This window comes from Rhodococcus sovatensis, assembly GCF_037327425.1.
In the GTDB taxonomy this organism is placed as follows: Bacteria; Actinomycetota; Actinomycetes; order Mycobacteriales; family Mycobacteriaceae; genus Rhodococcoides; species Rhodococcoides sovatense.
In genome coordinates this window covers 4,892,178-5,120,642 of sequence record NZ_CP147846.1, presented here as the reverse complement: position 1 = coordinate 5,120,642, position 228,465 = coordinate 4,892,178, and the positions used below count along the sequence as shown (strand labels likewise).

The following is a 228,465-nucleotide window of genomic DNA, read 5'->3' as shown; positions in this document are numbered from 1 at the left end:
TCGATGAAACCCTGGCGGACGCGAGGCCCGTCCTCTCCTGCCGCTTCGATTTCTCGACGACGCAGCAGACCGACCGCTCCCTCTGCCCCCATGACCGCGATCCTCGCCGTCGGCCATGCGAAGTTGAGATCGGCTCCGAGATTCTTCGAGCCCATCACGGCATAGCCACCGCCGTACGCCTTTCGGATCACGACGGTCACCTTCGGTACGGTCGATTCGATCACGGCGGCAAGCAATTTCGCGCCGCGGTAGATCACCCCTGCGCGCTCCTGTTCCAGCCCTGGCAGATAACCGGGGATATCGACGAGAAACACGACCGGGATGGCGTACGCGTCGCAGATGTAGATGAACCTCGCTGCCTTCTCCGAACTCGCGATGTCCAGTGCGCCGGAAAGATATGTCGGTTGGTTCGCCACGACGCCGACCGTTCGTCCGTCGACACGCGTGAACGCGGTGATGACGTTGGGGGCGTACAACGCACCGATCTCGTGGAATTCTCCGTCATCGAACACTCTCATCATGACGTCGTGCATGTCGTACGCAGTGTTGTCCGAATCGGGCAGGAACGAGTCGAGACTCAGATCCGATTCGGTCACAGTGGGTTCGAGCCCGGGATTGACCAGTGGCGCGCTCTCGTAGCAATTACTGGGCAGGTAGCCGAGAAGAGTCTTGACCCAGGCGAATGCTTCCGGTTCCGAATCGGCAACGTGATGAACCGTCCCATAGCTGGCTTGCTTCTTGGCGCCACCGAGGTCCTCGGCCGAAATCTCCTCTCCGGTAACCGCTTTCAACACGTCCGGTCCGGTGACGAACATGTAGGCCTGATCCTGCACCGCGACGACGAAGTCGGTACAGGCAGGTGAATATGCTGCTCCCCCTGCGCATTTGCCCAGCATGATCGAAATTTGCGGCGCCAGCCCGGACAGCAGCCGTTGCCGTCTGCCGATCTCCGAGTAGAACGCCAACGATGTCACCGCATCCTGGACTCGTGCGCCTCCCGAGTCGTTGATCCCGATGATCGGGCAGGCCGTCTTCGCGGCGAGTTCCATCATTGCAACGACTTTGCGGCCGAACATCTCCCCGAGCGATCCGCCGAACACCGTGTTGTCGTGCGAGTACACCACCACGGGCCGGCCCTCGACGGTGCCGCGGCCGGTGACGACGCCATCACCGTACGGGTTGGCGCTACTCCCGGGCGCACGCATCAGCGCTCCGTATTCGACGAAGCTACCTGGGTCCAGGAGTGCGTCGATCCGATCTCGCGGACTCGGCAGCCCAGCTGCTGTTCGCTTGGCGATCGCCCGCTCGCTGCCTGGATTGCGCGCTTCCTCGAGCTTCGCGGTCAGGCCGACGAGCTTTTCCGTTGTCGTACTCAGAACGAACTCCGTTGTTCAGGTTGACTTGTCGGTGGGCGCTTCACACCAGTGGCACGGTTGAGTGCATTGGGGTGCACTTAACCGTGCCACTGGGGGCGGAGCCCCCACTCACGCAGACTGCGAGGCCAGACGCTGCGTTTTGGCGGCCTCACGAGCGAGGGAGCGGTCACGCATTTCCTCGAACTTGGTGGCCTGCTTCTCCAGATCCTCCAAGAAGGCGGCAAGTTCCTCGCGCTTGTTCTCGCCGCGACCGGTGAAGTCCTCACGCTCGAAGACTCGCCACTTGCGCAGAACGGGCCACACAACCTCTTCGAGGTGTTGGCGCAGGTCGTAGATGCCGTGCTTGGCCATCAACACGCCGTTGCGGCGGAAGTTCGGCATGCCTGCGCCGGGCATCTGGAAGTTCATGACGATGTCGGACACCGCGTTCAATGTCTGATCGGGAGCGATGTCCATCGCTGCGCTGCAGATATTGCGGTAGAAGATCATGTGCAGGTTCTCGTCCGCCGCGATGCGCTGGAGCATGCGGTCGGCGATCGGGTCGTCGCACACCTTGCCGGTGTTGCGGTGCGACACGCGCGTCGCGAGTTCCTGGAACGTCACGTACGACACCGAGTGCAGCAGTCCGGTATGTGATCCGGCGGGCGACGCGAAACCATTGGTCATGTGGATCATGCGAGCTTGTTCGAGCGCAACGGGATCGACGCCGCGGGTCACGACGAGGTAGTCACGCATGACGATGCCGTGGCGGTTTTCTTCGGCGGTCCACCGACCGACCCACGTCCCCCAGGCACCATCTTGTGAGAAGTTCTCGGCGATCTCACGGTGGTACGAGGGGAGGTTGTCCTCGGTGAGCAGGTTGGTGATCATCGCAGCTTTGGCGACCTCGGAGAGCTTGCTCTGCTCGGGGTCGTAGTCGACGCCTCCCAGCTCGGCGAAGTTGCGGCCCTCGTCCCACGGCACGTAGTCGTGCGGGTGCCATTCCTTCGCCATCGACATATGCCGGTTGACATTGTCTTCCGCCACCGGAACGAGCTCCTGCAGCAGTTCCAACTGCGAAAGTTCCCTGACCATGGACATGCCTCCTCGAGTCGAATACCTACGAGAGCGTAGGTCCGCTCGACCGGCCCGAAAGACAATCCGGGAACATTCTGTTAGAAGTAGCAACCCCAGCGCGCCCGATCTTGGGGAGGCTCACATGCACTACACCTTCGGCGCCCCGAGCAGCGGCACGACAGCCTCGCTCGTGTATGCCAGGAAGGTCAACGACTCCTGGAAATACAATTCGACGGTCGTGGCGTCGTGCGACAGGTATCCGATCGACAGGTCCTGGCCGAGGTGAAGTTCGTAGTCCCCACCGCGGGTAGTGAGCAGGAACGCACCGTCGATTGCGGGAGCCCAGATGATCTCACCGTCGAGCAGACGACGCAGGTGCTCACGGATCGGGTAACCGTGATCGGACGTTTCGTTGATGGCAGTGAAGGCCTCCGCGCTGAGCAGCAACGAGTACGGGCCGTTGACGCCTGCCAGCCGCAACGACGTGATGGCTTGGCTGATGATCTCGGGGTAGTCCCGCGGATCCGACGGAAGCTTCAACTCCGGGTTCGACGCACTCTCGCGCAGCCCAGTGATCCCCGCTGCCGCATAGCCTTCGAACACCGCACGGTCCTCCGCGAACGCAATCTGTGTGGCCGCGTCCTTGACCGGCTGCCAGTCCGAATCGCTCGCACCGCGTTCGACGTCGTCGATCGCAGACCTGCTGACGGTGAACGGGACTCGGAGTTCCACCACCGGTTGCGATTGCCTCGCATGCGCGATGACGCCGTCGGCGATCGGGGCGATCGAACTCTGGTGCCCGGTTCCGACCGCCGCGAGAGTGAGACCGGACGGCCCCTTCACATCCACGACTCGGCGCCCTGCGACGTTGCGCTTGAACGTGCGCGTTGCCTCCTCTTCTATCTCGGCCCAGGCCGCAGCCGAAATCGGGGCAAGCTCGCGATGCAGATTACTCATTGGACCGACACTCCCTTGGTGGTGGACTCGTTGTCGAAGGTGCTCTTCATACTTCCGATGCCGAGCGAGCCGTCGGATGCTCCCACATCGACGGAGGTGACGATCTCCGTTGCGGGCTTCGCCGGCGGATCCTCGAGGAAATCCAGTGTGGGAACGAAGAACAGCGTGCCAGTGACGGCAGTGGAGAAGTCGAGGATCCTGTCGTAGTTTCCCTCGGGTTTGCCGAGAAACATGTTGCGCAGCATCTCTTCGGTGACGGCCGGAGTTGCCGAATATCCGATGAAGTAGGTACCGAACTCTTTGGTCCCGACGGCTCCGAACGGCATGTTGTTACGCAGAATCTGGAGCTGTACACCGTTGTCGTCTTCGATGACGTTGAGCGCGGTGTGCGAATTGGGTGGTTTGACGTCGTCGTCCATCTCGATATCGGTCAGCTTGGTTCGACCGATGACGTTCTCCTGGTCCTCCGTACTCAGAGAATTCCAAGAACCCATGTCGTGCACGTACTTCTGCACGATGACGTAGCTGCTACCGATGAAGCCGGGATCCGAGTCACCCACCGTCACCGCGACTTCGGCGTCCTCACCCGTCGGGTTCTCGGTGCCGTCCACGAAACCCATCAGATCGCGCATCTCGAAGAACTTGAAGCCGTGCACCTCGTCGACGACGGTCACCGCACCGTCGAGCTTGTTCATGATCTGAGTCGCCATCTCGAACACCAGATCCTGTTGCTGAGCTCGCAAGTGGAACAGCAGATCCCCAGGTGTCGAGGGTGCGCTGTGGGCAGCGCCCTCCAGCGGCGCGAACGGGTGCAACTCGGCGGGGCGCGGACCCTCGTACAGCCGATCCCACGCGTCGGATCCTATTCCGACGACACACGTCAACTTTCCGTCGGGAACTCGGAATCCGACGGACCGCTGAAGACCGGCGATATCGGCGAGAACTTCGCGAACCGCGTCCTCACCACCGACATCGACGGTCACGACGAGAAAGATCGCCGCCGTCGTCAACGGCGAAAGCACAGGTTGCGGGGTCACGGGAACGATTTTCGCACAGCTGGTTCCGATAGTCATGGCCCGATGCACGACCGTCGACTACCCGCTCTTCTGCTCCGCTCCCAATACCACCGGATGGCCGCGACCCGTCGAGCCCAACTCCGATCCCAAACCCTGAGGATCCGGAGCACTCGCGAGGCTCACATCGAGGCTTCCGGTCCATTCCCTCGCCACCTGTGCGTCGAGGGCTTCCAACCGCGCGACGAGCGGCGGATGCTGGTCCGGCGGGCAGGCATCGACCAGCGTCACCAGCAGCGACCGGAGCCGACGCTGAACCTGCGTGGATCCCCTGCTGAAGTGTCGGATCTCGTCGGTGGAGACCGCGACGTAGTCGGCCCACGTGCGCCGAGTTCCGCGAATACGAGTCGGGGCCAGGTCGTCGGACTCATGGTGAACCCGGGGAGCGAGCGTCATCAACAAATCCTCGAGGTGGTCCATGGCCTGCACCGCGCGGCCGGGATCGTTGATCGCGGGAGAGAGTGCCTTCAACGCGATGTCGACGATCGCCTGCAGAGCGGCCGCCGGACTCACCGTTGGGCTGTGCGTGTCGCCGAATACCAGGGCACCGACCAGTCGGTGTGGCCGCACGCGCAACTGCGGCCCCTGGACCTCGAACAGAACCGAATCCTGGGCAACGAACTCACCTATGGTCGGCATGAGCTGCACCGTCACGCCCCACTTGGTTGCCATACGCTCGATGCCGGCCACATCGACGGCCAACAGAATCCGGCCGTCCGAGGACAGTTGCTCGAGGCGAACCGTCGTCGTCGCTCCGAGTGGGCCGGTGGATTCCGACGGGGGCACGGTCTCCGACGGGGGCACGGTATCGGGCGTTCTCTCGGCTTCCGGCGATGTCACGGCTTCCGGCGATGTCACGACTTCCGGCGATCTTTCGGTCTCCGGCGACACGGCCGGATACATCCGGAAAATCGAGGTCCGCCCCTGCGCGGCGATCCAGCGAAGTAGCCGCGAGGAATTGAGAATCATCCCGACGCGTGCCACCAAACCGATGAACAGGAACGCGCTGACGAAGGCCAACAGAATTGCAATGGACGTCGACAACACCGGTGACGCCCGCTGACCCGACAGGGCAAGATCCGAGGCGATCACGACGGCAAAGACGAACGTGGACAGAAACATCCCGATCGACCACCGCATGATCGCTTCCTCCTGCAGCATCGGCACCACCCGCACCGAAATCTGCGACGCCCCGAACTGCATGGCAAGCGTGATTGCAGTGAACACCAAACCGGTGAGGGTGATCATGCCGCCTGCTATGACCGCCAGAAGCGTCGCGGTGGCACCGATGTCGAGGTCCGAATCGATCTCCAGCGCGCCCGTGGGCTCGGCGACCTCGGCGTCGATCGCGACGAAGGTGTAGGCCAGCACCATCGACAACGACACCAGCACAACCGGCAGACGCCACACCGGAGTACGACGCAGACGTCGGCGGGTTCTACGCCACTGAATCGAGGACACCAAACGGTTCGGCAACTTCGCCGACGCCGGCGCAGCCTTGGGTATCTCGGGCATCTCCGGCACTTCGACGGGTACTCCGAATCTGCCCGACAGTGCCTCCTGGACAACGATCTTCGCGCGCACCACTGGTTCACGTAGTCGCTTCTCGCGAATCCATGCCTTCGCCTGTTTCGACGGCTTGTCCGCGTACCGCCACCGTGCCCACGGCGAGTTCGGTCGTCCGATCCGCCACGCTCCCACGATCAGCAACGGAACGAAGAACAGCCCGACGAGACCGGTCCAGAGCTTGCCCTTGAGCAAGGTGATCGCCGCCAGCATCAATTGGAATGCCAGACCGCCGAGGACAAGCGCGAGCGTCCCGAGCGATCGGTCCTCCTGGTATGCGTCGAAATCGCCCGCGAACCCGATGGGATGGACACCGAGCAGATACAGCCCGGTGATCGCCACGGCGACGAACACCGCATCGATCGAGGATCGGCCCTCTTCGGCCCAGTACACATCGCGCAGATGCAGGATCAGGGCGAACTCGTCGAGCATCAGCGCGCTGCCGATACCGAACACACTCGCCAAGACGCAGTTGGCAATGGGGGTCTCGTAGTTGGCTATCGCGACGAGGGCGAATCCGGAGATCAGCACCATCACCAGACCGAACATGACGTGGTGGATGTGCATACCGCCGGGCGTCACGTTGCCCGGCCACCAGGACACCTCGGCTCGAATCATCCGCACGCTGAACCTGATGAACAGGAACGCGAGCAGGAACGAAACGAGCAGAAAGAACAACGGCAGACGACCGTTGTCGACGACCGTCTCGGTGAACCACCTACCCATCGCAGGCCTCCTGCCCAGGCTCCGCTCCTCGAATCCGGAGCGAGGTCAGCCTAGCGCCGGGCAGTACCGAGGGTGGTGGAACAGCCGCGAGTCAGACAGCGCCGGTCTAGAACACCCAGCCGCGCAGGGCAAGGAACCGCAGTGCTCCGGTAGCAGCACTGACCGCGACGACCGCGACGATCTGGACAAGGGAGGACGCGCCGGGGAAAAGAAGGTGAACCGCCGCGAGCGCTGCCGTACCGAGCGCGAGTCCGACGAGTGCCAGACCGCCGGCTTCCCATTGAGTCTGGAACCAGCCGACGCGCTGCGCTGCATGAAAGGTATGACGCCTGTGCAGTTCGTTTGCCAGGACAGTGCTGGCGGCGATGCCGATGAGGTTGGCTGTGAACGAGCCGAGCGTCGCAAGAGCTACGAACAGACCCGCGTACAGGGCATTGCTGGAAGCACCGACGATAACGAAGCGCGCGAACTGCGCAGTGACAGACTCACCGAGGATCCGGGCCTTGATTCGCGGGCCACAGACACGGGGACCACACGTATAGGCCCGCGAGGGCGTATCCACCGAACTGCTCACGATGTCTCCAGTTGCCTGTCCGGGAAGACGAAAATCTCCCGTGACGCTCATACAACCGCACCATCGAGGATTTCAGTCCCCGATTATGACCGATATCTCTACGAAGTGCTGTTCTTCTCGGCCTTCTCTGCCTTCTGGCGAGAGCGGCGAGTGAGATCGAAGTTGAACAGATCGGGCTTGACCGACGCCAGGAACAGCATTCCGCACCCGAACACAACCAAGACGATCGTCAGAACGACCACGACGATTCCGATGAACGCGCCGATACTTTCCATAAGTGCAAACCTCCCGTGTCGCCTCTTACCGTACTGGGCTGCCGAAGTGTCGGTCGAATCCACCCCGAATCGGACATGGCGGAGTCGAGTCGGTTGTAGCGTCGAGGCGATGACGACACGGTTCGATGGCAAGGTCGCGTTCATCACGGGAGCTGCTCGGGGACAGGGGCGCGCCGAGGCAATCAGGCTCGCATCCGAGGGCGCCGACATCATCGCGATGGATATCTGCCGAGAGTTCGAGTCGACCCACTACGACGGTGCGAGCTCGGCGGACCTCGCCGAGACCGTGGCGGCCGTCGAAGCTCTCGATCGACGCATCGTGGCGACGGAAACCGACACTCGGGACTTCGCCGCAGTCGAGACGGCCCTCCGCGACGGCGTCGCAGAACTGGGACGCCTCGATGTCGTCGTCGCCAATGCCGGCATCTGCTCCGCCGCCATGTCATGGAAGATCACCCCGGAGCAGTGGCAGGAAACCATCGACGTCAATCTCACGGGCACGTTCTTCACCGTCAAGGCAGCGGTTCCGATTCTGCTCGAGCAGGGAACCGGCGGTTCGATCGTCATGACCAGTTCGGTGGCCGGGCTGCGTGGTCTGCCGTTTCTGGCGCACTACGCGGCGAGTAAGCATGGCATCGTCGGACTATGCCGGTCGATGGCCAACGAACTCGGCCAGTACGGAATCCGGGTCAACTCCATCCACCCACACGGTGTCGAGACGGGGATGCAACCGACCGACATGATGGCGCTCCTCGGTGAACAGGGCCAGACCCTCGGACCGATTTTCATGGGCTCGCTACCGGACCCGGTGAGCCAACCCGAGGACATAGCGGCAGCGGTGGCGTGGCTGTCATCCGACGAAGCGCGTCACGTCACGGGAATTCAGCTACCCGTCGACCTCGGGACGCTCACCCGCTGAACGGGCGATCTCTGCAGCCCGCCGGATTGCTCGCCGAATGCGAAAGTACGTGCCGCAGCGACACACGTTCTCGATTCGGTCGATGTCGAGGTCGGACGGCTCTGTCGTACGCTCGAGCAGTGCGACGGCAGCCATGATCTGGCCCGGCTGGCAATAGCCGCACTGCACGACGTCCTCTTCGAGCCACGCCTGCTGCACGGGGTGGAGGACATCACCGTCGGCGAGTCCTTCGATGGTCGTGACCTCGCGACCTCCCACTTCGGACACGGGGGTGATACACGGCTGAATCTCCGCACCGTCGAGGTGACTGGTGCAGGCTCGGCACACACCGATTCCGCAGCCGTACTTGGGCCCTCGTACACCGAGTTTGTCGCGCAGCACCCACAGCAACGCCAGATCGTCCGGAGCATCGACGGCGACCTCGCGACCGTTCACCGTGAATTCGTGCATGCGCGAGCGCCTTTCATCTTGGGAACGGTTCGAAGTTCGTGTCGAAATGGATCGGGAACGACCGGACGGTCTCGCCAGTGGCACGCTCGTAGGCGTTCGCGACCGCTCCGACAGCGGCAGGCACACCGAGTTCCCCTGCCCCTCCCGGCTGATCCGCGCCGTCGATGACGATCATCCGGAAGTCCGTCGGCGAATCCACCTGTCGGGCAAAGTGAAACTGCGAGAAGCTTCCTTCGAGTGGAAGTCCCGCGTCGATGTGCAGGCCTGCTGACAGCGTCGTCGAAATGGCGTCGGTGAGACCACCGAGCATCTGTGCCTCCAGTCCCGAAGGATCGATGACCTTCCCGACATCGACGGCGACGACTGCGCGTCGCACCCGCGGCCGGCCGGGATCGGTGGCGTCGAGGTCGACGACGTACGCGACGCAGGACCGGTACTCGGCATGAAAACCGACACCTTGTGCCCAACCGTCGGGCAATTGCCTTCCCCAATCACTCTCGGCAGCAACGGCATCGAGAACTGCACGGTGGCGAGGGTCGGCGAGGCGGGATCGCCGGAACTCGACGGGGTCGATCCCGAGGGCGGCTGCTGTTCGATCGACGACGATCTCCGCTGCCCCACGACTGGTCGCGGAGAACACCGAACGCCAGCTGCCGGTATTCATCGGGAGGTTCACCTCGCGCAGGGTTTCGATCACGTCACCGAACGCATACGGCGTGGCCACCGTCCGCGAGAACACCGACCGCCCTGATGCTCCCGATCCCGATGCCGTCAGAATCTCGCCGAATCCGTGCGAGAAGTCCGTTGCCACCGCGGCGATCCGATGCTCGAAAGACGACACATCGGTACGGTCGGTCCGCACCGTGAATCGGTGATGCGAGGCGGGTCGCGCGCGGCCGTGACGCATGTCGTCGACCCGCGTCCACATCAGCCGCACCTTTCGTCCCATCGCCTGGGAGATTCGCGCGGCTTCGAGTGGCGCGTCGAAGAACAGGCGTCGGCCGAAAGATCCACCACCGCTGACGACGTGGACGATGACGGCGTCGACCGGCATTCCCAGCACCCGGGCGATGACTTGCTTGGCGATGATCGGAGTCTGCATCGATCCCCAGATTTCGGCCGAATCCGACCGTACATCTGCCACAGCCGAATTGGTCTCCATGGCAGCATGTGAGACGAAGGCGAAGTCGAACTCCGCGGTCAGCTCGCCAGTCGTCACGAAGGGCTCGACAGCGGAACGCAACCGGGCACGAATGGTCTCGTCGTTCTCCGCATCGACCGAGCCCGCCGTCCACGTGACGCGGGCTGCTGCTGCAGCATCGATTGCCTGCCCGAAGGTTTCGGCCATCACCGCGACACCGGTCGGGATGACGGCCACGTCGATCACACCGGGCAGCGCCGCGAGCGCGCCCTTGTCCACGTCGGCCACCTCGCCACCGATCGACGGCGCTCGCCTGACCACTACCGGCATGGCACCCGGAACGTCGAGATCGAGTGCGTACTCGAACGAACCCGTCACCATCGCCCGAGCGTCGACACGGCGGGTGGATGTGCCGATCAGACGGAACTCTTCCGACGGTTTCGGTTCGGAGGGAATGACTTTCAGCAATGGGTCGGCGGCGGCGACAGCGACATCACCGATCCCCATCGTTCGCCCGTCCGCGGCAATCAGGATCCCGCCCGTGAGAGAAATCTCCTGCGGGAGCACGGAAAAGCGCAGCGCCGCAGCAGCGATCAATCGCGCGCGGGCACCTGCCGCGGCATGGCGAATGGGCCAGTACATCGCGCGTATCGAGTTGGAACTGCCGGTCATCTGATTGAACAGCAACTCGGGCCTTGCATCGGCCAGCGAGGTCTCGACGGCGTCGAGAGCAATGTCGAGTTCCTCGGCGACGAGCATGGCGAGCGACGTCGTCAACCCTTGCCCTACCTCCGCCCGAGGAAGCACGAGTCCGACGGTGCCATCGGTACGAACCTCGAGTACGACCAACAGGTGTTCCGTCGGCCTGCCGGCGAGAATCAGAACGTCGCCGAGGTCCGTCCCTGCGACTGCAGGCGCGGCCACAGCCTTCGGCGACACGGCGACGGTCAGGGTGGGCGCCAGTAGCAGGGTCGTCAGGAACGCTCGCCTGCTCACCTGCATGTACGACACCGCTCTTCTCTCCCCGGACCTCGTCGGGCGTTCACTCCCAGTGCAGACCGTACCCCGACCCTGAGATCAGCACCCTCGAAAGATGGGGGACTGCCCCGATGGTGTCCGGCCGCGCACCGCGACACGATCGATCGAGACCGGAAATCGGTCGTCCACTCTCAGCACCGAAGAAAGCAGGAAGCCATGCCGTACAGAATGATTCGCACACTGACCATCGCGGGAATGATCGGCGTCGCCGGATTGACCGCGACTGCCACAGCAGCCGCGGATACCGTGATCGAGCCGGGGACCGAAGCCGGCGCGTATTGCACGGTGATCTCCCCCGCCGGGGACGCGACCCAGCTGCACAGCGCCGCGGAGTGCCTCCAGGCCAGAGTCTCTGCCCGCATGGAGGAGCGCCGAGAGGAGCAGCGGGCCGAGCGAGAACAGGCGCAGGCGGACCGCGCCGACGCTCGCAGGGCAGATCGGTGAGTCGGGAATAGGTTCTTCAGGGTCGTCGTTACACCCGGCAGTAGTTGACTGATCAACTAACCGGAGACATCAACTGAGCCAGGAGACGACGATGCCCGCTGTAACTGTCGACAACATTCTTGCCCTCCCCCGCATACCCCTTCCCGACGCGACCGCCGTGGCCCGGCCGGTCACGTCCGTCACCACGGCCCCCGGAGGTTTCGAAGGTGAGGGATTTCCGGTTCGCCGGGCGTTCGCGGGTATCGACCTCTCTTCGCTCGACCCGTTCATCCACATGGATCAGATGGGCGAGGTGAATTACGCACCCGGTGAGCCGAAGGGAACTCCGTGGCACCCGCATCGCGGATTCGAAACGGTCACCTACATGATCGACGGGATCATGGAACACAAGGATTCCGGCGGCGGTGGCGGCAGCATCGGTGGCGGCGACACCCAGTGGATGACTGCGGGCGCTGGGATCCTGCACATCGAGGCGCCGCCCGAGCACCTCGTGCAATCCGGTGGCCTGTTCCACGGCGTGCAGCTCTGGGTCAATCTGCCCCGGGACAACAAGATGGCGGCGCCCCGCTACCAGGACATCACCGGGAACAAGGTCGCGTTGCTCTCCAGCGACGACGGCGGGGCTCTCGTTCGGGTCATCGCCGGTGAGGTCGCGGGCCATCAGGGGCCGGGATCGACGTACACGCCCATCGCACTGACCCACATCACGTTGGCGCCTGGTGCTGCATTGGCGCTGCCGTGGAACCGGGACTTCAATGCGCTGGTGTACGTCCTCGCCGGGTCCGGGTCCGTCGGCCCGGATCGTCGACCACTAGGTATGGGCCAGACTGCGGTATTGGGCCGCGGCGACACCATCGACCTTGCGGCATCCGATCGTCCGGACTCGAGGAGTGAATCCCTCGAGGTATTCGTGCTCGGCGGCAAGCCGATTCGTGAGCCCGTCGCGATGGCCGGACCGTTCGTCATGAACACCCGGTCCGAGGTCATCCAGGCGTTCGAGGACTTCCAGGCCGGGCGTCTCGGGTCCATACCCGCCGAATATGCGCGCGATTGAGCACCGCCGGAAGGGTGACTACTCGGGTGCTGGGGCCAGCCGTCTGATCGCCCGCATCGGGATGTCCAACCACGTCGGCCGGTTGCGGGCCTCGTAGACAGCCTCGTACACAGCTTTGTCCAGCTCGTATGCGCCGAGGAGGGCGGTTTCGGATCGCGGATCCGAACCCGTCACCGAGGCGTAACCGTCGCAGAACGCCGACGAGTTCCGTTCCACCCACTCGGTGGCGAGAGCGGCTACCTCGTCGGTGACGCCGGATTCGCCGAGAAGAAGGTTGTGCGCGGCGTAATCGAAGGATCGGAGCATTCCGGCGACGTCCCGCAGCGCACTGTCCGGCCGGCGCCGTTCCTCGAGCGACTTGGCCGGCTCACCCTCGAAGTCGATGAGCAACCACGTCGACGGAGTTCGGAGCACCTGACCGAGGTGGAGATCGCCGTGAATCCGCTGAACCGTGGTGGTGCCTGCGGCCTCGGCTCGGGCGATCAGTTCGCGCGCAGCGGGGAGGTGCGCGGCGAGTCCGGGAACCGCCTCGGCCGCCGCTTCCACTCGTTCCAGTATCTCGTCCACCGAGGACTTCGCCGGCCGCTCCGATGTACCGAGCTGCTGCGCGAGGTCGGCGTGGACATGCGCCACCGCCTCGCCGAGCAAATATGCCTCCGGCGCGAAATCGGCGTCGGGTTGCGCGAGACCGCTCGCAAGCAGGTCCCGCACCGAGGTGAGGGCCGTCGTCCACCCCTCGGCAGAATCCGCGACGAAATCATGCGCCATACCCAGCATCGACAACTCGCCGTCGGACTGCATCTCGATCCAGGCGTGCAGCGGAGCCACGTTGCGGCACCCGGTGTCCGCGAGGGCCCTGTGCAATTCGATGTCGGGATTGACGCCGGGAGCCACGCGGCGAAAGAACTTGAGCAGCAGTACTTCACCGAGCACGACCGAAGTGTTGGATTGTTCTGCGCCCAGCACTCGCCCGAGCATCCCGGAATTCACCGAGTCTGCGGCGACGCTCCGGAAGTCGATGGGACCGATCGACTCGGCGGCAGCGAGCGCATCGCCGTACATCGCAATGATCGCTGGATCTCTCAGTCCGTCGTAGACCGCGATGTCGGACGAGGGCATCGGAAGCTGCCAGGCCGCCACCTCGTCGGATGCCGTGCGCCGGAACCCGAGCGGAACCTGATAGCGCTGGACCTGCCCGCCGTCGTCGACATGTGCGCCGAGTCCTATGTCGACGAGAACGTGTTCGGCACTCACCCCTGGACGGGATCCGAGTGGCACCCGTTCGACCACGTCCAACGACACCATCACCGACCCCTTGGCCGCAAACCATCTCTGCTGCGGCATCCACGCCAGCAGCGCCGTCTCGAGATCCACTGTGGTGACGCGCATCGAATCGGTCATAAAGAGTTCTCTTCTCCGCATTCGCTTGGTGTACCTACCCTATCGAGCATCGGCCCCTCTCGAGCACCGGGACTTACCCAGTTCGAGGTTTCCTCACACGCGACTCGACGCGCGAAAGTTATGCGACCGGTCACGGGAGAACTCCGACGCCTCGTAGAGTGGACGCATGTCCGCTCCACTATCCATCCCGCACATCGATATCCATCGTGCCGGCGATCGCCTGAAAACCCGTGTGGCATGGTTGGACTCGAAACATTCGTTCTCGTTCGGCCAGCACTACGACCCGGACAACACCCACCACGGACTCCTTCTCGTCAACAACGACGACATCGTCTCTCCCGGTCAGGGTTTCGACACGCACCCGCACCGGGACATGGAAATCGTCACGTGGGTGACGACGGGGTCTCTCGTCCATCAGGATTCGATCGGCCACTCCGGAGTCATCTATCCGGGACTTGCGCAGCGGATGAGCGCAGGCAAAGGAATCATGCACTCGGAGAAGAACGACTCGTGGCGGCTCACCGGCGACACTCACCAGGAACCGGTCAGATTCGTACAGATGTGGGTCGTTCCGGACACGCCCGGTCTCGAACCGGGTTACGAGCAACACGAGGTCGCCGACGAATTGCTGCGCGGTGGACTGGTTCCGATCGCATCGGGCATGAAGAAGCACGACGGCGAGTCCGCTATTCGAATCAACCAGAAGGCAGCGGCCCTTCATGTGGCTCGGTTGCATCCCGAGCGCCCGATCTCACTGCCGGAAGCACTCTTCCTTCATGTTTTCGTCGCCCAGGGAACCGTACAGGTCGAAGGCGTCGGGGAATTGTACGAGGGGGATGCCGTGCGAATGAGTTCGTCTGGTGGACAGCGTGTTCAGTCGTTCGAACACGCCGAGATCCTGGTGTGGGAAATGCATGCACGTCTAGGGCAGTGACGTCCCGTTATTGTCACGAAGTGGTGGAGAAACCCTGATCGGCGGCTGTGCGGCGCTACACTTTCCCGCACTCGTCGCACACTGGAGGGGGATCGAAGGCCATGTCAGAACAGCCACCACCGGGGAACTATCCACCGCCCGGCAACAATCCACCGCCCGGCGGCTACCCGCCGCCTGGTAGCTACCCACCTCCCGGCGGCAACTACCCGCCTGGTGGATACCAGCAGCCCGGCCAATACCCACCCGCTGCGCCCAAGAACACGCTGGGCATCATTGCGCTCGTCCTGGCCATCCTGGGAATTCTGACGTCGTGGACGATCGTCGGCGGCGTCGTACTGGGACTGCTCGCAGTCGTCCTCGGGTTCATGGGCCGATCCAAGTTCAAGAAGGGCACCGCCACGAACGGCTCGGTGTCGTTGATCTCGATCATCCTGGGCGTGATCGCGATCCTGCTGTCGATCGCCCTCGTCGTCTTCGGCGTCGGATTGTTCAACAGTATCGGCGGCAAGGATTACCTCGATTGCATCAACGATGCCGGCAACAGCCAGTCCGCGAGGGACGACTGCAACAGCGAGTTCCAGCGGAACGTGGAGGATCGCTACGGGGTGACCATCGAGCCCACACCGTAACGCTCACAGGTCCGTAGTGCCCGCGTCGTCAACGGATGTCTCGCCGGTGCAACGCCCACCATCCGGCGAGGCATCCTGACGCAGCAAGGACGCAGAGCCACAGGATCGGCGTCGCGGCGACGGTTCCGCCCGGCAGGCGGGGCAGGTGGGTGAACGGTGACAGGTCGAGCCAGAACTGCGGCAGTCCGACCACCGCACCGACCTGGCCCAGCAACACACAGCCGATCAACAACGCCCACGCGGAGTTCGAGAACTGCGGCGCGAACCCGAACAACAGCGCACTTGCCGCCGTCAGAACCCACACCGCCGGTAGCTGACCGAGCGCGGTGCCGAGCACTGTCGGCACAGCCGAACCGACGTCGCCGATGGCAAGGCCGTACGGGATCCCAGCAGCCAGACCCACAAGGGTCAACATGACGACCGGACCTCCCAACGCGAAGACGAGATGGCTGGTCAGCCACCTGCCCCGTCCGACGCTTCCCGCCAGGATCATCTCGGCGATCGAGGATTCCTCGTCGGTGTGAGCACGCAGAATCGCCGAGATGGAGTACGCGGCGACAGCGATGCCCAGAAGGCTGATCGCTGCTGCGAGGAACGATTCGACGAGCGAAGACCCGCCGAATGCGCCCAGCGCGTCGCTGATCGCTGCGCTGCTCCCCAGTTGCCCGCCGACGCTGTCCGCGGCGCTGCCCAGGACGAGACCGATGAGCCCCAGCCCGAGCATCCAGGCAAAAAGGAGCCCGCGCTGTTGCCGCCACGCCAGACCGAACACGCCGCTCAACGCCGCCGACGCACGCGCCGAACCTGCCCGCTCGGCCACCAGACCCGAGCCGAGATCGCGGCGGCCGGCGAGCACGAACGCCGACGCGATTGTCGCTGCCGCGCTTGCTGCAGGCAGTGCGAGAACCCACCATCGCTCGTCGGCGAACGGCCTCAGCTGCGCCGACCATCCGATAGGCGACAGCCACGACAGTGTCCCTGAACCCGCGTCTCCGACGGCTCGGAGTACGAACGCCGCGGCCAAAACCGTCAGCGCGTATCCGCGGGCGACGCGCGCCCCAGAACCGATCTGTACGGCGACAGCTCCGATACCTGCGAATACCACGCCGACCGCGACGATCCCCAGCCCGAACGCGATACTCCCCGCCGGAGCAAACCCGGTGATAAGCAGCGACACGGATGCGACGAGCGCGGCGGCGCACACTCCCCCGGCGGCAACGACGATGGCTGCCGCGAGGGCGGCGTGCCTCCCGACGACGGTCGACCCCATCAGCTCGGTCCGCCCGGCATCTTCTTCGGCACGCGTGTGTCGGACGACCGTCAGGAGTGCGGCGAGAGGGGCGAGCGTCAGCAGAACTCCAGCTCGCCAGGTGACGAGCGCACCGAGATCGTCGCCGAAGATCGGTCCGACCATGGCGAGCTGGGCAGGAGCATTCGCCGTTGCCTGGTAGAACATTTCACGATCTGCAGCCGTCGGATACAGGCCCCGAAAGCTGACCGCGTAGAGCAGCGGAATCAGTCCGATCGACAGGATCCACATCGGCAGAACGATCCGGTCCCGCCGGAGGTACAGCCTGATCAGGCCGACAAGTCCGGTCATGACTGCACCGCGTAATACTTCAGGAACAGATCCTCGAGTGTGGGCGGCGAGCTCGTCAGACTGGTGACTCCCAGCTCTGCCAGTCCTCGCATGAGCTGGGGAAGATCGCCACTGTCTACCCGGCAGCTGAGCGTGTACCCGTCCGCGGTGGCGGTTCCGGGCAACGAAGTCAGGTCATGCGGAAGGCGCTCCACGACGGCTGTGACCATCGTGTGTGCGAGGTGCCGCATCTGCGTCAGTGATCCGGAATCGACTGTTCGACCGTCGCGAATGATCGTCACTCGCTGGCAGAGCTTCTCGACCTCGGACAGAATGTGCGAGGACAGCAGCACCGTCGCCCCTCGCGCCGATGCGTCGGTGACACATTCGGCGAACAGACGCTCCATCAGCGGGTCGAGCCCGGAAGTCGGTTCGTCGAGCAGAAGCAGTTCGGCGTTCGAGGAGAACGCCGAGATCAACGCAACCTTCTGCCGGTTCCCCTTGGAGTAGGTGCGTGTCTTCTTCCTCGGATCGAGACCGAACTTCTCGATCAATTCGTCTCGGCGGGCTTCGTCGACGCCTCCCCGCATACGTCCGAGCAGGTCGATGACCTCGCCGCCGGTCAGCGACGGCCACAACGTCACGTCGCCGGGGACGTAGGCCAGACGCCGATGCAGCGCGACGGCGTCGCCCCGCGGGTCGCCGTCGAGCAGTCGGACGTGACCGGCAGTCGCTCGCACGAGACCGAGCAGAATTCGAATGGTGGTCGACTTACCCGACCCATTGGGACCGAGAAAACCGTGTACTTCACCGCTCTCCACGGTCAGGTCGAGGCCATCCAGCGCGTTGACCCGGCCGAAGGTCTTGACGAGAGAACTCACGCTTATGGCAGTCATCGGTTCTGCTGGTATCGAAGGTAGGTGTCGAGTGTGTCGGTTTCGGCGAAGAGACCCTCCGTGTAGAGCTCGAGGGCCGGCAAGGTGATCTCCTCTGTCATGTCTTGCAGCGCGATCTTGAAGTCCGTTCCCTGGGGCTGCATCTGGAGGTAGACGAGCATTCCGCCGACGTTCTGACGCACCAGGAAGCGCGCACGTGCTCGCGGGTCCCGGCTGGCTTTCAGTCGTCCACTGATGACGCCCTCGTCGAGGTACGCCACCGCATCGTCAACCATGTGCTCGTACATGTCGGTCGCGAGCTGTCCGCCCGACGCGAAACTGCGCACGATATAGGCGACGACGGGCGCGTAGTGATCGATCTGGGCGAGCTGGGCGATGATCCCTGCGGGCGGTGCCGACAGCGCAGTCGACTTGCTGTCACGAACAAGGTCTTGGACGTATCCGTCACATGCTGCCCGCAGGCCGTCCTTCGACCCGAAATGATGATTGACCAGTCCCGGAGATACTCCAGCAGCAGTGGCGACCGCGCGGACACCCGTGGTGAATCCGTCACGACCGAACACCTCGATTGCGGCGTCGCGAATGCGAGCCCGGGTGTTCAGGTCATCTGCCTTCGTTGAACGCATGGACAACATATTAGACAGTCGTTCAATCCGAGGCAAGAGTGTAAAGATGGAATGCATGACTACGTTGGATTCAAGTTCGGATTCGGGACAGGTGAACTCGGGCATCGACCTCAGGTACACGGACGAGAGCACGCGCGCCCAGGACGACCTGTTCGTCCATGTCAACGGCAAGTGGCTCGACGACTACGCCATTCCGGCAGACCGCGCGGTCGACGGCGCATTCCGCACCCTGTACGACAGGGCCGAAGAAGACGTCCGCACGATCATCCAGGAATCAGCCGAGTCGAACCCGCCCGTCGGGACCGACGCACAGAAGATCGGCGACCTCTATTCGAGCTTCCTCGACGCCGATGCAGTCGAGGAGGCGGGCCTTTCGCCCATCGCCGACGAGTTGGCATCCGTCGCCGACGCCGGTGATCTCGTCACGCTCGCCGAGGTCCTCGGCTCACTGCAGCGCACCGGCGTCGGCGGGGCGATCGGCCACTACGTCGACACCGACGCCAAGAACTCCTCGCGGTATCTGGTTCACGTCACGCAGTCCGGCATCGGCCTACCCGACGAGTCGTACTACCGCGAGGACAACTACGCGAACATCCGCGAGGCGTACATCGCCCACATCGCGAAGATGTTCTCCATCGCCGGGTTGCCCTACGACGCCCAGCGTGTCTTCGACCTCGAGACCGAACTCGCCGCAGGCCACTGGGATGTCGTCGCACGTCGTGACGCCGAGAAGAGCTACAACCTCGTCGACTTCGACACCCTCGTGGGGAACGAACCTGGATTCAACTGGACCGCATGGATGTCCGGCCTCGGCGGCAGCAGCGAGCAGTTCGCGGAGATCGTCGTCGGTCAGCCGTCGTTCCTGTCCACATTCACCCGACTGTGGGTGTCTGCTGACATCGAGGATTGGAAGGCATGGCTCGCGTGGCGCGTCGTGCACAGTCGCGCGCCGTATCTGACCGCAGCCCTCGTCGAGGAGAACTTCGCGTTCTACGGGACCACGTTGAGCGGCACCGAAGAAAACCGCGAACGGTGGAAGCGCGGTGTGTCCCTCGTACAGGACTTGCTGGGAGAGGCCGTCGGGAAGCTCTACGTCGAACGCCACTTCCCTGCCGACGCCAAGGCCCGCATGCAGGTTCTCGTCGCGAATCTCCAGGAGGCATACCGTCGTAACATCACCGACCTCGAGTGGATGAGCCCGGAGACTCGACAGAAGGCGCTCGACAAGCTCGACAAGTTCACCCCGAAGATCGGCTACCCGGATCGCTGGCGCGACTACTCGGCCGTGCAGATCGACGCGAGCGACCTACTCGGGAACTACCGGCGCGGCTACATTGCCGAATACCAGCGCGACCTGGACAAGCTGGGCGGTCCGGTCGATCGCGACGAGTGGTTCATGACGCCTCAGACCGTCAACGCGTACTACAACCCGGGAATGAACGAAATCGTCTTTCCTGCAGCGATCCTGCAGCCGCCGTTCTTCGACCCCGAAGCCGACGATGCCGCGAACTACGGCGGAATCGGCGCAGTCATCGGACACGAGATCGGACACGGATTCGACGACCAGGGCGCCAAGTACGACGGCGACGGCAACATGATCGACTGGTGGACCGACTCGGACCGCTCCGAGTTCGGTAAGCGCACCACCGCGCTGATCGACCAGTACAACGAGTTCGAACCTAAAGCCCTGCCCGGTCACAAGGTCAACGGGCAGTTCACGATCGGTGAGAACATCGGCGACCTCGGCGGTCTGTCCATCGCCGTCGCCGCATACAAGATCGCGCTTGACGGCAAGGACGCTCCCATTCTCGACGGCCTCACCGGTCTGCAGCGGGTCTTCTTCGGCTGGTCGCAGGTATGGCGCACCAAGGCACGCGACGAAGAGGCGATCCGTCGACTCGCAGTCGATCCACACTCGCCGGCGGAATTCCGCTGCAACGGTGTGGTGCGCAATCTGGACAGTTTTCACGAAGCGTTCGATGTGAAGTCGGGAGATGCGCTGTACTTGGATCCAGCGGAACGCGTCAGGATTTGGTAGGCGCTCCGAGTCGGCTCTAGGCGCTCCGCTAGTGGCGCGGTTGAGTGCACTCCAATGCACTTAACCATGCCACTAGCGGCGGAGCCGCTGACACATCCGGCGGCGGAGCCGCTGGTGACCGTTCGGAGGGGTGGGGACATGAAGAAGCGGATCAGATGGATCGCCGCACACGGCGTCGTACGGTACGGGGCAAAGAAAGCCGCACAGGCAGGTGACCCGCAAGCGATGCTGGTAGCGGACCCGGCAACGCGCGCCGACCCGCGGCAGGTGTTCGAGAGGATCCGCGCGTCGGGCCCACTGGTGAAGACCAGGATCTCGAACATCACCGTCAACCATCGCGTCGTCCATGAACTACTACGGTCCGACGACTTCAAGGTCACCGAGTTGGGTGCCGACCTCCCGACGCCGCTGCGGTGGATCGAGAACAAGACGCGGTCGAAGGCGTTGCATCCGCTCAAGCCGCCGTCGCTGTTGTCCGTCGAGCCGCCCGAGCACACCCGCTACCGCAAGCTGGTGTCCTCGGTGTTCACCCCGCGCGCGGTGGCGAAGATGCGCGAGATGGTCCAGGAGAAAGCGGACAGCCTGCTCGAAGAGCTCGTGGCGGGCGGCCGCGAAGTGGACATCGTCGACAAGTACTGCGCGCAACTCCCCGTTGCCGTCATCGGCACCATCCTCGGCGTACCGGACAGCGACCGCCAGAGAGTGCTCGAATTCGGAGAGATGGCGGCACCGAGCCTCGACCTCGGGCTTTCCTGGGAGCAGTTCAACCGCGTCGAGGACGGCTTGGAGCAGTTCGACGCGTGGCTCGCAGATCACCTCGCCGAACTCCGCCGCAATCCCGGCGAGGACCTGATGAGCGAGTTGATCAAGGCGACCGAGGACGGCGTCGGCCTCGACGACCAGGAACTGCGCGCGACGGCGGGGCTCGTCCTCGCGGCGGGGTTCGAAACGACGGTGAACCTGCTCGGAAGTGGAATCCGACTGCTGCTCGACCACCCCGACCAGCTCGACCTACTGCAGCAGGACCCGTTGCACTGGCCGACTGCCGTCGAGGAGATGCTCCGACTGGAATCCCCGGTTCAGCTGACGGCACGGCGCGCCAAGCGCGACGTCACGATCGAAGGCGTCCCCGTACCGGAAGGGGGCCTGGTCGTCCTCGTCCTCGCCGGAGCCAACCGCGATCCCGAGGTGTTCGACGACCCTTACCGATTCGACGTCACCCGGACGAACGCGAACAAACACCTCTCGTTCTCCGGTGGACGCCACTTCTGTCTCGGCGCGGCACTTGCGAAAGCAGAGACGGAGGTCGGACTGAAAACGCTGTTCGACCGATTCCCTCACCTGCGGTCTGCAGGCGAGGGAATCCGCCGCGACACCCGAGTCCTGCACGGCTGGGCGTCGCTGCCAGTGGATCTCGGGCAGCCCGCCGCTACAGGCGCTGCCCGGTAGCGGCCGAGAAGAAGAACACCTCGTCGAACTTGGGGACGAGCCGAACCGTCTCGGCCAATCCGATCTCGAGCTTGCGGTCGACACGCACCGCGAGGCGGCCGGACTGGGTGCTCCAGTCCGTTCCACGCGGAGGTACGCCGTACAGGAACGACTCCGCGCCGAGTTCCTCGATGAGTTCGACTGCAACAGACACGGACCCGACGCCGTCGCCCACGAGACTCCAGCTCTCCGGCCGGATACCGAGTACAACCCTGGCCTCGGCGTTCGCTGGGACCGGAATACGCACATTGCCGACCACCGCGGCCCCGTCGACCACCGGAGCGTCGATGAGATTCATGCCCGGAGAACCGATGAACCCGGCGACGAACGTGTTGACGGGATTGTCGTACAGCTCGCGCGGAGACGCGATCTGCTGGAGCTTGCCCGCCTCCAACACCGCAACCCGATCACCCATGGTCATCGCTTCCACCTGATCGTGGGTGACGTAGACCGTCGTCGTACCCAGTCGCTTCTGCAGACCTGCGATCTGCGCTCGCGTCGACACGCGCAACTTGGCGTCGAGATTCGACAACGGCTCGTCCATACAGAACACTTTGGGCTGCCGGACGATTGCACGTCCCATCGCGACCCGCTGTCGCTGACCACCGGACAACTTGCCCGGCTTCCGGTTGAGCAGCGGCTCGAGCTCGAGCATCTTCGCTGCCTCGAGAACACGGGCAGCGGTGTCCGCCTTGCTCATTCCAGCGTTCCGCAGCGCGAATCCCATGTTGTCGCCGACGGTCATGTTCGGGTACAGCGCGTAGTTCTGGAACACCATCGCGACGTCGCGTTCGCGCGGAGCGAGGCTTGTGACATCGACGCCACCGATGTCGATTCTTCCGCTCTCGACCGATTCGAGCCCGGCCAGCATCCGCAGGCTAGTCGACTTGCCGCAACCCGAGGGGCCGACGAGAACGATGAACTCACCGTCGGCGATGTCGAGTTCCAGCGAGTCGACCGCCAACGAGTCGGCGCCCGGGTACCGATGCGAGACTCCGGCGTAGTGGACGGCAGCCATTACGAAGGAAGGTTCGGGGTGATCTGGCGGTCGATGATCTGCTGCAGCTGTTCCTGAACACCGGCGAACGCCGTTGCGACGTCGGCGTTCTGCAGCGCGATCTGCTCCAGACCGGTACCGATGATCTTGTCGCCACCGGGCACGAACACGCGGGCATAGTCCTGCGACCGGGTCTTGGCGAGCTGGTCGACTGCCGTTCTGGCGTTCGGGTTCGCGTCGAGGAAGGCGATCTCGCTCGGATCCTCCTGCGCCGACTTGCGAACCGGCATGTAACCGGTGTTCTGCGAGAAGTAGGCAGTATTGGCACCGTTGGTGACGAAGTCGATGAACTTGAGCGCGTTGACCTTACGCTCCTCCGAGATCTTCGACGGGATGGCGAGGCCGGCTCCACCCGTCGGGCATCCGGGTTGTCCGTCAGCCGAAGGTAGGAATGCCGTGCCGAATTCGAACGACGCATTCTGAGTGATGGTGGACAGATCGCCCGTGGACGCGATCGTCGAGGCGATGATGCCCGCACCGAAATCGTTGGCGATGTCGCTGGAAACCGCCGCGTACTTCTTCGTATGGATCATGTCCTTGAGGAATTGCCCTGCAGCGATGGTCTTCTCGTCGTCGAACTTCAGATCGAAGCCGTCGGAGTAGGCTCCACCGAACGTCCAGATCGGCCCTTCGAACGTCCAGCCGAGGTAGTCCACGGCGTTGCCCCAGCCGTGGGCGAGCTTTCCGCCACCGACGACGGCCTGGATGCGCGGGCCCCACTCGTCGAATTCCTGCCACGTCGCGGGGCCTCGGTCGGGGAGTCCTGCCTGCGCCCATACGGCCTTGTTGTAGTAGAACAGCGGCGTCGAGCGCGCATACGGCAACGCCCAGTGGTTGCCGTTCCAGTTGTAGTCGGCGAGAAGCGAATCGACGTAGTCGCTGGAATCGACACCGGCTGCCTCGAAGTGCCCGTCGAGCGGTTCGATCGCACCGGTCAGCGCGTAGTTGAACCACCACACGTCGGAGAGGACCACGACGTCTGGCACGTCGTTGCCGGACAGCGCCGCATTGAACTTCTGCGAGACTTCCTCGTAGTTCTTGCCACCGTCGATCAGATTGACGGTCAGATCCGGGTTTTCGGCCTGGAAGCGCGCGATCAGCTCCTGTTCGAACGCCTGCGACTTACCGGGGTGGTTGGACCAGAAATTGATGGTGCTCGCGTCACCCGACGCTGCCTCACCCGAGGAACTCGACCCGGGACTGCTGCACGCGGCGAGTGCCGCGCCGGCGGCAAGCGTGCCGGTCAGCGCGAGGAATTTACGACGATCGATGTGTGCCATGAGTGTCTCTTCTTTTCTTGTCGGTACCGGTGAATCAGCCTTTGACCGCACCGGAGGTGAGGCCCTTGATCATGTGTCGTTGGAGTGCGAGGAAGATGGCAAGGATCGGCAGGATGGTCAAGATGGTGACCGCCATGACGGCACCCCAGTTGGTGTAGCCCTCGGTGTTCTGCAGGAGCGTCAGTCCGACGGGAAGCGGGGCGACCGAGGAATCGTCGGACATCAAGAACGGCCAGAGGTATTCGTTCCACTCGGTGACGATGGTGATGATCGCGAACGCCACCATCGTCGGGCCGGACAGCGGGAGGACCACCCGGAACAGCAACCGGAACGTCCCGGCTCCGTCCATTCGAGCGGCCTCGATGATTTCCGCGGGCAACGACAGAAAGTGGTTTCGCATCAGGAATGTGCCGAATGCGACGCCCGCCAGCGGAAGAATGATGCCCTGGAACGAGTTTCGCCATCCCAGGTCGGCGATCAGCGAGTAGTTCGAGATGACCGTGATCTGGTTGGGCACCATGAGTGCGGCGATGATGGCGAGGAAGACGACGTTCTTACCTGGGAAGCGCAGGAACACCAGGCCGTACGCACTGGCTACGCCGAGGACGAACTTGATCGACGCAGTGACGGTGGTGATGATCACCGAGTTCCGCAGATAGGTGAAGAACGGGACCTCGGTCGTCGCCTCGTCGTAGTTGTTCAGAGTGAGCGAGTTGGGCCACCAGGTCACCGGTTGAACGTAGATCTCACCGCGCTCCTTGAAGGAGGTGATCAGAATCCAGAACAGCGGGAGTCCGATCATGACGAGGACGAGAACCATTGCGATGTAGCCGAATACCGTCGACAGGCTGCGCTCACGCTGCGGGTCTTCGATCTTGACCGGCGCGGCAGCGGTCACGGACGGTTTTGCTGTCAGAGTCATCTCTGATCGTCTCGATCCATGATGCGTACCTGTACGAGGGTGACGATCAACAGAATGACGAACATGATCGTCGCGACCGTCGCACCGTAGCCGGCACGGAAATTTCGGAATGTCTCCTCGTACACCTGGAACACCATCGTGGTGGTGCCGTTGCCGAGCGGGCCGCCCCTGGTCATGACATTGATGATGTCGAAGACCTGCAGCGAGTTGAGCAGGACAGTGATCGAGAGAAAGAACGTCGTCGGACGAAGCTGCGGCAGAAGCACTTTCCGGAACGTCGTCCACTTGCTCGCGCGGTCGATCTCGGCTGCTTCCATCAGCTCCTTGCGCACACCTTGCAACGCGGCGAGGTAAATCACGAAGGTGTAGCCGAGGTTCTTCCAGAGGTAGGTCACCGTCACCATGAACAGCGCCCAACTCGGGTCCTGATAGAAGTCAGGCGAACTGAGTCCGACTCGATGCAGCAAGTCCTGCACCAGACCGAAATTGGGGTCGAACACGAACTGGAATGCGATTCCGATCGCTGCGCCCGAGATGACGAACGGCGCAAACACCGCAGAACGGACGAAGTTGCGGCCCCGTAGTTTTCGGTCCAGCAGCATGGCCAGAATCAGTCCGAATACGAGGCTGCCGACCACTGCGGCAATGGTGAAAACGACGGTATTGCCGACGATCGTCCAGGTGTCGTCGCGCGTGAACCACTCGCGATAGTTCGCGAACCCGACGAACGTCGACGTGGGCGAGGATAGGTTCCAGTCGTAGAAGCTGAACTGGAAATTCTCGACCAGCGGCCGGTAGGTGAACACGGCCAGCAGAGCGAGGTTGGGGCCTAGCAGGATCAGGAAAAGCGCGTAATCACTCCACGGCCTGCCGAAGAAGCTCCTCCGGCCTGCTGTGGGCAGCACTCGTTCCGTTGTTGTACTCACTGCGGAGACTGTGCGCACCCGCCGCGAACGAAAGGTGAACTATCAACTAATCAGGCATGGCCGTGGCGCAAAAAGCTCCAGTGCCCGAGGTCGCTCCGCTCCAGTGGCATGGTTGAGTGCACCCCAATGCACTTAACCGTGCCACTGGCGGCGGAGCCGCCCCGAAAGCCAGTGGAAACTACCGGTTCCAGTCGCCCAAACCGTCGGACCCGCTGAGCGTTCCGCCCGCAGTGTTGTTGACGACGACGGGGTCGCCCTTCTGGGAGTTCTCGAAGAACCACTTGCCGTCCTCGGTGCTGACATTGAGGCAGCCGTGGCTGACGTTGTCGTAGCCCTGCGAATCGACGGACCACGGTGCAGCGTGGATGAAGATGCCGCTGTAGGAGATTCGCGTCGCGTACTCGACGTACGTGCGGTAGCCCTCGGGCGAGTCGACGGGGACGCCGTACGTCGAAGAATCCATGTACATCTCACGGACGCGCTCGCCCACGATGTAGGTACCGTTCGGTGTCTCGTGCCCCGGCTTTCCGAACGATGTCGGCATGGTGCGAACAACTTCGCCGTTGCGCGTGACGGTGATGGTCTTGGTCGCGTCGTCGGCGGTGGTGATGACGGAATCTCCAGTGGAGAAGTCCGCGCGAGCGCCGCCGGCCTCGACGGTCACCTGGGTGTGCGCCGGGTAGAACTCGTTCGGGAGCCACCGAACCTGGGTGTCGTTGATCCAGTAGAAGTGCCCGTCCACGGCAGGGGAAGTTGTGACGCGAATCGCAGCTTCGGCAGCGCCGCGGTCACCGATTGCTTCGTTGAACCGGATCGCAATGGGCTGAGCGACGCCGACTACCTCACCGCCGCTCGGGCTGATCGAGGGATCGGAGAAGTTGGCCGGGGCCAAGCGCTGCTGCTGCGGCTCGGGGGCCGGCAACGGCTGTCCGGGATTGGAGGATCCGGAGCCTGGAATGTCAGGCCCACCAGGCCACAGCGGAGCTGCGTGCGCCGGAGACACGAGCGAGGCAGCCCCGAATGCAGCGATGGCCGCCGCGAGGGACAACCGAGTGACGAGTCTCCGAGGTGACCGCGGTGCCGAACTCTCACGTGACGCCATGTTCAAACGCAGTGTCATAACTGTTTTCCGATCCGTCCTACTCTTTCCGACCGCAGCCGAAACCAACCGTCATTAACACACACTTATCGCGCCTTTGGCGAATCGCGGAGAACTTCGAATAGTTCACAAGAGCTCCTACTGGAGCACTCCCGCTTTCTTCGCTGCCGAACGTACCTGGAAAGCGCTGACCACGAGCAGCACACCGAATACCAGCGCAAAGACGCCGATGAGCCAGACGATGCTCAGGATGCCGCTGATAGGGAAGAACACCAGAACCAGGCCGAAGACAAGTTCCAGAATGCCCGCGAACAACAGCATGCCCCAGTGCGATGCACCATCCAGTTTCCGCAAGCGAATGGAACCGGCGATCTCCAGGAGCCCGCCCATGATCGCCCAGATTCCGATCACGAACACCGCCGCGAGCGCAGTGATCTCGGGCCACACGAACGCTACGATTCCGGCCCCGAGGGAGACCAATCCTCCCAGGAGCCACCACACCCACCCGGATTCGACCTTGCGCGCGGAAATTGCCCGGTAGATCGCCGACAGCCCGTCGACGATCGCGTAGGCACCGAACACGACGACCAGTGCCCAGACGGTGACTGCAGGCCAGGCCAGCGCGACGATACCGAATATCACCGCGAAGATGCCGCGGATGAGCACTGCCCACCACAGGTCCTTACCGATCCGCAGCAGGGTTTCTTCGTTGGTCGAGAACGGGTTGGACGGTTGTGTGGACATGAGTACCTGCCTTCTACGAGGGCTGACTGGGGACGCTGGATCCGTCGGAGATACACATCTGACCGGTGCTGAAGTTGACGGCGACGCCTGCTCCCGCGTCGCACGTGACGCCCTCGGCGGTCGTACCGACGAAGGTCTGCCCTCTCGCCAGTGACAGCGCGAACGCGATCGCACCTGGGTCCGTCGACACGATCGCGACCGAATCTTGCCCGACCGACACAGCGCCGACATGCCCAGCCGACGTCTCCGCCGCAGCAACGCCACCCGAGTGGCCGAATCCGAAGGCGGCGCCACCTACCTCCGCTCTGGCAAATGCCACTGCGTCGTAGGCCCGCGCGAGGGCGGTCGAGACACCGTCGGTACGCACTCCGCACGCAGTGCCGTCGTCGTCCACCGCAGCCGTCGTCCCGGCGGGACCTGCGCAAGAGAGGTCGGCTGCGCCGGCTGCTCCGGGGGACGCAAGAGTGAGCGCCATAGCGGCACCGCTCACTCCAACGGCCAGAACGGCCGTCCTACCGAGACTCCGCGAGTCGAAGATCGCCACGAAAGCACCTTTCGCTGTCGATGACGCCGCCTCGTGTGGAGACATCACCATGTTTGGATTGTGCCACTGCGGGGGATCGCGTAAAGGGTCTTATGGACTCAATGGCACTCCGTCGAGTCACCGGCGGCACAATTGCACCGAATCGGACGTCCGAGCGAACGGAAAGCCCTGGCCATGGCTGTGTGGACTCCGATGCGCGTGCGGACTCGACTCGGATCCGCGGAGGGTGGATGTGAAGTGATCGATGTGCAACCGGAGATACGACGAGTAGTTGTCGTTGTGCCTGTTCACAACGAAGAGCTGTTGTTGGACGCGTGTCTGTCGGCGCTCGGGCAGGCGTGTGAGCGGGTCGGAGTCGAAACCCCGGTGGTCGAAACCCAGGCAATAGTCGTACTGGATTCCTGCACCGATTCCTCGCTCGACATCGCCCGAACTTGGTCCGACAAGATCGACGTCTCCGTGGTGTCGGTCGACCGACGCAACGTCGGAGCGGCGCGCGCCGCCGGGTTCCTGGCAGCCTTCCGCGACGCGCGCGTGTCCTCGTATTCCGACGTCTGGTTCGCCACGACCGACGCCGACAGCGAAGTAGGTGGCAACTGGCTGTCTTCGCAGCTCGCGCACGCCCGCCGAGGCGCTCGCGTCGTGGCGGGAACCGTGACGCCCGACTCCGACGGAGTCTCGCCCGCGTTGGCTTTGGCCTACGCCTCCGGCTACCGGCACCAGCCGGGTCATCGACATGTACACGGCGCGAACCTCGGATTCCGCGCGGACGCGTACTGGAGCGTCGGCGGGTTCGGAGCCCTGGCCACCGCCGAAGATGTCGATCTGGTCAGCAGGCTGGAGCACGCCGGCATCGACGTTCTCTATGCATCCGACGGGCCGGTTCGAACGTCGTCGCGGCGCGTAGGCCGGGCTCCCGACGGTTTCGCGGGACATCTGCGGGATCTCGAGTTGGCGATCGCGCAGTGAGCGCTGCACTCACCGACCGGCTGAAGCAATGGGTCGCCGACGAGGCCGGCGATCTTCCACTGCCGGGTGGCGGATTCACCGACACACGATGGCTGTCACTGGCAGCGCTCGGCCGCGAGGACACCGTTCTCGGACGTCTCGCCGAGGCCCATGCGGACGCGTTGGCGATCGTGGCCGAGCTGAACGGTCCGACACCGAAGCGTGGACAGATCTGGGGCGTGTGGGCCGCAGAACCACCGTCGCCCGTGCTCGAAGCGGCACAGGGAACGAACGGGTGGAAGCTGACCGGCGTCAAACCGTGGTGCTCCGGGGCCAATGTCTGCACGAATGCACTGGTGACGGCCCGTGTCGGTGATCGGTCGCGACTGTTTGCGGTCGACCTCACGCAGGATTGGTGTCGGCCCATCGCCAACACATGGCATGCGGTCGGCATGTCGAGGAGCGATTCGGGAACGGTTCGATTCGACGGTGCCCGCGCGGTCCCGGTGGGCGAGGTCGGCGCCTACGTCGAGCGTCCGGGCTTCTGGCACGGCGCGATCGGTGTCGCGGCAGTGTGGTTCGGTAGCGCCTGCGCAGTGGCGGATACGTTGCATACAGCCGTGCGATCCGGCTCCGACGCTCATGCACGGGCTCATCTCGGCTCGGTTGCCGCGGCACTGGGGGCAGCATCGAGTTCGTTGACGACGGCGGCAGCCGAAATCGATTTGGATCCAACCGATTCCGAAGGTCGTGGGCGCACCCGGGCGCGTATCGTGCGCGCGATCGTCGAGTCTGCATCGACGACGACGATCGATAGAGTCGGCCGCGCTCTGGGTGCAGCACCCCTGTGCGCCAACGGTGAACACGCACGGCGCGTGGCCGATCTGACGGTGTTTCTCCGCCAGAGCCACGCCGAGCGCGATCTCGCGGCGCTCGGTGAGGACATCGCGAAGGAGGAAAACCCATGGTAGAGAACGGCACAGCGGAAATCGACAGGACCTTCGACACGGTCGACCTCGGCACTCCCGAGGCCGAGTGGAGCGCCTGGAACCCGACGTTCACGCAGCTCGACCTCACTCGGTGCCGCGAGCTGATCGTCGTCGCCCCACATCCCGACGACGAGGTCCTCGGTGTCGGGGGCCTGATGTCGACGGCGGCAGCTGCGGGGATACGGGTATCGGTCGTCGCAGTCACCGACGGCGGCGCGTCACACCCGGGTTCACCGACCATGACGCCCGACCAGTTGATCGAAGCCCGGGCGAGGGAAGCGCAACGCGCGCTGCGGGAACTCGGGCTGGACGTCGATCCGATTCGCCTCGGGTTTCCGGATGGGGAACTCCCCGAGCACGAGGAAGAGTTGACTCGGGCGTTGACCGAGCTTCTGGCCGGTGGCCAGGGCACGTGGTGTCTGACCCCGTGGCGTGGGGATCGCCATCCCGACCACGAGGCAACGGCACGCGCGTGCATCACCGCAGCCAAGCGCGTCGGAATCGCGGTGCTGGAGTATCCGGTGTGGATGTGGCACTGGGCGCACCCCGACGATGCCGAGGTGCCGTGGGGCAGAGCGCTCGGCGTCGACCTCGCCGAACACATCGCCGAGTCCAAACGACGTGCGGTCCAGCACTTCACGACGCAGATCGAGCCGCTGTCGGAGCACCCAGCCGACCGTGCGATCCTGCCGCCGCACATCCTGGAACGGCTTGTTCGTAACCGCGAGGTGGTTTTCGCATGAATGCGGTACCGGCCGCGACCGTCGAGGCGGCATGACTCTGGACCAGAACTACTTCGACGCTGTCTACACCGAGAGCGCCGACCCGTTTCGGTTGGGCGACAACTGGTACGAGGACCGCAAGTATGCCCTTACCGTGGCTGCCCTACCCCGTGCGAGGTACCGCCGCGCCCTCGAACCAGGATGCTCGATCGGAATTCTGACCGAGAAGCTCGCCGCACGCTGCGATGCGCTCGTGTCCACCGACATCGTCGCCTCGGCTCTCGCGTCTGCCCAGGCCCGAGTCGACTCCGCGCAGGTGCGCTTCGTCGAGTGGTCACTGACGCAGTCCTGGGACGCGGTCGCCGAGGGTGGAACGTTCGATTTGATCGTGCTCAGCGAGGTCGGCTACTACCTGGACGGAAACGATCTACGCGCCGCGCTCGACAGCGCGATCGCCCATCTCGAACCAGGCGGAACGCTGTTGGCGGTGCATTGGCGGCACCCCGTCGCAGACTATCCACAGTCGGGTGACCAGGTCCACGGGATCATCGCCGCAGCCGACGGATTGGTTCGAATGGGCGGATATGTGGACGAGGATGTGATACTCGAAGTGTTCGCGGCCTCGACCGACAGACCTGACTCGGTCGCAAGAATCGAGGGCCTGGTATGACTGGGGGGACAATGACCGACGAGACATCGACTGGCAAGACATCGACGAATACCTACGACGGCGGCGCCCTCGAATCCCTCCTCGGTCCCGATAGCCTGAACACCGATTTCGCGCCCATCGTCGATTTGCTGACCCGGGAGGTCATCGGCTACGAGGCCATCGTCAGCGGGCCGGCAGACTCCGCGTTCGCGAACCCCGCTGCACTGTCCTCGGCGGCACGCGCCATGGACATGACCGTCGACCTCGATCTTGTTCGATGGTCGGGGGCGGTGGCCGGCGCAGCCCGAATCGAGTCGTTGCAGAATTTGCCGCTGTTCATCGCAATCGATCCGGACACGCTTCCTCATCTTCCGGACCGGGGAGACGTCGCTTCGGGAACAGCCGTGCTTCAACTCGACGAGACATCGTTGATTCGTCGGCCCTCACAGTTGCTGCGGGCCGTGGCAGATGTGCGACGGCTCGGCTGGGCGATTGCCGTCGACCATGTCGGCGTGCGCCCGGAGTCGCTGGCCCTGCTTCCGCTGCTGGAACCCGATGTGGTCAAGCTCGACCGAACCCTCATCACGCGGAGGCCGAGCAGGTTCACCGCGCGGGTGGTCAACGCCGTGGCCGCATACACCGAACGCACCGGGGCCATTGTCATGGCCGAAGGAATCGACACCGAGGACGGCATCGGCACAGCGATCGCATTGGGCGCCCGCGTCGGACAGGGGAAGTTCTTCACCGACCAGAACCCGGTTCCGGTCGAACCGTCGAAACGCTTGTCGTCGTTGAATTTTCGTACATCACCGGGTCGCGGATCGCTGCCGAGATCGTCCCCGTATCAGCTGGCCGCAGCGGGGAGGGTGTCGAAGCCGTCCACCAAGGGGTTGCTGGTCGAAGTCAGCAAGGGACTCGAATCGATCGCCAGCCAAAGCCTTCAGACCGCGGTGATCCTGGGCTCGTTCGAGAAGCGGGAGCATTTCACCGAGCTCACCGCCCGACGCTGGGAAGTCATGGCGTCGAGGGCGGCACTCGTGGGCGCCTTGGCCGTCGGCATCGATGCCGAGCCCGCGCCCAAGGTTCGTGGAGCCGACCTGGCCGAGGACGATCCAGTACGAGAGGAATGGGTGGTCGTCGTACTCTCACCACACTTCTCGGCCGTACTCGCCGCGAAGGACATGGGCGACACCGGACGAGATATGGACAGACGCTTCTCCTACGTGCTCAGCCACGACCCAGCACTGACAGTGGACTGCGCGCGAAGCCTGCTGCTCAGGTTGCCCGTCGAACGAACCGGTCTCTAGCGGTCTGCGCCCGCGGTGACGCCGTCCGCTGCATCGACGCCTTTTCCTTCACCGACGACTTTCCCCGCGCCGATTCCTTTTCCTGCTTCCGCGCTGTTCTCGGCGTCCGCGACGACCTGGTGTGCGAGATCGGCGAGCCGGGTGTTCGTGTCCTGAGACAGCTTGGACAGCAGCGCGAATGCTGCCTGCGCGCCCAGACCGTACCGTTCCATCAGCATGCCTTTTGCTTGGCCGATGACGTCGCGGGTGGTCAGCGCCGCGCGTATCTGCTGCTCCTCCCGAGCACTCGAGAACGCGATCGCGGCATGCGCGGCGAACAGTGCGCCGATGGATTCGGCGTCCTCACCGAATGCACGCACCTGCGTCGAGTGCAGGTTGAGCGCACCGAAGTTGTAGCCCTCCACGTACAGCTGGAAGCAGATCATGCTCTTGACGCCCAGCCGGGACGCCTCTGCCGCGAAGCGCGGCCAGCGATCCTCGCTGTCCATGTCGTCGATGCGAATGGTCCTCTGCTCGATGGCCGACTCCAGGCACGGGCCCTCGCGCAGAGTCTCCTGCACTGCGTCGCACTCCGCCGCCAGCTCGCCCGCCAGGGCCGCGCTGTGCACGAACTGGCCGCGCAACACGGTGGTGATACTTGCCGATTCCGCCGCCGGAACGTTCACGACAGCGGACTCGGTGATGGCGAGGAGCGTCCGATCGGGGTCGCTGTGCTCACGTCGGAGCGCCCTGGCCACCGCAGCCATCCGCTGCCCGAGGTCGGGGGCAGGCGCAGGAGTCGGGACAAGGGGCGGGTCGGGGTCGACGACCGCCGCCGACTGCATGTCTTCATCGAGAATCTGCTCGCTGATGGGAACCACCTCCGCCGAAGCTCCTCCCGGCCGGTGGCCGGGAGGCATACAATACCCTCGTTCAGAGCGCACTTGGTGCAATGAGCTGGTGAGCGAACCGCATCTTGTCCAGCACGGTCGGTGGCAACACGAACGGGTACAGGTCCTGGTGCCCCATCGATCGGTTGATCTGGTTGAGCGCCCAGGACAGCGGCAGCCACCAGTCGATGATCTGATCGAAGCCGACATCACCCGGCAGCGGGCTGTCCAAAGTCGAGCCTGCAGGCGCCATACCGAACGCTGCGGCGGTGTCGAGCGTATCCCTGATGTGTAGGTAGTGCGCGAACGTCTCGGCCCAGTCCTCGGCCGGGTGCATCGTCGCGTACGAGGAGACGTAGTCGTCCTCCCAGTTGTCGGGAGCTCCTTCGTTGTAGTGCCGGTCGAGCGCGGCTTGGTAGTCGTCGTCGGGGTTGCCGAACAACTCTTCGAAGCGTGACCGGTTCTCACCGGTCCCGACGAGCACCATTTGGTAGTAGTGGCCGATTTCATGCCGGAAATGGCCGACGAGCGTCCGGTACGGCTCGGACATCGAGACTCGCAGCTGCTCGCGGTGGACGTCGTCGCCCTCCGCAAGATCCAACGTGATGAGACCGTCCGCGTGGCCGGTCATCACCTGAGTGTTCGCACTCGACAGTAGATCGAATGCCAGTCCCGTCGCGGGATCCTCGTCGCGCCCGACAATCGGCAGCCCCAGCTCGGTCAGTTCGAGAACCACCCGTCGCTTGTTGGTTTCGGCGTCGGCATAGGCCGCCATTGCATCGAGGTCGTCGTCGGCGGGTCGGGTGCGGGTCAGCCTGCACGAGACGCAGAGCTCCTCGCCCTCTTGGGTATCGACGAGCCAATTGCACTTCGCCGTGCTCAGGTTGCCGCACACCTTCCACGCAGCTCCGTCGACCTCGACCTCGGCAGCACCGTCGGCGGCCTTGTCCGGGAGCACGAGCAGCGTGCGCGAGGGGAGGTGGAAGCCGAGAGCACTGTGGCAGTTGAGACACAGCGAGTTCTCGAAGGACAATTTCTGACCGCATTTGCGGCAGACCAAGGCACGCATGATCCCGACTTCCTGAATTCCGATGCTTAGTGAGCAGAACGATCAATGGTTGCCTGCGAATATGTCGACAACGCCATATATTCCCTACGGCAGGGGTAACAGAAACATCACGATTGCATAACGCAGATCAGCGGCGATGGAAGCAATTGCTGCGGTACCGCGTTGGCTTGCAGTGCGCGGCTCCCGGACTACTGCGAGAGTAGTTCACGCAACAGGGCCGCCGGAGGGGATTTTCACAGATGAACACGTCCACGATCCCTGGAGCACGCTGACGATGGCAGATATGACACCCGCTACTTCGCCGGTCCGGCGGTTCGCCCAGCGACTCACCGAAGCCAGGGGAGCCAAGAACAGCGAGACACTCGCAGCAGGATTCCTCCTCGCCGCCACCGTTGCAGCACTCCTGTGGGCCAACTCGCCGTTCGGCGAGACCTATCAGACCTTCTGGCACACCGAACTGTCGATCTCCATCGGTAACCACGGAATCTCACTCGACCTTGCGCACTGGGTCAACGACGGACTCATGGCCCTGTTCTTCTTCGTCGTAGGCCTGGAGGTCAAGCGCGAGTTCGCGATGGGCGAACTCACCGATCGTTCCCGAGCCAGCATTCCCATCGTCGCAGCCCTCGCCGGGCTCGCGATTCCTGCACTTCTGTTCCTGGCGCTCAACCCGTCCGGCGAGGCGGCAGGCGCGTGGGGCGTCGTCATCTCGACCGATACCGCATTCGTTCTCGGCGCTCTGGCCGTCGTCGGGCCGAAGAAGGCAGCGCGACTGCGCATCTTCCTGCTGACGCTCGCAGTTGCCGACGATGTCGGGGCGCTGGCGATCATCGCCTTCTTCTACACCGACACACTCGAAATAATGCCTCTTGCATTGGCATTCGTCGGACTGGCAGCCATCGCACTGCTACGGCGGCTCGAAGTCTGGCGCGGTATCGGATACTTCGTCGTCGCGATAGCGACGTGGGTGGCCTTCTTCGAATCCGGTGTCCACCCGACGCTCGCGGGTGTCATGATCGCATTGATCCTCCCGGTGTACCCACCGAGACGAAGCGAAGTCGAACGGGCCTCGGACCTCGCTCGTGCCTTCCGACAGTCGCCCAATCCCGAGTACGCGCGAGCCGCCAGACTCGGACTCGACCGAGCAGTGTCGGTCAACGAACGCTTGATGCGGCTCTACCAGCCGTACACGGCGTTCATCATCGTGCCGATCTTCGCGCTGGCGAACGCGGGCGTCGTACTGAGCGGTGAGACGCTCCGCGCGTCGGCCACCTCACCACTGACGTGGGGAATCATCGTCGGCCTCGTACTGGGAAAGCTCATCGGAATCACCGGTGCTGCAGCACTGTTCGCCAAGATGAAACCGTCCGCGCTCGCACCTGGGTTGTCCCTCTCGCACATCGCCGGCGGTGCCGCGCTGTCCGGGATCGGCTTCACGATCTCACTGTTCATCGTCGACCTCGCCCTCGACGACGAACTGCTCGCCGACGAGGCACGTGTCGGCGTCCTCGCGGCATCGGTGATCGCGGCAACACTCGGATGGCTGCTGTTCCGGATCGACGCACGCATTCATCCGCCGCGGCAGGAGAGCTCGCACCGCATTCTGCGTCCGGTCGACCCGAAACGCGATCACATCCGCGGGCCGGTGGACGCGCCCCTGACGATCGTCGAGTACGGCGACTTCGAATGCCCGTTCTGCAGCAAGGCAACCGGCAGCATCCGAGAGGTTCGCCTGCACTTCGGTGACGACGTTCGCTACGTGTTCCGGCACCTTCCACTCGACGACTACCATCCGTATGCGCGATACGCAGCGCACGCAAGCGAAGCAGCGGCCGCTCAGGGCAAGTTCTGGGAGATGGCCGATGTGCTGTTCGCGCACAGCGACGCACTCGAACCCGACGACATCGACGGCTACGCGCAAGAACTCGGACTCGACATGGAACGGTTCGAAGACGATCTCCGCACCGGCGACTACGTGGTCCGGGTCGAAGACGACGAACTCGATGCCGCGTCCAGTGACGTCGACGGAACACCGACGTTCTACCTCGGCCTAGGTGACCGAAACCTGATCCGTCACACCGGACCGTACGACGCCGCATCGCTCATCCGCGAGTTGGAGGCGTATCGGGCGTGAGGCGGCGACTGTCCTGCCGCGGCTCCGCCGCAGTAACTCTGGGCGGCTCCGCCGCAGTAACTCTGGGCGGCTCCGCCGCAGTGGCACGATTGGGTAGGTCAGAGTGCACTTAACCGTGCCACTGCGCCGGAGGCGCTACTCGACGCGATTCCCCTGCTCATCCCAGTGCTCGGCGACCTTCTTCGACGGCTGAACGCGAGGCGGCTCACCGGGCATCTTGGGATAGTCGGGTGGGAAATTGAGTTCCCCACCCGGCAGGGTTTCCCACAGTGTCAGCAGAGGTTCGAGCGAATAGGCCGTGGCGTCCATGTCCTCCCACGGGTCGCCGTCCGCGAGATGGCCGGGCACGGTCACCAGATTGAAGTCGCGGGGATCGGTGACGGATGCGAGCTGCGACCACGTCATCGGCGTACTCACCGGGGCGCCCGGTCTGGCGCGCAAGCTCCAGGCGCTCGCGATGGTGCGGTCCCGGTTGTTCTGGTTGTAGTCCAGAAAGATGCGTTCTCCGCGTTCTTCTTTCCACCACGCGGTCGTGACTCCGTCGTCTCGGCGCTCCAGTTCTCTGCCGAGCCCGATGGCCGCGTGCCGTACCTGCTCGAACGTGTAGTCGGGCTCGATCCGTACGTAGATGTGGATCCCCCGGTTTCCACTCGTCTTCGGATACCCACGAAGACCCAGCTCCTCCAACAGCTCACGGGTCAGCTCCGCCACCCGCTGGGCGTCGGCGAACGTCGTTCCCGGCTGGGGGTCGAGGTCGAGTCGGAGCTCGTCGGGGTGGTCCACGTCAGGCCGGCGCACAGGCCACGGATGGAACGTCAGGGTGCCCATCTGAGCTGCCCACACCGCGGCAGCGGATTCACTCGGACACAGTTCTTCTGCGGTCCGTTTGCTCGGGAACGCGATCTTGACCGTCTCGATCCAATCGGGTGCTCCCTTGGGCAGGCGCTTCTGATAGAAGCCGTCGCCGTCCTTGTCCTGCGGCCCCACCGCAAGTCGCATTCCCTCCCGGTAGCCGTCCGGCCACCGTTCCATGGCGGTCGGACGTTCGCCGATCACCCGCATCAGCGGTTCGCCGATGGCTGCGTAGAACTCGCATACCTGCAATTTGGTGATCTGCGGTGTGCGATCGGTGGCTTCGTAGATGATGCGGTCCGGACTCGATACCCGAACCTCGCGCCCGCCTGCATCCACGAACGCAGGCGGCGTCTTCGCGGCCATCTAGATCCCTCCTGCAATGACATCGGCGACGTCGTAGCTCACAGGGACTTCGAGTTGCTCGTACGTGCACGACTTCGGATCACGGTCCGGACGCCAGCGCAGGAATCGTGCTGCATGGCGGAGCCGTTCACCTTCCATCTGGTCATAGGCCACTTCGATGACGCGTTCGACGCGTAGCGGGACCCAGCTGCGATCCTTGTTCGACGTCCACCGATTGGCCTCCGCCGACTTCGGCTCTTCACCGGTACGAAGCGGTTGTAGCTCCTCGAGGATTTCCACTCGTCGCTTGTCGGTGAATGCCGAGGCCCCTCCGATCATCCTGAGTTCGTCACCGTCGTACAGACCGAGAAGAAGTGACCCTATTCCATTGCCGGACTTGTGCACTCGGTATCCGATCAAGGCACAGTCCGCCGTCCGCGCGTGCTTGATCTTGATCATCTCGCGCTTGTTCGGCAGGTACACGCCGTCGAGCTTCTTTGCTACGACACCGTCGAGTCCGGCCCCCTCGAACCGTTCGAACCAATCTTGCGCGGTTGCTGCATCGTCGGTGGTGCTGGTCACCTGGCAGCGGTCACCGCCACTCATCACCTCCAACAACTGTGTCCGACGCCTGCTGAACGGCTCACCCATCAGATCCGTCGTCCCGTAGGCGAGCAGGTCGAAGCCGACGAACATCGACGGTGTCTTCTCGGCCAACATCTGCACACGAGAATCGGCAGGATGAATTCGCTCCGACAGCGCATCCCAGTCGAGCCGAGTGCGACCCTCGATCTCGCGCGGAACGACGATCTCACCGTCGACGACGACCCGCTCTGGCAGCTCCTCCCGTACGGATTCGACCAGCTCCGGAAAGTAGCGGGCCAAGTCCTTGCCGCCGCGGGAGCCGAGAATCACCTCGTCTCCGTCGCGAAAGACGATTGCTCGAAAACCGTCCCACTTGGGTTCGTACGACCACTGCGGCGGTCCGTCGGACGGTTGAGCAGGCACAATTTTGGCCGCTTTGGCGAGCATCGGCGCGAGCGGCCACGAAATCGGTAGGTCCACGGGGTAATACTGCCTGACCGACCACGGGTTGGACGTAATTTCTTTCACCCCCCGAAATCGGCGCAGAAGGGATATTTTTACTGGGCTTCCAATTTTGTGCAGACTCCCAAGGATCAAAGGACCGATCGTGACCCCCCTCTACCGAACGCTCCGCGGCGCAGCGCTCACCGTGATGGCCTGCAGCACCCTTCTTCTCGCGGGCTGCGGTTCCGACGTCACTCCGCGGGCGATTCCTGCTTCCGATGACGTCGCGACCTCGTCGTCGAGCACCGGCCAGACCACTACGAGCGCCGCCCCATCCAGCCGCGGAGGTGGTGACTTCGGTGGCGATGTCGACATCGACGTGGAGATCGGCGAATGCGTCGAACTCGGCGGCACGATGACAGCAGCAACGATCGACAACGCGACGTGCGGTAGTCCCGACTCCAACTACAAGGTGGTCGGCAAAGCACCGACCAACGCCGAGTGTGTGTCGGACGTCGACCAGTACTACTACGAGACCTTCGACGACGTCGAGCAAGGCGCATTGTGTCTCGACGTCGACTGGGTAGTCGGTGGCTGCATGGACTTTCCGGTCGCCGATGATCCCGAACGTGTCGAATGCAGCTCACCGGGCTTCGACACCGTCCGAGTCGTCGAGATACTGGACGGCACGACTGAAGTGAACGACTGCGCGTCCGATGCGACCAGCGGGTTCTCCTACGACGAACGGAACTTCATCGTCTGCGTGGAGGATATCTAGCTCACGTCATGGTCGCCGGTTCGGTTCCGCTGAAGTCTGCTCGTGGTCGATGGATAGTCACCGGTTGCGTGCTCGGATCTTCACTGGCCATGCTCGATGCCACCGTCGTGAACGTGGCACTCCCCGACATCGGCAGGGATCTCGGGTCCGGCGTGACCGGTCTGCAGTGGACGGTGAGTGCATACACGCTGACGCTCGCGTCGTTCATCTTGCTCGGCGGTTCTCTCGGGGACCGTCTCGGTCGTCGAAGAATCTTCGTCTGGGGAACCGTCTGGTTCGCACTGGCCTCGATTCTGTGTGGGCTGGCGCCGAGCGTCGAGGTGCTCGTCGCTGCTCGGTCCGTCCAGGGCATCGGTGCCGCCCTGCTGACGCCGGGAAGCCTTGCCTTGATCTCGGCGTCCATCCGTGAAGAGGACCGAGGCGCAGCGATCGGATTGTGGTCGGGTTTGGGCGGTGTCGCATCGGCCGTCGGACCGTTGCTCGGAGGCTGGCTCGTCGATGCCGTCGGGTGGCGCTCGGTGTTCTGGCTCAACATCCCGCTGGCCATCGTCGTGGTGTGGGTGGCAAGCAAGCACATACCCGAGAGCCGCGACCCTCATGCCGAGGGCAAGCTCGACGTCGTCGGCGCCGGTGTCGTTGCCGTCGCACTCGGGCTCTTGACCTACGGATTCATCGGCGCATCGCCGACGACGGTGGCGCTGGGTGTCGTGGCCGTCGGGGTGTTCGTCGTCGTCGAAATCAGGTCGCCGAATCCACTCGTGCCGCCGTCACTGTTCGGGTCCCGAGTCTTTCTCGCCGCGAATCTGGTGACCTTTGCGGTCTACGCCGCACTCGGTGGAGTGTTCTTCCTGCTGATTCTGCAGCTCCAGTTGGCGCTGGACTATTCACCGTTGGCCGCGGGGGTCGCGACGCTGCCGATCACCGCGTTGATGCTCGTGTTGTCGGCTCGGGTAGGCCGACTCGCGCAACGCATCGGGCCGAGACTGCCCATGACCGTCGGCCCGCTCGCCGCCGCCGCGGGACTGCTGCTGATGCTTCGAATCTCGCCAGGTGCCGGCTACCTCGCCCACGTGTTCCCCGCTGTGGTCGTCTTCGGGTTCGGTCTCTCGATCCTTGTCGCGCCGCTGACCGGAGCGGTGCTGGCTGCGGTGTCCACCGACCGCGCGGGCACAGCATCGGGCGTCAACAACGCCGTTGCTCGTACGAGCCAGCTCCTCGCCGTCGCCGCGTTGCCCGGACTGGCGGGCATTTCCGGTGCTGACTACGACGTTCTCGAGGTCTTCTCCGACGGATTCCACCTCGCGATGATCATGTGCGCAGGTCTGTTGATTCTCGGCGCACTCATCGCCGGCCTCATGATTCGGGCCGCGCCGAGATCGGATCCCGACGCGGTCGACTGCCTCCCGCACTGCGACCCGTCGTCCCCGGCGGTCAGTCCTCACGAGCAGGTTTAGGCTTGTCACCTAGCCCCAATATCGAAATACAGGTCAGGAGTGCCATGTCGACCGAGAACGATTCACCGGACATCAAGCCACGGAGCCGCGATGTCACCGACGGGTTGGAAAAGACCGCGGCCCGAGGCATGTTGCGTGCCGTCGGAATGGGCGACGAAGACTGGCCGAAGTCGCAGATCGGCGTCGCATCCTCGTGGAACGAGATCACCCCGTGCAACCTGTCTCTCGAACGCCTCGCCAAGGCCGTGAAAGTCGGGGTCCATGCGGCCGGCGGATTCCCGCTCGAGTTCGGGACCATTTCGGTGTCCGACGGCATTTCGATGGGCCACGAAGGAATGCACTTCTCGTTGGTCTCACGTGAGGTCATCGCCGACAGCGTCGAGACGGTCATCAGTGCCGAACGCCTCGATGGATCAGTGCTCCTCGCGGGCTGCGACAAGTCCCTCCCTGGAATGCTCATGGCCGCGGCTCGGCTGAACTTGGCGAGTGTATTTCTCTACGCCGGTTCGACCCTGCCCGGTTTTGCAACCCTGTCCGACGGCAGCGAACACCAGGTCACCATCATCGATGCGTTCGAGGCGGTCGGCGCGTGTTCACGCGGCTTGATGTCACGCGAAGACGTCGACACCATCGAACGTGCAATCTGCCCCGGCGAAGGCGCCTGCGGTGGAATGTACACCGCGAACACGATGGCCAGCGCCGCCGAGGCACTCGGTATGTCGTTGCCCGGCAGCGCATCTCCACCGGCACCCGATCGACGACGCGACCAGTTCGCGCACGCGAGTGGCGAAGCAGTGGTGGAAATGCTGCGTCGCGGCATCACCGCTCGCGACATCATGACGAAAGAAGCATTCGAGAACGCCATCGCGGTCGTCATGGCTTTCGGCGGCTCGACCAACGCGGTGTTGCACCTGCTCGCCATCGCACACGAAGCAGAGGTGGAACTGACGCTCGACGACTTCACCCGCATCGGCTCCAAGGTTCCCCACCTCGCTGACGTCAAACCGTTCGGCAAGCACGTCATGACCGACGTCGACGCCATCGGCGGGGTACCGGTCGTCATGAAAGCGCTTCTCGACGCCGGGCTCCTGCACGGCGATTGCCTGACCGTCACCGGAAAGACCGTCGCCGAGAACCTCGCTCACATCGCCCCGCCAGATCCGGACGGCAAGGTTCTCCGCGCGATGAGCGAACCGATCCACCCGACGGGAGGGATCACGATCCTCAAGGGCTCACTTGCACCAGGCGGTGCCGTCGTGAAGTCCGCAGGTTTCGATTCCGACGTATTCGTCGGCACTGCACGCGTTTTCGAACGTGAACGTGCAGCGATGGACGCGCTGGAAGACGGAACCATCGCCGCAGGCGATGTGGTCGTCATCCGCTACGAAGGCCCCAAAGGTGGACCGGGCATGCGTGAGATGCTGGCCATCACCGGTGCGATCAAGGGCGCGGGCCTGGGCAAGGACGTTCTGCTCCTGACCGACGGCCGCTTCTCCGGAGGCACCACCGGCCTGTGCGTCGGGCACGTGGCACCCGAAGCCGTCGACGCCGGCCCCGTCGCCTTCGTGCGCGACGGCGACCAGATCCGCCTCGACGTCGGGAAGGGGACTCTCGACCTGCTCGTCGACGACGCGGAACTCGAAGCACGCAAGCAGGGTTGGGCGCCCCTTCCGCCCCGCTACACCCGCGGAGTGTTGGCGAAGTACGCCAAGCTCGTCGGATCGGCGTCGGAGGGTGCGGTGCTGATCTAGGGGTGCTGGTGGTGGCCGCCCCGCGATCGCTTGAATGGTACATCCATACGATCAGATAGCTGCGAAGGTCCAGTCAAGCGATCCGAGCGCCCGCTCACCATCGCTTGGATGGTCCATTCATACGATCAGATAGCATGGAAGGTCCATTCAAGCGGCGGCTCGGCGGAACTACAACGGCATCGCCCAGACCGAGCTCGACCGCTCCTCGAGCTCGGTGCGCCTACGGTGGACCGAGTCGCCGTACTGGTAGAAGTTCAACTTGCTCGACCGGCTGACGGGTTTGGGTGCACGCCGCATGACGGGTAGCTCGGCGAGGTCGAGCGCAGCGTCGAGCTCCTCCTCCGCCGATTCTCTACGCTTTCGGGCGATGTCGGCGAGAGCAAGCTGATGGATGTTCAGGTGGCCCGAGTCTTCGAGCGCTGCCTCCTCTGCTGCGGCAGCTTGAACCTCGAACACCTTTGCCGCGAGCTGGTAGATGCTAGGTCGTGCGATTTCGTCCTCGGCCAAAAACATTGCAGCAGGCACAGTTTCGATAGTCGAAGGCTTCTCGACGGCCGGCTTGTCGTGCACGACGAGCGCGTGCTTCGGAGCCGACGGCTGATCGAGGAGTTGCTCGAGCTCGGCCACTTCCCGAGCCGCCCTCTTGTCGAACCCGACGGTCGCTGTGCCAGCCGACTCGAAATCACCCATCTCGAAGGCGGTCGGAACGACGGAGAGTACCGGCGTCGGAAGTGCTCGTCTGGTCGGAGCGGGAAGCAGAACTCCGACGATCACCGCACCGAGCGCGAAGACGACGGTGGCGATCAGCGAGGTATGCGTGACAGCACCGACGAACGAGCTGACCGCATTGGCCTGCAAGTTGTCCGCGTAGCCGGAGAGAAATGGGTTCTCCCGCATGATGTCCGCGACGATGACGGCTCCCGCAACCGAATCACCAGATGCCTCGATTGCCTGCGCGGCCTGCGCTGTCGGCTGACCGTCCGGTCCCTTACCGGGGAAACCCGCCAGGAAGTCGACGATGCCGCCGCGGTAGGTCGTCGCGAGGACGGAGCCCAATAGTGCGATTCCGAGCGAGCCACCCAGTTCGAGGGCGGTGTCGTTGAGTCCGCCTGCGACGCCCAGCTTGTTGTCCGGAAATTCACCCATGATGGCATCGGTGCACGGTGACACGCTGAGCCCGATTCCGATGCCGAGAAGCGACAGCACCGGCACGAAGTCCATATACGTTGCGGTTGTGTCGATTCCGAGCATGGACACCACCGAGAGTGTCCCGACCACCATGCCCGCGGTGACGGTGTATCTCATGCCGACCTTGGGCGTCAGCCACTGGGTGATGCCCGAGCCCACGAACACGGCCACCCCGAGGGGCAAGAGGTGCACTCCCGTCGACATCGGGCCGAAGTTCAGGACGAACTGAAGGTATTGCGCCACATAGTAGATGGCACCGAAGGTAACGAGGAAGAACAGCAACACGGCCAGCACTGCACCGCTGAGGACCCGTGAACGGAATGCCCGAACGTCGAGAAGCGGGTTGGGGTGCCGCAGTTCCCAGGCGATGAACGCGCCGATGCTCAGCACTCCGACGACAGCGAAGTACGTTGGACCGACACTCCATCCGAAGTGCATTCCCTCGATGATCGCGTACACCACAGTCGACACTGCAAGCACCGACAGCAGGCCGCCGAGCCAGTCGACCCTGCCGGGGTCCACCGCCCGAGACGGCGGCACCAACGCGATCGCGGCGGCGATAGCGAACATCGTGATCGGAACGTTGATGAGAAAACTCGAACCCCACCAATAGCTTTCGAGTAGCCATCCGGCAAGCAGCGGACCCATCGCGATCGCCAAGCCCGAGGTAGCCGCCCAGATGGTGACGGCAGTTGCGCGCTCGCGCTTGGGGAACGTCGCGACGAGAAGCGACAACGTGGCAGGCATGACGATCGCAGCGGCGACGCCCATCACGATTCGAGCAAGAATCACCCCGACCGTGGCGTCGGTCAACGCACCCGCAACCGAGCCTGCCGTGAAGATCAGCAGGCCCAACAGCAGTGCGCCGCGACGAGAGTACTTGTCCCCGATCACCCCGAACAGCAACATCAGTGCCGCGTACGGCACGGTGTAGCCGTCGATGACCCATTGCAGGTCACTGCTGGACAGATTCAGATCCAGCGTCATTGCGGGTGCCGCGACCAACAACGATGTGTTCGCCATGACGACGACCAGCAAACTCAGGCACAGCACCCCCAGCGCTGCCCAACGTTTCGCGTACGGTCTTTCCATCTCCTGGACAGGAGTCATCGCAAGCAGTGTCATGTGTGTTCCCCCCCCCTATGCACCACACGCGACACACCGCGAGCAGTGCTGTGCAGCCTAGGAAGGTTGCGCTAGGGTACGCAATTCTTTGTGGCGCCCGTTACACATGAGAACACCTGCTGACGTCCGCTACTTACCTCCGGATACGAATGTGCCACCGTGTCAATCGAACTGACGCGGTGGCACATTGATCCGCCGAAGGCGGGAAGAAACTACGGGATCGGTACGAACCCAGCTCCGACAGCGTTGCCGGCATCGATGTGACGCAGGATTGCGTCGATGTTGGTTCCGACCTGAGGGCCGAAGCACGCAACCCCGAGGTACGCGTTGACCATGCCGACCAGAGTGTTGCCGACGACGACCGGGCTACCCGAATCACCTTCGACGACACACAACTGTGACCACGTCTCCTGCGACTGCAGAATATCGCCGTACGCGACACCACAGGTGTTACCGGTGGTGCGGCCTTCCTTGCACACGATGTTCGGGAACGAGGCGGGCGGACCGATCTGTGAGATGGTCACGTTCCCGATGCGATTGACCGGAATGACCTTCGACCGGTCGAACTCGATGACTGCGTAGTCGTACTCCGGATTGGAGAACGCGATGCGTCCGACGACTCCAGCCGACGGGTCGTACTCCGGCACGATAGTTGCCCCAGCGCCACCGCAATGACCAGCGGTGAGACCGACGAGGCGGCCCTCACGGTCGTTGCCGATGGTCGTCAGTGTGCACTCGGCAGCGTTGTTCACGATAATTCCGGAACCACCCCCCAGTACCGCCGGAGCCGCAGCAGATGCGGTCCCGACGCCGAAGCTTGCAGCAAAAGCGGCTGCCGCCACGGCGACGAGCATGAACTTCTTCAACATGTATTCCCTCTCCAGCGGTGTCCGCAGAACCCTAGCAATAAGTATCACCAATGGACGAGTGCATGCCGTTTCGTGTCCGTTTCGTACGATGAGGACGCAGTCAGCGTTCGGACTCCAACGCCGCCAACGTCGACCGCGCCTCCTCGAGTTGACGGGACAACTCCGCAACTCGCGATGCAGCTTCTTCTCTGGCATGGGAAATGACGGCCTCCACGGCGTCGCGTGCGGAATCGTCGCCCAGTTCCCGCACCGCCCGAGATACCGATTCCGGCGAGACGGGTTGCGCCTTGCCAGGTCGGCGCGCTCCGTGGGTGACCGTCACGGACCAATCGTTGTCAGCTCCGGCATGGATGGTGACGCTGACGCTCTCCGGCCCTTTCTTTCCCTTCCGAGTTCCCGACGCTGTTGCCTTCGACGTTCCCACTTTCGACGTTCCCGCCGACGACGCTGCTGTGCCCGAAACTCCAGATCCCGACGCCCCAGATCCCGACGCCCCGGACGCCACCGCTGGCTTGCGCGCGGGCTTGGGCGGTGCGGGCTTGGGAGCCGGTTCCGTCCACTCCGCGATCTCCTGCTTCGCTGCGGGCTTCGCGACCGACGCCGCCGCCGATTTCGCAGCCGGTTTCGCAGCTGTCCCACCGGGCGAGTTACGAGTGATACGAAGTTCCTCCGCTTCGAAGGGCAGCTCGTCGTTGACGCCTTTCGGGCTGATGGTCACCGTGTTTCCGTCGATCGAGACAACCTTCGCCGAGGTGCCCGCCGGGAGCCCGAGGCTCGGCGTCGGCTCGATCAGGTACACCGTGGCACGGCGGCCTTCGGCGAGGGCGGTGGCCAGCGTCGCGAGATTCTCGCTCGTCAGGGATTCGTTCGCAGTCGATCTTCTACGCGGTGGCATCGGTAGCTGCCTTCTCTCGAAAGTGTTTGCGAATACTGTCCCACACCTCGCACCCACATTGGATCGAGGACGCGGACCTTGATTATCCGGTGTCGGATTTCATCTCGTCGGCCGCACCGTTCGGCGATACGGGCTCCGGATACGGTCCCGCTGCGTCCGGACTCGACTTGCTCAGCCAAGTGCCAGATGGCAACCGTGAAACTGTCATATCGACGGCTGCACCCCCGTAACCTGGCCGAGTACCCGCTTGCGGTACTCGAATGGGAGGGTCTCGATGTACCACGTCGATACGGGTGAACAGAAGACGGCCGGTGGGCGGCAGGTGTACTTGCTCGACGCTGCGTCGACGCTGGAAGTCCAGGCGCTGAATCAATGGATCGACTCCACCACCCCCGACGGTGAGCTGCGTCCTCCGTCGGTGGTGCTGTCCGGTGAAGCGGCACACGAGGTGGCCGAAACGGTTCGAGGAATCGCCGAGGATCCGCTGCTGATCCCACTTCGCGTGACACTGTCGGAGAAGAGGCGAGGCGGGATACTGCGTCGCGCATTCGCGCCCCGTGGAAACTCCCTTCCGACCAAGGCGTGGCAGCGCTGGGTGCAGGGCGACGATCCTGACCACTCGGCGGTACTCGTCGGCGAGCCCGCGACCCTGCACGATCTTGCGAGCCGATTCGAAAAGGCCGGGGGCACTTCACTGTCCTCGTTCATCCGGCGGCAGGCCAGTCTGGCACTCGACCGGGCGGAGCGCGACGTCATCGGCTCCGAGTACAAGATCCCTCGTTTCGTCGTCGAAGACATGACGGAACAGAAGAAGTTTCACGACGGCATGGCCGACCTCGCAGAGGACGTCGGCGAGGATATCGCCGTGGTCGAGCAACGGGTCCACTCCATTCTGAACGAGATGGTCGCGACCGAAACCCGACGCGCGGTCGAGATGTGGGGAACCCTCGGCGCCTACTTCTCACGGGCCTACAAGGTCGACGTCGACCGGACCAAGTTGCAGCGGGTCCGCGAGCTCAACAAGAAGCATCCCCTGGTGTTCCTTCCCAATCACCGCTCCTACCTCGATCCGCTCGTGCTGCGGCCGGCGCTGCTGACCGAGGGCCTCCCGCTCAACCACGTGATGGGCGGAATCAACGTCGGCTTCTGGCCCCTCGGCCCGATCGCGAAGCGCAGCGGTGTCGTGCTGATCCAACGCAAATTCTCCGACGAGATCTACAAGTGGACACTGCGGCAGTACATGAGCTTCCTGCTGAGCAAACGCTTCAACCTCGAGTGGTACATCGAAGGCGGGCGCAGCCGCACCGGGAAGCTTCGCCCACCGCGCTTCGGTCTGCTGACCTATCTCGTCGACGCGTTGGAGAACAGCGACGCCGAGGACGTGTATCTGGTGCCGACCTCCATCACCTACGACCGCCTGCACGAGGTCGGTGCCATGGCCGCGGAATCGCACGGCGCCAAGAAACAGGCCGAGGGCATTCGCATGGCCCTGAGCTACATCCGCGCGCAGGGGAAATTGCGCGGGAATGTGTACCTGACGTTCGGTGAACCGATCTCGGTCAAGTCGATCCTGGCCGAGAACGAGGACAAGCGAGTCGCCGTTCAGAAGATCGCGCTCACCGTCTCGCACGCCATCAACAACACGACTCCGGTGACCCCCGCCGCTCTCGTCACGATGGCTCTGCTCGGGATCGAGGACCGCGCGCTGAACGTCCACGAGATGTGGGCGATCATCTCGCCGCTCGCGGAATACATCATCAAACGCGGCCTGCCGACGGCGGGTGGCGTCGACATCAGCGAGGTCGACGTCGTTCGATCGGCGGTCATCGCGCAGGTCAATGCCGGGGTCGTCAAGCGTTTCGACGGCGGGCCCGAACCGGTCTTCTATCTCGCGCAAGACAAACACTTGGTCGCTGCATTCTTCCGTAACAACGCAATCCACTACTTCGTGCTCCGAGCGATCGGTGAACTCGTCGTGTTGCCGGACCAGGACCAGACGGGCCCCTCGACGACGGTGTCGATGTGGCGTTCTGCGCTGAAGCTACGTGACCTGCTCAAATTCGAGTTCTTCTTCGGAGACAAAAAGGACTTCGGTGCACGCCTCGAAGCAGAGGTCACTCTCATCGATCCCGAGTGGCGAACAAATCTCGTCGATCCGGAGTACGCAATCAGTACGTTGGAGGCACAGGACCTGCACCTGGCGCACAGGGTCCTTCAACCGATTCTGGAGGCCTACCAGGTCGTCGCCGATCAACTCATGCTGCAACCCATGGACTCGGAGTTCGACAAGCCGACCTTCATCACGCAGTGCCTCGGCGCGGCACAGGCACGGCGCCTTCGCCAACAACTCGATCACAGCGAAGCGATATCGGGCGAATTGTTCGACACTGCACTGCAACTGGCCGACAATCGCAACTTGTTGGACCCGGGTGGCGAGAACCTTGCCCAGCGCAGACGCGACTTCGCGCACGAGATCAACGAATGGGCACGCAAGGCCCGGGCGATTCGCGATATGGCACACCGCACGCTCGACGAGGTCGATCCACTGACCGTACCCAGTAGCACCACGGACACCGACCAACGGGAGGACGACGCCTGATGATCGATCTGGCTCATCAGCTGCAGGCGATCACCGACGCGCCGCCCGGACCCGACACCGTCGCCTACTTCGATCTCGACGGCACCCTGATCAATGGCTTCTCAGCGAAAGCGGTGTTTCTCGAGCGCCTCAAGTCCCTCGACGTCACGGTCAACGAGCTGTGGGAGATTTCGAGCGCCGTCGTGGAGATGCGGATGCGCAACTCGCCCGTCGACAATCTCATGGGCAAGGCCGTCAAGGGCCTCGAAGGGCGACGTGAAGACGATCTGATGGAGCAGGCATACACGCTGTTCCGCAACGAGATCGCGCCGATGATCTATCCGCAGGCCCGAATTCTCGTCGAGGCGCACCGGCATGCAGGTCATCGACTCGTGATCGCGACGTCGGCGACACCGTATCAGGCGATTCCCGTCAAGGAAGACCTGATGTTCGACGAACTTCTGTGCACCACACCGGTCGTCGTCGACGGAGTGTTGACCGGGGAACTCGTCGGGAATTCGTTGTGGGGGCCACGCAAGGCTGCGGCCGTGGCCGATCATGCCGAGCGAGAGGGTGTCGATCTCGCCGGATGCTTCGGGTACTCCAACGGCGGCGAGGATGCGCCGTTCCTGGCCGAGGTCGGACACCCCGTCGCATTGAACCCTGACGACGATCTGACTTCCTACGCCACCAAGGTCGGTTGGCCGATACTCAGGCTCGAAAATCCGAAGCGCGGAACCGATCTGACGTCTGCGGTTCGTAGTACCGCAGCATTGGGATCTGTCTTGGCCAGCGCTGGTTTCGGACTCGGCCTCGGCTTGTTGACGAGGAGCCGTCGAACAGGCGCGAACATCACCTCGACGATTGCGCCGGACATCGCGTTGACCATCGCCGGTATCAAGCTCGACGTGACGGGAACCGAAAACGCCTGGTCCGCACGTCCCGCCGTATTTCTGTTCAACCACCAGAGCACCGCGGATTCCATCATCGTCACCTCGATTCTCCGACGTGACATCACTGCTGTGGCCAAACGCGAACTCGAACGAGATCCTCGATTCGCCCTTCTCGGCAAGATCTTCGACGTCGCCTACATCGATCGCGGAGATCCGGCGCAGGCACGCGAAGCGATGAGACCGGCGATCGAGAAGTTGCACTCCGGGATATCGGTCGCCATCGCACCCGAAGGGACACGGATGCCGACGCCACGGCTGGGTCGATTCAAGAAAGGCGCCTTCCACCTGGCAATGCAAGCCGGGGTTCCGATAGTCCCCATCGTCATTCACAATGCCGGAGACGTGATGTGGAAGAAGGATTTCACCGCGCACTCCGGTACCGTCAAGGTCACCGTCGGAGAGCCGATCTCCACCGAGGGCTGGGTTTCCGAAAAGATCGACAGCTACATCGACGACGTCCGATCCTATTACGACAGAACGCTGGGATATGCCTGAAGATCAGATCCATTCCGTTGTGCAAGCGGAGATCGACAAGAACCTCCTGGGCGGAACACCCAAGTACACCCGTGAAGATATCGTCGAGAAATCGGGGATCGCACCGGAGCGGGTAGTGCGGCTGTGGATCGCGATGGGCTTTCCGGTGCACACCGATCCCGATGCCGTCGTCTACACCGACGCCGATCTCGACGCGCTACGCATGATCACCGGCCTGACCGAGCAGAACGTGATTCGCCCGGACATGGAGGTGGCCATCGCCCGAACGCTGGGTCAAACGATGTCACGCCTCACCGAGTGGCAGGTCGGGGTGGTGAACAGTCACATCCACGATCGAGCAACCGAGGGTGCCGATCCGGCCGATCTCGACGCCATCCGTAGGGACGCCAGAGAGGTTGCCGCGCAAACGGTACCGACCCTCGAAGCACTACAGTCCTACACCTGGCGACGGCACCTCGCAGCCACGGCCGGACGGTCCATCGCCGATCCGGGCGACGAGGCCACCAGCCGAACACTGGCAGTGGGATTCGCCGATATGGTCGGCTACACCAGCCTCACGCGCAGGCTAGCCATCGAGGAACTCACCGAGCTGCTCGAGGAGTTCGAGTCCGTGGCATCCGACATCATCGCGCGCGGACGTGGTTCGGTCATCAAGAACGTCGGCGACGAAGTCATGTTCAGCGCCCAGACGCCTGAGGACGCCGCACACATCGGTTTGGATCTGCAGGACGCGTTCGCGGCCAAGGAGGACATGCCGGAGTTGCGCGTCGGCATCGCGTGGGGGCCGGTCCTCGCACGTTACGGAGATCTCTACGGCTCCGTCGTCAATATGGCTGCACGACTGACTAGTTCGGCTCACCCGGGCAGCGTACTGCTGGACACCACGATGACCGAGGCCCTGCGCGACGACTCCGAGTTCTACCTCAAGTCGCTCAGATCGCTCCGGGTCCGCGGATTCCACAAGCTGAAGCCTCATGCTTTGCGCCGCAACAAGCGGGATCAACAGTCCCGATCCAAGGACGAATAGAATTCCAGGTGGCGTCGCGCCGCTTCGTCCCACGTGAGACTGCGGGCGAGCGCTCTACCTACCTCCGCATCGTGCCCGAAGTCGATTGCCTCGGCCAGCTTCTCGGCCATCGACTTCGGTTCGGTGGCGTATGCAACTGCGCTGGAGAATACTTCACGCAACACCGGCAGATCACGCGTGACGACGGGCGTACCGGCCGCGAGTGCCTCCATGGCGGCCAGACCGAATCCTTCCTTCGTCGAGAAGAACGGCAGCGCAGACGCTTGCGCGACGAGAAATGGCAACTGATCGTTGTCGACGGTACCGAGGACGATCGGCTCGATGCCGAGTTCGGCTGCACGTGAATCGAATTCCGCGCGATAGTGGCGGTAGTCGAACAACGTCTCACCGCCCGCGAACACGAGAGACAATTCGGGACGGTTCAGCAGCGCGAACGCTTCGAGGAGATCGAGCGAACCCTTGCGCGGCTCGATGCCCCCGACCGCCAGCACATAGCGCCCCAGCTTCTCTCGCCACTGCGAATCACCCGATGCAGCAGCATGTTCGAAGCTGGCCGACTCGACACCGTTGGGGATCACCGTCGGCTCGAAACCCCAACCCTGGCGCACCTCCTCCGCCACCGCAGCCGACACACAGATACGAGCATACGGTTCGGTGATGGCCCGTTCGTGGCACGCAGCGAGCGCAGGCGTGGTGAACGTGTCCAGATGATGGATCGTCCGGACACACCTCCCGACCGCATTGGCCGAAATGCAATCCTGCGCATGCACGACGTCGAAGTCCGCATGCGAGAAAAACTGTCCGAGAACCGCGATCGACCTCAGAATCCGTTCCCCGACGCTCTCGTCGTCGCGCGCCTCGAACGGCACCAACGAGACGGTGACCGACGGATCCACCGGACGGAAGAACGCACTGTCCCCACCCCGACCGAGCGAGACGACAGTGACATCCGCGCCCGCCCGAGCCAGCGCCTCGGCCAGATGCAGCGTATGCACCACCCCACCCCTCGGCTTGGACGAATACGTCAGCAGTGCAATTCGGGTCATTCCGCTTCGCTGCACTCCTGGTGCGATCTTCACGCAGATCCCTTCTCGTCCAGGAGGTTCGGATAAGTATCCACCCGACGCTCCTCGAGGTGGTACAGCACGCGCCTGGCACGGTCCACCTCGGCGTCGACGTCGATGTCGCACACCGCGAGTCCACCCTTGGCCCAGGTCTTCGCCAGGACGTCACCGCCGGGTCCGACTATCTTCGCCTGGCCGAGGAAGCGCAGCGATCCCATGACACCGGTCTGGTTGGACGAGACCAGCACCACCTGGTTTTCCGCCGCTCGGGCGGCGTCGTAGAGATCGAACAACCGGGACTGACGATCGTTCGACAGATTCGATGCCCGGTCCGTGACGCTGGCCGGCCACGCCGACAGAGCCGCAATGATCCGCGCACCGTCCAGGGCGAGAGTGCGTGCCGATTCGGGGAAGGTCTTGTCGTAATCGATCAGCATTCCCATGCGGCCCACCGGGGTATCGAAGGCGTCGAACCGATTTCCCGCCGCGTATGCCAGCGACTCCCCCAGAGGTTGATGGACCTTTCGGTGACTTCCCAGGACTCCGTCTCCGCTCACGCACGCAGCTGCGTTGTAGCGCAGTCCGTCCTTGAGCTCTGTGTAGCCGATGCAGACGGTCAGCTCGCCTGCCGCAGCAATGATCGCAGCCAGTTCGGGGCCGTCTATGTCCAGGGGCGGCGGCAGCTCGGACACATCGGGATTGCGAAGACTGTCGATGTACCCACCCAGGGAGGCATCCGGCAGCACGAGCAGGTCGAGTCCGTCGCGTCGTGCACTCTCGATGATCGTAGTGATCTTGAGAATCGCACGATCGACATCACGACCGAAATGTGCTGCCAGAGCGCCTATCCGAATGGGTGCCACAGCGTCAGACCACTACCCGTTCCGGCTGAGCCGCGCTGATCTCCAGACCGATCTGCTCGGCGAGGAATTCAGCATCGCGGGCAACAGATGCGAAACGACCCGAACCCCAGGTGTGCTGCCACGGGAGCCCGAGAAAATAGAGCCCCGACACCGACGTGACGCCGCGATTATGCGTCGGATGCCCCTCACCGTCGAAGGCACCGACCTTCAGCCATGAATAGTCGGTGCGGAAGCCCACCGACCAGATCACGGCGGTGATGTCGGTGGCTGCTAGATCGAGTTCGGTGGTCTCGACCTCGGGCCTCCACACCGGTACGTATCGCTGCTCGGTCGGCGCGGTGATCCCCTCACGCTCGATGTAGGCGTCGATGTTGTCCTTGATGGACTCGGCGACCGCATCGGCGGCATCGAGTGACGCCTCGAGCGTGGGCGCGAACTGCAGAACACCGTCCTCGACGCCCAGCAGGCGCCCGTACAGCCGCATACCTTCGGTTGCGAATGTGCGCAGGTCGATGTCACGCCCACCGTCGCGGCCTGTCACGTAGTGGTTCGTGTTCTCGCGTTTTCCGACGCCACCGGGTTGATCCTCGATGGAGACATCGTAGACGCCCATGTCGTGCAGCCATGCGACACAGTCACGGCCTCGATAGAAACGCGCGACGCGGGGAGCGGTGCCTGCGACCAGGTGAACGCGCCTACCCTCGATGTGTAGATCCTCGGCGATCTGAGCACCCGACTGCCCGGTGCCGACGACGAGAACATCACCGCTGGGGAACTGATGCGCCCCGCGGTACTGCGACGAGTGGATCTGCAGGACCTCTTTGGGAAGCTTCTCCGCGAACCGCGGAATGGTCGGAATGTGATAGCCGCCGACCGCCACCACTATCTGGTCCGCGTGCATCGGACCCGCACTGGTCTCGAGGTCGAAACCGCCCTCGGTGCCTTGGAGGGCATTGGTGACCGAAACATGCTCGCGGACCGGCGCGTCGAAACTGTGCGCGTACCGCCGGACGAAGTCGTAGACCTCGTCGCGCTTCATGAATCCGTCGGGATCATCGCCGTCGTAGCAGAAACCGGGCAACGCACACTGCCAGTTCGGCGTCACGAGTGTGAAGTTGTCCCAGCGGGAGTCCTTCCACTCGTGCGCGATCGTGTCGGCTTCCAGTACGACGTGTTCGATACCGCGCTGGCTCAGGTGCCAACTGATCGACAGACCCGCCTGGCCACCGCCGATCACGACGACAATATGATTCTCGGTCATAACAACTCGGCTCCCGACATACTCAGCACGCGAACGACACCGGATTTCTGCGAGACACTCCGGTACGCCGCACTGGCGTCGCGGATTTCATCGATCTGTTGCGCGGCGGAGGTGCACCGCATTCCGAATTTCGCCAGCACCCGATCGCTGGCTACTGTCAACGCTTCCGACGTCAACTTCACGAATTCGTCGACGGAGTAGTCGACGCCCGTCTCCAGATAGTCGTGCATCACCAGTGAGGGTGAATAACAGGACTGTTGGCGTCCATCGGGCCACCGAACTTCGAATCGCATCTCAGGCATGGATGGGCTCCCAGCTCGTCGCACGGGTGATCGTCCGGTACACCGACGGCCGGCGGTCACGGAGGTTGTACATTCCGCCTCCGCGTGCCGCACCGATCAGACCTTCGACATCTACTGTTGCAGTGGCCAAACCGGGTTCGACGCCGGTGCCCGCGAGAATCTCGCCGCCGGGTCCGACGATCTTCGCGCTGCACACGAACCGCAGCGACCCGAAAGTACCTGCCTGATTGGCCGCCACCCAGACGACTTGATTCTCGAGCGCACGCGCACGGTCGTAGATGTCGAACCGCTGCTTCCAGCGATCGTCTTCCATGTTCTCCACGGTCGCTGTCCGCGCGGTAGGCCATGCCGAGATGGAGGTGACGATCTCGGCACCGTCGAGCGCGAGTTCGCGTGCAGCTTCAGGGAATCCCTTGTCATAGCAGATCTGCATTCCCATTCTGCCGACCGGTGTGTCGAAAGCTTCGTACGTGTCACCCGCGTCGTAGCAGAGGTTCTCCCCGAGCGGCTGATGCACCTTGCGATACGAGCCCAGAATGCCGTCGCCGTGCAGGGTGACGGCTGCGTTGTAGCGAGTGTCGCCGTCCTTCTCGCAGAATCCGAGCGTAATGACCGTGTCGCCTGCCATGTCGATGACCCGCTTCAGCTCGGGGCCGTCGAGTTCCAGTGCCGGCGGCAGGCTGTCGAGCCTGCGCTGCCGCGCCTCTGCGGTCTCGTCCCCGCCGCCAAGGCTCGGCAGGTAGCCACCGAGGCATGCTTCCGGCAGTACCAGCAGTTGGCTGCCGCGGTTGCGTGCTTCCTCGAGCAGCGCAGCGATCGTGTTGTATCCCTGTTCCATGTCGCGGCCGAATTCGGCTGCGGCAACGGAAATGGTGACGGTGTTCATGCTTCTCCCAATCCGGTCACGGTAGTGGCTACCGCGCTCGTGGTGATTCCGTCGGGCCACCGCAGTGCGACGCCCGGAATGTCTGTGAGTTCTCCGCATCGTGCGGATACTGCAGGCCCCGATCGAGCGAGTTGCGCATCGGGACGGTCCGCGGTGATCATCGCGAACCCTGGAAAGCACGTGATCCATTCGCCCATGGAGGCGCCGTCGGGCTTCGGTACGGCATTCATGTCGAGCACGGCTCCAGTGCCGCACGCCTCGGCGAGCATCCCGACGGTGCCGGCGAGGCCGGCCATCGAGACATCCTTGGCAGCTTTCGGTGCGCTACGAGCGACGAAGGAAGCGAGCGCGGACAACTCCTCCGAGTTTCGACGCGACGACGAATCCCATTGCTGCCCCTGGTAACCCCGTCGCCACCCGCCCTCGACATCGGCGGTCAGAGTCAGGCTGTCGCCCACCGAAGCGCCGCCCGCCCGCACCGGGTGCGTTGCACTACCGAGAGCGGTGACCGACAGCGACGATGGCACACCGACCTGCGTGTGGCCACCGAGCACCGGCACCTGCCACGCCGCCGACGCGTTGGCGAGACCCCTGATGATGCGGGTGAGCCGCGACTGCGTCGGCGCACCGACCGAGTCGAGCATCCCGACGGCGTGCGCTCCCATGGCCGAGAGATCGTTGAGATTGACCAGCGCCGCGCACCACCCTGCCCACTCCGGATCACGGTCGACCATCGACGGAATGATGGCGTCGCAGGCCGCGATGATGTCACTTCCCGGCACCGGGACTCCGTCGTCGCCGCGGAATCCTTTGGCGCCGAGTCCGAGCGGCTGCGCTTTCAGGGGTGCTAGTACACCGGCCAGCAGTGCTTTGGTCGAGGAAACGAGTCGCTCGATCCGATCGATTGGCCAGTACATCGCCACGTGTGGAGCGCCGTGCACATCGATGTCCGCGCGCCTGATCCATCCGAGTGCGGTGAACAGTCTTTCGTTTGCCTTCTGGACGGCCGCATCGAAGCGGAGGACACCGTTGCTGTCGGCGTGTGCACACGCAGCCCGAACCAATGCCGGGCCGACCCCCGTCGCGCGGGCCGAGGCCGACACGACCAATCTGCTGCCCGCCCACCACCCGATATCCGGTGCGGTACAGGGTGCCAGACGGACACCGCCGAGCACTGTTCCGTCCGGCGCGGTCGCGATGAGCACCACCGCGCGGGAATCGTCGTCGACGTCGTCGTGGTCGGATCCGGCGAAAAGCCCTTGCTCGGCGACGAAGATATCGCGTCGCAACCGCCGGTAAGCGTCGAGCTGCCCTGAACTCGCGCAGGGTTGGATCAGAAACTTCGCCGGTTCGACGGAACTGACGGTGCCGGACAGTCCGGCGAGATCGGCAATCTCCGTTGCGTACATCAGCCACCTGCGTTCTGGAGGACGCTGCATGCCCCGCATGCAGCGCAACCGGCCTTCTGATCGGCACCGAGCATCGAGGCCGCCTGGAGTTCCTTGGCAACTCGTCGGGTGACGCTTTCGAGCACATCACGATTCGGGGCCACCGCGTGGTCGACGTCGACGGCAAGTGTTCCGCCCAGTGGACGGAACGGGACGACGAACGGGTACACCCCCATCTCGATCAGTTCCGCTGCACCCGAGACCAATTCGTCGGGGTCTTCACCCAGTCCGACCAGAATGTAAGTCGAGACCTGGTTACGTCCGAACACTCTGACTGCTTCGGCCCACGCCGCCCGATACTCGTCCATGGAGACCGACGCCTTGCCCGGCATCCATCTCCGGCGCACGTCGTCGTCGAGCGATTCGACATGGATCCCGATGGATTCTGCGCCCGCCTCGTACAGGTCGGTGATGGTCTGCAGATCTCCGGGCGGCTCGCACTGGACCTGAATGGGCAGGTTCGGGACCACTGCCTTGATCGCCTTCACACAGCGCGCGAGATGACGCGCACCACGATCCTTCGCCGCCGACGTACCCGTCGTCATGACCATCTGAGTGACGCCGTCGAGTCGAACCGCAGCCTCGGCGACCTCGGCCAACTGCGCTGGAGTCTTGACGGCGACGGTATCCCCGGCCTCCAGCGAGGCTTCGATGGAACAGAAGCGGCATCGCTGATCCTCGTCGTAGCGGATGCAGGTCTGGACCACGGTCGTGGCGAGGACACTGGATCCGTGAAGCTTGGCGATCTTCTCGTAGGCGATGCCGTCGGAGGTGGTGAGGTCGTAGAATTTCGGACGCTCGATGGTCTGCACGTCGAGTCCGGTGTCGCTGCCGTCGAACAGGATTCGTCCTTCGTCGAGAACGAAGGGGCTGAGCGGATTACGAGGGATGGCTGCGCCGATGCCATCGATGCGAACATGCCCGTCGTCGCTGGGCCCGGCGCCGGCCGTTCTGTTGACCGGAGGCGTTCCCCTTACTCCGAGCAACGCCAGGTCTACACGCGTACTGACCGACATGACTTCTCTCCTAGACCATGTAGGTCGAGTTGATGATCGCGCCCTTGCGTGCGTAGTGAATGAGCGCGTCCTGAACGTCGAGCGGGTGCGCCGGGATGACACCCTCGATCAGATCCTCTTCACGACCGCCGTGCAGAGCGAGACCGAAGCGGCAACAGAACACGGTGCCGCCCTCCGCGATGAACGTCGCGAGCGAGTCGTTGATGTTCTGCTCACCCGGGAATCCCGAGTCACCGGTCGTCGGAAATCCGCGTGTGGCAAGGCAATTGATTGCCCCCGGCCCGTAGAAGTACATCGCCGATTCGAAGCCTTTGCGCAGTGCACGAGTGGCTTGCAGTACGGCCACGAAGCTCACCGAGGACTCGTGCGCGATGCCGTGGACGAGGGTGAAGTAGCTTTCGCCGTCCTCCGCCTTGTAGTCCGGAAATATCTTCGTGGAGCCGTAGATGTTGCTGCCCTTGGGTAGTGAAGGGTGCGGGATCTCCCCGAGGGACTTGGCGATGTTCTCGGCGATGGCGTTGTCGATATCGGACACTGATGCTCCTGTGGTCGGAATGGCACTGGATGAGAAACTTGCCGTTCGGTTGGGTGGGCAAGCGGTTTGGGTGGGAAAGCAGCCGGGTGGGCAAGCGTTGGCCACCGGGGAGAGAAGAATTCAAGCCGCAGATGGACTTCGGCCATGTGACTAGTACAGGCCGCATCCATTTCCGATTGGTCACCTACGGAATAACGGACTGTTTCGAAGGCCTCACAGTGGTGATGGGATGTAGCACCGATACGCTGGGGGTTGTTCGCACGCCCGCCCGCACCAACCAAGAGGATTCGATGATCGGCGCCGTTACCGGCCTGCTGTACGTGATGTCACTCGTCGTCGGCGTGTGGGTTCTCGTCAAGCTCGCCCGGAACACACCGGTGTTGCTGAAGAACAAGTCGGACCGCGCGTTGTTCTGGACCATCTCGGCCACCGAGGCCGTGGTGCTGGTGCAAGCGGTTGTCGGATTCGTCATGATGTTCACCAGCGACCGCGACATCCATCGGCTCACGTTCGGGGCATACCTCATCGGGCTGTTGCTCCTGCTGCCGATCGGCACCTGGTGGTCGCTCGGTGATCGTTCGCGCGGCGGCACGGCCGTTCTGCTCGTCGCCGTTGTCACCCTCGCAGCCATGGTGCTGCGCCTCAGCCAGATATGGGCGGGATATGCCTGAGCGCTCCGACTCTCTGAAGAACGCCACCCGCACCGGATTCGGGCGGTTCCTGATCGCGGTCTACGCGGTGTTCGCAGTGGCGGCCACGTCGCGGTCGATCGTGCAGCTGACGACGCGGTTCGACGTCGCACCGTTCGCCTACATCCTGTCGGCGGTCGCTGCGGTGGTCTACATAGTCGCGACGGTCGGGCTCGCGCGCGCCACCGAAGCCTCACGCCGGGTCGTGACCATCTCGTGCGTGATCGAACTCGTCGGCGTGCTCGCCATCGGCGCTCTGAGCTATATCCAGCCCGACGACTTCCCCGACGCGACGGTGTGGTCCCACTTCGGCCAGGGCTACGTGTTCATCCCGGTGGTGCTCCCGATCGCCGGGTTGTGGTGGTTGCGCCGAACACGACAGGCGGCGTAAAAGGGCGGCTGGCTGGGCGCCCACCGGTTCCCGCGAACGCCCCTGGTTTCCCGCGAGTGCCCATTTTCTTCCCGCGAGTAGATTGCGTTCCCGCGAGTGCAATCGGGATCGCGGGAACACATTCGGATCGCGGAAAGAGGCTGGTCAAGACGTGGAGATCCTGATCGTGGTGGTTCCGGCGGCAGTGGTTGCTGCATTTTGGTTCTTCGCCCGAACCATCAAGACCCGTAGACGCGCCGGACGGCATTACGAGTTCCGTCATCCACTTCCAGGTGCCTACGGCGGTGGTGGTGTTGTCGGAAACACGGCTGCCGACGGCGGCCCCGGCACCAGCGCGGTCGACGGAGAGCCTCAGTCGCACTGAGCTCGGTAGTCAGCGGTGGATCGAGCCAGCGCGTCGAGAAGGTCGTTTCCGCGGGCGATGTCTGCGGAGTGCCCACCGGTCGCCGAAATATCGTGCTCGATGGACTCGCCGAGTGCGGTGTAGCTTCCGGCAAGGCTCGCTGCCGCGTCCTTCACTTCCCCCTCGTCCATTCGCGGGACAGACGCGGTGATGTTGTCGCCGATCTGCTCGTACAGGTTGGCGATATGTCGGCGATACTCGATGGGATCCTCGTATCCGCTCAGCGCGTCGTCCTGCAGTTCGCGCTGAAGCGGACTGATCGACGAGTCGATCTCGTCGGCGATCTCGCAATCCGATGGACCGCCGACCCCGTTGCACCCCGTCACGATCGTCGCTGCGCATGCCATCGACACTGCGGTTGCAGCCCATCGCCTTCTATCGAGGTACATAGATCACGTCCTCCGGGTACTGATTCTGCAGGGCCATGATGTCGTCGTAGGTGAGCGGCTGCCAATCGGACCAAGCTCCGGGATATATGGCGTCGAGACCCGGCTCGATGTGATTCGTGATGCGCGACGATTCCTGGATCTCGTACTCATATTCGTAGTACGTCGCGGGGTAGTAAGTCCCGTCGACCATGATCACCTGGTGATCGGTCGGTGTCGAACCCACCACGCGAATTCGATACTGCGTCTGTGCGGTCGCCACGATTGCATCCGGATTCGCCGGATCTTCGACAATGCTCAACGGTGCGGTCCATGGACCGGTGTTTCCCTCGGTCTCAGGATCGATCGCAATGGTGGATGTGTCGTAAGGCCCGTATGGCATCTGGTCATTCGGCAACGGTGTGGAGTAATCGATGTCCCAGTAGCCGCCCGCGGGCCCTATCGATTCACTACTCGTCGGTGACGGCAGCGATCCCAGCAACGCCGCTGGCGTGTCGCCTCCTTCGAATGCGTCGGCTGCGGCCGCGAGATCCTTTTCCACCTGGTCCACTGCATCGTCGGCTCGACGAAGCGCATGAACGATTTCCAGAGTCAGGGCCCGACACTGGTTGCGAACTTCTTCCGCGGCGGCATGCCCGACGGCATCGCCGGATGTCTCCAGCGCAGCGATCCGACCGGCGGCACTGACCGTCCCGTCGTCCGCGACGGCGAATCCAGCGCTCTCGGCGTCGCCCACCAGAGAAAGGACATGTGTTCTTGCATTCGACAACACTTCACCACCTCTACCGAGCCGAGCGGCGAGGTTGCCGACTTCGACCGATAGTCGGTCGAGGCCGTCCCGATGAGTGAACAACTGCGTACTGGCCGCTTCGGCAGTGGATCCGCGCCACACGCCGAGTAGGCCGTCGACGTTTCGCGAGACATCCGCTGCACTGTTCGCGAGTTCCTCCTGCAGCGATCGAAGCGCCGCCCCCGCGTCCACGAATGTGTCCGTTACCCACTCCTTCACGGAGTAGACCCCGACCGTCACAGATCCTTCGGAACGACGCGCGCCCCGGATCCGGCGACGGCGGATAGGCCGACTGCGTGCGCGTCATCTGCGTTTCGGTAGGAGACGGCGGAGGCTGCAAGCGAATCTGCCAACGCACCGACCTTCCGTGACGCCGACCCGACTTGTTCCGAAACGATCCGATCGAGTCGGGTAGCGAGTGCGCCGACGCCGGTGCCGGGCACCGCCCTGACCAAGACCGCGAGGCTCTCGGCGTGGCTCAACTCCTCCAAGTCTGCGGCGATGGCTTTCGTAGAACTCGAAAATACCCGCAACGCGAAGGCATCCACTTCCAGCAACATAGCGAAACCCCCGTCAGCACCGATTGCACAGTCACTGTGTTGGACGCAAGGGAGGCCCGATCGGTTCCCGGTAACTACTCCAGCGCCGCCAGGTTCGCCACCGACTGCTTGACGTCGGTATCGAGCGCACGCGCGACGACGGACCCGACCGGGCCGAAGAGGACGCCGCCACCGAAGTAGGCGTCGAGCGTCAGTTCGGACCCCTCCGAGTGCTCTTTCACGTGAATGGTCAGCGAGATCTTGATGCCGCCCTTCCCCTTGCCCGACATCTCGATGAGCTCGGGTTCCTTGTACTCCGTGAAGGTCCACTTGATCGTGTTCTTGAAGCCTTTGACCTTGACGAGGGACTCGACCTCGGTGCCCTTGTTCAGTTCTTTCGGCGGCGGACTGCACCAGCCGCCGTGGATCGTCATCCATTCGTCGAACCGATCCAGCGCCGACGCCTTGTCCCACGCACCCTGCGGGTTTTCGGGCATTTCCACCGAGACGCTGATCTTTGCCATCCGTCGAGCTTGGCACAGGTCCGGCGCGGCAGCCTCCGCAGAGCGCTAGCCTTGGGCAATGGCGTCGCTCGACATCGCGGGGCGAAAAGTCTCGGTGACCAACCTGCACAAGGTGCTGTTCCCTGAGACCGGGACCACCAAGAGCCAGATCATCGAGTACTACACCGCCATTGCGCCGGCGATGCTCCCGCACATGGCAGGCCGGCCCGTAACCCGCAAACGCTGGCCGAACGGCGTCGACCAATCGTCGTTCTTCGAGAAGAACTTGGCGTCCTCGGCGCCGGAGTGGCTCGACCGTCGGGACATGCAGCATTCCGATCGGGTGGTGACGTATCCGCTCTTTTCGACGGCTGCGGATCTGGCGTGGCTCGGTCAGCAGGCAGCGATCGAGGCGCACGTTCCGCAGTGGCGCTTCGACGGCAACGCCCCGGGCCCGGCGACCCGGATGGTGTTCGACCTCGACCCCGGTGACGACGTCGACCTCGGTCGGTGCGCCGAGGTCGCGTGTGAGATCAGGGACATGATCGCCGAGATCGGGTTCACCGCGTTTCCGGTCACGAGCGGGAGCAAGGGCATCCATCTCTACGTTCCGTTGGAGAAACCGTTGACTCCGTCCGGGGCGTCGACCGTCGCCAAGCAGGTCGCGACGCTGCTGGAAGAACGATCACCCGACCGCGTCACCGCAACGATGGCCAAAGCCAGGCGCACCGGACGGGTGTTCGTCGACTGGTCGCAGAACAACGGCAAGAAGACGACGGTTGCGCCGTACTCGATGCGTGGTCGATCCGCGCCGACCGTCGCTGCGCCGCGCTCCTGGGACGAACTCGAATCGTCCGGCCTCGAGCAACTGAGATTCGAGGAGGTTCTGCAACGCTTTCACGACGACGGTGACCTCCTCGCCGAGTTGGATCCGCCCGTCGAGAAGGCTCCAGACGCACCGCCCCTGCCCGACAAGCTCGCCACCTACCGCAGCAAGCGAAGCCCGAAGAAGACATCCGAGCCGATTCCCGTGGGCGCCGAACCGCGCGGCAACGACGACACCTTCGTCATCCAGGAACACCATGCCCGTCGCCTGCACTACGACTTTCGACTCGAACACGACGGCGTTCTCGTGTCCTGGGCGGTCCCGAAGAACATCCCCGACGATCCGAACCAGAATCGACTCGCCGTCCACACCGAGGACCACCCGCTCGAATACGCGACATTCGAAGGCAGCATCCCCAAGGGCGAGTACGGCGGCGGCGAAGTGTCCATCTGGGACTCGGGAACCTACGAGCTCGAGAAGTGGCGCGAGAACGAAGTCATCGTGGTCCTGCACGGCGCGAAAGCTCGTGGCCGGTTCGCGTTGATCAAGACCAAGGGCAATCAGTGGCTGATGCACCTGATGAAGGACAAGCCCGCGAACGATCTTCCGAAGAGCATTGTGCCGATGCTCGCCACGGCAGGTGACATCACCGATCTGCCCGACGGCGACTGGGCCTTCGAGGGGAAATGGGACGGCTTCCGCGTCATCGCCAGATTTGCGCACGGCGAGATGAAGCTGGAGTCGCGATCGGGAAAGGACCTGACGGAACGATTCGGTGCTGGATTTTCAGCGCTCGCCGTGGACCTGCGTGAGCACGAGGCCGTTCTCGACGGTGAAGCCGTGGTCTTCGACGCCGATGGAATCACCAGTTTCGAGATGTTGCAGAGCAGCACGGGCAGGGACGTTCGCTTCGTCGCGTTCGATCTGCTCTACCTGAACGGCACGTCACTGCTGAAGAAGAAGTACTCCGACCGACGCAGACTGCTGGAACTACTCACCACCGGCATGGACTCGGTCCTCGTCCCGGAAGCCCTGACCGGCTCCGCACAGGATGCGCTCGCGAGCAGCGTCGAACGCGGGTGGGAGGGAGTGGTCGCCAAGCGCGTCGATTCCGTCTATCAACCCGGCAAACGGGCCAGGACCTGGATCAAGACGAAGAACTGGCGCACGCAGGAAGTCGTGATCGGTGGTTGGCGACGCGGACGCGGGCGCCGAGGAGGCGGTCTGGGTTCGTTGCTGGTCGGTGTCCCGGAGCAGAACGGTCTTCGATACCTCGGCCGAGTGGGCACGGGTTTCACCGACCAAGCCCTGGACGCATTGGCGGAAATGCTGGCCCCGCTCGAGTGCGAGGAATCGCCGTTTACCGACCGACTCCCGACGGCCGACCGCACAGATGCAGTGTGGGTCACACCGTCGTTGGTCGGCGAGGTCCGCTTCTACGAATGGACCGACTCGATGCACCTGCGACACCCGAGCTGGCGGGGCCTTCGTGATGACAAACAGCCTGTCGACGTCGTTCTCGAGAGCAATCCCTAGCCCGCTGGCCAGAAGTAGCTCGATTGCCCTAAAATCCAGCTCTGAGCACCCTTCGGGCATCATTTCCGGGGGAAGCGTAACGAACAGGTTCGTTCTTTCTATATCGTTTCGGTGGGGTATTCGGTGCGGTATCGAGAGGCGAGCTTGTGCTCGGTAATCGCAGTCTTTTCGGGAGGGAATCCAACGCTATGCGCGTATTCGAACTGGTCGGGGCTGCCGTCATGGCAGGCGCGATCGCCTGCTCTGCGGTGATCGCAGCAGGCCCAGCAGCAGCGAATCCGTTGGAGCCGACGCCGATTGCCGACGTCTTCTATGCACCGGTACCGGACTTGGAAGCCAAGAACCCCGGTGACATCATCTCGAGCCGTCCGATGCCCCCTCCCGCGGGATTCGTCGACGTCGATGTCTGGCAGCTCCGGTTCCGGTCGACCAACTCGGCAGGTGAACCCATTGCCGCGATCAACACGGTGATCGCCCCCAGGAACAAGGCCCCGAACGGACCAGTGCTGTCGTACCAGCACATCATCAATGCACTCGGCCTCGAGTGTGCACCGTCGCAGGCTCTGTGGACGCAGGATCCGAACCTGATGATCCGCGAGGCCCCTGCTCTCAACGGGGCGTTGCAGCGTGGATGGACGGTTGTGATCGCCGATCATCTCGGTCCCAACAGCGCCTACGGTGCCGCGAAGATGGGCGGCCAGATCGTTCTGGACAGCATTCGCGCATCCCAGCGCTTCGATCCACTTCAGGTTCGGCAGAGCCCAGTGGCATTGGCCGGCTACTCCGGTGGCGGCATGGCGACGGCATGGGCCGCAGCGCTCCAGAACGACTACGCCCCCGAACTCAACATCGTCGGTAGCGCAGCGGGTGGTGCGCCGATGAACCTCGAACGAATGGCCCGCGATCTCGGTTTCAACCCGCACCCGGTGTTCGGTCTCGCGTTCGCCGCCGCGCTCGGACTCGAGCGTGAGTACCCGACGAGGATTCCGATCAGCGAGCAGCTGAACCCTCTCGGCCAGCAGATGGCAGCAGAGCTGCAGAACGCATGCACCAACGACATCATTGCGGTCGGTGCGGGCAAGAGCGCGATGATGGTGGCCGGTTCGCTGAACCTCATGGACAGTCCGGAAATGGTCGCAGCGGTCAACGAGAACAGCGTCGAGCTGTACCCCGGCGTGCCGAAGGCACCGTTCTTCGAGTGGCACAGCCCGACGGACATGCTCATCCCGGTCTCATCCATCACCAATACCTTGGGCCGGTACTGCGCGGCCGGAGTTGCAGTCACAGAGGTGCTCGTCCCGAGCAACGATCACCTCACCGCAGCAGTACTCGGTCTCCCACAGGCCCTGGAATGGATCGACGCCCGATTCAAGGGCGTGCCGGCACCGAGTAACTGCTGACGGGATTCACACAGCAGCGAACTGAGTTCGATGAAGCTCCTCGTAGCGGCCACCCGCTGCGAGGAGTTCTTCGTGTGTTCCGCGCTCGACGATCGTGCCTCCTTCGACGACCAGGATCACGTCCGCCGCTCGGATGGTCGACAAACGGTGGGCGATGACCACCGAGGTCTTGCCTGCGAGAGCCTCACCGAGGGCCGCTTGCACCGCTGCTTCCGACGTCGAATCCAACGACGCGGTTGCCTCGTCGAGGATGACGACGCGGGGCCGCGAGATGAGCAGTCTGGCGATCGTCAGACGTTGTCTCTCGCCACCGGACAACCGGTACCCGCGCTCTCCGACGACGGTGGCGAGCCCGTCGGGCAATGACTCCACCAACTCCTCCAACCGCGCTCGGCGCAGGGCGTCCCACACTTCGGCGTCGGTCGCTTCCGGCCGCGGCAGAACGATGTTGGAGCGGATCGTGTCGTGGAAGAGATGACCGTCCTGCGTCACCATCCCCACGGTGCCGCGAATCGAACTGGCGGTCAGATCCCGAACATCGGTACCGCCCAGACGAACCGATCCGCTGTCGACGTCGTACAGGCGGGCGATCAGCTGCGCGATGGTCGACTTGCCCGCGCCCGAGGTTCCGACGAGTGCAACCATCTGGCCGGGTTCGGCAACGAACGACACGCCGTGCAGAACTTCGTCACCGCCGCGTGAATCGAGCAACGCGACCTCCTCCAACGAGGCAAGCGAGACCTTGTCCGCCGACGGATAAGTGAAGCGGACGTCGCGGAGTTCGACCGATGCCGGTCCGTCCGGGACCGCGACCGCGTCGGGCTTGTCCTCGATGAGCGGCACCAGATCGAGCACCTCGAACACCCGCTCGAAGCTGACGAGCGCACTCATCACTTCGACACGAGCGCTCGCGAGCGCAGTCAGTGGAGAATAGAGCCTGGTGAGCAGAAGTGACAGCGCCACAACGGAGCCCGGATCGAGCTGCCCACGCAATGCATAGAATCCTCCAAGGCCGTAGACAACAGCAAGAGCCAACGCCGACACCAGCGTCAGTGCAGTCACGAACACGGTCTGCACCATTGCACTTCGCACCCCGATATCGCGCACGCGAGAAGCTCTGATCGCGAATTCCTCGGACTCGACCTCGGGTTGCCCGAACAATTTGACGAGTGTTGCTCCCGGAGCCGAAAACCGTTCGGTCATCTGGGTGCTCATCGCCGAATTATGTTCTGCTGCTTCGCGTTGGAGACGCGCAAGGCGTCTGCCCATCCGCCTCGCCGGTATCACGAAGACCGGCAGAATGATCAGCGCCAGAAGCGTGATCTGCCAGGATATTCCGATCATGACGACCAACGTAAGAACCAGCGTCACGAAATTGCTGACGACGCCGGACAGCGTGTCACTGAACGCACGCTGCGCACCTATGACGTCGTTGTTCAGCCGGCTCACGAGCGCCCCGGTTCGAGTTCTCGTGAAGAACGCGATAGGCATTCGCTGCACATGATCGAATACCGCAGTCCGAAGGTCGAGAATCAGCGCCTCACCGATGTTCGAGGACAACCACCGGTTGAGCAGCCCGAACCCCGCATCGACGACGGCGATCAACGCGATCAGCAGCGACAGCCGCAGCACGACATCGAACGAATCGCCGTCGACGATCGCGTTGACGACACGGCCCGCCAACACCGGCGTCGCCACCGCCAACACCGCAAGCACGACACTGAGAATCATGAATCCGACGAGCTTGTCGCGGTGTGGACGAGCGAAACGCAGTATCCGGCGTGCTGTGACAGACGAGAACTGCGTCTGTTGAGTGGACGAGTTCATCGTCCGATACATCTGGTTCCAGGCAGTGACTTCCATGCTCATGTCGACAACGCTAGAACCTCGACGCCACTCGAGGTCAAGAGACCTTCTCCAGAAGATCGGCCGGCTCTTCCAGTGCGAGGGCAAGAATGTCCGCGACATCAGTCATCGGACGCACGTCGAGCGCACTCAGTACCTCGGCCGGCACGTCGTCGAGATCGGGTTCGTTCCGGGCAGGAATGAACACGGTCGTCAATCCGGCACGCTGAGCCGCGAGAAGTTTCTGCTTGACGCCACCGATCGGCAGCACCCGCCCGTTCAGCGTCACCTCACCCGTCATCCCGACGTCGGACCGGACCGGGCGTCCGGTCGCCATCGATACCAGAGCCGTCACCATCGTGACGCCCGCCGACGGCCCGTCCTTGGGGACAGCACCGGCAGGAACGTGAACGTGAATGCTGCGCTCCAGCGCATCTGGATCGACGCCGAAGTCCGCTGCGTGCGAACGTACGTAGGACAGTGCGATCTGCGCCGACTCCTTCATGACGTCACCGAGCTGTCCGGTGAGCACCAACTCCGGCTTTCCCTCTGTGGAGGCGGCTTCGATGAACAAGACGTCACCACCGAGCCCGGTCACGGCGAGACCTGTTGCTACACCCGGTACTTCCGTGCGTTCGTGAACGTCCGGCGTGAACCGCGGCCTCCCTAGATAGTCGACGAGGCCTGCTTCGTCGACGTGCAACGGGCCGGATTCGGTCGCGAGCTTCGTTGCCGCCTTCCGCAGCGCCTTCGCAAGAAGACGCTCGAACTGCCGCACACCTGGCTCGCGGGTGTAGTCGGCTGCAATCTTGCGGAGAGCGCCGTCGGTGACGTCGACCTCGTCGGAATTGACTGCAGCCCTGTTCAACTGACGTGGAAGCAGGTAGTTCCGTGCGATAGCGACTTTGTCGTCCTCGGTGTATCCGTCGATGGGGACGAGTTCCATGCGGTCCAACAGCGCGGGCGGGATCTGTTCGATCACGTTGGCTGTAGCCAGGAACACCACATCGGACAGATCGAGATCCAGGTCCAGGTAGTGATCACGGAACGTGTGATTCTGTGCGGGATCGAGGACTTCGAGCAGAGCGGCACTCGGATCGCCGCGGTAGTCCGAACCGACCTTGTCGATCTCGTCGAGGAGCACGACGGGGTTCATCGATCCCGCCTCTCCGATCGCGCGAACGATACGACCCGGCAACGCTCCGACGTAGGTGCGACGGTGTCCACGAATCTCCGCCTCATCACGGACACCGCCGAGCGCAACGCGAACGAACTTGCGGCCCAATGCTCGCGCAACCGATTCGCCGAGAGAGGTCTTACCGACGCCGGGCGGTCCGGCCAAGACCATGACGGCGCCCGACCCACGGCCCCCGACGAGTTGGAGACCACGCTCGGCGCGTCGTGCACGCACCGCGAGGAATTCGACGATGCGGTCTTTCACGTCGTCGAGACCATGATGATCGGCGTCGAGAATTGCCCGTGCGGCGACGATATCGGTCTCGTCGGTGGTGGCCACGTTCCATGGGAGATCGAGCACGGTGTCCAACCACGTTCGGATGTAACCGGATTCCGGGCTTTGATCACTCGAGCGTTCGAGTTTGCCGACCTCGCGCATTGCGGCCTCCCGCACCTTCTCCGGCAGGTCTGCTGCTTCGACGCGGCCGCGGTAGTCGTCCGCACCGTCGGGTTCGTCCTCGCCGAGTTCCTTCCGGATCGCCGCGAGTTGCTGCCTGAGCAGGAATTCTTTCTGCGTCTTCTCCATTCCGTCGCGAACGTCGCTGGAGATCTTGTCGTTCACCTCCACTTCGGCGAGGTGCGACTTCGTCCAGTCGATCAGCATCGTCAAACGCTCACCGACGTCCGGTGTTTCGAGCAACTCGCGCTTCTGCACGTCCGTAAGGTACGAGGCGTAACCGGCTGTGTCAGCGATAGCCCCGGGCTCGACGAGTTTGTTGACCGAGTCGATGACCTGCCAGGCGTCGCGCCGCTGGAGCATGGCGACGACGAGCTGCTTGTACTCGCGAGCGAGGTCGGTGGTCCGAGCGTCGGCCTCCGATTCGGCCACGACGTCGGCTTCGACCCACAGTGCGGCACCGGGGCCGCTGACCCCGTGGCCGATGTGGGCACGTTGTTCGGCCTTGATGACGGCCGCCGGTTCTCCCGTCGCGAGACGACCCATCTGGACGACGGACGCGATGACACCGTAGGAGGCGTAGCGATCGTCGAGGCGCGGCGCGACGAGCAGCTTGCCTCCGCCCGACGGTGCGTCGGAGGAAATGCCGGCGGCGTCGATGGCGGCGCGGGCGGCTTCGTCCAGCTGTACCGGCACGACCATGCCAGGAAGCACGACAGGGTCGGTCAGGAACAGGACGGGTAGGCGGATGGGTTCGGACATGAAGACACCTCCAGGAAGTTGAGCTATGGGGACTCAACTTGTTTCCCGTCAGTGGTGTTCCCCGAGGTGGCGGTGTTCTCCGTCAGCAGAATTACACCGTTTCAATCAGGCTCAGGCGGATCTTCTCCCGATCACTACTGTGCCGTCGAGCTCGTCGGCGTGCACGATATCGACGTCGAATCCAGCCGCAACGACGATCTGCGCGGTGCGCTCGGACTGCCGAACGCTGGTCTCGATGAGGAGGCGTCCGTTCGGCGCCAGCCACCGGGCGGCGTCGGAGGCGACCCTGCGCTGCACGTCGAGTCCGTCGACGCCACCGTCGAGTGCCACTCTCGGCTCGTGATCCCGCGCTTCGGGCGGCATCGAGCCGATGGCGTCGGTGGGGACATAGGGGGCATTTGCGGCGACAACATCGACGCGGCCTCGGAGTTCCTCCGGAAGAGGCGCGTATAGATCACCCGCGTACACGTGCCCTCCCACAGGCTCGACGTTGCGGCGGGCACACCGTACGGCCGCGGGATCGATATCGGAAGCATGCAGCTCGAGGCCGTCGAGTACATGCGCAAGGGCAGCGCCGACTGCCCCTGAACCACAACAGATATCGACGACGGTGTGCGGCGTCGACGCCGCGGCCAGTCGTACGAGGAGTTCGGTTCGCCTCCTCGGCACGAACACTCCCGGTTCGACGACGATTCGCAGACCGCAGAATTCGGCCCAGCCGAGAATTTGTTCCAGCGGAGTACCGAGGATACGTTGTGCAACTGCGTGTTCGAGATCGTCACCGACAAACGTGTCGACGAGTAGCTCGGCTTCTGATTCGGCGAATACGCACCCTGCCGATCGAAGAGTGCGAGTGACGGCCGGGAGAGAGCGAGGATGAGGCATCGAGCAGCCTTTCGAGCGCCTGGGGCGCTCTCCTACCGGGCCGGAAGGAAAAGGAGCGCCCAACTTGAACAACGGTCCACGGGTAGCACCTCCTCTTCGATTCGATCGAATGCACTCTAACCCAGTAGTTCGCCCCGTAGCGACCCATGCGCCGTCCGGGTCGCTACCGTGACCCAGGCCGCGAGAAGGAGTACGTAGAGGACCGCGGCGAGTCCGACCAACGCCGTGGATCCAGTAGCCGCCGCCAACGCCGCCGCACCGGTGACGCAGGTACCGACCGGGAAGGTGAACGACCACCACGTCAACGAGAACGACAGCCCTCGTCGGGAGGAATGCACCGTCAGCGCCAGCGCGAGGCAGAACATCAGGAAACCCAATCCGCCCATGATGAACCCGTAGACGATGCCGAAGATCTCGAGCCCGGTGGCGACAGCGTTGTCAGGGCCGACTCCGGAGTCCGGGCCGACGAACACCAGAGCTGCGTCGGCGCCGAGCAAGTTTGCGGCAGTGATGGACTGGCCGATGAGACCGAGCGTGATCCAGACCGTCGGGGCCGCCTGAACCGGCGGGGCGCCACCGCCGAGGAGCTGTCCGTATATCAGCGTCATGGTCATGATGCCGATGAGCAGAGACAGCCCGAACATCGCGTAGCAGGCTCCGAGCATCGTGAGGCGCCACTGTCCCTCGGCGATGTGCGGGAGCAACAACGCACCGGTCGACGCGGAAACCATCGGCGGTACGACGGGCATCAGCCAGGCAGGAAGCGGTCTCGTCTGTCCGTCGGAGGGCCTGGTGATCATCGAGTACGGAACCGCCACACTGGTGATCAGCCCCAGGACGGTGCCGGCCGACCACAGGACGGCGAAGACGGTTGTCGCTGCTCCGGCGCCGATCAGATCTTTGCCCAGCAGCATCGTGCCTGCGCCGACCGTCAGCAAAGCCATCGGCGGGGCGCCGTAGAACTGCACCATCACCGGGTCGTGGAGGGCAGCGCGCGCATTCCGACGGTGACGAACCCAGTGCACGAGAAATGCGACCGACAGTGCGACGAGCGCGGTGGACGCGATTAACCACACCACCGTCGCGAATGCATGAAGACCGGGTACGTGCACGGGGAGAGTCGCTCCGGCGGTGGCAACGATGCCGGTCCCCATCACCGACGCAAACCAGTTGGGAGTGATGTGTTCGAACACTCGGCCGGGGCGGTGGAGTTCGCTCTGGAGTAGCCGGGGCCCGCGCGTAGGGAGTGTCTGGACCATGGAGTCCACGATCGTCCCCGTCAGCCCCGGGCGGTAGATGGTTCGTACTTGTGTGGCCACAAACGATATTTGTGAAGCCCTGCGTTCAAGCAGCGAAGACGGTGCGGACGGCCGACTCGTCGCCGTCGATCTCGACCACGCCGAGGGCACGCGCATCGGCCAACGTGAGAGCGCCGGCGGCGAGACCGAGGACGTACGCGGGGTCCGCTCGGACGGTGGCATCGAGCCGGTGGCCATCCTGGGGGCCGAGCTGCGGTCCGACCTCGAAGCCTGCGCGTGTCACGCGGAGTTGCAACGGCTGCCCGCCGATGTCGAGACCGACAGTCGCTGCGCGGCGGGGCTTGACCCTCTTTTCCAGCAGGGCAGGGACTGCGAGGGCTAGCCATTCGGGCCGGAACGCATCGTCCGCAGGGCCACGGACCATCAATGGGGTGGACCAACGGATGAGACTTTCGATCGGCTCGCGCAACTCGGAACCCCACGGCGTCAGAAGGTACTCGACGACGCTGCCAGCCCCTGCCAGTCGCCGCTCGACCACGCCCGAGGACTCGAGGTCCCGAAGCCGATCGGCCAACAGGTTGGTCGCAATGCCGGGGAGCCCGTCGACCAGATCACGGTAGCGGGCGGGTGCGACGAGGAGTTGCCGGACGATGAGCAAATTCCATCGATCGCCGACCACCTCGAGGGAGCGGGCGAGCCCACAGTATTGGCCGTAGGTACGCATCGAGCCATCCTATCGCTTGAGAAAGTCAAGTAGGTGTGTGATATTAAAGCCTACCTTGACGTACGATCCGGGAGGGTCCGACGTGGCCGACACCACCAAGAGCGTTCGACCCGACTGGGTCGACGACGATCTGTTCCCGTTCGAAAGTCGCTTCGTCGATATCGATGGACACACCATCCACTACGTCGATGAAGGGGCCGGTCCCACCCTCCTACTGCTGCACGGAAACCCGACGTGGTCGTTCCTCTTTCGCGACGTGATCAGCGCACTGTCCGACGACTTCCGTTGTGTCGCACTCGACTACCCAGGATTCGGACTGTCCACCCCAGGTCCCGGTTACCGCTACCTGCCCGAGGAACACGCAGATGTGGTCACCGCGTTTGTCGACGCCCTCGGCCTCGAAGGGGTCACTCTGGTCGGACAGGATTGGGGCGGGCCGATCGGCCTAGCCGCTGCACAGAGACGCCCCGGCGTCTTCGTTCGGCTGATACTCGTCAATACATGGGCGTGGCCGGTCAACGGAATCGTCCACTTCGAGGCATTCTCGCGGATCAACGGCGGACTCCCAATTCGCTTCTTGGTCCGGCGATTCAACCTCCTCGTCAGCGCCTTCATCCCCATTGGCCATCGACGACGAAAGCTGACCGCAGCCGAGATGTCCCACTACCGGAAGGCACTCGACACCTCGGAGCGCCGGCAGGCATCCGCAGTACTTCCCAGTCGAGTTCTCGCCAGCCGGGCCTTCTTCGAAGAGGTGGAGGCCGGCCTCGTCGGCTTGGCCACCATGCCGACGCTTGTCGTGTGGGGTGACGCCGACATCGCGTTCCGCCCCCAGGAACGTGATCGCCTGGAGGCAACCTTCACCGACCACAAAACAGTGATCGTCGAAGGAGCCGGCACCTATGTGGAGTCCGACGCGCCTGAGGAATTCGCCGCCGCCGTCCGGGACTGGGTAACCACACAGGACTCGAGCATCGCGGGTGAGCAGGACCGGTAGGTAGTTTCCCGTTCAATCGGAAATCTACTTCCGTGCAGTCAATTCGGAGTTGTGTTCGAACATTTGTGCCCCTCCTTACGTTTGTGTGGGGAGTTTGACCTCGATTCCACCGAGGTTCAGGTAGATCATCGCCTTGAGTGATTCAGCGGAATGATGACCGTAACCACGGGCGTTGATCAGCCTGATCTTCGAGTTGATTCCCTCGATGAGAGCATTCGAGATCCCTAGCTCGATTGCCGCACAGATCGCCTCCGCTTTCTTCTCGATCATGCGGGCCAGTTGTACGAACGCGATGATCCCGCAGGACCGCGCTTCCTCGATCCAACGCCGCAAGTAACGCACGGCATTGGAGGGCGCGACCTTGCGGTAGAGATCGCGGAACTGTTCCTTCAAACGCCACGCAGTCCCGACTTCGGTGTCGGCATTGATGACCGTTCGCAGCAGCGACTTGTGAGTCTTGGTCAGCCGATTCTTACCCAGCCGCAACGCTGTTCGAGCCTTGCGCCATTGGGGCGCCTGCATCGTCAACGTACGACGAACCGACGCCGCATCGGAGAACACTCGGTCCAGAGCACGGTTGACCCACTGCATGACATGAAAGGGATCCATGCATTGGCGGGCGCGCGGGACGTGATGTTCGGCGGCGGCCCGGAAAGCCGGAGACCCGTCCATCGACACCACCTGCACCGCGCCTCGTTCCCGGGCGGACTGTTGCTCGAAAAATTCCGAAAACGACTCACGCCCTCGGCCCTCGGCGATGTACACGACCTTGCCGGTGTCGTGATCGCCGACGATGGTGAGGTACTTGTGCGGATGCCGATAGCAGATTTCGTCGACACCGATCCGATACAGCCTGTCGAGCCGACGCGAATCGATCAACGCATCGACCGCCCGCGTGACGATGGAGGTGACCGTACGCCACGCACAGCGCATCAACGTCGAGACCGAGGTGCGATCGGTACGCGTCACCAGCCACAGCACTGTGTCTTCGAAGTCCCGCGTGTGTCGTGCTCTCGGCCTTGCCCACGGCACGTCCTCGGTTCGAACGCCGCAGGTCGGGCACTCTATTCGGTGGATCGAGTAGACCAGCCACACCTTGTGGCGACCGAAATCGAGATGCCGCCACCGTCTGGGCGCCTGGTCGTACGATGCGGCAGTGGTGTACCCGCACGGACACTTCGACCGCCGCGCACGACGCCGCAACACGACCTCGACGGAGCTATCTGTGATCGACACATCCGATACCGATGCACCGGGAATCTGAAGCAGACGGTTAAATGCAGTACTGACGCGCACGTGTAGCGGCCCTCCGGGTTGAGGTTGGTGTAGGAACCCCGAAATCTAGAGGCCCAGCACGTGCGCGTCCCTCATCTCACCGGCAACTCGCCGAACACTGCGTCCAACAACACAACCCACCCTGAACAGCAGAAATGGCGCCCACACAAACCTCAGGAGCGCCACATTTGTTCGATTACTGTAGAGCTATGGCACAGCCGGGGGGCTCTTCTCGTATTCGTTCCGATGCGGACAAGGCTGCGTCGGAGTCGGTGACGCGTCTAGCTGCTGCACGCCGGGCGGAGAATCGTGCCGCGTCGGTGGTGGTGCACGAAGTGCACGAGCTCTCGGAGATCCGGTTGGCTGCGGAGATGGATGTGCATCTGCTCGGGGCCGATCACGGGGATATGGAACCCAACGTCGGGCGGGCACAGCACAGCACCGAATGTGATGCTGCAGTGGCGTTGTCGTTGTCGCGGACGATGACTCGGGAGATGATCACGGTGGCCAATCAGTTGGCATGGCGCCTGCCAACCGTCGATGCGGCGTTCACTGTCGGCGATCTCGACTATTCCCGGGTGCGCACCATCGCGTTGACGCTGGTTCGTGCCAGCGACTGCACAGTGTCGGCACTCGAAGCCGATGTTCTCGCAACAGCGTTGCGGTGCAACGTCAAAGCACTCAGGGAGAACATCTGGAGACTGTGGATCAGCCATAACCCGGAGGAAGCCGCGGCGGCGCAGAGCCGGGCGGTGTCCGAGGAACGCTGCGCAGATATACGCCGTGGCAACGACGGGATCGCGACGTTGGTGTCGAAGATGACGATGCTCGAAGGCGCCGAGTGCGATGCGATTCTCGACGAACTCGCCAGGACGGTCTGCTCGAACGATCCCCGAACGAAGAAGCAATTGCGCGGGTATGCCCTGCTCGCGTTGTGTCACCGCGAAGAATCGTTGGTGTGCCAGTGCAAGACCGAATTCTGCCCGGTGGCTACAGCGGCGCAATTCGTTGCCCCGCGCCGCGCACCGCTGGTGAACATTCACATCGACCTCGACACACTGCTGGGATTGAACGAGAACCCGGCGACCCTCGCAGACGGCACTGTCCTGGACCCTGAACTGGTACGCCTCCTCGCCACCGATGCGCGCTGGCGGGCACTTCTGTCGGACATGTGGGACGCAGCGCAGGCCTACCGGAAAGAGAACTACGACGAACAAGCCGATTCCGCCGCTGCTGATTCCTCGGACAGCTCGGATTCAGGTGTCCCCGAACATACCAGGGGCACAGCAGATTCCGACGACAAAGCGGTTTCCAAGGGCAGTCCGGGCGCCGATAGGAGTGACGGCTCGGACGGCGGCGGTGTACCGCGTCGAGGTAGGCCAAGGACGGACCGAGCTGGCACCAACCCCCGCGCGAAAAGGTTGATCGCGCGGGGACGCAGCCGCCCGCCGGCACCTCTACCACCGACAGCGCGACGATCCGCACGCACCAGTACACCGACATCGTCCGCGCCCCTCGGGCAGGAAGTGGAACTCTCGGCTGCGATTGCAGAGTTCCTCGCCGCGGCGGCAGCCGACCCGACACTGACCGAGGGCATACACCCGGACGGACACGGAGGACACAACACCCCGCCGCCAGGAGCGTTGACCTACCGCCCCACAGCGACACTCGTGGCGTTGGTGCGCGCAACGTACTCCACGTGCACCTTCCCGGGCTGCAGTGTGCCCGCAGCACGTTGCGACATAGACCACATCGTCCCGTTCGACCACAACGACCCACCAGCCGGCGGGTGGACGATCCTGGAGAACCTACACCCACTGTGCCCCTACCATCATCACGCGAAGACACTGCGACTGTGGGCGTGCGCGAAACTCGACGGCAACGGCATCTACTGGCGATCCGGCGCCGGAACACACCGCATCACTCCACCGGAATATGGGACAGTGACTGTGCCCGAAAATTTCTTGCACCGCACTCGATTTCGGCGAACCACACCAGACAGAGCCGACGGCGCGGGGACTGTGCACGAAAGCACCGGCTACGAAGAGCAACCCGACGACACCCTCACCCCGGACAGTGCGACGTCGCCGTCCGCCGAGCCGCCTGAAGAACTCTACGAACCGACATGGTGGGAAACCCATATCAGCGATCAAGACAACAACTGGGGCAACCTACTCGACATCCGCACCGACGGCGATGCTCCGACCCTCGGCGACATCGCTCGGCTCACCGACCCACAAGCCCGCGCCGACGCCATCTACCTCCGCACCAAGTTCATCGAACACCGCACCATCGTCACCGAACGCGAAAAGCACCGACCACCACCGTTCTGACACAAGCCAGCGACCGATTCAGGGCAGTCAGGGGTTCAGGGCAGTCAGGGATTCAGGGCAGTCAGGGGTTCAGGGCAGTCAGGGATTCAGATCAAGGCCTTGCTCCTCCAACGCAGCCTTGACGACGCGCAGTGCTTTGGGTCCGACACCGTGCAGTTTCGCGAGCTCGGATTCGGACGCGCCCGCCAACTCTTCCACCGATCGGTATCCGGCCTGGAAGAACGCACCCGAGGCCGGTCGGCCCGTTCCTGGAGGGAAGTGTTCGACCGGTTCTCCCTGTACATCACGCTCATCGTCGCGACTCGTCATGTGCAGACTCTAGCTCTCCCGGTACCCTCGGGGCTGTGCCTGACAACAAGCAGCGACGTGTGCTCCTCACCGGCGGAAATACCGGAATCGGCTACTTCACAGCACTCGAGTTGGTGAAGCAGGGCGACCATGTGACGTTGGCGTGCCGCAACCTGGACAAAGCAAATGCCGCGGCACAGAAAATCGCCGCCGAAGCACCCGAAGGTACCGTCGACACCGCTCACCTCGACCTGGCCGACCTCGGTTCGGTGCGTGACTTCGCCGAATCCGCCCCCGACGCGGTGGACGTACTGATCAACAACGCCGGTGTCATGATGCCGGCGAAGCGGACCGAGACCAAGGACGGTTTCGAGCTCCAGTTCGGCACCAATCACCTCGGCCACTTCGCTCTCACCGGTCACCTCCTTCCGAAGCTGCGGGCTGCAGGCAACGCGACGGTCGTCACGGTCTCGTCCGTTGCCCACAAGCAGGCCCCGAAACTGAATTTCGATGACCTGCAGGCAACCAGGGGCTACCAACCACAGCGGATGTACGCCAACTCCAAGCTCGCGAACCTGTTGTTCGCTCTGGAGCTGCAACGTCGGCTCGACAAGGCCGGAATACCGATTACCAGCAACGCCGCCCACCCGGGCATCTCCGAAACCGCGCTGTACACCAGCCCCGACGGTCTCGGTAGTTCGAAAATCGCCTCGATCGGCGCATCCATCGGACTGAAGTTCATTTCCCAATCCGCCAAAGCCGGTGCACTTCCCACTCTGTATGCACTCGAAAGCGGTGGCCCAGCTTCGTACAGTGGCCCGAAGTCGCTGTTCGAATCGCGCGGCGCGCCCGGCCCCGCCAAGATCTCGGCCAAGGCACAGGACGCGGCACTGGCTGATCAGTTGTGGATTGCCAGCGAGAAGCTCACGGGAGTGGTCTACGACTTCGGGTAACAGCCGGAACAGTGCCGCCGAACGGGCCGATGAGCAGTCAAGCACCCTCCCGCGCAATAGCTTTCGCTCTGGTGAGGTCTCGACGATTCTCGCAATGACGACATTCGAGAATCACTCCAACGTTTGCGACGCCTGAACTACACCTTCCCCGCACCCGTGAGGTATGTGACGATCGGAGCCCTCACTTCGACGTGCCCGCTCCCACGACCCAACGACGCGAGTACGAGCCCTTCGCACAGCGCGACATACCCCTGCCCGACGGCTCGATCCCCGAACAGCTCGACAGCACCGTCGACCGAGAAGAGACATCCGTCGAGACGCGCGCGTGCTTCGGTATCGATGCTGGGATCGATCAGGAGGGAATGCCGAGCTCGGAGTTGGTTGCGACGTTCAACGAGAAGGTGTTCGAGATAGCGGACCGTCACCTCGACCGGTTCACGACCGAGTTGCGCGGACACACCATCGAACGACACACGCGAAGAATCGGCGATGCGGTCGATGACCGCCGACATCAGATCGCTCTTCGTGCGGAAGTAGTAGGACGTCGACCCTGCTGGAAAGTCCAGCGCGGAGTCGATGCCGCGATGAGTGAGAGCGCGAAGACCGGAATCGGCGATCACATCTATCGCTGCGTCGGCAATCACAGTTCGTCGTTCCATGAGCGCCACTCTACATATGTAGAGTCAGTCGCATGAGACCAATCGCCGCCCCGGACGCTTTTGCCGCCGAGTTCGTGCTCGACGCACGTCAGAGAGCGGCAGTCGACGTCCTGACGTCACCGGACCGCCGCGGCGTGTATCTCTGGGGTCCTGTCGGGCGGGGAAAGACCTGGCTCCTGGACCGCTACATGTCGGGCGTCGACACCGAGGCCAAGAAGCGAGTCCACTTCCACAGCTTCTTCCGCGACCTGCATGCGTCGTACTTCAGGCACGGATTCTCGCTCGAGAAGGCGCTCGACGAGCTGCTAGGGACCATCGAGTTGCTGTGTTTCGACGAGTTTCACGTCCATGACATCGGCGACGCCAGGCTCATCGCGCGGATGCTGGAGTCGCTGTTCACCCGAAAGATCGCACTGGTGACCACGTCCAACTACCCACCCGACGGGCTGCTCCCCAATCCGCTGTTCCACGATGCGTTCGTCCCGACGATCGAGTTGCTGAAGAAGCGGATGCAGGTGGTCCTTGTCGACGGACCGACGGACTACCGGACGATCGCCGGCGCCCGAACGCACTTCGCAGCGGGGACGTGGTCGGTCGCCGAAAGAGGAGGAGATGGAATCACCTTCGCCGAGCTGTGCGACGCCCCGAAGTCGACGGGCGACTATCTCACGATGATCGAGAACCGCCGCGTCCTGACGATCACCGACATCCCGCAGTTGAAGGACGCCTCTCGCGACGCCGTCCAGCGATTTTCGAATCTCGTCGACGTTCTCTACGACGGTGACATACGGACCGAATTCCATTCGCCGACGCCGCTCGACGCATTCGCCGACGGATGCGTCGGGCTGGACATCGACAGGATCGTGAGCCGCCTCGACCAGCTACGCAGAAGTAATCGCGGCTCGGACAGCGCCGAGTCCGCCTGACGAGATCAGCTCGGTGCCGCGCAGGAGCAACGCAACCCCCCGTCGACTCGTACGAGAACCTCCCGGCACGCCAGCCCCGTGCGCTCGCCACGTCCACGTCCGCAACGTACTTCGGTCGCGTGAACTCGCGGTATCCCTCGTCGGAATGGTGAGACAGAGAATAGGGAGACGCCCACAGCTGACGGCGGTCGGGGGCGACAGCAGCGGCGGGCGTCTCATCTTTCATTCGCCGCAGGTGGCGGCGTGGATGGGTCCGGAAGGAGATCTCTTTTCGACCTTCTTGTCTAGCCTTACCCTCATGTCTTACACAGCAGCGAACCACTGGGTATTCGACGGCGACGACATCTCCGGTTCACTCGATTCGGCATCGGTCGCGGGAGTGCTCGTCGCGCAGATCGTTCTGAGTGGGGCCACGTTCGAGTCGACCGCAGTCACGCGGTCGGACCTTGGATACGAGATACGGGCAATCACCGAGAAGAGCAACGACGACAGTTCGACGCACCTCCTGGTGGTTGTCCCTCGCGTGAACATCGAGAACGAGCCGGTCTCTTTCGGCGGGTACGCGGTCCTGTTCACCACCCGCGGGAACGTTGCGGGCGATCGCTACGTCCACGGCGCTCTCGAGTCCTACGACGTGCGGACACTGTCGGGTACGGCATCACTGGTGACCAGCTGAAGCCTGCGGCCCGGTTTACACACCCACCATTCGTTTACAACGCAAACGACGGTTGTGAACGAACGGTGGCGTTGTAAACGGGAGGCGAAGGAAATAGTTTGCCGACTCTCGGAGTTGAGCTAGAAGTCAATGCATACGCATGAACTTCAGGTAGGGAGCAGACCTTGCAATTCGGAATCTTCAGCGTCGGCGATGTCACGGTCGATCCCACGACAGGTCGAGCACCCACCGAGCATGAGCGCATCAAGTCGATGGTCACCATCGCCAAGCACGCCGAAGAGGTCGGCCTGGACGTCTTTGCCACCGGTGAACACCACAACCCACCGTTCGTTCCCTCATCGCCGACCACGATGCTCGGCTACATCGCCGCGCAGACCGAGAAGCTGATCCTGTCCACGTCCACGACGCTGATCACCACCAACGATCCGGTGAAGATCGCCGAGGACTACGCGATGCTGCAACACCTGTCCGACGGGCGCGTCGACTTGATCATGGGCCGTGGCAACACCGCGCCGGTGTACCCATGGTTCGGCCAGGACATCCGGCAGGGCATACCGCTGGCCCTCGAGAACTACCAACTTCTCCGACGCCTGTGGACCGAGAACGTCGTGACCTGGAAGGGCAACTTCCGGACTCCTCTCGATAGCTTCACCTCCACACCGCGGCCACTGGACGACATCCCGCCGTTCGTGTGGCACGGCTCGATCCGCAGCCCCGAGATCGCAGAAATCGCTGCCTACCACGGTGATGGATTCTTCGCGAACAACATCTTCTGGCCGAAAGAGCACTACATCGCGCTCATCAACCTCTATCGCGAGCGGTACGAGCACTACGGACACGGCCGCGCAGATCAGGCCATCGTCGGCCTCGGCGGCCAGGTATTCATGCGCAAGAACAGCCAGGATGCCGTGAACGAATTCCGGCCGTACTTCGACAACGCACCCGTCTACGGACACGGTCCGACGATGGAGGACTTCACCGAGCAGACTCCGTTGACCGTCGGTTCACCTCAGCAGGTCCTCGAGAAGACCCTGACGTTCGCCGACTTCTTCGGCGACTACCAGCGGCAACTCTTCCTGATCGACCACGCTGGGTTGCCGCTGAAGTCGGTGCTCGAGCAGCTGGATCTTCTAGGCGGAGAGGTCGTCCCGGTACTACGCAAGGAATTCGCAGCTCGACGTCCTCAGGGCGTTCCGGAGAATCCGCCGACTCACGCGAGCATGCTGGCGGAGAAGGAGACAACCGTTGCCGTCTAGTACCGAGCTCGCCGTCGACGCCTGGGAGTCGCTGTTCCGATCCCAGGTGTCACTGATGCGTCGGTTCACCGCCGACGACATCTGGGGCCCGATCAGCGTGCGTGAATACGACGTCCTCTTCACGCTCAGCAAATGCCCGACTCACAAGCTTCGACTACATGACCTCAACGACGAGATCCTGCTCAGCCAACCATCGCTGAGCAGGATGTGCGAACGACTCGACAAACTCGGCTACCTCACCCGCGAACCCGATCCGAGCGACAAGCGCGGCACCATCGTGGCCCTGACCGACGCAGGACTCGCCGTGCAGCGCGAGATCGGGCGCAGACACGCCGCCCGGATCCGGCGCTACGTCGGCGACGCACTCTCCGACGACGAACTGACGACGCTCGAGGCTCTGTGCACAAAGCTACGACTCGCTCAGCCGGCAATTTCTCGACAGGAGTTCTCATGACCGTGGAAGTCATCACCCCTCGCGAGGTTCCTCTCGGCGGACCTCGCGCAATGAACGTCCGACGCACGCTGCCGACCAAGCAGCGGACATTGATCGGCGCATGGTGCTTCGCCGATCACTACGGTCCCGACGACGTATCGCAGTCGGGCGGCATGGACGTCCCACCGCACCCGCACACCGGGCTCCAGACGGTGAGCTGGCTGTTCTCCGGCGAGATCGAGCACCGCGACAGCATCGGCTCACATGCATCCGTGCTGCCCGGCGAGCTCAACCTCATGACAGCCGGACGCGGGATATCGCACTCCGAGGTCTCGATGCCGAACACCCGCATCCTGCACGGCATGCAGCTCTGGGTCGCACTTCCGGGTTCGGCACGATTCACCGCACCCGACTTTCAGCACTACGTACCCGAGCCGGTGTCGATCGACGGCGCAACAGTGCGGGTGTTTCTCGGGTCCCTCGCCGGTGATACCTCGTCGGTCAGCACCTTCACGCCACTGCTGGGTGCCGAGATCGTCGTCGACGCCGGGGCGAGCCTGGAACTGGCAGTCGACGAGACCTTCGAGCACGGAATCATCGTCGACACAGGAACCGTCGACGTCGAGAACAGCACGCTCGAGCGAGCAGAACTGGGATACATCCCGCCAGGCTCAACGTCCCTCGCACTCCGCAATTCCGGTCCCGACGAGGCCCGAGTGCTGTTGCTCGGCGGCCCGCCCTTCGGCGAACAAGTGATCATGTGGTGGAACTTCATGGGGCGCGAACACGAGGACATCGAGGCCTACCGCGCAGCCTGGCAGTCGGGCAGCAGTCACGCAGACGGCGGTCAGTTCGGGAGGGTCGAGGGGTACGTGAGCAAAGACGGCACAAAAGACTTTCGGCTACCTGCGCCTGAGCTTCCGAACACGAGGCTCACACCCCGAGCCTGACCCGGCGAAGCCCCTCTGCCCGGACCCGCTTCAGAAGAGAGTTGCAACCTCGTCAGCGGGCGCAGGCGGGGTTGATGCAGGCTGGGTTGATGCAGGCTTGGTAGGTGCAGGCCGGTCGACCGGCTTCGCCTGCTGGGTCGACGGCGCGCCCGCTGCAATAGCCCGTGCAGCCTCGCCCGCGAGGGCATCCGCTGCCTCGTTGAAGTGATTGCCCACATGCCCGCGGACCCAGCGGAATCGAACCGGCCCTGTGCGCTCGCTGATCGCCGTGTCGATGCTCTTGACGAGATCGAGGTTGCGTACCGGCGTACCGCCAGCAGTCTTCCATCCCTTGCGCTTCCACCCGGGCAGCCATTCCGAGGCGCACTTGATGGCGTACTGCGAGTCGGATTCGATGAGCAACGGTTCGTCACCGGGATGCGCGAGAACCGCCTCGAGCAGCGCACGCAATTCGGCGACCTGATTGGTCCCCGAGGGTTCGCCGCCGGAGTTGCTCGGACCTGTGTGGTTGACCCAGGCCCAGCCGATGGCTCCACCCGGATTGCGCAGACACGAGCCGTCAGTACTCACGATGATCACGGAACAGGACCATACGTCCCTACACCGACAAACAACAGCCGCCGCGCTCGAATAGGTAGTGTGGGAATGCATCCGAGATCGGAAGGACACCCATCAGTGACCAGTGCCGTGGCAGAAGCAAATGCCGTGCAACCGTCGTTCGCCGCGCTCGTAGCGCGTGATTCCGACGGAATATCTCTCGCCCGCGAGACCGTCGACGCATCGTTTCTCCCGACAGTCTCCGGCCCGTCCGTCACCATCGCGGTCGAGTACTCGTCGGTCAATTTCAAAGACGCCCTTGCGATCACACCCAATGGTGGCGTGGTCCGCGAGTACCCCATCGTTCCCGGAATCGACATCGCCGGAACCGTCGTCGAATCGACGAGTGCGGACGTGGCAGTGGGTCAGCGAGCCGTCGCGCATGGGTACGACATCGGGACCGCACAGCATGGTGGCTACGCCGAATACGCGCGGGTACCTGCGGAGTGGGTAGTCCCGCTGTCGACACTGACGACGCGCGAGGCAGCAGCGATCGGAACCGCCGGCTTCACCGCTGCAATGAGCGTTCTGGCTCTGCGCGACGCCGGGGTCACCCCATCCGACGGCCCGATCCTCGTGACGGGCGCCAGCGGCGGCGTCGGGACCGTCAGCGTCGACTTGCTGTCCGCCGCCGGATTCTCGGTTCACGCTTCGACCGGGAAGGAACACGCCGCCGACCTCTTGGCCGGCCTGGGTGCACACGCGGTCATCGGCAGGTTGCCGGAGGACCCCGAAGCAAAGCCCCGGCCGCTCGGTCGCGCCGACTGGGCAGGAGCCGTCGACTGCGTAGGCGGCAAGACGCTCGCGCACGCGCTCAGCACGGTTCGCTACGGCGGCGCCGTCGCGGCGAGCGGACTGACCGGAGGCGCCCAGCTGTCGACGACTGTGTTGCCGTTCATCCTGCGTGGCGTCTCGCTGCTGGGGATCGACTCGGTTCAGCTCCCGATCGACAAGCGTCGGGCAATCTGGCAGCAGTTGGAGACCGACCTGCGGCCTCAGCGCCTCGACGCACTCACTACCGAGGTCGCCGTCGCCGATGTCCGTGGCACGCTCGACAACATCGCCCAGGGTCGGGTCACCGGCCGAACGGTGGTCGCCGTGGCGGGTGGCTTCGACTAGAACGGGACCTGTCGGGGGCAGGCATTAGGCTCGTCTCCACGATGTGGTCGTCCAGTCCTGCTACTCCCGGCGCTCTCGACTCGGTCTCGGTGGTGCTCGAATCCGAGCGTCCGCTCGACGTCGGCATGAGTCTGTCGGGCCTGCGTCGAGGTCCCGGTGATCCCACCTATCAACGCGACGACGCCGGCAGCGTGTGGCGAGCGTCGCGGCTGCCGTCCGGGCTCGTCACCTATCGACTCACACAGACGACTCGATACTCCGTCCGATGCACGGCCTGGGGCGACGGCGGCGCCGAGTTCACCGACATGGTGCCCGCGCTGCTCGGTTGCGACGACGACGCCTCGGGCTTCGAACCCGAGCATCCGACGCTGAAGGAAGCTCACCGCCAGTTCCCACACCTACGGCTCGGCCGGACGGGGCTTGTCATGGAAGCGCTGGTTCCGGCGATCCTCGAGCAACGTGTTCACGGGGTGTCCGCGTTCTCGTCGTGGCGCACGCTCGTCACCAAGTTCGGCGATCGCGCACCGGGTCCGACGCCTCGGCCCATGTTCGTGCCGCCGACCCCTGATGTGTGGCGGCGCATCCCGTCGTGGGAATACCACCTGGCCAACGTCGATCCGGCGAGATCGAAGACCATCGTGCGGTGCGCGCACGTTGCCGGCCGCCTCGAGCAGACCACTTCCATGTCCTACCCGGACGCGACGAGACGGCTACGAGCCGTCCCCGGCGTCGGTATCTGGACCGCTGCCGAGGCGGCGCAGCGCGCACTCGGCGATCCCGACGCCCTGTCGGTGGGCGACTATCACCTCGCCTCCGTCGTCGGCTGGTCTCTGCTCGGCCGGCCCCTCGACGACGAAGGAATGATCGAGTACATGAAACCCCTTGCTCCACATCGGTTTCGAGCTGTTCGCCTTCTTCAGGTGAGCGGGAAGGCGATCAAGCCCAAGTTCGGCCCTCGAACTCCACTCGTCGACCACACCCGACACTGACGACCGAGCGGCAATCGGTGTACTCTTTAAGTTGAAGATTCAACTTAGGAGATGCAATGGCCATTCAACGGCTCAACCACGCAGTTCTGTACGTACGCAACGTCGAGGCGTCCGTCGCGTTCTATACCGACGTGCTCGGCTTCCGCGTCAAGCTGCGCATGGGTGCGGGAGCGGCCTTCCTCCAGGCGAACGCCAGTACCAACGATCACGATCTTGGCCTGTTCCAGCTCGGCGACAACGCGCGCCCGAGCGGAGCCGGACGCGAGACCGTCGGGCTCTACCATCTGGCGTGGGAGGTTCAGACCCTCGCCGACCTCGCCGACCTCTCGCAGAAGCTCTCCGCCGCAGGCGCTCTCGTCGGCGCGTCCGATCACGGATCCACGAAGAGTCTGTACGGCAAGGATCCCGACGGCATCGAGTTCGAGATCGTCTGGCTCGTACCACTCGACCTCCTCGACGAGGCGACCATCGAGGCCAGCTCTTCGATTCAGCGTCTCGATCTGCAGAAAGAGATCGACCGCTACGGCCTCGACACTCCCAGCGGCGTCGGAGTCTCCAGCCCGGCAGGAGTCTGAGCAAGGCCTACCGAGGTGTCCGGCGGAATCTGAGCCGGAGTTTCGCCTTGATGAGATGGATGGTGCCGTCGGGAACGAGGAATGTTTCCTCGACCGCGACAGTCACTATCCGCTTCCGTCGGAGTCCGGCGTCGATGAGGAACGTCGCCCGGACGGTGTCGCCGGACTCGGTGAATTCGATGTCGCGAATGGCGAGGATCGCGTGATAGTAGAAGGCGTTGTCGAGCCCCTTGGCCAGGCCAGGACCGGAGGATCCCGTCGTGATGCCGTTCTCGATACGGCGCGCGCCCGGGGCGAACTTCACCGCACTGGAATCGTGCGACGCGAGCGCATCGATGTACTCGCGGACGACGGCCTGCCGCGGACTGTCCACCAAGTTGCTCACCGCAGAAACCCTAGTTCGAATACATCACACTGGGAACAGATCGGGCGACCTCGTTGCTGACTGCTAGGTGAGCCATGCCCCGGAACAGACCGCACCCGACGTCCGAACCGCCGAGCACAGCGCCGTCGAGAACAGCACCGTCGAGCGAGACTCCGCACCGACCGCTGGTGAACGCATGAGGGTCATCCTCGTACTCGGTGCGCTCATTGCCCTCGGTCCGCTGACCATCGACATGTACTTGCCTGCGTTGCCCTCGATCGTCGACGATCTCGACTCGTCGTCCGCGGCTGTCCAGCTCACCCTGACGGGTACCTTGATCGGTCTGGCTCTGGGCCAGTTGATCATCGGCCCGCTGTCGGACATCGTCGGCCGACGCCTGCCACTGATCTCGGGGACCGCAGTCCACATCGCGGCGTCGTTGCTGTGCGCGATCGCGCCCAACGTGGCCGTGCTCGGCCTCTTCCGTGGCCTGCAGGGCCTCGGTGCCGCAGCCGCGGCCGTCGTCGCGATGGCCGTGGTTCGCGACCTGTTCACCGGCCGCGCAGCTGCCACAGTCCTGTCCCGGTTGATGCTGGTCATGGGCGTCGCACCGGTTCTTGCTCCATCCCTCGGCGGTGGCATCCTGCTCGTCGGATCGTGGCGCTGGGTGTTCGGCGCGCTGACAATCCTCGGTGTTGCGCTGCTCGTGCTCGCCGTGTTCTCACTCCGGGAAACGTTGCCTCCCGAGCGTCGCCGCGGTCGCGGGTTCATGCCGGTCGTCCGCACGTACGGCGGCCTGCTACGCGACCGACAGTTCGTGGTGCTCGTTCTCGTCGCGGCCCTCGCGATGTCGGCACTGTTCGCCTACATCGCCGGATCGTCGTTCGTTCTACAGGAAGAGTTCGGGCTCAACGAGCAGCAGTTCGCCATCGTATTCGCGCTCGGCGCCATCGCCCTGATCGGTGCATCTCAATTCAACGTCCTGTTGCTCGGCTACTTCACGCCAGTGCGCATCGTCATTTCCGCTCTGTCGGGCGCCGTAGTCGCAGCATTGGTGATGACCGTGCTCGCGGTCGCCGGTATCGGGGGCATGATCGGATTTCTCGTTCCGCTGTGGTTCGTGCTCGGCGCCGTCGGATTGGTCATGCCGAACGCGCCGGCTCTCGCGCTCTCGCGCCACGGTGAAGCCGCAGGCACCGCAGCCGCACTCCTCGGAGCAGCGCAGTTCGGCCTGGGCGCCATCATCGCCCCGGTGGTCGGCGCGCTGGGCAACGACAACGTGGCAGTATCGGTGACGATGGTCGGAGTCTCTGCAGTCGCCCTCGCTGCCCTGATTGCGGTGACCGTCACCTCGGCCAAGAACACTCGAGCATCGACTACCTCCGGGGTGTGAGCTATTTGTCGGAACGCGAACGCGATCCCTTCGGCAAGCCACTGAACGGACGCCCCCGCGACGGCCTGGGGCGGCCGTTACCTCGGGGCGCCGACGGAGTCGAACGCATTCCCGACGATCTGCGATTGCCACCCGACGAGTCGATCGTCCGAGCGCAACAGCTTCTCGACGACGGAATGCCCTTCCATGCCCACGAGATTCTGGAAGGGACGTGGAAGGACTCTCCGGAGTCGGAGCGGGCGCTGTGGCAAGGACTTGCCCAGCTCGCTGTCGGTCTCACCCACCTCCTCCGCGGCAACGACGTCGGCGCGGGGTCGTTGCTCCGACGCGGTCATGACCGCATACAGAGCTACGCAGCCAATCCACCGCACGGTCTCGACGTCGCAGGACTTCTCGACTGGTCCGAAGCTCTGCTCGGTCAGCTCGACTCCGGCCACGTCCCACAATCGCCGACCGTTCCTCGTCTGGCTCGCTCGATCACCGGCGTCTGACCACCCCTGCTGGCCCAACGAGCGGGCTGCCGCTACAGTGGCGAAGGTTAGGTAAGGCTTGCGACACACAGCGTGCGACACAGGGTGGTGACGGACAGTGAATGCGGCAGTGACAGCGACGTCGGCAGTAACAGCGGCAGCAGCGCAGGTTCCGTACTGGGTCGCGGTACTGACGCCGGAGGAACGCTCTTTCGGATCGCGCCGCACCGATCCCCGGATCGACACCGTCGACTCGTCCGTCGTGACCACCGTTCGCACCCAGTGGACGGGTGCAGACCTACCCAACTCGACGACCCTCCTCGCTGTGCTCGCCGACACCGTCGGATCCTGGCAGAGCGACCGATGCCGTAGCTGCGCGTCCGGCGTCCTCGTCGACATCGAGAGCAGTCCGAGTACCTACTTTCCGGTGCGGTTGCCTACCAGGGGGCATGTCGCGACCCTCATCGAAGAAGTTCGACGGCGAATCGCCGGAGCCCCCAACGGTGGATCCGACTACAGGACCGTCAAGAACACGCTGAATTCCCCTGCGCTGGACCGGAAGCAAGGCGCTCAGATTGCGTTTCGCTACGGCACCGAAACCACGACGGACGACAACACCACGATTCCCGACGACAGCGAACCGCTGACCCACAGCCTCACGGTCACGTGCGACACGACCGTCGTCGACGGGGTCACCATGGTCGACACCGACTTTCGGTGGAACTGCCGGATCTTCACCCGCGCCGACGTCGACGACTTCGAACGCTTCTGGGAGAAGACGATCTCGGTGTTCGTCTAACGATCTTTCAAGAACTGCACTGCTCCTTCAAGAACTGCACTGCTCCTTCAAGAACTGCACGTCGGCTGCGAGGCCTTCCTCGGGAGTCTCGAGGATCACCGGTGCACCGGAGGCTTCGGCCACTGCCGTCAGCACCTCGGCGTCGATCGTCCCGTCGGCCAGGTTGGCGTGCCGGTCTCGCGCCGAGTCGAACTCGTCGCGCGAGTTGTTCAGATGGACCAGATCGATCCGGCCGGTGATGGCCTTGATCCGATCCACGACGCCGACCAGTTCCTCGCCCCCTGCCCAGGCGTGGCACGTATCGAGGCAGAAGCCGGCACCGAACTCACCTACCGCATCCCACAGCCGAGCGATGTCGTCGAAGTGACGTGCCATCGCGAAGTCACCGCCCGCAGTGTTCTCGATGAAGATCGGCACGCCGAATCCACCGTCGTCGGCCTGACGTTCGAACAGCTTGCGCCAGTTGTCGAATCCCTTCGCGGTGTCCTCACCGTCGCGCACATGCCCGCCGTGTACGACCAGTCCGATCGCCCCGACATCGGCAGCTGCCGCCGCTTGCTCGATCACGGCCTTGCGTGAAGGTATGCGAATGCGGTTGTTGAGGCTCGCAACGTTGAGGACGTAAGAACTGTGCACGACGACGTCGACGTCACTGGCTTTCAGTTCCTCGCCCTGGGGGTGCGGCGTCAGCTTGTTCCACTTCTGAGGGTCGGTGAGGAACATCTGGACGAAGTCGACCCCGAGGGCCGACGCCGAACCGAGCGGGTCGGCACTGTCACGAACGTGAGCTCCGATGCGCATCACTCCATACTAGGAGGCCGTCACGACACTGGAAGCCCCCCACGACACTGAGAGCCCCGTACGAAGTCAGGGTGTCCCCGGATAGTGGAGCATCGAAAACACTGAAACACTGGCAGCATGACTGATATCGCGCTCCCGGGTCGCTCCGCGGGCTCTGCTCCTGCCGCCAGTGCGAAAGCACTCACCAAGACGTACGGCACAGGAGACACGCAAGTTCACGCCCTGCGGGACGTCAGCGTCGAGTTCGAACGCGGCGAGTTCACCGCCATCATGGGCCCGTCCGGATCGGGAAAGTCGACACTGATGCATTGCCTCGCCGGTCTCGACAGTGCAACCTCGGGGACCGTCACGATAGGCGATACCGAGCTGACGAACCTCACCGACAAGCAGATGACCGGACTCCGAAGGGACCGGATCGGTTTCGTGTTCCAGTCGTTCAACCTGGTGCCCACGCTGACGGCGCTGGAGAACATCACCCTTCCGCTCGACATCGCCGGACGCGAACCCGACCAGCAGTGGCTCGACACCGTCGTCGACCGACTCGGCCTGCGTGATCGACTCGATCATCGCCCCTCAGAGCTGTCCGGTGGCCAGCAACAGCGTGTGGCCTGCGCACGGGCACTTGCCGGACGTCCTGACATCGTGTTCGGGGACGAGCCGACGGGCAACCTGGATTCACGCTCGTCGGGCGAAGTACTGGGCATTCTGCGCGCGGCAGCGGACGAATTCGATCAGACGGTAGTGATCGTCACCCACGATCCACGCGCCGCCAGTTTCGCAGACCGCGTGGTGTTCCTCGCCGACGGCGCGGTCATCGACCACCTCGCGAACCCCACTGCGGAGACCGTACTCGACCGCATGAAACAGCTGGAGACGGTCTGACCATGTCCACGCCCAATCCTATGCGCAAGGTCTCGCTGCGGAACCTTGCCGCACACAAGGTGAGACTTGCGCTCACCGTCCTGTCCGTCGTCCTCGGAACTGCCTTCGTCGCAGGCTCTTTCGTGTTCACCGACACGCTGCAGCGAACGTTCTCCTCGATATTCTCCGACACCGCCCAGGGCGCCGACGTCCGAGTCAGCGCCGAGGATGCCCGCTCGATCGGCGTTCCGACCTCGGACGCCGCGGTCATCTCCGCACTGCCCGACGTCGCCGCCGTCGTACCGTATGTAGGCGGACAGATCGTCGTCCTCGACGAGTCCGGCGCTGCTGTGCAAACCGGCGGCGCGCCGACTATCGGCGAGTCGTACATCCCGGCCGACCGCAGACTCGGCGACGACTCCGTGTTCGTGGCCGGTACCGCCCCGTCGGCGCCCGGCGAGGTCGTGATCAACGAAGGCGGGGCAAGTCGGTCGGGACTCGGCGTCGGCGACAAGACTCAGGTGCTCGTGCCGTCGAAGGGCACGATCGATGTCACCGTCACGGGAATCTTCGACACAGCTGTCGAGTCCGGCGGTTACATCGGTATCCAATTCTTCGAGAGCCAGGCGAACGAGCTGTTCTCCGATGGCAGCCACGTCCAGTACTACGACGTCGCGGGCAAGGACCTGGCCGGAAGCGGGAAAAGTCAGAGCGATCTGCGCGACGAGATCGCCGCGGCACTGCCCGACGCGAAGGTACAGACCGCCGACGAAGTACGCGAGGAGGCGCAGGCCGAGATCGAGCAGGCGCTGTCCTTCGTGAACTACTTCCTGCTTGCGTTCGGTGCAATCGCCCTTCTGGTAGGCACATTCATCATCTACAACACCTTCTCGATGATCGTCGCCCAACGTGTTCGTGAGCTCGCACTACTGCGCGCGATCGGAGCGAGCCGCGGTCAGGTCAGTCGGTCCGTGGTGTTGGAGGCGCTCGTCGTCGGTGTGATCGGGAGTGCGATCGGCTTCGCCGGTGGCGTCGGGCTCGCGTATGGACTGCGCGCCCTGCTCAACGCATTCGATCTCGGACTACCTGGCGGCACCCTCGCTCTCGAACCACGAACGGTGATCGTGTCGTTCGTGGTCGGCATCGTCGTGACAGTGCTGAGTGCTTACGCTCCGGCGCGCCGGGCAGCCAAGATTCCGCCCATCGCGGCCATGCGCGAGGAGTTCGCCTCCGCTGGTGACAGCCTGCGAACCCGCACGCTGGTCGGCGTCGGGATCGGCGCACTCGGGGCCGCAGCTGTAGTGGTCGGCGCACAGTCGACGGGCGGTGCGGCCGCCGCCACCGTTGGAGCAGGCGCCGTCGCCGTCATCGTCGCGGTCGCACTGGCGGCACCGTCCCTGTCGCGGCCGATCGTCGGCGCACTCGGCTCGATACTGACACGCCCGTTCGGGGCGATCGGGCGTCTCGCCCGCACCAACTCGGTCCGCAATCCCAGGCGCACCGCAGCGACGGCTTTCGCTCTGATGCTCGGACTGATGTTGGTCTCGGTCATCGGGGTGCTCGGTTCGACGGCCAAGGCGAGCGTGGATGCGCTCGTGGACAACGGAATCGAAGCCGACTACATCTTCAGCGGTCCGCCCGCCATCGGCGTTCCCACCGGCGCAGGCGAGGCTGCGCGCTCGGTGGCCGGTGTCGATCGCGTCGCAATCCTCCATCCGGTGTCGGTGGACATCGACGACGAGCCGGCGTTCGGCGTCGCGCTCGAAGGAAGCCCGGACGGATTGTTCGACAGCGTCGTCGTCTCGGGTTCTCCCGACCTGACCGGGGACAGCATGGCCGTCTCGCAGTCCGCATCGGCGAGCGAGGGATGGAACCTCGGCAGCGTCGTCGACATGACCTCGGTCGACGGCCAGCAAGTTCCCGTGACAGTGACCGCAATCTACGAGGACAGCCCACTCGTCGGGGACTGGATGATCTCCAACGAGGTCTATCAGGCAGTGACGCCGAGCATCGTCCGGTCCGACATCGTGGTCCTCGTCGGTGCTGCACCGGGAACCGACCTCGATACCTTGCGTACCGACCTCGAAACAGCAACCAAGCCTTTCGTCGTCGTGCAGGTTCAGGACCGCGAGGAGTTCAAGGGCGCGCAGAGCCAGCAGATCGACACTCTGCTCGCCGTTCTCTATGGTCTCCTTGCACTCGCGGTTGTCATCGCCATCCTCGGCATCATCAACACGCTCGCCTTGTCCGTCGTCGAACGACGACGCGAGATCGGGATGCTCCGCGCGGTCGGCATGCAGAGGCCTCAAGTTCGGCGCACCATCTACCTGGAGTCTCTGCTCATCGCACTGTTCGGTGCGATCGTCGGCCTCGCTCTCGGCATCGCCTTCGGCTGGGGATTCGTCAGGACCTTGCGCGACGAGGGACTGAGCACACTCACGATTCCGTGGGGGCAGATGAGCGCAATGCTCGTCGGATCCGCCGTCGTCGGCGTGCTCGCCGCACTGTGGCCGGCAGTTCGCGCGGCCCGAACCGCACCTTTGGAAGCAATCAGCGAAGCCTGAGTGTCCGGCGCAACTTCTCGATTGTTCACGAGAAGTTGCGCCGAAAAGGACCATGAGGCTACTTTGTTAGGAGTAAAACAGACTTTACGATTGTTTTGGGTCGTGAACACAGGCTTCGTCGCCCATGTTCGTCTCCATTGTTGCGTGAACAAGACGACGGCCTGAGCAGAACGACCGCCCTACGCGAGGAGTGGCCATGTCGCTGCACCGGATCGACGCCCCGGTACATGCGCCCCTCGCCCCCTTGTGCAGACCCGATCCCCGCGACACCCTGCTCGACCGGCTGTGCGAAGTCGCGCACTCGGTGCCCGACGCGATCGCTATCGACAGTGGCGAAGGCACCGTCACATTCGACGAACTACTGCACCGGACATATGCATCGGCACGGAAAATTGCGGATCTGACGTCGAACGATCTCCGACCGATCGCCGTCGACGCCGCCTGCACCATCGACTCCATCACCCTGATGCTTGCAGTGATGGCGTCCGGCCACTCCCTAGTGCCGCTCGATACGAACCTGCCCGAGAATCGATCGGCGAGCATCGCCAAGGCGGCATCGGCGCTGCGACTCACAAGATCGGACCTCGTCGACGCCCAGGATTCCGCGGTGCCGCTGCCCGCATTCGCCGGCGGCCGAACGGCGTTGATCGCGTTCACCTCCGGATCCACCGGCACGGCCAAAGGGGTACTTCTCAGCCATCGAATGTGCCTGACCAAGGCCTACGAAGTAAGTTCGGCACTCGGGCTCACCAACCGAGACCGCGTAGGGAACGCACTCCCGGTCAGTTTCGGTGCCGGCCTCAACACGCTGTTCGCCGGGCTCCTGAGCGGAGCGTCGGTGTATTGCACGGACCCTCGAAGCACACAATCGACGGCATTGACCGAGTGGATCGAGCGCTCTGCGCTGACGACACTGCACTGCTCTCCGTCGCTCGTGCGTAGCTTCACGACCGGGGCCGAACCGATCTCGTCGCTACCCGATGACGCGGTCCCCTCGCTCCGGCTGGTGACCACGTACGGAGAGGCGTTGCACTCGAAGGACGTCATCGCGTTCCGCAGCGCACTCGGTACCGACGCATCCTTCGTCAATTGGTATGCGACGACCGAAGCCGGTGCCGTCGCCTTCGACGTGTACAGCGCCGGTCGGCCGCTTCCTCCGGGGTATCTGCCTGCAGGGAGGCAGCCGAGAGGCAAGACCGTCGACATCGTCGGGCCGGACGGAACCCCGGTATCGCCGGGCGCCATCGGTGAGATCCGGGTATCGGCCTCCGTGCTCGCCGACGGCTACCTCGGGCTCGACGATCTGACTCGATCCCGTTTCTTCTCGGACCGAGTTCAGCACCACTACCGGACGGGTGACCTCGGTCGAGTCGATGCGGACGGAGTCCTTCATCTGGCCGGCCGCGTCGACGAGGCGATCAAGGTGCGTGGCTATCTCGTCGAACCTGCTGAAGTCGAGGGCTTCGTGCGCTCGCTCCCGGGAATCACGGATGTGGCCGTCACCGCATGCGTTCACGAGGGCAGTTCCGAACTCGCCGCGTACTTCGTCGGAAGCAGTCATACCGATGCAGAGGTTCGTAGCGCACTCAGGGAGAACTTTCCGGAGTGGATGGTTCCCATGTTCGTCGTCGAACTGGACTCCATTCCCCGCAACGAGCGAGGAAAGGTCACTCGGGACGCGCTTCCCTCGCCCCTCTCACGCCCGACGCCACCACATCATGCCGCTGTCGGCGCGACGGAACGTTGGGTGGCGTCGGTCGTATCGACGCAGATCGACACAGATCGAATAGGACGCGACGACGACTTCTCCGAGCTCGGTGCCACGTCGTTGTCCATGGTCAATATCCTGATCGCCGTCAACGACATGATGCACGTCCAGTTGAGCCCGTCCGATCTCGGTACTGCCATGACCGTGCGGACACTCGCGGAGCTGATCGACCGGAAGCTGAGCGAATCCGAAACGGTCACCAAGAACGACGGCAGCACCGTGCTCGTCCGCTTGAACAAGACCGGCGGACACCCAGCTCTGTTCGTCGTGACCGGAGCCGGAGTACCCGCCCTCGGCCTTGTGCCGCTGGCCCGACGGATGAGCGGCGATCGGGCGGTCTACGCACTGCAACCGCGGGGGCTGGACGGCACGGCGATACCCGACCGCACTGTGCGGGGCGCAGCACGTCGATACGTTCGCGAGATCAAGTCGGTGCAGCCCGAAGGCCCGTACATCGTTGCCGGGCATTCGATCGGTGGATGGACGGCGCTGGAGGTAGCGCGGTTGCTGGCCGATGCCGGTGATGTCGTCGAGCAGGTTGTCCTGCTGGACCCTCTGTTGCTTCGCGACATCCTCGATCATTTCCCCGGTAGTGCGGGCCTACCGCATGCGGCCCCACTCTTCGTCCGACCCGCGAACATCCCGATACGCGACCGAATCCGCTACCGCATTCGACTCGCACGGGCAGGTCTCACACAGGAATCGACGACCGAGCGGTGGTTGACGTTCGCGCTGGTGGCGTCGAAGGCGATGAGTCGGCACCGCCCGAAGCCGTGGGCGGGCGCCGCCACGGTGGTCGTATCCGACGACAACGTCTCGGACCCGGCGTCCTGGGCGGCGGTGGTGACCGGTCCGCTGACGCTGGTGCACGTGCGCAGTTCCCACAACGAGTTCGTTCGCGAACCCGCAGTCGGCTCGGTGGCGGAGGCCATCGAGAACGCTGTGGGCTCTCCGATCCATTGATGTGAGGTGCAGTCCGCACCACATCTACTGTTCTTCGACACCTCGACCCGCGTAGGTTGGGCGACGAGAGTGTCGACGAGCAGCAAGGAGGCACGATGATCAACCACACGTCACCGTACGAGCTCGAATCCGTCGAGCTTCACATGGACATCCTGAGATACGTCGACGTCGGCGACGGTCCGCCCGTCGTACTCGTCCACGGGTTACTCGGCTCGCACGAGTCATGGGCAGGGCAGATCGAGCGGCTGTCTGCGAAGTATCGGGTTATCGCACCTGACCTCTTCGGTCACGGAATCTCGGACAAACCGTCCGGCGATTACTCACTCAGCTCGCACTCGGCAACCATCCGAGACCTGCTCGATCACCTGGACATCGCATCCACGCCGATGGTCGGTCATTCGCTCGGCGGCGGAATCGTCATGCAGGCGGTGTACCTGTTCCCCGAGCGAGTGGAGCGGTTGGCGCTCGTCAGCAGCGGCGGTCTCGGGCGCGAGGTTTCGCTGTTGCTCAAGGCCGCGACGCTGCCCGGCAGCGAGCTGGTGCTTCCGCTTCTCGCGTCCGATTGGGTACGCAAGAACACCGAAACCGCCATTGGGCAGCTCGGCAAGTGGGGTCTACCGGTGCGTCCCGGCAAGAGCATGGAAGAAACCTGGCGTTCCTTCAAGACAGTGGCAGACAAGGGCTCACGCGAAGCCTTCCTCGCGTCGACCCGCGCAGTCGTGGGCCCCCGAGGCCAAACCGTGAGCGCGAAGCAGCATTTCGAGAAGTTCGATACGATCCCTTCACTGCTGGTCTGGGGCGGCAAGGACCGCATGATTCCAGCGTCGCACGCCGACAACATTCGACGTGAAGTGCCGAACTCCCGCGTCGAGATCTTCCCCAGCGCAGGGCATTTTCCGCAGTTGGACGAGCCTGATCTGTTCTTCCGGATTCTCGACGAGTTCTTGCAGTCGAGCGCTGTTATCGACAAGCCGACACGGGCGGCAGCGTCGGACCCGACATGACCGTGCTACCCATGTTTCCGCTCGGCAGCGTACTGCTGCCGGGCGAAGCTCTTCCACTGCACATCTTCGAGCCTCGCTATCAGGAACTTCTACGTGACTGCCTGGCAACGTCCGACCCCAGCTTCGGCGTCGTATTGATTGCGCGCGGCCACGAGGCAGGTGGCGGCGACGTCCGTCACGACGTCGCCACGCGCGCCCACATCGTTGCGCACCGGGACATCGGCGACGGCCGTTTCCTCGTGGAATGTGTAGGCGGAGAACGTATCAGAGTCGATGCGTGGCTCGAAGACGATCCGTATCCCCGAGCCGACGTGCGACCCTGGCCCGATAGTCCCGAGGATTCGGTCGCCGAGTCCGAATTCACCGATCTGGAGAACAAGATCACGGGCCTGTACCAGCTGATCGCGAAACTTGCGGCAGCCGAAGGGTCCATCCCTCCCGACCAGCCCGAGTTCTCGGAACTGCCGGCCGGACCCGGCGAGCGACTATTCACCCTCGCGGCGCAGGTGCCGATGGGCCAGTCCGACCGCCAGGACGTGTTGGAGGCTCTCGGCGCCCCTGACCGCCTGCAGGTGCTGACGGACGCGATCGAGAGCGTCAGCGACATCGTCAAGTTTCGGTTGCAGTAGCAGGTGGGGAGTCGGCCCGACTGGCCACCGGAAGTTTGATTCTACGTCGGTCGGCTATTCGATGTGTCCCAGCACGAGGAAGGTCGGGCAATGAGATCGACGTCTATTGCTGCACAAAGAACGAGCGGACCCGACTACTCCGAATGTCTAGGGGACACGGGATACCCCACCGTGGGAGTCGAGGAGGAATTCCTGCTCGTCGACCACACCACCAGCAATCCGGTGATGAACAACGGCGAGGTGATCCGGCGCGCTGCGAATGCAGGGTTGAAGCTGGAATCGGAACTGACGCCCTGCCAAGTCGAGACGACCACCCCCGTACTCGACACCGCCGAGCAGCTGAAAGACAGCCTGACCGGACTGCGAGCCACCGCAGCCCAGGCTGCCCATGACAGCGGTGCGCGGCTGCTTGCTGTGGGTGTCCAGCCAGTCGCGGCGGGTGAACATCCGATCACCGATACCGGTAGGTATCGCCGGATCGCCGCGAACTTTCGGCACATCGCCGACGAACAAGCAATCTGTGGGTGCCACGTTCACGTCGCCGTCCCCGATCGCGCTACGGCAGTGCAGGTGTGCAACCATCTGCGTCCCTGGCTTCCGACGCTGTTGGCCATCAGCGCGAATTCCCCGATCAGCGGCGGTGTGGACACCGGATATGCGAGCTGGCGGTCGATCATGTGGTCTCGCTGGCCCAGTGCCGGACCGCCCCCATTTCTGGAATCGGTCGAGCACTACGGCAGTGTGCTGGCGTCGATGCTCGACTGCGGCGCGATCATCGACGAAGGCCAGATCTATTGGGATGCAAGGCCTTCTGTTCGCTATCCCACAGTGGAAGTTCGGGTGTGCGATGTCCCGTCCACGGTGGGGGAGTCCGTTGTTCTCGCGACTTTGATTCGGGCGCTGGTGATGACCGCGTTGGCCGCCATCGATCGTGGCGATGACGCCTCGCCGATCTCCGACGGCGCTCTCCGTGTGGCGTACTGGCGGGCGGCGCGCGACGGCATCAGCGACCGATTGGTCGATCCCAGCTTTGCAACTACAGTCTCCGCCGAGCACGGTGTCGAGCTCCTACTCCGTCATGTGGCGGAGGCCCTCGATGCGCTCGATGGGGACCGCAAGGTCGAGAAGTCGCTGCGCTGTCTGTTCCGGCGCGGCAACGGGGCAATTCGGCAGCGGCGGGTGCACGCGGCAGGCGGCGGGGTCGACACCTTGGTGTCGTTTCTCGCGGACACCACGGTCCGGACCGAGGACCCGTAATCGTCCATTGAAGCAAAGCTGACCCAAATGAAAAAGCCAACGCCCGAGGGCGCTGGCTTTTCACTTCATAGTGGTAGCGGGGACAGGATTTGAACCTGCGACCTCTGGGTTATGAGCCCAGCGAGCTACCGAGCTGCTCCACCCCGCGTCGGGTGTTCCACAACAGTACATGCACCGGCGCCGATCCTCCCAATCGCCTGGTCATCCGCGTTATGCCCAGGGCGATCTCTGCCGGCAGCAGAGAATCCTTCCTCCCGAGCGGGCGCTACCGAAAGCTGGTGAGCGAACCACCGACGAAGGGAACCATGACGATGAACATGAACATGACCGAGCGGGAATCCGCCACCGTGACGCCGTTCGACGACCAACTGGCCTCGAGATTGCTGGATCAACGCATCGTGGTGCTCGGCGCCGCTGTCGACGATGCGATCGCCAACAGGGTATGCGCGCAACTTCTGTTGCTGTCCGCCTCCGATCCCCGTCGAGACATCAGCCTCTACATCAATTCTCCCGGTGGATCGATCAGTGCCGGACTGGCAATACTCGACACCATGCGACTCATCCCCAACGATGTCAGCACTCTCGCAATGGGATTCGCGGCCAGCATGGGTCAATTCCTGTTGACCGCCGGAACCAAAGGCAAAAGGTTCAGCCTTCCGCACGCCCGAATCATGATGCACCAGCCATCGGCAGGGATCCGTGGAACCGCTGTGGACATCGAAATTCAAGCACAGAACCTCGAATACACGAAGGCGTTGATGCACAGGCTCAATGCCGAACATTCCGGGCACGACGTGGATACCGTCACCGCCGACAGCGAACGGGATCGTTGGTTCACCGCCGACCAGGCACGCGACTACGGGCTCATCGATCAGACGGTCACCGCTCTCGACGACATCCGACCGTCGGCGCCCAACCGCACAGTTGGGCTGTGACCGTGAGCCAATACACAATCCCTACCGTCGTCGAACGTACACACAGCGGTGAGCGGGCCTTCGACATCTACAGTCGGCTGCTGTCGGAACGAGTGATCTTCCTCGGTACCGAGATCGACGACGGCGTCGCCAATGTCGTTATCGCGCAACTCTTCCACCTCGAATCCGACAATCCCGATGCGGACATCAGCCTCTACATCAACTCCCCCGGTGGTTCGTTCACAGCAATGACCGCCATCTACGACACCATGGAATACATCAAACCGGACGTCTCCACATTCTGCGTCGGGCAGGCGGCATCGGCCGCGGGAGTCTTGATGGCGTCGGGAGCACCAGGAAAGCGAATCATGCTGAACCACGCCCGAATTCTGCTTCATCAACCGTCGGGCGGAGGAGAGGGAACGATCTCCGATCTCGCGCTTCAACGTGACGAGATCGTCCGAGTCCGCGCGGAGATGGAGACAATTCTCGCGCAGCACACGGGGCAGAAGCCGGAGGTACTGCGGCGAGACACCGACCGCGACAAGATCTATTCGGCCACCGAGGCCGTCGACTACGGCCTCGCCGACCTGATCGCTACCAACCGGAACCAGTGAGTCAGGCAGCCAGCATGACTACCGGGGACGGCCCACGTGAGACTCGCCGGCGTGAATCCGCTCCGGCGAGTTCACGCCCGGTGAGCATCAACAACTTCGACGGCGCGATCTCGAGCGCTCCGCACAATGCCGAGAGAACCTCGGACGACGCTTCCTTGCGGCCGCGTTCGATCTCGGACAGATACGGCATCGACACCCGGGCCTGCGACGAGACGTCGTCGAGCGTCCTGCCCTGCTCCTGACGGATCCGACGCAGCACCCGTCCCATTCCGTCGCGGACGAGGGGCTCACGGGCCGGGGCCGGACGCAATGGAATGACTGTCGCTTCTGCTCGCTCCTCGGCCATGCCGTCCAGGCTAGAAGGACCGAAGTCGGGGCGCCGGCCGAACCGCCGTGTTTCTGCTGTCAGCAGAAACACGACGCCTTCCGATAGCCAATGCCGTCAACAGCTCCCAGGCTACGAACGTATAGATCGAGGCTCGTTCGACGGCTCCCACCGGCCCGATTCCGGCTATCAGCAGAACCGATGCCAGAAATCCGACGACGCCCAGGGCCAGACTTCCACCGGAAAACCACCGTGGACAAGCACGCACACCGGTTCCGACGACGACGGCAATGACATTTCCTGCTCCGATCGCCAGGACCGCCCCCACGACGTGCGCGCTGCCGTCACCGGAATGCACGCTAGCAACCAGGACGCTGCCCGCCGAGTACCCGATCACTGCTGCGAGATAGACCCACCGCCGCGCCGCAAGCAGGTGCGCCGAACAGAAGCCCGCGACCAATACCGATACCGCGGACACACAGAACGCGATGTTCATCAGGACGTGCCAGTCCGAGACGGCAGGTACGCCGAGTTCGCTGACGGTGTCGTACACCGGGCGGTACCCGTCGACATTGCCGCGGTAACCACCTCTGCCAGCAGATACTGCACTGCGGCCAACCCGAAGAGCCACCCTGCCAGGCGGGTACGTCTTGTGTCGATCGTGTGCTCCTGACGGGGTCGATGTCAGCCGGTTGTACCGATAGGTACAGTCGAAGCCGTTCACCCGCAACGGCGCGGAGGGGCGACCTCGAGGAGTAACAGTGTCACGAGCAACTACCGACCGGCGCGATGTGGTGCCGGTTCTGGCGGGCGTCTTCGGCGATCACGGCTGGAACGGTTCGTCACTGTCGGTCATCAGTAGCAGGACCGGTCTCGGCAAAGGCAGCCTCTACCATTACTTCCCTCGCGGAAAAACTGAGATGGCAGAGGCAGTTCTCGACGACGTCGAGGCGTGGTTCCAGGTCAACGTCTTCACGCCACTGCAGGCGGCTACGGACGCCCGCGCCCGCTCTTCCGACATGTTTGCGCAGACACTGAAGTACTTCCAGTCGGGCCGCCGCGTGTGCCTGTTCGGCGCGTTCTCGCTCGGCGTGGAACGGGCTCTCTTCGGCACCCGAGTCGCCAAGTACTTCACCGATTGGATCGACGCACTGACACCGGTCCTGCGGCAGCTCGGTCACGGTGACGACTCCCGAGGGCTTGCAGAGGAAATCGTCGCAGGCATCCAAGGCGCACTCGTACTAGCGCGCGCATCGGACGACGGCCGCAGCTTCGAACGCGTGTTGAGTCGGCTGGAAAGCGCGGCCCTCGGCGCAGGCACACCCGGGGTGGCCCGATGAGCGAGAAGCCGATTCCACCGCTGCGCAAGTTCGGCGTTCGAGAATTTCTTCGCCTCATCGTCATCGGCGCCGTTCTGGTGCTGTACCAGTTTCGCGCACTCGGACGGTGGATCGTTCATCCCAGACGCGGCTGGCCGATTCATGCATCGGAGAGTGTGGTCGACGCGTTCTTCGCGCTCGGCCCGACGTTCGTCAAGGTCGGGCAGTTGATGGGCTCCTCACCCGGATTGTTCCCGAAAGTCCTTGCCGACACCTGTCTTCGATGTCTCGACGAAGTCCCGTCGTTCCCCGGGGCGCAGGCCCGAGCCATCATCGAAGCTGATCTGGGCCGCAGCACCGATGAGTTGTTCCAGCGCTTCGACGACACCGCACTGTCCTCGGCATCTGTTGCGCAAGTGCACCTGTGCGTTCTGCACGACGGTCGCGAAGCTGTCATGAAAGTCCAGCGACGCGGCATCTACCACCGCATGAAGATCGATCTGCGAATCGCCTACATCTTCGCGCGTGCGCTCGAGAAGTACATCGGATTCTTCGCAACCGCCAACGCGTCCGCCATCATCATCGATCTGCACGCCGCGACGTTCGCCGAACTCGACAGTGTCGTCGAGGCGCGTCGCCAAGCGTCGTTCCGTGCTGCGATATCCGCATTCGGTGACAACGAGTTCGTCACGGCCCCCGAGATCATCGACGAGTACTGCGGCAACCGAGTCATCTGCATGGAACGGATGCACGGGTCCCCGCTCGATCAGTGCACGCTGGGCGACACATCCGAGCTGGTGGTACGCCGGGCAGCGAAGGTCTGGATGGAAGCGCTTGTCCTGCATGGTCTTTTCCACGGCGATGTGCACGCCGGCAACGTATGGGTGCTCGACGACGGGCGGGTGGCGTTCCTCGATTTCGGCGTGATGGGCGAGCTCGACGAACAGTGGCGCTCACTTCTGCAGGACCTGTTCCATGCCACGGTGATCGACGGAGACTTCACCCGCCTGGCAGGCAGCGTCAAGCGCCTCGGCATCGTGTCCGAGGACGTCGGCACCGACGCCGAGGTCGGCATGATTCTGCAAGCTGTCTTCGCGCCGATGCTGTCGGACACGTTGGCGCACTTCAGTCTGACCGACTTCATCAAAGCGCTCGTCGGCATGGGCAAGCAGTACCGCACGTCGAGCCCCGAGGAGCTCATTCTCGTCGGCAAGCAGCTGGGATACTTCGAACGGTATGCGATCGAGCTGGCCCCGAACTGGGCGCTGGGGACCGATCCGTTCGTGTTCAAGAACGTCTTTCCCGCCGAGGTCGCGGCCCTGTCTCAAGCCCGTGGGGTGCCACTGCCCGACTAGAGCGTGTCTCTTAAATTGGGTCCGTTTTCGTTTTCATCGCCGGGCGGTGGTTGTGGTTGCGGGAGTGCAGAACTGCCGCGCACAGGACAACGCCCCCGAGGAATGTCATGGCGTACTTGTCATATCGAGTGGCCACACCACGCCACTGTTTGAGCCGCCCGAAGCCACGCTCGACGGTGTTGCGGTGCTTGTACATCGTCGGATCGAAACCCGGTGGACGACCACCGGCGGACCCCTTGTCGGCCCGTCGCTGCTTCTGGTCGCTGCGCTCGGGAATGGTGTGTTTGATCTTGCGGCGACGCAGTTCGGTGCGGGTACTGGGATGGGTGTACGCCTTGTCGGCGAGCAATCGGTAGTCCTGGTCCCCACCGGCAGCTCGGTGGGCATCGAGCAACGGCACCAACTGTGGATTGTCCCCGGCTTGCCCACCGGTCAGCAGCATCGTCACCGGCGAGCACGTCAGGTCGGTCAGTGCATGGATCTTCGTGGTGAATCCTCCGCGAGATCGACCCAGCGCGTGGTCAGCGGGTTCGTCGACGGATTTCTTGTAATTCGACAAGGCCCCCTGTGAGAGTGTCGGCTCGCGCACCGGCCGCATGCTGATGCGCCCGGACGCTGGTCGAGTCGATCGAGAGCACCGCCCCGATATCGCCGTCGAGTTCTTCCGGGTCGAGACCGAACACCTCGGCCACCGCGGCAAGCATCTCGTCGTAGGTGCCATCGAAGGACCATCGGTGGTGGCGTTTCCACACCGTCTGCCACGGACCGAAGTCCTCCGGCAGATCTCGCCACGGACACCCGGTACGGAATCGGTATGCGATGCCCTCCAGAATTCGCCGGTGCTCGGCGAACCGCCGCCCACGTTTTCCCACGTCGGTGGGTATCACTGGCTCGACGATCTCCCAGAACTCGTCACTGATCACTCCCACGCGCGTCATCGAAATATCATCGCTGACAGCACCTCTCAAATTTGGGAGACACGCTCTAGTGGCACGGTTGAGTGTCCTCTGGTGCACTCAACCGCGCCACTGGCGGCGGAGCCGCTGAACTGCTGCGCAGTTCAGGCGAGTTGCAGGACCACTTTCCCTGCAGCAGTGCGATTTTCGAGTGAAGCAATCGCCTCGCCCGCCTTGTCCAGCGGGGACACGGACGGCTCTGGGGCGCTGAGTTTTCCGGACGCCAGCAACGGTTCCAGCTCCGCCCACTGAGTGGCGAGGTAGCCGGGGCGCGTCATCCACCACGCACCCCATCCGACACCCACGACGTCGACATTGTTGAGCAGAAGCCGGTTGACCTTCACTGTGGGAATCTCGCCGCCCGTGAAGCCGAGGACGAGAATGCGTCCCGACGGCGCCAAACTCCTGATGCTGTCGGTGAATCTGTCACCTCCGACCGGATCTACGACGATATCGACGCCCTTCCCATCCGTCAGTTCCTTGACAGCGTCCTTCCACCCTCGGCCGTTCTCGTCCTCGACGAGCACGACATCCGTGGCGCCTGCCACCTTCGCCGTCTCGGCCTTTTCGGCCGTGCTGACGACCGCGATGACGCGCGATGCACCCAGAACCGGAGCTAGACGCAAGGCCGAGGTCCCGATGCCTCCTGCAGCGCCGTGCACCAGAACCGTCTCGCCCTCGGCAAGCCGTCCGCGCTGCCGAAGAGCGAAGTGGACCGTCAAGTCGTTGAACAGCAATCCAGCGCCTGCGGTGAGTGACACCGAATCGGGCAACGCGAACACAGTGTCGGGCGAAACGACAACGACCTCGGCCATACCGTCGGACAACCCCGTCAGAGCCGCGACGCGGTCGCCCGCGGCAAAGCCCGAGTCTTCGGGCGCAGACCGGACGACTCCCGCGATCTCACTACCGGGAACGAACGGCAGATCGGGCTTGTATTGGTACAGCCCCCTCGTCAACAGGGCGTCGGGGAAAGCCACGCCCGCCGCATGCACATCGATGACCACCGCATTCTCGCGGGCGGTGGGTTCGTCGACGTCGACGATACGTACCGCTTCCGGTCCGTCGAGACTCGTGATGTGTACCGCGCGCATGTACTGCCCTCTCGTCGTCCGTCAATTCTGTGACCCACGGTACAACCGGTCGCCTCCGGTATACCGTCGACACCGCCACCACCTGCGCGATCCGTCTGTGCTCCAATCGATGAATGAACACGCCACTGACAGTCGGGCCACCGCCGAGCGAGACAGGTCAGGTCCGGGCGTTCTGGGAGGATCTGGGCCTGCCCGGGATCTTCGACGTGCACACCCACTTCATGCCCAAGAACGTCATGGACAAAGTCTGGTCGTACTTCGACTCGGCAGGCAAGCACACCGACCCGGTCACTCCGCAGGCTCCGCTCCTGCCAACGGGAATGGCATGGCCGATCACCTACCGCGAAGACGAAGACGTACGACTGGCCACGTTGCGCGAGTTCGGGGTACGGGGCTTCACGTCGATGATCTACCCACACAAGCCCGACATGGCTGCGTGGCTCAATTCCTGGGGAGCCGACTTCGGGCGGCGGACACCCGATTGCGTGCAGACAGCGACGTTCTATCCTGAGAGCTCGGCCGGCAGCTACGTCGCCGACGCGATCGCGGGCGGGGCTCGAATCTTCAAGTCGCACATTCAGGTCGGCAACTATTCCCCGAACGACCCGCTGCTCGATCCGGTCTGGGACGCGCTCCAGGACGCTGCGATACCGGTGGTCATCCACTGCGGATCCGGCCCGTCACCTGGCTCGTTCACCGGCCCGGAACCGATTGCCGCGCTGCTGCGAAGGTTCCCTCGACTTCCGCTGATCATCGCACACATGGGCATGCCCGAGTACGTCGAGTTTCTCGAATTGGCCGAAGGATACGAGCACGTTCGACTCGACACCACGATGGCGTTCACCGACTTTTCGGAAGCGTCCTGGCCGTTCCCGGTCTCCGCGATGCCACGCCTCCGAGATCTGCAGGGGCGCATACTGTTCGGCAGCGACTTCCCCAACATTCCGTACTCGTATGTCGACGCACTGCGCGCCGTCGCGCGGCTCGATCTCGGTGACGACTGGATTCGAGATGTCTGCTACCGCAACGGTGCTGCGCTGTTCGGGCCGATCAAGCTACCGTGAACTGCTTGATCGCATCGGCTGCACGCTGCCCCTGTCGGAAGCCCGCCTCCGCGGCGGCGGCCCTGACGGCCAAGTCGGTGAGATCCGGCCCTATCGCAGCCAGCGCTTCGGCGTCCGGACGGATGACCTCGACGGCCGAGCCCCGCGCGGACAGATGCGCCCGCTCGGCCTCGAGCGGATCGAGACCGGGCTCGAACACTCCGACCTGCAGGACGAGAACTCTCGCGAAACCGACCGCGAGATCTGCATTCTCGCCCGAGCGGACACCACCGTCGACGTAGCGGTGAACCCCGACGGTCACCGGAGGCCACATGCCCGGAATAGCGCAGCTCGCGGCAACAGCGTCGACGAGACGCACTCCCGAGTCACGATCCAGAACTCGGTGACGCCCTGATTCGGCGTCGACTGCAACGACGCGCAAGTCGCGGTCGGGCCATTCGTGCGCCGGCAGCCTGCGCTTGATAGCTGCTCGTCGCTCGGCCTCGGGAGGCGTCGCAGCCGCAAGCGCCACTTTTCCCACTTCGCGTGCAAACTTCTGCCGATCACCGGCCGCGCGCTCGGTCGCCCGGTCGAGAAGTTCGTTGAGCTCGTCGATCGACACGTCGGGGCGCGGCTCGTCGATCTGCAACTCAGGATCCACCTGGCGCGCGTACAGCTCGCTCAGCGCAGCGCCGCTGGTCACCTGCGCGGCTACGGTCGAACCTGCCGACGTCCCCAACAACATGTCGGACCAAGCAGGTGCGGTCACGTCGACGCCGGATTCGGCCAGACCGTGCAGCACACCGGTCTGCCACGCGATTCCCGCAACCCCACCGCCACCCAGAACAAGTGCTGTGCGCGCCATCTTCCAACCCCCTCGTCAGCTTGCCCCGGGTGAGAACCTACTAGGTCACCGCAGACGCGGCGACAGCCACGCGATCAGGTCACCGAGAACCTTTTCCTGTTCCGGCTCGTTGAAGACCTCGTGGTACAACCCGTCGTAGACATCGATCGTGAGATCCGTCGAACCGGCCCTCTCGGCAATCATCCGACTACCCGACACATCGGCGAGCCGGTCCTCGCTGCCGTGTTGAAGCAGAACGGGGAGTGTAAGCGATGGGAGACGCGCCGGATAGCTCTCCATGGCTCCGACGAGTTGGCTCGCCAGTCCGGCGGGCACTTTGCCGTGGTGAACCAGCGGATCGGAGTCGTAGGCTGCCACGACCGCCGGATCACGGGAAACATCGGCCGACGCGAGCGACTGAACCGGAACACCCGGCGCGATGCGACCCAGAATCTTGCCGATGGGGATGAGAATTTTCGGCGTGCCGTCACCGAGGACCACCGCCGGACCGGACAACATCAACCCGTCCAACTCGGCCTGGTACTCGAGCGCGTACGACAGGGCGATCGCACCACCCATACTGTGCCCGAGCAAGAAGTTCTTGGTGTCCGGATGAGTGGCACGCGCAATACGGAACAGTTCGTGCAGGTCGAGGACATAGTCGGACCAGCTCTTCAGCTCCAACCTTTTACCACCCGATCGGCCGTGCCCCCGGTGGTCCAGCGCGTAGACCACCAGCCCGAGCTTGCCCAGCTCGGCGATGACGTGGTCGTAGCGTCGGGCATGTTCGCCGAGGCCGTGAGACAGGACGAGGAGTCCGGTGACCGGCGCGTCAGGCGTCCATACGTCGTACACGATGCGGGTGCCGCGCCGCCCGGTGAACTCCGACTTGGTTCTGCGCACTGGTGTTGCTCCTCACATGGACATGGGTAGGTCCATCCGATCATGACCTGGAGCCGAAGGCCAGGGTGGGAGGTTGGAGCGAAATTACTGTTATCGTTAGTAAAGGTAAAGTGTTGACGGTTGCTCTGCTGAGAGGGGGTACTCACCTCTCATGAGCGAACAGACGTCAGTCACCCCGGCGTGGCGGGACCCGAAGCGCTACCTCTGGCCGCTCGGCCTTGTCATACCGCTGAGCCCGTTCATGGCGTGGGGTCTGGTCTCGTGGCTCGGCCCCGGTGCGTTCTGGTTGCTCGGCCTGATCATCATGGGCATCGCGATCCCGCTCGTGGACGCCTTCACCGGAGTGGATCGGACCAATCCGCCGCACGAGGCTACCGAGGCACTCGAGAACGACCGCTACTACCGCTGGTGCCTGTACCTGTTGATTCCACTGCAGTACGCCGGGCTCGCGACCGCGTGCTATCTCTGGGCGCACGGTCCGCTCGGCGTGCCGGAGCGACTCGGGCTGGCCGTGACGGTCGGCATCGTCGGCGGCGTCGGCATCAACGCAGCACACGAACTCGGGCACAAGCGTGAGAATGTCGAGCGTTGGTTGTCCAAAATCACGCTGGCCCAGTCGTTCTACGGCCACTTCTACGTAGAACATAATCACGGTCACCACGTGCGAGTGGCAACCCCTGAGGATCCGGCATCCGCGCGGTACGGCGAGAGCTACTGGAAATTCTTACCGCGCAGCATCCTCGGTGGAATCCGATCGGCGTGGGAACTGGAGCAGCGGCGACTGCAACGCATCGGGGCAACCAAGTGGTCGGCGCACAATCACCTGTTCAACGCTGCAGCGATCTCGTTGGTCGTGTTCGCCGTGCTCGTCGCGGCTTTCGGGTGGATTGTGGCGCCCTACCTGGTGATACAAGCCGTCATAGCCGTGATCCTCTTCGAGGCCGCGAACTATCTCGAGCACTACGGTCTGCTGCGGCAGAAGAGGCCGAACGGGCGATACGAGCGGACCGACCACACACACAGTTGGAACAGCGACCACCTGTGGAGCAATCTCTTTCTGTACCACCTTCAACGGCACAGCGACCACCATGCAAACCCGGTTCGGCGGTATCAATCGCTGCGGACTCTCGAAGAATCCCCCCAGCTACCGGCCGGGTACGCAGTGATGATCTTCTGCGCACTCATTCCGCCCCTCTGGCGAAAAGTGATGAACCAGCGGCTGATCGACTACTACGGCGGCGACATGTCGCGGGTCAATCAGTAGCGGCGGCGTGGTCTGCGGCTCCGCCGCAGTAACAAAGCGGCTCCGCCGCAGTGGCATGGTTGAGTGCACCCCGATGCACTTAACCATGCCACTGGAGCGGAGCGACCTCGGCCACTGGAGCGGAGGGACTATTCGTCCGTCTGCGCGCGCAGATACCGCCCGAAGTGGGGCACCGTGAAAGCAATCGTTCCCCGCTCTGCGGAGTAGATGAGCCCCTTCTTGATCAAGCCGTCGCGCGCCGGTGACAGCGAGGCCGGCTTGCGGCCCAGTTCCGTTGCTACCGCAGACGTCGGCACGGACGCCTCGTCCCCCGACAGATCTGCCATGGCACGCATGTATTCGCGCTCGGCAGGCGTCGCACGCTCGTAGCGGGACCCGAAGAAGCCGACGGCCAGTTCCTCCTCCGCGGTGGGCGCGGCGACTCGAACATCCTCGGCGGTGATCGGCGACTCCGCTGCCAGATCCCACGTCGCCTTTCCGTAGGCCTGCACGAAATACGGGTATCCGTCGGCAGATTCGTACAGAGCGTCGAGCGCCTCGGTCGTGTATTCGACGTCTTCCCGGTCGGCGGGCGCGATCAGCGCAAGGTCCGCAGCCGCCCGTTCCAGCCTTCCGATGCGGTGATAGCTGAACAGCCGCTCCGAGTAGCTTTTCGACGCGGACAGCACGGCGGGTAGGTGCGGAAGACCCGCACCGACGATGATCAGCGGTGCGGTGTCCTGGCTCAGCTCATGACACGCAGCGCACAGCGCGGAGATGTCCGCCGGCCCCAGATCCTGCATCTCGTCGATGAAGATCGCAATGCCGACACCGACGTCCCCGGCAAGCGACGAGGCGTCGAGAAGCAGTTCCACCAGATCGATCTCGATGTCACCGGAGTCCGCACGGCCGGTCTTCGCCGGAACATCTATCCCCGGTTGCCAGCGTTCCCTCATGCCCTTGTCCGCCGAGGCGCGCAGCGCGAATGCCTTGAGCACTCCGAGGAACTCGTCGACACGTTCCGGATCCCGATGCGAGGCAGCGATACCTCGAACCGCCATGTGCAGCGCCGACGACAGTGGTCGTCGCAGTTCCTGATCGGGTCTCGCCTCGATCTTTCCGGTTCCCCAACCGCGCGCAACGGCGGCGGATCGCAGGTGGTTGAGCAGCACCGTCTTCCCGACGCCTCGCAGCCCCGTCAGAACGACGCTGCGTTCAGGTCGACCTCGGGTGATGCGTTCGAGGACGACATCGAAGGCGTCCAGCTGCTTCTTTCGACCTGCGAGCTCGGGTGGGCGCTGACCTGCGCCGGGAGCGTAAGGGTTACGCACGGGGTCCATGGGGCCAAAGTAACAACAGTGATAGCAAATTATGCGGACATCTAGCTCGTGTCCTAGAGAGCCTTATGAACGGCTATCGTCTCTGTTGCGCAATCTCAGGCACTCTATGGCAAAGGCTAGATACATGTAGAGAGCCCAATGCTTGCATCCCGGAGCCGGCTGCGGCTACATTGGCGTGCGTGAAGCGCATTCTCGTAGTACGCCGCCGTAGCGGGGTCTAATTCGGACCGACCCCTCGCTGCGGGTCGTCGTGCTCCCTCGGTCCTTCCTTCACATCCGGAAAGACCACCATCATGAACGCTCTCACGTCTCCCACCTCGAACGATTCCTTCGCCGCTCGTTTCAGCGCTCCACTCCCGCGCGATCTGCGGAAGCACGCCGAAGGCATGAGCTGGACCCACTTCACGCAACAGTTCGCTGCAGCATCAGGACCCATCCGCCTCGGAAGCTGGGATTCGAGCACCGCGCGGGGTGGCCGGACATCCTTCGCAGCCACCTTTGGAATCGGCGATTCGATCCACTCTGCGACCGCAACTACATACGGCCCGATCGACGCGCTGACCTCGATGCTCTACGACGCCGGCCTTCATCTCGAGATCATCTCGTTCCACCAGCAGACCGTTCACTCGGCCGAGCACAGAGATCGAACCGCGACCTTCGTCCTCGCCGAGTTCGATGGCCGTCAGCGCTGGTCGATGGCAATCGAATCCGGTGCCACCGACTCGTCGATCCGCGCGATCATCGGCGCTGCGAACATGCTGCACGGCTGACCATCGGGCCTTCTATCCATATCTACGCCTTCTGCTAGATGTGGATAGAAGGGCGCATATGCGCTTGCTACGTCTATCTATAGCTCTCTTTGCTGCATGCTAGATTCCAGTAGAAATCTCTACGGCATCTCCATCGTCTGCGCACGCCGAATCTCGGCAACCGCGCGCAGGATATACCCGTCTGCGGCCGCACTACGTCTGACCAGCAGATCCGCGAGGATCAGCACAGCGTGCTCCGCGCCCGGACTCGGACGCTTCTCGTCCGTGTCCGAGACCCCGAGCGCGCCCGTCAGCACCTCGACGAAGCCGTGTACGTCGAGATCGGGATACCACTCGACAGCCGACCGAACGGCGCTGGAGAGCGCAACCTGCACGTCCTCACCCGTCAGCCCGTCGGGATGCAGTTCCTCCAACAGCGACCTGACCATCTCGGCATGGATGGCCGCGACCTGCACGTGGTCCTCGGAGGACAGCTTCTCGATTGCTTCAGCGAACGCGTCCTTCGCCTTGGCTCGCGCGGAGCCGATCGCGTCGTCGGTTGCGCCGGCGATGGCACGCACTGTCGGTGGCCACTCGGGCGTTGGAATCACGCGTCGATTCTCGCAGGCGGTTCTGACAGTTCGTGTACATGTAACCCTTGTTCATACTAAAGTCGACAAGCATGAACACAGTCGCGGAACGAACGACCGTCGTCAACGAGGGCATGCGATTGGCCGTGTTCGAGACGGGCAACCCCGACGGTGACACGATCGTGCTGGTCCACGGCTGGCCCGATACCCACGAATTGTGGAGCCACATCGTGCCACTACTTGCCGACAAGTTTCGCGTCATCACCTACGACTCCCGCGGTGCGGGGGACAGCACCGTGCCGCAGGAGCGCGCGGCGTATCGCCTGAGCAGCCTGGCCTCCGACTTCTACGCGGTTGTCGACGCCGTCAGCCCTGGCCGAGCGGTGCACGTCCTTGCGCACGACTGGGGCGCCGTCGAAGTATGGGAAGCCGCAGCCGAGCCGCGCGCGACCGATCGAATCGCGTCGTACACATCCATTTCGGGACCGAATCTCGATCACCTCGCCATGTGGTCGCGTGCACGACTGACCAAGCCGTCGTGGACCGGACTGAAGCAGGTGTTCGCGCAGCTTCGTGCATCCTGGTACACGGTGACGTTCCACATTCCCGGCCTGTCGACGCTGCGAATCAAGCGCCAGTTCGCCAAGGGATGGCCCGCGTTTCTGCAGGAGTTCTCGAACGTCGACCCTGCACTCGTGACACAGAACCCGACACTGTTCTCCGACGCAACCAACGGGACGAACCTCTATCGCGCCAACTTGATTCCGCGAATGCTGAAACCCAGGGAACGCTATGTCGATGTCCCGGTGCAGTTGATCATCAACACCGAGGACGTGGCGGTGCGCCCCTTCCACTACGACGACACACACCGCTGGGTGAAGAATCTGACTCGCAACGACATCCCAGCAGGGCACTGGTCGCCGATCTCGCATGCGTCCGAGATCGCAGCCTTGACGGACGAGTTCATCGAGTCCCTCCCTCGGTGAGGCGATCCCGCAACGTCCCAGGCGCATAGTCATGCCGAAACAGCCCGCGAGACTGCAGAATCGGGACAACCTGATCGACAAAGTCCTCCAAGCCCGCGGGATACAGTGGAGGCATCAGATTGAAGCCGTCGGCGGCACCGCCGCTGACCCAGGCTTCCATCTCGTCCGCGATCGATTCGGGAGTGCCGATCATCGTCGCATGTCCGCCGCCTGCAGCAAGGGTGCCGAGAAGCTCACGCACGGTTGGCTTGTCCTTGGCGACGATGCGCAGAATGGTCTCGTAGCGTCCGTGCGGACCCGTGAACTCCTCGACCGGCGGGAGAGTGGGAACTGGCGCGTCCAATTCCCACTCTCGACAATCCTGTTCGACGTACATGCCCAGCTGACGCAATGACTGCTCGACAGGCAGCAATGCATCGAGTTCGGCCTTCTTCGCGTGTGCTTCGGTCATGGTCGACCCGATATACGTGACGAGGCCAGGCATGATGCCCACCGAATTTCCATCGCGGCCGGCCTTGTGGATTCGCGACTTCACGTCGGCGTAATAGCCTGCCCCCGAATCGATATCGTAGGCAACAGCGTAAATCGCCTCGGCGTAACGCGCCGCGAGATCCCGGCCCTCGCCCGACGCACCGGCCTGGAACAGCACCGGCCGTCCCTGGGGTGAGCGAGGGACCGTCAACGGGCCATCGACTCGAAAGTACTTGCCCACGTGATCGATCGAATGCACGCCGTCGGGGTCCGCGTACTGACCATCACGATCGAGCTTGAGGGCGTCGCCGTCCCAGCTGTCCCACAGCGCAAGTGCAACCTCGACGAACTCCTCGGCACGGGCGTAACGCTCAGCGCGAGCCGGTATCTCGGTGAACCCGTGATTGCGGGCTTCGGCGTCGAACATGGAGGTGACGACGTTCCACCCCGCACGCCCGCCGCTGATGTGATCGAGGGAGGCGAGGAGGCGGGCAGCATGGAACGGCGTGTAGAAGGTGGTGGACACCGTCGTGACCAGTCCAATGTGCGATGTCGCCCGCGCCATCGCCGTCAGCGCGGTGATGGGCTCGAGGAACCAGGTGCCCGCTCCTGCCGGATCACGCACCGAATGCCCGTCGGCGAAGAAGACTGCGTCGAGCTTCCCTCGCTCCGCGGTCCGCGCGAGCTCCTCGTAGTAGCCGATATCGCCGAGATCCTCCACACGAGAGCTCGAATGGCGCCACGCGGCACTGTGGTGGCCGCAGCCGAACAGAAATGCGTTGAGATGCAGCATCGTTCAGTCCTTGACCAGTCCGCCGTCCACCACGAGATTCTGTCCGGTCACCGACCTCGACCACGGTGAGGCAAAGAACAGCAGCGCGTCGGCGAATTCTGCGGGCGTCACCACTCGCTGCAGTGGAGTCGACGCAGCAATCAAGTCGAACACCGCCTCGGGCGTCGCCGCGCTGGCGTCCGTCGTACGAAGCAATCCACCGGAGACCATGTTGACGGTGATGCCGTCGACACCGAGATCGGCTGCGAGCGTGCGGGTCAGGGACAGCAGGGCTGCTTTCGACGCCGTGTAGTCATGGTACGGCACCACCGGGTTCTGAAAGAGATTGGTTCCGACGTTGATGATTCGACCGAAACCCGCTGTCCGCATTCCGGGCAACGCGCGCTGGGTTGTCGTCAACGCTCCACGAACAGTTCCCTGGAACTGTGCATCGAACTGCTCCCACGAGATGGAGTCGGCCTTGCTTCGGGCGTCGCCGTTGAACGAAAAGTCGGCGAGGGCGTTGTTGACGACGGTAGTGACCGTGGTTCCGAAGTGCTGCTCGGCGGCGGTGAAGAGCGCGTCCATCTCTTCGGCAACGGTGATGTCCGCTTGCACGGCCAAGCCGCCGATCTCTGCAGCGAGCTGCTCGGCCGACACCGCGCTGGCGCGATAGTTCACGACAACGCGAGCCCCCTGGTGCGCGAATGCTCGGGCGATCGAGGTGCCGAGCCCTCGTCCCGCTCCGGTGACCAACACGGTCTGCTCGTCGAAATTCATGTGCTTCCTCTCGCTCGCTGGTCGACATGCGGCGGCGGAGAAGACAATGCACCCCGTGCGGATGCAGACATCCCTACGCTGGTGTTGACCAGATCAGGTTCGACGGGTGTGATCTCAGCCGCTCGGTGCGGCACCCCGTGTCGCCGACGAGTGTACCTCTCGGGCTTTGTTGCTGTATCTAGCGCTGGCAGTAGAGATGAATATAGGCTCCTACGATGCGCGAACGAGAGTACGTCGAGTACTGGTTGGACGAGAACGTCGTGCTCGTCCTCGACAACCGCGTCGTCGAGATCTTCGATTCGACACAGCAGACAGTCTCGGGCCGACCCCGCTGGCACGTTTCGCACATCGGAGTCGACGCGAAGCCGCGGGGCGGCGGGCTACGAGTGAAGATCGGTGCACGCCTGCCCGATGACTCGATGTCCTACCTCAGTGGTCAAGCGGTGTTCGATGTCCCGGAGGACAAAGTCCCGCACGTGTTGGCGTTCTTCGACCGCGCGAAGCTCGCCAGAGGCTGACCGAAGATTCGGCTTTCCGGGGCAGCTACTTCGTACCGAAGACAGCCCACCCGTGTGCCGGGACCGAGCTCCACCCCGAATGTTCGGATGCGTCCCCGGCCACGACGTCACCGGATACGCGATAGTCGACCGCCTCGTTCCCGAGGTTGAGGGCGACGTACAGCACGTTGTCGGCGTCGTACGCTCGGTAGAGCATGGCTGTGTTGGTCAGCTCGAGAGTCTCGGTTCGTGCGTGATGCAGCCATGGATTGCGCCTGCGTAGACCGATCAGCTGCTGATGCAAGTGGAAGATCGGCCACCCTGCCGGATCGAGTTGTTCCTTCGCCATGGGGAATTCGGGACGAACATCGTCGTCGCCACCGACGCGCTCCTCCTTGACACCATGGAATCCCTGCTCGTCGCCGTAGTAGATCATCGGCGTTCCGCCGGTCGTGAACAGCACGACGAGGGCGTGCGCGAGGTGCCGCTCGTCGGTGATCGTGCTTGCGATTCGGTTCACGTCGTGGTTGCCGACGAACGTCGCCGGGACGAACGTGTCCATCCAGTCGTTGTGGCGGCCCAGCGCATGAGAAAGCTCGAAGAAGTTTTCCTCGACGATGCCGCTCCACGTCGCCTTCCACAGTTCGTACTGGGTCACCGAATCCAGTGAACTCGACGTCACGATCGCGGCGTAGTCGCCGTGTATCACCTCGCCGAGGAAGTATGCGTTCGGGTGCTTTTCCCGTACGCGGGGGATCACCGCGCTCCAGAACTTCGGCGGCACAGCGTATGCCGCGTCCAACCGCCAACCGTCGGCGCCGCGGCTCAGCCAGTGATCCATGACGTCGGCGACGTAGTCCTGCACCTCGACGTTGTCATGATCGAAGGCGACGAGCTCATCGTGGCCCTCGAAGTTACGATGCTTCGGCTCGCCCGACGACCGATCGATCTGGAACCACGACCCGGCGCCGTCGCGCAGTTCCTGCTGAAATTTCGGAAACCCCTGTCCCACATGGTTGAAGACGCCGTCGAGCATCACCTTCAGACCGCGACCGTGGGCCGCCTCGATGAGAGTATCGAAGTCCGCCTCGGTACCGAGCCTGGAATCGATGCGGAGATGGTCGATGGTATCGTACCCGTGCCCTTCCGAGGCGAAGATCGGGCCGAGGGCGATGCCCGATGCTCCGAGTTCGATTGCGTAGTCGAGCCATTCGACAACCTTGAGGAGACGGTGCTCGTCGGCCATGGACTCCCCGTCCCAGTCACGCACCGGTGCGCCTGCGAAACCGAGCGGGTAGACGTGCCACCAAATCGCATGGTCGACCCATGACGGACTCATGCGTGAACCACCGAATCACGGCCGAGCTCGGCGGCGCCGGTATGCCCGGAAAGACTTGTGACAAGATCGAATTCGGCCAGAATACAGCGCAGCACATGCTCGACACCGGCCTGTCCACCGAGGGCGAGTCCGTACAGGAACGGCCGACCGAGCAGCACCGCATCGGCACCGAGCGCGAGAGCCTTCGCCATGTCGGCGCCGGTTCTCACACCGGAGTCGAACAGGACCGTCATCTGTTCGCCCACCGCGTCCACGATCTCGGGCAGCGCATCCAACGAAGCACGAGCACCGTCGATCTGACGACCACCATGGTTCGATACGACGATCCCGTCGACACCGTGATCGAGAGCAAGACGTGCATCGCCGACGGTGCAGATGCCCTTCAGCACGATCGGGCCGTCCCAATTCTCGCGAAGGAAAGCCAGCTGCGACCAGTTCAACCCGGGGTTCGGGAACATCTGAGCCCAGTGCATTGCAGCAGCAACGGGATTGGCTTCGACGGACTGTTCGAGGCCGGCTTGGAATGCCGGGTCGGTCAGATAGTTTTCGATGCCCAGATTGGACAGGAACGGGAGGTAACCGCGGTCGAGATCCGCCGGACGCCACCCGAGCAGCGTCGTGTCCAGCGTGAGGACGAGAGTGGTGAATCCCGAGTTCTTCGCGCGTCCCAGGAAGCTCAACAGCACGGATTCGTCGGTAGGCCAGTACAACTGGTACCACCGGGGCGCATCGCCGCCGCCTTCGGCGATCTCCTCGAACGAGTGCGAGGCCTGCGTCGAATGAACGTACGGCACACCGAGAGCGGCCGCAGCCCTGACGGTGGCGAGCTCGCCGTCCGGATGCGCCAGCGTCTGGATTCCGACGGGCGCGATCAGCAACGGCGCAGCCGATTCGGTGCCGAGGATCGTGCACGAATGATCACGTTCGGCGGAGCTCCTCATCATTCGCGGCGCAATCCGCCAAGCGTCGAACGCATCCCGGTTGGCGCGCGCCGTCGAACCGCTGCCGGCGCTGGCGACGATGTATCCCAGTGCCTCGGGAGACAACGACTCCGCAGCCTCCGCTTCGAGCTCAGCGAGGTTGGTGGTGATCTGCGGCCTTTGATCGGTGAACATGCCCTGCGCATAGATGCCGATCTGGTGGTCGCTGAAGTTCATGCCCTCCACCGTAGCGGGAGCCCGACCGTCGATGTCGTGGAAGAGGGGGTCAGTGGCCGGAAATCCAGGCGTCGAGCAGCGCGCTGCACCGGACGCGCAGTTCGACCTCGTTCGCAGCCAGATCCTTGCGAATGGCGTCGACTATGTCCTGGTCCTGCTCGATTCCGTCGCGCACCCAGGCATCGGCCCAGGACTCGAAGACGTCGACGTCGATCTCCGGATGGAACTGCAGACCGAGGTGCCGTCCGTGCACGAACGCCTGCTGGCCGGCGTCGTTGCGCGCGATCACCGTAGCACTCTCGGGGGCGACGAACGTGTCGCCGTGATACTCCATCCAGGGGCCTGGACCGACCAGATCGGGCCGGGACGTCGCGATCTCGGTCAGGCCGTGCTCCGGGAACTGCGACTCCGTCACTGTTCCACCGAGTACCCGAGCGAGCAGTTGTCCGCCGAAACACACGCCCAGAATCGGCACGTCCATCTCGATCGCCATCTGCAGATACGCACTCTCGGCCGCAATCCACGGTGTGTCGTCGTAGGCCGCATCGGGAGATCCCATGACGACGACCATCGCCGCATCGTCGAGGGCAGGAGGAACCTCGCCGAGTCCATAGTCGAAGGAATGCACGTCCAGCTCGTAGCCCCGGCCACGCAGTTCCGGCCCGAGGGTTCCGATGTTGCGGTAACCGAGCGCCGGGTCTCGGTCGTGGACGAGCACGACAGCACGACCATTACCCACAGCTCGTTCACCTCTGCTCGCGTCGACATCCATATCGCCGCCGAAGGCTACGCCAGACCCGACGCCGGTGCAGTCCGAGGATCTGTCGGTGAGGTGCTTTACGGTGTCTGTCGTGCCACCACGTCGACGCAAGCCCACCACCACTGCCCGCACGGTCGCCGCGGGCAAGAGCGCTGCGGCGCGCAAGTTCAAGCAGTCGGCGGGTGCGGCTTCCAAGACAACAGCCTCCAAGACAACAGCGTCCAAGTCCTCGGGAGCTACGGCGAAGAGGCGTCCGACCACGCGCAAGAAGGCGGTTCGCAAGACCGCGTCACCTGACCTGAGAATGCCCGACCCAGGCGAACGCGTGTGGGTGCTGGATGTCCCGTTCGAGGACCGAGCGCTCGCGTCGGCGTCCGGAGCGCGCTGGCATCCAGGCCCTCGAGTGTTCGCGTATTACGGTACGGAGCTTCCCGACGGTTTGGCCTCGTTCGAGTCGATGCCGTACAGCCTGCAGCGATGGGTCGAGGACGACGCCAACGAAGAGTGGCGTGAGGAGGTGGTCCACGAGCGATCGATGACGCCTCGCGAGACCCAACTCGAATCGGTTCGAAGGCAGCTGGGCGCCATGGAGAACGGCTTCCCCTATTTCGCCCAGATGGACTCGACTGGGCTCGGCAAGACGTTGGCCGTGTGCGAGGCCGTCCGGCAGATGAAGGATCCGAGCATCGGCACGGTCCTCGTCGTCGCCCCGAAGGGCGCTCTCCCGGGCTGGCGACGCACGATCGCCGATTCCGAAGCCGACGTGGATCCGGCGGACCGCAAGCGCTGGCTACTGGTCACCTATCAGTCCACGAAGAAGCTCCTCACCGTCCCGGAGGACACCGATCTCGGCAAGCGCAAGAAGACCCAGAACAAGCGGACCATCACGCTGGGCGAGCTGCGGTTCGACATCGACGTTGTCATCGCGGACGAGTCACACGCCTTGATGAACATCGAGTCCCAGCAGTCGCAGATTCTGTGGCGCTACCAGGAGGCTGCACGCGCCGTCGTGTGGATGTCTGCAACTCCGGGTTACCAACCGATGCACTTCGCATACATGGCCCGAGCCATCGAACTCAGTCGCGGGGACGGGCAGATCATCGGCGACGAGGACGCTCTCGGTTACGCGGTAACGACCAAGTGGGCGGCATTCCTGCAGGATGCGGGTTTCGCGTTGAAGGAAGGCAAAGCCACGACCGGTCTGAAGACCTGGCGTTGGGAACCCGAGGACGCTGCCCGACGCGAACGCGACATCGGAACCATCCACCGGTGGTTGGCCGGAGGCGCCGTGCCGTGGTCCATCTCCCGCCCCTCGCCGCCGACCCCGCGTGAGCCGCTCGGGCAGGAGCTCACGGCAGCACAGAAACGGCTGTACAACTCGGCGTGGATCGACTACCGCAAAGAACTGGGCCTCCCGCTCTGGAGGACGTCGGGTGGAAAGCGCGTGCTGCAAAAGAACCCGAGCACACGTGCCGCAACGTTGCGGTTTCGCCAGAAGTGTTCTTACCTGCGGATTCCCTCGACCGCCGACCAGGTTCGATCCTGGGTGCGGGACGGTAATCAAGTGTTCGTGTCGATGTTCTACCGCGAGTCGGTGGCGGCACTCGCCGAGACTCTGAGGGAGGAAGGCCTCGACGTCGCAGTCGTCGACGGCAGCATGAGCAGTCCGGAGCAGGAAGTGCAGATTCGACGATTCCAGACCGGCGCATCCCGCGTCATCGTGTCCACCACGACGAGCGCGATCAACCTCCACACCAACGAATTGCTGCTGCCGGACACGCATCGGGCTTCCTCGCAGGCTTCGCTCCCGTCCGTCTCGACGTCGGCACCGCGCGTCACGCTCATCCATGACCCGCGATGGACTCCGATCGACATCCGACAGATCGAAGGCCGCGCAAATCGCATCGACAAGGACCATCAGCACACGACGTCGACCTGCTACTACGGTTACGCCGAGGGGACAGTCGAGGAGGAGATGGTGCTGACCGGCATCGAGCGAATCGCCGACCTCGGCTCCATCGTCGGGCAGTCGGATCTGATCGATCCCGAGGCTTTCCTGGCAGCGCGGGCCGAGCGCGCGTAGTCACGTTCCGGCCGTAGTCACATTCCGACCGCAACCACGCGCACCGCAGGAATCAGCGCACGATCGGCATGACCTGTCGAACCCGAGGATCGCGCAAGTACAACGCAGCCCATACGGCAACGCCCACGTACACAGCGAACAGGACGGTACTGAAGAGCGGCTTGTCGACGCGCCAGTTGGTCAGGACCGCGCCGCCGAGGTAGCCGGTCAGCAAGACCGCGCCCAGGAACGCGGTCCGGGGAACGAGATACAGCGCAACGCACACGAGCAGTACGACGCCGATGACCGGCGTCATCTCCTCCCGTAGGCCGAGATCGACTGTCGCATCTCGTACTTGCTGCACATTGATCAACTTGGTCACTCCGTCGAAGATCAGAAAGATCGCGAGGAGGGCCGTCAGTGCCCAGCCGATGCGGGCTGCGGTGGGTGAGGTGGTTGCCGGGGTTGTTGTTGTAGTCATGCCCATATCGACACGGCCGACATCGGAAACTCATCGGCGAGAGTGCGCTATGTCCCGAGTTCGCCCGAAATGTCCGCTGCCGCAAGCATCGACACCAACAGCGGCACAACCTTCTTCGCGTTGATCCGGTAATCACCCCTGCCGTGTTGTTCGACTACGTTCGCCGATGCGAGAGCCTTGAGGTGGTGATAGACCTGACCGGTGGATCCCAGCCCTACTACGTCCTGAAGGTCTGCCGCGTTGGCCGGACCCCGCAACAGCCTCCGAACGATCTGCAGCCGAACCGGATGGCCCAACGCGGCGAGCACCCCGGAGGTTCGCGCCACCGACAGTTCGAGCACGGCGTCGGGGGAGTAGCCGATGCTCCACGTGACGTCACCGTGCAGATGCACGTCGCCCTGATAGGCGACGGCCCCGCCGGTGGGCGGGTCGGCGCCCGCCGGTACGTCGCTCCCTCCGTGCTCGAGCTCGGCGACGCGTGCCTCCAACTCGGCCAACCTCGCCTCGAACTGCTCGCTCACACGACGCAGGCTATCCGGTCCAGCGCGTCCGAGGACTGCAAGGCGTCGATGATCAGCATCTGCTGGTTCCCTAGGCCTGTGTTCGCCGCCTCGTATCTGTCGGCGGGCAGGCCGTCGGTCAACCACACGGCAGTGGCGACGGTGCCGTCCTCGCGCCGTAGTTCGAATGCCTGATTCAGGACACCGGGTAGATTGCCGCCCTTGAATCCCAGCCCCTCCGCGCCGTCCGGTGCCGGCTGGTACTCGAGCTGCCGAAGTGCGATGTCGGCCCCATCCCCGAAACTGCCGTCGGCGAGGGATCGGTACAACGAGTCAAGCTGAGCAGCAGATCCTTTCGCGCCCACGAGCTCTACCGACGCAGCCTGATCTTCATAGGTGGGTTCTGCACTTCTGCGCTGGCGTCGGCGCGGAATTGATCGTCGAATGCCCACCGTTGGGCAGTAGCCCATTGGTCACCCTCGCCCAGCGTGGGATCGAAGACCGCCAGAACAGTCGTGACGAGCGTCGGCACCTCGAACCCTTCCCAGCCGCCTGCCGCGGCGGCATCGACGAGCGCATCGTCGCCGAGTCGGTAGCGGAGGTAATCGGGTACCGCGTTGTCGCTCTCCCGAATCATCGCGGTGACCATGTCGTCCAGTCGGACCGTTGCAGTGAGATCAGTTGCGCTCACGCCATCGTTGGCAATGCCCAACCTGTCCAGCGCCGCCGGGTGTGCACCTCCGTCGGTTCCGGGCACGTACCAGCGCTCCCAATCCAGCAGTGGCACTTGCTCGTCGGCGTCCAATTCGCCAGCGGCGACCGCACGCGCATATGCGGCCAAGTGAACGACCTTGACTGCGGAGGCCAGTGCCTGCTGTTCGTCCTGCCGATGCTCGACGACGTGGCCTCGGCCGTCGTCCACAACGAGAGAGACCGTCTCCGGGGTTTGCTCGATCAACCCCAGCCAGCCTTCCTGGGTGTTCAAATCGGTCGACGCCGCCGAGACGCAGTTGTCCGGCTCCTGCGTGACCGGCTCGGTAGCGGAGCATCCAGCCACGATCAGTACGGCTGCACATCCGGCGGACACAGCAACGGTGCGACTCATCGGCATCCCTTCTCAGTTATTCCGTAATTACGGAATAACGTATCGAGTTCCCATGTTGTCCGCAATGGGAACATATGTTCGAACACATGGTAATCTCATCAGGCCGTCCGGGAGCACCCACTCGCGGACGGTCCAACTCCCGATCGGTGGTCCCTGGATGAACACCCCTGCCGACGACGCCGGCCACACACTCCATCGATTGGGCGATCGATGGGTCGAGAGTGCACCTCGATGGTGCGCTCACGGTCACGCCCTCGGCCCGCGAACCGTGCTGGTCGGGTCGAGGGCGTGCTCCTGCGGCCGAGGACATCACCGCACCCACGCGTGCCGAACGTGCGGAGACGTGACGTTCAGCCCTCGACTCGGACCGCAGTGCGCCGACGCCAGCTTCGATTCACGCGGCGCCGACCAGCACAGATGACGGTTCGAATCAGAGGTAGGACAGAATCGACCCATGGAAAGCAACACCACGGACAACGGGAGCAAGGCCGTCGAGCTAGCCGACTTCGATCAGCTTCGCAGCGACTTCACCCGCTTCATGATGAGCTACAAGTTCGGGATCGACGAGCTCATGACCAAGATCAACATCTTGAAGGAAGAATTCACGCACATCCACCGGTACAGCCCGATCGAGCACGTCGGATCGCGGTTGAAGACTCCGGAAAGCATCATCGTCAAGGCGCGACGCAAGAACTGCCCTCTCACACTCGACGACATTCGCACCAACATCGTCGACATCGCAGGCATTCGCATCACGTGCAGCTTCATCTCCGACACCTACCGCATCGCGGACATGATCGGCAGTCAGACCGACGTCCGTGTACTGGAAGTGAAGGACTATATCGCCGCTCCGAAACCGAACGGCTACAAGAGTCTTCACCTCATCGTCGAGATACCGGTGTTCATGAGCGACCGCATTCAACCGGTCCCGGTGGAACTGCAGATCCGCACCATCGCGATGGACTTCTGGGCAAGCCTCGAGCACAAGATCTTCTACAAGTACCACGGCACCATTCCCGCTCCGCTCCTCGCCGAGCTCACCGAAGCAGCGGACAGCGCGAATCGCCTCGATGTCACAATGGAACGGCTGCACGACGAGGTCGCCGAAATCAAGGGTGGCAAGTCGAGCGACGCCATTCATCTCGATTCGATGCCACCACTGTCGCTCCCGCGTGAGCTGCTGATTGCAATGCTCGACGGTAGTAAACCATTGTGACAGAACTGAATACGCTCAGATTCGGCCGATCAATCTCATCGCGTCGTGCGGCGCGTAGCCTTTGACGTCGTTGTCGAAGTACACGAACACGTCAAGCTTCGACGATCTCCACCCAGCGACACGAGCGGCCCACGCGTCCAGTGAGGTGTCGTCGTATCCGCTCGCGTACAGCTCCTCGGCGCCGTGAAGCCGTACGTACATGAAATCGGAAGTCGGCGTGTCCACGAAAGGATACCGGCCTGCTGAATCTGCAACGACGAACGCGACGTCGTGCTCTCGCAGAATTTGAATCGCCTCGGGAGTGTCGAAGCTGGGGTGGCGAGCTTCGAGCGCATGACGTATCGGGCGCTCGCCTGTGACGAGGAGGCTGACGCGATCCTCCGGGAGCTTCTCGTCCCGTCGCCCAGCGAGCGCGACAGCCTCGGACGTGGTTCTAGGAAGAAGGGTGAAGAACGCGGCAAGCTTGTCGGCGTCGAACTGCAGGTTCGGTGGCAGCTGCCACAGAATGGGGCCGAGCTTGCGCCCCAGGCCGAGCACACCCGTCGCGAAGAAATTAGCCAGCGCCGATTCCACATCGACCAGTCGCTTCACGTGTGTGACGTATCGGCCGCCCTTGATCGAGAACACGAAGTCGTCGGGGGTCTCGTCGTGCCACTTCGCGAAGCTCGACGGCTTCTGCATCGCGTAGAAGGTTCCGTTGATTTCGATCGAAGACAATCGCTCGGACGCATATTCCAACTCGCGTCGGTGCGCGAGGCCCGCGGGATAGAAGTCGCCGCGCCACGGCGCGTACGTCCAACCGGAGATGCCGATTCTGACGTCCGACAGACGTTTCCGCGATGCCATTGCGACAGTATGTAGCCTGAACAGGGTGAAGGCCGCACCGACCATCGGATCGCTTCTGCTCGCTTGCGTACTCGTCGGTGCCGACGCGGTGGCCGACCCCGCGGCAACACGCGTCCAGGCACCCGCTGCCGCGGTGCCCGCACTCGGCCTGCTCGCAGTTCCGAACACCGTCTCCGCCGAGATGGTCGCCGGAGTCGGCAGCAAGGAAGTAGACGGCAATATCGAGGCCGGCACCGAGTCGTCCGGTGCCGAAGCTCGCACGTCCGCGTGGGACGAATTTCCCTATCTCCGGTACACCGCAACGTTCGACCCCGGCGTCGACAGCGCCGAGATTTCGTGGCAGGGCACCTCGGTCAACACCAACGACCTGGCAATGCACGTCCTCGATCCCGCCGAAAGCCGCTGGGGGCCTGCTGTCGCCGTCGCGCGACCCGACTGGCCAGGAGGGCTCGTGAACCTCACCGCGAAGGTGACGGGAATCGACGGCCCAGTCGAAGTCATGATCGTCGACAGCCCACGTGTGGACCGCTCGTTCGCCGAGCACAACGCGGAGGTGGACGGTTCGTTCGCCGAGCCAGGAACGTACGACTTTGCGCTGCAACACATCACCGACACCCAGTACATTTCGCGTGACGACCCGAACGTCTACGACGACATGACTCAATGGTCTGTCGACAATGCCGCCGAGTACGGCATCGACTACAGCATGCACACCGGCGATATCATTCAGAGCTGGATCAGCCCAGGTCGACCGGATACACAGTCTCGCATCGAATTCGAGGCCGCAAGCGAATCGATGCAGCGGCTCGAGGACGCGAACCTCCCACACGGTGTCCTGCCGGGCAACCACGACAACCTGTGGAACGTTGCAGGAAAGCTCGTGCCGGGTATGCACGAGGAGAACCACGCCCTCTACAACGAGTACTTCGGACCGGATCGGTACCGAGACCAGCCATGGTGGGGTGATTCGTTTACGGCACAGGATAATTCGGCACACTACGACCTGATCGACATCGCCGGTGCGAAGTTCCTGATGCTCTACATCGGATACAACCCGCCCGAGAAGGTGATGAAGTGGGCCGAGCAGGTGCTCGCGGATCATCCGGATCGAAATGTCGTGATCGGCACCCACTACTACCTCGACGAGGGCGGGGAGAAGAAGCTGATGGCCTTCGGCGACATCGGCGCCAGCTCCGGTCAGCAGATCTGGAACCGCCTCGTGAAACCCTTCGAATCGGTGTTCCTGGTGCTGTCCGGGCACGTCGACGGGCAGGCCACCGTCGTGGACCGCGACGTCGACGACACCGGTCGCACCGTCGTACAGCTACTGGCCGACTATCAGTACTTCGAGGTCGGTGGGGAGCGGGCAACGGGCTTCCAACGGTTGCTCCAGTTCGACATCGACGGTGAGGCCCTGGCCGTGACAACGCATTCGCCTACGCTCGACCGCTTCGACGTCGAGAGTTTCGACCCTCGCCGAAGGTTCCTCCCCGAGGACGGCGAGTTCGTCACCGATTTCACTCTGCGAGCAGATGTCCCTCGGGCTGTCAGCGCACGCTGAGCAGGTCGTCCTTCGATTCCGGCTCGGATCGGGCCGCTGGACGATAGCGTCGAGAGATGCGCACCGCTGAGGGCCTCCTCGCCGCAGTCCAGTGTTCACCCGAGGCCGTTGCGATTCACGATCGGACGACGTGGGTCGATCTCTACGCACGTGAAGGCGTCGTCAACGACCCCGTCGGGTCGAAGCCACACCGCGGGAGGGAGGCGATCGAGCGCTTCTACGACACCTTCATCGCGCCGAACACCATCAACTTTCACATCGAGAACGACGTCGTCTCCGGGATGTCCGTCGTCCGAGATCTGTCACTGGAAACAATCATGTCGACCGGCGCGGTGCTGAACGTGCCGATGCACATTCGCTACGACCTCGTCGAGGAAGACGGTGAGCTGAAGATTTCGCGCCTCGCCGCCCATTGGGAGCTGCGGTCGATGATCGGTCAGCTTCTCCGCGCGGGTTCCCGAGGACTGACCGCGTCCGCGAAGCTGACTCCCCAGTTGATCGGAAACCAGGGGATAGGCGGAGTCCTCGGCTTCATGGGTGGACTGCGAAGTGTCGGAAAGCGGGGCAAAGAAGCGGCCGCGGAACTGCTGAAGAGTTCACCCGTGACGGATGCGTCGGGGCAACCGGTGTCCCCCGACCTGCTCCGCGGCGCAACCTACCGAAAGTTCATCGCCGCGGGCCGGACCGTGAGCGTGACGATGGACGGATCATTCGGCAGCGGAGTGGTGTTCATCGAATTCGCACCCACATCGCTTGTTGCCGAGTCGATCACCGTGTTCTCGACATCGCATCGAGATGCTTGAGAACTTCGCCTCCTCCGAATACTGGTCGAACATGTGTGGCGCTCCTGAGGTTTGTGTGGGCGCCATTTCTGCTGTTCAGGGTGGGTTGTGTTGTTGGACGCAGTGTTCGGCGAGTTGCCGGTGAGATGAGGGACGCGCACGTGCTGGGCCTCTAGATTTCGGGGTTCCTACACCAACCTCAACCCGGAGGGCCGCTACACGTGCGCGTCAGTACTGCATTTAACCGTCTGCTTCAGATTCCCGGTGCATCGGTATCGGATGTGTCGATCACAGATAGCTCCGTCGAGGTCGTGTTGCGGCGTCGTGCGCGGCGGTCGAAGTGTCCGTGCGGGTACACCACTGCCGCATCGTACGACCAGGCGCCCAGACGGTGGCGGCATCTCGATTTCGGTCGCCACAAGGTGTGGCTGGTCTACTCGATCCACCGAATAGAGTGCCCGACCTGCGGCGTTCGAACCGAGGACGTGCCGTGGGCAAGGCCGAGAGCACGACACACGCGGGACTTCGAAGACACAGTGCTGTGGCTGGTGACGCGTACCGATCGCACCTCGGTCTCGACGTTGATGCGCTGTGCGTGGCGTACGGTCACCTCCATCGTCACGCGGGCGGTCGATGCGTTGATCGATTCGCGTCGGCTCGACAGGCTGTATCGGATCGGTGTCGACGAAATCTGCTATCGGCATCCGCACAAGTACCTCACCATCGTCGGCGATCACGACACCGGCAAGGTCGTGTACATCGCCGAGGGCCGAGGGCGTGAGTCGTTTTCGGAATTTTTCGAGCAACAGTCCGCCCGGGAACGAGGCGCGGTGCAGGTGGTGTCGATGGACGGGTCTCCGGCTTTCCGGGCCGCCGCCGAACATCACGTCCCGCGCGCCCGCCAATGCATGGATCCCTTTCATGTCATGCAGTGGGTCAACCGTGCTCTGGACCGAGTGTTCTCCGATGCGGCGTCGGTTCGTCGTACGTTGACGATGCAGGCGCCCCAATGGCGCAAGGCTCGAACAGCGTTGCGGCTGGGTAAGAATCGGCTGACCAAGACTCACAAGTCGCTGCTGCGAACGGTCATCAATGCCGACACCGAAGTCGGGACTGCGTGGCGTTTGAAGGAACAGTTCCGCGATCTCTACCGCAAGGTCGCGCCCTCCAATGCCGTGCGTTACTTGCGGCGTTGGATCGAGGAAGCGCGGTCCTGCGGGATCATCGCGTTCGTACAACTGGCCCGCATGATCGAGAAGAAAGCGGAGGCGATCTGTGCGGCAATCGAGCTAGGGATCTCGAATGCTCTCATCGAGGGAATCAACTCGAAGATCAGGCTGATCAACGCCCGTGGTTACGGTCATCATTCCGCTGAATCACTCAAGGCGATGATCTACCTGAACCTCGGTGGAATCGAGGTCAAACTCCCCACACAAACGTAAGGAGGGGCACATGTGTTCGAGTTTTTGTCGGTGGGTGGGGTTATCTTGATTCCATGCTTTCGGGGGATAGCCACTCAGGGGTGACCGACACGGTCAACGACACGGCAGGTGACACTGCTGTCTCAGAGGAGACTGCGGCGTCGGGAGATACTGCGGCGTCGGGGGTGCCGGTAATCGAGGCCGCGTTCCTGGCGAACGTCGTCGCCACCATCGAACAACAGGTAGAGATTCTCGGGCGGATCGACATGTCCGCCGCATCCACCGCCGACCAGCGAGCGCTACTGGTTCGCATGGAAACAGCGACCCGTTCCTTGTTCGGATATTCCCACACCTGGCTCGCCGACCTCATGGCCCAACGCGGTCTCGACGACATCTACGGTTCCGTCCCCCAGGCAGTCGCGGTACTGCTACGCGTGTCCGTCGCACGCGCCTCGCAGCGCATCCGCTTCGCCGACGAGTACGGACACCGCACTTCCATGACCGGAGAACGGCTGGACCCGGTCCTACCAGCCACCGCCTCCGCCGCCGAAAGCGGAGCTCTCGACGAAGAACACCAACGCATCATCAAAAACTTCTTCCGTTTGCTCGGCCGCAAAGTCGACATCGAATCCCGCGAGAGAGCGGAGAACCAACTGGCCCAACTCGCCCGAGAACTCCTCCCCGACCAATTCCGGGCCGCCGCAGCGCGACTGTTCGCAGTCCTCGACCCCGACGGGGAACTCGACGACGAAGAGAAGACCGCCGCACGCTGTTTCGTCTCCTTCGACGACCCCGGCGCCGACGGGCTCACCAAAGGGAAATTCCTGATCGACGCAGAAACCCGCGCCTATCTCGAAGCCGGTTTCGCGAAATGGGCCAAACCCGGCATGTGCAACCCCGCCGACAGCACACCCGTCGTCGACGACCCCAACGTCGCCACCAACAGCGACAAGAACACCAGCGGCAGCGAATCCGACGCCGCGACACCGGACCCGAGCCTGTTCGAGCAATCCGACGATAGCGACACCGATCAATCAAGCCCCGGTGATGAACCCGACCGGACAGATGTAGGTACCGACGCCACAGCTGGTCCTGGTACCGCTGCTGGCCCTGTTCCTGGTCCTGGTCCTGGCACTGCTGCCGACAGGGACACGATCATCGACGCCGAACGCCGCGCTGCACGCGATCACCGCAGCAAAGGCCGACGCCAACACGACGCACTGAAAGTGATCCTGCGGCAGATGCTCGCGTCCGGCCAACTCGGTCACCACCGTGGACTTCCCGTCACGGCCGTCGTCACCATGACATTGAAAGAGCTCGAAGAAGCCTCCGGACACGCCGTCACTGGCACCGGATCATTGATCCCCATGCGCGACGCAATCCGCATGGCCTCCCACGCCCACCAGTACCTCGTGATCTTCGACGACCACGGCCGGCCCCTGCATCTGGGCCGTTCCAAACGGATCGCCACAGCCGATCAACGCATCGTCCTCATCGCCGCCGACCGCGGATGCACCTTCCCTGGGTGCACCCGCCCCGCCACCTGGAGCCAGGTCCACCACATCGACGAATGGGCGGCAGGCGGTAACACCGACATCGACTCGCTCACCTTCGGCTGCGATACCCACCACCCCCTCGTCGGACCCGCGGACACCGACTGGGCCACCACCAAAGCCGGACCCGACCATCCCTACCCCGGCCGCACCCTCTGGCACCCGCCGATCGGCCTCGATCCACTGCGCCGCGGCCGCATCAACCATTTCCACCACCCCAACGAGTACATCTACCCAGCGGACGTCCCCCTCTCTGACACCGGCGAAACCCGCGATACCAACGCCCCATCGCCAGGCGGCAGTGAATCAGGCACTCCGCCCGCCTGAGAAGGGGCGGCGACCGCAGCCCCGATGCCGGCCGTACGACCGGTATCCGCCCCCACCGCAGTTGGACTGCAGCCAGCGGCACAGAGCTCCAGATGTGCCGCCTACAGACATGCGCGCTGGCGGGACCACCGAAAAATCCGTGGAAACCATCACCTGAGGCAAAAGGCCATAATCTGTAGTCATGCAGGCAGCAGGCCGGGCGGCGTTCCTCGTGACGTTGACTCTCGCTGTCTCCGCACTTGCGCCTCCTCTCGCCCCCGGCGTACTCGACAGCACCCCCCTCGCGGACCAGGCACCCCCTGCCGTAGCGCCCCCACCTCCGGTCGAAACCCCGCCGCCCCTGACACTGGAGCAGCTGTCCGAGCAGGTGAATCCGACTGTTGTCACGATCGCCGCCGAGTTCGGTCTCTACGGTGTCGCAGGGACGGGGTTCGTCGTCGATGCCGACGGACTTGTCGTCACCAATTTCCACGTGATCGAAGAGGCGACAGCGGTGACGGCCGTCCACATGGGCAACGGACTGATCTACGACGCCTCCGTGCTCGGTTACGACAAGACGCGGGATCTGGCGGTGCTACAGCTGGCCACCGCATCCGACCTGCCGGTTGCGGCCATCGGATCATCGGCCGATCTGGAAGTCGGTGCCGATGTGACCGCGATCGGAAATGCCTCCGGCGGTGGAGTTCTCGTACCTGCACCCGGCAAGATCGTCGCTCTCGACCGTCCAGTGATCGCGCAGAGTTCGGTCGACGGGTCTCGCAACGAGCTGGTCGGCATGATTCAGATCGACGCCGACGTGCGTGCCGGGGATTCCGGCGGTCCACTCGTGGACGCATGGGGCAACGTCATCGGAGTCGACGCTGCGGGCCTGTCCGACGAAGCGCGCGAGACACAGGCGCCGGAGGCGTACGCGATCCCCATCGATGACGCGATTGCCGTCGTCGAGCAAGTTCGTGACGGTCGCTCGGAGGGCACGGTGCACGTCGGTCCGACGCCGTATCTGGGGATCGGGGTGCGCGATGTATCCGCGTTTCGAACAGCTGGACCGTCTCAGGGAGCGGCGGTGGCGTCCGTCCAGTCCGACTCACCGGCGCAGCGCACAGGACTGGTCCGGGGCGATGTCATCGTGTCCTTCGACGGCCGACCCGTCCGGACATCCGATGAGCTCTCGATGGAAATGATCGGGCGCAGACCCGGAGACATCATTCGACTCGAGTGGATCACCGAAGAGGGTGTCCGCCAGCAACAGTCGGTCACCTTGGAGCTCGGTGCCCCGACCGCGTGATCAGGCCTCCAGAACCGACAGGACGTTTCCCGCCGGATCGGTGAACCATGCGATGAGCGGCCCGCCGTGCCGGAAGATTCCGCGGTCGTCGGTGCCCATGTCCGGGTAGCTCTGGAATACGACGCCCTTGGCAACCAACGCGTCGACCGCTGCCTCGATGTCGGCGACCGGGAAGTTGAGGATCGTGTACGGCGCAGGCTGGTGACGTTCGCGTGGATAAATCAGAACCTCCACGGCGTCACTCAACTGAAGACGAAGGAGCCCCATCTCCCCGTCGAGAACGGTCAGCCCGAGCGTATCGGCGTAGAACGCTCGGGCCGCGTCGATGTCGTCGACGGCGAATCCGGAGAACGGTGCGCGAGTGAGTTCGAGAGTCGGCATGCCGCTGATTGTTCACCCGCCCGGTGTGTTCTGCAGCGAAACCAGTCTCGCCCGGTGGCATACGTCTCCGACGAGAGTAGCTTTGATCAGGTGACTATTCGTCTCGGTTACCAGATGCCCAACTTCAGCTACGACGGTTCCGTGAAAGAACTGTTCCCCAAGGTCATCGCGCAAGCGCGCGAGGCGGAGGCCGCGGGATTCGACACCGCGTTCGTCATGGATCACTTCTACCAACTACCCGGGATCGGCAAGCCCGACGCCCCGATGCTCGAGGCGTACTCGACCCTGTCCGGTCTGGCCACCGCCACCGACACGATTCAGCTTTCCGCCCTCGTCACCGGCAACACCTACCGAAACCCGGCGATTCTCGCCAAGACCGTCACCACGCTGGACGTCGTCAGCGGCGGTCGCGCGATCCTCGGGATCGGAGCGGGCTGGTTCGAGCTCGAGCACACCAGCTTCGGGTTGGAGTTCGGAACGTTCACCGATCGTTTCGAGCGGCTCGACGAGGCGCTGCAGATAATCGAGCCGATGCTGCGCGGGCAGCGTCCGACGTTCGACGGCCTCTGGTATCAGGTCGAGGACGCCATCAACGAACCTCGCATTCGGGACGATCTACCGATCATGCTCGGCGGCGGCGGCGAGAAGAAGACCTTCGGCCTTGCTGCGCAGTTCGCGGATCACCTCAACATCATCTGCAACGCAAGCGAACTGCCGCGCAAGGTCAAGGCCGTCGAAGCACGGTGCGAAGAAGTCGATCGCGATCCCAAGGATCTCGAAACCAGCTTCCTCGCGTTCGTCATCATCGACGAGGACGGTGACAAGGCGAAGAAGCTCCAGAGCGACTACTTGTTGTCGAACGGAATCGACCTGTCGAACCTCGACGACAGCGACAGGGCAGCCGCGACGGACCGGCATTTCTGCGGCACGCCGGACGACGTCGCCGAGCAGGTGCAGAAGCGGGTGCTCGATCAGGGCATCGACGGGATCATCATCAACCTGATCACCAATGGCCACGAGCCGGGCGTCGTCGAACTCGCGGGCAAGACGTTGCGTCCGCTCGTGTAGTTACGAGGCCGACCTGGTGTACGGGTATCCGCTCATCCTTGGCACGGCGGAACTGCGCGTGGCATAGTTCCCGGCGTGGCTCAGCTGACAATGAACGGGCACCGTGTGCTCGTCGCGAATCTGCAACAAGGATCACCGCAGGGCGATTCGCTGCGTGCGATTTCCGGATCGATGGTCGCGTACGAGGGCGATGTCGCCTTCAAGAGCGCAGGGATGGGCGGCGGCGGCGGATTCCGCGCTGCACTCAAACAGAAGGTCGCAGGCGAATCCCTTTCGCTCATGGAGGTATCTGGGAAAGGGACCGTCTACTTCGCCGTCGACGCCCAGGACATCACCATCGTCGAGATCGCGAACGACTCCATGCACGTGGAAGCATCACAGCTTCTCGCTCTGACAGGTCAGCTCAAGACCGAGGTCAAGTTCTCGGGGCTTCGTGGCGCGAGCTCCGGACAGGGCCTCTTCACAACAGTCGTCAGCGGATCCGGCACCGTCGCGCTGCTCTCGGCAGGTGGTCCGCTGATCGCGCTCGCAGTCGATCCGCAGTACCCACTCGTAGTCGACCCCGATTCGTTCGTCGCGCACCGCGGCCAACTGAACCAGAGCTTCGTCACCGACGTCACGTGGCGCTCCGCCATCGGCGGTGGCAGTGGTGAGGCATTCTCGCTCCGTTTCGACGGCCAGGGCGTCGTCTACATCCAACCCGAGGAGCGCTGACGTGCCGCTCGAACTCGTCAACAGCAAGGTCGTCAAATCGACTCTCGCACCGGGACAGAACGTTCTGGCCCGCAAAGGCGCGATGCTCTACTACACCGGCGATGTGCACTTCATCCCTCACTCGATGGGTGGTGCTGCCAGTGGCATGCCGAGCATGGGCGGGGTCGCCGGAATGGCCGGTCGGATGATGTCCGGCGAACATGTCGCAATGATGGCCGCCGAGGGCCAGGGTGAGGTCTTCTACGGACACGCGGGGCTGTACGTCGAAGTGATCCACCTCGACGGTTCGTCGATGCTGACCGTCGAAGCCGACCGCTTGCTCGTACACGACGGGTACCTGCAGAGCTCGATCGTCGCGCTCACGTCGCAGGGCGGGGTTCGGGGAGCCGTACGCGGGGCCATGACGGGCCAGGGCTTGTTCACGACGCAACTCACCGGTCAGGGGAGTGTCGCAGTGCTGTCACACGGTGGCGCGACTCCGTTGCAGGTCGGACCCGAACATCCACAGGTAGTGGTAGACCCGCAAGCGTACGTCTGCCACATCGGCAACATCACCGTGGACATCTCGGCGAACGTCGGCTGGCGTGACGCCGTCGGCAAGGGCAGCGGCGAGGCGATCCAGCTGAAAATGACGGGTATGGGCACCGTGTGGGTCCAGGCCTCCGAGCAGAAATTCTGAGGGAGCACACACATGGGTCTCGAAATCCACACCCCGTTCACGCTTCCCGTCAACGACAACGTTCCCGGAAACGACTATGCGTTCTGCGTCGAACTCGCAGGCCAGCCGTGGTTCACATCCAAGGGCGCGATGATCGCCTACTACGGCAACGTCCGATTCGAGCCCCTGGGTCAGACATCGATGCCCGCGATCGTGGCCGCGAGATTCTCCTCGCCGCTGTACTCGAACGACTGGGTACTCGCGCAGGGCCAGGGCAAGCTGATCCTCGGCGACCGCGGATTCAACATCAACAGCTACGACCTCGACGAAGGCAACCTGACGATCCGGGCGTCGAATCTGCTCGCATTCGAGCCGACGCTCGATCTCAAGCAGTCCATCGTGCCCGGATTCCTGACGTTGCTCGGTACGGGCAAGTTCCTGGCGTCGTCGAACGGCACGGTGATGTTCGCCGAGCCACCCCTGCGGATCGACCCGGAGGCTCTCGTCGGGTGGGCGGACTGCCCGTCGCCGTCGCACCACTTCGACGCAGGGTGGATGCAGAACTTCCTCGGTGCGGCGCGCGGATTCCTCGGCGCCAACAGCGGCGAGGAGCGTCAGTTCGACTTCACCGGCGCAGGAACCGTCCTCATCCAGTCCAGTGAGAAGGTCCTCGACGACGGTCACCTGCTCAAGCACATCGAGTCGCAGACGGTGTCCTTGGGCCAGAACTCGCTGCGGGCGCTGCACAACACCATCGGGTCGCGGCTTCAGCAGCAGTGATGCGGCCTCGCGGCTCACAGGCGCACACTGGAGATATGACAAACAACGGACCGTTCAATATCGACCCCGAGGACGCTCGCTTCCTTTGCGAATCGATCGAAGTAGGGAAAATCATCGGCCAGTCCGGCGCCGTCGGACCCTGGGGTGCATTCTTCGGCGAGGCAGCGACGCCTCGCGCCAAGCCGGCCCCCGAGACCACTGGCGAGAAGGGCGACGGTGTCTGGACCATCTATACCGTCACCGACGACGGCGCAGCCATCGACCAGGTGTTCGCCACCGAACTCGACGCCCTTCGTGCCCACAAGGACAACACCGACCCAACACGTCGAGTGCGCTTCCTGCCGTACGGAATGAGCGTCGGCGCGCTCGACTAGCGGTTTACGGCACGTGCGCAAGACGCAACACCTCGCGTACGTGCGAGGCGATGTCCTGGGTCGTCATCGGCGCCAACCGCATGAACCAGCGGTAGAAGACGGGGGCAAGGAGTAGCTCAGCTGTTCTTTCGACACGTCGAGCTCCACCGGATCGCAGCAGCGTATGGACAACGTCGAGCTGGGGACGCAGCAGCCGATCGTGGAACTCCGAGGCCGTGCTCTCGTCTGTTTGAATCCTGGCCGCGAGGCTGCGGAGTAGTGATTCGCGAGGCTGCGTCGAGATCTCGACGACGGCCTCCTCCAGTAGCGTTTCGAGGTCGCGCTGCAAATCTCCTGTGCTCGGCAGTGTTTCAGCCACGTCGGCAGCGCGGGCGAACAAGGCATCGAAGATCATCGCTGGAACCGAGGGCCACGACCGGTAGAGGGTTTGCTTTACTCACGCCCTCCTGGACAGCAATTCCTTCCATCGTCAACGAGTCCCCAGAGGCAGCGAGTTCGAGTACCGCGTCGTGAACGCGGACGACTGTGGACGACCGGCCTCGCCCGCAGAATTTAGGCACAGCATCGGTGCCATGGCTCAGCGAACCCGGCGCTACCGGGGGCGGAACCAGCCCCACCGATGTCGCGCAGATCCTCCTCGACCACATCGACGCACCGTCGGGTAGAGATCGACTTCGCCTCCTCGTCGGAGACGATGCACCAGGCCAGGTGGCCGCCGTCTTGCATCGCAGGCACGAAGAATACCGGCTGGAACCACGATTCAATTCGGCATTCGAAGGCGAACGCGCACCGAATCACTAGCCCCGCAAAGCCGCAACGTCTTCAATTCGTCCCGCACGACGGCGTCTTGGCCAGCACGACACGTAGCCCGATCACACTGGCGACGGGGAAGGCCGATGCCACCAGCCAAGGGGTCGCGGAGCCCCAGCCTGTGTCGGGTGCAGCATCGATGACTGCACCCAGGACGACCGATCCGACGAGGACGCCGATTCCGCCGAGGGAGGCCATGAATCCGTAGTACGAGCCCAGTCGTTGTTCGGCGGCCAACCGGGGAACCAGGTCGCGTGCTTGCGGCATGGCAATCATCTGGCCGAGGGCAAGTAGTAGAACGAACACAGCCGCGGGCGCAAGGCCGACAAGACCGTTCAGTTGCAGCGGCGATGCCACAGCAACCACGACGAACGAGAGCGCCATGACCGCGAATCCAATGGGGAGAACCACTCGGGGCGAGAGGTTCCCGACGAGTCTGGTGATCGGAAGCTGCGTCGTCACGACGAACACCGCGGAGACGGCGAAGAACCAGCCGAGGACCGTCTGCGACCCCCACGCACGTTCGACCTCGAGCGGAAGCAGGAGGTACAGCTGGTTGTAGGCGACCAGTTGTGCGCTCATCGCAATCGCGAACAGCACGAACACTCGGTTGCGTATGACATCGGACCACCCTGACAGCCAAGGTTCGTCGCGGTGCTCGCCGGGTTCGTTCGGTAGCCACCGCACGTGGGCGGCAATGACCACGACGAAGATTCCGGCCGCAACCAGGCAGGCGATCCGAAAGTCGGCCAGTAGCAACAGCGATCCGACGAGTGGGCCCGTGAAGGAACCGATCTGACTGCAGACCGAGAGCAACGCGAACGTCTCGACCCGGCGAGGTCCGCCCGCACGTTCGCTCTTGCCTGCCTCGATGGCCACCGCAGATTCGACCGCCGGGGAGAACAGAGCAGCTGCCAAGCCGACGAGGACCGTCGCGGCCAGCACGCCTGCCAAGGAGTCGAACACGGCAAGGCCCACGAAGCCGACCACGCGCAACACGCATCCGACGAGTACGACCGGCTTGATGCCCCAGCGGTCGGCGAGTGTCCCGCCGACGAAGAACAATCCCTGCTGGGAGAACGTCCGGATGCCTAGTACGACGCCGACCAGCGCAGCCCCGAGTCCGAGATCGCTCGTCAGATGCACCGACAGGTACGGCAGAACCATGAAGAAGCCGACATTGAAGGTCAGCTGCGTCAGGACCAGCAGCCTGATCGTGGGCGTCGCGCGCTGCAGGTTGTCGAGAAAAGACCACCGCCACCGCGTTCTGTCCGACTCGGTACCCGCGGTCACACTGCTCTCCAAATCCATTCCAACAGTTCGAGCGTCAGTTCGACGCCGTCGCCGACGCTACAGGAACCGCTGTGTCGTCCACGGTCCGGCGGGTGCGCCCGGACGTGGCGCTGGCGAGAGATACGGCCAGCACGGCAAGAGCGATGAGCGACGCAAGCGGTGCGAGCACGACCCACGGCGCTCGCTCGACGCCTGCGACACCCTCGGAGAGGATCAGACCCCAGTCGGGGGTGGGCGGCCGCGGTCCGAGCCCGAGAAATCCGAGCGCAGCCAGAGCCAGTGCCACGCCGGGTAGACGCAACATCGCGTGCCGCATGATCACAGGTAGGACGCTAGGAACAATGGATCCGAAGAGGATTCTTGCCTCACTGGCGCCCAGTGTCGGAAGGATCGCGATATACGGACGCGACCGAGCCTCCTCCACCAACGCGGCAGTATGAGCGGCGAGCGGAGCCCACGTCACGATCAACACGGCCACGGCGGCGCCCCCGGCACTCGGACCCCAAATCGCTGCGATCAGAATGCCCGCCACCACCGGCGGGGCGGCGTTGGTGACTTCGACGAGTCCGCGGGAGACCCTGGGGATCAATCCGAACAGCACACCGATGACGAAGCAGCCGGCGGTGACAGCCAGCGAGAGGCTGACCGTCGAGATCGCGCCCTCGGACACGCGCGCGAGCAAATCGCGGCCCGAAGCGTCCGTGCCGAAGGGAAATTCAGCTGACGGTGGCGCGAACTTCTCTCGCGTCGAGTAGTACGCGTCGCGGGGGAGTCCCGCGACGACCATGACGACCAGCACCGAGGCTGCCACGATCGGGGCGATCCAGCGGCGAGGTGACGGCGCGAACACCCCCGACGGGATCGGCATAGATCCGCCGCGGAGGGCGCTGCCGAGCATCGCCCTTCTGATCAGTTCGGCGCTGATACCCAGGACCGCGCTGACCGCCAGCAGCAACAGTACGTCGATCTGCAGAGCCGGCAGGTCTTGCGACTGTGCGTCGCCGAGCGTCGTTCTACCCAATCCCGGTATAGCGAAGACCTTTTCGACGGCAACCGCGCCGCCGGTCATAGCAACCATCACGAGACCGATCTGCGAGGCAAGGCCAGGCAGTGCGCGCCGCAGGACTGCTCCGGTGATCCTCCGCCTGGTGAACCCAGCCACTGTCCACGTCGTCACCCACCCCTCGGTGAAGGTGACGGCGACTGCATCGGCGAGAAGTCGTCCGATCAGTCCACCGGCCGGCAGACCGAGCGCGAGCGCGGGCAGCACCACGTACTCGGGTCCGTTCCAGCCGTAAGCCGGGAACGACAGCCACACCGCGCCGACGATGACAAGCACTGAGGCCAAGAGGAATTCGGGCATCGAAGTCATCGCCGCAGCGGCGGCGCCACCGGTTCGACGGGGGTTGCCGCGGAGTCCGGCGCGCAGCGTCGGCAGAACGATGAGCGAGGCGACGACCAACGCGACAATCATGGCGCACGACATCAGTGTCAGCGAGACGCCGAGCGCGTCGACGGCACCGGGGAGAACAGGCCTGCCGGTATTCCATGACGTGCCGGGGTCACCCTGTATGACGCCCGTGAACCAGCCCCAGAACATACGCAGTGGACCGACGTCGAGGCCGAGATCCCTGCGGATCGCGTCCAGAGCCTCCTCGGTCGCTTCCTGCTCGGCCGACCGCGCCCGCAGAATGCTCAGTGCGGGATCACGATCGGACAACCAGGGCAACATCCCGAGGATGACGACGACACCGAGGACGGTGACGACTCGCGATGCCGTGACGATCCATGCGCCTGCTCTCATGTCGTTACTCGAACGTGGTCTGGCTGGTGATCAGAGTGCGCTCGCGTGGATCGCGCGCAGCATCGACGGTCCGCGCCGATTCACCCTGGATGACGCGTTCGTGCAGCATCGGGATCGCCGCATCCTTTTCGAGGATGAGCCGTTCCGCTTCGAGAATCGCAGTCCGACGGTCGGCACCGGGGTCAGTGGCCGACGCGGCAGCTAAAGCTGCGTCGACCTGCGGGTCGCAGAATTGTGAGATGTTGAACGAACCCTCACACGCGAAGTCGGAGTACATGTACGACACCGGGTCACCGGAGTCGAGGACGGTCGCGCGGGAGAGAATGAATGCGTCGAAACGACCTTCGAGAGCGTCTGTTTCGATGAACTGGTACTCGCGCACCACCTGCTCGACGACGAAGCCCTTGGCTTCGAGTTCCTGCTGCAGTAGGACTGCTACCTCGGGAAGCTCGGCGCGGTCGGTGAACGTGGCGAGGGTGATCCGCTTTCCATTGGCGTCACCCGCCGGCGTCTCGGTTCGCTCAGGGCGTTCGGCTGCCCACGGAAGTGCAGGTCCGAGTAAGCCGTTGGCCGCGTCGGCGCGGCCCTCGTAGACCTGCTCGACCAGGCGGTCCTTGTCGATGGATTCACGGGCCGCCGCGCGCATGGCGGGATCGGCGAAGACGCCGTTCGCAGTATTCAGATAGAGCGTGTTGGTCCGCGGCATCGGGACCTCGTGCACGAGTTCTTGGTCGACGAGCGATGCCTGGCCCACCGGAATTGCCTCCACGACGTCGGCTGTGCCGTTGCGCAGCGACGCGGCACGCGCTGTGCCATCCGGCACGAAGTCGACATCGAAGCCGGCGAGTTTCGCCTTCTCGCCCCAGTAGTCCTCGTTGCGATCCAGAGCGGCGCTGGAGGTTCCGTCGACACTGGTGAGCACGAATGGACCGGTGCCGTTGCCGATCGGACTCACGGGTCCATCTCCCTCGTACGCGACCGGCGCGAGGATTGCCAGCTGAGGGCTCGACAGCCGCTGCGGCAGGAGCGGGTCGACCAATTCAGTTGTGACAGTGACGGTATCGCTGTCCTCGGCGGCAACCGTCATCTCGACGCCGTCGAGGATGCGAGGCTTCGGGGCGGCCTGCGTCGCCGCCGTCAGGGCGGTGACCACAGCGTCCGCGTCGAGAGATGCGCCATTGTGGAACATCACGTCCGGGCGAACGTCGAAGCTCCACGTGAAATCGTCGGTGCGCTCCCAGTCGGTGGCAAGGCCCGGTTGCGCCTCGCCCAGGTCGTCGAGAGTGATCAGCGTCTCGGCGGTCGACCAGCGAGAGAGTTTGAACGCATCGTCGCTGAACTGCGAGAGGCCGGAGCGAGGCGGCTGCAGCATCGCCACTCGGGCGCGCTCACCGCTGGCATCGTCATTGCTGGCAGGCGAGGAAAAGCAGCTCGTGAGTGCGAGTACACCAACGGCGCCGACTGCGCCGAGTCGTGCAGCGCGGATCGTTCTGACGGACATGCGTTCTCCTGTGACTAGTTTGATCGCAAGCGGGGCACTGCGTCGAGCAATGCGCGCGTGTGTGGATGGGAAGGGTTGGTGAGAACGGCTGCGATAGAACCGGATTCGACGATCGAGCCGTCGCACATCACCGAGATGTCGCTACACAACCGCGCAGCAACCGAGAGGTCGTGGGAGACCACGAGCAAAGCCGTCGATGTGCGCGTGGACAGCTCGCCCAGCACGTCGAGGACTTGCTCGCGTAGGTCCAGGTCGAGCCCGCTCACTGGCTCGTCCGCCAGTAAGTATTCGGGCTCGCACGCAACTGCACGAGCGATGGCCACTCGCTGATTCTGACCACCCGACAGCTCCGAGGGCCGTCGCTGCAGAAAGCGTTCGTTCAAACCCACGGCGGCGAGGGCATTTCGAGCGAGCGCACGATGGTCGCCCTCGGAGCCGAGGAGCCGCAGTGGTGTCGCGACGAGGTCGACGACGCTCTTCCTGGGGTCGAGTGAGGTGGCCGGGTCCTGCGGGATGTACTGCACGCGTCGGCGAAACCACCTGAGCGAGCGTGCCGATCCCGGGGCGACGGGGGTGCCGTCGAGTGTGACAGTGCCCGAATCCGGCCGGTCCAGCGCCAGAAGCGTTTTCAGTAGCGTGGTCTTTCCCGAACCCGATTCCCCCACGAGAGCCATGCGTGCACCGGGAGCGATGTCGAGATCGATACCGCTCAGTGCAGTGTGGCTCTTGCGGTGCCGAAGGTAGTGCCGGGTCACACCGGATGCCACCAGGCTCATCGACTGAGGCTCTCGGATAGCGCGCGCAACGGGTCGGCGGCATGAGCGCGGGCTACGAGTGCTTTCGTCAGTTCGGCTGTCGGACGCTCGACGATGTCGGCGGTCACGCCCTGTTCGACGATGCGTCCGCGTTCCATGACGATCAGCCGATCGCACAGCTGCGATGCGACCGCTACATCGTGGGTGATGAAGAGCATGGCGCCGTCGACTGCCTTCAAGGCGTCGAGCACCCGTGCCTGCGTAACGACGTCGAGGGCTGTGGTCGGCTCGTCGGCGACCAGCAGCGGGCTGCGGCACGCGATGGCCAGTGCGATACAGACGCGTTGACGTTGCCCACCCGACAGCTCGAGCGGGTGCGAGCCGAGTATGCAGCCTGGCTCGCGGAACCCGACCTGCTCGAGTAGATCCGCGACGTCGGACTTCGACGACCGAGCAGGCGCGCTGAGCTGCGCGCCGACGGTGACCATCGGATTCAGCGCTGTCGCAGAGTCCTGAAAAACCATGGCGGGCCGCGCGGCGCGGTGGCGGCGCGGCGTTGCAATCCCCGCGACATCGTGACCGTTGATGGTGATGCCGCCGGTGGAGGTGATGCCCGGGGGCAGATGCCCGATGATCGCCGACGCGGTCAGCGATTTGCCCGAGCCCGACGCACCGAGAAGACCGACGCGCTGACCGGCGGCGATCTCGAACGAGACTTCGTCGACGATGCGGGTTCGGCCTGCGTCGACACACAACTGATCGACGACGAGCAAGGGGGCTCCCGGACTTGATAGTGCGACGACTAATGGCAGTGATTTCGACAATCGTTGTCGAACAGACTGTAAAGGGGTTGTTTTGTGAACACAAATCAGACCCCGCAACGGCGCCGGTCAGACCAGCGCTACTCCTCACGCCGAGTCGACGTCAGCTGACAATCCGAGGTGTTCGATGTGATAGACCGCTTCGTCGAGCAGAAGTGCGACGTGGTTGTCGTAGAGCCGGTAGATGACGCTTCGGCCCGATCGAGCGCCGGTGACCAAACCCATCGCCCGCAACAGTCGAAGCTGGTGCGAGACTGCGGATTGCTCCATCTCCACCGCGGCTGCGAGGTCGTTGACCCCACTCGGACCCTGCCGTAGCTGGGTAAGAATGCGCAAGCGACTCGGTGTGGCCAGCGCCTGAAGCGTGGCAGCCACCGTTGCTGCAGATTCGGCGTCCAGTTGCGCGGGCGGAGCGCTCCGCCCTTCGACCCCGTGACCCATGTGACAACTATAGTTTATGTACACATGTAAAGGTCTTCATGTAATCCTGTATCTTGGCCAGAACCACCTATCTCCACGGAAAGTGCCCCATGACCATCAACACCACGTCCGCTGACACAAGATCCGGGCCCAGAGAACAGCGAGCCGCACTCGGCGTCACCCGGGCCTCTCTGCTGGCAGTCACCGAGGTCAGATGGGCGCTCGCGGCCTCAGCACTGTTCCTGGCCGGCCTCGCCGCGCAATTGTCGGGCGCGCCGGTGTGGCTGTTCTGGGCGCTGTATCTGGCCTGCTACGCAGTCGGCGGATGGCAATCGGCACTCGAAGGTCTGCAGGCGCTCAGGAAGAAGACCCTCGACGTCGACCTGCTGATGATCGTTGCTGCGATCGGTGCCGCAGCGATCGGCCAGATCTTCGACGGCGCATTGTTGATCGTAATCTTCGCCACCTCAGGCGCCCTGGAAGCTGTGCTGACCAAGCGCACCGCGGATTCGATCCGGGGTCTGCTCGATCTCGCACCCGAGACTGCCACGACAATCGACACCAGCGGTGAGGAGCGTCAGGTCGATGCTGCCGATCTCCGCATCGAGGACATCGTCGTCGTCCGGCCAGGTGAGCGCATTCCTGGCGACGGCGTCATCGTCGACGGCAACTCCGACATCGACCAATCCTCCATCACCGGCGAGTCGATCCCGGTGTTCAAGGCTGTCGGCGACGACGTCTTCGCCGGCACCATCAACGGCACCGGCTCGGTACGTGTCCGCATCGACGTCGACCCCTCCGAGACGGTGGTTGCCCGGATCGTGGCGATGGTCGAACGTGCATCGGAGACCAAAGCGAAAAAACAACTGTTCATCGAGAAGGTCGAGCAGTACTACTCATCCGGCGTCGTGGTCGCTACTGCAGGGGTGTTCGCGATACCGATGCTGTTCGGCACTGATCTGCAGTCCGCTCTGCTGCGCGCGATGACGTTCATGATCGTCGCGTCACCGTGCGCGGTCGTTCTCGCCACGATGCCGCCGCTACTCGCTGCGATGGCCACCGCCGGCCGCCACGGCATCCTGATCAAGTCCGCTGTAGTGCTGGAACAGCTCCGTCTGACCGATCTTGTCGCGTTCGACAAGACTGGCACGCTCACCGAAGGAACACCCCGGGTCGATCGCGTCGACACGGTCACCGAGTTGAGCCAGGACGAGGTTCTTCGCATCGCCGCTGCGGTGGAGACGGGGAGCGAGCACCCGATCGGTGCGGCGATCGTCGACCACGCCCGCATCCGCGGAATTTCGGTGCCGGTTGCCTCGGGATTCGAGTCGACACCGGGCGCCGGTGTGAGCGCATACATCGACGGTCGCGCAATTGCGGTGACAAAACCCGGTGTCTCCGAATTGAACTCGACGACCCAGCAAATTGCCGACGAATACGAAGCGGCGGGCATGACGGTAGTCCTCGTCTGGGTCGAGCACCGACCCGTCGGCGTCATCGGCTTGGTGGATACAGTCCGACCCGGCGCACGGTCGGCCGTCGCCGATATCGAACGCATCACCGGAAATCCCACTGTCCTTCTCACCGGCGACAACCGCTCGGCCGCACAGGACGCAGCCAAGCGGACCGGAATTGTCGACGTTCGGGCAGGACTGCTACCGGACGGCAAAGCCAACGCTGTGAACGAACTACAAGCACTCGGCTCTCTACGATGGGAAGGCCAACCACACCGCGTGCTCGTAGTGGGCGACGGAGTCAACGACGCCCCAGCCCTCGCAGCAGCCGACATCGGTGTCGCAATGGGACGCACGGGCTCCGACCTCACCCTCGACACCGCAGACGCAGTGCTTGTACGCGACGACCTCGGAGCACTGGCGTCGGTCATCGACCTCTCGCGTCGAGCACATCGAATTGTGGTCGCCAACCTCGTCATCGCTGCGACGTTCATCGTCGTCCTCGTGGCGTGGGACCTGATCGGCACTCTGCCCCTGCCCATCGGCGTCGCAGGACACGAAACCTCGACTGTCATCGTCGCTCTCAACGGGATGCGTCTGCTTTCCTCCCGCGCCTGGCGGATGCACGGCGCCGTCTAGTCCGGTACTGTCCGGACCGGCCCAGACCGGTCAGAGGCGGTACCGGATCAGACGTGAACTGTTACCGACCACCGCAACCGAGGACGCGTTGTGCAGGATCGCAGCCAACACCGGCGACAGCGCACCGCCCGCACTGACGAGCAGTCCAACCGCGTTCACTGCGATCGACATTCCGTAGTTCTGCCGGATCACCGACACCGAGTGCCGCCCGAGGTCGCGGACATCGAGCAGGCGTTCGAGATCATCGCTCGCGAGCGCGACATCTGCCGTCTCGACAGCGACATCGGTGCCGGCAAGACCCATCGCGATACCGATGTCCGCCACCGCAAGGGCCGGTGCATCGTTGGTTCCATCGCCGACCATCGCAACGACGTATCCCGCCGACTGCAGTTCACGCACGGCTTCGAGCTTGCCGTCCGGCATCACCTCGGCCCGCCACTCCTCGATCCCGAGCTCGGCGGCCACCGCGGCAGCGGTCTCGGGATGATCCCCGGTGAGCATGACGATCCGTTCGACACCATCGGCACGCAACGCCTCCAGTACCGCCAAAGCGTTGGACCGCACCTCGTCCCGCAGACTGATCAACCCGACAAGAACCCCATCGACCGCCAGCAACAATGGCGTTTCCGCTTCACGTTGCAGCCGCGAGACCCACTCCGCCGCCTTCTCCGACACCTCGACTTGCTCACTCCGTAGCAGCGATGGGCTGCCCAGCAGCAGCGTCCGTCCATCAGCAACAGTCCGCATCCCCAGACCGACGAGAACCTCACACTCCTCGTGCGGGGGAATGGTGATGTGTCGTGCCTCGGTACTGCGAATCACAGCTTCGGCCAACGGATGCCGTGAGTGAATCTCCGAGCTCGCCGCATACGCGAGCACTTGCTCTGGCTCCCAATCATCCTGGAAAGAAACGACATTGGTGACCACCGGACGCCCGACGGTCAACGTGCCAGTCTTGTCGAAGACGAATGCATCGACCCGCCCTGCCTGCTCGAGGTGCGAACCGCCCTTGATGAGAATGCCCCGGCGCGCACCGTTTCCGATGGCAGCACTGATAGCGGTCGGTGTCGACAGACCCACCGCGCACGGGCATGCAACCAGCAGCATCGTCATGGCCCGCCGGACATCACGAGTGACCACGAGCGTCAGCGCCGACAGAATGAACGACGCGGGCACGAAACGACGTGAAAAGTTCTCGCCGACCGTCTGAATCGGTGCGCGGTCTTCCTGCGCCTCCTCGACGCGGGAAATGATGCGCCCGATGGTGGTGTCACGACCGACCGCGGATGCCCGGACGACGATGCGGCCGCGGACCACCACCGAACCGGCGTGAATACGGTCACCGGCAACGATGGAAACGGGGAGTGTTTCACCGGTGATCGCGGACTGGTCGACCACGGCATCACCGTCGACGACTGTTCCATCGACGGGAACCCCGACGTGATCGTGCACGACAACCTCGTCGCCGATCTCGAGACGATCGATGTCCACCGAGATCTCGGACCCGTCGGGCAGCCGAATCCACGCGGTGTCCTGGGTCCCGGTGAGCAGATCGGAAATCGCGCGGCGAGTGCGTTTGAGCGTCAACTCCTGCAAGTACTCGCCAATGTTGAGCAGCCACAACACTGTCAGAGCCACAACGTTCTCACGGAGAACGAGAGATGCCACGGTTGCTGCACTGACAAGGGCATCGGTACCTGCGGAACGGTTTCCGGCCAACGAACGCAGTGCGCCTCGAAGGAAGGGATAACCGGTGAAAATGGTGGCTCCGGTGGCGACGACGCGGCTGGTCGGTCCCAGAATGGGGGGTCGCCGGAATGCGTAGCGGCGCAAGCCCAGTAAGACAAGCGCAGCGCCGCCTATGGTCATGCGCAACACGTCGCCGTTGGTGACGTCGGCGGAACGAGGGCTCCGCGTGGGCACAAGAGCCCAGTCCGTGGCACGGCCGGCATTCACCGCGTCGTACAGCTCTGCGCGGTTCAAGCGGGTGCGCGAGTACCAGACGACGACGGACGCCGTCCGCGGATATACGTGTACGGCACGCACTCCGCGGATCTTGTCCACGTGATCTTCGACAGCCACTGCGCGACCGGGGCTCGATCTGAGCCAATCGACGCGCAACCGGATACGTCCGGCGCCATCGGAGAGGATCTCGAACCCGTCCGGCAGGGCCACCTGCTCCGGAGAAGGCACGTCACTCACGGTCAGCGTCGTCATATCGGTGCGAACGCCCGAGCTCAGTGTGAGTGTCCGTGGCCGGTCTCGGACACGACCGGCGGGGGTACCTCTTCACCCAGTCGATCGCGCGCTTCGGCTACGACGTCGGATACCGCAAGACGTGCCGATTCTGCGTGCACTTCGGCTTTCCGTGCTGCACGCAGACCGACCTCGGTCGCGGAGACAGCAACCTTGCGAACGGGAGCATTGTCGTACAACTTCTTGGCCCCGTTGTACGCAGCGACGCCGACAGCACCTGTCACCACCGTCGATACCACCTTCGCAACAATGATCGGAAACGCCATGGTCATCACTCCTCGGAAAATCGGGCACTACCTCATTGGGTCTTTGCGACAACTGTATTCGTCGGTGCACTAGTTGGGGGCATCGACCGTGCACGTGCGAGATCAGTACGCGTACGTGTTGGCCGGGGCAGGGATACGCACTACGTCCGTGACCGTGAGGGTCGGTGTGTAGTTGGTTTCGGCGTCGGCTGAGCCTGGCAACACCACCCCAGTGACCGAGAGCCAGGTCCCGTCGGGGATGCTGCCAAAATTCCCGCCGAGATTGCCGCCGAGGTGGACCCGGATGGTGCGAGCGTCGGCGGCACAACAAATGATCAGCACCCGGGCCAGGTCGAAGTCAGCATTGTCAGCATTGTCACTCGTCGCGACCAGGAAGCCGGTGGTGGTGATCTCGCGGCCGTCGAGACTGCCGGTCGAATCGCGGGCTGCCCGTCCGATGAGATCGAGGAGCGATAGTTCCGGTGCGGCGCCGTCCGGGAGTGGCGGAAACGCCGACTTCTCCGGCGCTGCCATTGTTTGCTGCGCCGTCGATGGCCCAACCGATGAAACCCCGATCGCGGGCGGCGCCACGAACAGGATCACCGCTGCCGGCACCAACAGCATCCAATAAGGCCTGGTGCTGTGCCGGTGCCCGTCTGCATGTCCGTCATCGGCGGCCTGTCCACGACGCACATCAGCGGCGATCGCGGCCACCGCCAGAACGACGATGACCAGGGCCGAGGCCAACAGATACGGCAGGAGACCAGGTTTGACGTAGCGAACGTAGCTGCCGTCGGCGGCGATCTTGATCAGCGTCCCACCGACCAGCAGAAGCAGAACGTTGGCGGTTTCGCGGTTCACCGGATACCGCCGAGCACGAGATAACCGGCGGCACACGCACACACGATCGCGACGACGAAGGTGAGCGGGGCGAACCGGGCCGCGAAGCCCCGGCCGAAACTGCCCGCTTGCATGGCGATGAGCTTGACGTCCACCGCGGGCCCGACCACCAGAAACACAAGTCGCGGCAGCAATGGCAGCATCGAGATACTCGCCGCTACGAAAGCGTCGGCCTCCGAGCACAACGCCAGAACCAACGCCAGAAGCGCCATAACGAGGATGGCAAGGAGCATCTGTCCAGCAAGGTGTTCATAGATCCACGGCGGCACCACCACGTGCAGCGCCGCCGCGGCAGCGGCTCCGAGGACCAGGTACGACCCGGCCTGCAACAGATCGTGACGAGCGGACTCGGTGAACACCGTCCATCGGGAACCGTCCGGGTTGGAATCGTGGTTGCTCAATCGGGCAGTGATCCACTCGGTCCGCCCGAACCGGGACCAGAGCAAACCCATGACCCACGCAGTCGCGAGCGAGCCGACCAGCCGAGCCACGACCATCCTCGGCTCACCGGGAAAGGCAACGGCGGTGGAGACCAGGACAACGGGGTTGATCGCCGGAGCGGACAGCAGAAACGTGACCGCCACAGCGCTCGGCGCGCCCTGATCCATCAGTCGCCGCGCAACCGGCACGGCCCCACATTCACACCCCGGCAGAGCCGCCCCCGCCAGACCAGCCACACCGACCGCTACCGATTCGCGCTTAGGCAGTACTGCACGCAACACCCGCGGAGACACGAACGCCGCGATCGCCCCGCTGATCAGAACGCCGAGCACCAGAAACGGTGTCGCCTGTACGAACACCCCGGTGAAGACGGTCGCGGCGGTCTGGAGAGCCGGACTGGCGTTGACCAGCTCGACCAACGGCTGCTGAAACAGCATCGCCGCCACCAACACGGCCCCGAACATGTGCATCGACGTGAGTCGACGTCGGATCACAGCGGGCACGCCGACCATCATGCCTGCCGTGCGGACGATGCTGCACTCAGCTCTCGTTCGCGATCAAATCGAGCAGACCGGGGAATCGTTCGTTCAACTCGGGCCGGCGCAAGGTCACCTTTCGACTGTTACCACGGTCGACCTGGAACACCAATCCGGCTTCGCGGAGTACCCGAAAATGGTGTGTCAAAGTCGATTTCGTCACTCCTAGTTCGAAAGACATACATGTACGCTCGGCGCCGTCGTCGTCGCCGACGAGTTCCGTGATGACCCTTCTGCGCAGCGGATCGGCCAATGCAGCCATCACTTTGCCGAGCTCCATCTCCGACACCTCGGGGTGCCCGTTCTCGTCTGCCACTTCACTCCGTCCCGCACTCCACAGAGGTACGACTTGCATCGTACCTCTATTTCTGCTGTTCTAGATACGACATTCATCGTACCTAGGGGGACTCGATGCGCTCCAGCAACACCCTGCCCGTAGTTCTCGTGGCACAGTTCGTGATCCCGATGTCGATAGCGGGCACTGCCATAGCGCTGCCACAGATCGCCGCCGACCTGGGCGAGAGCCCCGGCCCGCTGCAGTGGGTCGTCAATGGCTTCAACCTTGCGTTCGCCCTGTTCACAATCGTGTGGGGCGCTGTCTCCGACCGCATCGGCCACAAGATCTCGTTCCGTATCGGTATCGCGGTAACCGGTCTCGCCGGAGTTGCCAGCGCGCTCGCGCCGAACATGCTCTTCCTCGACGGCGCGCGCGTTCTCGCAGGAATCGGCGCCGCCGCGGTCCTCGTCGGATCGACCTCGATCCTGTCCAATACCTACTCGGGCGCTGCACGGGCCAGGGCTTTCGCGGCCTTCGGGACGGTCAACGGCCTCGGACTGGCACTCGGACCGACGATCGCGGGACTACTCGTCGGCGCAATCGGTTGGCTCGGAGTCTTTCTCGCGCAAGCGCTGATACTCGCATGCGCATTCCTCGGGTCACTGACATTGCCCCAACACAAACAACCGCGAGATGAAGCAGCCAACACCGGCGTATCCGCTCTCCTCGACCTCACCCTGCTACGAAACAGGAAGTTCCTCGGGCTCTGCTTGGTGCCAGTCGCGGGCGCGATCGGATTCGTGACTCTGCTGACCTACCTGCCGAACGCGCTGAGTGGCATCGCATCCATGGATCCCACCTCGGCGGGCTTGTTGATGTTGGCCATGACGACACCGGTACTCCTCGCCCCTGCCGTGGTCGCCAAGCTCGTCACGTCCGGGCGAACGACCCCTACGACGGTCGTCTACTTCAGTCTTGCCGCGCTCGTCGTCGGCGACCTCGGCATGCTTGCGCTGACCCCCGCAAGCTCCCTGTGGTTGATCGTCATCCCGATGGCACTCGTAGGAATCGGATTCGGACTCCCCATCGGGCTCGTCGACGGGGAGGCGCTCGCGGCAGTTCCGGCGCACAGCAGCGGCACCGCCGCAGGCGTTCTCAACCTCTTCCGCATCGGCAGCGAAGCGGTTCTCGTCGCCGGCTACGCATGGCTGCTGACATATCTCGTCACGACTCGCATGCCCGCCGACCCGGACGCCGAGGCCACTGCAGCCGGCATCGCCGGACATCCACATCAATACGCCGACGCGTTCCACAGCGTCGTCGGGATCCTGGCGACGCTCGTGGCCGTGACCGCGGCCGCCATCGTGTTGCTGATGCGTGCGGACGACAGAGCCCACAGCCCAGCTGTAGCGGCCAACACTGACGTATCGTCACCGACGTGACCTTTCTGCAGCCGGTGACCCTGGCCAACGACGTCGTGACGCTGGAACCGCTGAGCCACGACCACCTCGAAGGATTGTGCGACGCCGCCCGCGACGGTGAGCTGTGGAACCTCTGGTACACGTCCGTACCTCGCCCCGAGAACATGGCCGCCGAGATCGACCGGCGGCTCGGCCTTCTACACGCGCAATCGATGTTGCCGTTCACCGTTCGACGGAACGACACCGGGCAGATCATCGGTATGACCACGTACATGAACGCAGATGCGGCACACCGTCGCGTCGAGATCGGTTCGACCTGGAATGCAACTTCGGCGCATCGCAGCGGCACCAATACCGCCAGCAAATTGTTACTGCTGACCCACGCGTTCGAGCAATTACAGTGCATTGCAGTCGAATTCCGTACGCACTGGATGAACATGCAGTCCCGGACGGCAATTGCGCACCTCGGCGCGAAACAGGATGGGATCCTACGCAATCACCAACGCATGCCCGACGGTTCCTTGCGCGACACCGTCGTGTTCTCCATCATCGAATCCGAATGGCCCGCGGTGCGGAACGAGTTGAACAGACGCCTGAAGCGGTAGGTTGACCCTTGCGCGTCGATCGGCGCAAGTAGGAACAACCGAAAGAACGACACATCATGCGAGTCGACGGGCGAGACATTCCGGTCACGGGACGTCTGCTGCAGCCGCTCGTGCGGCGCACGAGCGACATCCTGCGTGTCGTTTCGTCCGCACTCCTCCTCTCAGCCGTTATCGCTGGTTCGCTCGTCACGCGCAACCAGTGGGACGCGCTCGAGACCTCGGTCTCGAACATCGTCGGAGTACTCAGCCCGGACCAGTCCAATCTCGTCTACCTCCTGTACGGCATCGCGATACTGGCTCTGCCGTTCGGCATCCTCATCGGGCTCATCGCGGGGCGTCAGTGGAAACTGCTGGCGGGCTACGCTGCCGCCGGCCTCATTGCAGGCCTCGCCCTCTCGATCACCGGAACCGGCATTTCGACGCCCGAATGGCACCTCGACGTGCCGGACAGACTCGACACATTCCTGTCTCAGTTCCTCGACGATTCCCGTTGGATCGCGATGCTCGCCGCCGTGCTGACGGTCTCGGGGCCTTGGCTACCTGCCCGCTGGCGTCGCGTGTGGTGGTTCCTCCTGCTGGCGTTCGTTCCGATCCATCTGTTCGTCAGTACCGTCGTCCCCGCTCGATCGTTGCTCGGGCTGTCGGTGGGCTGGTGTGTGGGCGCGTTGATCGTGCTCGTCGTCGGCACCCCGGCGCTCGAGGTCCCGCTCGACGCTGCCGTGCGGCTGCTGGCCAAGCGCGGCCACACCGTCACCTCGTTCCACGTACTCAAGCCCGCGGGCCCTGGACCGTTGGTGCTGTCCGCGAAGGCCGAAGGACCCGAGCCCGAGGTCATCGTCGAGATGTACGGACAGAACCAGCGCAGCGGCGGCGCTCTACGACAGGTGTGGCGTTGGCTCTCGTTCCGCAACAGTGAAAGTGCCCCGCTGCATGCGTCGATGCGCCGAGCCGTCGAGCATCGGGCGCTGATGGGTATTGCGATAGGTGACCTCGGTGTTGCGAGCAGCAGACCACTTGCCGTGTCCGCGCTCGAGCGAGGGTGGGCACTGTTCGCACACACCGCGCCTCGCGGAACAGCGGTCGACGAATCGACACCGGATTCCCTGGCCACCAGCATCTGGAACGGACTTCAGACGCTGCACGGTTACCAGATCTCCCACGGTGATCTGCGCAGCGCCGAATTGCGCAACGACGACGGCAAGGCCCTGTTCGGCGGCTTCTCCAACGCCGAACTCGGTGCGTCGGACGCCCAGATGCAATCGGATGTCGCACAGCTGTTGCTCTCCACTTCGGCACTGTTCGGGAAGGAACGCGCCGTCCGCATCGCGATCGACACCCTCGGCGAGGACACCGTGATCACCGCTGCCGGACGACTGACCACGACGGCGATTCCGACGCGTGTGCTGGCGTCGGTGCCCGACGGCAAGGTCGTCATGAAGGCGGTCCGCGAGGAGGTCGTGACTCAGACCGGCACCGAGAAGATCGAGATCGAACAGGTCACTCGATTCACCCGCAACCAGATCATCCAGCTCGTGCTGCTGATCGGTCTCGTCTACGTGGCGTATCCGTTCATCAGTGCGGTGCCGACATTCGTGACGGAGTTGCAGACCGCCAACTGGTGGTGGGCACTCCTCGGTCTCGCGGTCTCGGCGTTGACCTACATCGGCGCCGCTGCTGCGTTGTGGGCGTGCGCCTCAGGTTTGGTGAGCTTCCGCAATCTGACGATCATGCAGGTGGCCAACACGTTTGCCGCGACGACGACGCCTGCCGGGGTCGGCGGCCTCGCCCTCAGCGTCCGATTCCTGCAGAAGGGCGGCGTCGGTGCCGTACGTGCGACCGCCGCTGTAGCGCTGCAACAGTCGGTCCAGGTGATCACCCATCTCAGCCTGTTGATCTTCTTCTCCATCGTGGCGGGCACCTCGGCGGATCTCGGCCATTTCGTACCCGACCCGACGGTGCTGTATCTCATCGCGGGTGTCGCGCTCGGCATAGTGGGAACCTTCATGTTCGTGCCGACGCTTCGCCACTGGTTGCGCAATGCCGTGCGACCTCAACTCAAGGAGGTCTTCGCTGAGCTCGGCGATCTCGCGAAAGACCCCATACGATCTGCGATCATCGTTCTCGGCTGCGCAGCAACCACTCTCGGCGCTGCGCTAGCGCTGTGGGCCAGCATCGAAGCATTCGGCGGTGGCACCACGTTCGTGACGGTCACCGTCGTCACGATGATCGGTGGAACGCTCGCGTCCGCAGCTCCGACCCCGGGCGGCGTCGGAGCCGTCGAAGCCGCTTTGATCGGTGGACTCGCCGCGTTCGGTCTACCCGCGAGCATCGCAGTGCCGTCGGTGTTGCTCTACCGCGTGCTCACCTGCTGGTTGCCGGTGTTCTGTGGATGGCCCATACTGCGCTGGCTCACCAAGAAGGACATGGTCTGACGTGCCTACTGCGGATGAACTTCTCGGCCCCTCGGTCGTCGACGACTTGGTCGCATGTTTCGGCGGCACGATGCCCGAGACTGCTTCTACCGCTGCAGAGTTCATGGGTCTGAGCCTGAGCGGTCGAACCCGATTGGTTCGCGATGCACTACTGCGCGAGCTTCCGCCGACGTACGCGCAGTTCGAGAAGAAGATCCGGACGGCACTGCGCAAGAAGAGTTTCACCGGCTGGATGATCTGGCCCGTCAGCGAAGCCCTTGCAGTACGGGCCACAGCCCAGGGAACGGCCGAATTCGATTCGGGGCTCGCGCTTCTCGCCGAGCTCACCTCGCGCTTGACCGGTGAGTTCGCGATCCGTACGTTCCTGGACGCCGACTTGGATCGCACCCTCCGCACAGCCCTCGAATGGACGACGCACGAGGATGAGCACGTTCGACGGCTCGCGTCCGAGGGGACCCGCCCGTTCCTGCCGTGGGCCAGACGGGTCACGGCTCTCACCGCTCGACCCGACGCCACCACCGACATCCTCGATGCGCTCTACCGTGACGAATCCGAGTATGTTCGCCGATCCGTCGCCAATCACCTCAACGATCTGAGCCGAACCGACCCTGAGCACGTCGTCGAACAGGCCCGAAAATGGTCCTCTGCGCCGGACGCGAACACACCGAAGCTCGTCAGGCATGCCCTGAGGACGTTGATCAAGAACGGTGACCAGGGCGCCCTGTCGTTGCTCGGTTTCACAGCACCCGTCGGCGTCGTCGCCACGACGCCGACGATGTCTCCACAGCGGGTGGCAATGGGCGGGAGCACGACGTTCACGTTCGAACTCGCGAACACCACCGCATTGCCGCTGCCCGTCGCGGTCGACTACGTCATCCACCACGTCCGCGCCAACGGCACTCGAAGCCCCAAGGTGTTCAAGCTGACGACGAGGACACTCGAGCCGGGCGCGCGGGAGACCCTCACGCGTACACATTCGTTCCGGCCCATTACAACTCGGCGCTACTACCCGGGTGAGCACGCCTTGGAGATCCAGGTGAACGGCATGAGGCTAGCGGACACCGTTTTCTTTCTTCAGTGACCGAGCGGATACCATGCTCGCGTGACGAAGGTACTGCATGAACTTCCCGTCGGTGAACGCATCGGCATCGCATTCTCCGGCGGTCTCGACACCTCCGTCGCGGTGGCGTGGATGCGCGAACGCGGCGCTGTCCCGTACGCCTACACCGCAGACATCGGGCAGTACGACGAACCGGATCTCTCCGACGTTCCAGCGCGCGGCCGCGCCTACGGTGCCGAGCAGGCCCGTCTGGTCGACTGCCGCGAACCGCTGGTGGAGGAGGGCCTGGCTGCGCTGACGTGCGGCGCGTTCCACATCCGGTCGTCGGGCCAGACGTACTTCAACACGACCCCGCTCGGTCGCGCTGTCACCGGCACGATGCTGGTCCGCGCGATGGCCGAGGACGGTGTGTCCATCTGGGGTGACGGATCCACCTACAAGGGCAACGACATCGAGCGGTTCTACCGCTACGGCCTACTCGCCAATCCCGAACTTCGGATCTACAAGCCGTGGCTGGACAAGGCGTTCGTCAGCGAACTCGGCGGCCGTCACGAGATGTCGGTGTGGCTCACCGAGCACGACCTTCCCTACCGTGATTCCGCCGAGAAGGCGTACTCCACCGACGCCAACATCTGGGGCGCTACGCACGAAGCCAAGAGCCTCGAGTACCTCGACACCTCGCTCGAGATCGTCAGCCCCATCATGGGAGTCCGCTTCTGGGACCCCGAGGTGGCCATCGAGACCGAGGACGTCACCGTCGAATTCGAGCGTGGACGCCCGGTCGCCATCAACGGCACGAGATTCGACAGTGCCGTCGACCTGGTCATGGAGGCCAACACCATCGGGGGCCGGCACGGACTCGGCATGTCGGATCAGATCGAGAACCGCATCATCGAGGCCAAGAGCCGCGGCATCTACGAGGCGCCTGGAATGGCCCTGCTGCACATCACCTACGAGCGCCTCCTCAACGCCGTCCACAACGAGGACACCGTTGCGTCGTACCACAACGAGGGACGACGACTCGGCCGGTTGCTGTACGAGGGCCGCTGGTTCGATCCGCAGGCCCTGATGCTGCGTGAGGGGCTGCAGCGGTGGGTCGGCAACGTCGTCAGCGGAAGCGTCACCGTCCGTCTGCGGCGCGGCCAGGACTTCACCATCGTCGACACCACGGGCTCGAACTTCAGCTATCACCCCGAAAAGCTGTCGATGGAACGTGCCAAAGACCAGGCGTTCTTCCCTGGTGATCGCATCGGCCAGCTCACCATGCGCAACCTCGACATCGCCGATTCCCGCAGCAAGCTCGAGCAGTATGCCGCCCAGCAGCAGCTCACCGCGTGGGGCGAACTCATCGGCGATCTTCCTCCTGGAGGTGCGGCAGCGATCGCGGCAGGCAGTGCAGAGGGCTCGCAAATCAACTCCGACGCCTTGGATCACGCAGCCATCGAGTCGGGCACGGACTAGCGTCGGGTTCGATCCCGCTGCCCCGAAAGCACAGATCGGTCGACCTTTCCGCTGGTAGGGTCTGCGGCAGGGTCGACTAGGACGCAGGTCGGGGCCCACGAACGAGCACATCAACGCCTGCTGCAGTGATGTCACGGGTGGAGATGAGCGTTCCGCGTAGAGAGGGTCCGGTGTGGCGGAGGACCTAGCGTCGACCAGTTCCACCACGGTCGGTGGTTCTCACCCTGCACCTCACAAATCCAATCCGTACGGCATCAACACCTTCGACATCGAACAAGCGGGCGTGCTCGCCCCCGAAAGCGAACTGCGGGGCCGGGTGATCGTCGGGCTGCTGACGCTGGCCTTCGGTGCGTCGGGGCTCTTGATGATTCCGTCCGGTCAATTGGGCCCGATCGCGTCCGTTCTGGTCGGGCTCGCGGCGTCGTCGACGATCCCGGTTGCTTTGCTGTGGTTCTTCAGGCCGTGGCCGAGTCGACGGCTCGCGAGTATGTACGTGCTGTGGGCCGATCTCGGAATCGTCTTCGTGCTGGCAATGTTCGAATCCAGCTTCGAAGCCATGCCGGGCTGTGCCATGTTCTCGATAGTGGCTGTCTTTGCGATCGTGTCGACACCGCCGAAAGTGGTGACCGCTCATCTGATCGTGTCCGTGACAATGCTGCTGACTCTGGCTGGCCTGGCCGTGCAATCGAGCGAAGACCCGTGGTCGGTCGCCTCCCGCGTGGTCACTATCGCTACGTTGTTCGTCACTCCCTTCGCCCTACGCCCGTATATCCGCTACCTCCGCGAACGCGCTCGGGGCGCGCTACGTGATCCGCTGACAGGACTGTGGAATCGTCGAGGACTGTTCGATATGGTCGAGCAGTTCAATCGGGTAGGTGCCGGTCTCGGGGCGGAAGCACGCGCAGTCGGAGTCGTCGTCATCGACATCGATGCCTTCAAGTCGATCAACGACCGATACGGTCACCCGACCGGCGATGCCGTGCTCGTCGAAGTAGCCGAACGCCTGCTGCACGCCGCATCCGAGAACTCCGTGGTCTCACGCCTCGGCGGCGACGAATTCGTCTGCGTTCACCTCGGAACACAATCCGAGGTCAGCGATGCGGAGCTTCGAATTCGCGGCGCGCTCGAGGAATCATTCAGCGGCCCGCCCGTCACTACCAGCGCCGGTTCCGCCGGGGACACGCTGATCCGGGGAGACACCACCGGTGCGCTCCTGCGCCGACTCATCGCGGTCGCCGACATCGACCTGTATCGCCACAAGACTCCGCAGCACGATGCACACCCGAGGCACGTACCAGATCCGCTCGTTGTTCGGGACCGAATCCAAGCGCTGCTCGACAGCGGCGGCCCTACCGTAGCGTTCCAACCGATCTGTGACACGTTCACTTCCGAAGTGGTCGGATACGAAGCACTTTCGCGATTCCCGTTCGGTCACGGATCGCCGATGATCTGGTTTCGTGACGCCACCCGGGCCGGCGTCGGGCCCCGACTCGAACTCGCCGCGATCGACGTTGCGCTCGCCACCATGGGCACGCTGCCCGCCTCGGCTTTCGTCTCGATCAATGCATCGGCCGAAACCATTCGCTCGACCGATCTGATGACACGGCTCTCACCACACCTCGCGACACGAACCCTGTACCTCGAAATCACCGAACACGAACGCGTCGAAGACTATCGATCAGTCGCCCGCTCCGTCGAATCCATGCGCGGCGCCGGTGTCAAGATCTCGGTCGACGACGTCGGCGCCGGATTCTCCGGTCTGCGTCAGGTCGTCGAACTGAAACCGGACACGCTGAAAATCGACTACGCGCTCGTGCACGGAATCGACAAGGATCCGGCGCGCCGGGCCGCTGCTGCAGCCCTTGCGGCGTTCGCCCGCGACATCGGCTCGACGCTCATCATGGAAGGCGTCGAGACCGAGGCCGAACTGCGCGTCGCGGCCGAACTGGGATTCGACATGGTGCAGGGCTTTTACACAGGCAGGCCCGTGTAGAAGCCAGTCACCCTTCGGAAGCCGTCACTGTCGAGACGCCGTCATACATCGGCCACGGTGAACTTGCTCAGTCCGGGGGCACCGGCGAGCAGTGGGCCGAGCTCGGTGACCTTGCCTTCTCCGGCACGGAACTCGCGGTACTTCGCGTCCGCCTCTGCGGATTCCCAACGCTCGTAGGCGATCCAATGCGTCTCGTCGTCGGCATCGACGAGCACGTCGACTCCCTGGCAGCCATCGAAAGCCCGGGTATCGGCGAGGACTTTGGCGAGTACCACCTTGGCGTCGTCGAGCATGTCGGGCTTGAACTTCAAATCGAGCAGAGCGATGAGCGCCATTGTTCGTATCCTTCTGCAACATTCGCGATCGGGGGTTGACCCTTCCACCCTATGCGCGAAACGGCTGTGCGGATCAAGTATCTCGTAGGGGTTTCGCATCTCGCGCGAAAGTGCGTACCCGCTCGTCCGACCACACTTGCGCCGGCACACCGCCGCCGAGCAGTTCGCGAGCAAGCGCAGGATCCTCGCCCAGAGGAACATCACTCCCTGCGATGACCACGTTGCCGTAGCGTCGCCCCTTCAACATCGCCGGATCAGCGATGATCGACAGGTACGGGAAGATGCTGCCGATCGTCGCTGCCTCACGCTTCGCCAGCGTCAGATCGCGGGTGTCTCCGCAGTTGACGACGTAGATGCCACCCGGCGCGAGAACGCGTCGGACATGCTCGGTGAATTCGAGTGTCAGCAGCGGACCGGGAGTGAGCGCTCCGGCGAACACATCACGGATGACGAGATCGCGGCTGTCCTCGGTCAGTGTCTCGGTGACGGCGCGCGCTTCCCCCACCCGGATGCGAAGCAACGGCGCGCGGGGTAGGTCGAACCATTCGCGAACGAGTTGGGCCAGCGCGCCATCCAATTCGACGACGACCTGCCTAGCGTCGGGGTATACCGACGCGAAGTAACGAGCGAGAGTGCACGCGCCACCGCCGAGATGCAGCGCCCGCAACCGCGGACCCGGAAATTTATGATGCCGAACGAGTCCCGCGATCCAGCGCATGTACTCGAAGTCGAGTTGGGTCGGGTCGTCGACGTCGATGTGCGAACTCGGGACACCGTTGACCTCGATGATCCACCCGTCGGCGGTCAACGTGTCGCGAACGAGCGCACAGGTGCCGGTGTCGATCTCGTACACACCGGCAACGGGTCCTACGGGCTGCTGCTGGTTCTTCTTAGCCATCGATCGACGGGTTCTCAGCCCAGTCAGTATGTTCGGTCACCACGCAAGTATGCCCTCCGAGAACGTCACCGCCTCCGCGTGCAACTCGGCCACCGACCCTGTCCACCCGAGGGCGCGCACGGCCGCCTCGGCCACCACGCGGGCATAGTCCCCGGCAGGCGAGGGGCGACCGCTTTCGGCATCGGCCCGCCCATTGACGACTGTCTCCACCAATCGGAACGGCAGATCCTCCGTACCCGGGACAGCGCCAACCGTCCCGTCGAGCACTTCCGCAGCGATCGAGGCATACAGGTCCATCAGTGCGTGGCGGTGTGCCCGGAAGGTTTCGAACCGCTCGTTGCGTAGCTCCGGCAGTAGATAGAGCGCACCAAGATTCCAGGTGGATCGTCCCAGCTGACCGGCGTCGAACAGTGCGAGCGCATACATCTTCACCTCGGGTCGTGCATCCGAACCGCGGATGGACTGCGCGACGGCCAGCGGATGATCGACGGTCCCGCTCAGCAGCGCGTCGAGCAGCTCGTCCTTGTTGGCGAAGTGGTGATACAGCGATGCCTGACGCATTCCGACAGCCTCGGCGATCATCCGCGTCGAGGTATTGGTGAACCCGCGGGTGGTGAACAGCTCCGCAGCAGCGTCGAGGATTTCCTCGCGAGCCGTCTCTCCCGGCCGCTTCTTCGTACTGAGCCTCGGTCGGCCTGCGGTCGTCATGGTGTCCATCCTGGCATCGAAAAGCAGACGGTGAAGTTTCTGTCACTTGATAGAAATAGAGGAAACACAGTTGTTTCACAGACGCCACTGTTCGATACACGAGCGTCACCCACGGGATCTGTCGACACGGAAAACTATCGACTGACAGAAACCCCGCACCGGCAGCGCAGACGGGCGGTCATCTCTTCTTCCTTCCAGGAGACGCACATGAGCTCGACTACTCTGCCCGCGCACGAGGGTTCACCGGCACCGGTCTCCAGCGACCAGTCGGATCTCGCCGAGCTGGGATACGAACAGCAACTGCACCGTTCGCTCGGCAAGTTCGCATCGTTCGCCGCAGGCTTCTCGTTCGTATCGATCCTCACCACAATCTTCCAGCTCTTCGCTCTCGGATTCAGCTTCGGCGGCCCGGCCTTCTTCTTCACCTGGCCGTTGGTGTTCCTGGGCCAGTTCATGGTCGCCCTCAACTTCGCGGAACTTGCGGCGCGATATCCGATTTCGGGAGCCATCTACCAGTGGTCCCGACGCATGGGCGGTGAGATCGTCGGTTGGTTCGCCGGCTGGTTCATGATCATCGCGCAGGTCGTGACCGCATCGGCTGCGGCAATCGCCCTACAGGTGGTCCTTCCCAGCATCTGGAGCGGATTTCAGATCGTCGGCGACGATCCGGCACTCACCTCGCCGAGCGGAGCCACCAACGCCGTAATTCTCGGGTCCGTCTTGCTCGTCGCCACGACGACCATCAACTCGATCGGCGTCAACTGGATGTCGCGCATCAACAGCATCGGCGTCACGTGCGAGATCGTCGGTGTCATCGCATTGGTTGCAGTCTTCTTCACCCACGCCCAACGCGGACCGCAGGTGGTACTCGACACCGGAGCCGCTGGCGCAGAACCCGGATACATCTGGGCATGGATAGTCTCGGGCCTCATGGCCGCCTACGTCATGGTCGGTTTCGGTTCCGCGGGTGAACTTGCCGAGGAAACCCACAACCCGCGTCGCGTCGCACCTCGCACCATCCGCCTGGCACTGTCCGCATCCGCGCTCGGTGGCGGTCTGATGATCGTCGGCGCACTCATGGCGGCTCCGTCACTGACCGACGGAAACCTCGCGACGCTCGGCCTCCCGTACGTGATCGATTCGATCCTCACCTCGCCATGGGGGACGGTGCTGCTGATCGATGTCGCAATCGCAGTCTTCATCTGCACGTTGGCCATTCAGACGGCCGCATCGAGGCTGATGTTCTCGATGGCTCGCGACGGAAGACTCCCCGCCTCACAGGTACTGTCCAAGATCAACTCGAAGACCGGAACTCCTATCGCCCCTTCGGTTCTCATCGGACTCGCCTGCGTCGCAGTGTTGGTCGTCAACCTCGGCAACGCCGCGCTGTTCACGACGCTCACCAGCGTGTGCATCGTGCTGATCTACCTCGCCTACATGATGGTGACGGTTCCCCTTCTCTTCCAACGACTGAAAGGGTGGCCTCACGGGGGAGTCCAGGTGGACGCCGAGGGCAAAAAGCTCTTCACCCTCGGCTGGCTCGGCATCCCCGTCAACGTCGCTGCCGTCCTCTACGGCGGCCTGATGGTGGTCAACCTGTCCTGGCCTCGGGCCGAGATCTTCGATCCCACCGGTGACTACCCGGTCCTGCTGTGGGCTGCACCATTGACGGTCCTCGCCGTCATCGTCGTGGGTATCGCCTGCTTCCCCCGCGGAAAGACCCACCCACGGCCAGCAACCGCTCATCCGCACGCTCCTTCGTCACGACAAGAAAGCACCAACGCATGAGCACTGCAACCACACAGGCAGCCAAAGAACACGCCAGGTCCCAGGCCATCGCCATCGACGGCCCCACCCCGCCCGACGGCGTCGATCGACTCACCTTCGCCGACACCGTTCCCGGCGGCCGGTACACCACCATGGTCCTGTCCCGAGGAACCAGGCTCCGGCTACGCGACGTCGACGGCAACGCCTGCGCGAACATCCTGCTCTACCGCGCCGATGCCCCGTGGGAGCGCCTGAACGCCGCCGACACCGTCAAGGTTCCGTGGCAGGCATACCTCGGCGTCGGACATCCTCTGCTGTCCGATCAGGGCCGGGTGCTCGCCACCGTCGTCGCCGACAGTTCCGGACACCACGACGCCTTGTGCGGCACTACCTCCGCGAAGTCGAACGCCGCGAAATACGGAAGCGGCGCATTGCATTCCACGTCGCCGGCTGGACGGGAACTGTTCACTGTCGCCGCAGCGAAGAACGGCCTCGAACCACGGGATCTTCCACCGTCGATCTCGTTCTTCCACGGGGTACGCGTCGAGTCCGAGGGCTCATTGATGAGCACCGGCACCGCAGGCGCAGGGGCAGAGATCGACCTACTGATCCATCTCCCGGTCGTCGTACTGCTCGCCAACACCGCTCATCCACTCGATCCATCCCGGACCTTCGACACCACCGCGCTGGACGTGCTGGCCTGGGATGCCACCGAGGAGTTGGCGGACCTGCCCAACACCGAACCCGAATACCAACGCGCAGTCTGGAATACCGAGTCTACGTGGAATTCCGGCCTGAAAGGCACCCGATGACAACGACACTCGACACGATCATTCTCGACCAGTGCGCCGATGCGCGTGCATCCTGGTCCACCGTCGTGGCGGCCGGTGACGTACTGACGATCATCGACCTCCACGGAAACCAGGCCGTCGACACGCTGGTGTACTCGGCGCAGGATCACGCTGTCCGCTACTCCGCCAGTGCGACGATCGCCGCGCAGCGCAACCTGTTTCTCACCACCGGAAGCATTCTGCTGAGCGATGACTCGACACCGCTGATGACGATCGTCGCCGACGAGGTCGGCAACCACGACACCGTCGGTGGCGCCTGCTCGCAGGAATCGAACACACTGCGCTACGGCCACCACACCAAACACCAGCACGCGTGCGTGGAAAACTTCTTGATCGAAGGCGCCAAGTGGGGACTCGGCAAGCGGGACATGGTGTCCAACATCAACTTCTTCATGAATGTCCCGGTGGACGCCGACGGAACTCTCGGCATCGTCGACGGGCTGTCGGCACCCGGTAAGTCCCTGTCACTGAGAGCCGAGATCGACACTCTCGTCCTGGTGTCGAACTGCCCCCAGATCAACAACCCCTGCAATGGATTCGATCCCACGCCGGTACGGATGGTGGTGACCCGATCATGAGCGTCACCAAGATGACCGTGGTTCGACCCGGCATGCTCACCACTATCCAGGACTGGCCTGGACGCGTCGGATATTGGAAGGTGGGCGTGCCGCCGTCGGGGCCGATGGACGACCTGTCCTTCCGTCTCGGCAACGTCGCGCTCGGTAATCCCGAGGGGGCGCCGGGTCTGGAGTCGGCGATGTCAGGTCCGGCACTGACGTTCGACGCCGACACCTACGTGTGCGTCACCGGCGCCGACGCTCGGGTCCGCATCGACGGTCGGGACGTACCGCAGTGGCGTCCTGTCGTAGTTCCTGCAGGTGCTGTGTTGGACGTCGGCCCGACGCATGGCGCCGGACTACGTGTGTACGTGACGGTTCAGGGCAGCATCGAGATCGAGGACTACCTCGGTAGCGCGTCGACCTTCACCCTCGGCAAATTCGGCGGGTACCGGGGCGGCACCCTCGGCGAGGGGGACATTCTCGAAATCGAAGGTCTTCACGATTCCGATCGCATTCGTTCGATCCCCATGGAGCATCGTCCGGTCCTACCCTCGACATCGAACGGCGGGAATTGGAACATAGCCGTCACCGAGGGACCGCACGGCGCGCCGGAGTTCTTCACTCGCGCCGACATGGACACCCTCTACTCGACCGACTACGAGGTGCACTTCAACTCCGACCGCACCGGAGTACGTCTCATCGGGCCCAAACCGGAATGGGCCCGAGAGGACGGCGGCGAAGCCGGCCTGCACCCGTCGAATATTCACGACAACGCGTATTCCGTCGGTGCTCTCGACTTCACCGGAGACACACCGATTCTGCTGGGTCCCGACGGCCCGAGCCTCGGGGGCTTCGTGTGCCCGGTGACGGTCGTCGCCGCCGAACGCTGGAAGCTCGGACAGCTCAAGCCAGGGGACACCATCCGATTCGTTCCGGTGAAGGCCGCACACGCCGCTGCGCTCGGCGCACTGGGGCTGGAGCGCCGAGCGTCGTTGCCGGTCGTCTTCTCCTCCGGCGGAGACGGTGACGACGGGGTGATCGCGCGACGCGACGGTGACACAGCGGTGACGTATCGCAGGTCCGGCGACGACAACGTTCTCGTCGAATACGGAGACATGAAACTCGACCTGGCACTCCGGGCTCGCGCCCATGCTCTGCACCAGCGGGTCGACGCGCTGAATCCACATGGCCTGCTCGATCTGACACCCGGCATCCGGTCGCTGCAGGTCAAGGTCGACCCGGATGTACTGCCCATCACGTCACTGATGGGACTGCTGCACGAGATCGAGGACGATCTCCCCGCAGCTTCGGAATTGGTGGTGCCCTCCCGTACCATCCGCATGCCGTTGTCCTGGGACGATCCCGCGACCCGCGAGGCCATCGCCCGGTACATGCACGGTGTGCGCTCGGACGCGCCGTGGTGCCCATGGAACATCGAGTTCATCCGTCGGATGAACGGGCTCGACAGCGTCGCAGACGTTTTCGACACCGTCTTCGCAGCGGACTACATGGTTCTCGGTCTCGGCGACGTGTATCTCGGCGCGCCCGTGGCGACTCCACTCGATCCGCGCCATCGGCTCGTGTCAACCAAGTACAACCCGGCCCGCACCTGGACGCCGGAGAACGCAGTCGGGATCGGCGGCGCATACCTGTGCATCTACGGAATGGAGGGGCCAGGCGGATACCAGTTCGTCGGCCGCACCACGCAGGTATGGAATCACCGGTATCCAGACCAGAGTGGTTCTTTCGAGAAAGAGAGTCCTTGGCTGCTGAGATTCTTCGATCGCATCTCCTGGTACCCCGTATCACCCGAGGAGCTGCTGGATCTGAGGGCCGACACTGCGGCCGGGCGGGGCGGTGGCGTCGAGATCACGGACGGAACCTTCTCCCTCGCCGAGCACGACGAGTTCCTCGCCGCGAACAGCGATTCCATCGAGAAGTTCCGCGCCGTGCAGTCGGTTGCGTTCGACGCCGAACGCGCAGCGTGGTCCGCTGCTGGAGAATTCACCAAGAAGGAGCGATCCGATGCAGCATGAGGCAACCGAGCGAGTTCGTAGGGCCTACAAACGAATCGCCGAAGTCGACCGGCCCGAGGTCTGGATCACGCTTCGGAGCGAGGACGACCTACTCGCCGATGCCCACGCGCTGGATTCCACACTCCCGCTGGCGGGAATGCTCGTCGCAGTCAAGGACAACGTCGATGTAGCGGGACTACCCACCACCGCGGCCTGCCCGGAGTATGCCTATGTTCCCGAGGTGTCTGCCACAGCTGTCCAGAGATTGGTCGAGCACGGTGCACTGATACTCGGAAAGACCAACCTCGATCAATTCGCGACGGGTCTCGTCGGCACCCGCAGCCCGTACGGCGCCGTCCGGTGCGCCTGGGATCCCGAACTCGTCTCGGGTGGTTCGAGTTCCGGATCAGCAGTGGCTGTGGCCCTGGGCATCGCCGACATCGGAATCGGCACCGATACAGCCGGTTCCGGCCGCGTCCCGGCGGCGTTCCACGGGCTCGTCGGAGTCAAGACGACGCTCGGCGTTGTGCCGTCGACCGGCGTCGTACCGGCCTGTGCCGACTACGACTGCGTGACGGTCCTGGCCGGCGATCTGGACACCGCCACCCGTGCCACCCGAGTCATGGCCGGTTACGACGACGCCGATCCGCGGAGTCGTACGTGGCCTGCCGATGTGCCACTCGCGGCCGGCTCGACTCCGAGAGTGGCGATACCTCGGCCCGAGGACCTCACTGCGCTGAGCCCGGAGTACAAAGACGCGTTCGATCGGACCGTGGCCGGGTTGGCATCGAAAGGCATCGACTGTGCGCCCGTCGATATTTCGTCGCTCCTCGACGTGGCTACCCTGCTGTACGACGGCGCCATCGTTGCGCAGCGCTACTCGGCGGTCGGCGAATTCCTCGCCGGAGATCCTGCTTCGGCGGATCCGACGGTCGCGCAGATAGTTCGGGGCGCCGCAGACCCGTCAGCGCACCGCTACGTCGACGACCTGTCCACGATCGCGAAGGGCAAACGCCGTGCGTCGGTTCTGCTCGACGGATTCGACGGATTGCTTCTCCCCACGACCACCGAGCACCCGAGTATCTCTGCTGTACAAGCGGATCCACTGGGAATCAATCGACGGTTGGGGACGTTCACCAACTTCTGCAACTTGCTGGACATGGCAGCGGTTGCGGTGCCGGGTGCTTCGACCCTCGGCAACAATCCATTCGGTGTGATGGTGGTGGTTCCGACGTTCCACGATCAGGTCGCGATCGATGTTGCAGCCAAGCTCAGCTCCTCCTATGCCCCCGTCCTCGTCGACGAAGGCTTGGATGTGCTGGTCGTGGGTGCACACCTGTCGGGATTCCCAGTCCACCATCAGCTCACCGATCGTGGCGCGCGCTTTCTGGGCGAGGCGCTGACCTCCGACGCGTACCGCTTCGTCGATCTAGGGACGACTCCGCCGAAACCCGGACTCGTCCGTCAGGGGCCCGGGCTGGGTGCACCCATCGCAGGCGAGCTGTACCGCATGTCGGCGGCCGGCCTCGGGACATTCCTCGCTGGGCTTCCCGTGCCGATGGGTTTGACGAAGATCGAACTCTCCGACGGCAGTTGGGTGACCGGGTTCTGCTGTTCACACGAGGCTGCAGAAGCAGGGCTGGACATCACCGACTTCGGCGGGTGGCGTTCGTACCGGGCTTCCGTACAGGCGGGCGGATAGCTACTGGCGCTTGGAGCTACTGGTGCTTGATACCGTCGATCCACGAACGCGGATCGTTCACGTACCAAGCTGCAGAGTCGCCACCGAATCCCACCCGGAGCAGATCCTGGCCGACGGACTTGCCGGCGTGCGATCGAACGATATCCACCAACTCGATTGACGCCAAGGGTATTTCGAGAGGACGCGTCGAACCGATCCGACGAAACCACAACACGTGCTCGGTGAGAACAAGGGCGCCGTTGCCGCGGACCTGCCGCCCACCCTTCGATGCGAGGCCGAAGAAGTTCGCGGCTGGGTCGGATCGAACGATGTCCTTGTCGGCGAAGTTCTCGGCTATCATCCGCCCGGACGACAGAGTGACCCGACGCAGCACTGTCCGCGTCACGAACAGGATCGCCGCAACGAGGGCGACGACACCGACAACCACGATCAAGATGACAATCGCGACATTCATCGGCTCAGGATAGGACAGCCGGATCGGTACGTCCACGGGTCAAGTAGAAGTGACGTTTCACGCAGGAACAGGGCGGCTTCCGTCGGTCGCGAGCCGAACAGCAAGTAGACCCAGCACCGTTCCCATGACGTATCGCTGCACTCTGATCCAGCTCGGCCGCACGGCGAGAAACTGTGCGATGGAGCCTGAACCCAGCACTATCAGCGCATTGATGCTCACCGCGACGGCAATCTGCACGCCACCGAGCACAAGACCCTGCACCAACACCGAACCTGCTGCGGGATCGACGAACTGGGGAATGATCGAGATGTACATGACGGCCATCTTGGGGTTCAGCAGGTTCGTCAACAGTCCCATCGTGAACAGCCGACGATTCGAATCCTGCTGCAAGCCGGTGACTTCGAATACCGTCGTCGAACCTCGAACCGCCGAGATCGCCAACCACATCAGGTAACACGCGCCGGCGATCTTGATCACGAGATACAGCGTCGGGACGGCCGCGAACAACGCCGCCAGGCCGTGGTTGGTTGCAATGACGTACACAACCAACCCCAGCGCGACGCCTCCGAGCGACACCAGTCCGGCGGCTCGTCCCTGAGAGATGCTGCGGGAGACGAGGTACACCATGTTCGGTCCGGGAGTCAGCACCATCGCCAACGCGACCGCGAACACACCGGCAATTGCAGTCGTGGACACCATGCGAACAAGACTGGCACCGATACCGATGGTTGTATCGGTCCAGTTCCGCGATCCTGGCTACCCGCCTACTTCTTGCCGCCGCCGAGGAGCCCGCCGAGCAGGTCGCCGAGACCGCCTCCCGAACCACCGGACCCACCGCCGAGGATTCCACCCAGAACGCCGCCTAGCCCACCCGAGCCACCGGATCCGCCGCTGCCGAGCACGCTGCCCAGTAGATCTCCGAGCCCGCCTCCGGACGCCTGTGCACCTGCCTCTTGCCCACCTCCGGTGAACCTCTTCGCCAAGTACGCCAACACGATCGGCGCCAGAATGGGCAGAACCTTGGCGACGAGCCCACTGTCCGCGCCACCGCTGATACCACCGAGCGCGCTCGCTACATCGGTCTTCTTGTCTCCGAACACATTCGACACGATCTTCTCGCCGTCGGCCTCGTCGACCTGATCGATGTCGATGCCACCGTCCAGCAATGACGATGAACTATGCTGCTGCAGAGCATTTTCCAGAGATGCGGCTCCGGCGGGGTCCTGTGCGTTGGCCTCGAGCCCGCCGACGAGTGTCGGCAGTGCTCGGGTGACGGCGGACCGGGCCGTCTCTTCGTCCACACCGAGCTTGGACGCTATCTGGCCAATCGGAATCTGTGCGAGAAGTTCGTCGAGCGATGCCATGACAAGACCACCTACCGAGTGAGTGTGCGCCCCCCGTTGGGCGCAGTCAGCTCAGACTAAGCGAATCAGCGACAACCTGGGCGAATGCGGCCATTCCGGCAGCAGTGGGATGCAACGGCGCAGCCGGGTTGGCCGGAATCACACCTTCGAGGTACCTCTCGTCGGGTGCAGCACACGCGTCGTGGCCGATACTGACCGGCCGCACGTCGACGAATCGTGCGCCGTGGTCTTCGGCTTGTTGCGCCAGGGCGTCGTTCAGCCGATCTACGCTGGCCTGAAGGTAGTCGGCGTCGCGGGCCCACACGGGCTGAGTTCCGTAGCAGCCGCCAGGCCGTACGTAGGTGCCGTACCCGACCACCACTATCTCCGCATTGGGCGCCCGACCAGCGACGGCGTCGAGAACCTGCCCCCAATTCGGTGCCGCCTCCGCTATCGCGTCGCCGATGACATCGGTTCCGCCCGCGGTCAGTGCGTCGGCGCAGGAACTTCCCGATGGTTCCGGCGAGAAGTTGACACATCCGCGTGCCGAGGACACTAGTGGCTCGTGTTTGAAGTCGTTTTACGGGTCGCTTTCTTGAGGATTTCCTCCGGGGTTTTGGTCCAGACGAATGGTGTGGCGCGGGTGTTCCAGCCGTTGATGAACGCACGGATTTTCGATGTCAGATCGGTGACGGAGGTGAAGACGCCGCGGCCGAGTGCTTGACGTTGGATGACCCCGAACCACACTTCGACGAGATTGAGCCACGACGCTGATGTCGGAGTGAAATGGACTGCGATGCGGGGGTTCTCGGCTAGCCAGGCTTTGACTTCGGGGGTCTTGTGGGTGGCGTAATTGTCGGCGATCAGGTGCAGCTCCTGGCTGGGGTAGGCCCGTGCGACCTGTTTGAGGAACGCCAGGTATTCGGTACTGCGGTGGCGCGGTTTGCAGGAGGCGGTGACCTTGCCGGTGGCGATATCGAGTGCTGCGAACAGTGTTGTGGTGCCATGTCGTTTGTAGTCGTGGGTGTGCCTCTCGACCGAACCGGGCTGCATCGGGAGCATCGGTTGGGTGCGGTCGAGGGCCTGGATCTGGGACTTTTCGTCCAGTGACAATACGATCGCGTTCTCGGGTGGATCGAGGTACAGACCGACGACATCGTGGACCTTGGCGACGAGCTCCGGGTCGGTGGAATATTTGAACGTCTCCGCCCGCCACGGCTGCACACCGTACTCACGCCAAGCGTTGGCTACAGCGTAGAAACTTATCCCGAGATGGTCGGCTAGCAACCTCGAACTCCAATGTGTGACACCGAGTTTCTTCGGTGGCGGCATCAACGTCGCTGTCACGATCGCCGAGTGATCGAGCGTCCGCGGCCGGCCCGATCGATGCAGGTCCGACAGGCCGTCGATGCCTCGTTCGCCGTACCGTCCACGCCAGGTGATCACCGTCGGACGCGAAACGCCGCACCTGCGTGCGATCTCCGAATTCGACACCCCATCGGCGGCGAGCAACACGATCCTCGCCCGCAACGCCAACCCTGCAGGCGCGGTCGGTGCCCGCAAGATCGCTTCGAGCTTGTCCCTGTCGCCGTCGATCAACCCGAGAGGTGCGATTCGCATCCCTCATTTTCGCATCCCGACACTGTCAAACCAATTCAAACACGCGACACTAGATCGACGTCGTTGCCACCGATGGTCATGGTCACCAGATCCGTCTCCTCGGACAACGCATCGATCTGCAGCGGAATCGGCCCACTGTTGGTCGACTGCGCCTCGGCTGCGATGTTCTCCGAGCGCGCACCCGAGCACGACACGTCGACGAAGGATCGCGCCCCGATCAACCCGGCCAGGACGTGCGGATAGTTCGAATCCGACTGCAAGCACCCAGCCGTTCCCGTCGACTGCGGAATAAGCGGTCCCGAGGCGCCCGAATCACCGAGGGCGACGTAGTCGAGAGCCGGGGCGGGCTCCGCATCCTGCCCGGAATCGGTAGAGCAAGAAACAAGTGCCGCCACACACAGGAGACCTAGCAACGCGCGGCGCATGCATCCGACGCTACCCGCGCCTGGCACCATTCACAGGTACCCGACAGGTACTACGCCCTGTCGGTCGTCCTGAACTGACGGTAGCCTCGATCGGGTTCACCGTGCATACGAAAAAGGGATGACTCATGCTTACCAACTTCATCAATCAGATCCTCGGCGGCGTCGGAAGTGTCTCCGCTGGAAGCAGTGGCTTCGAACTGCAGCCGGGAACTCTGCCCTTCGGCCTCTGATCGGCCCGACTGGCATCGAAGGGTGACGAGTTCCCGGTCGTCATTCAGCAGGCTCCGGGGGCTCGTCACCTCTAACATATGACGATGCACACGCTGCGACGGTTCTCCGCACGCCTCGAGCCAGCGGCGTTGTTCTTCGCAATTGTCTTCTTCGCGTTCTCGATGACGCCATCCTTGTTGCCCAGAGCGTGGTACCTGCAGGGCGTCGCCACCGGCATCAGTGTCGCAACCGGCTACGGTCTCGGTTGCCTCATCGTGTGGATCGGACACGCGTGCGGAATACGTCCCGCCTGGTCGGACGTGAGCAAGCGCTACGGCTGGTGGGCCCTCGCCGGCACCGCCATCGTCGTCATCCCGCTGTTCCTGATTCTCGGCTCGTGGTGGCAGCAGATCGTGCGGAAGCTGGTGGAAGTCGAGTACGAGGGCGGCGGCCGACTCCTCTACGTTGCGGTTCTTCTCGTTGCACTCGTCGTGGCCGTTCTACTGCTGTTCATCGCCCGCGGATTGCGTTGGTGCGCTAGAAGCCTAGCCACGCTCTGCACGCGATTCGTACCGGTTCCGATCGCCAAGGGCATCGGGGTCGCGGTCGTCGCCGTACTCACCCTGTTCCTACTCAACGGCGCAGTGAACAACGTACTGATCGCGGCGATCGCAAGCTCGTCCGAGCTCGCCGACAAAGGCAGCCATCCGGGCGTCGAACAGCCCAGCGCACCCGAGAATTCCGGGTCCGAAGAATCGTACGAGGACTGGGATTCATTGGGCATGGAGGGCCGCCGCTTCGTCTCCTCGGGCCCGACGGCCGAGGAGATCGAGAACTTCACCGGGACAGCGGCATTGACGCCGATTCGTGCATATGTCGGCGCGGCCGACGCGGATTCCATCGATGAAGCTGCCGATCGTGTTGTGGCCGAACTGGAACGAACCGGTGCTTTCGATCGGGCCGTACTGGCTGTGGCCACGACGACCGGGCGCGGTTGGGTCAACGAATCGGTCGCCGGCCCGCTCGAATACATGTACGGCGGCGACACTGCCATCGCATCGATGCAGTACTCGTTCCTGCCGAGCCCGATAGCCTTTCTGGCCGATCGAGATTCACCTCGTGAGGCCGGACGAGCTTTGTTCGAGCGAGTGTACGACGCGGTGCAAGAACTGCCCGAGGAGTCCCGTCCGAAGCTCGTGACATTCGGCGAGAGCCTCGGCGCCTACGGCGGACAGGACGCGTTCGGCGGGGCACGGGACATGGCCGCACGAACCGATGGCGCTCTGTGGGTGGGCAATCCCAATTTCACCAAGCAGTGGTCCGAGATCACCGCCGATCGTGACGCCGGATCACGCGAGATACTGCCGGTGGTCGACGACGGGCGCTACGTACGCTTCGCGGGTCGGCCCGACGAGCTCGAGATCGGCACGCCCTGGTCAGAACCCCGTCTTGTGTACTGGCAGCACGCCTCGGATCCGATTACGTGGTGGTCGCCCAATCTGGTTCTGCATCAACCGGACTGGTTGCGTGAGGAACGCGGAATCGACGTCGATCCAGGGGTCCGCTGGTTCCCGTTCGTGACATTCTGGCAGACGACCTTCGACATGGTGTTTTCCACCGACGTGCCGCAGGGCTACGGGCACAACTACGGCGAGGACTCCGTCGACCTGTGGGCCGAAATCCTCCAACCCGAGGGGTGGACAGAATCCGACACCGAGCGCCTGCGGGAAATCATCGCCCGCTGATCGACGGCGTTTCGGTTACCCCCGGGTGGGTATGGCCACGTCATGACCGATACGCAGCCAGACCCACACACCGAAGACACCGGCAAGAATCAGGAAGGCGCCGAGGCTGACGTGCAGTCCGACCCTGCAGAGGGGGAGGAGTCCGCCACGACTTTGACAGCGGTCGACCGGCGCTCGAACCAATCACCGTCGAGAATGAACTCGACACGCAGATCACCGAGCCAGTCGATATCGACGACCACGCCCACGGTGCCGATCGGCACGCCGCTGCACAAGGCACGCTTTCCGAGGTGTCGCGATGCCGCTACGACATCGCCGAGTCGAAGCGGTCGTTCGTTTCGGATGCCGCGTGATGCTGAATTCATGTTCCCCCGCCCGTGTCGTGCTTCCCGGTGACCAGTGAACACCGGCTGCGCGCGGCCTTCAAGTCGCCCACGGTTCGCTGACCAGGAGTTTCCACGGCGCGCAGATTGATCAATACCGCAAATCGGACGCATCGCCGAAGAATGCGTCGAACGACGAACTGATTCCCCGAACATCGAGTCCGTGGGCGTTTTCGTGTTCTTTCGGGGTGCCGTACTTGCGTAGCTCGTGGTGCCCGACGCCGAGCCCGATCACCCGATGCCGAACGTCGGACAAAGCGTCGGTGACGTAGGGAATCGACGTACCGGACAGGTAGGGCTCGACGATCACGACGTCGGGAGTCGTCAAGGTCTCCCGGAGGGTGTGCGCGTCGAACGGCCTGATCCGCTCCGCATACAGCACGGTGACATCGCGCCCCTCCGCGGCAGCAAGTACGGCGTCGGCCGTCGGACCGACCGTGATGACTGTACCGAGATTGCCGGACCGCAGCACCGTGAAACCTGGGCCATCCGCGTATCGGTGCCGATTGGACTTTCCGTCGAGCCGAATGTAGACCCGATCGTCTCCTCGAACTGCTTCTCGCAGTGCGTGTTCCGCCTCATCGGCGTGCCCGGGAACGTGAACGGCCCACTCGTCCAGCGTGTCGAGCAGCGCCACGTCGCGGTGGCCGAAATGGGTTTCGCCGCCCGCCGCCATGGAGTACGAGCCACCAGAACTGACGAGTATGCCGCCGACGCCTTGATGCCCGAAATCCAGCTTCACCTGCTCGAACGGCCGCTCGATCAAGAACGGAGCGAAGGTGTGGACAATTGGGCGCATCCCGGCCAGTGCCAGTCCGCTCGCGAACGAGACGAGCAACTGCTCGCGAATCCCGACGTTGACAACCCTCGCTCGGATGCGTTCGCCGATATGCGGTTCCAGGTATCCGACGCCGATCTCGGCCAGCACCAAGGCGAGCCGACCGTCCTGCTCGAGTAGCTCCGGCGCCACCCGATAGAAGCGCTCACGCTGATCGATCATGGCTAGTTGTCCTTTCTCCTAGACGTGTGCGACGACGACATGCGGAGTATCGGGTGTCCCCGACTCGAATGCCGCACGCAGAGCGTCGTGGTCACGTCCGTCGACATCGGTCGATGTCCAACCTTCGATGTCGAAGCGCGAATGGATACCGCCCGGCCATCCAAGACCGGCGGATTCGTTGTCGATGACGACGACGGTGAGATTGCCGAGTCCCGCCCTACCTGCGTACTGGATCGCTTCGATGTTGCTGCCCTCGTCCAGTTCCGCGTCGCCGACGAGAACGACGACGCGGGCAGCCCGACGCTGGAGCTTCAGTGCGGTCGCCGTGCCCGTCGCGATCGGAAGTCCGTGCCCAAGCGAGCCGGAGGAGATCTCGACACCGGGCACCAGCGTGCGGTCCGGGTGATACCCGAGTGGGGAATCGAACTCACCGAAGGTATCGAGCAGATCGATACCGATGAACCCGTGCGCAGCCAGAACCGCGTAGTAGGCCATCGGGCCGTGCCCCTTCGATACGAGAAATCTGTCGCGATCGGGGTCCTCGGGTCGCGCAGGATCGGTGCGCAGGACGTGGTGGTAGAGAACCCAGATCACGTCGAGTGTGGAAGTCGCACTTGCGTCGTGCTTCTCGTCTCCGGTCATGCGAGTCATCAGAGCGGGGAGATCGTCGTACGTCGGTGTCATGGATCTACCGTGCAACCTCGAGTTATCTTCAGATCAAGCATCAAGAAACACAGAGTTTGCTATTTCGGCAATTATTCTTGCCGCATTCGCCGCGAGCGGCCATAGTGGCTCCCATGACATCGAAGCAGCCTTACGACGTACTCATCATCGGCGGCGGAGCCGCCGGCCTCTCAGCGGCGGTGACGCTGGCACGCGCCCGTCGTCGTGTACTCGTCGTCGACGCGGGAAGTCCGCGTAATTTGCCTGCCGCACATGCCCACAACTATTTGGGTGCGGAAGGGATCTCACCCCTCGAACTGGTGAAGCGCGGACGCACGGAAGCACTCGGGTACGGCGCCGAATTCCGTGATGGATCCGTACAGTCCGTCACCGGCAACATCGGGGAGTTCACCGCCCACCTCGCCGACGGCACGTCGATCTCGGGCCGTCGACTACTCGTCACGACCGGCTTGACCGACGAGCTACCTGATATCCCCGGCGTAGCCGAGCGATGGGGCAGAGACGTGCTGCACTGCCCGTTCTGCCACGGCTGGGAAGTGCGTGAAGACCGCGTCGGAATCATCGGCAGCACGTTCGGCGTACACCAGGCCCTGATGTGGCGGCAGTGGACGGACCGGGTCGTGCTGTTCGTCCAGGACTTCGAACCGACCGACGAGGACTACGAGAAGCTGGCCGCTCGCGAGATCAGCGTCGTCACCGGCACGGTGAGCGAATTGGTCGTCACCGACGACACGCTCGTCGGCGTGAAACTGACGTCGGGGACAACCGTCGAGATCGATGCGGTCGTCGTGAAGCCCAACTTCGCCGCCAACGCGTCGCTTCTTCTCGGACTCGGACTCGAGGTCACCGACGTCATGATGGGCGAATACTCGATGGGAAGCGCACTGGCTGCGGACCCGACCGGTGCCACCTCCGTCGCCGGCGTCTTCGCGGCCGGCAACGTCGTGGGAATCACAGAGAACTTGATCGGCTCAGCCGCGGCCGGCTCCAAGGTAGGCGGCGCAGTCAACGGCAGTCTCATAGAGGAGGACGTCAGGCTCGCGGTCGACGCGCGGGCCGCAGTCTGACCTCACGCCTCGAACTGCGCGAGATTTCTCCACGGAAGATACCGGCGTAGCTAGTGCGCCGCGCCGCGCCGCATCGACTCCAACCCGACCGGGACCACAACGGCGATGACCACGTGCATGAGCGCAAGTGTCACGGTGCTGGCGGCGTCGAAATCTGCGTCGACAGTCATCGCGATAGTCCCCAACGGTGCGAGAACTCCGACAACCTGCGCAATCCTGATCACGCCGAGCCAACGAAGCGAGATCAATGCTGCGAGCCCCATGCCGACGACGATCGGGACGACGGTCAGCATCACCACGCCACCGGGCGCGACTGCCATCGTCGTTCCGGCATCGGTCAGCTCGAACGATCCGCCGGCGCCGAGGCCGATGAGCCACAGAACAAGGTTGGCGAGCAGCGACGCGCCTGTCGAAAATAGGACAGCACGCAGGCGGGTAGAGGCAGGTATGCCCATTCTCGTAGTGGCTGAAATTGTCATGACGAACTCCTGTCGATGAGAGCCTCCGAAAGATCTTGTCGACGTTTCGACCTGGCGAATCCGGGAAAATCATCGCGACGGCACGCGCGCGGTCGGAGGGTCCTACAGTAATCTCCACGCTAGAGTCGATTCGTGAATTACAACACCAGTTGAGGGGGCCTTCGATGAGTACGAAGGCTCACCCATTGCAGCGCCTGCTCGCTCCGGCGCCCAAGTTGGTCGGCCTCGGATCGGTACTTCTCGCGTCGAGTGTCGTCTTCTACGTGGGAAGTGCGTCCATCCGCTCGGCCGTGCTCGGCACGTTCGCACTCGGATCGATAGTCGCGATCAGTGTGGGGATCCGCCGATACAAACCCTCCGACTCGACGTCCTGGTGGTGCCTCTTCGCGGCCGCCGCTCTGTTCCTCGTCGGTGTCGGACTGCGCGGCGATCCCAGCGTCCATCCCCTCGGCGTCACCACTCTGTCGAATGCGTTCATGCTGTCCGGCTACGTGCTCATCGGCACCGCCCTGGCACGGTGGATACTCGAGCGCCGCTCACGCGACGACATCACACCGTTGATCGACGCCGGCCTGATTGCGCTCGGAGCCCTGTTCCTGTCCTGGGTGCTGCTCATCTCGCCGCTGCTGGAATCCGAGATCGACACGGCCACCGCTGTGCTGAACGGCATCTACCCGGCTATCGACGCCGGCATGATCACGCTGGCCGCGTACCTTCTCATGTCCTCGAGACGCGGCAACACCTCGCTACGGCTGCTTCTGCTGGCGTTGTTGGCCGTCTTGGCCGGCGACATCGCCTACGCACACTTTCTCTCCCGCGGCTCACCGTCGTCGCCGGGTCTGCTCGATGGCATCTACCTGTTCGGGTACGCGTCCCTGGCGCTCGCGGCTCTGGACCCACAGATGGCGACGATGTCGCAGCGTCAACGCGCAGCACCACGCCAACGCCGCCGCACCACGTTTCTGATCGTCATGCTGTCCGTGTCCGCGGCGATACCTGTCCTCGGAACCGCCGTGTCCACGCCCGACCTGGTCGTACGGTCCACGCTGCTCTCGGCCATCCTCATCGGCAGCTTTCTTCGTGGCGAACGCGCCATGAGCCTGATGGAACGCAGCGAGGACGATGCCCGCTATCGAGCCGCTCACGACCCTCTCACCGGACTTCCCAATCGAACGATGCTCGACGACCAGTTCACCCGACTCGGCGCGATGGACAAACCGGGCCGCATCTTCATCCTGTTCGTCGACCTCGACAACTTCAAGATGGTCAACGATTCGTACGGCCATCGCGTCGGCGACGAGATGATCGCGGCGACAGCACACCGGATCCGCGCGACCGTACGCTCGTCGGACACGGTCGTCCGTTACGCAGGCGACGAGTTCATCGTCATCGGCCGCTGCACACGTCCCGAGATGGAGTCACTGGCTCGGTCTCTGATCGATCGAATAGCAGAACCGTTCGTCCTCAGTGCAGCCATCGCCTACATCACCGCGTCCATCGGAATCGCTGCCACCACCCACCGCGCTCACGAACTGGACGATCTCATCCGCGAGGCGGACACCGCGATGTACCACGCCAAATCGCAAGGTGCCTCACGGATCGCATTCTTCGACGAGTCCCTCCGCGCAGCATCGACGGCTGCCATCGAAACGGCCACCGCACTCCGCGGTGCCGTCCGACGCGGCGAGCTCGAAGTCCACTACCAGCCGATCGTGATGACCTCGACCCGCAAGACCGTCGTCTACGAGGCGCTCGTGCGATGGCGCCACGGCGGCAGACTGCGCGGACCCGGCGACTTCATCGGGATCGCGGAATCGACCGATCTCATCGGCGAAATCGGCGAAGAGGTTCTTCGCACGGCCCTGACCGATTTGGCCGTGCTGCGTGCGGAGGGCCAGGACGTGACCATGTCGGTCAACATTTCACCTGTGCAGCTCCGCAACGACTCACTACCGGGAATCGTGGGAAAGCTCCTCGAGGAACTCGGACTCAAGGGTTCCGATCTGGCGCTCGAAGTCACCGAGACTGCGCTCATCGACGACGTGTACGCCGCCAAAGCCATTCTCGACCGGCTCGCCGCAATGGACGTCCTGATCGTCCTGGACGATTTCGGTGTCGGCTACTCCTCGCTGAGTCGCCTCCGCGAACTCCCGATCGGGCTGCTCAAGATCGACCGCTCGTTCATTGCCGAAATCGGCACCACGAACAGCGGCGGGTCGCTGGTATCGGCGATCGCTGCCATGGCGCGCGCGCTACCGGTCTCCATCGTCGCAGAGGGCGTCGAGACCGAACAGCAGGCACGCGCAATCGAGGCCCTTCACTGCCGCTTCGCGCAGGGCTATCTGTACGGACGGCCTGCGCCGCTGCAACACTGGCTGAAGCAGAGCGCCACAACAGCCTCCTGAGATAGCGTCGGGACGGTGCATAGGATCAGATCGACAGCCGTTGCCTGCGTGCTGGCACTTGTCCCCATCACAGCGTGCGGATCTGCGCAGGACGACATCGACGCAGCGTCGTGTTCCTCTGCGGGCACCAGTGCCACCGCCACACCCGCCACATCCGCGGCGACCTCGTCGACAGAGGTAGACATCGGCACGAACCCCGAAATTGCCACGGGCTACCGCTCGGGCATGGAGCCCGTGGACACATCGGAGTTCATGGTCTCGACGGCCAATCCGTTGTCCACCGAAGCTGCCTGCGAGGTGCTCAGAGACGGCGGAACAGCGGCCGATGCCCTGATCGCGGCACAGACGGTGCTCGGTTTGGTGGAACCGCAATCCTCCGGAATCGGCGGCGGCGCGTTCCTCCTCTACTACGACGCAGAATCTGGGGACGTACAGGCATACGACGGGCGCGAGGTCGCCCCTGCCGCGGCGACCGGTGACTACCTGCGCTACATCGACGACGCCGATCGCACTGTGCCACAGCCTGATGCACGATCGAGCGGCCGATCCATCGGAGTCCCCGGCGTTCTCCGCATGCTGGAGCAAGCCCACACCGATCACGGCAAGCAAGAATGGGCGCAATTGTTCGAACCCGGGATGGCCCTTGCCGACAACGGTTTCGAGATAAGCCCTCGCATGGCCCGATCCATTGCCGATTCGGCACCGAAGCTCGCGCTCGATCCGGAGTCGAAAGACTACTTCCTCGCGCCGGACGGCACCGGCAAGGCCGCAGGCACGGTTCTGACCAACCCAGCGATGTCGAAAACGTTGTCCACCATCGCTACAGGCGGTGCCGACGCGTTCTACACCGGTGACATCGCTCGAGCGATCGTGGACAGTGTCGCCGACACCACCGGAGGTCGAACTCCTGGGCTGCTGACCACCGAAGACCTGTCAGCGTACGAATCCAAGTCCCGCACTGCCGTCTGTACCGACTACCGTGGCCGTGACATCTGCGGCATGCCTGGACCCTCGTCGGGTGGCATCGCAGTTGCGTCGGCGATGGGGATCCTGTCCAACTTCGATTTGGAACCGTACGCCCCGACAGGAATGGACGCCGACGGCGGTATTCCTACCGCAGAAGGGGTACATCTGATCTCCGAGGCCGAGCGACTCGCGTACGCCGACCGTGACTTCTACGTCGCGGATCCCGATTTCGTTCCGCTGCCGGGGGGTTCACCCGATGCATTGCTCGACCCGGCGTATCTCTCCGAACGCGCATCGCTCATCGACCCGCAACGCAGCATGGGAACAGCACAGCACGGCGACTTCGGCCCGGTCCAGTTCGCGTCCTCGTCCGAACGAGAACACGGAACCAGCCACATCTCAGTCGTCGACAGCTACGGAAACGCGGCGTCGATGACCACCACGGTCGAGTCGGCGTTCGGATCCTTCCACATGGTGGACGGTTTCCTGCTGAACAACCAGCTGACCGACTTTTCGGCCGAGCCCGCTGCCCCGGACGGCACTCCGCTCGCGAACCGGGTCGAGCCGAACAAGCGTCCGCGAAGTTCGATGGCGCCGACGTTGGTTTTCGACAGAAACTCCGACGGTGGCCGCGAACTCGCCCTCGTCGCCGGATCACCCGGAGGATCGGTCATCATCCAATTCGTCGTCAAGACCTTGGTAGGCGTTCTCGATTGGGGAATGAATCCGCAGCAGGCCGTGTCCATGGTCGACTTCGGCGCTGCGAACTCACCGAGCACCAACTACGGCGGCGAGCACCCGAACGTCTCGGGCCCCGACGACCCCGTTGTCCGCCAACTCGAGCAGTGGGGCCACCAAGTCTCGACTGCGGACCAGTCGAGCGGCCTGAGTGCGGTGCAACGCACGGACAACGGTTGGACAGGCGGTGCCGACCCCCGCCGGGAAGGCGTCGTACTCGGTGGGTAGTCACACCAGTCGATAACCCATGCCGGTTTCGGTCAGTAGATGCCGGGGATGCGACGGGTCGTCCTCGAGCTTCTGCCGTAGTTGGCCGAGGTAGATTCGCAGGTAGTGGGTTTCACGCTCATGCCGGGGACCCCAGACCGTCTGCAGTATCTCTTTCTGCGACACCAGTTTTCCGCGGTTGCGCGCCAACAGCTCGAGCACTCCCCACTCGGTGCGGGTGAGATGAACGGTCGCACCGCCTCGGGTGACCGTCTTCGCCGCGAGATCGACGATGAACGAATCCGTCACCACCACAGCATCTTCCACCGCGCGAGGCCCACGTCGCAGGGCTGCGCGCAGACGAGCGAGCAACGCGTCCATTTCGAACGGCTTGGTCACGAAGTCGTCCGCGCCCGCATCGAGCGCCTCGACGGTGTCCGCCGAATCGGTTCGCGCCGACAGTACGACGATGGGAATGTCGGTCCACCCGCGCAACCCGCCGATGACGTCGATCCCGTCGAAATCGGGCAGGCCGAGGTCGAGTAGGACTATCTCGGGATGAAAGTTCGCCGCCACACGCAGCGCTTCCGATCCCGACGCCGCAGTCGCCACGTCGTACCCGCGGACTTTCAGGTTGATCCGCAGGGCCCGGATGATCTGGGGTTCGTCGTCGACGACGAGGATTCTGATTCGTGCAGTCTCACTCATGGTGCGGCCTGCAGGTCCACGGTGATCGTCAGTCCGCCGCCGGGTGTATCCGACGCGTCGACCCCGCCACCCATGGCTTCGACGAATCCGCGGACGACGGACAGTCCCAGCCCTACCCCGACGGTGGTGTTGCGGTCGCCGAGTCGCTGGAAGGCGTCGAACATCGTCTTCTCGGATCCCCGTGGAATTCCGGGCCCACTGTCTGCCACGGTGATCGACGCTCGGTCTCCGAGTACCGTTGCACCGATCCTGATCGTGCTTCCGGCTGCGTGCCGAACGCTGTTGTCCACCAGATTCGCGAGTACACGCTCGAGCAGTCCGGCATCGGCAAGCACTTGTGTGTCTCCGACGTCGACGTGCACGGTCCCGGCCGACCCTGCCGTACCGATCGACGCTGCCGTACCGATCAGCGCGCGCTGGACGGCATCCTCGACGTACACCGGGGCGAGTGCGGGGCGAACGACCCCGGCCTGCAGACGAGACGAATCGAGTAGATTGCCGACCAGCGAGGTCAACTGATCCGCCGACTCGTCGATGGTGGCGAGCAGTTCGGCGGTGTCCTCGGCGGAGAACTCGACGTCGGTGCTGCGCAACGACGAAGATGCTGCTTTGACGGCCGCGAGGGGAGTTCGCAGATCGTGACTGACGGCGGACAACAGCGCTCGTCGGAGCACGTCCGCCTCGGCGAGTACGGTGGCGCGACTGGCTTCCTCGCTCAATCGAGCTTGACGGACCAGTCCTGCCGCTTGATTCGCAACGGCTGCAAGCACCCGCCGATCACGTGCGCGGGTCCGGGGGCCGACGAGCAGCATCGTGAAATCCCCTCCTGGAGCTTCTATCCGGGTATCTGCCTCCGTTGCCGACTTCTCGCCGACTGCTCCGACGGTCACACCGGTGGATTCCTCGACGAGCAGCACCGCGCGCTGCCCGTAGGTTTCGCGCACTTTCTCCAACAGGGCATCAAGATCGGCGCCTCGCAAGACCGATCCGGCGAACAGGGTCAGCAGTTCGGCTTCCCGGGACGCGTACCTGGCTTCGCGTGTGCGGCTGGCGGCGGCATCGACCAATCCCGCCACCGCCACTGCCACGAGCAACAGTACGACGGTGACGACGAAGTTCTCGGGTTCGGCGACGGTGAGGCTGTAACGCGGCGCGGTGAAGAAAAAGTTCAGCAAGAACCCGGCGATCAGCGCCGACAGTGCCGCGGGTGCAACGCCACCGAGCAGTGCGACGCACAGCACGACCATGAAGAACAGTGCACTTTCTCCGGTGGAGTCGAGCCGCGAATCCAGAACGGTCAACAGGCCCGTCGCCACACACGGCACAAGGATCGCAGCGATCCACGACAACACGCGTCGACTTCCACGACCGACCTGTAGTCGCCAACCGCGCGCACGCTCGTCGTGGGTCACCATGTGAACGTCGATCTTGCCCGAATTCTGCACCACCGCGGCGCCGATGCCTTCGTCCAGGATTCGTGCGGCACGCGAGCGCCGTGAGGTCCCGATCACCAACTGCGTCGCGTTGGCACCGCGGGCGAACTCCAGAAGAGTTGTCGGCACGTCCTCGCCGACCACGCTGTGCATGCTTGCCCCGAGCGCAGCCGCCAACGTGCGGACCGCGCCCATCTGTGGAGCCGACACCCCGGAGAGTCCATCGCCCCGGACCACGTGCAGCACCATCAGTTCCGCACTCGACCGCGACGCGATCCGACTGGCTCGCCGTACCAACGTCTCCGATTCCGGTCCACCGGTGACCGCGACCAGGACCCGTTCACGAGCCTCCCAGGTATCGGTGATGCGATTGTCGTTGCGGTACTTCACGAGTGCGGCATCGACCTGGTCCGCGGTCCAGAGCAGAGCAAGCTCGCGTAGTGCGGTCAAGTTTCCGAGTCGGAAGTAGTTGCTCAGAGCCGCATCGACCTTGTCGGCCGCGTAGATGTTCCCGTGGCTCATCCTGCGACGCAGAGCCTCCGGCGTCACATCGACGAGCTCCACCTGCGCGGCTCCGCGAACCACACTGTCCGGGACTGTTTCTCGTTGAGTGGCGCCGGTGATCTGCCGAACCACGTCGTTCAGGGATTCGAGATGCTGGACGTTGACGGTGGACACGACGTCGATACCCGCATCGAGCAACTCCATCACGTCCTGCCAACGCTTGACGTGCCGTGACCCAGGCGTGTTCGTGTGGGCAAGCTCGTCGACGAGAACCAGGTCCGGTTTCCTGGCCAGCACTGCCTCGACGTTCAGCTCCGGAACCACCACACCCCGGTAGGCGATCTCGAGCGGGGCGACCATCTCGATTCCAACGAGCGCTGCCGCAGTGCGATCCCGGCCGTGCGTTTCGACGACTGCCGCAACCACGTCGCACCCACGCCCCATGCGTCGATGCGCTTCGTTCAGCATCGCCAACGTCTTCCCGACGCCCGGAGCCGCGCCTAGGTAGATTCGCAGCTCACCTGGCTCCACTGTCGGTTATCCCTCTCCGCTCGCGCACGACGGGGCAGTCGACCCGAGCGCCACGTTCAGCTCCGGCACAGCAACAGCCGCTGCCCCGAGTACACCGTACTGCCGACCGTGCGTGTGTTCGCGGACGAGCGCCTTCACGTCGTCCTCGGTCAGTCCGTTGACCCGCGCGACCCGCGCGACCTGAATTGCGGCATATTCCTCGCTGATGTTCGGATCGATACCCGATCCCGATCCGGTCACCGCATCGGCGGGAACCTGCTCGGGGTCCACCGACTCCCGTTCGGCGATGGCCGCGCGGCGCTGCTCTACGAACTTCGCGAGCAGTTCACTGTTCGGGCCCTGATTCGTCGGTAGCGCGGCACTCGGGTCACCCGGGGCGAACGCGTCCTCGTCGGCAACCGACCCAGTGGTGCGGGTATGGAAGTACGGGTCCGGTTCACCCGGCGCCACCTGCGGGTCGACGCCGATCAGCGAGCTCCCGACGACACATCCGTTGCTGTCGCGCAACGGCGAGCCTTCTGCCGAGGATGTGTCGAGCCTGCTGACAACCCAGACCGTCGCGGGATAGGCAACTCCGAGGAGTGCAGTGAACACGGCCAGAACTGCGAAACCTGCCAGTGTCTGACGAAGGAAACTACGGAACAATCGCATGTCAGCCGATCCCTGGGACGAGTCGAACGAGTTGGTCGATGAGCCAGATCCCGAGGAACGGCGTCACGACGCCGCCGACCCCGTAGATCAGCAGGTTGCGTCGAAGTAGCGCCGACGCCGATGCCGCGCGATAGCGGACACCCTTCAGCGCCAGCGGTATCAGCGCAACGATGACGAGTGCATTGAAGATGACCGCGGACAGGATCGCCGACTCCGGCGTCGCAAGCCGCATGATGTTCAACGCGTCGAGCTGTGGGTAGAGGGGCGCGAACATCGCTGGCAGGATCGCGAAGTACTTCGCCAAGTCGTTGGCCAGTGAGAAGGTCGTCAGCGCTCCTCGGGTGATGAGGAGCTGCTTGCCGATCTCGACGATCTCGATGAGTTTGGTGGGATCGGAGTCCAGATCGACCATGTTCCCCGCCTCCTTGGCGGCGGACGTGCCGGTGTTCATCGCGACGCCGACGTCGGCCTGCGCGAGCGCTGGGGCGTCGTTGGTGCCATCTCCGGTCATCGCGACGAGTCGACCGCCGTCCTGCTCCCTCCTGATCAGCTCGAGCTTGTCCTCCGGCGTCGCCTCGGCGAGAAAGTCGTCGACCCCTGCCTCGGTGGCGATTGCTTTGGCCGTCAAGGGATTGTCACCGGTCACCATGATGGTTCTGATTCCCATGGCCCGTAGCTGCCCGAACCGTTCGGCAATCCCCGGCTTCACCACGTCCGATAGTTCGACGACGCCGAGCGCCCTTGCGGTGCCGCCCCGGGCTTCGGCAACGACGAGGGGTGTACCTCCTGCCTGGGCGATGTCGTGGACCGAACTGTCGAGTACATGGTCCACGGAACCTCCGTACGAGCGAACCCACTGAGCGACCGAGTCGGAGGCACCCTTTCGGATACTCCTGCCGTCGATGTCGATGCCGCTCATTCGTGTCTGGGCGGTGAACGCGACGAACTCTCCCGCACGTTCGGAGTCGTCGGCCGTATCGATCAGTCCGAAATCACGGCAGCACAATTCGACGATGCTGCGGCCCTCTGGAGTGCCGTCGGCGAGCGAGGACAACCGAGCTGCCACTGCCAGCTGTTCGGCGTCGATTCCCGGCGCGGGATGCAGACCCGTTGCACGACGGTTTCCGAAGGTGATCGTTCCGGTCTTGTCCATCAGCAACGTGTCGATATCGCCGGCAGCCTCGACGGCTCGACCCGACATCGCCAGCACGTTCCGCTGCACCAATCGGTCCATTCCGGCAATGCCGATGGCGGACAACAGCGCGCCGATGGTGGTCGGAATCAAGCACACCAGAAGAGCGATCAGGCGGATCGGGTTCTGCGAGTCACCGGCGTAGACGCTCATCGGCCCGATCGCGACGACGGCCAGAAGGAACACGATCGTCAACGACGCAAGGAGGATATTGAGCGCGATCTCATTGGGCGTCTTCTGTCTGCTCGCACCCTCGACGAGTCCGATCATCCTGTCCACGAACGTCTCTCCCTGCGCGGCGGTGATCCGAACGACGATCTCGTCGGAGAGCACCGTGGTTCCGCCGGTGACTGCCGATCTGTCGCCGCCGGATTCCCGCACCACCGGAGCCGATTCGCCGGTGATCGCCGATTCGTCGACGGAGGCGATTCCTTCGATCACATCTCCGTCTCCCGGGATCACCTCACCGGCCGACACGATCACCTCGTCGCCGACCGAGAGCTCTGCCCCACGAACCTCGGTCACGACGCCGTCGGAATTTCGGCGTCGAGCCGAACTGTCCTGCTTTACCTTTCGCAGGCTCGCAGCCTGTGCCTTGCCTCGCCCTTCGGCCACCGACTCGGCCAGGTTGGCAAAGAGCACCGTGAACCACAGCCAGCCCGCCGTCGCCCAGGCGAACGCCGTCGGTTCCATGGCTGCGAGCACGGTGGTGACGATCGAACCTACGAACACGATGAACATGACGGGATTCCGTGCGAGGTGGCGAGGGTCCAGCTTTCGGAATGCGCCGACTACAACGTCAGCGGTCAACAATCCGGTCATCGAAGAGCCTCCGCGATAGGGCCGAGCGCGAGCGCCGGGAAGAAGGTCAAGGCCGAGACGAGAACAACTGTGCCCAGCAATAATCCGCCGAACAAGGGCCCAGTGGTGGGGAGGGTTCCGACGTCGGCCGAGGTGCGCTTGGACTTGACCAGCGAACCTGCGAGCGCGAGCACGAACACGATCGGAAGAAAGCGACCGAGGAGCATTGCCAGTCCCAGTGATATCTGGAACCAGCCACTCGTCACCGTCAGACCGCCGAACGCACTGCCGTTGTTGTTGGACGCGGACGCATACGCGTAGAGCACCTCGGTGAAACCGTGGATCGCCCCTGCAGAGCCAGGATCACCGGAATTGCCTTGAAAACCTTGCGTTGAGTCGAGAATGACGGTGATCGACGTGCCGAGGAGTACCAGCGCCGGCATGACCAGCACGGACAGTGCGGCCATCGTGATCTCACGACGACCGAGCTTCTTGCCCAGGAACTCCGGGGTTCGCCCGACGAGCAGGCCGCCGACGAAGACCGCAATGATCGCCAGCACCAACAAGCCGTACAACCCACTTCCCACTCCACCCGGTGCGATCTCGCCGAGCAGCATGTTCAGCAGCACCGCGCCGCCACCGAGCGAGGACATACTGTCGTGAGCGGAATTGACTGCACCGGTAGATGTTCCGGTCGTCGACACCGCGAACAACGCGGAACCGGGAATCCCGAACCGAACTTCCTTGCCCTCCATCATGGCGCCTGCAGCCTGCGCCGCGACACCACGCGCACCCGACTCGGCGGCGAGCGTGACGGCGAGAATCCCGCCCCACAGCACCGCCATGACAGCCAGTAGCGTCAGCCCCTGCTTCCGGTTGCCGACCATCGTCCCGAACGTCCTGGTGAGTGCGACGGGAATCAGCAGCAGCGAAATGATCTGCACGACGTTGGTCAGCGGAGTGGGGTTCTCGAACGGATGCGCGGAGTTGGCGCCCAGGATGCCGCCACCGTTGGTGCCGATAACCTTGATCGACTCCTGCGACGCGACGGGAGCCAGTGCATTCTTGACGGTAGTTCCGTCGACTCCGGTGGAGACGAATCCGGTCAAGAACGACTGAACCACCCCTTGAGTCAACATGATCAGAGCGACCAGCACGGACAGCGGCAGCAGAATTCGCAACGTGCCCCGCGTCAGGTCGACCCAGAAGTTGCCGATCTCACCGCGCGAGCGGACCCGTACGAACCCTCGAACGAGTGCAACGGCGACGGCCATTCCGACCGCAGCCGACAGGAAGTTCTGCACGGCAAGTCCGAGCGGTTGCGTCAGGTTCGACATGGTCGTCTCTGGAACGTAGGACTGCCAGTTGGTGTTGGTGACGAACGACGCGGCGGTGTTGAACGCCACGAGCGGACTCACCCCCGCTAGTCCACCGTTCAGCGGCAGCACCCCTTGGATGCGTTGCAGGACGTAGAGCACGATCAGGCTCGCGGCGGAGAATCCCAGCAGGCTCGTGGCGTAGCCCACCCAGGTCTGCTCGGCCTTCGGATCGATGCGGCACAGTCGATAGAGCACCGACTCGACGCGGTCATGATGTGGGGCGTCGTACACCCTGGCCATGTAGTCACCCAGCGGCACATACGCAGCGGCGAGCACTGCGATCACGATGGGGATTTCGAGGCCGCCCATCAGAATTTCTCGGGATCGAGCAGCGCCACGAGAAGGTAGATCACGGCCAGTGCGGCCAGACCTACGAGCACGATTTCAGTCATCGGACAAGCATCGGCTCTCGTCCCCGCCCCGGACGGGTTCCTTACGTAGCGCTTACGCCGTCAGCAGCGGTTCTTGATGAAATCCTTACACTCGGGGTCATGTCACAGACGGTCGTGTCACACTTCGATGTCGTCGACGCGAACGTCGACGTCCGAGCGGACCAGCGCGACCCCGAGAGTATCGGCCACCACGCCGATGGCGATGCGCGCCAGATCGTTTCCGACAGCTTGCAGATCGCTGCCGTAGGCACCGACGACTGCGATGGAAATTCCGGTGCATGTCTTGTCGTCGAGATAGAGCGATATGTCGGTCGGCTGAGATCCGTGGACCCCGGCGAGCGCCCTGAGTATTGCTCTGCGAACGACCTGGTCGCTGACATGCAGCGTGTCGGACTCGCGCCCCACGGGAGAGGTGGGATACGACGCGTCGACCGGCCACGTGCGTCGCGTCGTGGCGCGAACCTTGGAGATGATCGAGCTGCTGATGTCCACCCAGCGCGGTTCCTCGGGCGCGTCCCGCAGCTCGCGGGCGGCTCGGTTCAGAATCGAGTCGGGGTCCGGCGTCATCGTCGCATCACTGCCATGCCGCCAACCTTTCGCTCAGAGTTGTTCGTGCTCGCTGCAGCTGCCCGCGAACTGCACCAGCCGACAGTGTCATGATCTGCCCGATTTCCGGATGTGTCATCCCCTCGACCTCACGCAGCAACCAGCACGCCCGCTGGCGGTACGGCAACTCGGACAGGGCACGGCCGAGATCTTCCATGAAGTTCTCGGCCGCCGCCCGCTTCTCCGGGTCCGCGGTGGCGTCTGTGCTGCTTCGCTCGAAGATCCAATCTTCGGCGGGCGCCACCGCTCGCTTGCGCCGATGGTCCACCACCTTGTGGGACACGAGCGAGAACAACCAGGTCCGCAGCTTCGAATCGCCCCGAAAGGTGTCCAGTCCCTTCCACGCTGCGACGAAGGCGTCCTGCACCACTTCCTCGGCCGCACCGTGGTCGGACAGCATGTTGCTGGCGTAGCGGAACATCTCAGGGCCGTACCGAGCAACGATCTGCTCGAACGCATCGGTGTCTCCGAGCGCGGCATTGCTGACCAGGATGTGGTCCGTCCGCAACGCCTCGTCGTTCACGACACCGTTGTACCAGGCACAACGGGCTGTGTCTCAGATCACTCGATTCAGGCATGCGCTTTCGGATTCTGGGTACGACCTACTTCCGACACAATCGCACTCGAAGGAGAGAGAACACATGAGCAGCCAGACGCTGGACAAGTCGGACACCGCATCTTCGCAGGCCGCAGTCACTCCCAAGACCGATTCCGCACTGGTGAGCACGACCGGGCGGACCACGATCGCCGACACGGTCGTATCGAAGATCGCCGGAATCGCAACCCGCGAGGTCGAGGGTGTCCACGACGTCGGCGGCGGCACCTCCCGCGCGATCGGCGCTCTGCGCGAACGGATTCCGGGTGCGCGCGTCAACCAGTCACAGGGCGTGTCGGTCGAGGTCGGGGAGCGCCAAGCAGCCGTCGACATCGACATCGTCGCCGAGTACGGCGTGTCCATCGCCGATCTCGCATCGGGCATCCGTCGCAACGTCATCACCGCCGTCGAGCGGATGACCGGCCTCGAGGTCACCGAGGTCAATATCGTCGTCCACGACGTGTACCTCGACGAAGGTGACGACGAGGGCCAGGAAGTCACGGGAACTCGGGTTCAGTGACCGAGCAACCCGACATCTCCGAAGTGATCGCCGATGCAGTGCTGGCGACATCAGGTGTCGCCGGCCTGCACGGCGGGATGTTCGGTGAAGCGGCGACATATCTGCCGGGCAGGCGGGTGTCCGGCATCCGGATCAGCGACGACGGCGTCGAGGTCCACGTGACTGTCGCAGCCGGAAATTCCATCCGCGAGACGGCCGATGCGATCCGCACCGCCGTCAGTGCGCTGTCGAACGGGCCCGTTCACGTCACTGTGGAGGACGTAGTTCGAGTATGACCCGATCTGCCGAACACACGGCCGCTCGTCGAGCCGTGGCCCGCGCACATCACCCGGATGTCGGGGGAGATCCAGACGTCTACGCGGGCGAACTCGCGGCCGTGGAACGCAGATTCGGCACGGCGCCCGCCACATTCGGAACTGTGCCCGCCACATTCGAACCCATCACCGTTCGACGCAGCGTGTGGAAACGCCGAAAGCGATCAGCCATCACAGCAGTCGTACGCGCCCTCGACCGGGTGCGATCCAAGCGCTACTTCGACATCTAGCCAGGAGCAACACAAGATCATGACGACTTCGACCATCGGACTGTTCGTAGGACTTCTGTTGGCGATCGCAGCTGCGACAGGCGGTTTCACCGGATTCCTGTTCGCAGTCGTTCTCGCCGCCGCCGGCTTCGCGGTCGGCCGGTACATCGACGGCGAACTCGACGTCTCGGCATTCTCTCGCGGACGCAGGCATGACCGATAGCGCACCAGGCGCCGACACTCCCCGGGGCACCCTCGAAGTACGGGACCGCGTCGTCACGCGCATCGCCGAGATCGCAGCCGGCCGTGTCTCGGGCGTCGAACGCGTCACGGGTGGGTTGACGGCGCGCACGCTTCCACATGTCGAGGCATCCGTGCGCGGCAGACGGGTCACAGCGACGGTCGAGGCCGCAACTAGATGGGCGACGCCGATCGCCGACGTCGCATCCCGTATTCGCGCCGCGGTGTCCGAGGATCTCGTTCGAGACAGCGGCCTCGACGTCGACACGATCGCTGTCCGCATTCATTACGTTGCGCCCGAACGCAACTCCACAACCACCAGGAGAGTCGAGTGACCCCGAAAGCAGCGCCGAGGGCAACACCGATCGCGGTGCTTCTCGCACTCGCGCTGTGTGTTCTGGGCGTAATCCTCGGACGAGACGCCCTCATCGAGTTCGGCGCGATCTCTGGTACCGCATGGATCAGCTCAGTCACCGACACGCTCGTCGATTCGACCGTGTCGTCGGCACTGCTGCCGATCGGGATTGCCATCGCAGTTCTGGGGTTGATACTTGTCGTGCTCGCCCTTCTGCCACGACAGAAGACGCATCGCCTTTCCGTCTCCGAGGGAGTCTGGCTCGGCCGTCGCCCGGGTCGCACGCGTGTCTCGTCCATCGGTTCCGGTGTGGCTGTCTTCGATCGATTCGCCACCTTCGTCGTCGGCGCGGTGCTCATCGCCGTCGGTGCAGCTGCTGCCGCGTGGCAGCGCGGACAGCTTCCGGATCAGGTGCACGAGGCCCGCAGAACGTTCGAGACTTGGTCACCGGGCAGCTGGGCGGACATGGCGTGGTGGCCATGGGCTCTGACTGCTGCCGCCGTACTGACGCTTGCCATCGGTCTTCGGTGGCTCTACGCCCACCGGCCGAGAAGGCAGCCGGCCAGGTTGGTCAGTGAGAACGACGAACACGCCAGTGTCGACCTGGTGTCGGCCGCGCAGAACGCGGCAGCCGAGTTCGAGTCGACTCCTGGAATCGCGTCGGCGAGCGGCCGGGTGCTCGATGTCAAGAACAAGCGCGTGCTCAGAATCTCCGGCGTCACCGACTCCAGCGGAGTCGCACACGAGGAACTCGTGGAGTCTGCAGCACACTTGCGTGCCACATGCGCCTCGGCCCTCACCGGCCTCGCCGTCGACGTACAGGTTCTGATCGATCTCAGACCAGCTCGATGACCAACTTTTCGTAACCCGGAACAAGCAAGCGGGAACGTGCTTTTCGTTCCACGATCCGCCACGGCCTCCCACTGGCGGTCAACGCACCGAGGACACGGGCGAGCTCGATGTTGACCAACGTCGAACCGATACAGAGGTGCCGTCCGCCACTGAACCACAGTTGCCGCAGCTCCGGCACATACGCGCGATCGGCCTGAAATGGGCCGATCGCGTTGTTGATCGACCACAGGAAAACCTTCACCTCGTCACCCCTTTTCAGGTCTTTGCCCCCGATCCGGACGTCGTGCGAGACACCGCGTCCGACGGCCGCCGCGGCACTGGTGACCCGAAGAGCTTCCCGAACCGTGTTCTCGACGTTGTCCGGATTCGCCAGCAGCGTGTGCTGTTCGCCGGAATCATGCAGCAGCGCAACCATTCGCCCGACAGTTGCGATGGTCGTCTGGGTACCCGCGACCACCATCAGCGCTGTCAATCCGATTGCATGTTGCTCGCTCACTCCGCTTCGGCGCAGCCGTCCGAGGACGGTGTCGTCACCGGCTGTTGCGTATGCACGGGGAACCATGGACGTGATTCGTTCCACGACCTGTTTGGAGGACTGCATGTCCTCGTCCGTCAGATCCGGTGCACCGATACCCATTGCGTAGTTGGCAAGGTTCTCGCCCTCCGCACTCAGGAGACGATAGAGGCCGGAAATGTCGGACGGGTCGGCGTCGGGAAACGTGTCGGCGACGTCGCTGGCCGTCATGCCGACGAGGTCGGCCAGCACCCTGCCGATCGTCGCCCTCGACCACGCGACGATGTCGACCTGCCTGCCGGCGGCAAGATCCTCGCTCAACGCCGCGAAACTCGATCCGCCTGCCCGCTCGACCAGCAGGTTGGTGAACTCCGCTGTGAACAGATCTCGTACCGCGGTGCGGATCCGATGATGCCCGACGCCGTCGAACAGGTCGAGGACCCATTCGCCGAGAACCTGCTTCCACCAGAACCCGGCGCCACCGTGATCGACAATCGAGAAATGCTTGGCGTCGTTGAAGATCTGTCTGGCCAACAGCGGATCGGTGACGACCCACCCGAGTCCGGGGAGGTTCCGAATCGGGCCGAACAGTCGGACTCCGAGGAGCACAACGGGGACTACTGGCTGGGCCAGGAACAGCAGTTTGAGTTCCTGCCTGCTCTCGACAGTTCGAAACGGAGCAACAATCGATGCCAGACTCATGATCTGTTCACCTTCTCCAGTTGTGTTGCCAGTAAGGCACGGTCGGGCTTCGACGCGCGCCCCGAAGTAGGGATACCGTCGACGCGCAACACCCGATCCGGCCGAGCAGCATGATCGACGATGGACTCGAGAGCATCGACTGCTCTGTCGAAGGCATCGGCGCTCGCCGTCACGAGTGCGAGGATGATCTGCTCGTCACCGTAGCGGTCGGGCACCGAGACGAATGCGCACCCGTCGACGCCTGGAAGAGAGGCGATTCGAGGCTCGTACAATCCCGGGTAGACGTTCGTGTCACCTCGTATGAACATGTCCTTCACGCGGCCGGACAACACGATTCGTCCGTCCACGAGACTTCCGAGATCACCCGACGCGTGTTCCGACATCGGGCCGGCCCCGAGATACCCGGTGCACAGATTCGGGCCCGAGAAGTGCAGCTCCCCGTCGTCGGCGACACGAACTTCGACGCCGGGTACCGGTGTTCCCACCAAGTCTCCCACACCCTCGTAGGCCAGCTTGTCTGCGCCGGAAACCGTTGCAATGGGCAAGATCTCGGTCATCCCGTATATCGCCATGACGTCGACATCGGGAAGGACGCTGCGAACCGCCTCCAGCACAGCAGCATTGACGGGCGCACCGCCCAGCAGGATCTGCTCGAGGCTCCCCGGGAACTCGACCTCGCCGGCTGCAACAAGGCTCATCATCTTCGGCAGATGCGCGGGAACGACAAAGGCATGTGTCGCGTCACCGAGGAACTGCATGAATCGGCGCTCGTCGATGCCGGACATCAGCGGGTGCCTCGGGATGTTCCACCTCGCTCCACTGAGCAGCGCAGGTAGTCCGATCATCGCCTGGTCGGTGTACACGACCGAACCAGGTCCGAGTTCTGCCCGTCCGGCGAGCGCGTGGAAGGCCGCGGTGAGCGAACGCTCGGAATGGACCACTGCCTTCGGGTCCGCTGTGGTTCCGGAGGTGAAGACCACCAGCGCGTCCGAATCGAGACTACGGCCACCTACCGCCGGTCCGGTGATGCACTGGTCGAGGAGGGCCCGAGCCTCGACAGAGCCCCTCGGAACGCCGGGCAGCCACGGACCGCAGCGTATCTTGTGTGCACGCAGCGCGCTCAAACGAGGGAGGACCAGTCCACGTCGACGGGCCAGCGTTCCCAGCGGACCAGGGGCCGCAGCCGCGTAGAGCAGCGACTCGGCTGCAACCCATTTCGGGTCGATGAGCGATATTCGACTGCGGAACAACTCCTCGCTCATCCCGGGATCGAGGAACACGATCGTGCCGCCAGCCGCTATCGTGCCGAGAACCAGCGCAATCGACTCGGGAGATGGCCGAATCGAGAACAACATTCGCTGACCGGGCCTGAGTCCTCGTCTGGTCAGACCCTCTGCCACAGAATCGATCCGAGTTGTCAGCTCGGCATACGTCCACGCGGTGCCCGGGGACGACCCGACGGCAGGATCGTGTGGAGCCACCTCTGCGCGGGCTCGGATCAACTCGATCAGCCCCGGCTGTTCGGTTGCCTCGGTCATCGAATGTCCACGAGCTCAGGGCGAAATCGGTGGTCGGCGTACCACTGAAGAGTCTTCACGATTCCCCACGCCTTGACCCGACGCTGAGATCCGTACACACGCATCGCTCGGCACCGCCCGTAGCGACGTGTGACCCGACGCACCGCATTGACGAGAGCACGATCCTCGTGGAGGTCTTCGATGCAGGTACGCGGGAACCCGCCTGCCTCGACGTACAGTTCGGCGGTGATTGCCATGTTGCACCCTGGCGTCATCACGTACGGACCGAGGTAGGACGGGTCTCGATTTCCGGAACGATACTTGCCCACGAACGACGCCAGCTCCACCGCCGCCCGGACCATCAGTACCCGGCCGCGCCCCACACCCTCGTCCGTGCGCGGTCGCAGATCACCGCTGAGCAGCAGAAGGCCCGAGTCGAAGCCACGCCGAATCTGAACCGTCCAATCGGGCGCCGGAAGACAGTCCGCATCGGTACGCGCCAACAGCTCGGCCCCCGCAGCGATGGCGTACCGCATACCGGTATCCGCTGCCGCGCCAGTACCTTTGACAGGTTCCGAGACGATCTCTGTTCGCATCCGAGGATTCTCGCGCGCGAACTCCGTAACCACAGCGCGCGTCCCGTCCGTCGACCCGTTGTCCACCACCAGAAGCGTGAAGCTCGGGTCCTGTTGCACTGCAAGCGAGGCAAGAGTGTCGAATATTCCGACTTCCTCGTTGTACGCGGGAACGATCACCCATAGGTCAGGCATTGCGCACCATCCTTTCCAGTGCGGAGTTGAACTCGACCGTCGGCTTCCAATGGAGATCCCGGCGCGCGGCGGCCAGATCGTAGGTTGCGGATCTGGTCAGCAGAGCAACCGAGTACTTCGACAACGGCGGCTCCACGCGTTCCCCTACGAACGGGATTCTCCAGATCGCCTCGATCGCAGCAAGGGCCGGTGTCAGAACTGCCCGGGGCACAGTCCGTGTCGGGGCAGCGACGTCCAACGCCGCGGCCAGGCGACCGAATACGTAGCCGAGTTCGACCGGTTGGCCGTCGGCCACGAAGTAGGCATGTCCCCCTACGACGTCGGACTCGGACCGCATCGGATCCAGGGCCGCAGCGCAGGCCGACGACAGGTTGTCGATGTGGCAGATGCTCACGAACACGTCACGTCCGCGATTGAGATCGGGCATGGAGCCTGCCCGCATCCGTTCGATGACTGTTGCCACCGGCCCGGATCGGTCCCCTGGCCCCCACACCGCCCGGGGTCGAAGTGCCAGCGTCGTGAATTCATCTGTGTTGGAACGAAGTACGATGCGTTCGGCCTCGGCCTTGGTCTCGCAATAGGCGTTGAAGAATCGGTTCGGGTAGGGCTCGGTCTCATCGATGTCGAACCGGTCACCGTCACCGGGCGTCATCAGCGCGCTGGGACTGGACACGAACACGAATCGTCCGACCTGGGCCGCCTTCGCAGCGGCGAGAAGACGATGGGTTCCACGGACATTGTCGTCCCAGTAACCGCGGCGGCTCCCGAACTGGCCGAGCCTCGCGGCGGCATGCACCACGGCATCGACCCCCGAACAGGCCACGTCGAGCATGTCACGGTCGTCGAGCTGGGCCGGTACTTCGCCGGCCTGTGCCGCCGACCGCACGCCCGCCCGGACCTCATGGCCGAGTGCACGGAGGTCGCGCACGAGGGCAGATCCGACGAATCCACCCGCCCCGGTGACGAGTACCTTCACGCCAGCGTCCGATACCAGGTTGCACCGAACACCATGGTGAGTAGCGTGATTCGTCGACGCGAATGTCCGAGTGGCTGCGCGGCCGAGATGGCCGCGGGGATCTGAACCGCATGCGCGCCGATGCTGAGTCCGGCGTCGATCATCAGGGCGGCGCGCACTGCATGCGAGCGTGGCAAGCGCCCTTGGGCTGCCGCCCACGCGCCCCACATCAGGAACAGCCACCCGAGAATTGGAATGGTTCGTGTCCACTTCATGGTTTGTGTCAACTTCCTGGTCTGAGCTGTCGTCGGTACGTGATTGCCGCTGCGGTCGGTCCGCCGCCTGCCACGAAGATCAAATCTCGGCGTGCGAGTGCAGCCCTGCCATAGGCAAGGGGGAGGGCCGAGGTGTGCGGGTCGCCGTCGCACTCGGGCACGGTTACATCGTCGATGCCGACGGCGGTGCCGATCTCGGCACCGAACGTAGGGAACGGAGCACCTGCAATCAGTGCGACCTTGCCCGGGTCGAGCCGTCGGGATTTCAGCGCACGCTGCGTGACATCGACCGCAAGCCGGATCGACTCGAAATGGTCGTCGGACCTGGTGACCGCCACCGTCGAGCGGCCTTGGGTACCGACCGCCGATATGGTGACCCCACCTTCGATTCGCACCGGTCCCGATATCGATTCGGTCTGCAGGACACCGAATCCGGCATCGGAATCTTCCGAGACCAGCACGAGTGCGGTCGCCACGGAGGCTATGGGAAAGCTCTCGTAGGGCTGGGGTGTCATCGAGGGGTGCGTGTCCCCTGCACAGATCACCACGTTCGCGACACTCCCGGTCGTCAGCAGCGAGGACGCCACCTGGACGGCATTGAGAACGCCGCACGGCCCATTCATCAAGTCGAACGAGAACGTGGGTACCGCACCGGCGGTGTATTCGAGGCCTATTCCAGCACTCTTCGAAATGAGTGCCGACACAGCTGGTTCCACGATATTCGAGTCCCGATAGACACCGACGTTGATCACCGCGTGGACGTCCCCCGGGCGCAGACCTGCCTCGGCAACAGCGGCAGTCACGGCCTGGGCACACGCTTCGATCCCGCTGGCGCGGATCGGCCTGGCCGCCGTTGCAGCAATGACGACACCCACGATCTATACCTTCCCGAGCGTCAATGCCAGGTAGCCGGCAACGACACCCGAAGCAGCAGGAACCAACAGCAATTTGGACCCAGGCGGGATCACGCCACGCTGTAGGAAATGGTCGAGTACGACGAAGTGCGACGTCGACGCCGTGTTGCCGTAGTCCTCCAACACGTCCAGGCCAGGTGGGAGAGCTGCATCGAATTCCTCCGCAGCGAGCACGTTGATCACGTCGGCGGCCGGCTTGGAGAACTGATGATGAACGATGAAGTCGAATTCCTCGTCGACGAACGTCGTCCCACGCTCGGCGAGGAAGTCTCGCTGACGCATCGTCCAGAGCCGGTACCGGTCGGCGTTGTGCATGGCGCGGTTGTCGGTGTACAGCGCAATTCGGGGCCCCTTCTCGCTGGCCTGACCGATGCAGAGTTCGGAGTATTTCGAGCAGGTCATCAGCTCGATGTACTCGAGCCGGTCTCCCTCGGTACCTCCGTCATCGAGGATGACCGCTGCCGCTGCGTCACCGACCGTCAACGACGCGAATTGTGGGTCGTACCTGTCGGCGATCTCGATCACTGCGGTCTCGGCGATCGGAGTGATCCTCTCGCCGGAGACGACCATCCCTCGACGCACCGCTCCGCTCCTGATCATCGCGTCGAGGACAAGGACACCGGTCAACATCCCAGCGCAGGCGTTCGAGATGTCGAAATGGATCGCTCGCTCGGCTCCCAGCTCGTTCTTGATCGTCAACCCGAAGGACGGCTCGAAACACAGGGTGTCACCGTCGCGAAACCTGGTGATCGAGCAGTTGATCACGACATCGAGGTCGGCGGCATCGAACGAAGATCGGTTCAGCGCGGTTCGTGCCGCATCGAGAGCCATGCTGAGCGAATCCTCAGGTGGCTGTGCATCTCGGTCGTAGACCCTGCGGCGCTCGATCCCGGTCACGGCCTTGATGTCCAGATGCGGTGGGTGCGTCATCCCGGCGAGGAGTTCCTCGTTGGTGACTATGCGCGCGGGCAAGTACGACCCGATCGACTCCATCCGCGAGCGCGCAGAATCGTGACAGACCATGCTGGACGCCCCCCGGTGTCTCCGCCATATGCCCCCCAAGGACACCCCAGGGACAATACACACGATCGACAGTGGCGACCCGAAATTTTACTGGACAAAGCGGACACTCTCAGTTTGCCCACGTACAGTCGGACCTTCGACCTCGTCCGCTCCGCCAGAAGGATCACACCATCACCTCCCAGAGCTCCGCGCACAATCTGCGCCACGCTGCAGCCGGGACTGCATGGGTGCTGAGCTTCGCTTACGTGCTGGCGGAGATGTTCACGGCTTCGGCATGGAGCAGGCCCTACAGCTTCGCGCAGGACTCGATCAGTTCCCTCGGTGTGACCAGCTGCGAGGTGGACTCATGCTCGCCGATGCACGACGTCATGAACTCGACGTTCGTCGCGCTCGGAGTTCTGACGCTGGTAGGCGCGTTCTTCCTGCATCGGCACATCCGGAACGGGCGGTCGAAGAAGTGGATCCTCACGCTCGCCGTCGTCATCGCAGTCAGCACTGCCGCGACGGGACTGTTCCCCGCGAACGACGGAACCATCACGCACTGGTCCGCTGTACTGCCCGGCTTCGTCGCCAGACACGTAGTTCTCGTACTCATCGCTTGGCACCTCTGGAATGAGCGTCGGATGGTCGCGTTGTGGTCCGCGCTGTGCGCGTTGGTCGGAGTTGTCGGGGCCATCCTGATGCTCGCCCAGACACTCCACTTCGGTTTGGGTGAACGCTTGGCCCTCTACCCGATGCCGGCCTGGATGGCGGTGACCGGCGCTGCGGTTCTCCTCGCCCTGGCACGCCGTACCGTTCTGCGTCGCTTCGACTTCTCCTGGCTCGGTTACCTCTCCATTCCTCTCCGCGACCGCAGGAAGCCGACGTCTGCGCTTCCTCTCACGCCGCTCGTGCCGAGTTCCGAATAGACTGAGCGCTTCCCCACCACCCTCGAGCTCGCACATACGGCAACTGCGGCGCGTCCAGAAGGTCTACTTGCGTGGTGATTTCACGCGCCCGCAGGCCGGCTTCGCTGTGCGAAGGTGCGACCGCTCTCGTGTGCGTTGTTCTCGGCACCGGTTCTGATGTCCGCGGCCATGTCTGTGAACTCGTCGAGGGCTGGGTTCTCGCCGACGAGGGTGAATTCTCGGGTCACCACGTCGAGATCGATGTGCCAGACGTCTTCGAGGATGCGGCGCATCCACGAAGTGGCGTGGTCCCAGCCTTCCTTGGGCGTACCTGGGGAGTAGTTGCCGCCTTGCACGGTGACCAGGACACCGGGCTTGTCAGCGGTGGCGGGCGTGACGTCGGCCATGCGTGGGTCGGTGGCGACGAGGTCGACGTAGGTCTTGAAGTGCTGGGATACACCGAAGTTGTAGAGCGGGACGGCAAACAGGTACGCGTCTGCGACAGCGAGCTCATCAGCCAGAGACCTGGCCAGGTCTACCGCAGACTGCTGGGTGGGGGTGCGGTCGGTTTCGGGGATGTGCCACGCGCCGACGGCGGTGTGCCACGCATCGCCCGGGATGGGGTCGGCGACGAGGTGTCGACGAGTGATCTGGGCCGCTGGGGCGGCTTCGCGCCAGCGGGCCTCGACGATATCGGCCAGGGCGCGGCTGGCTGAGCCCTCGGTGCGAATACTGGCGTCGAGCCGGAACAGGGACATGGTTCTCCTCATAGGTGATGTCGACGGGATGGTGCGGTTGGGTATGTGGACCGGCGCATGTACGCGGCGGCGGAGAGAATCGACTCGGGCGGTGGGCGCGCCTCGGCCCGGTCGTAGGTCAGCGCACGCTGTCGTCAGCGACCGAAAGCTCTGCGGCTTCCGGGTCGGCGACCGTGGGGTCGATGAAGAAGTTGTCGCGGAACAGGCCGCTGGGGTCCCACTGCCGCTTCAGCTCACGCAGCCGCTTCAGGTGGGCGGGCGGGAACGCGCGTGCGACGACGTCGGGACCGGTGTCGGTCTCGAAACTGAGATACATGCCTTCGAACAGGGGGATCAACTGATTCCAGTGCTTCTCGAAGTCAAGGGATCCGCCCCCCAGGGTTGCGACGAAGAAGTTCGCGTCACGCCATGCGTAGGCCGTGGCATCCGCTGGAGTCTCGGCTACCGCACCGCCGGCGGACCGCACCGAGAGGATGAATGAGCTCTTCGACGACAACAGGTCGGCCAGTCCTCTGGCGACGTCGGCGTCGAGATGCCGTACAAGGCCGGAGTGACCGAGTGGTTCGCCACGTCCCAGGTTGGCCTCCGGTCCGGCCGGTTGCGCCAGGAGTGAGGCGTAGGGCATGAGCTGGACGGATTGATCGGCCATGGGCGCCAGCCCTGCGAAGGGTTGTAGGCGGTCGAGGACGGTGTCAGCGTCGTCGGAGTCGACGACGATCAGCGCCTGGGCCATCGCCGGCCGCGCGCGCGAGCTCGGGCTGATCGTCAGCGTCCCAGTCACGCTGGGATGAGCGGCCTCGATCGTCGTGCCCCAGTCCTGCAGGAAACCAGCGATGTCTTCGGGTGCGAACACCAACATCGCGAAGCCGACCTGGGAACCGACGGGGTGGAGCTCGAACTCGAACGAGACAACCACGCCGAAGTTCGCACCAGCGCCCCGCATCGCCCAGAACAGGTCGGCATTCTCCGTTGCGCTCGCATGGACCAGCTCGCCATCAGCGGTGACCACCTCGACTGACCGGAGATGATCGATCGTCAGCCCGTGCTCGCGCACGAACCAGCCGATGCCCCCGGCGGTTGCGAGGCCACCGACACCGACGCTGCCGTAGTCGCCCGCGGTCAGCGCCAGTCCGTGGGACGCCAGCGCAGCCGCCACGTCCCCCCAACGGGCACCAGGGCCGAGACGCGCGCGCCCTCCATCGAGCTCGGTGATCTCATCGAGTCCGTCCACGGCGATCACGATGCCCCCGTCGTTCAACGACCTGCCCGACAGTCCGTGCCCGCCACTACGGACGCCCAGCGGCACGTCGCGGTGCCGGTCGGCGTACCGCACAGCGTCCTGTACCTGAGCGGGCGACTGCGGTCTCAGCACCATGGCGGGGCGGGCCCCCCGGAAGAACCCCGACGTGTACGCGGCGTAGCCCTGGTCGCCGGGAACCAGTGCATGCGCAGCCAGTGACGGCGGCACCCGGGTCGCCCGCCAGCGCGGGAGCCATCGAGGGGGCCGGCGGGGTGGTCGTTGCGGCATGACCGCTGCCCGCCCGGGCGTTCTCGACCCGGTCGCGGATCTCGGGGACCGTGACCTCAGCGAACCGGCGCAGCTCACCCGGGTCGTCGCTGCCCAGGATGAACGTCGAGACCCCGTCCTCGATCGCAAGCCGAGCCATCTGTTCGGCCGACACCGGTGGGACGATGTTCAACAGTCGCGCGATGTCACCCGGATCGCGGCCCGCGCGACGAGCGGAGTCATCGATGATGCGATTGCCCTCAGCGACGCCTCCCGGCTGCAGCCAAGGAAGACTGGGTAGCCACCCATCGCCTTTCCTGCCGATCATCCGCTGCATCCGCGGCTTGTACGCACCAACCCAGATCGGGATCCGACGAGCGGTCGCGGGTCCACGTTGGACGCCATCGACCCGGTGGAATCGACCCTCGACCCGCAGCGCAGTCGTAGCCTCTACATCCCAGATGCCGCGGACAATGTCCAGCGCCTCGTCCAACCCGCTCACAGCTTCGGCCGGCGTCAGCAGCGGGGCACCCATCGACGCCATCGCGTCGAAGTAGCCACCCGAGCCGATGCCCAACTCCGCACGACCGTCGCTGAGCAGGTCCAAGCTCGCCAGAGCCCGCGCGAGGACAGCGGGTTGTCGCAAGGGGAGGTTCAACACGTTCCCCGCGACATGAATGTGCGAGGTTCGCGCTGCCACCCATGTCAGCAGCGTCCACGTGTCGTGCAACGCTGCCTGGTACGGGTGGTCCTGGAACGTCACCAGATCCAGGCCCAGGTCCTCGCTGAGCACCGCAAGATCCACGGGTCGCCGCGGCGGTTGACTAACAGGGCTGATGAAACTGCCGAAACGCAGTGGCCGACCATAATCAGGCATGGCTCCATGGTTCCGCCGACCCCTCTCCACCACAAACGTGCAGTAAGTGACTTACCTTTCATAACTAGATCGGTCGGCCCACCGGCGCGGTTCGGATAACCGACTTACACTAGGTAAGTGACCTCGACGCGACCCGATCGTCCACCCACTCCTTGGAGCGACACCAACGAAGCCGAATGCCACCACGCCAGCCACATCCTGGAAATCGTGGGCAAGCGCTGGTCGCCCAGCATCCTCATCGCCATGGCTCGCGGCGCCCAACGATTCACTGACATCGCCGCAGCCATACCTGGACTCTCCGCGCGCATGCTCACCGTGCGCCTGAAGGAACTGGAGACCGCCGGACTCGTCGAGCGCACCGTCATCCCCACCACCCCCGTCACCGTCCGCTACCGGCTCACACCCCAAGGCATCGACCTCATCACCGCAGTCCAACCGATCGCCGGCTACGTCCAACGATGGGAAGCTGGACCAGGCCAGGCCCCTTCAAGTTGATAGCGGATCGCACTGGCGCGCTCAGACGGTGTCGGAGATTCGGCGGTTCGGTGAGGATCCAGCTGTCGCGGTCGATCGACCATGTCGCCACGGTAGACGGTTTGGCCGTACACTGTACGATATGACAATTCTGGTGACCGGCGCTACCGGCAACATAGGAAGAATGCTCGTCGATCATCTGATCGCCACGGGCGCGAGCGACATCCGAGCGCTCACCAACAAACCCGAAATCGCGGACCTGCCGGACGGTGTCGAGGTAGTGAAGGGCTACCTCGGCCGAGTCGAATCACTTCCCGCTGCGTTCGAGGGCGTCGACAGTGTCTACCTCGCCCCGCTGGAGAAGACCGTGCGCCAGGTACTGGAAATCGCGAAGTCGGCCCGGGTGCGGTACGTCGTCGATCTGGCGGGGCCACCCGGGAACTGGTGGTACCCGATCTCTCGCGCCGTCGAGGAATCCGGTCTCGAATGGACACATCTGTGGCCCGGCGAGTTCATGGAGAACACGACGATGTGGGCTCCCCAGATCCGCGCAACGAGATCGGTCAGCGAGCCGTACCCGAATTCCGCGAATGCCCCGATCGCGATGGACGATATCGCAGCCGTCGCCGCCGCGTGCCTGACGGAACCAGGTCACATCGGGAAGGCGTACACACTGACCGGCCCGGAAAGCCTGACCCGCACCGCCATCCTTCGACACATTGGCGACGCACTCGGCGAAAACCTCCGATTCGACCAGGTGTCACGGCTGGAAACGATCGATGCACTGACCCCGGCGATGGGCGACTTCGCAGTCACCTACGTCGACGGCCTAGCGGCACAGGTCGACAATCCCCAGGCAGTCGGCACAACGGCCGCCGACCTCACCGGGAGATCGACCACATTTGCACAGTGGGCTCGCGAAAATGCGACGGAATTCAGCTGAACCTCGTTCGCACATCCGCCCCCGTCGACGCTGCCCCGAACAACCAGCCCTGCCCGAGAGTTGCTCCGAGCCTGATCGCCCGAGCTCGATCGCGCTCGGATTCGATCCCTTCGGCCAGGATGACGGCACCGCTGGAGGCGATGTATCGACGAACGGAGGACATGACCCGAGCACTGCGGAACGAATACGGCCGACGAAGGATCGAGGCGTCGAGTTTGACGATGTCCGGTTCGACGAACGAGAGGGCCGCCAGCGTGCCCGCGTTGGATCCGACGTCGTCGAGTGCGATCGAAAAGCCGCGTCGCCGTGCAGAATCGACCATCGAGCGCACACTCTCCTTATCCCCGTCCAGTCCGCGTTCGGTGATTTCGAGAACCACGTCGCCTTCGCATTCCAACGCGTCGAGATGTGCCTCGGTGCGTGCACGATCGGTGATACCCGACGGCTCGTAGTTCAGGTACAGCGCGAGCCCGTCTGTCAGGTTTGCCGAACGGGCTTCCTTCACTGCCGCTGTGCGACAGGCGAAATCGATGTCGGATACCACTCCACGAATGCGGGCGAGCGCGAAGACCTCGGCAGGGTCGACACCCTCGACGGTTGGCCAGCGAGCGAGTGCTTCGATTCCCACTACGGCGTCCGACTTCAAAGACACCACGGGCTGAAAGCACGGCACCATGTCATCGATCGCGATCAGGGCCGCTCGCGCTGCGATCGAGGTGACAGGGGCCGTACGGGTAATTGTCACGCGGACTTCTTCGGATCGAGAGAGTCGGCGATCAACGCAGCATGCAGAGCGCGCAGACCCGAGGACTTCATCGGGTCGATCCCGGTGATCTGCTCGATGCGCTTCAGTCGGTAGTCGACGGTATTGGGGTGGACCACGAGCCGCGTCGCTGCCTTCTTCCGGTTCGCCTCGGTGGACACGAACGCTTCCAGGGTCGGCAACAAGTCCGGCACCCGACGAAGTGGGTCGAGCATTCTCTTCAAGTGTCGACGCCCGACACCTGGGCGGGCGATCTGAAATTCCAGGGCCAAATCTGCAATTCGATAGACACCGGGTCGGTAGCTCAATCGTTGAACGAGGCGGAGAAGCTCGTACGCATTCTCGGCAGCATCGGGCACCTGCTCGGGTATCGCCGTCGCGGCGGCCGCCGAGACCGGCACCCCTCCCGTCTCGGTCAGGAGGGACACCAGTTCTTCTGCTGCTGTCTCCGCCGCATCGGGAATCAAAATGGTTCCACCCGATGGACTCAGGATCGCCAATGGGGGAGCGGGAGAGAAGAAGTCGGACAGCGCTGCGGAGATCGCCTGAAGCTTGCGGGCCGCCGCCGCTTCACGAGTACCGGGCGCACCAGTCTCGTCATCGTGAGACGGAAAATGAACGGCGACGACCTCATAGCAGGCCGCCAACTCGGTACCGTTTCGCTCTGCCACCGCGGACGCGGCAGCGTCACCGCCCAACAGGGCCGTCACCACTGCGTGAGCCTGATCCTTCTCCTGGACTGCGACAGCCTTGTATTCGTCGAGGTACGCCGAGGAGACTGCTTCCGAGACGACGTCGAGTAGGCCGAACATCAAGACTGCTCCATCGACGAGGGCCGCATGCTCTCCGTCGACGGCATGGAGAGCAACCATGCGGAGACCGACCGAGAACCCCTCGTGGAACGCATGCTGGATAGGCGCCAACGGCACACCGGCGCGTGCCCACTTCCCGGCAGCACGACGAAGACGATCCAATTCCGGCGCCGACGGCTGCCTTCCGCTGTCGAGGACATCGGCGGCAAGTGCGACACATTCGGCCGTGATGTCGGCGACCACGCCGCGTCCGAGCTCATCGGTCAGATCGCGACACTTGGTAGTACCGACAATGTGATCGACCAGCTGCGTCGTCGTGTCTCGCGATACGCGCAATTGGTGCGACGCCGGCTGTCCACCCAAACTCAGACCCTCGGTCGCATCCGTGGACACCATCGTTGTTGCCATCTGATACCCATCCTCTCAGCACAGTCGCTCACTGCCCCTGCTCCTGAAAGGTATCGCACAAAACATACTTCCGTGCCATTTTGATCGATACAAACAAACTTGAAGTTTGTTTGGTGATTCCTCAGAGCGAATGGACGGACATTCGGTTGCCCCCTGCGGCCTTCGACCGATACATCATCGAATCCGAAGACCGAAGCATTCGGCCGATGATGGAGTGGCCGGCGTGGCGCAGCACCGAGTCCGATTCGAGAACGCACACCCCGAAGCTGGCCGTGATCGGTACGTCGTCGTCCTTGTCGTGGACCGCCGAGACCGCCTCCAGCAGTCTGAATTCGACAGCTGTGCGCTCACCCGACATCACGACGACGAACTCCTCGCCGCCGGTCCGTGCCGTGATCCCACTGTCGCCGACGATTCGTTCGAGCCTTCGTGCGATGTCGGTCAACACCCCGTCACCGGCGTCGTGACCGTAGACGTCGTTGACCGCTTTGAACTTATCGACGTCGACCATCGCGACAGCAATCGACTCGTCCTTACCGACCGCGGAATCCCACAGGTCGAGTACTGCGGAGTCGAAGCCACGCCGATTCAGCAGGCCGGTCAGCGGATCGCGGGCCGACCGCCGGGCATCGCCGGCGATCGCAGTCCATGCGATGTGGGCGAAAACGGGCACACCCGCGATGGCCGTGATGATCACGGTGAGCACCGCGAGAGTCGTGGCCGGATGTTCGCCGGTGCTCGACCACCCTCGCCACGCCGAGAAGACGACAAAGCCGCAGGAGAAGACAAGGTGGGCGACCATCCACCGAGGACTGAGGAAGAAGGTGCAGTACGCACCTGTGATGACGAACAGCGCGCTTCCCATAGTGGCCGCTGTCGCGTCGTAGCACGCGAGTACGGACGCGAGACCGACGTCACCGAAGATTCCGAAGGCGATGAAACCATACTTGTTCGGCACCGGGCAGACGATGAGGACGTATGCGACGGCAACCTGCACGACGAGCACGAAACACACCCACAGTCGCCCCTCGAGAACCTGCGGTCCGCGCGGACTGAACAGCATTATTGCCGACGTCAGCGCAAAGATCAGGGTCGCGAGGCTGAAGACGCCCCGGATGACCGTGTGCAGGTGTCGGACCGAGCGATGCGCCACGATCCACTCGTAATCGTGCGGCTGGTGAAACCAATCCGAAAACGCAGCTGCGCCCTGAGACAACATCCCTCGTCGATGTCTGCCGGAACGCTTGGCGCTGAACGTCTCGCGTTCGGTCGGCCTACCCTCGAGTGTCGTCACGGTCCATTCCCCCAAGCAGTTCTGTCAGATGCCAAGGGTGAAACACCCCGTAGCGTGTGCAAGATCACGCTAGTGCAGCAAACGGGATTGCAGTTTGTTTTCACACCGTCGGCTGCACGCACAGTTGGATTCGAGGAGATCTACCGAATACGTAGGTGCACCGCTGTCATAAGTCCCAATTGATTTTGTAGATCTACCAATGTGTCGATTTCAGCCGATCTCGATCGTCATAGCTGTGTGCGACCGCACCAGGCCGTACACAGTAGAAGGACAGGAAAGGGAGACGATCATGAGATACACACTCGTACTCAACAACGCAGAACCCGCCGAAGGCGAGATCGACGCCGAAGTCATCACCCAGATGCAGGAGGCCTTCGGCGTCTACGGACGAGCGCTGCAGTCCGCGGGGGTTCTCGTCGCTGCCGAGGTGCTTGCTTCGGCCTCGGCGACGAAGACAGTCACACTGCGGACCGGGGCCCTTCAGATTCAGGATGGCCCGTTCGCGGATTCGAAGGAAGGTGTCGCCGGAGTGTTCGTCATCGACGTTCCCGACGAAGACGCGGCGTTGATGTGGGCGGAACGCTGCCCCGGCGCCCAATTCGGAGTCGTCGAAGTGCGAGCTGCTGCCACGTCGTTCGTGAACGGTTCGTGGACCTGAGCTACGGCCGAGCCGATGATCGATGTCGAGTACGTCGTTCGCACCTCGTACGGCCGACTCCTCGCATTGCTCGCGTCGGCGGACGGTGATATTGCGGCGGCCGAGGACGCACTGTCGGATGCCTTCGAGCGTGCGTTGCGGACCTGGCCGAACGACGGCGTTCCCGCCAATCCGGACGGCTGGCTGCTGACCACCGCCAGGAACCGTCGACGCGACACCTGGAAGTCTGCTGCATATCGCACGTCGATCTCGCTGGACCCGGCCGAACACACACGGGCCCATCTCGACACGATCGACCCCGACGCGGTGCCGGACAAGCGACTGCAACTGATGGCAGTGTGCGCACACCCTGCCATCGACCGAGCCGTCCACACTCCGCTCATGCTCGACGTCATCCTCGGCTACACAGCGGCCGATATCGCACGAGCGTTCGCGTTGCCGTCGTCGACACTCGCGGCGCGGCTCGGTCGGGCCAAGAAACGAATCCGCGATGCAGGTCTTTCGTTCGAACTTCCGGATCGCACGGTGCTGCCGGAACGCATCGACGCCATCCTTGCCGCCGTCTACGGAGCGTTCGCCATCGACTGGCACAGCACTGGTTCGGAAGTACGTGACGGGTTGACCGGCGAGGCCCTCCATCTCGCGGAGACCGCGTGCGATCTGCTGCCCGACGACGCCGAGGCGCACGGTCTTGCTGCGCTGATCTGCCTGTCGTCCGCGCGACTTCCCTCCCGCTACTCCAGCGGAGTGTTCGTTCCACTGTCGGAGCAGGACTTTCGACTGTGGGACGAGCGTCTTCTCGCCCGCGGAGAAGTTCATCTGAGGCGCGCGCACGGACTGGTCGCCGCCGGAGCGAGCGCCCTCGGACGATTTCAACTCGAGTCCGCGATCTCCGCCGTGCACTGCGCCCGAAGACATAGTGGATCCACGGACTGGTCGACTCTCCGGGAGCTGTACTCGGTGTTGCAGGAGCTGACCCCGACGCTAGGCGGGGCAGTGGCTCTCGCGGTAGTGACCGCCGAGACCGATGGAGCGGATGTCGCGTCGAACATGCTCGATGCTCTCGACGGGACCGACCGCTTCCAGCCGGCGTGGGCCGTTCGTGCTCACCTGCTCGCACAACTGGGTGAAGCCGAGAAATCGCGCGCGGCATACGAGAAAGCGATCTCCTTGACTCCCGACGCGCCCACGCGTCGGTACCTGGAGAGGTTCGTCTCCGGGCGATGACTTTCCCCGAGCCGCGCGGTCCATACCTGAGGAAAAGTGACCACCGGCGACCTGGAGGACGCAATGACCGACCGATCTGTGACCGATATCCGCGTAGTGGCTGTACCTGTGACCGATCAAGACCGTGCGATCGAGTTCTACGCCGGTGCTCTCGATTTGACGAAGACGATGGACGGGGTGATCGACGAAATCGGCACCAGATGGGTCGAGATGAGCTCACCCGGGGTGGCGATCGCCTTGGTCCAGGCATACAGGAATTTCGACGTCGGACGAGACACGGGAATCCGATTGACGACGCCGAATGCCGCAGCATTGCACGCACACCTCGTATCCCGAGGCGCTACGGTCAGCGAGTTGCTCCTGTGGGACGGATTGCCGCCGATGTTCGAATTTTTCGACATCGACGGCAATACGCTCTACGTGATGGAGTGACGATCTAGGCTGCCTGCCGCTCCTGGTCCTGGTCTTCGTCGACTCGCGCCTCGGTGCGGACTGCCCACCTGTCTGTGTACTGGAAGTGCGGACGCTTGTCGCCGATGTACGAGCTCAACCACGACACCACTGCGACGTATCGGTTTCGGAACCCCACCATGTACATGAGGTGGACCGCCAACCACATGACCCAGGCGATCGGCCCCGACATGTCGACCTTGCCGAAAAGCCGTGCGACTGCACTGAATCGTCCGACGATCGACATGCTGCCCTTGTCGACGTAGCGGAACGGTGTGCCTGCATCGACCTTGCCGACGATGGTCTTCGCGACGTGGCGACCCTGCTGCATTGCTACGGGCGATTGGCCCGGAAGACCGTTCAACGACGTCACGTCGCCGATCGCGTAGATGTCCTTCGCCGATCCGACAGTCAAGTCCTCGTGAACGAGAAGCCTTCCTGCACGGTCTGTTTCGCACCCAGTGCGCTCCGCGAGCGTGGCCGCAAGGTCGCTTGCCTGCACTCCGGCCGACCAGATGACAGTCTTGGCGGCGATTGTTCGTGAGGTCTTGGTGTCCACGTCCTGCACGGTCACCGTGTCGTCGACGATGTCGGTGACCATGGCTCCGGTCACGACCTCGACTCCGGACTTCTCGAGCTTCGCCCGAGCGTACTTGCTCAGCTTGCCGCCGAATGCAGGCAGAACTTCGTTCACACCGTCGACGAGCGTGACGCTGACCTCGTCAGGACTGATGTCGGGGAAGGATCCGGCGAAGTACCGGTGTGCCAGATCCCTGATCTGGCCGGCCAGCTCGACGCCTGTCGCACCGGCGCCGACAACGACGAAACTCAACAGCTCCTTCTTGGCGACCGGATCGCTGGTGAGGTGCGCGGTTTCGTAGCAGCTCAGGATTTGCTCGCGCAGGGCGATCGCGTCGTCGACGGTCTTGAGAGCGAATGTTCGTTCCTTGAACTCGTCGCGCCCGAAGTACGCCTGCGTGGCGCCCGTGGCGACGATCAGCCGTCCGAAGCCGATGGTGTGCGAAGTGCCCGCTGCGGAGTAGGTGACCTGGTGCTTGTCAGGGTCGACGTCAACGACTCGGCCCAGACGGACGTCTGCCGATTCGTACTGAGCGAGGATGCGCCGGATCGGCGGGGCGATCTCACCCGTCGACAGCATCCCGGTGGCGGCCTGATAGAGCAGCGGCTGAAAAAGGTGCTCGGTAGTGCTGGAGATGAGTGAGAACTTCACGCCGGCCTTGCCGAGGGACTTGGCAGCTGCCAATGCTCCGAATCCCGATCCAACGATGACGACCTCGTACATATCCGCTTTCATGTTCTCCATAGAACCCCGCGGGAGCTGGTCTATCAACGTGAAAGATGGAATAGCATTGATGAGTAGAACTCATGAATGGAGACTCGATGGAGCTGCGACAACTGAAGTACTTCCTTGCGGTCGGGGAGGAACTGAGCTTTTCGCGCGCGGCGGAACGCTGCTACGTCTCGCAATCTGCAATCAGTCTCCAGATAGCCAAGCTCGAGCGGGAAATGGGCGAGGCCTTGTTCGAGCGAACTTCCCGTACGGTTCGATTGACCGTCGTGGGAGCACAATTGGTGTCCATTGCGCGCCACATGATGGAACTCGAGCAGACGGCCCTGGCATTGACTGCTCGCCGCCGCAACCAGCTCCGCCTCACCGGCAACATGACCTTCGCGGCCAATGCCATTGCCGCCATCGTTGCAGTGCGGGAGCGTCATCCCGAGGCAGAGATCGACTTCGTGTTGAAACGATTCGCGGAGCAAATCGAAGCGGTGACGTCCGGCGACTGCCAGGTTGCGCTCATCAGGGGAAGCGTGGAGCGCTCCGGTCTGCACGTGACGGAGTTGTGGACCGAGGATCTGGTGGTCGTTCTCGCCGACGGCCATCCACTGGCGAGCGAGGACAATCCGAGCCTCGAGCAGCTGGCCGCGTATCCGCTGCTGCTTCCCAAACGCAGTGAACAGATTCTGCTGCACCGGGTCATCGAGGGAGCAATGAAGCGCAGCGGTCTGCGGCTCGCCTTCGGACCGCCGGTCGCTCCCGATCACACGGCGAGCGCCGAACTCCTCAACCACCCGGAATGCTGGTCGATCATCTACGCGAGCACCGCCGAGAGCACGCCGAAGACGGGGCTCGTCTTTCGCACCGAGGCACAGCACAGATTGCAACTGCCCGTCTCGGCAGTGGTCGATGCCTCGTCACCCGCGACAGACATTCAGCGTGACCTCATCGACGCGTTGGCCGCGACCGCTCCGCAAGGGATTTGGTCATGACGACTTCGAGTTCATCCTCCGCCAGCGGGTAAGGCACGGTCTCGCCGGTCGGTTCGAAACCTTGCCGGCGATAGAACGCCTGCGCCCGCAGGTTGTCCTCGTGAACCTCCAACGTCAAGGCTTCGTGGCCGCGAGTCTTTGCCCACTCCTCGACGTGCGCGAGCAGGGCATCGGCGATTCCGGACGAACGCCACACCGGCGACACGTACACACCGAGCAGGAAGAGACGGCCATCCTCGACCGTCGAGCGCATGATTCCTATCCATCGGCCGCAGGCATCGACGGCAACGAATCCACAGTGTCCATCCGAATTCGCTTTCGAAGCCCGGCGGCGCCAGTCGGTCTCGGACTGCTGGTGCGCCGACGACAAGGTCTCGACGAAAGCCTTCGGGGAGTCGGCCAGCATTTCGAGTCTAAGATCGCGGAACGATGTCCAACCCTCCTCGGACACGAGGGCAATGGACCAGGAGGAATCCGTCACAGGATCCCGCCCTCGCGCATCAGTTGTACGACGAATGCTCCCGAGTAGACGTCGATGGAGTTCCTCGTGACCTGCTGTGGTGCGAACGCGACTCCGAATCGAACAACGTGGGCTTCGCTGCGCGCCACCGCGACGTCGACGGAGAATGTGCTGCCGTCGGCCGTTACCTCGCCGGCTCGGTAGAGATAGTCGGCGACGCCAACTCGCACGTCACGTTGAGCAGGCGCGCCGGCCTCGACAACGTGGCCGAAGGACGCAGCCTTCAGCCCGACGCACGCATATACGCGATCGAACTGTTCGTCCTCGTCGGCACCGGCGGTATCGACGGTGCCGCCACCGATCGCGCCGCCGCCCTGGGCGAACCACTCATTCGCCCACGCCGGGGACTCGTCACCCGTCACGCGCAGGACCGAGGGTTCGCTGACGGAGCAACTGGGACCGGTATCCGGTGCGGCGCAAGCGGGCACGCCCGCCACGGCTGCGAACGCAACAACACACGGTCCCACAACACTTCTCGTTTTCATCCCAACCATGCCCCGAATCCCATCGTCTCGTAAAACCATACCTCTCGGTACTGTCGGTGCACACTGCGACCATTGTGCGCAGAGGACAACCAATCTCTCGAACTCTGGCCTCACAGGCCGTTTTGGAGCACGCCCACTGTCACTAGTGTCATGGATCACAGCACCAGTGAGGAGATCGAAATAGTGTCCGCCATCAGTTATTTCACGTGGAACGCTGGGGCCGAGCGCGCCACCCGTCCCTGCGTTCGCGACGACAACACCGCCTTGACCTACGACCAGTTCTCCGCGCGAGTCGACGCGTTCGCGTCGCAGTTGTCCGCTCGCGGTCTCGGCAAGGGTGATGTCATCGCGGTGATGCTCCCCAACCGCGTCGAATTGCTGACGGCAATGATGGCGGCATGGCGAATCGGAGCGGTCGCAACTCCGGTGAATCCCACGTTCACCCAGCCAGAAGCGCTGTACCAGATCCGCGACGCGCGTGCGCGGTTGGTGGTCACCGACGACCCTGATCCGGTGCCGGGATACCCCGTCATCTCGATCGACGAGATCGACACTGAAACAACAATCGACGGCGGGGGTGGCTTCGACGATCAGGACCCCGACGATCTCGCCCTGTTGATCTACACCTCGGGTTCGACCGGTCGCCCGAAAGGTGTCGAGCTCACGCATACAAATCTCGAGTTCATGGCTTCGACCATGGCGCAGCATTTTTCGTTGACTCACGATGACCACTGCATGCTGATACTGCCTCTGTTCCATGTCAACGCAATCTGCGTGAGTGTCCTGGCACCCCTGATCGTCGGTGGTCAGGTCAGTATCACCGGACGGTTCTCCCCATCACGGTTCTTCGACGATGTCGAGCGGCTCCGTCCCACCTATTTCTCAGCGGTCCCCACCATCTACGCACTTCTGGCCTCTCAGTCCGACGACGTCGTCCGTGATACGTCGTCCTTGCGGTTCGGGGTCTGCGGCGCTGCACCTATCTCGAAGGAACTGCTGGACAAGGCCGAATCGAGGTTCGGCCTGAAAATCGTCGAGGGATACGGTCTCACGGAAGGAACGTGCGCTTCTGCGTGCAATCCCCCGAACGGCGTTCGCAAACTGGGTACGGTCGGTCCAGCACTACCTGGTCAGACCATCGCCATCGCGGACGAGCAGGGCACGCTCCTGCCGGTTGGCGCAGTCGGGGAAGTCCTCATCAGCGGGCCGAACGTGATGCGCGGCTACCTCGAACGCCCCGACGAGACAGCACGAACCGTGGTCGACGGGTGGCTACACACCGGCGACATCGGCCGACTCGACCAGGACGGGTACCTCACGCTCGTCGACCGCATCAAAGACATGATCATCCGCGGTGGCGAGAACATCTACCCCAAGGAGATCGAGAATGCACTCGCCACCCATGCAGACATTCTCGAAGCTGCGGTCATCGGAGCACCGGACGTTGTCTACGGGGAAGTCCCCGTTGCGTACGTTGTGACCTACCCGAATACGAAGGTCCACGAAGCCGAGCTACTCGACCACTTGCGTGAGCGAATCACGAAAGTCAAACTCCCCGTTGCGATTCACATAGTCGATTCGCTACCCCGGAACCCGGTCGGCAAGATCGACAAGCCTGGTCTACGCCTGGCATTGCGGACGCCAGCGGTCGAACCCGTGCGCTGACCAGTTCCGATTTCACTCCAACTCTGCACGATTCACTTCCTACACAGGAGTATTCGCATGGGATTCAAAGAAGGAAATTTCCCTCCGGTCGACCCTGCTACTTTCCTCGACCTGCCGTTCCGAGACCGACTCAGGGCAATGTCGACGCATTGGGCCGACCACGGCTTCGGAACACCGAAGATGGTCCACACCATATACATTCTCAAATTGATCGTTCTCTACATCGGCGCTGGAGTCGCGGTTGCCACGCTCACCAGCGGACACAATCCGTTCGAGATCTCGACATGGTGGAACGAACCGGTCGTCTACCAGAAGTTGTTGCTCTGGACGCTCCTGCTCGAAACGGTAGGCCTCGGCGGATCCTGGGGACCTCTGGCCGGACACTTCAAACCCATGATGGGCGGCGCTCTGTTCTGGCTGCGCCCCGGGACCATTCGCCTTCCACCGTGGCCAGGCAAGGTTCCACTCACAAGGGGGGATACGCGAACCGTATTCGACGTCGTCGTCTACGCTGCGATTCTGGTCAATATTGTTGTCGCATTGGCACTTCCAGGAGTGCATACCGGCTCCATCGACGCCGCGATCACCGACAACGCGGGTCTCGTACGTCCTACGCTCATGGTCTCGCTCGCGGCACTGCTGATCGTGATCGGCCTGCGCGACAAAGTCATCTTCATCGCCGCCCGTGGTGAACAGTACTTCCCGGCGGTACTGATCTTCGGTTTCCTGCCGTTCGTCGACATGATCATCGCCCTCAAACTGCTCATCGTGACCGTATGGGTCGGAGCCGGCATCTCCAAGCTCGGCCACCACTTCTCCATGGTGATCCCACCGATGCTGTCGAACACTCCGTGGATCCCGTCGACGGCGCTCAAGCGCGCGCACTACCGGAACTTTCCACACGACCTTCGCCCCTCCAAAGTTGCCGGCGGTGTCGGACACATACTCGGAACACTGGTCGAGGTCGCAACACCTCTCGTGTTGCTCTTCACCACCAACGCGGTCGTCGCGCTTGCCGGTGTCGCGTTGATGGTCGCCTTCCACTTGTTCATCATCTCCACCTTCCCGCTCGCCGTTCCATTGGAATGGAACCTGCTGTTCGCGTTCGCATCGGTGTTCTTGTTCCTCGGATTCCCCAATGCCGACGGCTACGCCGTCTGGGACTTCTCCACACCCGCGCTGCTGGCCGTCATCGTGGCGGGTCTGATGTTCTTCCCGATCCTGGGCAACCTCCGACCCGACCTGGTCTCGTTCCTACCGTCGATGCGGCAGTACGCCGGAAACTGGGCCTCGGCCACCTGGGCGTTCGCCCCAGGTTGCGAGGACAAGATCGACCAGTTCATCAAGCGGCCCAGCCAGAACACCCGCACCCAGCTGCTCGCGACCTACCCGCCGGAAGTTGCCGACGTCGTGATGCACCAGCTGCTCGGATGGCGTTCGCTTCACAGCCAGGGCCGCGCCCTGTTCTCACTGATGATGAATCACCTCGGTGACGACATCGACACCTACACGCTCCGCGAAGGAGAGTTCTCCTGCAACTCGATCGTCGCGTTCAACTTCGGTGACGGACATCTGCACGACGACAAGCTCATCGCGGCCATTCAGCGCCGCTGCAACTTCGCTCCGGGCGAGTTCCTCGTCGTATGGATCGAATCGCAGCCGATTCACAAGAACTACCAGCAGTATCAGGTCATCGACGCAGCACTGGGAGTCATCGAACGCGGCAGGTACAAGGTCGCCGACGCCATCGACGAGCAGCCTTGGTTGCCGAACGGACCCATCCCGACGACCGTGACGTGGACACTGGACATCGACGCCAACCGCGCCGCAACCGACCCCGGCACTGTGGAGGAACCGAAGATGCGCGACACCACGACAACCGAGTCCGGTGACTCCGTCGGGGGACCGACCTCTCATCGGGGCAACCGGGTATGACCACCGCTGTCGTTGTCGGCAGCGGGCCCAATGGGCTCGCTGCCGCGGTTCGCCTCGCCCGCGCCGGCGTGGACGTTCAGGTGCTCGAAGCTGCTGACACCATCGGGGGCGGAACGCGCAGCGCCGAACTGACGTTGCCGGGGGTGATCCACGATCTGTGTTCGGCATTCCACCCAATGGGAGCAGGCTCTCCATACCTCGCCACCCTCGATCTCGAACGCTACGGCCTGAACTGGAAGTGGGCGGACATCGACTGCGCGCATCCGCTCGACGACGGCGACGCCGGACTCATCCACCGCTCGATCGACGCAACCGCCGATGGTCTCGGAACGGACGGACCCCGCTGGCATCGGATGTTCGGGGACATAGCCCGTAACTTCGACAACCTCGCGGCGGACCTGATGCGTCCCATCGCGAACGTGCCGCGGCACCCGTTGGCCCTGGCTGGGTTCGGCCCACGGGCACTGCTACCGGCCACGGTGGCTGCGCGATGGTGGCGCACCGAGAAGGCAAAGGCCTTGTTCGGCGGTGTGGCTGCCCACGCCTACTATCGTCTCGATCGCCCAGCCACCTCGGCAGTAGGGCTGATGATCACCGCGTCCGGCCATCGGTACGGCTGGCCGGTGGCAGAGGGTGGATCCGGATCGATCGCCCAATCGCTGGCTTCGATGCTGCTCGACTGGGGCGGCAAGATCGACACCGGCGTCAGTGTCCGAACCGCCTCCGACATCCCACCGTCGGATCTTGTGCTTCTCGACACGTCACCCCGCGGAGCACTCAGCATCTACGGTGATGCACTACCCGCCCGTGTCGGGAAGGCGTACAACAAGTTCCGTCGCGCCCCAGCAGCATTCAAGGTCGACTTTGCCATCGACGGTGATGTGCCGTGGACCAACGCGGGATGTGCTCGTGCCGGCACCGTCCATCTGGGTGGTTCTTTCGACGAGATTGCCGCACACGAGAAAGCTGTCACGCAGGGGGTGATGCCGTCCCGCCCGTTCGTACTGGTCGGTCAGCAGTACCTGGCGGATCCGACGCGATCGGCTGGGACTATCAACCCCCTCTATGCGTATGCGCATGTCCCCAACGGATACACCGGTGATGCGACGGAGGCTGTGGTCCGACAGATCGAGCGTTTCGCCCCGGGATTCAGGGACAAGATCGTCGCCACCGTCGTGACCTCACCCGCCGATCTGGAAGCCTCCAACCCGAACTATCTCGGTGGAGACATCATCGGAGGTGCGAACACCGAACTCCAGGTCGTACTCCGCCCGCGAATCGCCCTCGATCCCTACAGCGTCGGCCTCCCGGGGGTCTACCTATGCTCGGCATCGACACCACCCGGTGCGGGCGCACACGGAATGTGCGGAGCCAATGCCGCAGAATCCGCTCTTCGCTACCTGCGGCGCAAGGGAAAGGACGTGCAGTGACCAGTCCGACACCACACGAGCGCCGAGTGGGTGCTCAGCGTCGGCTCGCCCGTGTCCCAGCGTCGGCGGATCGCGAACTCCTCGTCATCGTCGCGGAAGTCGCGCACTCACTCGGTCAACGGGAGAGCGACATCGTACGGTCGATGGCCTCGCTCCTGGCGCACGAAATCGACCGACTCGACGACGACCCGATCCTTGTCGATCTCCTGGAATCGTCGGTACACGGAAACATCTCCACGATAATTCACATCCTGGCAAACGACATACCGATCGATCATCTTCAACCCACCACTGCTGCAGTGGAGTACGCGCTGCGTCTTGCGCAACGGGACGTACCGTCGAATTCTCTGGTTCGGGCGTACCACATGGGCCAGAACGACATGATGCGCGTCTGCTTCGACGAGGTCCAGGCGCTGAAGCTCCCCAGTCCCCTCGATCTTGCGGTCCTCAAACATATTTCGGATGTCGTCTACGGCTACATCGACTGGATCACTCTGTTCGTCTTCGACGCATACGAAACCGAACGCAGGCGGTGGATCGGCGCTCAGGGCAACGTCCACTCGTCCACTATCCACACGTTGCTGGCGGACAACGGCGAGTCGTCCGAAACTTTTCAAGCCGAGACCGGATACCTGCTCGATCAAAACCACCTGGCACTGGTCGTGTGGAACAACGGACCCGAAGCAGTCACGACGCTCAACTCCATCGATCGAATCGCTCGCACCACCGCCTCGTTCCTACACTCCAACGGACCTCCAATCATCACTGCAATCGACCGCAGAACCGTGTGGGCATGGATACCACTCGGTACACGCACCGTGGCTCTCCACACCGCCGAACTGGCTGCAGAGCTCGGACTCGACAACTGGACACGCATGTCGGCTGGCTTACCGGCCCAAGGGATTCAAGGGTTCCGTCGAACCCATGAGCAGGCCCGTGCCGCGTACACCGTGGCAACGGTCCCAGGAACTCCCACCCGGTCGGTTGTCGGGTTCGGCGACAAGGGTGTCGCCGTCGTGTCGTTGCTCGCGCAGAATCTCGAATCCACCAGAGCCTGGGTGTGGGAGGTTCTCGGACCGTTGGCCGAGAACACCGATAGCGCAGCAACGCTGCGCATGACGTTGAACTCCTATTTCAGCCACGGTGAAAGCCACTTACACACTGCCCGAGAACTCAACCTGCACCGAAACACCGTCAAGTACCGCATCAACAAAGCACTCGACCACCACACCGAGAACCGAGACAAACTCGACCTCGCCTTGGCTCTTCAAGTCTGCGACTTCCTCGGGCAGTCTGTGCTCAAACCGTAGTGCGGGGCAGACGCCCGGTCAGATCGCCGACGACGGCTGAGCCGCTGCAGGAATCAGTCGGCGCAGCCGTGGTTCCCACTCGGCTCGCTCGCTGTCGAAGCACCGCTCGAGCACTTCGATCATGGCTGCCGGTGCCACCGATGCGCCCGGTGACGCTCCCAAGAGACCTGCGATGCTCCCGTCGGCGCCCGTGATGATTTCGGTACCGAACATCAGCTCGCCGCGGTACCTCGATGTCGGTTTGATCAATTGCGCCCGTTGTCCCGCCTGGATCCGATACCAGTCAGCGGGGTCTGCGGCCGTATAGAACTGTCGCAGTTGCTCGAACTTCTTCGTGTCGGAGGACAGGAGTTGGGCTATCAGGTACCGCACGAGTGGCAGGTTCTGCAGACCGACCGACAACAGAACCGGTAGGTTGCGCGGTCGAATCGTCGTGAAGAGGTCCCGTAGACGACCGTGCGCAAGCAAGCGAGTACTGAACGTGGCATAGGGCCCGAACATCAACGAACCTCGACCGTCGACCATTCTTTTGTCCAAGTGCGGCAGCGACATCGGCGGCGCGCCCAGTGATGGCCTTCCGTAGACCTTGACGTCGTGACGATCGACGATGTCTGCGATATCGGTGCGAAGGAATTCCGCGCCGAAGGGAAACACGCCGTACCCGTCGATCTCCGGAATTCCCGATTTCTGAAGGAGACGCAGCGCGTATCCCCCTGCACCGACGAACACGAATCGGGAACGGACGTGAAACCGTTTGCCTGATTTGACTATTCGGCCCGACAGAGTCCAGATTCCGTCCCTCCCGCGCCTTAGACCTGTTATCTCGTGTCCGGTCCTGATCATGCATCCGGTGGCCTCCATGGACTGCCCGAGCGATTGGGTGAGTGCACCGAAGTCGATGTCGGTCCCGCCGGCGTGCCGAGTGGCAGCCACTCGCTCGTCCGGTGACCTTCCTTCCATCAGTAGCGGAGCCCACTGTCGAACTGTGTCCGCATCGTCGGTGAACTCCATTGCACGGAACAACGGAAGGGTGCGCATCGTCGACCAACGACGACGCAGGTACTCGATATCGGTTTCTCCGAAAACGACGTTCATATGCGGCGTCGAATTCAGGAACGACGAATTCAGATCCTGGAGCGCAGACCAGAACTGACGTGAGACTTGGAATCGGTGAGCGATCTGCTCGGCTCTGCTGGGATCCTCGGGATCGGGCATGTAGTTGAGTTCGCACAGTCCCGCGTGCCCGGTACCCGCGTTCTTCCACGGCCCCGAGCTCTCGCCGGCCAGGTGGTCGAGGCGCTCGAAGAGCGCAGTCGATCTGTTCGGCAGCACGGTATCGATCAACGTACCGAGCGTCGTCGACATGATCCCGCCCCCGATGAGCGCCACGTCCAGAATTTCCGTCTGTGAGGTCATGATCTTCATCGTCGCTCGATACGACTCATCCGTCCAATGAGAAATTGGGCGATATATCATCCGAAAATGGATGAGTTCGTGAATTCCCGCATCGAGTCCGCTGCCCCGCTGCTAGCCGCATTCGACGCTGTTGCGACCGAGGGACTGCTCACGCGCGCCGCCGAGGTGCTCGGCGTGCCGCAGTCGTCGGTCAGCAGGCGGGTGCGCGCGCTGGAAAAGATACTCGGGTGTGCGCTTCTGCAACCCGCCGGTCGCGGGGTCGCGCTCACGACGTCGGGTCGCGAACTGTACGAGCGCACGCACCTCGTGATCGGGGAACTCGACGACGCACTGGCCGCGGTGCGCGCCGATGCCGACCCGGAGAAGGGCCTGGTTCGATTCGGATTCCCACTCACACTCGGACCGGGGGCAGTCGGGTCGCTCCTCGCCGGCTTTCACGACTACGCCCCTCGCATCCGGGTTCACCTCGTACAAGCGCACGGCGAGGCTCTGGCCGAGATGATCAGGGACGGCCGGCTCGACGTTGCCGTGGTCATCCCACCACCCGACGACCTGGACGCCACCGTCCTCGGCAGCCAACGGCTCCTTCTGCACGTTCCATCGAACCATCCGTTCGCGGGCCGCTCCCAGATCGATATCGCTGAGTTGCCAGACGAACCGTTCGTGGCGAGCCCACCTCGATTCCAGCTTCGCTCACTGCTTGACGCGTGGTGCCGGGAGGAAGGCTTCTCTCCACGAGTTCCGTTCGAAATCAACGAGATCGAGACGATTCGCGCTTTGGTCCGGGCCGGACTCGGCATCGCCCTGCTACCGATCGCGGAGACCGTCGATACCGGCGTGGTCGCCGTCCCGCTGTCCGGTTCTCGCACGCGCGACATCGCACTCGTGACCGGCAGACGACGGCCGACTGCGGCGACCGAACGGTTCCATACTTACGTGACCGAGCACTTGTCATTCCCCAGTTGATTCCTCTTGGTTCCCTATAAGCTACTAATTAGGGTAGTTTAAGGAAACTAAAGGAGGTTTAGATGAAGTCCATCTACAAGTCGGCCAGCGGTGAATCGCGGATCCAGAAGCGATACGACGAACAACTCGATCAGTTGCCCGTCGAGACCGAGCACCTCCGCGTCCCTACAAGCGCGGGGGAGACGTTTGTCGTCGCCTCCGGCCCCGCCGGAGCGCCACCGGTGGTGTTGCTCCACGGTTCCGGCGCAAATGCGAGTACGTGGGCCGGTGATATCGCCACGTGGGCAAGCATTTTCAGAGTTTATGCGGTGGACCTCCTCGGCGAACCCGGCCGAAGCGCACACGTCCGCCTACCGCTCGACTCCGACGCCACCGCCACGTGGCTGGACGAGGTACTCGACGCTCTGGAGGTCGAGCGCGTCGCGCTCGTAGGGATGTCGCTCGGCGGATGGACCGCACTCGACTACGGGATTCGTCGACCGTCTCGAGTGACACGTATGGCGTTGCTGTGCCCCGGAGGAATCGGGAGGCAGACATGGGGATGGCTTCCCAAGGCTCTACTGCTTGGTGCTCTCGGACGCCGGGGGTTACGAAAGACCGCACGACTGGTCACCGGCCTCGGTGACCCACGAACCGAGGGGATACTCGATGACGTCACGCTTGTCTTCTCGAACTTCAACCCAAGGACGGGCACGCTACCGGTCTTCTCCGACTCTGCGCTGCAGAAGATTTCGGTACCCGTTCAGCTGATCGTCGGCGATCGCGACGTGATGATGGACTCGGCCGAGTCGGCCGACAGAGTCGCCCGGTGCATTCCCAACGCCTCGGTGACCGTCCTCGCCGGAATCGGCCATGCGGTCCTGGGTCAAACCGAAGCGGTAATGGACTTCCTGCAATCTCGCTAACCGTCGAGAGGAAGGAAGTATCCGGAGGACAGTTCGATCTGCTGCCGCTTCTCGATCAGGTGGCTCGATACAACACACTCACGAAGGATCAAGTAGGCGGAATCCAACGGCACGTCCGTTCGAAGGACAGTGCGGTCGGAGAATTCGATACAGCTGTCCTGTCCGACCGAGATCTTCACCACGGTCGCACCCTCGGACGGTGGTCCCGCCGTTGCGGGGGACGCTATATGCCGGAACGGCCTAGGCATCGACTCGACATCGCCTTCGGGCAAACAGATCATCGTCGAACCGTTTGCTGCGGTGTACTCCCAGGACTCGACTTCATCTCGCGGCTTGGCCGTTACGCGCGATCCGTCGTCGAAGTCGAGTTCGAGCACGCTCGACGGGCTCACTTCCGCTCGTGAGCACGTTCTGCCCAGGAGTCCGAACAGCGCGCGCAGGCCGTCGAACTGATTGTCCTCGTCGTACAGCACCCCGCCGAATTCGAATTCGCTGAACGCAACCGAGGACGAATCCTCGAACTCCACACCCATGTCGAAGTCGAGATGGACCTTCGTCACGCGCGAATGCAGGTCGAGTTTCATGCCGAAAGATCGGGCCACGGCGGACGGCGAAGCACCGCAAGAGACGACAGCGTCGCCGCTACGAGACCGACGGTGACTCCGAGCACTGCTATCCGCGTCTGATCGATGGCCGGCGTCCACACACAATCGCCGTTCGTCACCACGAAGATCCCCACGGCTTTGACCGAACCATGGGGCTTCACCGCCGAAACGGCAATGACCGTCGAGCCATCCGATGTGGTGTAGGGGTCACTGAACACCTGTGCCGTTGCGGCGACCGACCGCAGTCGGTCCAGCCTGTCGAGCGCATTCATACACGCACCGTACCCGGCTCATCGGGCCTGTGGAATACCGAACAAGGGTTGCAGTTCCACCGCACGCGCGAAGATTTCGGAGAGATCGAGTCGATCTGCAGCCGGTTCCAACACGATGGTCGAAGCACCGGCATCGATCCAGCGCCGCACGTTGTCCACCGTCGAGTCCGAATCGGTTGTGCATGAGAGGTACACGACAAGATCGTGATCGGGTCCGCCCGCGATCTTGTCGAGCGCATTCCTTGTCTGCTCGGGATTTGTCTCACTCGTGAGGATCGTGCCTGCGCTCATCTCACCGCTGAGCGCCAAGGTCTTGGGACCGGTTGCGCCCACCAGTATCGGTGGCTGGATCGACGGTGGCCAATCGAGTCGCACGTTGTCCAGCGACACGTAGCGGCCTTGGACGGTCACCGTCTCCCCGGCCAGCAGACTCGTCAACGCCGCCATCTGCTCACGCATCAAGGTCAGCGGCGAGTTCACGCGGGCGCCGACCTGCCCCATCCACGACTGCACGCCGTGCCCGAGTCCGACGCGGAGGCGGCCGGGGTGCAACCGCGCCAGTGTGGCGACCTCCATCGCGGTCGCGGCAACATTCCGCAGCGGAGTCGGTAACACACCGATTCCGACGTTCACCCGGTCGGTGGACGCGAGAACGGTTGCTGCGGTGGCGATACCGCCGGAGAAGAAGCAGTCCTCCCACAACCACACCTCGTCCACTCCAGCACTGTCCGCCGCGCGTGCTGCCTCGACGACCGACTCCGGGGGTAGTTCGGGACGAAGCACTACACCGAATCGCGTCATTGCCTGCATTTCCTTCCACCGGGAGTCATCCGCGAAGTCTACGCAACCCGAAAAGGCATGGACACGAGAGAATCCTCGAGGAAAGCTGACCAACTATGCCTCAGCCCTCCGGCAAGTCACTGATACTCCCCGTCGACCCAGTAGCCCCCGACACCCGTGGGCCGCTCGATCTGTATCTCCCGAGCACGGCAGGTCCGGCGCCGTGCGTTCTGCTTGTACACGGCCTCTATCCGGAGCAGCCGGAAGTCACACCGAGGTTTTCGAATTTCTACCGAGAGTATGCAAGCCATCTCGCACATCGAGGACTCGTCGCCGC

The 228,465-nt window shown here is 63.6% G+C and carries 223 protein-coding genes, 1 tRNA gene, 1 pseudogene and 1 riboswitch (2 of these 226 running past the window's edge); of the genes and pseudogenes, 102 read left to right on the top strand and 123 right to left on the bottom strand.

Annotated elements, in window-relative coordinates; translation table 11 throughout:
- From WDS16_RS23870 to WDS16_RS23840, 7 genes are all read right to left on the bottom strand, one after another.
- Positions 1 to 1,376 carry the 5' portion of an acyl-CoA carboxylase subunit beta gene (locus WDS16_RS23870; RefSeq protein ID WP_338893591.1) on the bottom strand. Its footprint begins 175 nt before the window's first position, so only the first 1,376 of its 1,551 coding nucleotides appear in the window; its start codon is at positions 1,374 to 1,376; its stop codon lies off the left edge, out of view.
- Between the two features lie 108 nt (positions 1,377 to 1,484).
- Complete coding sequence (locus tag WDS16_RS23865; protein ID WP_338888261.1) at positions 1,485 to 2,450, bottom strand: acyl-ACP desaturase; 966 nt, start codon at positions 2,448 to 2,450, stop codon at positions 1,485 to 1,487.
- A 129-nt stretch (positions 2,451 to 2,579) separates the two neighbouring features.
- On the bottom strand, positions 2,580 to 3,389 hold the full coding sequence (locus tag WDS16_RS23860) for a family 1 encapsulin nanocompartment shell protein (RefSeq protein ID WP_338888259.1): 810 nt from the start codon (positions 3,387 to 3,389) through the stop codon (positions 2,580 to 2,582).
- A complete protein-coding gene (locus WDS16_RS23855) occupies positions 3,386 to 4,435 on the bottom strand; it encodes a Dyp-type peroxidase (RefSeq protein ID WP_338893590.1) in 1,050 nt (349 codons plus the stop codon). The genes WDS16_RS23860 and WDS16_RS23855 overlap by 4 nt, the downstream gene beginning before the upstream one ends.
- Before the next feature lie 48 nt (positions 4,436 to 4,483).
- Entirely contained in the window at positions 4,484 to 6,754 is a 2,271-nt protein-coding gene (locus WDS16_RS23850) for a DUF2254 domain-containing protein (protein ID WP_338888258.1), read from the bottom strand.
- Between the two features lie 106 nt (positions 6,755 to 6,860).
- Positions 6,861 to 7,328: a GtrA family protein gene (locus WDS16_RS23845; protein WP_422395859.1), complete on the bottom strand. Its 468-nt coding sequence runs from the start codon at positions 7,326 to 7,328 to the stop codon at positions 6,861 to 6,863.
- A 98-nt stretch (positions 7,329 to 7,426) separates the two neighbouring features.
- Positions 7,427 to 7,603, bottom strand: coding sequence for a hypothetical protein (locus WDS16_RS23840; RefSeq protein WP_338888255.1), 177 nt, complete (start codon positions 7,601 to 7,603; stop codon positions 7,427 to 7,429).
- 109 nt (positions 7,604 to 7,712) lie between these two features.
- Between WDS16_RS23840 and WDS16_RS23835 the strand changes: the two genes are divergently transcribed.
- Positions 7,713 to 8,522, top strand: a complete 810-nt coding sequence (locus tag WDS16_RS23835) for a mycofactocin-coupled SDR family oxidoreductase (protein ID WP_338888254.1) — start codon at positions 7,713 to 7,715, stop codon at positions 8,520 to 8,522.
- Here the strand turns inward: WDS16_RS23835 and WDS16_RS23830 are convergent.
- Positions 8,490 to 8,972, bottom strand: coding sequence for a (2Fe-2S)-binding protein (locus tag WDS16_RS23830; protein WP_338888252.1), 483 nt, complete (start codon positions 8,970 to 8,972; stop codon positions 8,490 to 8,492). The two genes, WDS16_RS23835 and WDS16_RS23830, sit on opposite strands and share 33 nt — an antisense overlap.
- Positions 8,973 to 8,985: 13 nt before the next feature.
- Positions 8,986 to 11,115, bottom strand: a complete 2,130-nt coding sequence (locus tag WDS16_RS23825) for a xanthine dehydrogenase family protein molybdopterin-binding subunit (protein ID WP_338893589.1) — start codon at positions 11,113 to 11,115, stop codon at positions 8,986 to 8,988.
- A gap of 192 nt (positions 11,116 to 11,307) precedes the next feature.
- Between WDS16_RS23825 and WDS16_RS23820 the strand changes: the two genes are divergently transcribed.
- Complete coding sequence (locus tag WDS16_RS23820; RefSeq protein WP_338888250.1) at positions 11,308 to 11,595, top strand: hypothetical protein; 288 nt, start codon at positions 11,308 to 11,310, stop codon at positions 11,593 to 11,595.
- Positions 11,596 to 11,686: 91 nt separating this feature from the next.
- Positions 11,687 to 12,649 carry a pirin family protein gene (locus tag WDS16_RS23815; protein ID WP_338888248.1) on the top strand — a complete coding sequence of 321 codons (963 nt, stop codon included), beginning with the start codon at positions 11,687 to 11,689 and terminating at the stop codon, positions 12,647 to 12,649.
- Positions 12,650 to 12,667: 18 nt separating this feature from the next.
- On the opposite strand, the gene WDS16_RS23810 is transcribed toward WDS16_RS23815, so the two are convergent.
- Complete coding sequence (locus tag WDS16_RS23810; RefSeq protein ID WP_338888246.1) at positions 12,668 to 14,050, bottom strand: maltokinase N-terminal cap-like domain-containing protein; 1,383 nt, start codon at positions 14,048 to 14,050, stop codon at positions 12,668 to 12,670.
- Between the two features lie 166 nt (positions 14,051 to 14,216).
- Between WDS16_RS23810 and WDS16_RS23805 the strand changes: the two genes are divergently transcribed.
- Together WDS16_RS23805 and WDS16_RS23800 are read left to right on the top strand one after the other, a co-directional pair.
- Positions 14,217 to 14,984, top strand: coding sequence for a pirin family protein (locus WDS16_RS23805; RefSeq protein ID WP_338888245.1), 768 nt, complete (start codon positions 14,217 to 14,219; stop codon positions 14,982 to 14,984).
- A gap of 101 nt (positions 14,985 to 15,085) precedes the next feature.
- Positions 15,086 to 15,613, top strand: a complete 528-nt coding sequence (locus tag WDS16_RS23800) for a DUF4190 domain-containing protein (RefSeq protein WP_338888243.1) — start codon at positions 15,086 to 15,088, stop codon at positions 15,611 to 15,613.
- A gap of 28 nt (positions 15,614 to 15,641) precedes the next feature.
- Here WDS16_RS23800 and WDS16_RS23795 read toward each other — a convergent pair whose 3' ends face one another.
- The 3 genes from WDS16_RS23795 to WDS16_RS23785 are packed head-to-tail and all read right to left on the bottom strand — an operon-like array spanning position 15,642 to position 18,714.
- Positions 15,642 to 17,213: an ABC transporter permease gene (locus WDS16_RS23795; protein ID WP_338888241.1), complete on the bottom strand. Its 1,572-nt coding sequence runs from the start codon at positions 17,211 to 17,213 to the stop codon at positions 15,642 to 15,644.
- The gene (locus tag WDS16_RS23790) at positions 17,210 to 18,088 is read right to left on the bottom strand and encodes an ABC transporter ATP-binding protein (RefSeq protein WP_338888240.1); all 879 of its coding nucleotides are present in this window, start codon (positions 18,086 to 18,088) and stop codon (positions 17,210 to 17,212) included. The genes WDS16_RS23795 and WDS16_RS23790 overlap by 4 nt, the downstream gene beginning before the upstream one ends.
- Positions 18,085 to 18,714 (bottom strand): TetR/AcrR family transcriptional regulator, encoded by a 630-nt coding sequence (locus WDS16_RS23785; protein ID WP_338888239.1) that lies wholly within the window; start codon positions 18,712 to 18,714, stop codon positions 18,085 to 18,087. Before WDS16_RS23785 ends, WDS16_RS23790 begins: the two co-directional genes overlap by 4 nt.
- A gap of 46 nt (positions 18,715 to 18,760) precedes the next feature.
- On the opposite strand from WDS16_RS23785, the gene WDS16_RS23780 reads away from it, so the two are divergent.
- Positions 18,761 to 20,752, top strand: coding sequence for a M13 family metallopeptidase (locus WDS16_RS23780; protein ID WP_422395710.1), 1,992 nt, complete (start codon positions 18,761 to 18,763; stop codon positions 20,750 to 20,752).
- Positions 20,753 to 20,890: 138 nt separating this feature from the next.
- Complete coding sequence (locus tag WDS16_RS23775; protein WP_338888237.1) at positions 20,891 to 22,201, top strand: cytochrome P450; 1,311 nt, start codon at positions 20,891 to 20,893, stop codon at positions 22,199 to 22,201.
- Here WDS16_RS23775 and WDS16_RS23770 read toward each other — a convergent pair.
- The 7 genes from WDS16_RS23770 to WDS16_RS23740 all read right to left on the bottom strand — a co-directional run bounded on the left by WDS16_RS23770 (position 22,182) and on the right by WDS16_RS23740 (position 28,812).
- A complete protein-coding gene (locus WDS16_RS23770; protein WP_338888235.1) occupies positions 22,182 to 23,258 on the bottom strand; it encodes a sn-glycerol-3-phosphate ABC transporter ATP-binding protein UgpC in 1,077 nt (358 codons plus the stop codon). The genes WDS16_RS23775 and WDS16_RS23770 overlap by 20 nt on opposite strands.
- Positions 23,258 to 24,577 (bottom strand): ABC transporter substrate-binding protein, encoded by a 1,320-nt coding sequence (locus WDS16_RS23765; RefSeq protein WP_338888233.1) that lies wholly within the window; start codon positions 24,575 to 24,577, stop codon positions 23,258 to 23,260. Before WDS16_RS23765 ends, WDS16_RS23770 begins: the two co-directional genes overlap by 1 nt.
- A gap of 34 nt (positions 24,578 to 24,611) precedes the next feature.
- Complete coding sequence (locus WDS16_RS23760; RefSeq protein WP_338888231.1) at positions 24,612 to 25,499, bottom strand: carbohydrate ABC transporter permease; 888 nt, start codon at positions 25,497 to 25,499, stop codon at positions 24,612 to 24,614.
- Positions 25,496 to 26,425 carry a sugar ABC transporter permease gene (locus tag WDS16_RS23755; RefSeq protein ID WP_338888229.1) on the bottom strand — a complete coding sequence of 310 codons (930 nt, stop codon included), beginning with the start codon at positions 26,423 to 26,425 and terminating at the stop codon, positions 25,496 to 25,498. Before WDS16_RS23755 ends, WDS16_RS23760 begins: the two co-directional genes overlap by 4 nt.
- 178 nt (positions 26,426 to 26,603) lie before the next feature.
- Entirely contained in the window at positions 26,604 to 27,545 is a 942-nt protein-coding gene (locus WDS16_RS23750; RefSeq protein ID WP_338888227.1) for a L,D-transpeptidase, read from the bottom strand.
- 117 nt (positions 27,546 to 27,662) lie between these two features.
- Positions 27,663 to 28,268 carry an HdeD family acid-resistance protein gene (locus WDS16_RS23745; protein ID WP_338888225.1) on the bottom strand — a complete coding sequence of 202 codons (606 nt, stop codon included), beginning with the start codon at positions 28,266 to 28,268 and terminating at the stop codon, positions 27,663 to 27,665.
- 13 nt (positions 28,269 to 28,281) lie between these two features.
- The gene (locus WDS16_RS23740) at positions 28,282 to 28,812 is read right to left on the bottom strand and encodes a DUF6764 family protein (RefSeq protein ID WP_338888223.1); all 531 of its coding nucleotides are present in this window, start codon (positions 28,810 to 28,812) and stop codon (positions 28,282 to 28,284) included.
- 174 nt (positions 28,813 to 28,986) lie between these two features.
- Between WDS16_RS23740 and WDS16_RS23735 the strand changes: the two genes are divergently transcribed.
- From WDS16_RS23735 to WDS16_RS23715, 5 genes are read left to right on the top strand one after another with little or no spacing between them, the layout of a single operon-like run.
- Positions 28,987 to 29,781, top strand: coding sequence for a glycosyltransferase (locus tag WDS16_RS23735; RefSeq protein WP_338888222.1), 795 nt, complete (start codon positions 28,987 to 28,989; stop codon positions 29,779 to 29,781).
- Positions 29,778 to 30,731 carry an acyl-CoA dehydrogenase gene (locus WDS16_RS23730; protein WP_338888220.1) on the top strand — a complete coding sequence of 318 codons (954 nt, stop codon included), beginning with the start codon at positions 29,778 to 29,780 and terminating at the stop codon, positions 30,729 to 30,731. Before WDS16_RS23735 ends, WDS16_RS23730 begins: the two co-directional genes overlap by 4 nt.
- Positions 30,725 to 31,492 carry a PIG-L family deacetylase gene (locus WDS16_RS23725; RefSeq protein WP_338888218.1) on the top strand — a complete coding sequence of 256 codons (768 nt, stop codon included), beginning with the start codon at positions 30,725 to 30,727 and terminating at the stop codon, positions 31,490 to 31,492. Before WDS16_RS23730 ends, WDS16_RS23725 begins: the two co-directional genes overlap by 7 nt.
- Positions 31,493 to 31,523: 31 nt before the next feature.
- Positions 31,524 to 32,141, top strand: coding sequence for a class I SAM-dependent DNA methyltransferase (locus tag WDS16_RS23720; protein ID WP_338888215.1), 618 nt, complete (start codon positions 31,524 to 31,526; stop codon positions 32,139 to 32,141).
- Between the two features lie 11 nt (positions 32,142 to 32,152).
- Complete coding sequence (locus WDS16_RS23715) at positions 32,153 to 33,427, top strand: EAL domain-containing protein (protein WP_338888213.1); 1,275 nt, start codon at positions 32,153 to 32,155, stop codon at positions 33,425 to 33,427.
- On the opposite strand, the gene WDS16_RS23710 is transcribed toward WDS16_RS23715, so the two are convergent.
- Both WDS16_RS23710 and WDS16_RS23705 read right to left on the bottom strand, forming a co-directional pair.
- Complete coding sequence (locus WDS16_RS23710) at positions 33,424 to 34,287, bottom strand: GAF and ANTAR domain-containing protein (protein WP_338888210.1); 864 nt, start codon at positions 34,285 to 34,287, stop codon at positions 33,424 to 33,426. The genes WDS16_RS23715 and WDS16_RS23710 overlap by 4 nt on opposite strands.
- A 52-nt stretch (positions 34,288 to 34,339) precedes the next feature.
- Positions 34,340 to 35,365, bottom strand: coding sequence for a zinc-binding metallopeptidase family protein (locus WDS16_RS23705; RefSeq protein ID WP_338888209.1), 1,026 nt, complete (start codon positions 35,363 to 35,365; stop codon positions 34,340 to 34,342).
- A 274-nt stretch (positions 35,366 to 35,639) separates the two neighbouring features.
- Here WDS16_RS23705 and nhaA point away from each other — a divergent pair, with 274 nt between their 5' ends.
- Positions 35,640 to 37,499: a Na+/H+ antiporter NhaA gene (nhaA, locus tag WDS16_RS23700; protein WP_422395709.1), complete on the top strand. Its 1,860-nt coding sequence runs from the start codon at positions 35,640 to 35,642 to the stop codon at positions 37,497 to 37,499.
- Between the two features lie 135 nt (positions 37,500 to 37,634).
- Here the strand turns inward: nhaA and WDS16_RS23695 are convergent, their stop codons facing one another.
- On the bottom strand, positions 37,635 to 38,717 hold the full coding sequence (locus WDS16_RS23695; RefSeq protein ID WP_338888204.1) for a DNA polymerase domain-containing protein: 1,083 nt from the start codon (positions 38,715 to 38,717) through the stop codon (positions 37,635 to 37,637).
- Positions 38,718 to 39,761, bottom strand: a complete 1,044-nt coding sequence (locus tag WDS16_RS23690) for an ATP-dependent DNA ligase (protein WP_338888202.1) — start codon at positions 39,759 to 39,761, stop codon at positions 38,718 to 38,720.
- A gap of 127 nt (positions 39,762 to 39,888) precedes the next feature.
- Here WDS16_RS23690 and lppU point away from each other — a divergent pair, with 127 nt between their 5' ends.
- The 3 genes from lppU to ilvD are packed head-to-tail and all read left to right on the top strand — an operon-like array spanning position 39,889 to position 43,708.
- Positions 39,889 to 40,503 carry an LppU family putative lipoprotein gene (gene lppU / locus WDS16_RS23685; protein WP_338888200.1) on the top strand — a complete coding sequence of 205 codons (615 nt, stop codon included), beginning with the start codon at positions 39,889 to 39,891 and terminating at the stop codon, positions 40,501 to 40,503.
- Positions 40,504 to 40,511: 8 nt separating this feature from the next.
- Complete coding sequence (locus WDS16_RS23680) at positions 40,512 to 41,957, top strand: MFS transporter (RefSeq protein ID WP_338888198.1); 1,446 nt, start codon at positions 40,512 to 40,514, stop codon at positions 41,955 to 41,957.
- A gap of 44 nt (positions 41,958 to 42,001) precedes the next feature.
- Positions 42,002 to 43,708, top strand: coding sequence for a dihydroxy-acid dehydratase (gene ilvD / locus WDS16_RS23675; protein ID WP_338888196.1), 1,707 nt, complete (start codon positions 42,002 to 42,004; stop codon positions 43,706 to 43,708).
- A gap of 168 nt (positions 43,709 to 43,876) precedes the next feature.
- On the opposite strand, the gene WDS16_RS23670 is transcribed toward ilvD, so the two are convergent.
- The 3 genes from WDS16_RS23670 to WDS16_RS23660 all read right to left on the bottom strand — a co-directional run bounded on the left by WDS16_RS23670 (position 43,877) and on the right by WDS16_RS23660 (position 47,785).
- Entirely contained in the window at positions 43,877 to 46,021 is a 2,145-nt protein-coding gene (locus WDS16_RS23670; protein WP_338888194.1) for an MFS transporter, read from the bottom strand.
- A gap of 212 nt (positions 46,022 to 46,233) precedes the next feature.
- Positions 46,234 to 46,890: a serine protease gene (locus tag WDS16_RS23665; protein ID WP_338888193.1), complete on the bottom strand. Its 657-nt coding sequence runs from the start codon at positions 46,888 to 46,890 to the stop codon at positions 46,234 to 46,236.
- A gap of 100 nt (positions 46,891 to 46,990) precedes the next feature.
- A complete protein-coding gene (locus tag WDS16_RS23660) occupies positions 46,991 to 47,785 on the bottom strand; it encodes a DUF6319 family protein (protein ID WP_338888192.1) in 795 nt (264 codons plus the stop codon).
- A 274-nt stretch (positions 47,786 to 48,059) separates the two neighbouring features.
- Between WDS16_RS23660 and WDS16_RS23655 the strand changes: the two genes are divergently transcribed.
- Genes WDS16_RS23655 through WDS16_RS23645 form a run of 3 tightly spaced genes read left to right on the top strand, consistent with a single transcriptional unit; the run spans position 48,060 to position 52,838 of the window.
- A complete protein-coding gene (locus WDS16_RS23655) occupies positions 48,060 to 50,384 on the top strand; it encodes a glycerol-3-phosphate 1-O-acyltransferase (protein ID WP_338888191.1) in 2,325 nt (774 codons plus the stop codon).
- The gene (locus tag WDS16_RS23650; protein ID WP_338888190.1) at positions 50,384 to 51,811 is read left to right on the top strand and encodes an HAD-IB family hydrolase; all 1,428 of its coding nucleotides are present in this window, start codon (positions 50,384 to 50,386) and stop codon (positions 51,809 to 51,811) included. Before WDS16_RS23655 ends, WDS16_RS23650 begins: the two co-directional genes overlap by 1 nt.
- A complete protein-coding gene (locus tag WDS16_RS23645; RefSeq protein WP_338888189.1) occupies positions 51,804 to 52,838 on the top strand; it encodes an adenylate/guanylate cyclase domain-containing protein in 1,035 nt (344 codons plus the stop codon). The genes WDS16_RS23650 and WDS16_RS23645 overlap by 8 nt, the downstream gene beginning before the upstream one ends.
- Here the strand turns inward: WDS16_RS23645 and WDS16_RS23640 are convergent.
- From WDS16_RS23640 to WDS16_RS23605, 8 genes are read right to left on the bottom strand one after another with little or no spacing between them, the layout of a single operon-like run.
- On the bottom strand, positions 52,811 to 53,884 hold the full coding sequence (locus WDS16_RS23640) for an MSMEG_0565 family glycosyltransferase (protein ID WP_338893588.1): 1,074 nt from the start codon (positions 53,882 to 53,884) through the stop codon (positions 52,811 to 52,813). The genes WDS16_RS23645 and WDS16_RS23640 overlap by 28 nt on opposite strands.
- A 29-nt stretch (positions 53,885 to 53,913) precedes the next feature.
- The gene (locus WDS16_RS23635) at positions 53,914 to 54,765 is read right to left on the bottom strand and encodes a carbon-nitrogen hydrolase family protein (protein WP_338888188.1); all 852 of its coding nucleotides are present in this window, start codon (positions 54,763 to 54,765) and stop codon (positions 53,914 to 53,916) included.
- A gap of 4 nt (positions 54,766 to 54,769) precedes the next feature.
- Positions 54,770 to 56,026 (bottom strand): MSMEG_0569 family flavin-dependent oxidoreductase, encoded by a 1,257-nt coding sequence (locus WDS16_RS23630; RefSeq protein WP_338888187.1) that lies wholly within the window; start codon positions 56,024 to 56,026, stop codon positions 54,770 to 54,772.
- A complete protein-coding gene (locus tag WDS16_RS23625; RefSeq protein ID WP_338888185.1) occupies positions 56,023 to 56,328 on the bottom strand; it encodes an MSMEG_0570 family nitrogen starvation response protein in 306 nt (101 codons plus the stop codon). The genes WDS16_RS23630 and WDS16_RS23625 overlap by 4 nt, the downstream gene beginning before the upstream one ends.
- Positions 56,321 to 57,214, bottom strand: coding sequence for a carbon-nitrogen hydrolase family protein (locus WDS16_RS23620; protein ID WP_338888183.1), 894 nt, complete (start codon positions 57,212 to 57,214; stop codon positions 56,321 to 56,323). The genes WDS16_RS23625 and WDS16_RS23620 overlap by 8 nt, the downstream gene beginning before the upstream one ends.
- Positions 57,211 to 58,623: an MSMEG_0567/sll0787 family protein gene (locus WDS16_RS23615; protein ID WP_338888181.1), complete on the bottom strand. Its 1,413-nt coding sequence runs from the start codon at positions 58,621 to 58,623 to the stop codon at positions 57,211 to 57,213. The genes WDS16_RS23620 and WDS16_RS23615 overlap by 4 nt, the downstream gene beginning before the upstream one ends.
- On the bottom strand, positions 58,623 to 59,678 hold the full coding sequence (locus WDS16_RS23610) for an MSMEG_0568 family radical SAM protein (RefSeq protein ID WP_338888179.1): 1,056 nt from the start codon (positions 59,676 to 59,678) through the stop codon (positions 58,623 to 58,625). Before WDS16_RS23610 ends, WDS16_RS23615 begins: the two co-directional genes overlap by 1 nt.
- Positions 59,679 to 59,688: 10 nt before the next feature.
- The gene (locus WDS16_RS23605; RefSeq protein ID WP_338888177.1) at positions 59,689 to 60,213 is read right to left on the bottom strand and encodes an MSMEG_0572/Sll0783 family nitrogen starvation response protein; all 525 of its coding nucleotides are present in this window, start codon (positions 60,211 to 60,213) and stop codon (positions 59,689 to 59,691) included.
- Between the two features lie 146 nt (positions 60,214 to 60,359).
- Between WDS16_RS23605 and WDS16_RS23600 the strand changes: the two genes are divergently transcribed.
- The 3 genes from WDS16_RS23600 to WDS16_RS23590 all read left to right on the top strand — a co-directional run bounded on the left by WDS16_RS23600 (position 60,360) and on the right by WDS16_RS23590 (position 61,657).
- Positions 60,360 to 60,884: a hypothetical protein gene (locus WDS16_RS23600; RefSeq protein WP_338888176.1), complete on the top strand. Its 525-nt coding sequence runs from the start codon at positions 60,360 to 60,362 to the stop codon at positions 60,882 to 60,884.
- Complete coding sequence (locus tag WDS16_RS23595; protein WP_338888174.1) at positions 60,877 to 61,293, top strand: hypothetical protein; 417 nt, start codon at positions 60,877 to 60,879, stop codon at positions 61,291 to 61,293. The genes WDS16_RS23600 and WDS16_RS23595 overlap by 8 nt, the downstream gene beginning before the upstream one ends.
- 151 nt (positions 61,294 to 61,444) lie before the next feature.
- On the top strand, positions 61,445 to 61,657 hold the full coding sequence (locus tag WDS16_RS23590; RefSeq protein WP_338888172.1) for a hypothetical protein: 213 nt from the start codon (positions 61,445 to 61,447) through the stop codon (positions 61,655 to 61,657).
- Here WDS16_RS23590 and WDS16_RS23585 read toward each other — a convergent pair.
- From WDS16_RS23585 to WDS16_RS23570, 4 genes are all read right to left on the bottom strand, one after another.
- A complete protein-coding gene (locus WDS16_RS23585) occupies positions 61,645 to 62,085 on the bottom strand; it encodes a hypothetical protein (RefSeq protein WP_338888170.1) in 441 nt (146 codons plus the stop codon). The two genes, WDS16_RS23590 and WDS16_RS23585, sit on opposite strands and share 13 nt — an antisense overlap.
- Positions 62,072 to 63,112, bottom strand: a complete 1,041-nt coding sequence (locus tag WDS16_RS23580) for a hypothetical protein (protein ID WP_338888168.1) — start codon at positions 63,110 to 63,112, stop codon at positions 62,072 to 62,074. Before WDS16_RS23580 ends, WDS16_RS23585 begins: the two co-directional genes overlap by 14 nt.
- Positions 63,109 to 63,432, bottom strand: a complete 324-nt coding sequence (locus WDS16_RS23575; protein ID WP_338888166.1) for a hypothetical protein — start codon at positions 63,430 to 63,432, stop codon at positions 63,109 to 63,111. The genes WDS16_RS23580 and WDS16_RS23575 overlap by 4 nt, the downstream gene beginning before the upstream one ends.
- Before the next feature lie 74 nt (positions 63,433 to 63,506).
- Positions 63,507 to 63,935 (bottom strand): type II toxin-antitoxin system Rv0910 family toxin, encoded by a 429-nt coding sequence (locus WDS16_RS23570; protein WP_338888165.1) that lies wholly within the window; start codon positions 63,933 to 63,935, stop codon positions 63,507 to 63,509.
- Between the two features lie 58 nt (positions 63,936 to 63,993).
- On the opposite strand from WDS16_RS23570, the gene WDS16_RS23565 reads away from it, so the two are divergent.
- A complete protein-coding gene (locus WDS16_RS23565) occupies positions 63,994 to 66,276 on the top strand; it encodes an ATP-dependent DNA ligase (protein ID WP_338888164.1) in 2,283 nt (760 codons plus the stop codon).
- Positions 66,277 to 66,464: 188 nt separating this feature from the next.
- Positions 66,465 to 67,676, top strand: coding sequence for a lipase family protein (locus WDS16_RS23560; RefSeq protein ID WP_338888162.1), 1,212 nt, complete (start codon positions 66,465 to 66,467; stop codon positions 67,674 to 67,676).
- A 6-nt stretch (positions 67,677 to 67,682) separates the two neighbouring features.
- Here the strand turns inward: WDS16_RS23560 and WDS16_RS23555 are convergent, their stop codons facing one another.
- From WDS16_RS23555 to WDS16_RS23535, 5 genes are all read right to left on the bottom strand, one after another.
- Entirely contained in the window at positions 67,683 to 69,545 is a 1,863-nt protein-coding gene (locus WDS16_RS23555; RefSeq protein ID WP_338888161.1) for an ABC transporter ATP-binding protein, read from the bottom strand.
- Positions 69,546 to 69,579: 34 nt separating this feature from the next.
- Positions 69,580 to 71,916, bottom strand: a complete 2,337-nt coding sequence (lon, locus tag WDS16_RS23550) for an endopeptidase La (protein ID WP_338888160.1) — start codon at positions 71,914 to 71,916, stop codon at positions 69,580 to 69,582.
- A 111-nt stretch (positions 71,917 to 72,027) separates the two neighbouring features.
- Entirely contained in the window at positions 72,028 to 72,801 is a 774-nt protein-coding gene (locus WDS16_RS23545) for a putative protein N(5)-glutamine methyltransferase (protein WP_338888159.1), read from the bottom strand.
- 116 nt (positions 72,802 to 72,917) lie between these two features.
- Positions 72,918 to 74,060: a TDT family transporter gene (locus tag WDS16_RS23540; RefSeq protein WP_422395858.1), complete on the bottom strand. Its 1,143-nt coding sequence runs from the start codon at positions 74,058 to 74,060 to the stop codon at positions 72,918 to 72,920.
- Positions 74,061 to 74,145: 85 nt separating this feature from the next.
- A complete protein-coding gene (locus tag WDS16_RS23535) occupies positions 74,146 to 74,784 on the bottom strand; it encodes a winged helix-turn-helix transcriptional regulator (RefSeq protein WP_338888156.1) in 639 nt (212 codons plus the stop codon).
- Between the two features lie 82 nt (positions 74,785 to 74,866).
- Between WDS16_RS23535 and WDS16_RS23530 the strand changes: the two genes are divergently transcribed.
- Positions 74,867 to 75,781: an alpha/beta fold hydrolase gene (locus WDS16_RS23530; RefSeq protein ID WP_338888154.1), complete on the top strand. Its 915-nt coding sequence runs from the start codon at positions 74,867 to 74,869 to the stop codon at positions 75,779 to 75,781.
- A 75-nt stretch (positions 75,782 to 75,856) separates the two neighbouring features.
- Here WDS16_RS23530 and WDS16_RS23525 read toward each other — a convergent pair whose 3' ends face one another.
- Complete coding sequence (locus WDS16_RS23525) at positions 75,857 to 77,077, bottom strand: ISL3 family transposase (protein ID WP_422395698.1); 1,221 nt, start codon at positions 77,075 to 77,077, stop codon at positions 75,857 to 75,859.
- A 188-nt stretch (positions 77,078 to 77,265) separates the two neighbouring features.
- Between WDS16_RS23525 and WDS16_RS23520 the strand changes: the two genes are divergently transcribed.
- Positions 77,266 to 79,389, top strand: coding sequence for an HNH endonuclease signature motif containing protein (locus WDS16_RS23520; RefSeq protein WP_338888152.1), 2,124 nt, complete (start codon positions 77,266 to 77,268; stop codon positions 79,387 to 79,389).
- A gap of 78 nt (positions 79,390 to 79,467) precedes the next feature.
- On the opposite strand, the gene WDS16_RS23515 is transcribed toward WDS16_RS23520, so the two are convergent.
- Positions 79,468 to 79,698, bottom strand: a complete 231-nt coding sequence (locus WDS16_RS23515) for a helix-hairpin-helix domain-containing protein (protein ID WP_338888150.1) — start codon at positions 79,696 to 79,698, stop codon at positions 79,468 to 79,470.
- A gap of 35 nt (positions 79,699 to 79,733) precedes the next feature.
- Here WDS16_RS23515 and WDS16_RS23510 point away from each other — a divergent pair, with 35 nt between their 5' ends.
- On the top strand, positions 79,734 to 80,630 hold the full coding sequence (locus WDS16_RS23510; RefSeq protein ID WP_338888148.1) for an oxidoreductase: 897 nt from the start codon (positions 79,734 to 79,736) through the stop codon (positions 80,628 to 80,630).
- A gap of 137 nt (positions 80,631 to 80,767) precedes the next feature.
- Here WDS16_RS23510 and WDS16_RS23505 read toward each other — a convergent pair whose 3' ends face one another.
- Complete coding sequence (locus tag WDS16_RS23505; protein ID WP_338888146.1) at positions 80,768 to 81,289, bottom strand: hypothetical protein; 522 nt, start codon at positions 81,287 to 81,289, stop codon at positions 80,768 to 80,770.
- A gap of 32 nt (positions 81,290 to 81,321) precedes the next feature.
- Between WDS16_RS23505 and zapE the strand changes: the two genes are divergently transcribed.
- From zapE to WDS16_RS23480, 5 genes are all read left to right on the top strand, one after another.
- The gene (zapE, locus tag WDS16_RS23500; protein ID WP_338888144.1) at positions 81,322 to 82,215 is read left to right on the top strand and encodes a cell division protein ZapE; all 894 of its coding nucleotides are present in this window, start codon (positions 81,322 to 81,324) and stop codon (positions 82,213 to 82,215) included.
- Between the two features lie 298 nt (positions 82,216 to 82,513).
- Positions 82,514 to 82,891 carry a hypothetical protein gene (locus WDS16_RS23495; protein WP_338888142.1) on the top strand — a complete coding sequence of 126 codons (378 nt, stop codon included), beginning with the start codon at positions 82,514 to 82,516 and terminating at the stop codon, positions 82,889 to 82,891.
- A 164-nt stretch (positions 82,892 to 83,055) separates the two neighbouring features.
- Complete coding sequence (locus WDS16_RS23490; RefSeq protein WP_338888141.1) at positions 83,056 to 84,147, top strand: LLM class flavin-dependent oxidoreductase; 1,092 nt, start codon at positions 83,056 to 83,058, stop codon at positions 84,145 to 84,147.
- 46 nt (positions 84,148 to 84,193) lie between these two features.
- Complete coding sequence (locus WDS16_RS23485; protein ID WP_422395857.1) at positions 84,194 to 84,601, top strand: MarR family winged helix-turn-helix transcriptional regulator; 408 nt, start codon at positions 84,194 to 84,196, stop codon at positions 84,599 to 84,601.
- Positions 84,598 to 85,530, top strand: a complete 933-nt coding sequence (locus WDS16_RS23480; RefSeq protein WP_338888139.1) for a pirin family protein — start codon at positions 84,598 to 84,600, stop codon at positions 85,528 to 85,530. The genes WDS16_RS23485 and WDS16_RS23480 overlap by 4 nt, the downstream gene beginning before the upstream one ends.
- 30 nt (positions 85,531 to 85,560) lie before the next feature.
- Here WDS16_RS23480 and WDS16_RS23475 read toward each other — a convergent pair whose 3' ends face one another.
- Positions 85,561 to 86,109, bottom strand: a complete 549-nt coding sequence (locus WDS16_RS23475; RefSeq protein WP_338888138.1) for a ribonuclease H — start codon at positions 86,107 to 86,109, stop codon at positions 85,561 to 85,563.
- Between the two features lie 96 nt (positions 86,110 to 86,205).
- On the opposite strand from WDS16_RS23475, the gene WDS16_RS23470 reads away from it, so the two are divergent.
- The 3 genes from WDS16_RS23470 to WDS16_RS23460 are packed head-to-tail and all read left to right on the top strand — an operon-like array spanning position 86,206 to position 88,810.
- A complete protein-coding gene (locus WDS16_RS23470) occupies positions 86,206 to 87,246 on the top strand; it encodes an acryloyl-CoA reductase (RefSeq protein WP_338888136.1) in 1,041 nt (346 codons plus the stop codon).
- A 41-nt stretch (positions 87,247 to 87,287) separates the two neighbouring features.
- Entirely contained in the window at positions 87,288 to 88,235 is a 948-nt protein-coding gene (locus WDS16_RS23465) for a DNA-3-methyladenine glycosylase 2 family protein (RefSeq protein WP_338888134.1), read from the top strand.
- 56 nt (positions 88,236 to 88,291) lie between these two features.
- A complete protein-coding gene (locus WDS16_RS23460; protein WP_338888132.1) occupies positions 88,292 to 88,810 on the top strand; it encodes a VOC family protein in 519 nt (172 codons plus the stop codon).
- Between the two features lie 7 nt (positions 88,811 to 88,817).
- Here WDS16_RS23460 and WDS16_RS23455 read toward each other — a convergent pair whose 3' ends face one another.
- Positions 88,818 to 89,195, bottom strand: a complete 378-nt coding sequence (locus tag WDS16_RS23455) for a hypothetical protein (protein WP_338888131.1) — start codon at positions 89,193 to 89,195, stop codon at positions 88,818 to 88,820.
- A 175-nt stretch (positions 89,196 to 89,370) separates the two neighbouring features.
- Here WDS16_RS23455 and WDS16_RS23450 point away from each other — a divergent pair, with 175 nt between their 5' ends.
- From WDS16_RS23450 to WDS16_RS23440, 3 genes are all read left to right on the top strand, one after another.
- Positions 89,371 to 90,567: a multidrug effflux MFS transporter gene (locus WDS16_RS23450; protein ID WP_338888130.1), complete on the top strand. Its 1,197-nt coding sequence runs from the start codon at positions 89,371 to 89,373 to the stop codon at positions 90,565 to 90,567.
- 5 nt (positions 90,568 to 90,572) lie between these two features.
- Complete coding sequence (locus tag WDS16_RS23445; protein WP_338893586.1) at positions 90,573 to 91,058, top strand: DUF309 domain-containing protein; 486 nt, start codon at positions 90,573 to 90,575, stop codon at positions 91,056 to 91,058.
- A gap of 97 nt (positions 91,059 to 91,155) precedes the next feature.
- The gene (locus tag WDS16_RS23440) at positions 91,156 to 91,836 is read left to right on the top strand and encodes a hypothetical protein (protein ID WP_338888128.1); all 681 of its coding nucleotides are present in this window, start codon (positions 91,156 to 91,158) and stop codon (positions 91,834 to 91,836) included.
- A gap of 27 nt (positions 91,837 to 91,863) precedes the next feature.
- Here WDS16_RS23440 and WDS16_RS23435 read toward each other — a convergent pair whose 3' ends face one another.
- Positions 91,864 to 92,637: a deoxyribonuclease IV gene (locus tag WDS16_RS23435; protein WP_338888126.1), complete on the bottom strand. Its 774-nt coding sequence runs from the start codon at positions 92,635 to 92,637 to the stop codon at positions 91,864 to 91,866.
- A gap of 117 nt (positions 92,638 to 92,754) precedes the next feature.
- Between WDS16_RS23435 and WDS16_RS23430 the strand changes: the two genes are divergently transcribed.
- The 6 genes from WDS16_RS23430 (at position 92,755) to WDS16_RS23405 (ending at position 101,683) form a co-directional block, all read left to right on the top strand.
- Positions 92,755 to 93,519 carry an ABC transporter ATP-binding protein gene (locus WDS16_RS23430; RefSeq protein ID WP_338888125.1) on the top strand — a complete coding sequence of 255 codons (765 nt, stop codon included), beginning with the start codon at positions 92,755 to 92,757 and terminating at the stop codon, positions 93,517 to 93,519.
- Between the two features lie 20 nt (positions 93,520 to 93,539).
- A complete protein-coding gene (locus WDS16_RS23425) occupies positions 93,540 to 96,062 on the top strand; it encodes an ABC transporter permease (RefSeq protein WP_338893585.1) in 2,523 nt (840 codons plus the stop codon).
- Between the two features lie 196 nt (positions 96,063 to 96,258).
- Positions 96,259 to 98,793: an alpha/beta fold hydrolase gene (locus tag WDS16_RS23420; protein WP_338888124.1), complete on the top strand. Its 2,535-nt coding sequence runs from the start codon at positions 96,259 to 96,261 to the stop codon at positions 98,791 to 98,793.
- Between the two features lie 95 nt (positions 98,794 to 98,888).
- Positions 98,889 to 99,797: an alpha/beta fold hydrolase gene (locus WDS16_RS23415; RefSeq protein ID WP_338888122.1), complete on the top strand. Its 909-nt coding sequence runs from the start codon at positions 98,889 to 98,891 to the stop codon at positions 99,795 to 99,797.
- Entirely contained in the window at positions 99,794 to 100,426 is a 633-nt protein-coding gene (locus WDS16_RS23410) for an LON peptidase substrate-binding domain-containing protein (protein WP_338888121.1), read from the top strand. The genes WDS16_RS23415 and WDS16_RS23410 overlap by 4 nt, the downstream gene beginning before the upstream one ends.
- Before the next feature lie 90 nt (positions 100,427 to 100,516).
- Positions 100,517 to 101,683 (top strand): glutamate--cysteine ligase, encoded by a 1,167-nt coding sequence (locus WDS16_RS23405; RefSeq protein ID WP_338888120.1) that lies wholly within the window; start codon positions 100,517 to 100,519, stop codon positions 101,681 to 101,683.
- Positions 101,684 to 101,754: 71 nt separating this feature from the next.
- On the opposite strand, the gene WDS16_RS23400 is transcribed toward WDS16_RS23405, so the two are convergent.
- Positions 101,755 to 101,831: transfer RNA gene (locus tag WDS16_RS23400), tRNA-Met, on the bottom strand.
- A gap of 163 nt (positions 101,832 to 101,994) precedes the next feature.
- On the opposite strand from WDS16_RS23400, the gene WDS16_RS23395 reads away from it, so the two are divergent.
- On the top strand, positions 101,995 to 102,618 hold the full coding sequence (locus tag WDS16_RS23395) for a ClpP family protease (RefSeq protein WP_422395856.1): 624 nt from the start codon (positions 101,995 to 101,997) through the stop codon (positions 102,616 to 102,618).
- A 2-nt stretch (positions 102,619 to 102,620) separates the two neighbouring features.
- Positions 102,621 to 103,214, top strand: coding sequence for an ATP-dependent Clp protease proteolytic subunit (locus tag WDS16_RS23390; RefSeq protein ID WP_338893583.1), 594 nt, complete (start codon positions 102,621 to 102,623; stop codon positions 103,212 to 103,214).
- 1 nt (position 103,215) lies between these two features.
- Here the strand turns inward: WDS16_RS23390 and WDS16_RS23385 are convergent, their stop codons facing one another.
- Both WDS16_RS23385 and WDS16_RS23380 read right to left on the bottom strand, forming a co-directional pair.
- Positions 103,216 to 103,560: a helix-turn-helix domain-containing protein gene (locus WDS16_RS23385; protein ID WP_422395708.1), complete on the bottom strand. Its 345-nt coding sequence runs from the start codon at positions 103,558 to 103,560 to the stop codon at positions 103,216 to 103,218.
- 10 nt (positions 103,561 to 103,570) lie between these two features.
- Positions 103,571 to 104,170: a DUF998 domain-containing protein gene (locus tag WDS16_RS23380; protein WP_338888119.1), complete on the bottom strand. Its 600-nt coding sequence runs from the start codon at positions 104,168 to 104,170 to the stop codon at positions 103,571 to 103,573.
- A gap of 130 nt (positions 104,171 to 104,300) precedes the next feature.
- On the opposite strand from WDS16_RS23380, the gene WDS16_RS23375 reads away from it, so the two are divergent.
- On the top strand, positions 104,301 to 104,879 hold the full coding sequence (locus tag WDS16_RS23375; protein ID WP_338888118.1) for a TetR/AcrR family transcriptional regulator: 579 nt from the start codon (positions 104,301 to 104,303) through the stop codon (positions 104,877 to 104,879).
- Positions 104,876 to 106,213 (top strand): ABC1 kinase family protein, encoded by a 1,338-nt coding sequence (locus WDS16_RS23370; protein ID WP_338888117.1) that lies wholly within the window; start codon positions 104,876 to 104,878, stop codon positions 106,211 to 106,213. The genes WDS16_RS23375 and WDS16_RS23370 overlap by 4 nt, the downstream gene beginning before the upstream one ends.
- 10 nt (positions 106,214 to 106,223) lie before the next feature.
- Here WDS16_RS23370 and WDS16_RS23365 read toward each other — a convergent pair.
- Together WDS16_RS23365 and WDS16_RS23360 are read right to left on the bottom strand one after the other, a co-directional pair.
- Positions 106,224 to 107,151, bottom strand: a pseudogene (locus WDS16_RS23365) (IS5 family transposase).
- 122 nt (positions 107,152 to 107,273) lie between these two features.
- Entirely contained in the window at positions 107,274 to 108,263 is a 990-nt protein-coding gene (locus tag WDS16_RS23360; protein ID WP_338888114.1) for an NADPH:quinone oxidoreductase family protein, read from the bottom strand.
- A gap of 113 nt (positions 108,264 to 108,376) precedes the next feature.
- Here WDS16_RS23360 and WDS16_RS23355 point away from each other — a divergent pair, with 113 nt between their 5' ends.
- Positions 108,377 to 109,327 carry an amidohydrolase family protein gene (locus WDS16_RS23355; RefSeq protein WP_338888112.1) on the top strand — a complete coding sequence of 317 codons (951 nt, stop codon included), beginning with the start codon at positions 108,377 to 108,379 and terminating at the stop codon, positions 109,325 to 109,327.
- On the opposite strand, the gene WDS16_RS23350 is transcribed toward WDS16_RS23355, so the two are convergent.
- Both WDS16_RS23350 and WDS16_RS23345 read right to left on the bottom strand, forming a co-directional pair.
- On the bottom strand, positions 109,314 to 110,171 hold the full coding sequence (locus tag WDS16_RS23350) for a patatin-like phospholipase family protein (protein ID WP_338888110.1): 858 nt from the start codon (positions 110,169 to 110,171) through the stop codon (positions 109,314 to 109,316). The two genes, WDS16_RS23355 and WDS16_RS23350, sit on opposite strands and share 14 nt — an antisense overlap.
- A gap of 45 nt (positions 110,172 to 110,216) precedes the next feature.
- Entirely contained in the window at positions 110,217 to 111,053 is an 837-nt protein-coding gene (locus WDS16_RS23345; protein WP_338888108.1) for a lysophospholipase, read from the bottom strand.
- 151 nt (positions 111,054 to 111,204) lie between these two features.
- Between WDS16_RS23345 and WDS16_RS23340 the strand changes: the two genes are divergently transcribed.
- The gene (locus WDS16_RS23340) at positions 111,205 to 112,317 is read left to right on the top strand and encodes an alkane 1-monooxygenase (protein ID WP_338888106.1); all 1,113 of its coding nucleotides are present in this window, start codon (positions 111,205 to 111,207) and stop codon (positions 112,315 to 112,317) included.
- A gap of 128 nt (positions 112,318 to 112,445) precedes the next feature.
- Here WDS16_RS23340 and WDS16_RS23335 read toward each other — a convergent pair whose 3' ends face one another.
- Positions 112,446 to 113,636, bottom strand: coding sequence for an ATP-binding protein (locus WDS16_RS23335; RefSeq protein WP_338888104.1), 1,191 nt, complete (start codon positions 113,634 to 113,636; stop codon positions 112,446 to 112,448).
- A 293-nt stretch (positions 113,637 to 113,929) separates the two neighbouring features.
- On the opposite strand from WDS16_RS23335, the gene WDS16_RS23330 reads away from it, so the two are divergent.
- Positions 113,930 to 114,406: an alpha-isopropylmalate synthase regulatory domain-containing protein gene (locus WDS16_RS23330; protein ID WP_338888102.1), complete on the top strand. Its 477-nt coding sequence runs from the start codon at positions 113,930 to 113,932 to the stop codon at positions 114,404 to 114,406.
- A gap of 119 nt (positions 114,407 to 114,525) precedes the next feature.
- On the opposite strand, the gene WDS16_RS23325 is transcribed toward WDS16_RS23330, so the two are convergent.
- Positions 114,526 to 114,996: a hypothetical protein gene (locus tag WDS16_RS23325; RefSeq protein WP_338888100.1), complete on the bottom strand. Its 471-nt coding sequence runs from the start codon at positions 114,994 to 114,996 to the stop codon at positions 114,526 to 114,528.
- Positions 114,997 to 115,067: 71 nt separating this feature from the next.
- Between WDS16_RS23325 and WDS16_RS23320 the strand changes: the two genes are divergently transcribed.
- A complete protein-coding gene (locus WDS16_RS23320) occupies positions 115,068 to 115,961 on the top strand; it encodes an alpha/beta fold hydrolase (protein ID WP_338888098.1) in 894 nt (297 codons plus the stop codon).
- Here the strand turns inward: WDS16_RS23320 and WDS16_RS23315 are convergent.
- Positions 115,939 to 117,225: an LLM class flavin-dependent oxidoreductase gene (locus WDS16_RS23315; RefSeq protein ID WP_338888097.1), complete on the bottom strand. Its 1,287-nt coding sequence runs from the start codon at positions 117,223 to 117,225 to the stop codon at positions 115,939 to 115,941. The genes WDS16_RS23320 and WDS16_RS23315 overlap by 23 nt on opposite strands.
- Positions 117,226 to 117,228: 3 nt before the next feature.
- Entirely contained in the window at positions 117,229 to 117,984 is a 756-nt protein-coding gene (locus WDS16_RS23310) for a 3-oxoacyl-ACP reductase (RefSeq protein WP_338888096.1), read from the bottom strand.
- A gap of 53 nt (positions 117,985 to 118,037) precedes the next feature.
- A riboswitch (TPP riboswitch) is annotated at positions 118,038 to 118,132 on the bottom strand.
- Between the two features lie 67 nt (positions 118,133 to 118,199).
- Here WDS16_RS23310 and WDS16_RS23305 point away from each other — a divergent pair.
- Positions 118,200 to 118,502: a hypothetical protein gene (locus WDS16_RS23305; protein ID WP_338888094.1), complete on the top strand. Its 303-nt coding sequence runs from the start codon at positions 118,200 to 118,202 to the stop codon at positions 118,500 to 118,502.
- 25 nt (positions 118,503 to 118,527) lie between these two features.
- On the opposite strand, the gene WDS16_RS23300 is transcribed toward WDS16_RS23305, so the two are convergent.
- From WDS16_RS23300 to WDS16_RS23290, 3 genes are read right to left on the bottom strand one after another with little or no spacing between them, the layout of a single operon-like run.
- Positions 118,528 to 119,820, bottom strand: coding sequence for an alpha-amylase family glycosyl hydrolase (locus tag WDS16_RS23300; protein ID WP_338888093.1), 1,293 nt, complete (start codon positions 119,818 to 119,820; stop codon positions 118,528 to 118,530).
- Positions 119,817 to 120,977 (bottom strand): alpha-hydroxy-acid oxidizing protein, encoded by a 1,161-nt coding sequence (locus WDS16_RS23295; protein ID WP_338888092.1) that lies wholly within the window; start codon positions 120,975 to 120,977, stop codon positions 119,817 to 119,819. Before WDS16_RS23295 ends, WDS16_RS23300 begins: the two co-directional genes overlap by 4 nt.
- A 49-nt stretch (positions 120,978 to 121,026) precedes the next feature.
- Complete coding sequence (locus WDS16_RS23290) at positions 121,027 to 121,716, bottom strand: type 1 glutamine amidotransferase (protein WP_338888090.1); 690 nt, start codon at positions 121,714 to 121,716, stop codon at positions 121,027 to 121,029.
- A gap of 112 nt (positions 121,717 to 121,828) precedes the next feature.
- On the opposite strand from WDS16_RS23290, the gene WDS16_RS23285 reads away from it, so the two are divergent.
- Positions 121,829 to 123,820, top strand: a complete 1,992-nt coding sequence (locus WDS16_RS23285; protein ID WP_338888089.1) for a DEAD/DEAH box helicase — start codon at positions 121,829 to 121,831, stop codon at positions 123,818 to 123,820.
- 52 nt (positions 123,821 to 123,872) lie between these two features.
- On the opposite strand, the gene WDS16_RS23280 is transcribed toward WDS16_RS23285, so the two are convergent.
- Genes WDS16_RS23280 through WDS16_RS23265 form a run of 4 tightly spaced genes read right to left on the bottom strand, consistent with a single transcriptional unit; the run spans position 123,873 to position 125,885 of the window.
- Complete coding sequence (locus tag WDS16_RS23280; RefSeq protein WP_338888088.1) at positions 123,873 to 124,280, bottom strand: DoxX family protein; 408 nt, start codon at positions 124,278 to 124,280, stop codon at positions 123,873 to 123,875.
- A gap of 47 nt (positions 124,281 to 124,327) precedes the next feature.
- A complete protein-coding gene (locus tag WDS16_RS23275) occupies positions 124,328 to 124,801 on the bottom strand; it encodes an ArsR/SmtB family transcription factor (protein ID WP_338888087.1) in 474 nt (157 codons plus the stop codon).
- Positions 124,798 to 125,145: a hypothetical protein gene (locus WDS16_RS23270; RefSeq protein WP_338888086.1), complete on the bottom strand. Its 348-nt coding sequence runs from the start codon at positions 125,143 to 125,145 to the stop codon at positions 124,798 to 124,800. The genes WDS16_RS23275 and WDS16_RS23270 overlap by 4 nt, the downstream gene beginning before the upstream one ends.
- 5 nt (positions 125,146 to 125,150) lie before the next feature.
- Positions 125,151 to 125,885: a serine hydrolase gene (locus WDS16_RS23265; protein WP_338888084.1), complete on the bottom strand. Its 735-nt coding sequence runs from the start codon at positions 125,883 to 125,885 to the stop codon at positions 125,151 to 125,153.
- A 454-nt stretch (positions 125,886 to 126,339) separates the two neighbouring features.
- Here WDS16_RS23265 and WDS16_RS23260 point away from each other — a divergent pair, with 454 nt between their 5' ends.
- Complete coding sequence (locus WDS16_RS23260) at positions 126,340 to 127,101, top strand: GTP pyrophosphokinase family protein (protein ID WP_338888083.1); 762 nt, start codon at positions 126,340 to 126,342, stop codon at positions 127,099 to 127,101.
- A gap of 15 nt (positions 127,102 to 127,116) precedes the next feature.
- Here the strand turns inward: WDS16_RS23260 and WDS16_RS23255 are convergent, their stop codons facing one another.
- The gene (locus tag WDS16_RS23255; RefSeq protein ID WP_422395707.1) at positions 127,117 to 127,947 is read right to left on the bottom strand and encodes a DUF72 domain-containing protein; all 831 of its coding nucleotides are present in this window, start codon (positions 127,945 to 127,947) and stop codon (positions 127,117 to 127,119) included.
- A 25-nt stretch (positions 127,948 to 127,972) separates the two neighbouring features.
- Between WDS16_RS23255 and WDS16_RS23250 the strand changes: the two genes are divergently transcribed.
- The 5 genes from WDS16_RS23250 (at position 127,973) to WDS16_RS23230 (ending at position 134,876) form a co-directional block, all read left to right on the top strand.
- Complete coding sequence (locus WDS16_RS23250) at positions 127,973 to 129,508, top strand: metallophosphoesterase (protein ID WP_338888082.1); 1,536 nt, start codon at positions 127,973 to 127,975, stop codon at positions 129,506 to 129,508.
- A gap of 56 nt (positions 129,509 to 129,564) precedes the next feature.
- A complete protein-coding gene (locus tag WDS16_RS23245) occupies positions 129,565 to 130,311 on the top strand; it encodes a nuclear transport factor 2 family protein (protein ID WP_338888081.1) in 747 nt (248 codons plus the stop codon).
- Between the two features lie 200 nt (positions 130,312 to 130,511).
- Positions 130,512 to 131,732, top strand: coding sequence for an ISL3 family transposase (locus WDS16_RS23240; protein ID WP_422395698.1), 1,221 nt, complete (start codon positions 130,512 to 130,514; stop codon positions 131,730 to 131,732).
- 53 nt (positions 131,733 to 131,785) lie between these two features.
- Positions 131,786 to 133,591 (top strand): HNH endonuclease signature motif containing protein, encoded by a 1,806-nt coding sequence (locus WDS16_RS23235; RefSeq protein ID WP_338888079.1) that lies wholly within the window; start codon positions 131,786 to 131,788, stop codon positions 133,589 to 133,591.
- A 181-nt stretch (positions 133,592 to 133,772) separates the two neighbouring features.
- Positions 133,773 to 134,876, top strand: coding sequence for a S1C family serine protease (locus tag WDS16_RS23230; RefSeq protein WP_338888076.1), 1,104 nt, complete (start codon positions 133,773 to 133,775; stop codon positions 134,874 to 134,876).
- Here WDS16_RS23230 and WDS16_RS23225 read toward each other — a convergent pair whose 3' ends face one another.
- Positions 134,877 to 135,257, bottom strand: a complete 381-nt coding sequence (locus tag WDS16_RS23225) for a VOC family protein (protein ID WP_338888075.1) — start codon at positions 135,255 to 135,257, stop codon at positions 134,877 to 134,879.
- Between the two features lie 90 nt (positions 135,258 to 135,347).
- On the opposite strand from WDS16_RS23225, the gene WDS16_RS23220 reads away from it, so the two are divergent.
- The 5 genes from WDS16_RS23220 (at position 135,348) to WDS16_RS23200 (ending at position 138,851) form a co-directional block, all read left to right on the top strand.
- The gene (locus WDS16_RS23220) at positions 135,348 to 136,325 is read left to right on the top strand and encodes an LLM class F420-dependent oxidoreductase (protein WP_338888074.1); all 978 of its coding nucleotides are present in this window, start codon (positions 135,348 to 135,350) and stop codon (positions 136,323 to 136,325) included.
- A gap of 90 nt (positions 136,326 to 136,415) precedes the next feature.
- Positions 136,416 to 137,039, top strand: a complete 624-nt coding sequence (locus tag WDS16_RS23215; RefSeq protein ID WP_338893581.1) for an AIM24 family protein — start codon at positions 136,416 to 136,418, stop codon at positions 137,037 to 137,039.
- Position 137,040: 1 nt separating this feature from the next.
- Positions 137,041 to 137,718 (top strand): AIM24 family protein, encoded by a 678-nt coding sequence (locus WDS16_RS23210; RefSeq protein WP_338888073.1) that lies wholly within the window; start codon positions 137,041 to 137,043, stop codon positions 137,716 to 137,718.
- A gap of 12 nt (positions 137,719 to 137,730) precedes the next feature.
- Positions 137,731 to 138,477 (top strand): AIM24 family protein, encoded by a 747-nt coding sequence (locus WDS16_RS23205; protein WP_338888072.1) that lies wholly within the window; start codon positions 137,731 to 137,733, stop codon positions 138,475 to 138,477.
- Positions 138,478 to 138,512: 35 nt separating this feature from the next.
- Positions 138,513 to 138,851 carry a hypothetical protein gene (locus WDS16_RS23200; RefSeq protein ID WP_338888071.1) on the top strand — a complete coding sequence of 113 codons (339 nt, stop codon included), beginning with the start codon at positions 138,513 to 138,515 and terminating at the stop codon, positions 138,849 to 138,851.
- 4 nt (positions 138,852 to 138,855) lie between these two features.
- Here WDS16_RS23200 and WDS16_RS23195 read toward each other — a convergent pair whose 3' ends face one another.
- Positions 138,856 to 139,245, bottom strand: a complete 390-nt coding sequence (locus tag WDS16_RS23195; protein ID WP_338888070.1) for a TetR-like C-terminal domain-containing protein — start codon at positions 139,243 to 139,245, stop codon at positions 138,856 to 138,858.
- A 173-nt stretch (positions 139,246 to 139,418) separates the two neighbouring features.
- On the opposite strand from WDS16_RS23195, the gene WDS16_RS23190 reads away from it, so the two are divergent.
- Positions 139,419 to 139,652, top strand: coding sequence for a hypothetical protein (locus tag WDS16_RS23190; RefSeq protein WP_338888068.1), 234 nt, complete (start codon positions 139,419 to 139,421; stop codon positions 139,650 to 139,652).
- Positions 139,653 to 139,673: 21 nt separating this feature from the next.
- On the opposite strand, the gene WDS16_RS23185 is transcribed toward WDS16_RS23190, so the two are convergent.
- The 6 genes from WDS16_RS23185 to WDS16_RS23160 all read right to left on the bottom strand — a co-directional run bounded on the left by WDS16_RS23185 (position 139,674) and on the right by WDS16_RS23160 (position 146,276).
- Positions 139,674 to 140,954, bottom strand: coding sequence for an MFS transporter (locus tag WDS16_RS23185; RefSeq protein WP_338888066.1), 1,281 nt, complete (start codon positions 140,952 to 140,954; stop codon positions 139,674 to 139,676).
- Positions 140,955 to 140,988: 34 nt separating this feature from the next.
- Positions 140,989 to 142,758: an ABC transporter permease subunit gene (locus tag WDS16_RS23180; protein ID WP_338888064.1), complete on the bottom strand. Its 1,770-nt coding sequence runs from the start codon at positions 142,756 to 142,758 to the stop codon at positions 140,989 to 140,991.
- A 4-nt stretch (positions 142,759 to 142,762) separates the two neighbouring features.
- On the bottom strand, positions 142,763 to 144,259 hold the full coding sequence (locus WDS16_RS23175) for an ABC transporter substrate-binding protein (RefSeq protein WP_338888062.1): 1,497 nt from the start codon (positions 144,257 to 144,259) through the stop codon (positions 142,763 to 142,765).
- Between the two features lie 14 nt (positions 144,260 to 144,273).
- The gene (locus tag WDS16_RS23170) at positions 144,274 to 145,035 is read right to left on the bottom strand and encodes an ABC transporter ATP-binding protein (protein ID WP_338888060.1); all 762 of its coding nucleotides are present in this window, start codon (positions 145,033 to 145,035) and stop codon (positions 144,274 to 144,276) included.
- Entirely contained in the window at positions 145,032 to 145,787 is a 756-nt protein-coding gene (locus WDS16_RS23165; RefSeq protein WP_338888059.1) for an ABC transporter ATP-binding protein, read from the bottom strand. The genes WDS16_RS23170 and WDS16_RS23165 overlap by 4 nt, the downstream gene beginning before the upstream one ends.
- Positions 145,788 to 145,922: 135 nt before the next feature.
- Entirely contained in the window at positions 145,923 to 146,276 is a 354-nt protein-coding gene (locus tag WDS16_RS23160) for a metalloregulator ArsR/SmtB family transcription factor (RefSeq protein WP_338888058.1), read from the bottom strand.
- A gap of 89 nt (positions 146,277 to 146,365) precedes the next feature.
- Between WDS16_RS23160 and WDS16_RS23155 the strand changes: the two genes are divergently transcribed.
- Entirely contained in the window at positions 146,366 to 148,348 is a 1,983-nt protein-coding gene (locus WDS16_RS23155; RefSeq protein ID WP_422395706.1) for a heavy metal translocating P-type ATPase, read from the top strand.
- Between the two features lie 30 nt (positions 148,349 to 148,378).
- Here the strand turns inward: WDS16_RS23155 and WDS16_RS23150 are convergent, their stop codons facing one another.
- From WDS16_RS23150 to WDS16_RS23130, 5 genes are all read right to left on the bottom strand, one after another.
- The gene (locus WDS16_RS23150) at positions 148,379 to 150,541 is read right to left on the bottom strand and encodes a heavy metal translocating P-type ATPase (RefSeq protein ID WP_422395705.1); all 2,163 of its coding nucleotides are present in this window, start codon (positions 150,539 to 150,541) and stop codon (positions 148,379 to 148,381) included.
- 44 nt (positions 150,542 to 150,585) lie between these two features.
- Complete coding sequence (locus WDS16_RS23145) at positions 150,586 to 150,870, bottom strand: DUF1490 family protein (protein ID WP_338888054.1); 285 nt, start codon at positions 150,868 to 150,870, stop codon at positions 150,586 to 150,588.
- 102 nt (positions 150,871 to 150,972) lie between these two features.
- Entirely contained in the window at positions 150,973 to 151,710 is a 738-nt protein-coding gene (locus WDS16_RS23140) for a TIGR03943 family putative permease subunit (RefSeq protein ID WP_338888052.1), read from the bottom strand.
- The gene (locus tag WDS16_RS23135; protein WP_338893579.1) at positions 151,707 to 152,702 is read right to left on the bottom strand and encodes a permease; all 996 of its coding nucleotides are present in this window, start codon (positions 152,700 to 152,702) and stop codon (positions 151,707 to 151,709) included. Before WDS16_RS23135 ends, WDS16_RS23140 begins: the two co-directional genes overlap by 4 nt.
- Positions 152,703 to 152,730: 28 nt before the next feature.
- Positions 152,731 to 153,042, bottom strand: coding sequence for an ArsR/SmtB family transcription factor (locus tag WDS16_RS23130; protein WP_338888050.1), 312 nt, complete (start codon positions 153,040 to 153,042; stop codon positions 152,731 to 152,733).
- Between the two features lie 95 nt (positions 153,043 to 153,137).
- On the opposite strand from WDS16_RS23130, the gene WDS16_RS23125 reads away from it, so the two are divergent.
- From WDS16_RS23125 to WDS16_RS23100, 6 genes are all read left to right on the top strand, one after another.
- Positions 153,138 to 154,445 carry an MFS transporter gene (locus WDS16_RS23125; protein ID WP_338888049.1) on the top strand — a complete coding sequence of 436 codons (1,308 nt, stop codon included), beginning with the start codon at positions 153,138 to 153,140 and terminating at the stop codon, positions 154,443 to 154,445.
- On the top strand, positions 154,442 to 155,029 hold the full coding sequence (locus WDS16_RS23120; protein WP_338888047.1) for a GNAT family protein: 588 nt from the start codon (positions 154,442 to 154,444) through the stop codon (positions 155,027 to 155,029). The genes WDS16_RS23125 and WDS16_RS23120 overlap by 4 nt, the downstream gene beginning before the upstream one ends.
- A 56-nt stretch (positions 155,030 to 155,085) precedes the next feature.
- Positions 155,086 to 157,461 (top strand): lysylphosphatidylglycerol synthase transmembrane domain-containing protein, encoded by a 2,376-nt coding sequence (locus tag WDS16_RS23115; protein WP_338888046.1) that lies wholly within the window; start codon positions 155,086 to 155,088, stop codon positions 157,459 to 157,461.
- Between the two features lies 1 nt (position 157,462).
- Complete coding sequence (locus tag WDS16_RS23110; protein WP_338888044.1) at positions 157,463 to 158,542, top strand: DNA alkylation repair protein; 1,080 nt, start codon at positions 157,463 to 157,465, stop codon at positions 158,540 to 158,542.
- Positions 158,543 to 158,563: 21 nt separating this feature from the next.
- Positions 158,564 to 159,982 carry an argininosuccinate synthase gene (gene argG / locus WDS16_RS23105; RefSeq protein ID WP_338888042.1) on the top strand — a complete coding sequence of 473 codons (1,419 nt, stop codon included), beginning with the start codon at positions 158,564 to 158,566 and terminating at the stop codon, positions 159,980 to 159,982.
- A 172-nt stretch (positions 159,983 to 160,154) separates the two neighbouring features.
- Complete coding sequence (locus WDS16_RS23100) at positions 160,155 to 161,975, top strand: EAL domain-containing protein (protein WP_338888040.1); 1,821 nt, start codon at positions 160,155 to 160,157, stop codon at positions 161,973 to 161,975.
- A gap of 41 nt (positions 161,976 to 162,016) precedes the next feature.
- Here WDS16_RS23100 and WDS16_RS23095 read toward each other — a convergent pair whose 3' ends face one another.
- From WDS16_RS23095 to WDS16_RS23085, 3 genes are all read right to left on the bottom strand, one after another.
- Complete coding sequence (locus WDS16_RS23095; protein WP_338888038.1) at positions 162,017 to 162,310, bottom strand: putative quinol monooxygenase; 294 nt, start codon at positions 162,308 to 162,310, stop codon at positions 162,017 to 162,019.
- Positions 162,311 to 162,383: 73 nt separating this feature from the next.
- Positions 162,384 to 163,208, bottom strand: coding sequence for a fused MFS/spermidine synthase (locus WDS16_RS23090; RefSeq protein WP_338888036.1), 825 nt, complete (start codon positions 163,206 to 163,208; stop codon positions 162,384 to 162,386).
- A gap of 36 nt (positions 163,209 to 163,244) precedes the next feature.
- A complete protein-coding gene (locus WDS16_RS23085; protein ID WP_338888035.1) occupies positions 163,245 to 163,916 on the bottom strand; it encodes a TetR/AcrR family transcriptional regulator in 672 nt (223 codons plus the stop codon).
- Between the two features lie 207 nt (positions 163,917 to 164,123).
- Here WDS16_RS23085 and WDS16_RS23080 point away from each other — a divergent pair, with 207 nt between their 5' ends.
- From WDS16_RS23080 to atzF, 5 genes are read left to right on the top strand one after another with little or no spacing between them, the layout of a single operon-like run.
- Positions 164,124 to 165,704 carry an amino acid permease gene (locus WDS16_RS23080; protein ID WP_338888033.1) on the top strand — a complete coding sequence of 527 codons (1,581 nt, stop codon included), beginning with the start codon at positions 164,124 to 164,126 and terminating at the stop codon, positions 165,702 to 165,704.
- Entirely contained in the window at positions 165,701 to 166,495 is a 795-nt protein-coding gene (locus WDS16_RS23075; protein ID WP_338888031.1) for an urea amidolyase associated protein UAAP1, read from the top strand. The genes WDS16_RS23080 and WDS16_RS23075 overlap by 4 nt, the downstream gene beginning before the upstream one ends.
- Complete coding sequence (locus WDS16_RS23070; RefSeq protein WP_338888029.1) at positions 166,492 to 167,112, top strand: urea amidolyase associated protein UAAP2; 621 nt, start codon at positions 166,492 to 166,494, stop codon at positions 167,110 to 167,112. The genes WDS16_RS23075 and WDS16_RS23070 overlap by 4 nt, the downstream gene beginning before the upstream one ends.
- Positions 167,109 to 169,130 (top strand): 5-oxoprolinase/urea amidolyase family protein, encoded by a 2,022-nt coding sequence (locus WDS16_RS23065; protein WP_338888028.1) that lies wholly within the window; start codon positions 167,109 to 167,111, stop codon positions 169,128 to 169,130. Before WDS16_RS23070 ends, WDS16_RS23065 begins: the two co-directional genes overlap by 4 nt.
- Complete coding sequence (gene atzF / locus WDS16_RS23060) at positions 169,120 to 170,811, top strand: allophanate hydrolase (protein WP_338888027.1); 1,692 nt, start codon at positions 169,120 to 169,122, stop codon at positions 170,809 to 170,811. Before WDS16_RS23065 ends, atzF begins: the two co-directional genes overlap by 11 nt.
- A 16-nt stretch (positions 170,812 to 170,827) precedes the next feature.
- On the opposite strand, the gene WDS16_RS23055 is transcribed toward atzF, so the two are convergent.
- From WDS16_RS23055 to WDS16_RS23030, 6 genes are all read right to left on the bottom strand, one after another.
- On the bottom strand, positions 170,828 to 171,265 hold the full coding sequence (locus WDS16_RS23055; protein WP_338888025.1) for a hypothetical protein: 438 nt from the start codon (positions 171,263 to 171,265) through the stop codon (positions 170,828 to 170,830).
- A 57-nt stretch (positions 171,266 to 171,322) separates the two neighbouring features.
- Positions 171,323 to 171,964, bottom strand: a complete 642-nt coding sequence (locus WDS16_RS23050; protein WP_338888024.1) for a LysE family translocator — start codon at positions 171,962 to 171,964, stop codon at positions 171,323 to 171,325.
- 65 nt (positions 171,965 to 172,029) lie between these two features.
- A complete protein-coding gene (locus WDS16_RS23045; RefSeq protein WP_338888023.1) occupies positions 172,030 to 172,629 on the bottom strand; it encodes a DUF937 domain-containing protein in 600 nt (199 codons plus the stop codon).
- Between the two features lie 46 nt (positions 172,630 to 172,675).
- On the bottom strand, positions 172,676 to 173,164 hold the full coding sequence (locus tag WDS16_RS23040) for a GDSL-type esterase/lipase family protein (RefSeq protein ID WP_338888021.1): 489 nt from the start codon (positions 173,162 to 173,164) through the stop codon (positions 172,676 to 172,678).
- On the bottom strand, positions 173,164 to 174,228 hold the full coding sequence (locus tag WDS16_RS23035) for an IS630 family transposase (RefSeq protein ID WP_338885902.1): 1,065 nt from the start codon (positions 174,226 to 174,228) through the stop codon (positions 173,164 to 173,166). Before WDS16_RS23035 ends, WDS16_RS23040 begins: the two co-directional genes overlap by 1 nt.
- A 35-nt stretch (positions 174,229 to 174,263) precedes the next feature.
- Positions 174,264 to 174,653, bottom strand: a complete 390-nt coding sequence (locus tag WDS16_RS23030; protein ID WP_338888019.1) for a GDSL-type esterase/lipase family protein — start codon at positions 174,651 to 174,653, stop codon at positions 174,264 to 174,266.
- Between the two features lie 314 nt (positions 174,654 to 174,967).
- Here WDS16_RS23030 and WDS16_RS23025 point away from each other — a divergent pair, with 314 nt between their 5' ends.
- The gene (locus tag WDS16_RS23025; protein ID WP_338888017.1) at positions 174,968 to 176,608 is read left to right on the top strand and encodes an alpha/beta hydrolase; all 1,641 of its coding nucleotides are present in this window, start codon (positions 174,968 to 174,970) and stop codon (positions 176,606 to 176,608) included.
- A gap of 89 nt (positions 176,609 to 176,697) precedes the next feature.
- Here the strand turns inward: WDS16_RS23025 and WDS16_RS23020 are convergent, their stop codons facing one another.
- From WDS16_RS23020 to WDS16_RS23010, 3 genes are all read right to left on the bottom strand, one after another.
- Positions 176,698 to 176,973 carry a hypothetical protein gene (locus WDS16_RS23020; protein WP_338888015.1) on the bottom strand — a complete coding sequence of 92 codons (276 nt, stop codon included), beginning with the start codon at positions 176,971 to 176,973 and terminating at the stop codon, positions 176,698 to 176,700.
- A 109-nt stretch (positions 176,974 to 177,082) separates the two neighbouring features.
- Positions 177,083 to 177,991 (bottom strand): transketolase, encoded by a 909-nt coding sequence (locus tag WDS16_RS23015; RefSeq protein WP_338888014.1) that lies wholly within the window; start codon positions 177,989 to 177,991, stop codon positions 177,083 to 177,085.
- An 18-nt stretch (positions 177,992 to 178,009) separates the two neighbouring features.
- Positions 178,010 to 178,675 (bottom strand): thiamine pyrophosphate-dependent enzyme, encoded by a 666-nt coding sequence (locus WDS16_RS23010; protein ID WP_338888013.1) that lies wholly within the window; start codon positions 178,673 to 178,675, stop codon positions 178,010 to 178,012.
- 113 nt (positions 178,676 to 178,788) lie between these two features.
- Here WDS16_RS23010 and WDS16_RS23005 point away from each other — a divergent pair, with 113 nt between their 5' ends.
- Positions 178,789 to 179,742 (top strand): NAD(P)/FAD-dependent oxidoreductase, encoded by a 954-nt coding sequence (locus WDS16_RS23005; RefSeq protein WP_338888012.1) that lies wholly within the window; start codon positions 178,789 to 178,791, stop codon positions 179,740 to 179,742.
- A 50-nt stretch (positions 179,743 to 179,792) separates the two neighbouring features.
- On the opposite strand, the gene WDS16_RS23000 is transcribed toward WDS16_RS23005, so the two are convergent.
- The gene (locus WDS16_RS23000) at positions 179,793 to 180,221 is read right to left on the bottom strand and encodes a DUF6069 family protein (protein ID WP_422395704.1); all 429 of its coding nucleotides are present in this window, start codon (positions 180,219 to 180,221) and stop codon (positions 179,793 to 179,795) included.
- Between the two features lie 164 nt (positions 180,222 to 180,385).
- On the opposite strand from WDS16_RS23000, the gene WDS16_RS22995 reads away from it, so the two are divergent.
- Positions 180,386 to 182,626: a putative bifunctional diguanylate cyclase/phosphodiesterase gene (locus tag WDS16_RS22995; RefSeq protein ID WP_338888010.1), complete on the top strand. Its 2,241-nt coding sequence runs from the start codon at positions 180,386 to 180,388 to the stop codon at positions 182,624 to 182,626.
- Between the two features lie 15 nt (positions 182,627 to 182,641).
- Positions 182,642 to 184,558, top strand: a complete 1,917-nt coding sequence (ggt, locus tag WDS16_RS22990; protein WP_338888007.1) for a gamma-glutamyltransferase — start codon at positions 182,642 to 182,644, stop codon at positions 184,556 to 184,558.
- Here ggt and WDS16_RS22985 read toward each other — a convergent pair whose 3' ends face one another.
- The 8 genes from WDS16_RS22985 to WDS16_RS22950 all read right to left on the bottom strand — a co-directional run bounded on the left by WDS16_RS22985 (position 184,559) and on the right by WDS16_RS22950 (position 193,257).
- On the bottom strand, positions 184,559 to 185,245 hold the full coding sequence (locus tag WDS16_RS22985) for a response regulator (protein WP_338888006.1): 687 nt from the start codon (positions 185,243 to 185,245) through the stop codon (positions 184,559 to 184,561).
- The gene (locus WDS16_RS22980) at positions 185,242 to 187,713 is read right to left on the bottom strand and encodes a sensor histidine kinase KdpD (protein ID WP_338888004.1); all 2,472 of its coding nucleotides are present in this window, start codon (positions 187,711 to 187,713) and stop codon (positions 185,242 to 185,244) included. Before WDS16_RS22980 ends, WDS16_RS22985 begins: the two co-directional genes overlap by 4 nt.
- A 6-nt stretch (positions 187,714 to 187,719) precedes the next feature.
- Positions 187,720 to 188,364, bottom strand: a complete 645-nt coding sequence (locus WDS16_RS22975) for a potassium-transporting ATPase subunit C (RefSeq protein WP_338888002.1) — start codon at positions 188,362 to 188,364, stop codon at positions 187,720 to 187,722.
- Between the two features lies 1 nt (position 188,365).
- A complete protein-coding gene (kdpB, locus tag WDS16_RS22970; RefSeq protein WP_338888000.1) occupies positions 188,366 to 190,378 on the bottom strand; it encodes a potassium-transporting ATPase subunit KdpB in 2,013 nt (670 codons plus the stop codon).
- Positions 190,375 to 192,045, bottom strand: a complete 1,671-nt coding sequence (kdpA, locus tag WDS16_RS22965; protein ID WP_338887999.1) for a potassium-transporting ATPase subunit KdpA — start codon at positions 192,043 to 192,045, stop codon at positions 190,375 to 190,377. The genes kdpB and kdpA overlap by 4 nt, the downstream gene beginning before the upstream one ends.
- Positions 192,045 to 192,128 (bottom strand): potassium-transporting ATPase subunit F, encoded by an 84-nt coding sequence (locus tag WDS16_RS22960; protein ID WP_082897646.1) that lies wholly within the window; start codon positions 192,126 to 192,128, stop codon positions 192,045 to 192,047. Before WDS16_RS22960 ends, kdpA begins: the two co-directional genes overlap by 1 nt.
- A gap of 117 nt (positions 192,129 to 192,245) precedes the next feature.
- The gene (locus WDS16_RS22955; protein WP_338887998.1) at positions 192,246 to 192,695 is read right to left on the bottom strand and encodes a hypothetical protein; all 450 of its coding nucleotides are present in this window, start codon (positions 192,693 to 192,695) and stop codon (positions 192,246 to 192,248) included.
- A 7-nt stretch (positions 192,696 to 192,702) separates the two neighbouring features.
- A complete protein-coding gene (locus WDS16_RS22950) occupies positions 192,703 to 193,257 on the bottom strand; it encodes an RNA polymerase sigma factor (RefSeq protein ID WP_338887997.1) in 555 nt (184 codons plus the stop codon).
- A 118-nt stretch (positions 193,258 to 193,375) separates the two neighbouring features.
- Here WDS16_RS22950 and WDS16_RS22945 point away from each other — a divergent pair, with 118 nt between their 5' ends.
- From WDS16_RS22945 to WDS16_RS22920, 6 genes are read left to right on the top strand one after another with little or no spacing between them, the layout of a single operon-like run.
- A complete protein-coding gene (locus WDS16_RS22945) occupies positions 193,376 to 193,849 on the top strand; it encodes an Asp23/Gls24 family envelope stress response protein (RefSeq protein WP_338887995.1) in 474 nt (157 codons plus the stop codon).
- The gene (locus WDS16_RS22940; RefSeq protein WP_338887993.1) at positions 193,846 to 194,124 is read left to right on the top strand and encodes an Asp23/Gls24 family envelope stress response protein; all 279 of its coding nucleotides are present in this window, start codon (positions 193,846 to 193,848) and stop codon (positions 194,122 to 194,124) included. Before WDS16_RS22945 ends, WDS16_RS22940 begins: the two co-directional genes overlap by 4 nt.
- On the top strand, positions 194,121 to 194,393 hold the full coding sequence (locus WDS16_RS22935) for a hypothetical protein (RefSeq protein ID WP_338887991.1): 273 nt from the start codon (positions 194,121 to 194,123) through the stop codon (positions 194,391 to 194,393). Before WDS16_RS22940 ends, WDS16_RS22935 begins: the two co-directional genes overlap by 4 nt.
- A gap of 19 nt (positions 194,394 to 194,412) precedes the next feature.
- Positions 194,413 to 194,595, top strand: a complete 183-nt coding sequence (locus tag WDS16_RS22930; protein ID WP_338887989.1) for a DUF2273 domain-containing protein — start codon at positions 194,413 to 194,415, stop codon at positions 194,593 to 194,595.
- Complete coding sequence (locus tag WDS16_RS22925; protein ID WP_338887987.1) at positions 194,585 to 194,947, top strand: Asp23/Gls24 family envelope stress response protein; 363 nt, start codon at positions 194,585 to 194,587, stop codon at positions 194,945 to 194,947. The genes WDS16_RS22930 and WDS16_RS22925 overlap by 11 nt, the downstream gene beginning before the upstream one ends.
- Positions 194,944 to 195,819, top strand: a complete 876-nt coding sequence (locus WDS16_RS22920) for a hypothetical protein (protein ID WP_338887986.1) — start codon at positions 194,944 to 194,946, stop codon at positions 195,817 to 195,819. Before WDS16_RS22925 ends, WDS16_RS22920 begins: the two co-directional genes overlap by 4 nt.
- Here the strand turns inward: WDS16_RS22920 and WDS16_RS22915 are convergent.
- From WDS16_RS22915 to WDS16_RS22885, 7 genes are read right to left on the bottom strand one after another with little or no spacing between them, the layout of a single operon-like run.
- Positions 195,803 to 197,035: a cytochrome P450 gene (locus tag WDS16_RS22915; protein ID WP_338887983.1), complete on the bottom strand. Its 1,233-nt coding sequence runs from the start codon at positions 197,033 to 197,035 to the stop codon at positions 195,803 to 195,805. The two genes, WDS16_RS22920 and WDS16_RS22915, sit on opposite strands and share 17 nt — an antisense overlap.
- Positions 197,032 to 198,573 carry a class I adenylate-forming enzyme family protein gene (locus WDS16_RS22910; protein WP_338887981.1) on the bottom strand — a complete coding sequence of 514 codons (1,542 nt, stop codon included), beginning with the start codon at positions 198,571 to 198,573 and terminating at the stop codon, positions 197,032 to 197,034. The genes WDS16_RS22915 and WDS16_RS22910 overlap by 4 nt, the downstream gene beginning before the upstream one ends.
- Positions 198,570 to 199,322, bottom strand: a complete 753-nt coding sequence (locus tag WDS16_RS22905; protein WP_338887980.1) for a glycosyltransferase family A protein — start codon at positions 199,320 to 199,322, stop codon at positions 198,570 to 198,572. Before WDS16_RS22905 ends, WDS16_RS22910 begins: the two co-directional genes overlap by 4 nt.
- On the bottom strand, positions 199,315 to 200,298 hold the full coding sequence (locus WDS16_RS22900; protein WP_338887979.1) for an NAD-dependent epimerase/dehydratase family protein: 984 nt from the start codon (positions 200,296 to 200,298) through the stop codon (positions 199,315 to 199,317). Before WDS16_RS22900 ends, WDS16_RS22905 begins: the two co-directional genes overlap by 8 nt.
- Positions 200,295 to 200,552, bottom strand: a complete 258-nt coding sequence (locus tag WDS16_RS22895) for a hypothetical protein (protein ID WP_338887978.1) — start codon at positions 200,550 to 200,552, stop codon at positions 200,295 to 200,297. The genes WDS16_RS22900 and WDS16_RS22895 overlap by 4 nt, the downstream gene beginning before the upstream one ends.
- Positions 200,553 to 200,560: 8 nt before the next feature.
- The gene (locus tag WDS16_RS22890; RefSeq protein ID WP_338887977.1) at positions 200,561 to 201,427 is read right to left on the bottom strand and encodes a hypothetical protein; all 867 of its coding nucleotides are present in this window, start codon (positions 201,425 to 201,427) and stop codon (positions 200,561 to 200,563) included.
- A 3-nt stretch (positions 201,428 to 201,430) separates the two neighbouring features.
- The gene (locus tag WDS16_RS22885) at positions 201,431 to 202,459 is read right to left on the bottom strand and encodes a 3-oxoacyl-ACP synthase III family protein (RefSeq protein ID WP_338887975.1); all 1,029 of its coding nucleotides are present in this window, start codon (positions 202,457 to 202,459) and stop codon (positions 201,431 to 201,433) included.
- 287 nt (positions 202,460 to 202,746) lie between these two features.
- On the opposite strand from WDS16_RS22885, the gene WDS16_RS22880 reads away from it, so the two are divergent.
- Positions 202,747 to 203,397, top strand: coding sequence for a DUF998 domain-containing protein (locus WDS16_RS22880; RefSeq protein ID WP_422395855.1), 651 nt, complete (start codon positions 202,747 to 202,749; stop codon positions 203,395 to 203,397).
- Between the two features lie 80 nt (positions 203,398 to 203,477).
- Here the strand turns inward: WDS16_RS22880 and WDS16_RS22875 are convergent, their stop codons facing one another.
- The 3 genes from WDS16_RS22875 to WDS16_RS22865 all read right to left on the bottom strand — a co-directional run bounded on the left by WDS16_RS22875 (position 203,478) and on the right by WDS16_RS22865 (position 206,518).
- Positions 203,478 to 204,134 carry an FMN-dependent NADH-azoreductase gene (locus tag WDS16_RS22875; RefSeq protein ID WP_338887971.1) on the bottom strand — a complete coding sequence of 219 codons (657 nt, stop codon included), beginning with the start codon at positions 204,132 to 204,134 and terminating at the stop codon, positions 203,478 to 203,480.
- Between the two features lie 118 nt (positions 204,135 to 204,252).
- Entirely contained in the window at positions 204,253 to 205,509 is a 1,257-nt protein-coding gene (locus WDS16_RS22870) for an FAD-binding oxidoreductase (protein WP_338887969.1), read from the bottom strand.
- The gene (locus WDS16_RS22865) at positions 205,421 to 206,518 is read right to left on the bottom strand and encodes an LLM class flavin-dependent oxidoreductase (RefSeq protein WP_338887967.1); all 1,098 of its coding nucleotides are present in this window, start codon (positions 206,516 to 206,518) and stop codon (positions 205,421 to 205,423) included. The genes WDS16_RS22870 and WDS16_RS22865 overlap by 89 nt, the downstream gene beginning before the upstream one ends.
- 117 nt (positions 206,519 to 206,635) lie before the next feature.
- Here WDS16_RS22865 and WDS16_RS22860 point away from each other — a divergent pair, with 117 nt between their 5' ends.
- Together WDS16_RS22860 and WDS16_RS22855 are read left to right on the top strand one after the other, a co-directional pair.
- Positions 206,636 to 207,013, top strand: coding sequence for a helix-turn-helix domain-containing protein (locus tag WDS16_RS22860; protein ID WP_338887966.1), 378 nt, complete (start codon positions 206,636 to 206,638; stop codon positions 207,011 to 207,013).
- A 121-nt stretch (positions 207,014 to 207,134) separates the two neighbouring features.
- Entirely contained in the window at positions 207,135 to 207,935 is an 801-nt protein-coding gene (locus tag WDS16_RS22855; RefSeq protein ID WP_338887965.1) for an NAD(P)H-binding protein, read from the top strand.
- Here WDS16_RS22855 and WDS16_RS22850 read toward each other — a convergent pair.
- From WDS16_RS22850 to WDS16_RS22840, 3 genes are all read right to left on the bottom strand, one after another.
- Positions 207,928 to 208,680, bottom strand: coding sequence for an EAL domain-containing protein (locus tag WDS16_RS22850; RefSeq protein WP_338887963.1), 753 nt, complete (start codon positions 208,678 to 208,680; stop codon positions 207,928 to 207,930). The two genes, WDS16_RS22855 and WDS16_RS22850, sit on opposite strands and share 8 nt — an antisense overlap.
- On the bottom strand, positions 208,677 to 209,918 hold the full coding sequence (locus tag WDS16_RS22845) for a helix-turn-helix domain-containing protein (protein WP_338887961.1): 1,242 nt from the start codon (positions 209,916 to 209,918) through the stop codon (positions 208,677 to 208,679). Before WDS16_RS22845 ends, WDS16_RS22850 begins: the two co-directional genes overlap by 4 nt.
- A 121-nt stretch (positions 209,919 to 210,039) precedes the next feature.
- Entirely contained in the window at positions 210,040 to 211,212 is a 1,173-nt protein-coding gene (locus WDS16_RS22840) for a GGDEF domain-containing protein (protein WP_338887959.1), read from the bottom strand.
- Positions 211,213 to 211,501: 289 nt separating this feature from the next.
- Between WDS16_RS22840 and WDS16_RS22835 the strand changes: the two genes are divergently transcribed.
- The 3 genes from WDS16_RS22835 (at position 211,502) to WDS16_RS22825 (ending at position 213,529) form a co-directional block, all read left to right on the top strand.
- Positions 211,502 to 211,870, top strand: coding sequence for a YciI family protein (locus WDS16_RS22835; protein ID WP_338887957.1), 369 nt, complete (start codon positions 211,502 to 211,504; stop codon positions 211,868 to 211,870).
- 15 nt (positions 211,871 to 211,885) lie between these two features.
- Positions 211,886 to 213,097, top strand: a complete 1,212-nt coding sequence (locus WDS16_RS22830; RefSeq protein ID WP_338887956.1) for an RNA polymerase sigma factor — start codon at positions 211,886 to 211,888, stop codon at positions 213,095 to 213,097.
- Positions 213,098 to 213,160: 63 nt separating this feature from the next.
- Positions 213,161 to 213,529: a hypothetical protein gene (locus WDS16_RS22825; RefSeq protein ID WP_338887954.1), complete on the top strand. Its 369-nt coding sequence runs from the start codon at positions 213,161 to 213,163 to the stop codon at positions 213,527 to 213,529.
- Between the two features lie 4 nt (positions 213,530 to 213,533).
- Here the strand turns inward: WDS16_RS22825 and WDS16_RS22820 are convergent, their stop codons facing one another.
- Positions 213,534 to 214,862, bottom strand: coding sequence for an NAD(P)/FAD-dependent oxidoreductase (locus WDS16_RS22820; RefSeq protein WP_338887952.1), 1,329 nt, complete (start codon positions 214,860 to 214,862; stop codon positions 213,534 to 213,536).
- Positions 214,863 to 214,948: 86 nt separating this feature from the next.
- On the opposite strand from WDS16_RS22820, the gene WDS16_RS22815 reads away from it, so the two are divergent.
- Positions 214,949 to 215,839 (top strand): LysR substrate-binding domain-containing protein, encoded by an 891-nt coding sequence (locus WDS16_RS22815; RefSeq protein ID WP_338887950.1) that lies wholly within the window; start codon positions 214,949 to 214,951, stop codon positions 215,837 to 215,839.
- Here the strand turns inward: WDS16_RS22815 and WDS16_RS22810 are convergent.
- Together WDS16_RS22810 and WDS16_RS22805 are read right to left on the bottom strand one after the other, a co-directional pair.
- Positions 215,793 to 216,320 carry a GNAT family N-acetyltransferase gene (locus WDS16_RS22810; protein WP_338887948.1) on the bottom strand — a complete coding sequence of 176 codons (528 nt, stop codon included), beginning with the start codon at positions 216,318 to 216,320 and terminating at the stop codon, positions 215,793 to 215,795. The two genes, WDS16_RS22815 and WDS16_RS22810, sit on opposite strands and share 47 nt — an antisense overlap.
- Positions 216,317 to 216,721 carry a hypothetical protein gene (locus WDS16_RS22805; protein WP_338887946.1) on the bottom strand — a complete coding sequence of 135 codons (405 nt, stop codon included), beginning with the start codon at positions 216,719 to 216,721 and terminating at the stop codon, positions 216,317 to 216,319. Before WDS16_RS22805 ends, WDS16_RS22810 begins: the two co-directional genes overlap by 4 nt.
- Before the next feature lie 306 nt (positions 216,722 to 217,027).
- Between WDS16_RS22805 and WDS16_RS22800 the strand changes: the two genes are divergently transcribed.
- The 4 genes from WDS16_RS22800 to WDS16_RS22785 are packed head-to-tail and all read left to right on the top strand — an operon-like array spanning position 217,028 to position 223,184.
- A complete protein-coding gene (locus WDS16_RS22800) occupies positions 217,028 to 218,509 on the top strand; it encodes a class I adenylate-forming enzyme family protein (protein WP_338893576.1) in 1,482 nt (493 codons plus the stop codon).
- 57 nt (positions 218,510 to 218,566) lie between these two features.
- Positions 218,567 to 220,444, top strand: a complete 1,878-nt coding sequence (locus tag WDS16_RS22795; protein WP_338887944.1) for a DUF3556 domain-containing protein — start codon at positions 218,567 to 218,569, stop codon at positions 220,442 to 220,444.
- Positions 220,441 to 221,874 carry an NAD(P)/FAD-dependent oxidoreductase gene (locus WDS16_RS22790; RefSeq protein WP_338887943.1) on the top strand — a complete coding sequence of 478 codons (1,434 nt, stop codon included), beginning with the start codon at positions 220,441 to 220,443 and terminating at the stop codon, positions 221,872 to 221,874. The genes WDS16_RS22795 and WDS16_RS22790 overlap by 4 nt, the downstream gene beginning before the upstream one ends.
- On the top strand, positions 221,871 to 223,184 hold the full coding sequence (locus WDS16_RS22785) for a PucR family transcriptional regulator (RefSeq protein WP_338887942.1): 1,314 nt from the start codon (positions 221,871 to 221,873) through the stop codon (positions 223,182 to 223,184). The genes WDS16_RS22790 and WDS16_RS22785 overlap by 4 nt, the downstream gene beginning before the upstream one ends.
- An 18-nt stretch (positions 223,185 to 223,202) precedes the next feature.
- Here WDS16_RS22785 and mqo read toward each other — a convergent pair whose 3' ends face one another.
- Complete coding sequence (gene mqo / locus WDS16_RS22780; RefSeq protein ID WP_338887940.1) at positions 223,203 to 224,600, bottom strand: malate dehydrogenase (quinone); 1,398 nt, start codon at positions 224,598 to 224,600, stop codon at positions 223,203 to 223,205.
- A 66-nt stretch (positions 224,601 to 224,666) separates the two neighbouring features.
- Between mqo and WDS16_RS22775 the strand changes: the two genes are divergently transcribed.
- A complete protein-coding gene (locus tag WDS16_RS22775; protein WP_338887938.1) occupies positions 224,667 to 225,566 on the top strand; it encodes a LysR family transcriptional regulator in 900 nt (299 codons plus the stop codon).
- A 62-nt stretch (positions 225,567 to 225,628) separates the two neighbouring features.
- The gene (locus tag WDS16_RS22770; RefSeq protein ID WP_338887936.1) at positions 225,629 to 226,471 is read left to right on the top strand and encodes an alpha/beta hydrolase; all 843 of its coding nucleotides are present in this window, start codon (positions 225,629 to 225,631) and stop codon (positions 226,469 to 226,471) included.
- Here the strand turns inward: WDS16_RS22770 and WDS16_RS22765 are convergent.
- The 3 genes from WDS16_RS22765 to WDS16_RS22755 are packed head-to-tail and all read right to left on the bottom strand — an operon-like array spanning position 226,468 to position 228,149.
- Entirely contained in the window at positions 226,468 to 227,055 is a 588-nt protein-coding gene (locus tag WDS16_RS22765) for a DUF6188 family protein (protein WP_338887934.1), read from the bottom strand. The two genes, WDS16_RS22770 and WDS16_RS22765, sit on opposite strands and share 4 nt — an antisense overlap.
- Positions 227,052 to 227,348, bottom strand: a complete 297-nt coding sequence (locus WDS16_RS22760; RefSeq protein ID WP_338887932.1) for a hypothetical protein — start codon at positions 227,346 to 227,348, stop codon at positions 227,052 to 227,054. The genes WDS16_RS22765 and WDS16_RS22760 overlap by 4 nt, the downstream gene beginning before the upstream one ends.
- An 18-nt stretch (positions 227,349 to 227,366) precedes the next feature.
- A complete protein-coding gene (locus WDS16_RS22755) occupies positions 227,367 to 228,149 on the bottom strand; it encodes an LLM class flavin-dependent oxidoreductase (RefSeq protein WP_338887931.1) in 783 nt (260 codons plus the stop codon).
- A 95-nt stretch (positions 228,150 to 228,244) separates the two neighbouring features.
- Between WDS16_RS22755 and WDS16_RS22750 the strand changes: the two genes are divergently transcribed.
- A protein-coding gene (locus WDS16_RS22750; RefSeq protein WP_338887930.1) for a hypothetical protein crosses the window boundary here: on the top strand, positions 228,245 to 228,465 show its beginning. 508 nt of this gene lie beyond the right edge of the window; only the first 221 of its 729 coding nucleotides appear in the window; it begins with the start codon at positions 228,245 to 228,247; its stop codon lies beyond the right edge, outside the window.

What these genes read in the sequence shown, in the direction of transcription:
- WDS16_RS23865 (WP_338888261.1), bottom strand. Translation starts at nt 2,450, where the DNA reads ATGGTCAGGGAACTTTCGCAGTTGGAACTGCTGCAGGAGCTCGTTCCG.
- WDS16_RS23860 (WP_338888259.1), bottom strand. Translation starts at nt 3,389, where the DNA reads ATGAGTAATCTGCATCGCGAGCTTGCCCCGATTTCGGCTGCGGCCTGG.
- WDS16_RS23850 (WP_338888258.1), bottom strand. Translation starts at nt 6,754, where the DNA reads ATGGGTAGGTGGTTCACCGAGACGGTCGTCGACAACGGTCGTCTGCCG.
- WDS16_RS23840 (WP_338888255.1), bottom strand. Translation starts at nt 7,603, where the DNA reads ATGGAAAGTATCGGCGCGTTCATCGGAATCGTCGTGGTCGTTCTGACG.
- WDS16_RS23835 (WP_338888254.1), top strand. Translation starts at nt 7,713, where the DNA reads ATGACGACACGGTTCGATGGCAAGGTCGCGTTCATCACGGGAGCTGCT.
- WDS16_RS23830 (WP_338888252.1), bottom strand. Translation starts at nt 8,972, where the DNA reads ATGCACGAATTCACGGTGAACGGTCGCGAGGTCGCCGTCGATGCTCCG.
- WDS16_RS23825 (WP_338893589.1), bottom strand. Translation starts at nt 11,115, where the DNA reads ATGCAGGTGAGCAGGCGAGCGTTCCTGACGACCCTGCTACTGGCGCCC.
- WDS16_RS23820 (WP_338888250.1), top strand. Translation starts at nt 11,308, where the DNA reads ATGCCGTACAGAATGATTCGCACACTGACCATCGCGGGAATGATCGGC.
- WDS16_RS23815 (WP_338888248.1), top strand. Translation starts at nt 11,687, where the DNA reads ATGCCCGCTGTAACTGTCGACAACATTCTTGCCCTCCCCCGCATACCC.
- WDS16_RS23810 (WP_338888246.1), bottom strand. Translation starts at nt 14,050, where the DNA reads ATGACCGATTCGATGCGCGTCACCACAGTGGATCTCGAGACGGCGCTG.
- WDS16_RS23805 (WP_338888245.1), top strand. Translation starts at nt 14,217, where the DNA reads ATGTCCGCTCCACTATCCATCCCGCACATCGATATCCATCGTGCCGGC.
- WDS16_RS23800 (WP_338888243.1), top strand. Translation starts at nt 15,086, where the DNA reads ATGTCAGAACAGCCACCACCGGGGAACTATCCACCGCCCGGCAACAAT.
- WDS16_RS23795 (WP_338888241.1), bottom strand. Translation starts at nt 17,213, where the DNA reads ATGACCGGACTTGTCGGCCTGATCAGGCTGTACCTCCGGCGGGACCGG.
- WDS16_RS23790 (WP_338888240.1), bottom strand. Translation starts at nt 18,088, where the DNA reads ATGACTGCCATAAGCGTGAGTTCTCTCGTCAAGACCTTCGGCCGGGTC.
- WDS16_RS23785 (WP_338888239.1), bottom strand. Translation starts at nt 18,714, where the DNA reads ATGCGTTCAACGAAGGCAGATGACCTGAACACCCGGGCTCGCATTCGC.
- WDS16_RS23780 (WP_422395710.1), top strand. Translation starts at nt 18,761, where the DNA reads ATGGAATGCATGACTACGTTGGATTCAAGTTCGGATTCGGGACAGGTG.
- WDS16_RS23775 (WP_338888237.1), top strand. Translation starts at nt 20,891, where the DNA reads ATGAAGAAGCGGATCAGATGGATCGCCGCACACGGCGTCGTACGGTAC.
- WDS16_RS23770 (WP_338888235.1), bottom strand. Translation starts at nt 23,258, where the DNA reads ATGGCTGCCGTCCACTACGCCGGAGTCTCGCATCGGTACCCGGGCGCC.
- WDS16_RS23765 (WP_338888233.1), bottom strand. Translation starts at nt 24,577, where the DNA reads ATGGCACACATCGATCGTCGTAAATTCCTCGCGCTGACCGGCACGCTT.
- WDS16_RS23760 (WP_338888231.1), bottom strand. Translation starts at nt 25,499, where the DNA reads ATGACTCTGACAGCAAAACCGTCCGTGACCGCTGCCGCGCCGGTCAAG.
- WDS16_RS23750 (WP_338888227.1), bottom strand. Translation starts at nt 27,545, where the DNA reads ATGACACTGCGTTTGAACATGGCGTCACGTGAGAGTTCGGCACCGCGG.
- WDS16_RS23745 (WP_338888225.1), bottom strand. Translation starts at nt 28,268, where the DNA reads ATGTCCACACAACCGTCCAACCCGTTCTCGACCAACGAAGAAACCCTG.
- WDS16_RS23735 (WP_338888222.1), top strand. Translation starts at nt 28,987, where the DNA reads ATGGCTGTGTGGACTCCGATGCGCGTGCGGACTCGACTCGGATCCGCG.
- WDS16_RS23725 (WP_338888218.1), top strand. Translation starts at nt 30,725, where the DNA reads ATGGTAGAGAACGGCACAGCGGAAATCGACAGGACCTTCGACACGGTC.
- WDS16_RS23720 (WP_338888215.1), top strand. Translation starts at nt 31,524, where the DNA reads ATGACTCTGGACCAGAACTACTTCGACGCTGTCTACACCGAGAGCGCC.
- WDS16_RS23715 (WP_338888213.1), top strand. Translation starts at nt 32,153, where the DNA reads ATGACCGACGAGACATCGACTGGCAAGACATCGACGAATACCTACGAC.
- WDS16_RS23705 (WP_338888209.1), bottom strand. Translation starts at nt 35,365, where the DNA reads ATGCGTGCCTTGGTCTGCCGCAAATGCGGTCAGAAATTGTCCTTCGAG.
- nhaA (WP_422395709.1), top strand. Translation starts at nt 35,640, where the DNA reads ATGGCAGATATGACACCCGCTACTTCGCCGGTCCGGCGGTTCGCCCAG.
- WDS16_RS23695 (WP_338888204.1), bottom strand. Translation starts at nt 38,717, where the DNA reads ATGGCCGCGAAGACGCCGCCTGCGTTCGTGGATGCAGGCGGGCGCGAG.
- WDS16_RS23680 (WP_338888198.1), top strand. Translation starts at nt 40,512, where the DNA reads ATGGTCGCCGGTTCGGTTCCGCTGAAGTCTGCTCGTGGTCGATGGATA.
- ilvD (WP_338888196.1), top strand. Translation starts at nt 42,002, where the DNA reads ATGTCGACCGAGAACGATTCACCGGACATCAAGCCACGGAGCCGCGAT.
- WDS16_RS23670 (WP_338888194.1), bottom strand. Translation starts at nt 46,021, where the DNA reads ATGACACTGCTTGCGATGACTCCTGTCCAGGAGATGGAAAGACCGTAC.
- WDS16_RS23665 (WP_338888193.1), bottom strand. Translation starts at nt 46,890, where the DNA reads ATGTTGAAGAAGTTCATGCTCGTCGCCGTGGCGGCAGCCGCTTTTGCT.
- WDS16_RS23660 (WP_338888192.1), bottom strand. Translation starts at nt 47,785, where the DNA reads ATGCCACCGCGTAGAAGATCGACTGCGAACGAATCCCTGACGAGCGAG.
- WDS16_RS23655 (WP_338888191.1), top strand. Translation starts at nt 48,060, where the DNA reads ATGTACCACGTCGATACGGGTGAACAGAAGACGGCCGGTGGGCGGCAG.
- WDS16_RS23650 (WP_338888190.1), top strand. Translation starts at nt 50,384, where the DNA reads ATGATCGATCTGGCTCATCAGCTGCAGGCGATCACCGACGCGCCGCCC.
- WDS16_RS23645 (WP_338888189.1), top strand. Translation starts at nt 51,804, where the DNA reads ATGCCTGAAGATCAGATCCATTCCGTTGTGCAAGCGGAGATCGACAAG.
- WDS16_RS23640 (WP_338893588.1), bottom strand. Translation starts at nt 53,884, where the DNA reads ATGACCCGAATTGCACTGCTGACGTATTCGTCCAAGCCGAGGGGTGGG.
- WDS16_RS23630 (WP_338888187.1), bottom strand. Translation starts at nt 56,026, where the DNA reads ATGACCGAGAATCATATTGTCGTCGTGATCGGCGGTGGCCAGGCGGGT.
- WDS16_RS23625 (WP_338888185.1), bottom strand. Translation starts at nt 56,328, where the DNA reads ATGCCTGAGATGCGATTCGAAGTTCGGTGGCCCGATGGACGCCAACAG.
- WDS16_RS23620 (WP_338888183.1), bottom strand. Translation starts at nt 57,214, where the DNA reads ATGAACACCGTCACCATTTCCGTTGCCGCAGCCGAATTCGGCCGCGAC.
- WDS16_RS23615 (WP_338888181.1), bottom strand. Translation starts at nt 58,623, where the DNA reads ATGTACGCAACGGAGATTGCCGATCTCGCCGGACTGTCCGGCACCGTC.
- WDS16_RS23610 (WP_338888179.1), bottom strand. Translation starts at nt 59,678, where the DNA reads ATGTCGGTCAGTACGCGTGTAGACCTGGCGTTGCTCGGAGTAAGGGGA.
- WDS16_RS23595 (WP_338888174.1), top strand. Translation starts at nt 60,877, where the DNA reads ATGCCTGAGCGCTCCGACTCTCTGAAGAACGCCACCCGCACCGGATTC.
- WDS16_RS23585 (WP_338888170.1), bottom strand. Translation starts at nt 62,085, where the DNA reads ATGTACCTCGATAGAAGGCGATGGGCTGCAACCGCAGTGTCGATGGCA.
- WDS16_RS23575 (WP_338888166.1), bottom strand. Translation starts at nt 63,432, where the DNA reads ATGTTGCTGGAAGTGGATGCCTTCGCGTTGCGGGTATTTTCGAGTTCT.
- WDS16_RS23570 (WP_338888165.1), bottom strand. Translation starts at nt 63,935, where the DNA reads ATGGCAAAGATCAGCGTCTCGGTGGAAATGCCCGAAAACCCGCAGGGT.
- WDS16_RS23565 (WP_338888164.1), top strand. Translation starts at nt 63,994, where the DNA reads ATGGCGTCGCTCGACATCGCGGGGCGAAAAGTCTCGGTGACCAACCTG.
- WDS16_RS23560 (WP_338888162.1), top strand. Translation starts at nt 66,465, where the DNA reads ATGCGCGTATTCGAACTGGTCGGGGCTGCCGTCATGGCAGGCGCGATC.
- WDS16_RS23555 (WP_338888161.1), bottom strand. Translation starts at nt 69,545, where the DNA reads ATGAGCATGGAAGTCACTGCCTGGAACCAGATGTATCGGACGATGAAC.
- lon (WP_338888160.1), bottom strand. Translation starts at nt 71,916, where the DNA reads ATGTCCGAACCCATCCGCCTACCCGTCCTGTTCCTGACCGACCCTGTC.
- WDS16_RS23545 (WP_338888159.1), bottom strand. Translation starts at nt 72,801, where the DNA reads ATGCCTCATCCTCGCTCTCTCCCGGCCGTCACTCGCACTCTTCGATCG.
- WDS16_RS23540 (WP_422395858.1), bottom strand. Translation starts at nt 74,060, where the DNA reads ATGGTCCAGACACTCCCTACGCGCGGGCCCCGGCTACTCCAGAGCGAA.
- WDS16_RS23535 (WP_338888156.1), bottom strand. Translation starts at nt 74,784, where the DNA reads ATGCGTACCTACGGCCAATACTGTGGGCTCGCCCGCTCCCTCGAGGTG.
- WDS16_RS23520 (WP_338888152.1), top strand. Translation starts at nt 77,266, where the DNA reads ATGGCACAGCCGGGGGGCTCTTCTCGTATTCGTTCCGATGCGGACAAG.
- WDS16_RS23515 (WP_338888150.1), bottom strand. Translation starts at nt 79,698, where the DNA reads ATGACGAGTCGCGACGATGAGCGTGATGTACAGGGAGAACCGGTCGAA.
- WDS16_RS23505 (WP_338888146.1), bottom strand. Translation starts at nt 81,289, where the DNA reads ATGGAACGACGAACTGTGATTGCCGACGCAGCGATAGATGTGATCGCC.
- zapE (WP_338888144.1), top strand. Translation starts at nt 81,322, where the DNA reads ATGAGACCAATCGCCGCCCCGGACGCTTTTGCCGCCGAGTTCGTGCTC.
- WDS16_RS23495 (WP_338888142.1), top strand. Translation starts at nt 82,514, where the DNA reads ATGTCTTACACAGCAGCGAACCACTGGGTATTCGACGGCGACGACATC.
- WDS16_RS23480 (WP_338888139.1), top strand. Translation starts at nt 84,598, where the DNA reads ATGACCGTGGAAGTCATCACCCCTCGCGAGGTTCCTCTCGGCGGACCT.
- WDS16_RS23465 (WP_338888134.1), top strand. Translation starts at nt 87,288, where the DNA reads ATGTGGTCGTCCAGTCCTGCTACTCCCGGCGCTCTCGACTCGGTCTCG.
- WDS16_RS23460 (WP_338888132.1), top strand. Translation starts at nt 88,292, where the DNA reads ATGGCCATTCAACGGCTCAACCACGCAGTTCTGTACGTACGCAACGTC.
- WDS16_RS23450 (WP_338888130.1), top strand. Translation starts at nt 89,371, where the DNA reads ATGAGGGTCATCCTCGTACTCGGTGCGCTCATTGCCCTCGGTCCGCTG.
- WDS16_RS23435 (WP_338888126.1), bottom strand. Translation starts at nt 92,637, where the DNA reads ATGCGCATCGGAGCTCACGTTCGTGACAGTGCCGACCCGCTCGGTTCG.
- WDS16_RS23430 (WP_338888125.1), top strand. Translation starts at nt 92,755, where the DNA reads ATGACTGATATCGCGCTCCCGGGTCGCTCCGCGGGCTCTGCTCCTGCC.
- WDS16_RS23425 (WP_338893585.1), top strand. Translation starts at nt 93,540, where the DNA reads ATGCGCAAGGTCTCGCTGCGGAACCTTGCCGCACACAAGGTGAGACTT.
- WDS16_RS23420 (WP_338888124.1), top strand. Translation starts at nt 96,259, where the DNA reads ATGTCGCTGCACCGGATCGACGCCCCGGTACATGCGCCCCTCGCCCCC.
- WDS16_RS23415 (WP_338888122.1), top strand. Translation starts at nt 98,889, where the DNA reads ATGATCAACCACACGTCACCGTACGAGCTCGAATCCGTCGAGCTTCAC.
- WDS16_RS23410 (WP_338888121.1), top strand. Translation starts at nt 99,794, where the DNA reads ATGACCGTGCTACCCATGTTTCCGCTCGGCAGCGTACTGCTGCCGGGC.
- WDS16_RS23405 (WP_338888120.1), top strand. Translation starts at nt 100,517, where the DNA reads ATGAGATCGACGTCTATTGCTGCACAAAGAACGAGCGGACCCGACTAC.
- WDS16_RS23395 (WP_422395856.1), top strand. Translation starts at nt 101,995, where the DNA reads ATGAACATGAACATGACCGAGCGGGAATCCGCCACCGTGACGCCGTTC.
- WDS16_RS23385 (WP_422395708.1), bottom strand. Translation starts at nt 103,560, where the DNA reads ATGGCCGAGGAGCGAGCAGAAGCGACAGTCATTCCATTGCGTCCGGCC.
- WDS16_RS23370 (WP_338888117.1), top strand. Translation starts at nt 104,876, where the DNA reads ATGAGCGAGAAGCCGATTCCACCGCTGCGCAAGTTCGGCGTTCGAGAA.
- WDS16_RS23360 (WP_338888114.1), bottom strand. Translation starts at nt 108,263, where the DNA reads ATGCGCGCGGTACACATCACGAGTCTCGACGGACCGGAAGCGGTACGT.
- WDS16_RS23355 (WP_338888112.1), top strand. Translation starts at nt 108,377, where the DNA reads ATGAACACGCCACTGACAGTCGGGCCACCGCCGAGCGAGACAGGTCAG.
- WDS16_RS23350 (WP_338888110.1), bottom strand. Translation starts at nt 110,171, where the DNA reads ATGGCGCGCACAGCACTTGTTCTGGGTGGCGGTGGGGTTGCGGGAATC.
- WDS16_RS23340 (WP_338888106.1), top strand. Translation starts at nt 111,205, where the DNA reads ATGAGCGAACAGACGTCAGTCACCCCGGCGTGGCGGGACCCGAAGCGC.
- WDS16_RS23335 (WP_338888104.1), bottom strand. Translation starts at nt 113,636, where the DNA reads ATGGACCCCGTGCGTAACCCTTACGCTCCCGGCGCAGGTCAGCGCCCA.
- WDS16_RS23330 (WP_338888102.1), top strand. Translation starts at nt 113,930, where the DNA reads ATGAACGCTCTCACGTCTCCCACCTCGAACGATTCCTTCGCCGCTCGT.
- WDS16_RS23320 (WP_338888098.1), top strand. Translation starts at nt 115,068, where the DNA reads ATGAACACAGTCGCGGAACGAACGACCGTCGTCAACGAGGGCATGCGA.
- WDS16_RS23315 (WP_338888097.1), bottom strand. Translation starts at nt 117,225, where the DNA reads ATGCTGCATCTCAACGCATTTCTGTTCGGCTGCGGCCACCACAGTGCC.
- WDS16_RS23310 (WP_338888096.1), bottom strand. Translation starts at nt 117,984, where the DNA reads ATGAATTTCGACGAGCAGACCGTGTTGGTCACCGGAGCGGGACGAGGG.
- WDS16_RS23305 (WP_338888094.1), top strand. Translation starts at nt 118,200, where the DNA reads ATGCGCGAACGAGAGTACGTCGAGTACTGGTTGGACGAGAACGTCGTG.
- WDS16_RS23300 (WP_338888093.1), bottom strand. Translation starts at nt 119,820, where the DNA reads ATGAGTCCGTCATGGGTCGACCATGCGATTTGGTGGCACGTCTACCCG.
- WDS16_RS23295 (WP_338888092.1), bottom strand. Translation starts at nt 120,977, where the DNA reads ATGAACTTCAGCGACCACCAGATCGGCATCTATGCGCAGGGCATGTTC.
- WDS16_RS23280 (WP_338888088.1), bottom strand. Translation starts at nt 124,280, where the DNA reads ATGACTACAACAACAACCCCGGCAACCACCTCACCCACCGCAGCCCGC.
- WDS16_RS23265 (WP_338888084.1), bottom strand. Translation starts at nt 125,885, where the DNA reads ATGAGTCGCACCGTTGCTGTGTCCGCCGGATGTGCAGCCGTACTGATC.
- WDS16_RS23260 (WP_338888083.1), top strand. Translation starts at nt 126,340, where the DNA reads ATGGAAAGCAACACCACGGACAACGGGAGCAAGGCCGTCGAGCTAGCC.
- WDS16_RS23255 (WP_422395707.1), bottom strand. Translation starts at nt 127,947, where the DNA reads ATGGCATCGCGGAAACGTCTGTCGGACGTCAGAATCGGCATCTCCGGT.
- WDS16_RS23245 (WP_338888081.1), top strand. Translation starts at nt 129,565, where the DNA reads ATGCGCACCGCTGAGGGCCTCCTCGCCGCAGTCCAGTGTTCACCCGAG.
- WDS16_RS23235 (WP_338888079.1), top strand. Translation starts at nt 131,786, where the DNA reads ATGCTTTCGGGGGATAGCCACTCAGGGGTGACCGACACGGTCAACGAC.
- WDS16_RS23230 (WP_338888076.1), top strand. Translation starts at nt 133,773, where the DNA reads ATGCAGGCAGCAGGCCGGGCGGCGTTCCTCGTGACGTTGACTCTCGCT.
- WDS16_RS23225 (WP_338888075.1), bottom strand. Translation starts at nt 135,257, where the DNA reads ATGCCGACTCTCGAACTCACTCGCGCACCGTTCTCCGGATTCGCCGTC.
- WDS16_RS23215 (WP_338893581.1), top strand. Translation starts at nt 136,416, where the DNA reads ATGAACGGGCACCGTGTGCTCGTCGCGAATCTGCAACAAGGATCACCG.
- WDS16_RS23205 (WP_338888072.1), top strand. Translation starts at nt 137,731, where the DNA reads ATGGGTCTCGAAATCCACACCCCGTTCACGCTTCCCGTCAACGACAAC.
- WDS16_RS23200 (WP_338888071.1), top strand. Translation starts at nt 138,513, where the DNA reads ATGACAAACAACGGACCGTTCAATATCGACCCCGAGGACGCTCGCTTC.
- WDS16_RS23195 (WP_338888070.1), bottom strand. Translation starts at nt 139,245, where the DNA reads ATGATCTTCGATGCCTTGTTCGCCCGCGCTGCCGACGTGGCTGAAACA.
- WDS16_RS23180 (WP_338888064.1), bottom strand. Translation starts at nt 142,758, where the DNA reads ATGAGAGCAGGCGCATGGATCGTCACGGCATCGCGAGTCGTCACCGTC.
- WDS16_RS23175 (WP_338888062.1), bottom strand. Translation starts at nt 144,259, where the DNA reads ATGTCCGTCAGAACGATCCGCGCTGCACGACTCGGCGCAGTCGGCGCC.
- WDS16_RS23170 (WP_338888060.1), bottom strand. Translation starts at nt 145,035, where the DNA reads ATGAGCCTGGTGGCATCCGGTGTGACCCGGCACTACCTTCGGCACCGC.
- WDS16_RS23160 (WP_338888058.1), bottom strand. Translation starts at nt 146,276, where the DNA reads ATGGGTCACGGGGTCGAAGGGCGGAGCGCTCCGCCCGCGCAACTGGAC.
- WDS16_RS23155 (WP_422395706.1), top strand. Translation starts at nt 146,366, where the DNA reads ATGACCATCAACACCACGTCCGCTGACACAAGATCCGGGCCCAGAGAA.
- WDS16_RS23145 (WP_338888054.1), bottom strand. Translation starts at nt 150,870, where the DNA reads ATGGCGTTTCCGATCATTGTTGCGAAGGTGGTATCGACGGTGGTGACA.
- WDS16_RS23135 (WP_338893579.1), bottom strand. Translation starts at nt 152,702, where the DNA reads ATGGTCGGCGTGCCCGCTGTGATCCGACGTCGACTCACGTCGATGCAC.
- WDS16_RS23125 (WP_338888049.1), top strand. Translation starts at nt 153,138, where the DNA reads ATGCGCTCCAGCAACACCCTGCCCGTAGTTCTCGTGGCACAGTTCGTG.
- WDS16_RS23115 (WP_338888046.1), top strand. Translation starts at nt 155,086, where the DNA reads ATGCGAGTCGACGGGCGAGACATTCCGGTCACGGGACGTCTGCTGCAG.
- WDS16_RS23095 (WP_338888038.1), bottom strand. Translation starts at nt 162,310, where the DNA reads ATGGCGCTCATCGCTCTGCTCGATTTGAAGTTCAAGCCCGACATGCTC.
- WDS16_RS23090 (WP_338888036.1), bottom strand. Translation starts at nt 163,208, where the DNA reads ATGGCTAAGAAGAACCAGCAGCAGCCCGTAGGACCCGTTGCCGGTGTG.
- WDS16_RS23085 (WP_338888035.1), bottom strand. Translation starts at nt 163,916, where the DNA reads ATGACGACCGCAGGCCGACCGAGGCTCAGTACGAAGAAGCGGCCGGGA.
- WDS16_RS23080 (WP_338888033.1), top strand. Translation starts at nt 164,124, where the DNA reads ATGAGCTCGACTACTCTGCCCGCGCACGAGGGTTCACCGGCACCGGTC.
- WDS16_RS23075 (WP_338888031.1), top strand. Translation starts at nt 165,701, where the DNA reads ATGAGCACTGCAACCACACAGGCAGCCAAAGAACACGCCAGGTCCCAG.
- WDS16_RS23070 (WP_338888029.1), top strand. Translation starts at nt 166,492, where the DNA reads ATGACAACGACACTCGACACGATCATTCTCGACCAGTGCGCCGATGCG.
- WDS16_RS23065 (WP_338888028.1), top strand. Translation starts at nt 167,109, where the DNA reads ATGAGCGTCACCAAGATGACCGTGGTTCGACCCGGCATGCTCACCACT.
- atzF (WP_338888027.1), top strand. Translation starts at nt 169,120, where the DNA reads ATGCAGCATGAGGCAACCGAGCGAGTTCGTAGGGCCTACAAACGAATC.
- WDS16_RS23055 (WP_338888025.1), bottom strand. Translation starts at nt 171,265, where the DNA reads ATGAATGTCGCGATTGTCATCTTGATCGTGGTTGTCGGTGTCGTCGCC.
- WDS16_RS23050 (WP_338888024.1), bottom strand. Translation starts at nt 171,964, where the DNA reads ATGGTGTCCACGACTGCAATTGCCGGTGTGTTCGCGGTCGCGTTGGCG.
- WDS16_RS23045 (WP_338888023.1), bottom strand. Translation starts at nt 172,629, where the DNA reads ATGGCATCGCTCGACGAACTTCTCGCACAGATTCCGATTGGCCAGATA.
- WDS16_RS23035 (WP_338885902.1), bottom strand. Translation starts at nt 174,228, where the DNA reads ATGCGAATCGCACCTCTCGGGTTGATCGACGGCGACAGGGACAAGCTC.
- WDS16_RS23030 (WP_338888019.1), bottom strand. Translation starts at nt 174,653, where the DNA reads ATGCGCCGCGCGTTGCTAGGTCTCCTGTGTGTGGCGGCACTTGTTTCT.
- WDS16_RS23025 (WP_338888017.1), top strand. Translation starts at nt 174,968, where the DNA reads ATGCACACGCTGCGACGGTTCTCCGCACGCCTCGAGCCAGCGGCGTTG.
- WDS16_RS23020 (WP_338888015.1), bottom strand. Translation starts at nt 176,973, where the DNA reads ATGAATTCAGCATCACGCGGCATCCGAAACGAACGACCGCTTCGACTC.
- WDS16_RS23015 (WP_338888014.1), bottom strand. Translation starts at nt 177,991, where the DNA reads ATGATCGATCAGCGTGAGCGCTTCTATCGGGTGGCGCCGGAGCTACTC.
- WDS16_RS23010 (WP_338888013.1), bottom strand. Translation starts at nt 178,675, where the DNA reads ATGACACCGACGTACGACGATCTCCCCGCTCTGATGACTCGCATGACC.
- WDS16_RS23005 (WP_338888012.1), top strand. Translation starts at nt 178,789, where the DNA reads ATGACATCGAAGCAGCCTTACGACGTACTCATCATCGGCGGCGGAGCC.
- WDS16_RS23000 (WP_422395704.1), bottom strand. Translation starts at nt 180,221, where the DNA reads ATGACAATTTCAGCCACTACGAGAATGGGCATACCTGCCTCTACCCGC.
- WDS16_RS22995 (WP_338888010.1), top strand. Translation starts at nt 180,386, where the DNA reads ATGAGTACGAAGGCTCACCCATTGCAGCGCCTGCTCGCTCCGGCGCCC.
- WDS16_RS22985 (WP_338888006.1), bottom strand. Translation starts at nt 185,245, where the DNA reads ATGAGTGAGACTGCACGAATCAGAATCCTCGTCGTCGACGACGAACCC.
- WDS16_RS22975 (WP_338888002.1), bottom strand. Translation starts at nt 188,364, where the DNA reads ATGCGATTGTTCCGTAGTTTCCTTCGTCAGACACTGGCAGGTTTCGCA.
- kdpB (WP_338888000.1), bottom strand. Translation starts at nt 190,378, where the DNA reads ATGACCGGATTGTTGACCGCTGACGTTGTAGTCGGCGCATTCCGAAAG.
- kdpA (WP_338887999.1), bottom strand. Translation starts at nt 192,045, where the DNA reads ATGGGCGGCCTCGAAATCCCCATCGTGATCGCAGTGCTCGCCGCTGCG.
- WDS16_RS22960 (WP_082897646.1), bottom strand. Translation starts at nt 192,128, where the DNA reads ATGACTGAAATCGTGCTCGTAGGTCTGGCCGCACTGGCCGTGATCTAC.
- WDS16_RS22955 (WP_338887998.1), bottom strand. Translation starts at nt 192,695, where the DNA reads ATGACGCCGGACCCCGACTCGATTCTGAACCGAGCCGCCCGCGAGCTG.
- WDS16_RS22945 (WP_338887995.1), top strand. Translation starts at nt 193,376, where the DNA reads ATGAGCAGCCAGACGCTGGACAAGTCGGACACCGCATCTTCGCAGGCC.
- WDS16_RS22935 (WP_338887991.1), top strand. Translation starts at nt 194,121, where the DNA reads ATGACCCGATCTGCCGAACACACGGCCGCTCGTCGAGCCGTGGCCCGC.
- WDS16_RS22930 (WP_338887989.1), top strand. Translation starts at nt 194,413, where the DNA reads ATGACGACTTCGACCATCGGACTGTTCGTAGGACTTCTGTTGGCGATC.
- WDS16_RS22925 (WP_338887987.1), top strand. Translation starts at nt 194,585, where the DNA reads ATGACCGATAGCGCACCAGGCGCCGACACTCCCCGGGGCACCCTCGAA.
- WDS16_RS22915 (WP_338887983.1), bottom strand. Translation starts at nt 197,035, where the DNA reads ATGAGTCTGGCATCGATTGTTGCTCCGTTTCGAACTGTCGAGAGCAGG.
- WDS16_RS22910 (WP_338887981.1), bottom strand. Translation starts at nt 198,573, where the DNA reads ATGACCGAGGCAACCGAACAGCCGGGGCTGATCGAGTTGATCCGAGCC.
- WDS16_RS22905 (WP_338887980.1), bottom strand. Translation starts at nt 199,322, where the DNA reads ATGCCTGACCTATGGGTGATCGTTCCCGCGTACAACGAGGAAGTCGGA.
- WDS16_RS22895 (WP_338887978.1), bottom strand. Translation starts at nt 200,552, where the DNA reads ATGAAGTGGACACGAACCATTCCAATTCTCGGGTGGCTGTTCCTGATG.
- WDS16_RS22885 (WP_338887975.1), bottom strand. Translation starts at nt 202,459, where the DNA reads ATGGAGTCGATCGGGTCGTACTTGCCCGCGCGCATAGTCACCAACGAG.
- WDS16_RS22880 (WP_422395855.1), top strand. Translation starts at nt 202,747, where the DNA reads ATGTTCACGGCTTCGGCATGGAGCAGGCCCTACAGCTTCGCGCAGGAC.
- WDS16_RS22875 (WP_338887971.1), bottom strand. Translation starts at nt 204,134, where the DNA reads ATGTCCCTGTTCCGGCTCGACGCCAGTATTCGCACCGAGGGCTCAGCC.
- WDS16_RS22870 (WP_338887969.1), bottom strand. Translation starts at nt 205,509, where the DNA reads ATGGTGCTGAGACCGCAGTCGCCCGCTCAGGTACAGGACGCTGTGCGG.
- WDS16_RS22865 (WP_338887967.1), bottom strand. Translation starts at nt 206,518, where the DNA reads ATGCCTGATTATGGTCGGCCACTGCGTTTCGGCAGTTTCATCAGCCCT.
- WDS16_RS22855 (WP_338887965.1), top strand. Translation starts at nt 207,135, where the DNA reads ATGACAATTCTGGTGACCGGCGCTACCGGCAACATAGGAAGAATGCTC.
- WDS16_RS22845 (WP_338887961.1), bottom strand. Translation starts at nt 209,918, where the DNA reads ATGGCAACAACGATGGTGTCCACGGATGCGACCGAGGGTCTGAGTTTG.
- WDS16_RS22835 (WP_338887957.1), top strand. Translation starts at nt 211,502, where the DNA reads ATGAGATACACACTCGTACTCAACAACGCAGAACCCGCCGAAGGCGAG.
- WDS16_RS22830 (WP_338887956.1), top strand. Translation starts at nt 211,886, where the DNA reads ATGATCGATGTCGAGTACGTCGTTCGCACCTCGTACGGCCGACTCCTC.
- WDS16_RS22825 (WP_338887954.1), top strand. Translation starts at nt 213,161, where the DNA reads ATGACCGACCGATCTGTGACCGATATCCGCGTAGTGGCTGTACCTGTG.
- WDS16_RS22820 (WP_338887952.1), bottom strand. Translation starts at nt 214,862, where the DNA reads ATGAAAGCGGATATGTACGAGGTCGTCATCGTTGGATCGGGATTCGGA.
- WDS16_RS22815 (WP_338887950.1), top strand. Translation starts at nt 214,949, where the DNA reads ATGGAGCTGCGACAACTGAAGTACTTCCTTGCGGTCGGGGAGGAACTG.
- WDS16_RS22795 (WP_338887944.1), top strand. Translation starts at nt 218,567, where the DNA reads ATGGGATTCAAAGAAGGAAATTTCCCTCCGGTCGACCCTGCTACTTTC.
- WDS16_RS22790 (WP_338887943.1), top strand. Translation starts at nt 220,441, where the DNA reads ATGACCACCGCTGTCGTTGTCGGCAGCGGGCCCAATGGGCTCGCTGCC.
- mqo (WP_338887940.1), bottom strand. Translation starts at nt 224,600, where the DNA reads ATGACCTCACAGACGGAAATTCTGGACGTGGCGCTCATCGGGGGCGGG.
- WDS16_RS22775 (WP_338887938.1), top strand. Translation starts at nt 224,667, where the DNA reads ATGGATGAGTTCGTGAATTCCCGCATCGAGTCCGCTGCCCCGCTGCTA.
- WDS16_RS22770 (WP_338887936.1), top strand. Translation starts at nt 225,629, where the DNA reads ATGAAGTCCATCTACAAGTCGGCCAGCGGTGAATCGCGGATCCAGAAG.
- WDS16_RS22765 (WP_338887934.1), bottom strand. Translation starts at nt 227,055, where the DNA reads ATGAAACTCGACCTGCATTCGCGCGTGACGAAGGTCCATCTCGACTTC.
- WDS16_RS22760 (WP_338887932.1), bottom strand. Translation starts at nt 227,348, where the DNA reads ATGAATGCGCTCGACAGGCTGGACCGACTGCGGTCGGTCGCCGCAACG.
- WDS16_RS22755 (WP_338887931.1), bottom strand. Translation starts at nt 228,149, where the DNA reads ATGACGCGATTCGGTGTAGTGCTTCGTCCCGAACTACCCCCGGAGTCG.